This window comes from Variovorax sp. 05T418, assembly GCF_056396385.1.
The window spans coordinates 168,887-367,381 of the sequence record NZ_JBFTLJ010000005.1; the positions used below are offsets into that span (position 1 = coordinate 168,887).

Consider the following 198,495-nt stretch of genomic DNA (forward strand, 5'->3'; position numbering starts at 1 on the left):
GTCATCAAGACCGAGGCGTTTCAAGGCTTGTCCGATCTCCTCCATGACTCCAAGGGTCGGAGATCGGTAATCCAAGATGCTTCGATGCGGGGCTGCGCGGAGTACATCCGGGCCCGCGAAGCCACAAGAGCGCCTCGCTCTGCTCAGTTCATTCCCCCGATGGCCACCCCAAACTGCTCCACTTATGGCCGGTCAAACTGCTCCAGGCAGGACGGTCGGATTATGACGATTCGGGCGTGATGGCGATGCGCGCGGCGGCCTCCTTCAGGCGGTAGCTTTTGCCCTCGAACTCCAGCATTGCGCAGCGGTGCATGAGCCGGTCCAGGATGGTGGTGGCCATGGTGGCGTCGGCGAGGTACTTTCCCCAGTCCTGCACCACCCGGTTGGAGGTGATGACGATGGCGCGACGCAACTTGTAGCGCTGGTGCACGATGGCCTGCAAGAGTTCGGCGCTCACGTCGGCAATGCGCCGGGCCAGGAACAGGTCATCAAGGACCAACAGGTCCGGCTCGATCCAGCCCTTGAGCTGTTCGGCCTGCTGCGCCGTGCTGGCCAGCCCATATCGGGCGAACTCGGTGTCGGCCTCCACGTAGCGCACGTCATAGCCGGCCAACGTGGCCTGGTAGGCCACCGCCTTGGCCACATGGCTCTTGCCGGTGCCGGGCTTGCCGACGATCAATGCGTTGGCCCCCTCGCCGATGAACTTCAGGGTGTGCAGCTCGAAGCAGGCGTTGCGCGGCAGCTTGGGATTGAAGCGCCAGTCGAAGTCCGCCAGCGTCAGGCGTTCGGCCAGGCCTGAGCGCTTGAAGCGGCGCTCCATCAATCGCGAGCGGCGCCGGTCGAGTTCGTCTTGCAGCATGGCGGCCAACGTCTCCAGGAAGGGCTGCTGGGCGGCCTGGGCCTGCATCACGCGGGTGGACAGCGTGTCGGCGATGCCGGACAGGCGCAGCTCGCGCAGGGCGCGTTCGATCTCGGTCATGTTCATGGCTGGGCGATCTCAGTGGTGGGGGTGGGAGAGGTTGTGTCGCCCGAGGTGGCGGTGGCGGCGTGGGCGAACAGATCGCCGTATTCGTCGGCGCTGCGGATGAGCGCGTGCTGCTGGGTGAGCGTTGACGCCGACTGTGTCGGCGTGCCGGCCTGCAGGGCGGCCAGGGCGTCGGCCACCAGCCGCTCGGTGAGCGCCTTGACGTGGCGGTAGCTGTGCACGCCTTGCTCCATGGCGCCCGCACAGGCCGCGTCGATAAAGTGGTTCGGGTAGCGCTTGGCCAGGTTGACGATGCCCCACAGCTTGCGCTGGCCCACGCGCCCCTCGATGGCGAACAGCATCTGGCACAGCCGCGAGGCCTGCGCCCCGATGGCTCGGGCCTGGGCCAGGATGTAGCGCGTCTCGCGCGAGGGGTTGAACACCCGCTCGGCCATGGGCAGCACCACGCTGCCGGGGCGATCGACCCGCTCGTGGGTGCGCAGCAAGGCTTGCGTGCGCAGCTCACGGATCTCGATGCGCCGCTCGAACAGCCGCACCAGCACCTTGGAGCCAATCGGGGCCGGACGAGCGGCGTAGCTGCTGTGGTCGATGCGCACGCAGCTGTCGTCGCAGACCGTGCGCTGCACCTCGGTGAAGTACTGCATGCGCGTGGCCGGCAGCGGCTGCAGGTGGGCGCGCTCCTCCTCGAACATGGCCTGCACCTGACGCCGCTCGGCGCCGTGGATGCGCGAGGCGGCCCACCTGGACTCCCAGTGTTCCAGGAAGGCGTTCTGCTCTTCGATGGTCTCAAAGCGCCGGCCCTTGAGCGCGGTGGCCTGGGTGTGTTGGATCGCGTTCTCCACCGTCCCCTTGCGATTCGGATCCCGGACCCGGGCCGGGTCGGCCACCACCTCGTAATGAGCGAGTGTGGCCGCGTAGACCGGATTGAGCGCGGGCTCGTACAGGTCGGGCTTCAAGACGCCTTCCTTGAGGTTGTCGAGGACGACGTAGTGGGTGGACCCGCCGAAGTAGGCCCAGGCCTGCTCGTGCAACTCAGCCCAGACTTGCTGGCTGGATTTCCAGACCACGCGGCGGAAGCTACGCCGCGAGTAGCGCAGCGTGGCCACGAACAGGCGGGGTTTGCGCCAGCGCTCGGTGCCCGGCATCCGCGTGGGGGCGCCTTCACCGTAGTCGACCTGCATCTCCTCGCCGGGCGCAAAGCTCAGACGATCAAACTGCTCGGGCTCCTTGTGGCGAAGCTGGGCGCAGAACCGTTTGACCGAGTTGTAGGCGCCGTCAAAGCCGTGCAGGTCGACCAGGTCCTGGTAGATGGCGGTGGCGTTGCGGCCCAGGCGCAACTGGGCGTCGATGAAGGCGCGGTGGGGTTCGCACTTGGAGGTGGCCAGCGGCGGCGCTACCGGCCCGGAAGTCGGTGGCCAGGGTGGAGCAGTTTGACTGGGAGGGTCGGTGGCCACCCCGGGGCAGTTTGCCGGATCGGCGGCGAAGCGCTGCTGGTAGGTCCGGATGGTGTGGCGCGAAATGCCGGTGATGCGTTCGATCTCGCGCTGGGTGGCGCCGCCCTTGAGCAGCGTCCAGATGGTGGTTTGCAGATGTGGCTTCAAGACGTTCACTCCGTTGTTCCCTCGCTCAGAGGGGGTGGAAATTAACGTCCTGCCTGTCGGGCTTCGCGGTGCCCGACGCACCGTGTTCAATGCGTCAGATCACCGTGGCCAGGGTGGAGCAGTTTGGGTGGCCATAAGTGGGGCACTTTGGGTGGCCGCCGGGGGTTCATTCGGCGCGTGTGCGTGACGGGCAAATTCGAATAACCGTCCGGATCATCGATCCACCGCTGAATCGCTGCACGCGGCCATCCGCAGGCGCGCCCTCCCAGGTGCACGGGAGGCGGGAACTTGCCGTCGGCGATCCTTCGGTACACGGTCGTGCGGCTCAGGGCGGTGATCCGGATCACATCGGGCATGCGAAAGAATGCAGGACCGGCCGCGGGCTGAAAATCAACATCGCCGCGGTTGGCATCGGGTTCGATATGCATGACAAATCCTCGAAATGGAGCCCGACCTTCAAGGCGGCTTCGTTTGGAGATATGTGCCTTTCCTTGGAGAGCCCGGACAGAACCAAACGCCGTGCACAGGGCAACGCAGCAGCGCCGGCCCATCACACGACACCAGCAAGCGCCTACCCTCCCCATCCCGGGACGGTGTCCTCCGCAGGATTTCGGCGAGCGTGCAATCAAGCCAGCAGGCGGTCAACTGACAGTTCTGACAGGTCTGTGGGAACGTCCGATGGGCTGCGCCCAAAGCCGATGGCAATGGCTTGGTGTCTCAATTGCTATGCCCTGCTCCAGGCGAGCCAAGCTGGCGCGGCGCCATCGGCATGTCCTGTTCTTCGTCCCGACCGAAGGGCAAGTAATCGATCTCGTCGACCACGAGCAGCTTCGGGTCAAGAACCGCCCGGTTGAAGTATTCCCTCAGTCGGTTCTGTGCCTCGGCCGCCGTCAGCTGCATCATCAGATCGGCCGCCGTATTGAAGCGTGCCTTGGGCCACGCCATGACGGGGCACTGGCACAGCGCCAGCGCGATGTACGTCTTGCCCACGCCGCCGGGCCCGAGCATCACCACGCTACGCTCTCGACACGCTCGACGAAGGCCAGGTGGCCCCACATGATGATCTGCGCCTTGGGTGCTCCGCGTCATCCGGCCAAGGTCGACGCCGCACGCGCGCCTCTTCTCCGCGCTCTGGCGAGAGATGCCGCACGGCCACTCACCGGACATGCGGCTGGGGCGGACTGGCGGGCGCGTGCTCGGGCGCATGGCTCTTCTCGGCCTCTCTCCAGCGGTCGGCGATCCACTGCGCATCGGTCTGCACCGCGGGCATGCGCGCAGTGAAGCGATCCACCTCGGCTGCCAGATTGGCCTCGCCGTGTCTTCGAAGCGCATCCGCTGTGGTGCGCCAATCTGCGACCACCGCCCGCCGGGTATTTCGCATCTGCTCTTGTCCGTCAGCCGCGGCGCCCCGCCCCGACCTCAGAGCCTGGAGCAGGTTCTCCAGCTTCGCGCGCATGAAGGTCGAGGTCTTCGGCTGTCGATGCCCGGTCCGGTCGCTGGGCGACAGTTGGCCGAATGCCCGAAGCGCGCGCAGCCGATGATGGATCGCATCCCTGTAGGGCTTGCGGGTCTGCCCTCGCACCTGTCGCGGTGTGGCATTGGCCGCCACACCCTGCTCGCGCATCAGTGCGGCGAACTGCTCGCGCCATTGCCGCAATGTCTCCTTGCGGGTGTAGAGGCGCTGGCCAGGCTCGAACTCGTGCTCGCACTTGACCACTAGGTGCACATGCGGGTGCGGCTGATCGGTGTGCAGCACCATGGCGTAGCGATATTGGAGCGCGAAGTTCTCGCGCGCAAAGACGCGGGCGGCAGCCCGTACCTTGTCCGGCGACGTGCCGGCGGGCATGGACAGAACGATGTTGTGGACCAACTTCGCACGCGTGTCTTTCTGCCCCGGAGCGGGTTTCGGCTTGTGCTGGCTTCGGCAGAGCTCCAGCTGCCAGTCGGCCGTGATCTCCTTGGGAGCACCCCGGCCCTGCGGCATCAGCCCCTCGTCGGTTTCGATCGGCAGCTTGCCATGCCGGCCGATGTAGCGCAGATGGGCCTCGACGCCGCCGACATCCCGGCCGCCGCCGGAGACCTTCACCATCACCTCGGGCGTGCGCCCCACGGTGCGCTGGATCTGCGCGATCTGGTCGGCGCCGAGGCGCAGCGTGCCGCCCGGTCCACGCCGACCGTAGCTCACGATGTCCAGGGTCATGTCGCGCGGCGCATCGGCCGCGCCGGGGCTGCTTCGGCTTGCGCGCATCCTCTGTTCAGGCATGGGCCCTCCCGCCGCCGGTCTCCCAGCTGATGAGGTTGCGGCGCACGATGGCGGCCGTGGCTTCGCGTGCCACCTCGACTTCCTGACGGACCGACGCGATCGTTTCGCCGAGGTCCGACGCCACCGGCCCGGGCAGCGTGTTCGGCATGCCGAACATTCGAAGCTGCCGCCCCAACGCGGCGAGCCGGGCGGCGGTCACCTTGATCTGGTCCAGTTCGTTCGGCGGCAGCACGGCCGCGATACGCACATGGTTGTGGATCAGCAGGGCGAGGTAGCTGGCGGTCTTCATTCCACGGGCATGGGCGCGACGCGCCGCCAGCGCGCGATCGCCTTGGCGAAGTCGCAGCGTGATGCGGTCCGCCGCGCCGGGGCGGTTTTCCGATTCGTCTGGAAATCGCTGTGCACCCGAGCCCGGCGAGATGTCGCCGTGAGTCTTGAGGACCTCGTCGACCATCTTCGCGAGCAGGCTCGACGCACTGAGATGATGACGGGCGGCCAGCGCGGCGAAGCGCACCCTCGTCTCGGGCGGCACCCGGGTGGCGATCACGCGGCTCGATCGAGAGGTCTTGGTCATTGCAACGCCGTCGCTGTTAACAATGTCTGACGGCAGTCTATCCTGCCCTCATAGCCGCACAAGGACTTTGCCCTCGGAATTCCAGCGTCGAGCTCACCTCGCCGTTTCGCCGATTCCGGAGCGTTGCCGTCGATCGACAGCGCGAAGACCACCATCAATGTTCGGCATGCCGAACATTACGGAAGTAGACGGAACGATCCCGCCCTCATAGCCGCACAAGGAGGTTGCCCTCGGATTCCAGCGTCGAGCTCACCTCGCCGTTTCGCGGCTCCGGAGCGTTGCCGTCGATCAACAGCTCGAAGACCACCATCAATGTTCGGCATGCCGAACATGACGGAGGTAGACGGAACGATCCCGCCCTCATTGCCGCACAAGGACGTTGCCCTCGCCATTCCAGCGTCGAGCTCACCTCGCCATTTCGCCGCTTCCGGAGCGTTGCGGTCAATCGCAGTTCGGAGCCCTCCATCAATGTTCGGCATGCCGAACATTACGGAGGTAGACGGAACGATCCCGCCCTCATAGCCGCACGAGGACTTTGCCCTCGAAGTTTCGACGTCGTCCTGCGACTGCCGCGTCCAGACTACCGAAACCGACATCCGCCCCATTCGCACAGCGAGCCCACGACCGCTGCATGAATTTCCTCACGGCGCCATCAAGCAGAAGACCTCCGCTGTTGCGACCGTTTGAGACTTTCTGGGTGTTCGGCATGCCGAACATCCAGAAATAGAGCCGAACACAGAGGTGAATTCGGCACGCAGCGAATTCGCGGGGGAAGCATCGAATGGGCATCCGCGTCGCCCCGCTGCGCGGCAGCGTCGCCAAGAGCAGTCTACTCTCGCAGCGTGAACACCACTGACAGGTAAGAGACCGGCTGGGTCTGAATGGCCTCGATCCCATGCAGTGCGGTTGCATCGAACAGCAGCGAATCCCCTGCCCTCACCTCCGCAGTCCTGCCGCCATAGCGGTAGCGGACCTCCCCGGACAAGAAGTACAGGAACTTGAGGCCTGGATGCTGGAAGGTCACATAGGGATCGGCGCCGGGCAGCAGCGTGACCAGGTAGGGCTCGACGAACAGGTTGCCCGACAGCAGGTGGCCCAGCAGCTCGTAGCGGTAGTCCGCCACCGCGCCGATGCGATCGACCAGGACACCATGTCCTGCGCGCACATGGCAGAAGTCCGTGCGCCGCGCCTGGTCCCCGAAGAACCGCGACGCCGGCACCCCGAGACCATTCGCGAGACGCTCCAGGGTCTCCACCGAAGGCGAGACCAGACCGCGCTCGATGCGCGAGAGCATCGAGGCAGAAATCCCCGAGGTCTTGGCCAGTTCGCCGCCAGACACCTCGGCCGCCATGCGCAGTGCCCTCACCTGCGTCCCAATGCGTACCGCGGACAGGCTGCGCACGACCGGCGCCGGCTGCCGCGGCCGGACACGCGTCACCGACGCTGGCAGGCGCAACGGCCGAACCGTTGGCAGAGGCGAAGCAAGCTCTCTATGGGCCATCTTGAATCTCGCACATGAGAATGGTCAGTGAGCACCTTGTGCAAAGCATTCGGGGACGAGTGCGACACGCAATAACTCGTCATATACTTTGTAGCTCTATGCCATTCTATATGTGGCAATCGGGCGGTGCCAAGCCGCCGCGTTCCTCCTGTTCCGCCACCCAACTTTCCGCGCGCCTTTCGGACTGCGCGGGTCGCGGTAGGCATTCCGCAGGAGGCCTTCGACACCGTCTCATCTCGGACTTACGTCAGCATTCTTGAGAGAGGCGTGAATGTTCCCACGCTCACGAAGATCGATGCTCTGGTTCGGGTTCTGGGCCTGCACCCGTTGACTGTGCTCACGCTCGCCTACGCAAGTTCGCCGTCGTCCGAAGAAATCGGCAAACTCCAGGAACTGGTGGCAGGAGAAATCGCGAGCCTCGGGTTGTCGGCGTTCTCTCCGAACTCGTTACCCAGAGGCAAGACTCGCCGCACCAAATAGGAAGTTTGGGCATGCGTGTCAAGCAGATCGAAGATCTTCCCATGGCCACCAGCGCTGAGCTGTACCAACTCAGCTGGGTCATCGAGCAACTCATGGCCGACCCCAGGCGCATCGTGCAGGCGCGCTCGCAGTTGCACATGGGCCAACTGGTGAAGTACTGGGACTGGGGCACCGGCAAGCTGCGTGAGGCTCGCATCGCGGCGATGAAAGACCGGCAGGTCACGCTGCTCGACGAACAAAGCAAACAGCGCTTCAGCGTGCTGTACGCGGCCGTCGTGCCTGTCGATGATCAGCAGGCAGGCACGTCATCCTCACCGGCGCATGCCGCGCCGCTGAGGCCGCCGCCGGAGATCCACCACAAGCAGGACTTCCGCGTCGGCCAGCGTGTGAGCTTCACCGACCAAGGCCTGAAGCGGCATGTCGGAGAAATCGTTCGGATCAACCAGCGCACGGCCACGGTTCACTGACGGACGCTCGTGGCGAGTCGCCTTCGCTCTGCTCCAGCACATCGTCGACGTCGCACCTTAAACCCGTCGATCGTCAACGACGGCCCTGAGCGGGCTACTACCCAGAAACATTGATGCCAACGAAGTATCTACAACGTCATACTCTCTGCCACACGGCCGCCGACGATTGTGACTGGCGCCCGCTCCAATTCAAGCGTAGTTGAAACACTTGCATCTGCATCTGCATCTGCGCATCAAAACAGGCCTTCATTCGGCACGGTATCGGCGTCGGTCCGATATCCCATCGCTCGGTATCCGCGCTGACGCTTATCCCACATACGCAGCAACGCTGGATGGCCGGTGTCCACGAAGTCGATGATCCGCACGTCGGCCTTGCTGACGTGCTCCCGGTGCAGGCGGCCGGCGTACTGCTGCAGCGTCCCTTTCCAGGACACCGGCATGGCGAGCACCAGCGTGTCCAACGGCGGGTGGTCGAAGCCCTCGCCAACTAACTTGCCGGTCGCCAGGAGGACCCGCGGTGCGTCGGGCGCCAACGCATCAAGGCCTGCCACCAGCGCCGCACGCTGCTTTCTGGACATCCGGCCATGCAGTACGAAGAAGTCCGGCCCCAGGCCGCCGAGGGCTGCTTCAATCGCGTTGAGATGTTCCGTGCGCTCCGTCAGCACCAGTATCTTGCGCCCCTGCGCGAAGGCATCGCGCACCTCGGCTGCGATGGCTTCAGTCCTCGCCTGATCGTTAGCCAGATGCCGGAATACATTCTGGATGCCGGCATCTTGCGGCAAATCGATCCGGGCATGGCGGGACCGCGGCACCACCTCCAGATCGTGCGGCGCCCCGGCCGGCGTGGCCGCCGTGTGACGGATCGGCCCGCACTGCATGAAGATGATCGGCTGCTGCCCGTCGCGTCGGAACGGCGTGGCGGTCAGGCCGAGCACGTATTTCGCCTTGGTCCGCTTCAGGATGGCGTCGAACGAAACCGCGCCGACGTGGTGGCACTCGTCGACGATCACGTGGCCGTAGTCCTCGACCAGCGGGTTCACCTCACCCCGGCGGGACAAAGACTGCATCACGGCAATGTCGATCCTGCCGGTCGGTTTGGCCTTGCCGCCGCCAATGGTGCCGACCACGCCCGTACCGACGCCCAGAAAGGTCTGCAGCCGCTCCTGCCATTGCTTCAACAGTTCCGTGCGATGCACCAGTATCAGCGTGTTGACGCCTTTCTCGGCGATCATCGCCGCGGCGGTGACTGTCTTGCCAAAGGCGGTCGGTGCGCACAGCACCCCGGCATCGAACGGCAGCATCGCAGCGACGGCGGTCTGCTGGTCTTGACGCAGATTGCCGACGAACGACACGTCCAGCGGCTGGCCCTTGAAGCGCTCGTCTCGCAGCTCACACGTGATGCCGTTCTCGCGCAACAGCGACAGGGAGGCATCCAGACACCCGCGGGGCAAGGCGATGTGTTGCGGATAATTCTCGGCACAGCCGATGACCCGTGGCTTGTCCCACACCGACACCCGCATCGCCTGCGCCTTGTAAAACTCGGGGTTCTGGAACGCCGCCAGACGGATCAGTCGATTGGCGAGGGGCTGAGGCAGTTGCGCCTTCTCGAAGTAGATCAGGTTGGCCACGGTCATCGTCAGCGAGCGGGGCATGGTTCCGGGCAGCTTCTTCGACGCGGTGCCTTTGCGCTTCCAGGGCGTGGCCAGATCCTCGTCGTCAATGAAGGTGATATCCAACGGATGGATGCCACTTGTGGCCCGCAGGATGGTCGGCTCGATGTCGTGTGCGGCCATCGGCCGGAGGGAAGCCAGGAACGCCCACTGGTCCGGGTAGGGACGCTGCTCAGCGTCGACGAAGACGCTGTAGCCCCTTTCGCGCGGCCCCTTCTGCAGGGGCAAGGCGATCAGGTTACCAAGGCCGCCTCTGGGCATCGTGTCCTGATTCGGAAACAGTCGGTCGTAGGACGTGAGCCGGAGCTGCCGCGTGCGCGCGCAGGTGTGGCTGATGATGGCTGTGCCGAGGCGACGGGCATCGCGCGCCGGCACGCGAGCGGCAAAGAACACCCAGGCGTGGGCCCCTTGGCCGGAGCGCGAGACCTCCAGCGCTGCTGGCACGCCCAGTTCCGCGCAAGACTGCATGAACGCCTGCGCATCGTCCCGCCATTCGGCCTCGTCGAAGTCGACGGCCAGGAAATGACAGCTGTCGTCCTCCAACAGCGGATACACCCCGACCGTATGCTCGCCAGCCAGGTGCTTGTAGATCACCGCGTCCGACAGCGGGACGAGCAGACGATTGCCGCAGTCTCCGCACTTGATGCGGGGCTTCTCGCACACCCCGGTGCGCCACTCATTCGCGCAAGCCGGCGCGTAGCCCGACTTGCCGGTGGTCTTGCTCTCCCATCGGACGGGAAACACATCGGTACGACCGCGGAAGAGCCGGCGGAAGATAGCGACTTTCGCGTCAGTGGACAATCTCGAGGACTCGACGGGCGATGGGGACGGCTGCTGCCGCGACCGCCATTCGATGCCGTGCGATTCGAGCAGCGCGATCAGCCGGCTGTTCTCCGCGCGCAGCTTGGTGAGTTCATCGGGGTCCGCCATCGAATCCACGCTCGGCCAACAGGTCGTCCATGTTATCGCCAACGCCATATCCCAGGTTGTGGCCGAGGCGTCGGACAGCATCCAGACGACCCAATAAGGCGGACCTGCGTCCTTCGGGCAGAGCGTCCATGACTTTCAACGCCTGCCCGAACATCCGCACCACGGCATTGAAGTAGCCTTCGTCCTGCACGCCGAGATCGTTGCTGAAGCCCACCGCCCGCTCGCAGAAGAACACCATCAGCTCGGCCAGGCTCTCCGGCTGGCCGACGGCCTTCTTGTAATCCGCGATGGCCTTCTTGGCCTTCGTGACCGAGGTGTCCTGGTTCTTAAACACGTCGGGCCACAACCAGCGGTCGATGGTTGCCTTGTACGGTTTCAACACATCGTCGCCGAGCCCCAAGCGCGCGTGCAGGAAGGCTTGGTTATCCTTGCTGGCGGCGTAGAGGTCCTGCACCAGGCCGATCAAGCCCGGGCGGTCAAAGTCGGCAAGCTTGTCCTTGACGTCGCTCCAACTCAGCGCTTTCCTCGTACCCATGCTCACGCATTCTCCGGCTTCAGCAGCTTCGTGGCGGCATCTTCCAGCGCCAGCACGCGGCCTCGTTCTGCACAAGCAAATGGCAGCAAAAAATCGGCGTCAAGCCAGCAACGCCGGGTTGCCGTCAAACCGGGCCCGCCCCTGCGCTGCATGTGCGTTGGCATAGCCTCAAGCCGCAACGCGATGGGCGGTCTCGCCGTCATCTTTGAATCGCATCCGCCAAACGGGAACACGAAAGCCCATGTCCTCCTCGACCAGTTCAGAGGCCAGGATTTCGCCGAGATCACCGGAGCGCGCGCGCTTCGACTGAGGCAGCAGTGCCCTCAGAATTTCGGAGGCGCCGTCGTATCCGAGGCGGGCAACATCGTCAGCCTGGTCGTCGTGCGTCCTGACGGTTTCGCCCAGCTGCGTAAGAACGGCTGCACGGCCGCTATCTTTTTCCAAGCACGTTCGGAATGTCTTCCTCTTGCTTTTGTCCTCGGTGCCAGCGCACCAAGCCTTGAACAATGCCATGTCTCCTCCTCCGTTCTTTGTGAGTTCCGGTCAGACTGGCTGCTCATCGATCCGCTCCGCTTGACTTCTCGCCCGTCATCCCGCCGCCTGCGCAGGCAGTTCAATTTCGTATGCTTGGGCGATACGGGCGACCAGTTCGGCGACGGCGACGTTGCCGAGCTGCAGCGTTTTCGGGTCGATGGACGTGTCGGCAGCAACGGCAACAAGGAACCGCGTCATGTCGGCGCTGATCTTTTCGTCGACCGCGATGCGTGTGGCGGGCGCGAGCAGTTGTGAAAGGCGCAAAACATCGTTGAGGTGCTTGCGCACGTCCTTGGCGTCCACCTTGGCGCCCTGCTCTTTTCGCGCCGTGAGTTCCAGCCACGCGACGGCCTTGAGCGGGATCAGGCAGTCTTCGCCGACCCAGGGCAGGCCATCGACTTCGCGGCGCCCAGCCATGATGAATGCGTAGTAGACCTCGTCCAGCAAGATGGCAGACAAGCTGGAGACGGCTTCGTCGAGTGGTATCGGTGTCAGCTGACTGCCCTCAGCCGGTTGCAACCCGTCGGGGGCTCTCGCGAACAGCTCGACCATCGCCGGGTAGCGGGCATCAGCGGGCTTCTGGAACCGATAGAAGATTGGTTTCCGGTGTCGCTGGCCTGGCGGATTTCATAGCCACCGTCCTCGACGAATTTCCAGAAGGCCTCACCAAATGCCGGGGTCAGCGCCTCCACATGCAGGACGATGTCCAGGTCCTTGGTGGCGCGGAATTCCAGCCCGGCCTCCTCCATCGTCAAGGTCGCGGCCGTGCCGCCAATCAGGACGTACTGGTCGACGTATGCCGCAAAGCGCTCCTGGAAAGTATCCAAGCCTCTCACCATGGAAGTTGTCCTTTCAGTTCATCCAGTGCGAGCTGGATTCGGTCGTCGGCGTTCTTCTGCAGGCTGAGCGTCAGCGAGAGCGGGTCCACCGTGTTGGCGTCTGGCACCAATGCCGGGCTGTAGCTCCACAGCTGCCATTCCTGGGCGCCCGCTTCGGGCTCAGGCAACTCGCGAACGCCGGCATCCGTCGCAGCCTTCCAGTCGGCGGCGGTCAACGCAAACACCGGCCATTTCGGCTCGGTCAGCATGGAATAGCGCGCGAGCGCGCTCAGACCCGCGAGGCGGCCGGGCCGGCGTGCAACGGTGCCATGGGCGGCCACCCAGACCGTACGCCTGACCGGCGTCCGCAGTGCGGGCTTCGCACGCTCCCAGACCTGCTCCGGCGGGAGTTCCATTCGCAGCCAGCGCGAGCGGCCGACCGTGTATGCCGTCGCCAGCCCGGCCGCAGTCAGTTCCTTGACCGCGCGTGACTGTGTCATGGGCGTGTAGCCCAAGGCGACTGCGATCTCGGAGGGCTGCCAATCGGATTGCCACGGCTGGCGCAGCAAGGCAGTGATCAGCATGGCTTGCGCGGAAGGGCTCAGCGCTTCCGTGGCCGGCGCGCGCTGCCGAAAATACTCGCGCAGGTCCAGGCCCAGGTCCGGCAGATAGAGTTGGTTGCCCGGCACGATGAACGGGACTTTTTGCTCGATCAAGCGTCGACGGTCGTAGGAGGCCAGTGCATCGGTGACGTAGACCGCCGGCTGACCGGCCATGGCCTGGACCTTGTTCAGCCAGGTCCGGACTTCGCTGAGGGACTGCTTGGCCTGCGCGCGCCCGATCGCCAGGACAAGGGGCTGCCCCAGCAGTTCGAGCTCGCCGAACTGGAAGGCATCGCGAAGGAAGTATGGCAGTTCGTTGGCACGTGCCCACGGCTTCACGGCTGGCGCTTCAATGCCCAGGACCTCGTGGAGGTAGCGCACAACGGCGGTCGCGAGGGTTGGCAAGGCTCATCCTGAATAACTCTAATCCCGCACTATAACATATGCACTGTTATCGTGCAAACCGGCGTTATCATGGCGCTGTTGACTGTTCCCGGCCCCATGCCGAGCCGTCCGAGAAACCAGACATAATCGGAACGAGGACTCGCTATTCCCTCGCACAATTCCTGACCCGGCGCTTGCGCGTGGCAAACGTGCGACATGACGACAGGCCTCAGTTTTTGTCGGTATTTTTGTAGGTACCCGATGCCACCAGAACCGCCAGAAGCGAGCGCCCACGCGGTTTCTAGCCAAATATTCGATCCCCTCCGGGGCCACTTCTCTGCTCCACGAGCAACCACGACAAACCGCTGAGATTCCTCCCAGCAAAGGAAGGCAGCGGAGTCCTGCGCGACGGAAAGCAGCTTGATCGTTCTCTCCGCTTGCGTCGCGAGTTAGTTATTACCCATATGTAATACCAAATGTGTACAACTTTTCTCGCTGACGCCCTCTGATCCACCCATGGCAGAGGGAGAGTTCTCCACCGTTGCGGTGGATAAGGCGGTGCACAAACACGCGCGCATGGCCGGAAAGCGTTGCCACGGCTGAGTTGGGGCATGGCGCCCGGAAATGCAGCACCTCGCCGTCTCCGAGCCCTGTCACGTCGTGGGCAGCGGCAGCGAGGACATTTGTCTCCCCGAAAAAGGTGCGTACCGCTCATGCACGCGTGCGGCGCAATTCCTACAGTGGCTTCACGGCGAAACGCTTTGATCCAAGACAGGCAAACAAGCGGCGCCGGTTGTTCACCTCACTGGAGAACGCACATGGAACGCAGCCAGCTGCCCGGAAATTGCTTCTTGGTTCTCGTGTACCTGCTCGCGCTGCTTGCTTTGTGGCTCAGCAATTGAGGCGGGCCAACGTAGGAAATCCACCGTCAGCAAGAGGCGCCAAAGCGACATGGCACCGGCGCCTTGCAGGTTCAGGCTGGGTTCATGGCAACCCAACAAGAGCAGCGCAAGCAAGGCGACATCGGCCGCCGCCTGATGTGGATCCTGCTGGCCGTCATTGCGGTCATCGTGGTGGCGGTGCTTTTCTTCTACGGCATCACCGATCCATCGAAAGGACCGGGCAACGTTCCTGCCAGCGGCGCCGCGGCACCGGCCCAGGAGAGCACCAGTCCATCCAGATCGCGCTAGGAAGAAGACCGCTTTCGAAGGCCGGCCCTGCGCTACCCGTATGCCAAGGCCTATGCCGAACGTGGAATCGATAGGCTGCATCGGCCGGGGTATCTTCCGCACCGGACCGGCGCGCAACAATGCGCGCGCTTGTTACCCCATCACCTTCAGGTCGGGAGCCGTAACGTGGCGCATACGCTTTTCAAGCAGATCCTCATGACGCAGCTGCCGGCGCGGTTTCACAGTCCGTCTGAAATAGACCGGCTCAAGGACCTGCGCGATGCCGGGTACATCAAGGTGGCGTTCGCGCCATCGCAAGGCGCGGCACCGCCCTCTGCAACGGTGCACGAGGTCACCAACCTGGGACGCGCTGCCGCGCGCTACTTCGGATCGGGCGAGGGGCCGCGTCCCGACCTGCCTTCGGTCGCCTTCGCGCTTCCCTGCCGGCACAACCCGGCCGGTTGATCTCTCTCCGACGGCTCGCCCGCCATCGCATGAAGGCTTACATCGCTTCGCGCGAGCGGCTGTCGCGGCATGCCACGGCCCTCTGCAATCGTTGCACCATGCACACCATGGACACCCGACCGATCTTTCCTTCCTGGTGGCGCGCCGGCGCGCTCGCCTATACGGCCGCGGGCTTGGTGTGCGTTGTTTCGAGCGCGGCCTTTCCGGACAGTGAGACGGCCATGCTGGCGGCTATCGCGGGGGCCTTGCCCTGGTCGCTCGCCCTGCTGACGCTCTATCTTGCGCCGGGCGTGGCGCAGACCGCGCTGCTCCTGCTGGCCGGAGGCTGGGCCGTCAACGCGGGGTTCTTCTGGTGGCTGGCGCTGCGGCGCCCGGCGCACCGGCTGCCGGCGCAGGACGACTGACGACGCATCGCCGCAAGCCTTTCGGTGCGATCATTTCGCCATTCGTTCATCGCGCCGATGCGCGCCCCGCACTCCGAAGGTTTTCCATGCTTCCTGATTCGCAAGTCAACCAACCGCTGATCGGAATTGCCGGCGGCCGGCAGTCGCTCGACACGCCGGCGCTGCTGCTCGACCTTGGCGCGCTGACGCGCAACATCGAGCGCATGGCCGCCTTTGCCAAGGCGCGCGGCGTCGGGCTGCGGCCGCACGTGAAGACGCACAAGTCGGTGGAGATCGCGCGCCGCCAGGTGGCCGCGGGCGCCATCGGCGTGAGCTGCGTCACGCTGGGTGAGGCCGAGGTCATGGTCAAGGCCGGCATTCCGGACGTGCTGATCACCTCCCCGGCCGTCACGCCGAGCAAGATCGCGCGCGTGGTCAAGCTTGCCAGGCTGGCAGGCCCCGGCGGAATGATGGTGGTGGTGGACGACCCGCGCAATGCCGCGGACCTGGCCGCCGCCACGCTCGGCCTGCCGCATCCGCTCGAGGTGCTGGTCGACTACGGCGCCGGCTACAACCGCACGGGCGCGGCCAGCGAAGCGCAGGTGCTCGAGCTTGCACGCCGCATCGCAGCCGAGCCGCGCCTGAAGCTGCGCGGGCTGCAGGCCTATGCCGGCAACCTGCAGCACATCGTCGACCGCGAGCAGCGCAGCGCCGCCGCGGCCAGCCTGCGCGAGACCATCGCGCGCATCGTCGCGGAGGCCGAGCGCAACGGCATTCACTTCGAGATCGTCACGGGTGCGGGCACCGGCACGCACGACCTCGATGCACAGCGCGACGCCTTCACCGAACTGCAGGCCGGCTCCTATGTGTTCATGGATGCGGAATATGCGCAGGTGCTGCAAGCCAGCCCCGGGCAGCCTTCACCCTTCGAGGTGTCGCTGTTCGTGCAGACGGCGGTGGTGAGCACCAATGCGGCGGAATGGGTCACGGTGGACGGCGGCACCAAGTGCTTTGCGACCGACTGCGGCGTGCCGCTGGTGGCGCGCGGGGCCGATCCGGCGAGCCGCTACGCCTTCTTCGGCGACGAGCACGGCAAGCTGTTTTGCGCCGGGCAGCGGCCCGCGCTCGGCGACCGGGTGGAGTTCATCACGCCGCATTGCGACCCGACCGTCAACCTGCACGACGCCTACCACGTGGTCGACGGCGACACGCTGGTCGCCATCTGGCCGGTGGACGCGCGCGGCAGGCACTGAAGAAGCCCCGCATCGGGGCTGTCGCCCTCGTCAGGCGCGCGGCAGGGCTGCAAGGAAGGTCGATACGACGATGGCGGCCGCACGGTCCAGCTGGAGGACATCGGCCACCTCGAAGGAGTGCAGCGCACTGCGTACGCTGCCGCCAGCCGGCTCGCGGATTTCCACGAGCACTTCCGCTGCCAATTCGCGGTCGCTGCGCGGCTGGCCGTCGGGATGCATCACCCACTCGTCCACCTGGTCGAACGGGATGCTGCGGAAGACCGCGACGACGGGCAAGTACCTGTAGCGATCCTCGCCCACCAGCACGGGCAAGCTGAGGTTGCAGAAAAAAGTGGTCGACATGCAGAGCGCCGTCGCAATCAAAAGGATTAATTGTTAGGGAATGTGACCAAGACATCCACCTTTCCCGGCCCTTTTTCCTTTGCGAGACGTGATCTTCCTCACACAAATTGAAGCTTTGTGGCGAAGATCGCACACCCTACAAGGATACTTAATTCTTACATATCGCCAGCCGGATGTGACGGTTTGCCCGCTTTCTGCACCAAAAAGGCAAAAAAAGAGGCCGGAATCCGGCCTTTGGGGGTCCTCTTTGGGGCGGCTCAGGCCGACGAGCCGAACCGCGGCGGACGCCGTTCGATGTTGGCTTGCACGGCCTCCTTCTGGTTCGCGCTTCCGATCAAGGCCTGCTGCTCCACCGATTCGGCGATCAGCAGGTCGGCCGCGCTGTGCGACAGTGCCGCATTGAGCAGGCGCTTGCCCGCTCGGATGGCGTCGGGGCTCTTGCCCGCGATGCCGTGCGCCATCTGAAGCGCCTCTGCCAGCGGATCGGCCGCCAGCCGCGTGGCAAAGCCGAGCTGCAGTGCTTCCTCGCCCGAGAAGATGCGGCCCGTGAAGGTGAGCTCGCGCACGATGTCGCTGCGGGCAAGCTCGCGCATCAGCACCATGCCGCCCATGTCGGGCACCAGGCCCCACTTGATTTCCATCACCGACAACCTGGTGTCGGGCGCCACGATGCGGATGTCGGCCCCCAGCGCCACCTGGAGGCCGCCGCCGAAAGCCACACCGTGCACCGCGGCAATCACGGGCACCGGCACCTCGCGCCAGGCCATGGCCACGTACTGGGCTGCATTCGAAATGCCGTGCGTGCGTGCGGACAGGTCAGTGCCGCCCGCGGCCGCACCCAGCACCGCGCTGGCGGCGCCCTGCCCCATGCGCTCGAAGGAGGCCATGTCCAGGCCCGCGCAAAACGCCTTGCCCTGGCCCGAGATGACCACCGCGCGCACCGCGGCGTCGCCGCGCAGGGCCTCGCCCGCTTCGATCAGCGCGTCGAACATCGCGGGATCGAGCGCGTTCATCTTGTCCGCGCGTGCAAGCAGCAGTTGCACCACGCCGTCGGGGTGGCGGGTCCATTCGATTCGCTCGGCCATGGCAATGTCTCCTTCGGTTCCTGCGCCAGTATCGCCCGGCACGTGCGCTCGGCGATGATGGCGCCTGTCGCCTACCCAACACCCCTGGACCCATGCCCCTGGACCGCCGGATCTTTCTGCAATCGGGTGCCGCCGCCGTGGTGGCGCTGCTCCATTCCCAGGGCGCCAGCGCACCCGCCGGCCCGGGCCGGCCCATGCTCGGCTTCACCGCGGTGCCGGCGTCGCTGCGCGATGCGGTAGTGGTGCCGCCCGAATACGAATGGCAGCTGCTCTATCCCTGGGGTACGCCCACCGGCATCGCCGGGCAGCCGATGCCGGCCTTCGCGCCCGACGGCAGCAACAGCGCCGCCGACCAGGCGCTGCAGGCCGGCATGCACCACGACGGCATGCACTTCTTTACGCTCGCGTCGCCGGACCGCGGCCTGCTCGTGATGAACCACGAATACACCGACGAGCAACTGCTCCATGCGGGCGGCGGCAAGGAATGGACCGCCGAGAGGGTGCGCAAGTCGCTGCATGCGATGGGCGTCTCGGTCATCGAGATCCGCCTCACGCGGGGCGGCTGGCGCCAGGTGCGGCCCTCGCCCTACGCACGGCGCGTGCACGGGCAGACGCCCATGCGCATCGCAGGCCCCGCCGCGGGCGCGGTGCCGATGCGCACCGCCGCCAATCCGGCCGGCGACGAAGTGCTCGGCACCTTCGCCAACTGCGCGATGGGCGTCACGCCCTGGGGCACCTACCTGACCTGCGAGGAAAACTTCCACGGCTACTTCGGCGGCCCGAAGGAAGCAGCGAAGGACGCCACGCCCGCACAGCGCCGCTACGGCACGGTGCCGGGCTCGCAATGGGTGGAGTACTGGCGCTTCGAGGAGCGCTTCGACATGAGCCGGCATCCGAACGAGCCCCACCGCTTCGGCTGGGTGGTGGAAATCGATCCCTTCGACCCCGCGGCCAAGCCGGTCAAGCGCACCGCGCTCGGGCGCAAGCGCCAGGAAAGCGCGACCTGCACGCTTGCCAAGGACGGGCGCGTGGTCGTCTACATGGGCGACGACGCCAGGTTCGAATACATCTACAAGTTCGTGAGCCACGGCAAGGTCTCGATGGCCGGCGACGGCGCCCGCGCCTCCGCCAACAGCCGCCTGCTCGACGAAGGCACGCTCTACGCCGCACGCTTCGATGCCGACGGCCGCGGCCAGTGGCTCGAGCTCGTGCACGGCCGCAACGGCCTCGACGCGGACAGCGGCTTTGCCGACCAGGCCGAGGTGCTGATCCACGCCAGGCTGGCCGCCGATGCGGTGGGCGCCACCAGGATGGACCGTCCCGAATGGATCGCGGTGCATCCGCAGAGCGGCGAGGTGTACGTCACGCTCACCAACAACAGCCAGCGCGGCGAGCCGGGCAAGCCCGCGCCCGATGCGGCCAACCCGCGTGCCGGCAATCTCTTCGGCGGCATCCTGCGCTGGCGCGAGGACGGCGGCGACGCCGCCAGCGCGGGCTTCGGCTGGGACCACTTCGCGCTGGCCGGCGATCCCGCGCAGGCGGGCAGCGGCGCGCACTATCCGTCGGACGATGCCGACGTCTTCGGCAACCCCGACGGCCTGCATTTCGACGGCGGCGGCCTGCTCTGGATCCAGACCGACATGAGCGGCCAGCTCATCGGCAAGCCGCCCTATGCCTCGCTCGGCAACAACCAGATGCTGTGCGCCGATCCGGCCACGGGCCGCATCAAGCGCTTTCTCACGGCACCCAGCGGCAGCGAGGTCACGGGCTGCGTGGTGACGCCGGACCGGCGCACGCTGTTCGTCAACATCCAGCACCCGGGCGAATCGCGCGACGACGGCAGCGCCACGCCCAATAGCGCCTGGCCCGATGGCACCGTACCCGGCAGCGCGCGGCCGCGATCGGCCACGCTGGCGATCCGCCGGCGCGATGGCGCTATCGTCGGCACCTGAAGCCAAGGAAGCACACAAAGGAGACCTTGCATGAGCATCCGCATCGTTCGCCTGGGCACGCCGCGCACGGCCGGAGAGGGCCTGCGCATCGGCACCGTCCGCCGCCCGCCGCGCGGCGTTCCGAAGACCGAGTTCGCATCGCAGGACTGGTATGACGTGTGGTATCCGAACCTCGCGCCTTCCGCGGAGACCATGAAGCTGGGCCAGGAGGCGGAAACCCCCGCGCAGTGGAACGCCTTCATGCGCAAGTACAAGTCCGAGATGGCCGAGGCCGATGCGAGCCGCAGCATCGACCTGCTGGCCGCCCTGTCGCACAGCGCGGCGTTTTCGGTCGGCTGCTACTGCGAGGACGAGTCGCGCTGCCACCGCTCGCTATTGCGCGGCCTGCTGGCCGAGCGCGGGGCGGACATCGCGAACTGATCCGTTCAGGCCGGCGGCAGGGCCACGAAGGCCGGCAGCCTTTCCGCAGCGGCGGCAAAGGCCGCGAGCGACGGGCAGTCGGCCGGCGCGACCAGTTCGGGAAGCATCATTTGCGTGAAGCCCCATGCCACGGCGCTGGTCAGGCCCGCCTGCCCAAGGGCGGCTTCATCGGCCACCGGCGGCAGCCTGGAAATCTCGGCCTCGAGCCCTGCATAGGCAGCGGCCAGCTGGCCCCGCACCCGGTCGACCCACGGCGCATGCTGCTTCTCGGGCGGGCGCAGCTTGCGCTCGTAGACGATCTGCACCGTCTTCTCGCAGGCCGCGAGCGCGAGCCCCAGCACCCGCAGCGCATGCAGCCGCTCGGCACCGCCGGCCGGCATGAGGCTGCGGCCCGCGATGCTTTCCGCGTGGTCGATGATCAGCGTGGAATCCATCAGCGGCGTGCCGTCGTCGCACACCAGCGTCGGCGCCTTGACCACGGGATTGATCGCCTGGAACTGTTCGAAGGTGCTGAAGACCGAGACCGACCGGTGTTCGAACGCAAGCCCCAGCAGGCGCAGCGAAATGGCCGCGCGGCGCACGTAGGGGGAGTCGAGCATGCCGATGAGTTGCATCTTGATTTTTCCTGAGGGATGAGGCGCAACGATAACGCCTGTCAGCGCTGCGCCTTGTCCTTCTGGTTCTGCGCCTCGATGCGTTCGCGCGCGGCCTGCCAGTCGTCGTCGCTCCACTGCCGCAGCTCGTAGAAGTTGCCGCCCGTGGCCAGCGCGTTGCCGCCGTCCATCATGATGCTCTGGCCGGTGAGCCAGTCGCACTGGCCCGGCGCCATGAGAAAGGCCGCAAGGTTCTGCAGCTCGCTCATGCGGCCGGTGCGCGCCATCGGGTTGGTCTTCTTGCTGCGCGCGCCGGGCTCCTCGCCGGGATTGAGGCGCTTGCTCATGCCCTCGGTCGGAATCTCGCCCGGCCCGACGGCGTTCAGGCGAATGCCATGGCGCGCCCACTCCACCGCGAGCGACTTGGTCATGACCTCGATGCCGGCCTTGCTCATGGCCGATGGCACCACGTAGGGGCTGCCGTTGTCGACCCAGGTGACGATGATGCTCATCACGCTGCGCATCGCGTCGCCCTGCTGCCACTTGCCGGCCTTCGCTTCCGCCACCCAGCGCTTGCCCACGGCCTGCGTGACGTAGAAGCTGCCATGGAAGACGATGTTCGCAATGGCGTCGAAGGCGCGCGGCGAGAGGCTCTCGGTCGGCGCGACGAAGTTGCCGGCGGCATTGTTGACGAGCCCTGTGAGCCCGCCGCCCTGGAACAGGCTCTCGACCATCTCGTCGACGCTCTGCGCCACGCGGATGTCCACGCCAAAGGTGTCGATGCGGCGCCCCGGAAACTGCTGGCGCCACGCGGCCGCGGTTTCCTCGCAGACCGACTGGCGCCGGCCGCAGATGGCCACATCGGCGCCCAGGCCCAGGAAGCGCTCGGCCATGGCCCGGCCCAGGCCGGTGCCGCCGCCGGTCACGAGAATGCGCTGGCCGCTCATGAGGGAAGGTTGGAACATGGTGGTCTCCTTGGTCGTTGCGGCAGCGGCAAGGCAGGGAGCGCCGCCATCGCACATGCTACGCGCGCTGCCGGTGCCGCGGCTTGCGAAAACCGGCTCCCGGCACCGGGTGAGAATGGCAGCCGACCTGTTCCCTGGAATCCGCCCATGCCAACTTCCACAGCCTCCCTCTTCCAGCCGCTTGCAGGCGTGCGCGTGCTGAGCCTTGCGCTCAACCTTCCGGGCCCCGCGGCGCTGCTGCGCTGCCGGGCCATGGGCGCCGCATGCGTGAAGTTCGAGCCGCCCGCGGGCGACCCGATGGGGCACTACAACAAGCCTGCCTATGCCGCGCTGCACGAAGGCATCGCGGTCCGCACCGCCGACCTCAAGTCCGAGGCCGGGCAGCAGCAGCTGCATGCGGAACTCGCGCAGACCGACGTGCTGCTGACCTCGTTCCGCCCTTCTGCGCTGGCCAAGCTCGGCCTCGACCGGGCCGTGCTGCAGGAGCGGCATCCGCGGCTGTCGCAAGTGGCGATCGTCGGTGCGCCCGGTGCACGCGCCGAGGAACCGGGCCACGACCTGACCTACCTCGCCGAAAGCGGCCTCGTCACCGGCACCGAGCTGCCGCCCACGCTCTTTGCCGACATGGGCGGCGCGCTGCTCGCGAGCGAAGCCGTGCTGCAAGCCACCCTGCATGCGCGGTCCGCGGCCGGCGCGAACGGGCTGTACCTCGAGGTGGCGCTCAATGCCTCGGCCGACTGGCTGGCGCTGCCGCGCACCTGGGGCCTCACGCAGCCCACGGGCACGGTCGGCGGCGCGCATGCGGGCTACCGCGTCTACCCTTGCGCCGACGGCCGCGTGGCGGTGGCGGCGCTGGAGCCGCACTTCGCGGCCCGGCTCTGCGAGGCCGCGGGCGTGTCGCCGCCCGACATGATGGCGCCGGCCACGCACGCGGCGCTGGCCGCCTGGCTCGCAACGCGCACGCGCGCCGAGCTCGACGCCATGGGCCGCGAGCGCGACGTGCCGCTGCTCACGCTGGCCAACTGACGGCGCGGCCTGCGTGCGTCCTCAGGACGCCGGCAGGCGCAGCTCGCCGAGCTTGCGGTCGAGCTTGATGAGCCAGATGCGCGTCGGCCGCTCCAGGTCGGAGCCGCGCGTGATGCGCGCGCCGGTGGCGCCCGCGGGGCAGCCGCTGAGCACGCCACCGGCGTCGGCCGTGCAGTCCTCGACGCTGCCGGCCAGGGTCTTGCCACCGGCATCGAGCAGCACGGTACCCAGGCCGAAGTCGTTGTCGTTCACCAGCGCCAGGGTCTGGTCGTCCACGATCGTCAGGCCCTCCGCCTTCTCGGCCAGCCAGCCCAGCGCGTTCAGGTCGAGCAGCTCGGTCTTGCGCATCGTCACCACGCTCGAATAGTCGGCGGTGCCCGAGGGCGCCTGCGTGATGCTGCTGATCTCCAGGTTGTGGTCGAAGGCCTTGATGTCCGTCGCGTTGGCCGGCAGCTCCACCAGCATCAGCTTGTTGGCCACCTTGCCGTCGCCCTTGCGCGCGCCCTGCTCGATCACGATGAAGCGGCCGTTGCCCAGGCTCACCACGTCGCCGAGCTTGGCGTTGCCGGTGCGGTCCTTGTCGTACTGGCTGCCGTCGATCGGGTAGGCGTAGAGCTTCGAGGTTTCGGTGGCCGGGTCGAAGGCGAGCCAGCGCGTGAACTTCGCGATGTGGCGCACGTCGGTGTTGCTGCCGCCCGGCGGCCTGGCCTTGATCGACTTGCCGCTGCCATCGCGCGGATCGATCGGGCTCTGCAGGAAGCCGTGCAGCACGCCGCTCGCAGCATCGAGCGTCAAACCTTCCATGCCGCGGTTGGGGCGGCGCTGCGACAGCACCAGCGGCAGGTCGGCGGCGCCGCTGCCCGGTGCGTATTTCTTCTCGATCACACCGGTCGCCATGTTGATGCGCGCGATGAAGGGGCCGTATTCGTCGCTGGTCCACAGCACGTTGCGCGCCTTGTCGAGCACCAGCGTCTCGGGGTCGAGGCCGTTGGCATCGAAGTTGGCCTTGGCGGCGTCGAACACGTAGCGGTCGGTCAGCGGCGTCTCGCCGGTCGAACCCACGCCCGATTGCGGCGGCAGGCCGCTGATCTTCCTGCCGGCATCGAGCTTGAGCGGCAGGCTCGAGGCGAGCACGGCGCCCGTCTTGCCGACGCGCACGATGCCGAAGCTCGGCGCGAACGACGGCGCCGGGAACACCTTGCTGATGCTGGTGGCGCCATTGCCGCCGGGCACGGGCGCGGTCGGGCCGTCGCCGTTCGGGCCGCGGTCGGTGATGGCATAGAACTCGAGCGCGCCGTCGTCCGCCTTGCCCTTGAACGCGAGCCCCGAGCCGTAGGCCGGCAGGAAGCCCTGGGGAAAATCGGCCTTGATGCTGGCGTTGTCGCCTTCATAGGGCACGTTGAAACGGGCGTCGGCCTGCAGCTGGTAGCGCGTCACGCCGATGCCGATGGCGCCGAGCTGGTTGGCCTGCGTGGCGGCTTCGGTCACGGGCGCGGCCAGGCGCGAGGCCAGGGTGTTTTCGAAGTGCTCGCGCGCCAGCATGCGGCGGGCGGCGTCGACCGTGCGCGTGGCGTACGGCGCGGGCAGCGCGGCGAGCACGGCATTGAGCGCAGTGTTGAAGGCCTCGGCCGAGGCACTGAAATCGAGCGCGCCTGCCGTCAGTCCGGCCTTGAGCGCAGGCGTCAGCCGGATGCCGTTCGAGGGATCGCGGTCCTCGTCGAAGCTCTGCAATGCCAGCAGGCGATTGACGACCGCATCGGCCTTCACGTCAGTGCCGCCGGCCAGGGTCAGCGGCGTGACCGCGTCTCCGCAGGCCGCGCTGCCGAGCGCGAGCGCGCCGGCGCTGAAGGCCACGGTCTCGCCATCCTTGCAGCTGAATTCGCCATTCGCGTTGGTGCTGGCCGCGGCGGCGCCGCCTGTGGTGTAGTCGAGGCCCTCGACCGCCGCGTCGAGGAAGGCGCCGGTCTTCGATTGCGCGGCCGGCGGGTTGGTGGTGCCGCTCCCACCACCACCGCCCGTCACGGGAAATGCCCACCCTCCTCCTCCGCCGCCGCTGCCGCCACCGCAGGCAGCCACCAGCGCACCGGCGGCACCTGCGAGCGCCAGCCAGCCCATCCTCGATCCTCCTGCCTTCTTCGCCATCGCTTGTCCTTGTTTTGCGCCTGCGCAACAGGCACAGGCCCCGGCGATTAGCGCCGCGGCATGTGACAAGCCAGTGAAAGCAGGAAGCCGGGGATGCGCGTGCTCAGCGGCCGGCGCCGTCGCGCTGCCGGTCCTCGCGCTTGATCGCGAGATAGGTGTCCAGGTCGACCTCGTGCAGTTGCCGCGGATACTGCTCGGCCGCGGCGAACCAGGAACGTTCCCGCCGCTCGGCCGGTGCTCCGGCTCCCGAAGAGAGATAGGAGTCGAGCGTGAGGAAGTAGCGCATCGCATTGCGCTCCACCAGCCCGCGCGTGCCGCGGATGTAGTCGGGCTGCCCGTCGGCCTCCTTGCCCACCACCGTGAAGCCCACCTTGTTGCGGCCGAAGGTGGCCAGGTACGCCTCGGTGGCCATGCGAACCATCATGTTGTGGTCGTAGCTGTAGCCGAAATGCAGGAAGCTCTTCTGCCCGTCGAGTGCCACCGCCTCGAGCATGACGCGGTAGTTGCTGGTTCCGAGCGGCCCGTTGGCCGCGTTCATCTCGACCGACAGGTACTCCGGCGTCGCGCTGGCCACGCGATAGGCAAAGGGCAGCTGGAACGCCTGCTCGACCGGCTTGTCGTAGCGCCGCACCACGAACAGCGTCAGCATCTCGCCGCCCTGCGGCGACGTGCCGGTGCGGCAGCGGCGGTTGTTGACATGCAGCATGAGCAGCTCGCACCAGCGGGCGGACTCCTTGAGCGCCGCGCTGATCTCCGGCAGCGGGTGATCCACCACCGCGTAGATGTCGCCCTGCAGCCCGTTCGGCGTCTCCATCGAATCGAGCTGGATGGGCCGCCCGAAACCGCTCTGCGCGAGTTTTGCACCCATGCGCTGGTGCGTGGCGCGCAGTGCCTGCGCCGCGGCCGAGGCCGAGGCCGAGGCCGAGGCTGGTGCGGGCGAGGTGTCGGGCGACGCCGCCGGGGCATGCGCGGAAAACGCGAGCAGGACGGCGCCCGCCAGTGCGCGCAACCATGGAGCCGGCAAGTGGAACGGACTGCTCATGGACCACACCATACACAAGAGACGGCCGCCGCCCCGGCAAGGGAGAATCGCGGCCATGTGTCCTCCTTCTTCCCGCACGCCATGAAGCGCCAAGGGCGGCGCCGCGAGCCGGTGGCCCCGTCTTCCTCGTCGATCCTGCCCATCGGCGTGCTGCTCCTCGGCTATGCGGGGCTGCTCGGGGATGGGGTGTGGACCACGCGCCTGCCGCCCATTGCGCTGGGCGTGCTGTTGTTGATCAGCCTGTTGACCTTCGCCGTCTACGGCTTCGACAAGAGCGCCGCGCAGGCCGGCCGCTGGCGCACGGCGGAAAGCACGCTGCACCTGCTGTCGCTGGCGGGCGGATGGCCGGGCGCGTGGTGCGCGCAGCGGCTCTTTCGCCACAAGTCGCGCAAGGCGAGCTTCATGGCGGTGTACTGGGCCACCGTGCTGCTGAATATGGCCGCCGTGGCAGCCTGGGTCGGCAAGCTGCTGCCCGCGAGCCTGCTCGCGGGCTGAACAACTCAGCGCGGCTTGCGGATGCTGCCGCGCACCGGGCCGGCCGAGGCCTTGCGCGGCGCCGGCGCCGAACCGTTGTCGCGCGGCGGCAGGCCGGTGTGCTGCGTGAGGATGCGGCCCTTCGAGGGCTTCACCGGCGCCAGCCTGACAGGCGCCGACGCCTTGGCGGCCACCGGCGCAGTGGTCGAGTTCTTGCGCCGCGCGCTCGTGTAGCCGCCATCGGTCAGCGGCTGCCACGTCGGGATCAGGTGGTGCTTGCCGTTGCCGATCAGGTCGGCGCGGCCCATGCTCTTCAAGGCCTCGCGCAGCAGCGGCCAGTTGTTGGCGTCGTGGTAGCGCAGGAAGGCCTTGTGCAGGCGGCGGCGCTTGTCGCCGCGCACGATGTCCACCGTCTCGCTCTCGCGCGTGATCTTGCGCAGCGGATTCTTGTTGGTGTGGTACATCGTGGTGGCCGTTGCCATCGGGCTCGGGTAGAAGGTCTGCACCTGGTCGGCGCGGAAACCGTTCTTCTTGAGCCAGATCGCGAGGTTCATCATGTCCTCGTCGCTGGTGCCCGGATGCGCGGCAATGAAGTACGGAATGAGGTACTGCTTCTTGCCCGCCTCGGCCGAGAACTTCTCGAACATCTGCTTGAACTTGTCGTAACTGCCGATGCCGGGCTTCATCATCTTGGTGAGCGGGCCCTGCTCGGTGTGCTCGGGCGCGATCTTCAGGTAGCCGCCGACGTGGTGCTGCACCAGTTCCTTCACGTACTCGGGCGACTGCACGGCCAGGTCGTAGCGCAGGCCGGAGCCGATGAGGATCTTCTTGATGCCCTTGAGCGCACGCGCGCGGCGGTAGATCTTGATGAGCGGATCGTGGTTGGTGCCCAGGTTCGGGCAGATGCCCGGATACACGCAGCTGGGCTTGCGGCAGGCCGATTCGATCTCGGGGCTCTTGCAGCCGAGCCGGTACATGTTGGCCGTGGGCCCGCCCAGGTCGGAAATGGTGCCGGTGAAGCCGCTCACGCTGTCGCGGATGGCCTCGACCTCCTTGATGATCGATTCTTCCGAGCGGCTCTGGATGATGCGGCCCTCGTGCTCGGTGATCGAGCAGAAGGTGCAGCCGCCGAAGCAGCCGCGCATGATGTTCACGCTGAAGCGGATCATTTCCCACGCGGGGATCTTGGTGGCGCCGTCGTGGCTGCCGTTCTCGTCGGCGTAGCGCGGGTGCGGGCTGCGCGCATACGGCAGGTCGAACACGTGGTCCATCTCGGCCGTGGTGAGCGGAATGGGCGGCGGGTTGATCCACACGTCGCGCGCGGTGGCGCCCTCGCCGTGCGCCTGCACCAGCGCGCGGGCGTTGCCGGGGTTGGTCTCCAGGTGCAGCACGCGGTTGGCGTGGGCGTAGAGCACCGGGTCGGCGCGCACCTGTTCGTACGACGGCAGCCGGATCACGCTGCGGTCGCGCGGCGGCACCTTGATCCTTGCGCTCGGCGCAAGCGCGGGATTCGGCACGAAGGTCAGCGGCTTGATGGCGGGGTTCACCGGGTTCGCCGCCGCAGCCCCTGCCTCCGCGGCCTGCGCCACGGCCTGGGCCTCTTCTTCCTTGGCGCAGGTGGCGCCGTTGGCCTTGGCCTGCTCGGACACCATCAGGTAGGGATTGACGTGGGCTTCGACGCGGCCGGGTTCGTCCACGCTGGTGGAGTTGATCTCGAACCAGTCCGCGGGCGTGTCGCGCCGCACGAAGGCGGTGCCGCGCACGTCGGTGATCTCGTGCACCGGTTCGCGGGCCGCCAGCCGGTGCGCGATCTCGACGATGGCGCGCTCGGCGTTGCCGTACAAGAGCAGGTCGCACTTCGAGTCGACCACGATCGAGCGGCGGACCTTGTCCTGCCAGTAGTCGTAGTGGGCGATGCGGCGCAGCGACCCTTCGATGCCGCCGAGGATGATCGGCACGTCGTTCCAGGCTTCCTTGCAGCGCTGCGAATACACGATGGCCGCGCGGTCGGGCCGCGCACCGCCGACGTCGCCGGGCGTGTAGGCGTCGTCGCTGCGGATCTTCCGGTCCGCCGTGTAGCGGTTGATCATCGAATCCATGTTGCCGGCGGTCACGCCGAAGAACAGGTTCGGCTTGCCCAGTGCCTTGAAGGGCTCGGCGCTCTGCCAGTCGGGCTGGGCGATGATGCCCACGCGGAAGCCCTGCGCCTCGAGCATGCGGCCGATCACGGCCATGCCGAAGCTCGGGTGGTCGACGTAGGCGTCGCCCGTCACCACGATGATGTCGCAGCTGTCCCAGCCGAGCGCGTCCATCTCCTTGCGCGTGGTCGGCAGGAATTTGGCCGTGCCGAAACGGGCCGCCCAGTACTTGCGGTAGCTGGTCAGCGGCTTGGCGGCACGCGCAAAAAAGGAGACGTCGACGGGGGCGTTCATCAGTGGGGAAGTTGGCCGCGGCGGCTTGGCGGGCACGGCGCGGCAGTGGGCAACCCGCGATTTTAGGGTTTTCCACCACTTCTGTCGCGTTGGCGGCTGTTGACGCGCCTGCGGCAAGGCTTTTAAATGATTGCCTCAGTCAACCATCAATATGACAACAGCAACCAATTGGGACAATTCGCCCGCGCCCGACGCCGCCGCGGTCAAGGCGATCCGGCGCTTCAACCGCTTCTACACGAGTCGCATCGGCGTGCTCGATCCCTACCTTGGCAGCGACATGTCGCTGACCGATGTCAGGGTGCTCTACGAGCTGGCCCACCGGGAAACGCCCGTCGCCAGCGAAATCGGCCGCGACCTGCGGCTCGACGCCGGCTACATGAGCCGCATCCTGCGCCGCTTCGAAGCGGCCGGCTGGCTCGCGCGCGCGCCGCACCCGCGCGACGCGCGGCAAAGCGTGCTGCGCCTCACCGAAGCCGGCCACGCCGCATTTGCGCCGCTGCAACAGAAATCGCGCGACGAAGCGGCCGCCCTGCTTGCGCCGGTGCCTCCGCACGGGCGCCAGCAGCTGATCGATGCCATGGCGCGCATCGAGCGCGCGCTCGATCCCGCTGCGGCCCCTGCGGGGCGCACGCGCACCATCGTGCTGCGCGACCCGCTGCCCGGCGACATGGGCTGGGTGGTGCAGCAGCACGGCGAGCTCTATGCGCGCGAGTACGGCTGGAACAGCGAGTTCGAGGCGCTGGTGGCCGACATCGTGGCGCAGTTCGTGCGCAAGTTCCAGCCCGCGTGGGAGAAGTGCTGGATCGCCGAGCTCGACGGCGAACGCGTGGGCGCGATCTTCGTGGTGCGCAAGTCGGCCACCACGGCCCAGCTGCGGCTGCTGCTGCTCTCGCCGTCCGCGCGCGGCCTGGGCCTGGGCGCGCGCCTGACCGACGAATGCATCGCCTTCGCGCGCGCCAAGGGTTATCGCAAGATGGTGCTCTGGACCAACAGCTGCCTGGCGGCCGCGCGCGCCATCTACGCCAAGCGGGGCTTCAAGCTCGACAAGGCCGAGCCCTACGAAGGCTTCGGCCAGCAGCTCGTGGGCGAGACCTGGTCGCTCAAGCTGCAGTAGACGAAGCGGTGCGCCGCCCCCTCAGCCACAGCTTTTTCAGCAGGGGCGCGAGCCACACCAGCAGCACCACCGCCGCCAGCGATGCGGCAATCGGCCGCGACACGAAGCCGGCCAGGTTGCCGTCCGACTTGATCATCGAGGTGATGAAGTTCTCTTCGAGCATGCCGCCGAGCACCACGCCCAGGATCGCCGGCGCAATGGGAAAGCCGTTCTCCTCGAGCAGGTAGGCCACCATGCCCGCCACGAGCATCACGCCCACGTCGAACAGCGAGTTGTTGATGGCAAACGCGCCCACGATGCAGAACAGCAGGATCAGCGGCATCAGCACGTTGCGCGGCACCCGCAGGATGCGCTTGGCCACCTTGATGCACAGGATGCCCAGCGGAATCATGATGATGTTGGCGATGATGAACAGCATGAACACCGCATAGATGTTCTGCGGATTGGTGGTGAACAGCGTCGGCCCCGGATTGAGGTTCTTCATGTAGAGCACGCCGATCACGATGGCCGTGATCGAGTCGCCCGGGATGCCGAACACCAGCGCCGGAATCCACGCGCCGGCCAGTGCGCTGTTGTTGGCCGAACCCGATTCGACAATGCCTTCGACATGGCCCGTGCCGAACTTCTCGGGCTCCTTGGAGAACTTCTTGCTCATGGCGTACGACATCCATGCCGCAATGTCGGCACCCGCACCCGGCAGCGCACCCACCGCCGTGCCCAGCAGGCTGCCGCGCAGTATCTGCACCGGATACTTCTTGGCCAGCGCCCACTGGCCCGAGAGCACGCTGCCCACTTTCTCGACCACCACCTCGCCCGGCGGCAGCGTGTCGACCGCGAAGCGGATCACCTCCGAGATGGCGAACATGCCGATCATCATCGGGATCATGCCGATGCCGCCGGTCATCTCGGCATTGCCGAAGGTGAAGCGCGGAAAGCCCGCCGGATTGCCGAGCCCCACACAGGCCACCAGCAGGCCGAGCAGCAGCGTGATCATGCCCTTGAGCGGCCGGTCGGAGGTGATGAACACCGCGCATGTCAGGCCCAGCAGCACGAGCCAGAAGTACTCGAAGGAACTGAAGTTGAGCGCGAAGTCGGCCAGCGCGGGCGCCGCCACGATCAGCACCACCGTACCGAAAAGACCGCCCACGGCCGAGAACACCAGCCCCGCGCCCAATGCCGTCTCGGCCATGCCCTTGCGCGTCATCGCGAAGGCTTCGTCGGTGTAGGCGGCGGATGCGGGCGTGCCCGGAATGCGCAGCAGGCAGCCCGGGATGTCGCCCGAGAAGATGGCCATGGCGGTGGCCGTCACCATGGCCGCAATGGCCGGGATCGGCTGCATGAAGAAGGTGACTGGCACCAGCAGCGCCACCGCCATGGTGGCCGACAGCCCCGGCACCGCGCCGACGAACAGGCCATAGAGCGAGGCCAGCACCATCACGAGGATGGTGTAGGGCTCGAAGACCATCGAGAAAGCCTGCAAGAGTGCTGCGGACATGGATGGATGTTTCCGGTTACCAGGCGATGGGCATCAGGACGCCCCAGGGGAGCGGAACCCGCAGCAGCTTGTAGAACGCGGCATGGATCAGCAGCGCGGCAACCAGCGCGATCAGCAGCGCACGGCCCGGCGGCACGCGCATGGCGAGCATCAGTGCCAGCAGCGAGATCGCGGCAGTCGGCAGGAAGCCGAGCCGCTCGGAGGCGAACATGTAGAACAGCACCGCGCCGATGACCAGCGCGGCGGACAGCACGTGACGCGGCGAAGCCGCCCAGTCGCCAAGCCGCACCCAGGCCGCGGCATGGCGTTCGCGCCATCCCTTGGCCAGCAGCATCGCGCCGCAGACGCACAGCCCCGCGGCAATCAGCCCCGGAAACAGCGCAGGCCCCACCTGCTGGCCCGGTATGCCCGGATAGCCCTGCACCACGGCAAGCACCACGATGCCGAGCGCCAGCAGGATCGCGCCGAAGATCGCGTCGTTGAATTTCATCGCGCCGCACCTCCGCCCGGCGGGCGCGCGCGCCGTCCGGCGCTCACTTGACGATACCCACGGCCTTCATCGTGGCGCCGAGTTCGGCGTCGGACTTGGCCATGTAGGCAGCGAAGTCGTCGGGGCCCGCATAGATCACCCCAAAGCCGCGCGAGGCCATGAAATCGGTGTACTCCTTGCTTGCCACCACTTTCTTGAGCGCGCCCGCCAGCTTGTCGCGCACGTCGGCCGGCAGGCCCTTGGGCGCGACGATGCCGCGCCAGGCCGCCATCGACCAGTCGCTGCCGATGGCCGCCTTGAGCGTGGGCACGTTGGGATAGAGGGCCGAGGGCTTGTCGCTCATGATCGCAAGGCTCTTGACCTTGCCCGCATCGATCAGCGAACGCGCCTCGGGCAGCGAGACCGGCGCGATGTCGACACCGCCCGCAACCACGTCCTGCAGGCCCGGCGCCGCGCCATTGCTCGGCACCCACGGCACGGCCGCGGGATCGATCTTCTGGTCGCGCAAGAGGCCCGCGATGGCCAGGTGCCAGATGCCGCCCTGTCCCGTGCCGGAAGCCTTGAGCTTGCCGGGACTGGCCTTGATGGCCGCCAGCAACTCGGCCACGTTCTTGTAGGGCGCGTCGGCCCGCACCTGGATGCCGGCCGGGTCGAGATTGGCAAGGCCGATCGGCGTGTACGAGGCACTGGTCAGCGGCGTCAGCCCCTGCCAATGCATCATGCCGATCTCGACCGTGGCCATGCCGATGGTGTAGCCGTCGGGCGGTGCGGCGGCAATGGCCGCATGGCCCACCACGCCGTTGCCGCCGGTGCGGTTCACCACCGTCATCGGCTGGCCGAGTTCCTTTTCGAACAGGCTCGCGATGATGCGCGCCGTGGCATCGGTGCCGCCGCCCGCACCCCATGGAACGATCAGCGTGACGGGCCGGCTGGGATACGCCTGGGCCGCCGCAGGCGCTGCCGCGGCGAACATGGCAAGCCCTGCTGCCACACCTGCCGCATGGGCCACGAAGGAGCGGCGCGAAAAAAAGCCGGCGGAACGAACACGCATGGTTTTTGTCTCCTGGCGAAAGTCATTGGTATGACGATTGAACGGCAAACCGGTTTTTCTCACAGTTCGCTCGCCGGAGACATTAGGGTGAACCATCGTGCGCCGTGCGCGGCGCGGCGACGTCGCTACTGCATGAACCAGCCGTGGCTCACCACCAGCGACTGGCCGGTCAGCGCATTGGTCGGGAAGGCCGCGAACAGCAGCGCCACGCGCGCCACATCGTCGGTGGTGGTGAATTCGCCATCGACCGTTTCCTTCAGCATCACGTTCTTGACGACCTGCTCCTCGGTGATGCCGAGCGTCTTCGCCTGCTCGGGAATCTGCTTCTCGACCAGCGGCGTGCGCACGAAGCCCGGGCAGATCACGTTGGCGCGCACGCCGTGCTTCGCGCCTTCCTTCGCCACCGTCTTGGCCAGGCCGATGAGCCCGTGCTTGGCGGTCACGTAGGGCGCCTTCAGCAGCGAAGCTTCCTTGGAGTGCACCGATCCCATGTAGATCACGCTGCCGCCGCGGCCCTGCGCATACATGTGCTTGAGGCAGGCCTTGGTGGTGAGGAATGCGCCGTCGAGATGGATCGCGAGCATCTTCTTCCAGTCGGCAAAGCTGAATTCCTCGACCGGATGAACGATCTGCACGCCCGCGTTGCTGACCAGGATGTCGATGCTGCCGAAGGCCTTGGCGGCCTCCTCGACCGAGGCATCGACCTGCTCTTCGCTGGTCACGTCCACCGCCACGCCCAGGGCCTGCGCGCCCGTTGCCTGGAGCTCGGCCGCGGTGGCCTCGGCGGCCTGCTTGTTGAGGTCGGCAATGACGACCTTGGCCCCCTCGCGCGCAAACAGGATGGCAATCTCCTTGCCGATGCCGCTGGCCGAGCCGGTGATGTAGGCGACCTTGTCCTTGAGTTGCATGGTGAATGTCCTTGAGGTTGGAAAGAAGAAAAAACGGGTTGCAAGAATCGGGCGCCTTCAGCGCGAGAGCCCGGGGCGCTTGACGCGCTCCACGCCGGGCTCGCCGAGGTCGAAGGTGGTCACGCCGTTCACGGTGGCGTCGCTGCGCAGCGTCTCGGGATGCGCGAGCGTGCGCCGCATGTCGCGCGCGCCGGCCTCCCAATGCTCTTCGACGGCGGCGCGCGAGAACTCGTAGTCCTTCGATTCGACCTCGTAGGGCTTGTCGCGGTAGATCAGGTGGAAGATGTCGATCGGGTGGTGCGTGAGCTCGGCCTGCACCGCCAGCACCGAGGGGTCATTGCGAAGGCGCACCGGCAGCTTGGAGATCAGGTCGGCAATGGCCTGCTGCAGGTTCAGGTTGGCGGCCAGCGCATCGGTGTTCATGCGGGTGCGGCTCGAATAGGTAATGTCCTTCTGCCGCTCCATCACGCCCGACAGCGTGCGCGGCATCTCGCCGCGTGCATTGAAAAGGTCGACCTGCAGCACCACCAGCGGCTCGGAGCGCGGATGGATGTCGAGCACGTACTGCAGCGGCGTGTTCGAGACGATGCCGCCGTCCCAGTAGTCGTCGCCGTCGATGCTGACCGGCGCAAAGCCCGGCGGCAGCGCACCGCTGGCCATGATGTGCTCGGGGCCGATGCGCTGGCGCGTGTTGTCGAAGTACACCGAGTTGCCGGTGCGCACGTCGACCGCGCCCACGCTGAAGCGCGCCTCGCAGGCGTTGATGCGGTCGAAGTCGACCAGGCGCTCGAGCGTGGCCTTCAGCGGCGCGGTGTCGTAGTAGCTCAGGAACGGCGCCGCGGCGCCCATCAGCAGCGCGGGCGAATAGCGCGGCTCGAAGAAGCCCGGAATGCCCACCAGCATCGCCATGCTGGCGCTCCACTGGTTCTGCGTGGCGCGGTCGCCCAGCCATGAGGGCAGGCGCTGCGCCGGCCCCGAAGACACCAGGTGCCAGAACTCGCGCAGCCGTTCGACCCGCTTCTCGGGCGCGTTGCCCGCAATCAGCGCCGCATTGATGGCGCCGATGGAGACGCCGGCAATCCAGTGCGGCTGCAGGTCGGTCTCGCTGAGCGCGGCATACACGCCGGCCTGGTAGGCGCCGAGCGCGCCGCCGCCCTGCAGCACCAGCGCCTTGCGCGCGGCGCGCATGTCTTCGCGGCGCTCCTCGAAGGTGTTGTTGAGGGTTTTTTGGCTTGCGGCACGTGGCTTCCTGGTCGTCTTCGTCGTCATATGGTGTCATTTGACACCAGCGCGAAGACCGCAAGCTGACCGCGCGCCGCTTGGCCCCCTCACATCTTGGGCAGCATCTGGCCCCGGATTTCGCCGCCCGGGTTGGCGGCGGTGTGGACGTTGGCATACCACTTGCCGGCGATCAGGTCGGCCGCCTGCGCCGGCGTGAGCGTGGCCTGGCCCTCGATCGGGCTGGCCGCGTTGGCAAAGGGCAGCACCACGCCGGCATTGGCACCCGCGGCCGCCGGGCCATGGAAGTGCGCCGCGGTGGCCGGGCCGCTCAGGCCGCTGTAGGTGATCTTGTACTTGAGGACGTTGGTGTCCTTGTTGAGCCAGGCCTCCGCCAGGCCGCTGCCGCGCGTCATGTTGGGCGGCACTTCGCTGGCGGCGTTCATCGCGCCGCTGAAGCTCGCGGTGTTCGACCTGGACATCATTCCGCAACCGGCCAGCGCGGCACTGGCCACGCCGGCGATGAGGGTTGCGCGCAAAAGGCTGCCATATCGGGTCATGAGCTTTATCTCCTGAGTTATGAAAACCGCTACAGCATAGGCAGGCCTTGCCATTTGCCTTGTCGGCCACCACCGCGACTTTGGCGGCCGGGCGCAGGCTGAAAGAGAATGCGGCCATGAACCCTGCCGAGCTCCCCACCGCCCAAGACGTCGTCGGCTTCTGGCGCCAAGCCGGGCCCGAACGATGGTTTGCCAAGAACGAAGCCTTCGACGCGCAGTTCCGCGAACGCTTCCTTGCCGCCCACGAAGCGGCCGCGCGCGGCGAGCTCGACCATTGGGCGCAGGGCGCCGAGGGCGCCCTGGCACTGCTGGTGCTGCTCGACCAGTTTCCGCGCAACACCTGGCGCGGAAACGCGCGCATGCTGGCCACCGATGCCAAGGCGCTGGCCATCGCCCGCCAGGCGATCGAAGCGGGCCTCGACCTGAAGACCGACGAGGAGTTGCGGCGCTTTTTCTACCTGCCCTTCATGCATTCCGAGTCGCTGGACGACCAGCAGCGCTCGGTCGAGCTCAACGCCGCGCTCGATGCCAACACCCAGCGCTTCGCGGTGCTGCACCGCGACATCATTGCGCGCTTCGGCCGCTTTCCGCACCGCAACAAGCTGCTCGGGCGCACCAGCACGGCCGAGGAGCAGCGCTTCCTCGACGAGGGCGGCTTCGCAGGCTAACGCTGCGGCAGCGGGTCCGAGCGCGTCGGCGAAGGATTCGCGTCGGCGCTGCGCCCCATGTCCTTGAGCGAGCCATAGGTCTTGGCATAGACCCAGGTGAACTCGGCCCCGAGCAGGAAGATCTGCGCCGAGTAGTACACCCACACCAGCACCACGACCAGCGAACCTGCCGCACCGTAGCCCGAGGCCACGCTGCTCTTGCCGATGTACAGCCCGATCAGGTGCTTGCCGATGGTGAACAGCAGCGCCGTGACCGCCGCGCCCACCCACACGTCGCGCCACTGCACCCTGACGCGCGGCATGATCTTGTAGATCATCGCGAAGATCACCGTCACCATCGCAAAGCTGAAGACGAAATTCACCGCCTGCGCCAGCGTGGCCCAGCCGCCGAACACCGGCGCCCACCACTTGCTGAGCGCCGCCAGCGCCGCACTGGCCACCAGCGACACCATCAGCAGGAAGCCGATGGCCATGATCATGCTGAACGACAGCAGCCGCACGCGCAGCAGGTTGAACAGGCCCTTGCTCTTGGTGCGCGCCGGCGCCCGCCAGATGCGGTCGAGCGCGTCCTGCAGTTCGCCGAAGACGGTGGTCGCGCCGACCACCAGCAGGCCCAGGCCGACCACCGTGGCCACGATGCCTTCGGCCGGCTTGTTGACCGCCTGCAGCATGCCCTGCACCGCGGCCGCGCCCTGCGCGCCCATGAGGCCGGAAAGCTGCGCGAAGATCTCGCCGCGCGCGGCCTCTTGGCCGAACACGAGGCCGGCCACCGAGATCACGATCAGCAGCAGCGGCGCGATCGAGAACACCGTGTAGTAGGCCAGCGCGGCACCCATGCTCGGAGCGTAGTCGTTGGACCAGGAGGCCACGGCCTGCTTGCAGAGATCGAAGAGCGCGCGGATTTGCATGGCGGTGGAGTCTCCCTTTGAGTGATGCAGGGGCATGTCAGCCCGGTGCCCGGCATGTTGCAGGCCTGGCTACGATAATCGCATCCACATGCATCCGTCTCCTTCAGGCGCGGCGGCGCCGCCCGCCCATCCGCAACCGAAGTCGCCACGCGACCTTTTTGTTTCATTCACCTGGCTTGCGCTGCAGGGCTTCGGTGGCGTGCTGGCCATCGTCCAGCGCGAGATGGTGGAGAAGAAGCGCTGGCTCACGCCCGAGCAGTTCCTGGAAGACTGGGCCGTGGCCCAGGTGATGCCGGGGCCGAACGTGATCAACCTCGCACTGATGATCGGCGACCGCTACTTCGGCCTGCGCGGCGCCATTGCCGCGGTGGCCGGCATGCTCGCGATACCGCTCGTGGTCATCCTCGTGCTGGCCGTGCTCTATGCCCACTACGCCGCCAACCCGCAGGTGGCCGCCGCGCTGCGCGGCATGGGCGCGGTGTCGGGCGGGCTGATCGCCGCCACCGGCATCAAGCTGATTCCGCAGCTGCGCAAGCACCCGCTGGGCTTTGCCACCTGCCTGGCCTTCGTCGCGCTGGTGTTCGGCGCCATTGCGCTGTTCAAGATGCCGCTCGGCTGGGTGCTGCTGGCCGTGGGCGGCGTGGCTTGTGCGTGGACCTGGCGCAGGATCGCCGCATGAGCCAGCTGACCATCGCCATGCAATGGCACGACTGGCTGGCGCTCTTCGGCCAGTACCTGCTGCTGTCGCTGCTGTCGATCAGCGGCGCCATCACTACGGTTCCGGACATGCACCGCTACCTCGTTGCGCAGCACGGCTGGCTCAGCGATGCGCAGTTCAGCTCCTCGGTGGCCATCGCCCAGGCCGCGCCCGGGCCGAACGTGCTCTTCGTCGCGCTGATGGGCTGGAACGTCGGGCTCAATGCGGGCGGCGGCATCGGCGCGGGGCCGGGTGCCTGGCTGCTGGGCCTGTTCGGGCTCATGGTCACCATGCTGGGCATCATGCTGCCCAGCACCACCCTCACCTACCTGGCCACGCGCTGGGGCCACCGCAACCGCGACCGGCGCGGCGTGCGCGCCTTCAAGCAGGGCATGGCGCCGGTGGTGGTGGGCCTGCTGATCGCCACCGGCTGGGTGCTGGCGGCGGGTAACCATGCCGGCGACGCGCCTGCATGGCATCTGTGGCTGCTGACCGCAGTGGCCGCGCTTATCGTCTGGCGCACGCGCGTCCACCTGCTCTGGCTGCTGGGCGCGGGTGCGCTGCTCGGTGCCGTGGGCGTCGTCTGATCCTCGTTCTCTTCCTCAGGAAACAAACTCATGTCGCAACTCCGCTCGCTCGGCCGCTCCGGCCTCCTGGTTTCACCGCTGGCCTTCGGCGGCAACGTGTTCGGCTGGACGGCGGACGAGGCCACCTCGTTCCGCCTGCTCGATGCCTGGGTGGACGCGGGGTTCAACTTCATCGACACCGCCGACGTCTATTCGGCCTGGGTGCCGGGCCACAGCGGCGGCGAGTCCGAGGCCATCATCGGCAAGTGGCTCAAGCAAAGCGGCAAGCGCAACCGCGTGGTGCTGGCCACCAAGGTCGGCAAGCCGATGGGCGAAGGCAAGTCGGGCCTCTCGCCGGCCTACATCCGCGAAGCGGTGGAAGCCTCGCTCAAGCGCCTGCAGACCGACTTCATCGACCTGTACCAGTCGCACGACGACGATGCCGCCACCCCGCTCGAAGATTCGCTGCAGGCCTTCGACGAACTCATCAAGGCCGGCAAGGTGCGCGCGATCGGCGCCTCCAACTACAGCGCGCCCCGGCTGGCCGAGGCGCTCGACGTCTCGGAGCGGCTGGGCATTGCGCGCTACGAGAGCCTGCAGCCGCTGTACAACCTCTACGACCGCGCGGTGTTCGAGGACGAGCTGGAGCCGCTGTGCCTGAAGCGCGACGTGGGCGTGATCAACTTCTATGCGCTGGCGGCCGGTTTCCTGACCGGCAAGTACCGCACCGAGGCCGACGCCGCCAAGAGCGCGCGCGGCGCCACCACCATCAAGAAGTACCTGAACCCGCGGGGCCTGCGCATTCTCGAGGCGCTCGACAAGGTGGCCCAGCAGTACAACGCCAAGCCGGGCCAGGTGGCCATTGCCTGGCAGATCGCGCGCCCTTCGGTCACGGCGCCGATCGCCAGCGCCACCTCCATCGCGCAACTGGAGGAACTGGTGGTCGCCACCCAGCTGAAGCTCGATGCCGGCACCATCCAGATGCTGGACCGGGCCAGCGCCGAGACCCCCGAGGCCTGAGGCGGGCCCCATGAGCGGCTTCGACGCCATCGCCACGCCCCTGCTCGAGCACTTCGCCGACCTGCGCGTCGAAGTGGGCGTGCCGCAGGTGCTGGGCAGCAGCGCGCGCGGCCTGCGCCGCGTGGTGCCGATCACGGGCGGGGAAGCATCGGGCCACGGCTGGCGCGCCCGGGTGCTGCCGGGCGGCAGCGACTTTCAATTGATCGTGAGCGACACGCTCTCCGAACTGGACGCGCGCTACGGGCTGGAAACCGATGCGGGCGACCTGGTCTACGTGCAGAACCACGCCATTCGCGCGGCCGCGCCAGAGGTCATGGCCATGCTGCTGCGCGGCGAGCCGGTCGATCCGGCGCAGGTCTACTTCCGCTGCAGTCCGCGCTTCGAGACGGCCTCTGCTTCTCTGAAATGGATCAACGAGCGCATGTTCGTCGGGGCGGGCCTCAGGCACCCGGCCGAAGTCGTGATGCGCTTCTTCGCGCTCATGTAGTTCGCGCGAGCTAGCCGTCGACCGGATTCAGCGGCGTGGAAAGAATGCGCTGGTAGAAGGCCACGTCGAGCCAGCGGCCGAACTTGAATCCGGCCTGCCGCACGGTGCCGGCATGCTCGAAGCCCAGGCGCTCATGCAGCCCGATGCTGCCGGCGTTGGCGGCATCGATGGCGCCGACCATGACGTGCACGTCGTGCGCCACGGCCTCGGCAATGATCGCCTCCATGAGCCTGCGGCCGAGACCCGCGCCGCGGTGGCCCGCCTCGACATACACCGAGTGCTCCACCGTGTACTTGTAGGCCGGAAAGGCGCGGAACGTGCCGTAGCTCGCAAAACCCAGCAGCTTGCCGCTCTCGTCTTCCGCGCCGATCACGGGAAAGCCGTTGGCGCGCTTGGTGGCGAACCACGCCACCATGCTCTCGGGCGTGCGCGGCTTGTAGTCGTACAGCGCCGTCGAATTGGCAATGGCCTCGTTGAGGATGGCAAGGATGGCGCCCGCGTGGGCTTCCTCGGTGCAGGGGACCAGGCGCATGTTCGTTCCTTTCAGGCTGTCCAATTTCAATCTGTCCAATATAGGAGAATAATAATCTCATATGAGAAACAATTCATCTCCGCCTGCCGAGCCCTCCGGCATCGACTCGCTCATTGCCGCCCGGCTGCTCGCGCTGCGCCAGGCCAAGGCGCTGAGCCTGGCCGAGCTGGCCGAGCTTTCCGGCGTCAGCAAGGCCATGATCTCGAAGGTGGAGCGCGCGGAGAGCAGCCCGACGGCCGTGCTGCTGGGCCGGCTGGCCGCCGGCCTGGGCGTGCCGCTCGCGCAGCTGCTGACGGAGGAGAAGGCTTCGCCGCGCCGGCTGCGCCCCCGGGCCGAACAGGAGGTCTGGCGCGATCCCGAGGCAGGCTACCTGCGGCGCCAGGTCGCCGAGCGCGGCGCGAGCGGCGGCGTGGAGATGGTCGAGATCGAATTGCCGCGTTCGGCGCAGGTCGCCTATCCGCGCTGGAGCGGCAAGCCGTACCGGCAATGCCTGTGGATGCTCGAAGGCGCGCTGCGGGTGGACTACGGCGAGGAGCGCTTCGAACTCGCGCCCGGCGACTGCCTGGATTTCGGCGTCGACCGGCCGCTGGTCTTCAAGGCGCTCGGCCGCGCGGGCTGCCGCTACCTGCTGGTCGCCTCCCCGGCATAGCGGCGCGAAAGTAGTAGGCAAGTTCCCACAGCGACTGGAGACACCGGCCTGTGCCCGCCCCGGGACCGGCCGGGATACTGCAAGGCATCAAAGCTTCCGGGGGAACACGCATGTCCTTTGTGCTCTACATGATCGGTTTTCTGATCTTCCTCGCCGGCCTCGCCTGGGGCGCCTCGGTGGCCGGCGTGCCGACGCTCTACATCGGCATCGGTGCGCTGATCATCCTGGGCATCGGCATCTTCAGCGCGGTGGCCCGCACGCGCAGCAAAGATCCCTCCTGACCTGAACCGCGCCCCGGCCGCACCGCTGCCTCAGGCGCTGCGCTGCCGCATGGCCTCGTAGAGGCACACGCCGCTGGCTACGGAAACGTTCAGGCTCTCGACCGCGCCCGCCATGGGAATGCTCACGAGCTCGTCGCAGGTCTTGCGGGTGAGCTGGCGCATGCCCTCGCCTTCGGCGCCGAGCACCAGCGCCAGCGGCCGCTTGAGGTCGCTCTGGTAGAGGGTGCCGGGCGCATCGTCGCTGGTGCCGACGCACCAGATGCTGCGTTCCTTGAGTTCGTTCAGCGTGCGCGCGAGGTTGGTCACCATGAAATAGGGCACCGTCTCGGCCGCGCCGCTCGCCACCTTGGCCACGGTGGCGTTGATGCCGGCCGCATGGTCCTTGGGCGCGATCACCGCATGGGCCCCGGCACCGTCGGCCACGCGCAGGCAGGCGCCCAGATTGTGCGGATCGGTCACGCCGTCGAGCACCAGCAGGAGCGGCACGGTGCCGGCCTCCTCCAGGCCTTCGAGCAGTTCGTCGAGCGAACGCACCTGCGCAATGGGCTCGACCCGCGCGACCACGCCCTGGTGACCATGGCTGCCGCTGAGCTTGGCCAGCCGCAGCCCGTCGGCCTCGACCAGCCGCACGCCGGCCTCCTGCGCGCGGGCGATGAACTGTTTCATGCGCGCATCGCGCCGGCTGGTGTCGAACATCACTTCGAGCACCGATTTGGGCGCGGTCTTGATGCGCACGCCCACGGCATGGAAGCCGAAGATCACTTTGGGAGAAGACATCCCCCGATTATCGAGGCCTGCGCGCCCCGTCCTTCAGGCCATCGGCAATCCGCTGTGCGCGCGGGTGCGTTCGTCGTGCAGCTGCTGCACGGCCAGCGCGTTCGGATGCACCCGTGCGCTGTTGCCGGCGCTTTCCAGGTACTGGCAGGCGGCATGGCCTTCGGCGGCCTTTTCGTAGCGCGCCACCCAGGCATCGCGCAGCGGCAGCTTCTCGGGCGACACGGGCCACACGCCCGGCCGCGGCCGCAGGTGCTCGCCGATGCCGATGCGCCAGGGCTTGGCGCTCAGGCGGGCGCGAAAGCAGTTCTGGTTGCGGCACATGCGTGCGTAGACCTTGTCGACACCCAGTGCATGGAAGCAGTCGGCCACCGCCATGTCGGCCGGGCTGAAGACGTCGTGCATCGCCAGCACCCGGAAGCCGGCCGGCGTGCGGTACAGGCGCAGGTGCCAGTCGGGGTGCTGGTGGACGAAGCGCCCGATGCGCTCGGCCGCGCGCTTTTCGGGCGCGGGGTTGCCGCTGGCCTCGCCGCGCTTCCTGGCCAGGCCGATGCGGTAGGCGACGGCAAAGACCACCATGGCCGCGATCAGCCCGCCCAGCCAGGTCTTGGCGGTCCAGCCGCCGACGATGCCGGCGATCAGCGCGGGCGCCAGTGCAAAGCCGAAGACGCTGCCGCGCAGGGGTTCGTCGAAGTCGATGTCGACGAACAGCACGTCGGGCGTGTTGAGGCAGCGCGCGCCATAGCTGTTGCGGGTGATGACGGTGTCGCCCTGGCGCTCGACGATCTCTTCGCGGATGGGCACGCCTTCGGCGCCGTTGTAGGCCAGCTTGCGCTCGCGGCGGTTGAGCGCCTCGCCCGCAGCGATGCGCTCGAATGCCTCTTGCGTGCGCTGGTCGGCATGGGCCTGCGCGGCGATCGGGCTCTCGTCGGACCAGCCGTAGCGCCGCACCGTGATCTGCTTGCCCGCGACGTGCTCCTGGATGCGGCCTTCGGCCCAGAACCGGGGAACGATCATGCCTGCAGCGAAGCCACCAGCACCGGCGTCGACTCGTTGAGCGCCATGCGCCCGGCCTCGATGGTGATGCGGCGCTCGCACTGGGCCGCAATGCCGCGGTCGTGCGTGACCAGCACGAGCGTGGTGCCGAGTTCGCGGTTCAGGTCGAACATCAGCCGCATGACCTGCTCGCCGGTCGCGAAGTCGAGGCTGCCGGTGGGCTCGTCGGCCAGCAGCAGCGCCGGCTGCACCACGAAGGCCCTGGCCAGCGCCACGCGCTGCTGCTCGCCGCCCGAGAGCACCTTGGGATAGTGGCCGAGCCGCTGGCCGAGGCCGACGCGCCCGAGCATCTCGGTGGCGGCCTTGCGCGCATCCTTGCGGTCGGCCAGTTCGAGCGGCAGCATCACGTTCTCGAGCGCGCTCAGGTTGCCCAGCAGCTGGAAGCTCTGGAACACGAAGCCCACGCGCTGGGCGCGCAGCGCGGCGCGCTCGTCCTCGTCGATGGCGAAGATGTCGTCGCCCGCGAGCCTGACGGTGCCGCGCGTGGGCGTGTCGAGCCCGGCAATGATCGACAGCAAGGTGCTCTTGCCCGAACCCGAGGCACCCACGATGGCGGCGGTCTCCCGCGCGCCCAGGGTGAAATCGATGTTCTGCAGAATGTCGAGCGTACCGGTCGAGTCGGTCACGGACTTGAACACATGCTCGACTGCGACAATGGCATCAGACGGGGGTTGGGACATGGAAAGGCTTTTCGTTTTGAAACGACGTGACTTTATCTTGAGCGCTGCCGCACTCGGCAGCGCAGGGACATGGACGGCAGCCCATGCCCAGGGCGCGCAGGCCGCGGCGCCCCGCCAGCCCGTGATCCTGGTGCTTGGCGATTCGCTGAGCGCCGAGTACGGCCTCAAGCGCGGCGAAGGCTGGGTGCCCCTGCTCGAGAAGCGCCTCGCCCAGCAGAAGATCCCGGCCACGGTGGTCAATGCCAGCATCAGCGGCGACACCAGCTCGGGCGGACGGGCCCGCTTTGCCTCGCTGCTGGCGCAGCACAAGCCCACCCATGTGGTGGTCGAGCTGGGTGCCAACGATGCGCTGCGCGGCCTGCCGCTGCAGAACACCGAGGACAACCTGCTGCAGATCACCAAGGCGGCGCAGGCGGCCGGCGCCAAGGTGCTGATCGTCGGCATCCAGGTGCCGCCCAATTACGGCGGCGACTACACGCGGCGCTTCGAGGCCGTGTTCGGCAAGGTGGCCAGCACCACCAAGGCGGCGCTGGTGCCCTTCCTGCTCAAGGGCGTGGCCGATGCGCCCGACGCGCTGGCGCTGTTCCAGGCCGACCGCATCCATCCCACGGCCGCCGCGCAGCCGCAACTGCTCGACAACGTCTGGCCGGAACTGCGCAAGCTGCTCGCCGCCAAGTAGGCCTGCCGAAACAGAAAAAGCCGCTCCAGGCCCGAGGGCCCGCAGCGGCTTTCTTGTCGAGAGCTTGATCTGGGATCAGCCGTTCTTGGTCGGCAGATCGGGCACCGTCGGCGGATCGCGCTCGAGCGAGGCCACGTCGGTTTCCGGGTCACCCGGGGCCAGGCCGTCGCTGCTCGGGGAGAGCTTGCGATTGGCCTTTTCGCGGAGCTTCTCTTCCTTTTTCTTCTTCTTGGCCAGCTCCTTCTGGCGCTTTTCGTAGCCGTAATTGGGTGTTGCCACTGTTCTCTCCTTGAACGAGGCAGTCAAAGCGACTGCGTGTCATCCAACTGTAAGCGATAACGGTGCACCCAAAGCCCGTGGAGCCGCGGGCCCCGGCATCCGGAAAACTTCTCTTACATCCGCGCGAGCGCCTGCTGCAGGTCGGCCCGCAGGTCTTCCACATCTTCCAGCCCGACCGAGAAGCGCACCAGCGTGCCCTTGTGCGGCCAGCGCGCCACGCTGGCATCGCGCATCAGGCCGATGTCGTAGGGCACCACCAGGCTCACCGGGCCGCCCCACGAATAGCCGAGGCGGAACAGGTTCAGGCTGTCGCAGAAGCGGTCGACCTGCTCGGTGCTGAAGCTTTCGTCGAACACAACCGAGAACAGGCCCGCTGCCAGGTCCGTGCCGCCGCACAGCGCACGCCAGTTGGCATGGCCGGGCGATCCTTCGAGTGCCGGGTGGAGCACCTGCGCGATCTCTTCGCGGCCGGCAAGCCAGCGCGCCAGCTCGCGCGCCGAACGGTCGTGCGCGGCATAGCGCAGCCCGATGCTCGGCAGCGACCGCAGCAGCGTTTCCACGTCGCCGACGCCCACGCCGAAGCCCGTGCGCATGTGCGTGAGCTTGAGCGCGCGGTGCAGCCGCTCGTCGCGCGTGACGACGCTGCCCATCAGCACGTCGCCGCCGCCGCTCGGATATTTGGTGAGCGCATGCACCGAGATGTCCACGCCCTGCCCGCTGCCGTTGAAATCGAAGGGCGCGAACGCGAGGCCCGCGCCCCAGGTGTTGTCCAGCGCCGTCATCACGCCGCGCGCACGGCAGGCTTTCACGAGCGCCGGCAGGTCCGGAAACTCCATCGTCACCGAGCCCGCCGCCTCGAGCCACACCAGCCGCGTGCGGTCCGAGAGCTTGGCGGCCAGGTCGGCAGGATTCATCGCGTCGTACAGGCGGTGCGTGATGCCGAAGTTGGCCAGCTCGCCGGTCGCCAGCGCCTTGTTGGGGCCGTAGGCGTTGTCGGGAATCAGCACTTCGTCGCCGCTCTTCAGGAAGGCGAAGGAAACCAGCGAAATGGCGGCCAGGCCGCTCGGCACCAGCAGGCACTCGGTGCCGCCTTCGAGCGTGGCCAGGCGCTCCTCGAGCGTGAAGGTGGTTGGCGTGCCATGCAGGCCGTAGGTGTAGCCGGCCTTGGTCTTCCAGTCGCGCGCGCGCATCGCGGCCACGTCGGCAAAGAACACGGTCGATGCCTTGTAGATGCCCGGCTGCGGCGCGGCGAAGTTGGCGGGCGGCGTGTAGGGGTGGTGGATCAGGGTCGTGGAAGGCTTGCTCATGGCCCGATGCTAGCGCGGCAATCCGCCGCACAATGCGCCGATGGGCAACAGCCGGTTTTTCCCCAGGGCTGCAGCATGCCGCAGCTGACAAGACTCCCCGCCCCCTGCCTGCGTCCCTACGTGCGGCTGATGTGGGCCTCGGCCCCCACGGGCGCGGCCGCCGGGCAGCCGGGCGCGCGCGAACACGTGCTGCCCACCGGGGGCATGCACCTGGTGTTCCGGCTCTCGGGGCCGCCGCTGAAGCTGTTCGGCGGCCCGGGCGACGTGCGCGGCCAGACCTGCGGCCATGCGATCGTCGGCGGTGCACGTGCCGCCCCCTACATGCGCGACGTTTCGGTGGCCACGCGCTCGGTCGGCGCGCAGCTCCAGCCAGGGGCCGCCCGCGCGCTGCTCGGCGCACCCGAAGACGCGCTGGCCGGCCAGCACACGCCGCTCGATGCGCTCTGGGGTGCGCAGCAGGCCAACGCCGCGCTCGAACGGATCCACGCGGCGGGCAGCCTCGAAGCGCAGCTGGCGGTCTTCGAAGCCTTGCTCGCCCAGCGCGCCATCGATTCGCAAGGCGCCGGCCTGCGCGGCCTGCACCCGGCCGTCGCCGCAGCGCTCGGTCCGCTGGCGCGCGAGAACCCGCCGATCGCCGCGCTGGTGGCACGCAGCGGCTACAGCCACCGCCGCTTCATCGCCCTTTTTCGCAGCGGCATCGGCCTCGGCCCGAAGGAATATGCGCGGGTGATGCGCTTCGACCGCGCGCTGGCGCTGGCCGGTGGCCCGGTGCAGAGCTGGGCCGAGATCGCGCTCGCCGCGGGCTACAGCGACCAGGCGCACCTGAGCCGCGAGTTCTCGGCGCTGGCGGGCATGCCGCCAGAGGCCTGGCGGCAGTCCGGGGCTGTGTCGCCTCGGCATGTGCCGGCGGCCGCAGGTCAAATTCGTTCAAGACGCTAGCGGGGCGGCGCCGCAGAATCGGCGCCGGGACATGGCTTCTTCCTTCCTTCCGAAAGGCAACCCTCATGGCAATCCACGAACTGTTTCCGTACCTCTGCGTCGACGATGCCGGCGCGGCCATCGACTTCTATTGCAAGGTCTTCGAGGTCAAGGAGATCTTCCGCCTCACCGAGCCGAGCGGCCGCATCGGCCATGCGGAACTCGACTTCCACAACGGCGCAATCCTGATGATCTCGGACGAGTTCGCCGAATACGGCATTCCCAGCGCCAGGACGCTGGGCGGCACTGCGGTGACGCTGCACCTGCACGTGGACGATGCCGACGCCGTGGTGGCGCGTGCCGTGGCGGCCGGCGCCACGCTCGACATGGCGCCGCAGGACCAGTTCTACGGCGAGCGATCGGGCGTGTTCCGCGACCCCTTCGGCCATCGCTGGAACGTGGGCCACAGCATCGAGAAGCTGACGCCGGAGGAAATGCAGCGGCGCTACACCGCGATGTTCGATTCCGAAGGCGCCTAGGCACCCGTCGCACGGAATGTCAGCCTGCGGGCTTCGGGACTTGTCCGCGCAGCGGCGAACGGCGATGCCCGCGCTTCCTGGCCGCTCCCACCTCCTTCGAGATGGACGAGACCACGGCGGCCCATTCCTCCGGACTGAGCAGCAGCGCCGTATGCGAATGCAACAGCGTGTCTTCCTTGTCCAGATGCGCGGACATCAATTGCCGGTGCTGCCGCAGCAGCGCGTCGGCGTCCACGTCCGCGCCCGTGTTGTCGCCGGATTCGGCGCTCGCGAGCAGGATCTTTGCCTGTGCAAGGAGGCCGCTGCAGCGCTCGCTCTCCGAATCGAGCTGGTCGAGAAGCCCGTCGGCCTCGCTCGACCTGCCGCGCAGCATGTTCAGCATGACAACGCCCTTGGGGCGGTGCGTTGTTTCTTCGAAGGCCTGAAGGCGCTCGATGGCTTCGATGGCCGACCTTGCCTGCTGCCGGACGCCCGCTTCGCCCCCTGCCTTCATCGCCGTTTCAAGGCGAGCCAGCAGCTCCCGGGTGCGAACGTGCTCGGCGCGCAAGATGGCCCACGCGCATTCGGCCGCCAACATGCTTCACTCCTTCGAAGCCGCGAACGGCTCCAAGCTTGCCTGTGAACTTGAGGCTTTAACGCTATGGTTCTACGCCGTTGCGGCGGCTGCTGCAAGCCGCGCCGGCGCAGATGCGCGCTGCGCCTACAGCGTGGCGGCCCGAATGCCGATGAGGCGCTGCCGCAGGCGCAGCAGCGGGGTCGGTCAGACCGACCACTTCTCCAGCAGCTTCTCGGCGCCGAGCGAGTCGTAGCCTTCGAAGGGCTGGTGGATCCACGGGTTGGTCGGCAGGTACTCGACCGAGTAGTCGGGCGTGAAGGTCGACAACGCCTTGGTCCAGATCACCGCGCTGCGCAGTTCGGTGATCGGCTTGTAGTTGTTGCGCAGCATGTCCATCACCGCGTGCAGCGTGTGGCCAGAGTCGGCCAGGTCGTCCACCAGCAGCACCCGGCCGGCGATCTCGCCCTTGGGCGTGGTGATGAAGCGCGCGATGTCCAGGTGCCCCTGCACCGTGCCGGCGTCGGCGCGGTAGGAGCTGGTCGACATGATCGCCAGCGGCTTGTCGAAGATGCGCGAAAGCACGTCGCCGGGCCGCATGCCGCCGCGCGCGAGGCACAGGATGGTGTCGAACTGCCAGCCCGACTGGTGGATCTTGATCGCGAGCTTCTCGATCAGGTTGTTGTACTCGTCGTAGCTGACGTAGAGATGCTTGCCGTCTTCGGTCAACATGGTGGGGGTTCGTTCCTGTTCAGTCCGCGAGATAGGGGTGGCGCATCATGATCGTGTGGTCGCGATCAGGGCTCGTGGAAACCATGTGGATCGGCACGCCCGTGATCTGCTCGATGCGCTGCAGGTAGAGCCGTGCATTCACGGGCAGCTTGTCGTACTGCGTGACGCCGACGGTGCTCTCGCTCCAGCCTTCGAGGGTCTCGTAGATGGGCGTGCAGCGCTCGATCTCGTCGGCGCCCATGGGCAGGATGTCGGTGGTCTCGCCGTCGAGCTCGTAGCCGGTGCACAGCTCGAGCTTCTCGAGCCCGTCGAGCACGTCGAGCTTGGTGATGCACAGGCCCGACAGGCCGTTGACCTGCGCCGAGCGCTTGAGCAGCGCGGCGTCGAACCAGCCGCAGCGGCGGCTGCGGCCCGTGGTGACGCCCTTTTCGGCGCCCACGGTGCTCATGTGGTAGCCCGGCGTGCCCGGCGTGGCCCAGTCGAGTTCGGTCGGGAACGGACCGCCGCCCACGCGCGTGCAGTAGGCCTTGGTGATGCCCAGGATGTAGTGCAGCATGCCCGGGCCCACGCCCGAGCCCGCGGCGGCATTGCCGGCCACGCAGTTGCTCGAGGTGACGTAGGGATAGGTGCCGTGGTCGACGTCGAGCAGCGTGCCCTGCGCGCCTTCGAACAGCAGGTTGGCGCCGGCCTTGTGCGCGTCGTTCAGCTCGCGCGACACGTCGGCCATCATCGGCTTGAGCAGCGCGGCATGGCGCATGGCTTCGTCGAAGACCAGGTCGAAGTCGATGGCGGGCGCGCCGAGCACCTGCGTCAGCACATGGTTGTGCAGGTCGAGCAGCACGCGCAGCTTGGTGGCGAAACGCTCGGGGTGCTTCAGGTCCTGCACGCGCAGCGCGCGGCGCGCGATCTTGTCCTCGTAGGCCGGGCCGATGCCGCGGCCGGTGGTGCCGATCTTCTCGACGCCACCTTTTTCGCGATACGTTTCCCGCGCGATGTCGAGCGCCGCGTGGAAAGGCAGGATCAGCGGGCAGGCCTCGCTGATGCGCAGGCGCGAACGCACTTCGACGCCGGCCTTCTCGAGCCCTTCGATTTCCTCGAACAGCTTGGCAGCCGAAAGCACCACGCCGTTGCCGATGTAGCACTTGACGCCGGGCCGCATGATGCCGCTCGGGATCAGGTGCAGCGCGGTCTTCACGCCGTTGATGACCAGCGTGTGGCCCGCGTTGTGGCCGCCCTGGAAGCGGACCACGCCCTGGGCGCTTTCCGTCAGCCAGTCGACCAGCTTGCCCTTGCCTTCATCGCCCCACTGGGTGCCGACGACGACCACGTTTCTTCCGGTGGTTACGCTCATGCTCGTTCCATTACTTCAAAAAATCAGAGGGCTCGGACTTGCCACTGCCCTGCGTGCTCGACGAGCTCGCGGTCGCAGTGGAATTCATCGATTTCGCTGCCGTGGCCCGGCAGTACGCAGACCACGATCTCGCCGGCCTTGCGCAGCCCGGCAATGGCCTCGCGCAGGCCGGCCGCGTCGCTCCAGGGCGCGCGGATGGCCGCGCGCAGCGGACGCGCCGGCAGCACGCCGACCAGTTCGCGCACGTCCAGGCTGAAGCCGACCGCCGGCCGGTTGCGGCCGAACACGGCGCCGACTTCGTCGTAGCGCCCGCCGCGCACCAGCGCATCGGCCGCGCCCGGCACGTAGATGCCGAAGCGCATGCCGCTGTAGTAGGCATACCCGCGCAGGTCGGCCAGGTCGAAGCTGATCTGCCGCGCCGGATCGGCACCGAGGCTCGCGGCCAGCTGCTTCAATCCGGCCAGCGCCGCGCTCACGGCCGGCGTGCCCTTGAGGGCCTTGGCGGCCTCGTCGAGCACCGACGCATCGCCATACAGCTGGACCAGCGCGCGCAGGCCGTCGCGCGACGCGGCCGGGAAACTGCGCGTGAGCGCATGCAGCTCGCTCGCATCCTTGGCAACCAGCGCCGCATGCACGCGCGCCAGCACGGCGGCGTCGACCGGCACGCCGGCGAACAGCGCCCGCACGATGCGCGCATCCGCCAGGTCGACGATCACGCCGTCGCTCAGGCCCGATGCATGCAGGCAGTCGAGCGCCAGCAGCAGCACTTCGGTGTCGGCCTCGAGCCCCGCATGGCCGTAGATCTCGGCCCCGAACTGCAGCGGCTCGCGCGTGGCATGCGGCCGATCGGGGCGGGTGTGCAGCACCGGTCCGCAGTAGCACAGCCGTGCCACGCCTTCGCGGTTCAGCAGGTGGGCGTCGATGCGCGCCACCTGGGGCGTGGTGTCGGCCCTCAGGCCCATGCTGCGGCCGGAGAGCTGGTCGACCAGCTTGAAGGTTTGGAGGTCGAGCGCCTCGCCGGTGCCGGACAGCAGCGACTCGAGGTGCTCGAGCAGCGGCGGCATCACCAGCTCGTAGCCATAGCCACGGGCGGTATCGAGCAGCTGGCGTCGAAGTTCTTCGATGTGGCGCGCCTCGGAAGGCAGCACATCGGCAATGTGATCCGGGAGGACCCAGGCGGACATGGGGATCGGGGGCGTGGTTAAACCGGGATTCTACCGGGCCGCGCTACCCCAGCAGCCAAAGAAGGGCCAAACCCAGCAAGATGCTGCAAAGTCCGAAGAAGCGCAGCTGGCCGTCGCGCAGCTGCATGAGCTGCCCGAAGCCGCGCCGCCACCCGCCCGGCGAGACGAAAGGCAGGATGCCCTCGATCACCAGGACGAGCGCCAGCGCGCTCCAGAAGATTTCGGCGCTCACGGCGGCAGCCCGGCGCAGGATCAGCGGCGTGGGGGAGCGTTGCCTGCGGGCGTGCCCGAGCTCTGCATGGCGCGGAAGAAGTCCGACGACGGGTCGAGCACCATCACGTCGCTCTTCTTGTTGAAGCTCTGCTTGTAGGCCTCGAGGCTGCGATAGAACTGCGCGAACTGCGGGTCGCGGCCGAAGGCCTCGCTGTACGCAGCGGCAGCCTGGGCGTCGCCCTCGCCCTTGATCTTCTGGGCATCGCGGTAGGCGTTCGCCACGATCACTTCGCGCTGGCGGTCGGCGTCGGCGCGGATCTTTTCACCTTCGGCCGTACCGGTCGAGCGCAGTTCGTTGGCCACGCGCTTGCGCTCGGCCTCCATGCGGCGGTAGACCGATTCGGTGATGGCTTCCACATAGTCCACACGCGTGATGCGCACGTCGACCACGTCCACGCCCCAGGGCTTGGACCCCTTCACCACGGCCAGCACTTCTCGCTGCACGTCGGCCATCAGCGCTTCGCGACGCACCGAGATCAGGTCGCGCACGGTGCGCTTGTTGATGTTTTCCTGGAAGGCGTTGCGCACCACGCGGTTGAGCTGCGTGGCGCCCGCGTTTTCGTCGAGGCCGACGTTGCGGATGTAGGCCTGCGGATCGGTGATGCGCCAGCGCACGTACCAGTCGATCACCACGCGCTGCTTCTCGGCCGTGAGCATCGGCTCGGTGTCGAGGCTGGAGAGCGTGAGCAGCCGCTTGTCGATGTACGACACGTTCTGGAACGGCGGCGGCAGCTTGAAGTTGAGGCCCGGCTCGGTAATGACGCTCTTGATCTGGCCAAGGGCATAGACCACGCCGAACTGGCGCTGGTCGACCACGAAGAGGGTCGAGCTCAGCAGCACGAGCAAGACGAGGATCGACGAGGCGATGAATCCGATTCTGTTCATGTTCTTCCTGGCCTTTTCAACGCACGTCGCGATCACGCGAACGGCCATCGCGGGCACGGCTCTCGCTCGATGGCGGCACCACCGGAATCACCGACGACTGGGCGGGCGCGGTACCCGCCACGCTGGGGCTGGCCGCATCGACCGGCGTTGCGGCCGGGTTGCTGCCGCTCAGCTGCATGAGCTTGTCCAGCGGCAGGTACAGCAGGTTGGAGCCTTGCTTGGTATCGACCAGCACCTTGGTGGTGCTGGCATAGATCTGCTGCATGGCGTCGGTGTACATGCGGTCGCGGGTGACCTGCGGCGCCTTCTGGTACTCGGCCAGCACCGCGCTGAAGCGGCCGGCATCGCCCTGTGCCTGTGCGACGATGCGCGCCTTGTAGGCTTCGGACTCTTCCTTGAGCCGCGAGGACGTACCGGCGGCAAGCGGCACGACCTGGTTGGCATAGGCCTGCGCATCGTTCTTGGTGCGCTCGCGCTCCTGGCCGGCCTTGAGCACGTCGTCGAACGCGGCCTGCACCTGCTCGGGGGGACGCACTCCTCCCTGCTGCAGGTTGATGCCGACCACTTCGACACCGATCTTGTAGCGGTCGAGGATGGTTTGCATCAATTGCCGCACGCGCGGGGCGATCTGGTCGCGCTCCTCGGCCAGCGCGGCATCCATCTTCATCTTGCCGACCACCTCGCGCACGGAGCTCTCGGCCACCTGCACGATGGTTTCGGCCGGCGACTTGCTCTCGTAGAGCCAGGCCTGCGCATTGCTCAGGCGGTACTGCACGGCGAACTTGATTTCGACGATGTTCTCGTCTTCGGTCAGCATGGCCGATTCGCGCAGGCCGGTGGAGCGCACGATGGCGTCGCGGCCCACGTCGGTCGAGCGGATCTGCGTGACCACCACCACCTCGTGGCGCTGGATGGGATACGGCAGGCGCCAGTTGAAGCCGGCATTGACCGTCGACTTGTAGCGGCCGAACTGGGTCACCACGGCCTGCTGGCCTTCGTTCACGATGAAGAAGCCGGTCCCGAGCCAGATGAGAACGGCCACCGCCGCCACCAGTCCGAGGCCGAAGCCGGCATTCTTCATGTCCGGCCGATAGCCGTTGCCGCCACCGCCATTGCCGCCGCCCGTGGGGCGATTGCCGCCGCCCTTGCCGCCGAAGAAGCCGCCCAGCTTGCGGTTGAGGTCGCGCCAGAGTTCATCGAGGTCGGGCGGGCCCTGGTTCGGGCCCTGGCCGCGGGGGCGGTTGCCGTTGCCGTTGTTGTTGCCCGAGGGCGGTGGCGTCGGGCCGCCCGGCGGGTCCGCGTCGGGAGGCCGGTTGCCGGTTGGGCGATCGCCGTTGGACGACGGCTCGTCGCCACGGCCCCATCGGCCATCGTTCAGGTTGAACATGCCCAGAAACCCTCTCCACGCTGGCTTTGCATTCATTCGCTTCGTTCTCTTGTCAGTGGCGGGATTGTGCCCAATCAATTGGCGGTGTCGTGCAATTCAGTGTCGGCCTCTGGGGTCATCGCGTCGCCCAGGGAGCCCGACCGGCGGGCCAGCTCGGCGCGCAGCAGGGGCAGTCCCTCGCCGCTGCGGGCGCTGAGGAAGATGCGCGGAACCCGCACGCCGTCGATTTCCATGTCGTCCTGCAGATGCAGCGGGTGCTGCGCAGTTTCAAGGGCATCGAGCTTGTTGAACACCAGAAGCTGCGGGACGGTGTCGGCGCCGATGTCGCGGAGCACGGACTGCACCTCGGCCATCTGCTCCGGGTAGTGCGGATTGGAGGCATCGACCACGTGCAGCAGCAAGTCGGCATCGACGGCCTCCTGCAGCGTGGCCTTGAAGGCGTCGACCAGCCCGTGCGGCAGGTCGCGGATGAAGCCGACGGTGTCGGAGATCGAGACCTGCCTGCGGGCATCGCCCAGGTAGAGGTTGCGCGTGGTGGTGTCGAGCGTGGCAAAGAGCTGGTCGGCCGCATACGCGCGAGCCTTGACCAGCGCATTGAACAGCGACGACTTGCCCGCGTTGGTATAGCCCACGAGCGAGATGTTGAAGGTCTCGCGGCGCTCGCGCTGGCGGCGCTGCGTGCCGCGCTGCTTCTGCACCTTGGCCAGCCGCTCGCGCGTGCGCTTGATCGATTCGCTGATCATCCGGCGGTCGAGCTCGATCTGCTTTTCGCCGGGACCGCCGCGCACGCCGGCACCGCCCGTCTGGCGCTCCAGGTGGGACCAGCGGCGAACCAGGCGCGTGCTCAGGTACTGCAGGCGAGCCAGCTCGACCTGCAGCTTGCCCTCATGGGAGCGGGCGCGCTGGGCAAAGATCTCGAGGATGAGGAAGGTGCGGTCGTACACCGCCACGTCGAGCTGGCGCTCGAGGTTGCGCTGCTGCGCCGGGCTCAGCGACTGGTCGAAGATGACCTCGCTGGCCTGGTGCATGGCGGCCAGTTCCTTGATTTCTTCGGCCTTGCCGCTTCCAACGAAAAGTGCGGCGTCGGGCGCCTTGCGCTTGCAGACGAGGCGCGCGACAGGCGAAAGGCCCGCGGTCTGCGCGAGCAGGCCGAGTTCCTCGAGTTCGCTGTCGAAATGGGGCAGCCCGAAATCGACGCCGACGAGAACGGCGGCGCCTTCCTGGCGGGAGTTCAATTCAGACAAGCGGGATCAATATGGAAAAAGCGCGGCGGGGTTACCGCCGCGCTCCGCGCGATCAGGCTGCGGCGTCGTCGTTCTCGGCAGCCGAGAAGTTGACGGCACGACCCGGCACGATGGTGGAGATGGCGTGCTTGTAGACCATTTGCGTCACCGTGTTGCGAAGCAGCACGACATACTGGTCGAAAGACTCGATCTGGCCCTGCAGCTTGATACCGTTCACCAAATAAATGGAAACCGGCACATGCTCGCGACGCAGGGTGTTCAGAAACGGGTCTTGTAGAAGTTGCCCTTTATTGCTCACGATATTCTCCGTGTTCAAGAGTAGTTGTTGGAGAGATGACCTTAACACAGGGTTTCTGCGCTGCAGCAATCAGGGTCAAAAGCCTTTGAAAAATAACGTCTCTCAAAAGGCGGAACTTTCGACCCGGCCATGGCTCATCGGCCGCCATCGGCAGCCAAGCGTGCTCAATCGTCCTTGTCCGCAAAGGGATTTTGCGAGCTTTTGAACTGGATGCGCAAGGGCGTGCCCACCAGATCGAACTCCTTGCGGAAGCGCCCTTCGAGAAAGCGCTTGTAGGCCTCGGTGACATGCTCCAGCGAATTGCCGTGGATGATGATCACCGGCGGATTCATGCCGCCCTGGTGCGCATAGCGCAGCTTGGGGCGGAACATGCCCGCGCGCTTGGGCGACTGGAACTGCACCGCCTCCAGCAGCAGCCGGGTCAGCACCGGCGTGGACATCTTCCGCGTGGCCGACTTGTGGGCCTGCGCAATGGCCTGCCACACCGGACCCAGGCCCTGGCGCTTGATGGCCGAGATGAAATGCAGCGATGCGAACTTGAGGAACGGCAGCCGGGTTTCGATCTGGCGCTGGATCTGCTCGCGCTGGTAGCTGTCGACCGCGTCCCACTTGTTGATGGCAATCACCACCGCGCGGCCGCTTTCGAGGATGTAGCCGGCGATGTGCGCGTCCTGGTCGGTCACGCCCTGCGTGGCATCGAGCAGCAGCAGCACGACGCTGGCCGACTCGATGGCCTGCAGCGTCTTGACCACCGAGAACTTCTCGATCGCCTCGAACACCTTGCCCTTGCGTCGCAGGCCGGCCGTGTCGATCAGCTCGAAGCGCTGGCCGTTGCGCTCGAACGGCACCGAGATGGCGTCGCGCGTGGTGCCCGGCAGGTCGAACGCCACCAGGCGCTCTTCGCCGAGCCAGGTGTTGATCAGCGTGGACTTGCCGACGTTCGGCCGCCCGGCCACCGCCAGCTTGATGGGCTTGTTGACGTCGTCCTCGTCCGCCTCGTCGTCGGGGTCGGGCAGGTTCAGCGGTGCGAGCGCCAGCTCGACCAGGTCGCGCATGCCCTGCCCGTGCGCCGCGGACACGCCATGCACATCGCCAAAGCCGAGTTCGTAGAAATCGACCAGCTTGGTGCCGTCGTGCATGCCTTCGGCCTTGTTGGCCGCCAGCACGCAGGGCTTGCCGAGCCGCCGCAGCTCGTTCGCAATGTCGTGGTCCTGCGCCGAAAGGCCTTCGCGGGCATCGACCACGAAGATCACGACATCGGCCTCGGCCACGGCCTGCCGCGTCTGCTTGGCCATTTCCTTGTAGATGCCGCTGCCCGCATCGGGCTCGAAGCCCCCGGTGTCGATCACGATGAACTCGTGCTTGCCCAGGCGGCCGTTGCCATAGTGGCGGTCGCGCGTGAGTCCGGCAAAGTCGGCGACGATGGCGTCGCGCGTCTGCGTGAGGCGGTTGAAGAGGGTCGACTTGCCGACGTTGGGCCGCCCGACCAGGGCCACGACCGGCTTCATGGCCGGCCTTTCAGGGGCGCGGTTTTCATGGTCGGGCCTTGCAAAGAGTTATTCAGGGCGATATCCAAACACACCGCCGTTGGCAGTCACCACCACCACCGTGTTGCCGGCCATCACCGGCGTGACGCCAATGGCGGAGCCATCGGGCGTGACGCGATTGAGCAGTGCGCCGTCTTCGCGCGAGACGAAGTGCAGCGTTCCGTTGTCCTCGCCGATCACCAGCGAACGGCCCACCGCGAGCGGCCCGGTCAGGACGCGGTTCTTGAACCGGGTCGACTGCCAGGCCCGCTCGCCATCGGCGCGGCGCCAGGCGACGACGCTGCCGTCGGACTCGGTGCCGTAGACGAAGCCCTCGTCGCCGCTGACGCCCTCGGCGCCCACGGCAGGCTTGCTCCACAGCAGCTGGCCGCGCGCGGTGTCGACGCAGCCGACGTTGGCATAGTAGGCACGGGCGCACACGGTGTCGCCGACGCGGCTCACGCTGCCGGTCAGGTCGACCAGGCGCTCCACGTCGTTGGTGCCGCGCGGCGCCGCAATGGGGGCTTCCCAGCGCGAGGTGCCGTTGGCCGGGTTGATGCCGACCAGCCGGCCACCGATGCCCGAGATCAGCGTATCGCCCACGGCGATCAGCACGCCCGACTTCTTGAGCACGAGGTTTTCGGCCGTGCGCTGCTGCAGCCAGAGGCGGCGGCCACTCTGGCCGTCCCAGGCGCTGATGCTGCGGTCGGCGGTCTGCACGAAGACGCGGCGGCCGGCCACCAGCGGCGCGGTGAAGGCCTGGGCCGAGAGCCGCTGCTTCCACAGGACCTTGCCGCCTTCGATGGCCACGAGTTCGTTGTCGGTGGTGACCACCGCGGCCAGCGAGCCGTCGCTGCCGACGCCGGCTGCGAGCTTGGCGCCCGCGTTCGCGCGCCAGGTTTCGCGGCCGGCACGGGCGTCGATGGCGACCACGGTGCCGTCGCTGCCGGCCACGGTGACGATGTCGCCGCTGACGTCGGTGGCCAGCGGGAAGCCCACGGCCGGGATGCGCACGCTCCAGGCCTGGCGCACGCCGAACAACGCGGGGTTGGCGGGCAGTTCGGCCGGCTTGGGCTTGCTGGTGCCCGAGCAGGCAGCCAGCATCGCGGCCAGAACAATGGCCGAACCTGCACGCAGGACGGACGACTCAGGCATGAAACGCTTGAAATTCATAGTGCGATCAGGAATTTTTGGGGGCTGCCGGCGTGACCGTGATCACGGGTGCCAGGCTCTTCGGATCGACGCCGGCGGCGTTGAGCTTGAATTCGACCAGGCGCCGGTAGTCGGACGCCGGGCCAAGGCCCGTCCAGGCCTTGCGGTATTCGGCCTGCGCTTCGGCGCGCTTGCCCTGGGCCATGTAGATGTCGCCCTTGCGGTCGGCCACGAGCGGCTCGAACTCCTTGGGCACGTCGCCGGAGAGCTGCTTGAGCGCTTCGTCGTACGACTTGCTGTCGAGCAGTTCGGCCGCCAGCCGCAGCTTGGCAACGGCCTTGTAGCCCGGATCGACCGCGCTTTGCGCCACCCAGCCGAGCGCGGCGCGCGAGGCCTCGGCGTTGCCCTTCTCGTAGAGCGCCTTGGCGGCCAGGAGGCCCGCCTGCTGCGCGTAGGCGGTGCCGGCGAAGCGTTCCTTCATGTCGCCCAGCACGCGCTGGATGCGCTCCACGTCGCCGGACTGCGTGCTGCGCTCGACCTCGTCGTAGAGGGCCGCGGCCTGCGCCGCCTTGTTGCGCTGGAAATATTGCCAGCCGTTCCAGGCCACGAAGGCCCCGGCCACGAGCAACACCACCCAGGTGATCAGGGTGCCGTAGGTGTTCCAGAAATGCTTGAGCTGGTCGAGCTGTTCCTGTTCGTCGAGATCGAGATGGGTTGCCATGCGTATCAGATGTTGGGAGCCGGGGATTGTAGGGTGGCCGCCCAGGTGGCCACCTGGGCGAGAGGCCGCGCCACCTGTTCGCCACCGCCCTCGCGCAGCGATTTGACCGTGACTTCGCCGCGCGACAGTTCGTCTTCGCCAAAGACCAGCGCATAGCGCGCTCCGCTCGCGTCGGCTTTCTTGAACTGCGCCTTCATGCTGCCGCCGCCCGCATGCTGCAGCACGCTCACGCCGGCGGCGCGCAGCTGCTCGAGCACGGCCATGACTTGCGGCAGCGCGGCGGCCGAGGGCACGATGGCGTACGCCGCGGGCGCCGCGGCGGGGACCGGCAGGCGGAGTTCCTGGATCAGCAGCAGCAGCCGTTCGATGCCCAGGCCGAAGCCGACGGCCGGCGCAGGCTTGCCGCCCATCTGGCCGATGAGGCCGTCATAGCGCCCTCCCCCGCAGACGGTGCCCTGCGAACCGAGCTGGTCGGTGACCCATTCGAAGACGGTCAGGTTGTAATAGTCCATCCCGCGCACCAGGCGCGGGTTGACTCGGTAGGCCAGCCCTGCAGCATCGAGCACGGCGCGCACCGCATCGAAGTGCGCGCGCGACTCCTCGCCAAGGAAGTCCATCAGTTGGGGCGCGGCCTCCACCACGGCCTGCATGGCGGGATTCTTGGTGTCGAGGATGCGCAGCGGATTGCTGTGCAGGCGCCGCTGCGCATCGGCATCGAGCAGGTCGGCATGCGCCTCGAAATGGCGGATCAGCGCTTCGCGGTGCGCCTGGCGCTCGGCCGGCTGGCCCAGGCTGTTGATCTCCAGGCGCACGTGCTCGCCTTCGGCCAGCCCGAGCTCGCGCCAGAGGGCCCGCACCATGAGGATCAGCTCGGCGTCCACGTCCGGGCCGGGAAAGCCCAGCGCCTCGACGTCGAGCTGGTGGAACTGGCGGTAGCGGCCCTTCTGGGGACGCTCGTGGCGGAACATCGGTCCCATCGTCCACAGGCGCAGCGGGCCGTTGTAGAGCGCGTTGTGCTCGACCATGGCGCGCACGATGCCGGCGGTGGCCTCGGGGCGAAGCGTGAGCTTGTCGCCGTTCATTGCATCGGTGAAGGAGTACATCTCCTTCTCGACGATATCGGTCACCTCGCCCAGTCCGCGCACGAACAGCGCCGTGGGTTCGACCACCGGCGTCAGCATGTACTGGTAGCCGTAGCGGGCGAGGAGCCCGCGCACCGTCTGCTCGAACCACGACCAGAGGGCCGAATCGGGCAGGCGGTCGATGCGCGGCACGCTCGCCGGCAATATGTCGTTCATGCCTTTGACGGCATTGATCTTGTCAGCCATGGGAGAAAGTGGTCAGGCGACGTCGGCAGCCAGTTGCTGGCCGAAGCGCTTTTGAATGTAGTTTTCGACGAGCTGGTGAAACTCGTTGGCGATATTGTCGCCGCGCAGCGTGAGTGCCTTTTCGCCGTCGATGAAGACCGGGGCGGCGGGCGCCTCGCCGGTGCCGGGCAGGCTGATGCCGATGTCGGCGTGCTTGCTCTCGCCGGGGCCGTTGACGATGCAACCCATCACGGCCACCTTCAGCGTCTCGACGCCGGGGTACTTCTTGCGCCAGACCGGCATCTGCAGGCGCAGGTAGTCGTCGATCTGCTTGGCCAGTTCCTGGAAGGTGGTGCTGGTGGTGCGGCCGCAGCCCGGGCAGGCGGTGACGCTCGGCACGAACACGCGCAGGCCCAGCGCCTGCAGGATCTCGTTGGCGATCAGCACTTCCTGCGTGCGCGACTCGCCCGGCTGCGGCGTGAGCGACACGCGGATGGTGTCGCCGATGCCCTCCTGCAGCAGGATGGAGAGCGCCGTGGCCGACGCCACCGTGCCCTTGGTGCCCATGCCGGCTTCGGTGAGCCCCAGGTGCAGCGGATAGTCGCAGCGCCTGGCGAGTTCGCGGTAGACCGAGATCAGGTCCTGCACGCCGCTCACCTTGCACGACAGGATGACCTGGTTGCCGGCCATGCCCATCGATTCGGCGAGCTTGGCGGATTCGATGGCCGAGGTGATGAGCGCCTCGTACATCACCTGCTTGGCATCCCACGGCTCGGCGCGCTGGCTGTTGGTGTCCATCAGGCTGGCCAGCAGTTCCTGGTCGAGGCTGCCCCAGTTGACGCCGATGCGCACCGGCTTGTTCCAGCGCATGGCTGCATCGATCATCTGGCCGAACTGGCGGTCGCGCTTGTCGCCCTTGCCCACGTTGCCGGGATTGATGCGGTACTTGCTCAGCGCCTCGGCGCAGGCCGGATAGTCGGTGAGCAGGCGGTGGCCGTTGTAGTGGAAGTCGCCGATCAGCGGCACGTCGATGCCCATGCGGTCGAGCTGCTCGCGGATGTACGGCACCTGGGCTGCCGCCTCCGGCGTGTTGACGGTGATGCGCACCATCTCCGAACCGGCAATGGCAAGCTCCTTCACCTGGATGGCCGTACCGACGGCATCGACGGTGTCGGTGTTGGTCATGGACTGCACCCGCACGGGCGCGTCGCCGCCCACCGTCACGGTGCGCGGTCCCCAGACCACCTGGGCCTGGCGCGAACGGCGCGCCTTGGGCGCCGCCGATTCAATGGGTTGTGGAGTGCAATCGGTCACGATTTCACCTCGAAACGCGCCACGCCGCCGCCGCGCGTGACAGGCTTCAGATCGTAGGGCTTTCCGTGCACCTGCACATCGACCGCCGAAGCGCGCCCCACCACCACCGACAGCGGCAGCGTTCCCGACAAGGCCACCGTTTCGCCGGCCTGCAGGCTGCGGCGCAGCAGCTGCTTGCCGCCGGCTTCGGTGACGGTGATCCAGCATTCCTCGCGCGCGACGAAGACCAGCTGCTGGCTGCCGGCAGGTGCCGCAGCAACAGCAGAAGGCGAAGCCGCCGCCGCAGCGGGCGCGCTGCCCGCCGGCGGGGCTGCCGCGGGGGGCGTGCCCAGCGCCGCGGGTGCAGCCGAGGTTGGGGGTGCCACCGGCGACACCGGCGCGCTCTCGACCACGACGGACGATCCGCCAGGAGCCGGCGCAGCCGCCGGCGCTTCCGCCACCGGAGCGGTGTCGCCATCGCCACGCGATGTCCAGCGCGACACCGAGGCCCCGACCTGGTCGAACACCGACTGGGGCAGCCAGAACAGCACGGCCGCGCCGACCAGCAGCAGCCCCACCACCGTGAGCAGCGCGCGCGACGGCAGCCCGCTGGAGCGCCCGCCATTCCAGCGCGGCGTTCCGGAAACGATGTTGCTCTTGAGCGTGCGGTCGGCCAGTGCGAGCGCTGCGCGCTGCGCCCCCGGCAGCTTTGCGAGCACCGGAGCGGGATCGATGCGCAGGGCGCGGCAGACACTGCTGGCCAGGGCCCGCGCAAAGACCGGGTCGGGCAGCGAAGCGATGTCGTCCGCCTCGAGCGCAATGAGCTTCTGCGGCGGCACCTTGAGCGCCGCGGCCACCATTTCGATGTGCAGGCCGTGCGCCTCGCGCGCTTCGCGGAGCATGTCGCCGGCTGTCTTGTGCGTGATGTCGCCTTCCTCGAGCGGCAGTGCCGCGGAAGTGCCGAACTCCGAAACCCGTTCAGTCATTGAAATTCCCGCGCTCGTACGCTATTGCCTCCCGGGACTGCGGGAAGCGCCGTTGCAGTTGCCCTCCCAACTGCGCCACTGCTTCGCGGTTGTTGAGCCGTCGTTCGATCTTGATGCCCAGCCAGAGCGTCTCGGCGCTGGCCGAAGGGCTGTTGTTGACGCGGCGGATGTAGAACTGCGCACGCGACCATTCTTCGCGCTGCGCCAGCAGCGAAGCCAGGTTGAATCCGACCACCGGGTTTCCGGCGTCGATCTCGTAGGCCTTCATGAGGCTGCGCTCCGCCTCGGCACGCTGGCCTGCCCTGAGCTGGCAGACGCCCTGCGTCATGAGCGTCTTGGCATGGTCGGTATAGCTCGGCACCGCCAGTGCCTCGGTGAACTGCTGGGTGGCATCGCCATAGCGGTTCTGCTGGCACAGCAGCCAGCCGTAGTTGTGCCGCACATTGGGATCGCGCGGATTGATGGCAATGGCGCGGCGGAAGCTGTCTTCCGCCAGGCCCGCGTCTTCGAGCCGCATGTAGACCAGGCCGCGCAGGTTGTAGGCATCCGCGTTGTTGGGATCGGCGGCCAGCGCCTGCTTGATCTCATCGAGCGCGACGGTGGTCTGGCCCTGCTCGAAGTAGCCCGAGGCGAGCTCCATGCGCAGGCGCGCGCGGCGCTGCCGGCTGCTTTCGTCGGACTCGGTCACGATCTCCGCGCCCTTGCTCGACGAACTGGTGTCGGCCAGGCTGGTGGTGGTGGTTCGCGTGTTGACGCAGCCCGCGAGCAGAAACGCCACGGCGACGCCGCCAAAGCCTGCAGCCACCAGCCGCTGCGCGCTTGCGGTCGTCATCGGAAAGGCCATCCTCATTAGGTCAATGCTCCTGGGGGGCGGTCTTGCGAACCGGATGCAGAACAACGGTGCGCTCGCCCACACGGCGCTGCGCCATGCGTTCGGCCGCGCGGGTACGGTCCTTGACGTCGCCGGCCAGCTGTCCGCAGGCCGCATCGATGTCGTCGCCGCGCGTCTTGCGCACGGTGGTCACGAGGCCGGCCTCGCTCAGTGCCTTGGCAAAGGCCAGCACCCGCGGCTGCGGCGAACGCAAGAGGCCCGAGGCCGGAAACGGATTGAACGGAATCAGGTTGAACTTGCACGACACGCCATGGGTGCGAACGAGTTCAACCAGCTGCCGCGCATGCTCGGGCTGGTCGTTGACGCCATCGAGCATGCAGTACTCGAAGGTGATGAAGTCGCGCGGCGCATGCGCCAGGTAGCGCTTGCAGGCCTCGAGCAGCTCGGCAATCGGGTACTTGCGGTTGAGCGGCACGAGGTCGTCGCGCAGCGCATCGTTGGGCGCATGCAGCGACACGGCCATCGCCACCGGGCAGTCAGTGCCCAGGCGGTCGATCATCGGAACCACGCCGGACGTCGACACGGTCACGCGGCGGCGCGACAGGCCGTAGGCGTTGTCGTCGAGCATGGTGCGCAGCGCCGGCACCAGCGCGGTGTAGTTCTGCAGCGGCTCGCCCATGCCCATCATCACCACGTTGGAGATGACGCGCTCGTCGCGTTTCAGGTGCTTGCGCAGGAAGTGTTCGGCAAACCAGAGCTGGGCGACGATCTCGCCCGTGCTCAGGTTGCGGCTGAAGCCCTGGTGCCCCGTGGAGCAGAAGCGGCAACCCACGGCGCAGCCGGCCTGGGACGACACACACAGCGTGCCGCGGTCGTCTTCGGGAATGAATACGGCTTCGACGGCATTGCCGTCGCCGACGTCGAACAGCCACTTGATCGTGCCGTCCTTGGATTCGTGCTGCGTGATGACCGGCAGGGCCTCGACGCGAGCGGTGGTGGCGAGCTTCTCGCGCAGCGACTTGGCCAGATCGGTCATCTGGGCGAAGTCGCTGGCGCCACGCTGGTGGATCCAGCGGAACAGCTGCGTGGCGCGGAATCGTTTCTCGCCGAGCTTTTCGCAGAACGCAGCCAGCCCCTCGAGATCGAATTCGAGCAGGTTGGCCGTGGTCATGAAATCAGCTGGCGTGCGGCTTCAGCGCGCGTAGACGTTGAGGCCGGCGAAGAAGAACGCCACTTCGTTGGCGGCGGTTTCGGGGGCGTCCGAACCGTGCACGGCGTTGGCATCGATGCTGTCGGCGAAGTCGGCGCGGATGGTGCCCGGGGCCGCCTTCTTGGGGTCCGTGGCGCCCATCAGGTCGCGGTTCTTGGCGATGGCGTTCTCGCCTTCGAGCACTTGCACGAACACCGGGCCGGAGATCATGAAATCGACCAGGTCCTTGAAGAACGGACGTTCCTTGTGGACCGAGTAGAACTGCTCGGCTTCGTTGCGCGACAGATGCACGAGCTTGGCGGCAACGATCTTGAGGCCGGCAGCTTCGAAGCGGGAAACGATCTTGCCGATGACGTTCTTGGCGACGGCGTCGGGCTTGATGATGGAAAGGGTACGTTCGATAGCCATTGAAGTGCTTCCTGAGCTTTGATTTTGAAGTGATTTGTCACAACTGCAACGAATATGTTGCATCGTAAGTCGACAAAGCCTCTGATTTTAACCGGCGCAGCCCCCGGGATTGGTGAAAACCCCGCGAAAGGCTGCGCTGGAGAGCTGGCTTTCAGCGCCCGCGGCGCCGGTTTCCGCCGGGGCCGCCCTGGCCGCCGAAGCCACCGCCGCCGCCCGGGCCGCCGCCGCGGCGCCCCGGACCCTGCCGCTGCTCCTTGCGCTGGCGCGAGAAGCTGTCGGCGCCGATGTAGCCGAGCGAGGTCTTCATCGGATCGGGCTGGTTCGCGCCGCTCGGCGGACGCTCCTCGCCCTGGCGGTTGCCGCGGTTGTTGTTGCTGTTGCCGCGGCGCCCCTGCGGCGGCATGCCAGCGTTGCCGCCGCCACCGCCACCGCCGCGGTTGCCACGCCCGCCGCGCTCGCCGCGCGGCGGGCGGCCGTCGCCGAGCGGATTGGGAATGGGCGCCTCGCGGCCGTCGTCGCGCATGTCGCGCGGCTGCTGCTGTCCGCCGCCGGCGTTGCGATTGCCGCGCCGCTTCTTGTTGCGTCCGTTGCGACCGCCGCCGGCACCTTCCTGCCCCGGCCCGCGCTGCTGCTGCTGCGGCGGACGCGGCGCGCCGCCGCCCGAGGCCTGGAACAGCGCGTTGATGTCGCGCTCGTCGAGCTCCATCCAGGCGCCGCGCTTCAAGCCGCGCGGCAGCACCATGGCGCCGTAGCGGATGCGGATCAGCCGGCTGACCGCATGGCCCACCGATTCGAACAGGCGCCGCACTTCGCGGTTGCGGCCTTCGGAGATGGTGACGCGGTACCAGTGGTTGGAGCCCTCGCCGCCGCCCTCCTCGATGGTGCCGAACTGGGCCATGCCGTCGTCGAGGCGAACGCCTTCGAGCAGCTTCTTCTTTTCCTCGGCATTGAGCGCGCCGAGCACGCGCACGGCGTATTCGCGCTCCAGGCCGAAGCGCGGATGCATCAGCTGGTTGGCCAGGTCGCCGGAGCTGCTGAACAGCAGCAGGCCCTCGGTGTTCAGGTCGAGCCGGCCGACCGATTGCCACTTGCCCTGCTGCAGGCGCGGCAGCTTGCGAAACACCGTGGGCCGGTTCTGCGGATCGTCGTGCGTCACGACCTCGCCCACCGGCTTGTGGTAGGCAATCACGCGCGGCGGCGGCGGCGCGATGCGGTAGCGGATCGGCTTGCCGTTGATCTTGACCTGGTCGCCATACTGGATGCGCTGGCCGATGTGGGCCGGCTCGTTGTTCACCGAGATGCGGCCCTGCAGAATGAGCGCTTCCATTTCGAGCCGCGAGCCCAGGCCCGCCTGCGCCAGCACCTTGTGCAGCTTGGGCGAGTCGGCTTCCGGCAGCAGCACGCGCTTGAGGGGCGGGACTTCGGGGCTCTCTTCGTCGGCATCGAACTGGCCCGAGATGACGTCCGCGAAGCGGATCGGCTCGGGCGGCGGTGCGTTGCGCTGCTCGCGCTCGGCGGCGCGGCGTGCGCGGTCGAGATCGTCCTCTTCCTCGTCGGGCTCTTCTTCCTCTTCTTCCTCTTCTTCATCGTCGTAGGAGGAGGAAGCGCGCGCATTCTCTTCGGCGCGTTCGACGGATGTGGCTGGCGCAGCGGCGGCGGCGGGTTCGTCGGCGACTGGTGCGGCGGCGGGCGCTGCATCGGCCACCTGGGCCACGGGTTCGGAAGCTTCAGTTGCCGCGGCGGGTGCGGCAGGTGCTGCTGCGGGCTCGCCCTCCCCGGCCGCCGGCTCCACCACCTTCTTGCGGCGTGGGGCGCGCGGCTTCTTCGGCGCCTCGCCCCCGGCCGCGGCCGCCGCGGGCACGCCCGCTTCGGCGTCGGCAGACAGGCCGGACACGGCCGCCTTCGCCTTCTTTTTCTTGGATTCAGGCTGGGCCGGCACGATTGCCGCGTCGTCGATGTCGGAGGAGCTCATGAGGTTTTTCCGGGGGGAACAGCGTGGGGATCGGTCTCGTCGGGCGACGGGGGTTCGGTTTCGAGCTCGACGGATGGCTCGGCTTCCGTGGGGGCCGGAATGTCGGCGGGCTCCTCGTCGGGAGCCGCCGCGTCCTCGGCGAATTGCGCAGCGGCGGCTTCGACGGCTTCTGGAGCCTCGGCGGCGGCCAGCTCGGCGGGCGCGCCCGTTTCCGAGTCTGCCTCCGGCATGGCCGAGGCATCGGCGTCGGATTCGGTCGGCACGTCCATCGGCAGCCCGGGCTGATCGCCCGATGCCTGGTCGAGCGCGTCGACCAGCGCCGCCTGCTGGGCCGGCGTTTCGATCAGCGGCAGTTGGTCGAGCGATGCCAAGCCGAGGTCGTCGAGGAACTGCCGCGTGGTGGCGTACAGCGCCGGCCGGCCGACGGTTTCGCGGTGGCCGATGACCTCGACCCAGCCGCGGTCCTCGAGCTGCTTGAGGATAAGGGAATTGATGGTGACGCCGCGGATGTCTTCCATGTCGCCGCGCGTGACCGGCTGGCGATAGGCAATGATGGCCAGGGTCTCGAGGGCGGCGCGGGTGTAGCGCGGCGGCTTCTCGGGATGCAGGCGGTCGAGGTGGTCGCGCATCTCGGGCCGGCTCTGGAAGCGCCAGCCGCTGGCAACGTTCACCAGTTCCAGGCCGCGCTGCGCCCAGTCTTCCTGCAGTTCGAGCAACAGCACCTTGATGGTGTCCACGCCCAGCTCGTCGTCGAACAGCACGCGCATGTCGCGCACTGGCAGCGGCTGGCTCGAACAGATCAAGGCGGTTTCGAGAATGCGCTTGGCATCCGCCGTATTCATGGTTTGCGTTATCCGGGAAAAGGCGTCTCGGGGACGCTTGTTCAGAAGGATGAAAGAAGGCGCTGCCGGCACGCGGCGAGTGCAACGCAAGGCCGGCATCGGGGTGGCCGGCGCGGCCCTCGGGCCGTCAGGCGCGATTGTAATCCAGCCCCAGGGCCTGGAACGCCTGAACCAGGTCGGCCGGCGGAAGTGAACGCAGTTCCAGCGCCGCTTGTGTGACGGGGTGCACGAATGCGAGCCTGAAGGCGTGCAGCGCCTGCCGCCCCAGCCCCGCGGCCGGCGCTCCGCCGTAGAGCGCATCGCCGACGAGCGGATGCCCGATCGACGCCATGTGCACGCGGATCTGGTGCGTGCGGCCCGTTTCGAGCGTGCACCGCACGGCACAAGCCTGCGCGTTGCTGTCCAGGCGCTCGATGAGCGTGCGTGCCGTCTTGCCGGCATGGCGCTCGAGGTCGACCACGGCCATGCGCAAACGGTTGCGCGGATCGCGGCCGATGGGCGCGTCGACCTGCCGGCCTGCCGCGCCGGTCCAGGGCTTGTGTCCGAGCGCGAGGTATTGCCGCTTGACTTCGCGCGCGGCGATCAGCGCCACCATGGCATCCATCGCGGCCCGGGTGCGCGCCACGACCATGAGCCCGCTGGTGTCTCGGTCGAGCCGGTGCACGATGCCCGCGCGCGGCAGCAGCGCGGCCTTGGGGTCGAGCGCGAGCAGGCCGTTCAGCAGCGTGCCGCTCCAGTGGCCCGGCGCCGGATGCACCACCAGGCCGGCCGGCTTGTCGATGATGCGCAGGTGCTCGTCCTCGTGCACCGTGACGATGTCCATCGGCTCGGGCCGGAAGGCCTGGCTCTGGGGCGTCGGCCGCAGCTCGATATGGCCGGTCTGCCCTGCGCGCACGGTGGCGGAAGCCTTCAGCAGGGTGCGCCCCAGCAGCTCCACGGCGCCGGCTTCGATCAGCTGTTGCAGATAGTTGCGAGAAAATTCCGGCACCAGGGCGGCCAGCGCGCGGTCCAGCCGCTGGCCATGCTCGGTCGGGCCCACGGTGAAGGGCCGCAGTTCGCTGGATTCGACCGGGTCGGCGCCCTCGTCGGCCTCGGCGGCGTCGGGGACCATGTCCAGGGGGTCGGTCGATATAATTGAGGGCAACTGTTTCACGAAAGCCGTATGTGATGTTTCGCGCCAAATTATCGGTCCCCTCCTGGATCGCCCTCAGCGCGGCAGCGCTGCTTGCAGCCGGCTGCTCCTCCACCTCCGTCGACAAGACCGCCAACTGGAGCCCCAACCGCATCTACGCCGAGGCCAAGGACGAAGTGGGCTCCGGCGCCTACGACAAGGCCGTGCCGCTGTACGAGAAGCTCGAAGGCCGCGCCGCCGGCACGCCGCTCGCGCAGCAGGCCCAGCTCGAGAAGGCCTACGCCCAGTACAAGTCCGGCGAGAAGGCCAATGCCATTGCCACCATCGACCGCTTCCTGAAGCTGCATCCGGCCAGCCCGGCGATCGACTACGCGCTCTACCTCAAGGGCGTGATCAACTTCAACGACGACCTCGGCATGTTCGCGTTCCTCACGCGCCAGGACCTGTCCGAGCGCGACCAGAAGGCCGCCAAGGAATCGTTCGAGTCGTTCAAGGAACTGGCAACGCGCTTCCCCGAGTCGCGCTACGCGCCCGACGCGCGCCAGCGCATGAACTACATCGTGAACTCGCTCGCGCAGTACGAAGTGCACGTGGCGCGCTACTACTACTCGCGCGGCGCCTACCTGGCGGCCATCAACCGCGCGCAGCTCGCGCTGTCCGACTACCGCGAAGTGCCCGCGCTCGAAGAAGCCCTGTACATCATCGTGCGCTCCTACGATGCGCTCGGCATGAAGGACCTGCGCGACGACGCCCAGCGCGTGCTGACCACCAACTATCCGCACAGCGAGTACCTCGCGCGCGGCTTCAAGGGCAAGGACGATCCGTGGTGGAAGGTCTGGTAATCCGCTGGAACGACAAAAAGCCCTTCGGGGCTTTTTCTTCGTCTGCGCCCTTCAGGCCGAGAGCGAGTTCCTGAGTTCGCCGATCGCCGCCTCGAAGTCCGCTTCGCTTTCCAGCCTGCGCATCGGCGGCAGCGCGGCCAGGAGCCGCCGGCCATAGCCCATGGCGACCAGGCGGGTGTCGCAAATGGCAAGCACGCCGCAGTCGGTTTCGCGGCGGATCAGCCGCCCCGCTCCCTGCTTGAGCGCCACGGCCGCCTCGGGCAGCGAATAGTCGCTGAACGAGCTGCGGCCCTGGGCTTCGAGGCGCTGCGAGCGCGCCTCGACCAGCGGATCATTGGGCGGAGGGAACGGCAGCTTGTCGATCACCACCAGCTGCAATGCATCGCCGGGCGCATCAAAGCCTTCCCAGAACGATGCCGATGCCACCAGCACGCAGCCGGCGCGCCCGCCCTCCGCGCCTTCGCGGAAGCGGTCCATGAGCACGCGCTTGGGCAGCTCGCCCTGCACCAGCACCTCGGGCCGCACGTCGGCCTCGAGCCGTTCGAACTGCTGCTTCATCTCGTCGCCGATGGCGCGCAGCGCGCGCAGCGTGGTCGTCAGCACCAGGGTCCGGCCGCCGAGCTCGGCGGCGCCGCGTGCGGCCAGCTGCGCCACGCGCGCGCTGTGGGCGGCGTCGTTGGGCTTGGGAAAGGCACGCGGCACATAGAGCCCGGCCTGCGCGGCATAGTCGAAGGGGCTCTGCACCCGCAGCACCTCGGCGTCGCCCAGGCCGCACGGCTCGGTGAACCAGCGCAGCGTGGGTTCGTCGCCCAGCGTGGCGGAGGTGAAGACCCAGGCGCGTCCGCTGTCTTCGGGCGCCGCGCGGGCTTCGTGTTCATCGCCGTCGTCGGGGGCCGCGCCGCTGCCGATCTTGAGCACGCGCGTGCGCATGGCCTCGGCAATGTCGAGCGGCGATTCGACCAGCCGCAGCTGCGTGCCCACGTCGACCCAGCGCACCGAGTCGGTTTCGCAGGGCAGCGCGAAGCGTGCCGCGCGCTTGGCGAGCTGCTGCGCCCGCTCATACAGGCGCACGAAATCGGGCGATATCTCGCTGACGGTATCGAGCCCTTCGGCAGCCATTTCAAAGGCGTGCTGCAGGGCTTCGAGCGCGTCCTGCCAGGCGTGCGCGTCGATGCCTTCCGGCGACGGGCCCACCCAGCGCAGCTTGGTGCCGGGCCACTGCTTGCCGACCGCAAGCCGCAGCTCGCGCGCGGCGCGTTCGACGGCCGCCACCAGCTGCTGCCAGTCGACCAGCCCGCGCGCATGCTGCAAGCCGGCTCCGAGCAGGTCGCGCGCAAAGTCCAGGGCCTGCCCGCTGCCGAGCTGCGCGCCCAGGAACTGCACGCCGGTTTCGTTGAGCTGGTGGGCCTCGTCGAACACCACCACGCTCACGGTCGGCAGCAATTCCGCCATGCCGGTCTCGCGCACTGCAAGATCGGCGAAGAACAGGTGATGGTTGATGACCACCACATCGGCCGCCAGCGCCTCGCGCCGCGCCAGGTTGACGTGGCAGGGCTTGAACTGCGGGCACTGCGCGCCCAGGCAGTTCTCGCGCGTGGAAGTGATGAGCGGAATGAGCGGCGAGCGCTCGTCCAGCCCGGGCAGCTCGGCCAGGTCGCCGGTTCGCGTGGCCTTGGACCACTGCTCGATCTTGGCGAGCGTGCGCAGGCTGCCGCGTTCGGGCAGCGAGGCATCGTGGCGCGCCAGGTCGAGCCGGTGCAGGCACAGGTAGCTCGCGCGCCCCTTGAGCAGCGCCGTGCGCACCGGCAGCTCGAGCGCCTCGACCAGACGCGGCAGGTCGCGGCCGAACAACTGGTCCTGCAGGGTCTTGGTGGCGGTCGACAGCAGCACGCGCTCGCCGCTCAGCAACGCCGGCACGAGATACGAGAAAGTCTTGCCCACGCCGGTGCCGGCCTCGACCACCAGCACGCCGCCGTCCTCGATGGTGCGGGCGACGGCCAGCGCCATTTCGGTCTGCCCCGAGCGCTCGCGGAACTGTTCTGCCGCACGCGACAGGACGCCGCCCTGCGCGAAGGCGTCGCGCACCTTGTCCTCGAGTGTTTCGCTCACGCGGGTTCTTTCGGATCGAGCACGTTCTCGAGCCGCGTGATCTGGTCGCGCAGCGCAAGCCGGCGCTTCTTCAGACGGCGCAGCAGCAGCTCGTCCTGCGGCGAAGCTTCGGCCAGGCGGTCGATGGTGGCGTCGAGGTCGGCGTGTTCGATGCGCAGCTCGATCAATTGGCGGGAAAGGGAGTGAAGATTGGAGTCCAACGTTGGCGCTGCGAACGTATTCCGCCCGCAGCTCGTGTTCACTCGATAATACGTCCTGGTACGAATCCACGAGAAGACAGAAGGCGCGCCGCAGGCGCATTTGCGCTCATGACACAAGGCTTTCGGCTTGCCGCCGCCACCGGTCTCCACAAGGGAGACCGCCCCTATCAGCAGGACCAGGTCCTGATGATGAGCCATCCGCGCGTGCCCGGCTGCATGCTGGGCATCATTGCCGACGGCATGGGCGGGCGCAGCGGCGGGCGCAAGGCCTCCGACCAGGTGCTGATGACCGCGCGCCAGCTGTTCACGCGCTACCACCCCGACCGCGACAGCTCCGCGGCCGTGCTGCGCCAGCTGCTGGAGGATGCGCACACGGTCATCAAGCTCACGGCCCTGTCGAGCGAGCAGGAACCGCACAGCACGCTGGCGGCCTTTCTGATGAACCCCAAGGGCGACTGCGCCTGGATCCATGCCGGCGACTCGCGCATCTACCACTTCCAGAACGGCGAGCTCGTCACGCGCACGCGCGACCATTCCTATGTCCAGGTGCTCATCGACCGCGGCGAAATCACCGAGGCCGAGGCCAATGTCCACCCCAAGGGCAACATCCTCCTCGGATGCCTGGGCATGACCACGACGCCCCCGCCCATCGAGCCGCACTACATTCCCGCGATGCAGCCGGGCGACCTGCTGATGGCCTGCAGCGACGGGCTCTGGCACTACTTCAGCCCCGAGGAGCTGGCCAGCGTGCTGTACGCGGAGCCGCCGCGCGAAGCGGTGGAAATCCTGGTGGGAGAAGCGCGCCGCCGGGCGCGCGGCACGGGCGACAACATTTCGATCGTGGTGCTGAAGCTCGAAGCGCTTCCTCAAGACTGAGCGCTGCCACTGGCGCTCGCCCGGCGAGGTGGGCTCAGCGGCTGGGCGCCGAAGCCGGGGATGCCGGCGGCGGGGGCAAGGGCGCCCCGCGCGGCTTGGTGCGCTCGGCGTTCTGCCGCTCGCGGCTGGCCCGGTGCTCGGCCGCCTTTTGCTGCTTGCTCTCGAAGCGTTCGACCGCCGCCGGCGCCTCGGCGCGCCGCTGGGCGGCCTTGGCTTGCTCGTCGGCGTGGGCCTTCTGCTTGGCCTCGAGCTGGCGCCGGCGCTCGTCGGCCTCGGCCGCCGTCGCGGCGCGGCTCGCCGCATGGTCGGCCGCGCGCTGCTCGCGGTCCTGCTGGGCTTTTTTAGCTTCTTCCTGCTTCTCGGGCGTGTCCTGCGGGCGCCGCGTGGCCGCCTTCTGGTCGAGCTTCTCGAGTTCGGCCGCACCACGGCGCTGGCGCTCGATGTCGTTGATGGCCGTTTCCTGGCGCTTGATGTGGTCGGTCTCGACGCGGCGGCGCTTGCGGCTGTCGCGCAGGCAGTCCTCGACCGCGAACTTCTGGTAGCAGGCGGCGCGCTCCTTCTCGAAGCGCGCGTCGATGGCCGCGCGCTCGGCGGCCAGCCGGCTGCGCTCCGCTTCGAAGTTCGCATTGCCCGCAGCCGCGTTGGACTGTGCCCAGAGCGGCAGGCTGCCCAAGGCCATCAGCATGGCGAGAACAATTTTTTTCATGTCAGTCGAGTGTCCACGATGCGGCGTTCCAGGGAGAGGAACTCGCTCGATTGCATTTCGGTGAGCCTGGAAACCGTCCGCGGGAATTCGTGCGCGAGCGGCCCCTCGGTGTACAACGCCTCCGGCGGTACCTCGGCCGACATGATGAGCTTGACGCGCCGGTCGTACAAGACGTCGACCAGCCAGGTGAAACGGCGCGCTTCGGAGGCCATGCGCACCGGCATGTGCGGCACGTCGGACAGCAGCACGGTGTGGAACTGGCTCGCGATCTCGAGGTAGTCGTTCTGCGAGCGCGGTCCGCCGCACAGCGTCTTGAAGTCGAACCACACAACACCGCCGGCCTTGCGCCTGGCGCGGATCTCGCGCTGCTCGATGTGCAGGACCGGGTTCTCGTCGGCCGTTTCGGCCAACCTGTCGAAGGCCTTGCGCATCTCCTTTTCGGCCGAGGCATCGTTGGGCGTCAGGTACATGCGCAGCTGCTCGAGCGTGCGGCGCCGGTAGTCGGTGCCGTTGTCCACGCTCAGCACCTCGAGCTTCTGGTTGAGCAGCGCGATCGCGGGCAGGATGCGGTCGCGGTGCAGCCCGCCGGGGTAAAGGTCGTCGGGCCTGAAATTGGAGGTGGTGACAAAGCCCACGCCGTTCTCGAACAGCGCCACCAGCAGGCGGTGAAGGATCATCGCGTCGGTGATGTCCGCCACGTGGAACTCGTCGAAGCAGATCAGCTTGTAGCGCTTGGAGATGCGCAGCCCGAGCTCGTCGAGCGGGTTGACCGTGCCCTGCAGCTCGCGCAGTTCGCGGTGCACCTCGCGCATGAACTCGTGGAAGTGCAGCCGCGTCTTGCGGCGCAGCGGCACCGCGTTGAAGAACAGGTCCATCAGGAAGCTCTTGCCGCGCCCGACGCCACCGTACATGTAGACGCCGCGCGGCAGCTCGGGCCGGTTGATGAACTTCTTCAGCGCGTTGGAGCGCTGGGCCTTGTACTCGCCCCACTCCCGCGCGCAGCGATCCAGCGCTTCCACGGCGCGCAGCTGCGCGGGATCGCTGTGGAACCCGCGCACAGCGAGTTCCGCCTCATAGGCCTGTTTGACGCTGGTCAAAGGATCAGAAGTTCAGCGTGCGCTTGTCCACGGCAAGTGCCGCTTCCTTCGTGGCTTCCGACAGCGACGGGTGCGCATGGCAGATGCGCGCGATGTCTTCGGCGCTGGCCTTGAACTCCATCGCCACCACGGCTTCGGAGATCAGCTCGCTGGCCTGCGGGCCCACGATGTGCACGCCGAGGATCTCGTCCGTGGCCGCGTCGGCCAGGAACTTGACCATGCCGGTCGTGTCGCCCAGCGCGCGTGCACGGCCGTTCGCGAGGAACGGGAAGGTGCCGGCCTTGTAGGCGCGGCCCGCGGCCTTGAGCTGCTGCTCGGTCTGGCCGACCCATGCGATCTCGGGGTTGGTGTAGATCACCCACGGCACGGTGTTGAAGTTGACGTGGCCGTGCTGGCCCGCAATGCGCTCCGCCACGGCAACGCCCTCTTCCTCGGCCTTGTGCGCGAGCATCGGGCCGCGCACCACGTCGCCGATGGCCCAGACGTTGGGCAAGCTGGTCTTGCAGTCGTCGTCCACGGCAATGGCGCCGCGCTCGTCGAGCTTCAGGCCCACGGCTTCGGCGTTCAGGCCGATGGTGTTGGGCACGCGGCCGATCGAGACGATCAGCTTGTCGACCTCCAGCGTCTGGGCTTCGCCCTTGGCGTTGGTCCAGGCCACGCTCACGCCCTTCTTGGACGACTTGATCTCGCCGACCTTCACGCCGAGTTCGATCTTGAGCTTCTGCTTGTCGAAGGCCTTCTTGGCTTCCTTGGCGATCTGCTCGTCGACCGCGCCGAGGAAGGTCGGCAGCGCTTCGAGCACCGTGACTTCGGCGCCGAGGCGGCGCCACACAGAACCCATTTCAAGCCCGATGACGCCCGAGCCGATCAGGCCCAGCTTCTTGGGCACCGCGCCGATGCGCAGCGCGCCGTCGTTCGAGAGGATGTTCTCCTCGTCGAACGGCGCACCCGGCAGCGCGCGGGCGTTGGAGCCCGTGGCCACGATGATGTGCTTGCCCTCGATCGACTCTTCGGCGGCGCCCGCCACCTTGATCTCGTAGCCGGCTTCGCCCGCCTTCACGAACGAGCCGCGGCCATGGAAGAAGGTGATCTTGTTCTTCTTGAACAGGTACAGGATGCCGTCGTTGTTCTGCTTCACGACCTGGTCCTTGCGGGCCAGCATCTTGTCGAGGTCCAGCCCAAGGCCTTCGACCTTGATGCCATGGTCGGCAAAGTGGTGGCCGGCCTGGTCGAAGTGCTCCGACGATTGCAGCAGCGCCTTCGAGGGAATGCAGCCGACGTTGGTGCAGGTGCCGCCCGGTGCGGGGCCGCCCTTGCCGTTCTTCCACTCGTCGATGCAGGCCACGTTGAAGCCCAGCTGCGCCGCGCGGATCGCGGCGATGTAGCCGCCGGGGCCGCCGCCGATGACGATGACGTCGAATTGTTTGTTGGCCATCTGATTCTTTCTCCTCAGATGTCGAACAGGAGGCGCGACGGGTCTTCGAGCGCTTCCTTCATGGCCACCAGGCCCAGCACGGCTTCGCGGCCGTCGATGATGCGGTGGTCGTAGCTCATGGCCAGGTAGTTCATCGGGCGAACCACGATCTGGCCGTTCTCGACCACGGCGCGGTCCTTGGTGGCGTGCACGCCGAGGATGGCCGACTGGGGCGGGTTGATGATCGGCGTCGAGAGCATCGAGCCGAAGGTGCCGCCGTTCGAGATGGAGAAGGTGCCGCCGGTCATCTCTTCGATGCCGAGCTTGCCGTCCTGTGCCTTCTTGCCGTATTCGGCGATCTTCTTCTCGATGTCGGCAAAGCTCATCTGGTCGGCGTTGCGCAGGATCGGCACCACCAGGCCGCGCGGCGAACCGACGGCAATGCCGATGTCGAAGTAGCCGTGGTACAGGATGTCGTTGCCGTCGACCGAGGCGTTGATCACCGGGTACTTCTTGAGCGCATGCACCGCGGCCTTCACGAAGAAGCTCATGAAGCCGAGCTTCACGCCATGCTCCTTGGTGAAGCTGTCCTGGAAGCGCTTGCGCAGCTCCATGACGGGCGCCATGTTGACTTCATTGAAGGTCGTCAGGATCGCGTTGGTCGATTGCGACTGGATCAGGCGCTCGGCGATGCGGGCGCGCAGGCGGCTCATCGGCACGCGCTGCTCGGGGCGCTCGCCCAGGTCGGGCGCACCCGCGGGCGCGGCGACTTGCGGCAGCGCGGGCTTGGCGGCCGGCGCGGCCACGGCGGGCGCGGGMTTGGCGCCCGAGGCCACGGCGCCGAGCACGTCGCCCTTGGTGACGCGGCCGTCCTTGCCGCTGCCGGCCACGTCGCTGGTCTTCAGGTTGTTGTCGGCCAGCAGCTTGGCGGCAGCGGGCATGGCAACGTCGGACTTCGAACCGCCGGTGGCGGCCGCAGCCGCTGCGGGCGCAGCTGCCGGGGCCGGTGCGGCGGCGGGTGCCGCTGCTGCAGGCGCTGCGGCGCTTGCCTTGCCTTCGGTGTCGATCTTGGCGATCAGCTGGTCGGCCACCACGGTGGCGCCATCGGGCTGCACGATCTCGGCCAGCACGCCAGCCGAGGGCGCGGGCACCTCGAGCACGACCTTGTCGGTCTCGATCTCGATCAGGATTTCATCGACGGCGACGGCTTCGCCGGCCTTCTTCTTCCAGGTGAGCATGGTGGCTTCGGCCACGGATTCGGAAAGCTGGGGGACTTTGACTTCTACGATAGACATTTGGAGTGAGCTCCGTTTTGTTCTTCAGGTGTTCGTGTGAAAAAGAGGCTTGGAATTACTTGGTCAGCACGAAGCCCTTGAGCTTGCCAAATGCGCCATCGACCAGCGCCTTCTGCTGTTCCTGGTGCAGGTGCGAGTAGCCGACTGCAGGCGACGCCGAAGCGGCACGGCCGGAGTAGCCGAGCTTCTGGCCTTCCTGCATGTTCTCGTGGATGTAGTGCTGCACGAAGAACCAGGCGCCCTGGTTCTGCGGCTCGTCCTGGCACCACACCACATCGGCGAGGTTCGGGTACTTCTTGATCTCGGCCGCGAAGGCCTTGTGCGGGAACGGATAGAGCTGCTCGACGCGGATGATCGCCACGTCGTCGCTGCCCTGTTCCTCGCGCTTCTTGGCCAGGTCGTAGTAGACCTTGCCCGAGCAGGCGATCAGGCGCTTGACCTTCTCGGCCTTCAGGCCCTTGCTGTCCGGAATGACCGTCTGGAAGCCGCCCTTGGTGAACTCGGACAGCGGCGAGGTCGCGTCCTTGTTACGCAGCAGCGACTTCGGCGTCATGATGATCAAAGGCTTGCGCAGGTTGCGCACCATCTGGCGGCGCAGCACGTGGAAGATCTGGCTGGCCGTGGTGGGCTGCACCACCTGCATGTTGGTGTCGGCGCTCAGCTGCATGAAGCGCTCCAGGCGGGCCGAGCTGTGCTCGGGGCCCTGGCCTTCATAGCCGTGCGGCAGCATCATCGTGAGGCCGTTGACGCGGCCCCACTTCACTTCGCCCGAGGCGATGAACTGGTCGATCACCACCTGCGCGCCGTTCACGAAGTCGCCGAACTGGGCTTCCCAGATCACGAGCGTGTTCGGATCGTTCGAGGCGTAGCCGTATTCGAACGCGAGCACCGCTTCTTCCGACAGGATCGAGTCGATGACGACGAACGGTGCCTGGTTCTCGGCCACGTTCTGCAGCGGCGTGTAGGTGCCTTCGTCGAACTTCTCGCGGTTCTGGTCGTGCAACACGGCATGGCGGTGCGTGAACGTGCCGCGGCCCGAGTCTTCGCCCGACAGGCGCACCGGGTAGCCGCTGGCCACCAGCGAGGCAAAGGCCATGTGCTCGCCCATGCCCCAGTCGACGTTGACGTCGCCGCGGCCCATGGCGGCGCGGTCGTCCAGCACCTTCTTCACGAGCGGGTGCACCGTGAAGCCGGCCGGCACCGTGGTGATCTTCTCGGCCAGGCGCTTCCACTCGCTGGACGGAATGGCGGTGTCGCCGGCGTCGGTCCACTTCTTGTTGAGGTAGGGATTCCAGTCGACGGCGTACTTGCTCTTGAAGTTCGTGAGCACCGGGTCGACCGTGTTGCGGCCTTCGTCGAAGGCGGCGCGCTGGGCCTTGACCATGTCGTCGCCGAGCGTGGCACCCAGGCCCTGCGTCGCCAGCTTGTCGGCGTACAGCTTGCGCGTGCCGGGGTGCTGGGCGATCTTCTTGTACATGAGCGGCTGCGTGAGCGAGGGGGTGTCCTGCTCGTTGTGGCCCAGCTTGCGGAAGCAGATGATGTCGACCACCACGTCCTTCTGGAACTCCATGCGGAATTCGAGGGCGAGCTGGGTGGCGAGCACCACGGCTTCGGGATCGTCGCCGTTCACGTGCAGCACCGGTGCCTCGATCATCTTGACGATGTCCGAGCAGTACAGCGTCGAGCGGCTGTCGCGCGGGTCGCTGGTGGTAAAGCCGATCTGGTTGTTGATGACGATGTGCACCGTGCCGCCCGTGAAGTAGCCACGGGTTTCGGCCAGCGCCAGCGTTTCCATCACGACGCCCTGGCCCGCGAAGGCAGCGTCGCCGTGCACCAGCACGGGCAGCACCTGCTTGCCCTGCGGGTCGGCGCGGCGGTCCATGCGGGCGCGCACCGAGCCTTCGACCACGGGGTTCACGATCTCGAGGTGCGAGGGGTTGAACGCCAGGCTCAGGTGCACCGGGCCGCCGGGCGTGGTCACGTCCGAGCTGAAGCCCTGGTGGTACTTGACGTCGCCGCTCGGCAGGTCTTCAGGCGCGGTGTGGTCGAACTCGGCGAACAGGTCGGCCGGCATCTTGCCGAGCGAATTGACCAGCACGTTGAGGCGGCCACGGTGGGCCATGCCGATCACGATTTCCTGCACGCCCTTGATGCCGGCCTGGTTGATGAGCTCGTCCATCGAGACGATGAAGCTTTCGCCGCCTTCGAGCGAGAAGCGCTTCTGGCCGACGTACTTGGTGTGCAGGAAGCGCTCGAGGCCTTCGGCCGCGGTCAGGCGGTTGAGCACGTGCTTCTTCTGGTCCGCATTGAGCTGCGGGTTGGTGCGGGCGCTTTCGAGCTTCTGCTGCCACCAGCGCTTGTGGTTCTGGTCGGTGGTGTACATGTACTCGGCGCCGATGGTGCCGCAGTACGTTTCGCGCAAGGCATTGAGCAGGTCGCGCAGCGACATGGTCTCCTTGCCGAAGAAGGTGTTGCTGGTGTTGAACACCGTCTCGAGGTCGGCATCGGTGAAGCCGTAGAACGAGGGCTCGAGTTCCGGAATGGCCGGGCGCTCGGCGCGCTTGAGGGGGTCGAGGTCGGCCCAGCGGGCGCCGACGTTGCGGTAGGCCGCAATCAGCTGCTGGACAGCGGTGCGCTTGCGGCCGAGCTCGGAATCCGCGCCGCTGGCCTGCACGACCTTGGTGGTGCCCTGCTTCGCGCGTTCGGCAAACGCGTTGATCACCGGCTGGTGAGGCACGTCCCTGGTGTTGGAGCCATCGGCTGCGGGCACGTTCTGCAGGGCGTCGAAATACGAACGCCAGTTGTCAGGCACGCTGCCGGGATTGGAGAGGTAGTTTTCGTACATCTCTTCGACATAGGGCGCATTGCCACCGAAGAGGTACGTGTTGCCCTGGTACGCGGCATACGCCGTGGGCTTGGAGGAATCGCTCATGATCCGCTGACCTTCGCTTCCCTGAAGGAAGCACTAGCTGGTTAAGAAACCTTCCGCGACACGGCTGAACCGGTTGGCGGATGCGACTGTGGCTGGGGAAGGGCCTGAGTACCTTCGCATTGTGCCACGTCAGACATATGACGGCGCGGCGCGGCTTCGCAAGGCCCGGTTTGCTCACTCAGGCCGAAGAAACCAGCTGCCTGATCTGCTGCAGCGTGGCGGGGTCGTCGATGGTGGTCAGGTCGCCCGGATCGCGCTGCTCGCACACGGCCTGGATGGCGCGCCGCAGCAGCTTGCCGCTGCGGGTCTTGGGCAGGCCCGAGACGAAGCGCACCCGGGCAGGCCGCGCCAAGGCGCCGAGCTGGTCGGCCACCACCTTCATGATCTCGCCTTCGAGCCTCAGCGCCGCGTCGGCATCGGTCACGGCGATGCCGTCCTTCGGCACCACGAAAGCCATCGCCACCTGGCCCTTGAGCGCATCGGCCACGCCCACCACCGCGACCTCGGCCACGTTGGCGTGGCCCGAGATGCTCTCCTCTATCTCGCGGGTGCCCAGGCGGTGGCCGGCCACGTTGATCACGTCGTCGGTACGCCCGAGAATGTAGAAATAGCCGTCCTCGTCGCGGATGCCCCAGTCGAAGGTCGAATAGACCATCTTGCCGGGCACACTTTTCCAGTAGGTGCTGACGAAGCGCGCGTCGTCCTTCCACACGGTCTGCATGAAGCCGGGCGGGGTCGGGCCTTCGACCACGACCACGCCCTTTTCATTGGGGGCGGTCAGTTCCTCGCCGGTCGATTCGTGCAATATCTTGATGCGGTAGCCGTACATCGGGACGCCGGGGCTGCCGAACTTGCTGGGCTTGGCCTCGACGCCGTTGGCAATGGTGATCATCGGCCAGCCCGATTCGGTCTGCCAGTAGTTGTCGATGATCGGTACGCCCAGGCCCTCGCTGATCCAGCGCGCGGTGGGCTCGTCGAGCGGCTCGCCCGCCAGGAACAGCGCGCGCAGGCTCGACAGGTCGTATCTCTTCAGCAGCGCCGGATCCTGCTTCTTGAGCACGCGCACCGCCGTGGGCGCGCTGAACATCACCGTCACCTTGTACTTCTCGACCAGGCGCCACCAGATGCCGCCGTCGGGCTGCCGGTCGATGCCTTGCGTGGGCAAGCCCTCGTACATGAGGGTGGCCATGCCGGCGATCAGCGGACCGTAGACGATGTAGCTGTGGCCCACCACCCAGCCGATGTCGCTGGTCGAGAAGTAGGTTTCGCCGGCGCGGCCGTCGAAGATGTGCTTCATGCTCGCGGCCAGCGCCACGGCGTAGCCGCCCACGTCGCGCTGCACGCCCTTGGGCTTGCCGGTGGTGCCGCTGGTGTAGATGGTGTAGCTGATGTCGGTGGCGGCCAGCCAGGCGCAGGGCACCTGGGCGTCGAGGTGCTTCTGCCGCAATTCGGCCGCCAGGTGGTCACGGCCGGCCGTCAGCTCCATGGGTGCCAAGCCGCGGTCGGTGAGCAGCACCGCGGCCGGCTTGTATTTCGACAGCCGGATCGCCTCGTCGAGCAGCGGCTTGTAGGCAATGACCTTGCCTCCGCGCGAGCCGGCGTCGGCGCTCACCACCACCTTGGGCTCGGCGTCCTCGATGCGCGTGGCCAGCGAGCCGCTCGCGAATCCGCCGAACACCACGCAGTGGATCGCGCCGATGCGTGCGCAGGCCAGCATCGCGAAGGCGGCCTCGGGAATCATCGGCATGTAGATGAGCACGCGGTCGCCCTTCCCCACGCCCAGCTCCATCAGGCTGGCGGCGGTGCGCTGCACCTCGGCGTGCAGTTCCTGGAAGCTGTAGCTCTTCTCGACGCCGGTTTCGGTGGAAACGAAGATCAGCGCGGGCTGGCCGCCGCGCGCGGCCAGGTGCCGGTCGACCGCGTTGTGACACAGGTTGGTGGTGCCGCCCACGAACCAGCGCGCAAAAGGCGGTTGGCTGGCGTCGAGGATCTGCTCGGCGGGGGCTTGCCAGTCGATCAGCTTCGCCTGCTCGGCCCAGAAGGCCTCGGGCGCATCGACGGACTGGCGGTAGAACTCTTCGTAGCGGCTCATCTGGATTTGTCTCCGTTGATTCGTTCAGCCCTGGCGGCATCGCCAAAACTGAATTCATAATTATGGAGACCGATCTTGCAGCAAGCTGACGGCCGGAACAATCCGGCCGAGCCCTTGCGGTGCGCCGCCGGTTGCGGCTATCGGACCAGCGTGAGCAGCTCAGAGAACGCGGGGTGCTCCGCGGTGCGCAGCCATTCGAAGCCGACCATCTCGGTCGTCACGAGCTCGGCCCCGGCGCCGGCCAGCCGGTCGAAGGCGGCGTCGCGGTTGCGCTCGGTGCGCGAGCTGCAGGCGTCGGTGACGACCCAGACTTCGAACTCGTCCTCCAGCAGGTCGAGCGCGGTCTGCAGCAGGCAGACATGGGCTTCGCAGCCGGCGATCACGATGGAATTGCGCTCTTCGGCAGCCGCCGCGGGCTTCTGCAGGTGCTTGGGCAGGCTGCGGGCATTGCCCTGCGGCGCCTTCGCCGGCACGCGCAGCCATTCGCCGAGCCCCTCTTCCACGCCGCTGAAGTGCATCTTCGACAGGGTGCGCTGGCACAGCGCGCGGATGTCGGGCAGGTTCTCGCCCAGCTTGGAAGGGTTGTGCTCGGTGCCCCACACCGGCAGCTGGAGCAGCTGGGCCATCTTGCCGAGCCGCACTGCGTTCTGCGCGACCGCTTCGCCCTCGAAGATCGACGGCATCAGCCGCGCCTGGTAGTCGACCAGGACGAGTTGGGAAAGCGAGGCATCGAGCAGCATGAACCGGTTCTTTCATTCAGATGGAATTGATGGGCCAGACCGTACCACCGAAACGGCGCGTATCTCTCTAGACTCCGGGCGGATGCGGATCTTCTTTTCGGCCCGGCGCCATTTGCCGATTCTGGCCCTTGGCGCGGCGCTGGTGGTGACCGGATGCGGCGGCCTGCGCACTGCCAAGGCGCCGCTGGACCGCAGGCTCGAAAAGAGCAGCTGCACGCCGAATGCCGACACGCTGATCGTGATGCTGCCCGGCGCGTACTCGCACCCCGACGAATTCGAGCGCGAAGGCTTCGTCAAGGCGCTGAACGACAACAGGCTCGCGGTGGACGTGATGCGGGTCGACGCGCACCTGGGCTACTACAACGCCAGGACCATCCTCGAGCGCCTGAGCCAGGACGTGATGGTGCCGGCGCGCAGCCAGGGCTACAAGGCCATCTGGATCGTCGGCATCTCGGTCGGCGGCTTTGGCGGACTGCTCTACGCGCAGACCCATCCCGGCGAGCTTGCGGGCCTTGTGGCCATTGCGCCCTATCTCGGGGAACGCGCGCTCGGCACCGACATCGCCAATGCCGGCGGCCTCGCCCGCTGGACCGGTCCGCTGGACGATCCGCCGGGCAGCGACCCGCGAACACCGAACGAAACCCAGCTGTGGCAGTGGCTGCGCGGCTACGTCGGCGCCACCGCCACCTTCGGCGCGCGGCCGCCGCTTTACCTGGGCTATGGCGTCGACGACCGCTTTGCCTTCAGTCATCGGCTGCTGGCGGCCGCGCTGCCCGCCAACCGCGTCTTCACGACCGAAGGCGGCCACGACTGGCCCGAGTGGACGCGGCTCTGGCGCCGCATGCTGCCGACCTTGCCGCTGCCGGGCTGCCCCGGCTGAGGACTGAAGGCCCGCCTCAGTTCGGCCGCAGGCGCAGCAGTTTGCCGTCGGATTCGTCGGTCAGCACGTAGAGCAGGCCGTCCGGCCCCTGCTTCACATCGCGAATGCGGGCCCGGTCGTCGGCCAGCAGCTTGTGCTCGGCCACCACCTTGCCGTCCTTCAGCTCGATGCGGTCGAGATAGCCGAACTTGAGCGAGCCCACGAACAGGTTGCCCTTCCATGCCGCGCCGTAGCGGTCGCTGGTGAGGAAAGCCATGCCCGAGGGCGCGATCGACGGCACCCAGTAGTGCAGCGGCTGTTCCATGCCGTCCCTCGCCGTGATGCCCTCGCCGATCTTTCCGCCGCCATAGTTCTCGCCATAGGTGATCACCGGCCAGCCGTAGTTGCGGCCGGCTTGCGGGATATTGATTTCGTCGCCGCCCTGCGGGCCGTGCTCCGTCATCCATAAGCGGCCATCGGGCCCGAGCACCGCGCCCTGTCCGTTGCGGTGGCCATAGCTCCAGATCTCGGGCAGCGCACCCGCCCGGCCGACAAAGGGATTGTCCTTGGGCGCCGAGCCGTCCTTGGCGATGCGCACCACCTTGCCCAGGTGGTTGTCGAGCTTCTGCGCATCCTCCTTGCGGCTGAACCGTTCGCCCAGCGTGAGAAACAGCGTGCCGTCGCGCGCCTCGACGATGCGGCAGCCGAAATGGTTGCGGCTGGCCACCTTGGGCTGCTGGCTGAAGATGATTTTGAGGTTCTCCAGCCGCGTGCCGTCAGCCGAAAGCTGCGTGCTGGCCAGTGCCGTGCCGTTGCCCGAACCACCGCCGGCTGCGGGTTCCGAGAAGCAGAAATACAGCGTGCGGTTCTTGTCGAAGCCCGAATCGGCCAGCACGTCGAGCAAGCCGCCCTGGCCGCCGGCCGCAATGGGGGGCAGGCCAGTGATGGGCGCGCCGATCTTGCCGTCCGCAGCGATCAGCCGCAACCGCCCGGCCCGCTCCGTGACCACGAAACGGCCGCCCGGCAGAAAGGCCACGCCCCAGGGGTTCTCAAGGCCGGTCGAAATGGTTTCCGGCCGTATCTGCGCCATGGCGGCACCCCAGACGGCTAGACCCGCCACGACGGCAGCCTTTCCTAGGAGGAGCCCAGCTTCCTGAATTCGCAGGTTCATGTCTTTTCCGGGTAGTTGGCGCGATCTTGACGCGAAATGCGGGGCGAATCCAGGCTGTTTGCCTCTTCAATGCGAGTACAAAAGTTCGCTTTCGGCCAATCACTTATGGTTCATAAAGATCAGCCGTTACATTTTTTCTTCGATCGAATCGAAAAAAATCAAACAAATCAAAGACTTAAGGATACATTCGCCAATTCGGATGAGATTGACATAACCGGGCGTCATCAATATCCTACGCGCCATGCGTTTTTTCGTCCTACCCGCGTCCCTCCTGTTTGCCGTCGCAGTCCAAGCCGCCCCCCAACAGGATCGAACCGATGACGAACTGGCCCGGCTGCTGGCCGACAAGGGCATCATCGGCCAACTCAGGCAGGTCCGCCAAACCGTCGCTGAACGAACCTCCGACTTGGTGGTGACCGCCATCGGCTTCCTCGGTGTTCCCTATCGCCGCGGCGGCAATTCGGCCGAATCCGGCTTCGACTGCAGCGGTTTCGTTCGCGCGATGTACAACCAGACGCTCGGCCACGTGCTCCCGCGCCGCGCCGAAGAACAGGCCGCCGCCACCGAGAAGATCGATCCCAGCCAGCTCAAGCCCGGCGACCTCGTCTTCTTCAACACCATGCGCCGCGCCTTCAGCCATGTCGGCATCTATGTGGGCGAAGGCAAGTTCATCCACTCGCCGCGCACCGGTGCCCAGGTCCGTGTGGAAGACATGAACGGCAGCTACTGGAGCCGCCGCTTCGACGGCGCACGCCGCGTGCTCGGTGGCGCCCAGAACGACGAGATCAAGGCCGCGGCAACTGCGGCAACCCACACCGGCAACTGAGCCTTCCCTCCCAAATCCCGCGTCCTCCATCAGGACGAAAAAAATCCCGCCGCGGCGGGATTTTTTGTGGCCGGTCGAAGCTCGCCGGTCAGGCCGCCTTCTTGGCCGGCGGCAGGTCGGTACAGGTCCCGTGCGCCACTTCGGCCGCCATGCCGATGCTCTCGCCCAGCGTCGGATGCGGGTGGATGGTCTTGCCGATGTCGATCTCGTCGGCGCCCATCTCGATGGCCAGCGCAATCTCCCCGATCATGTCGCCGGCATGCGTGCCGACGATGCCGCCCCCCAGGATGCGGTGCGTCTGGGCGTCGAACAGCAGCTTGGTGAAGCCTTCGTCGCGGCCGTTGGCGATGGCGCGGCCCGAAGCGGTCCACGGGAAATGGCCCTTCTTGATCTTGATGCCTTCGGCCTTGGCCTGGTCTTCGGTGAGACCCACCCACGCCACCTCGGGGTCGGTGTAGGCAACGCTCGGAATCACGCGGGCGTTGAAGGCGGCGCTCGACAGCTCCTTGTCGCCCTTTTGCTCGCCGGCAATCACCTCGGCCGCCACATGCGCCTCGTGCACCGCCTTGTGCGCCAGCATCGGCTGGCCGACGATGTCGCCAATGGCGAAGATGTGCGGGACGTTGGTGCGCATCTGGATGTCGACCGGAATGAAGCCGCGGTCGCTCACCGCGACGCCGGCCTTCTCGGCGCCGATCTTCTTGCCGTTCGGGCTGCGGCCCACCGCCTGCAGCACCAGGTCGTAGACCTGCGGCTCCTTGGGCGCCTGCTCGCCCTCGAACGTGACCTTGATGCCCTCCTTCGTGGCCTCGGCGCCCACCGTCTTGGTCTTGAGCATGATGTTGTCGAAGCGCGGCGCGTTCATCTTCTGCCAGACCTTCACGAGGTCGCGGTCGGCACCCTGCATCAGGCCATCGAGCATCTCGACCACGTCCAGGCGCGCGCCCAGCGTCGAATACACCGTGCCCATTTCGAGGCCGATGATGCCGCCGCCCAGGACCAGCATGCGCTTGGGGTCGGTGCCCATTTCGAGCGCGCCGGTGGAATCGACCACGCGCGGGTCCTTCGGCATGAACGGCAGGCTCACGGACTGCGAACCGGCCGCGATGATCGCATTGCGGAATTTGACGGTCTGCTTCTTGCCGGTGGTGTCCCAACTGGTGCCCGAGGTTTCTTCCACCTCCAGGTGGTACGGATCGATGAAGTTGCCGACGCCGCGCAGCACCGTCACCTTGCGCATCTTGGCCATGGCCGTGAGGCCGCCGGTGAGCTTGCCCACCACCTTGTTCTTGTGGCCGAGCAGCTTGGCACGGTCGACCGTGGGCGCGGCAAAGCTCACGCCGAGGTCGGCGAAGTGCTTGACCTCGTCCATGACCGAGGCGACGTGCAGCAGCGCCTTCGAGGGAATGCAGCCGACGTTCAGGCACACGCCGCCGAGCGTGGCGTAGCGCTCGATCAGCACGACCTTGAGGCCCAGGTCGGCCGCGCGGAAAGCCGCCGAGTAGCCGCCGGGGCCGGCGCCGAGCACGATCACGTCGCATTCGACATCGACCTTGCCGCCGTAGCTGGAGGCCGCGGGCGCCGCTGCCGGGGCTGCGGCCGGAGCGGCAGCCTTGGGTGCGGGAGCCGCCGCGGCGGGTGCAGGCGCGGCCGCCGCCGGTGCGGGCGCCGCGGCACCGTCCACCTCGAGCGTCAACACCACGGAGCCTTCCTTGACCTTGTCGCCCACCTTGACGGCAAGCGCCTTCACCACGCCGGCCGCCGACGACGGAATCTCCATGGAGGCCTTGTCCGATTCGACCGTGATCAGCGACTGCTCGGCCTTGACCGTGTCGCCGACGTTGACCAGCACCTCGATCACCGCGACTTCGTCGAAGTCGCCGATGTCGGGCACCTTGATTTGTTGTTCGCTCATTTGGACACTTTCAGTTTGAGTGTGAGAACGTCGACCGGTGGGGCCGAATTGCGATCGAATTCGCAGGCGGCGGCGATGCCCGCCTCCGCCACGTCGCGCGAAGTGCGCGACTTGATGTCATAGGCCGCGTGCATGGCGCCGAGCGCAAAGCTGCGTCCCGAGCCGATGCTCCAGAACTGCTTGAACTCGAACACCTCGCGGTAGCTGTAGATGCCGTAGATGCCGCTCTGGTTGGCCATCAGCATCGTGAACTGGCTCGACTCGTAGGGCTCGTGCTCGTCTTCCTTGGTCTGCATGAAGAACGCGTCCTTCAGCACCGGATGCAGCAGCGTGAAGGTGCGGAAGATCTCGTGCTTGCTGCCGAACAGCAGCGCCTCGCGCGGCTGCGCGGCCAGCGCATGCTGCAGCACCAGGAAGTGCGCGGCGGCGCCGGCCACGGCAAACAGGCTCTGCCCCGCCGCGTCCTCGACGGTGAAGATCTTCTGGTTTGCCTCGGCGCGGTGCGAGAGCCGCGTGTCGCCGAAGGTCACCAGCGAATCCGCCGCCATCGTGACCTGGCCGCCTTTGCGGACGGCCACTACCGTGGTCATAGCAGGATTCGGCGATAGTCCGCGAGCACCTGGCCCAGGTAGGCGTTGAAGCGCGCAGCCAGGGCACCATCGATCACGCGGTGGTCGTACGACAGCGACAGCGGCAGCGTCAGGCGCGGCACGAACTGCTTGCCGTCCCACACCGGCTTCATCTGGCCCTTGGAGAGACCGAGGATGGCCACTTCGGGGGCGTTGATGATGGGCGTGAAGTGCGTGCCGCCGATGCCGCCGAGCGAGCTGATCGACATGCAGCCGCCCTGCATGTCGGCCGAACCGAGCTTGCCGTCGCGCGCCTTCTTGGCGAGTTCGCCCATTTCCTGGCTGATCTGCAGGATGCCCTTCTTGTCGGCATCCTTGAGCACCGGCACCACGAGCCCGTTGGGCGTGTCGGCCGCAAAGCCGATGTGGAAGTACTGCTTGTAGACCAGCTGGTCGCCGTCGAGGCTGGCGTTGAAGTCGGGGAATTTCTTCAGCGCCGCCACCACCGCCTTGATCACGAAGGCCAGCATCGTGACCTTGATGCCCGACTTCTCGTTCTCCTTGTTGGTGGAGACGCGGAAGGCCTCCAGCTCGGTGATGTCGGCCTCGTCGTTGTTGGTGACGTGCGGAATCATCACCCAGTTGCGGTGCAGGTTGGCGCCGCTGAGCTTCTTGATGCGCGACAGGTCCTTGCGCTCGACCGCGCCGAACTTCGTGAAGTCGACCTTGGGCCAGGGAATGAGGCCCAGTGCAGCGCCATCCGCGCTGCCGCCGCCAGCCGGCGCCTTGGCGGCCGATGCCTTGGTGCTGGCCTGGCCGCTCATCACGGCCTTGGTGAAGCCCTGGACGTCTTCCTGCGTGATGCGGCCCTTGGGACCGGAGCCCTTGACCTCCTCGAGCGGCACGCCGAGCTCGCGTGCGAACTTGCGCACCGAGGGCGAGGCATGCGGCAGGTTGCCAGTGGGCGCGACCGTCGGCTCGTGCGGCGCGGCTGCGGCAGCCGGGCTTGCCGCGGGCGCCGACGATGCGGCGGCCGGCGCGGGTGCACTGGCGGTTGCCGCAGCGGGCGCGGCTGCAGCAGCCTGCGCAGGCGCCGGTGCCGCGGCACCTGACGCGCCTTCCAATATCGCGATCAGGTCGCCGATGTTGACCGTGTCGCCCACCTTGACCTTGAGCTCCTTGAGCACGCCGGCCGCGGACGATGGAATCTCCATCGAGGCCTTGTCCGACTCCACCGTGATCAGCGACTGGTCGGCCGCGATCGTGTCGCCGGGCTTCACCAGCAGCTCGATGACCGCAACGTCCTTGAAGTCGCCGATGTCGGGCACCTTGACTTCGACCGGGCCCGAGGCCGCAGGCGCGGCAGCCGGTGCTGGCGCCGCGGCTGCGGGTGCCGGGGCGGCCGCCGCAGGAGCCGGGGCCGCTGCAGGCGCCGGCGCAGCGGCGGCCGCACCTTCGGCCTCCAGCACGAGCACCACCGAGCCCTCCTTCACCTTGCTGCCGACCTCGACCTTCAGTTCCTTGACCACACCGGCAGTCGACGACGGGATCTCCATCGACGCCTTGTCCGATTCCACGGTGATGAGCGACTGCTCGGCCTTGACCGTGTCGCCCACCTTCACGAGCACCTCGATCACCGCGACTTCATCGAAATCGCCGATGTCCGGCACCTTGACTTCCACTGCTGCCATATTGTTCGTCTCCCGCCGTGAGGCGCCGTTCGTTCGTTGGTTGTTGCTTATTGATGTTCAGGCGTAAAGCGGGTTGACCTTGTCGACATTGATGCCGTACTTCTTGATCGCCTCGACCACCTTGGCTACCGGCACCGTGCCATCTTCGCTCAAAGCCTTGAGCGCGGCCACCACGATGTAGTGGCGGTTGATTTCGAAGTGCTCGCGCAGCTTGTTGCGGAAGTCGCTGCGGCCGAAGCCGTCGGTGCCCAGCACCTTGTAGTTGCGGCCCTTCGGGATGAAGGGGCGGATCTGCTCGGCGTAGGCCTTCATGTAGTCGGTCGATGCCACCACCGGTCCGATCGTGGGTGCCAGTTGCTCGGCCACGAAGGGCACGCGCGGCGCCTGGTCCGGGTGCAGCAGGTTCCAGCGGTCGGCGTCCTGGCCGTCGCGCGTCAGCTCGTTGAAGCTCGGGCAGCTCCACACCGAGGCCGAAACGCCCCAGTCCTTCTCGAGCAGCTCCTGCGCCGCGAAGCTTTCGCGCAGGATCGTGCCGCTGCCCAGCAGCTGCACGGTGGGCGACTTGGCCTTCAGCGCCGGGCCCTGCCTGGACAGGTACATGCCCTTGATGATCTGCTCCTCGGTGCCGGGCTGCAGGCCGGGCATCGGGTAGTTCTCGTTCAGCAGCGTGAGGTAGTAGTAGACGTTGTCCTGCTTCTCGACCATGCGCTTCAAGCCATGGTGCAGGATCACGCCCACTTCGTGCGCGAAGGTCGGGTCGTAGCTCACGCAGTTGGGGATGGTGTTGGCCAGGATGTGGCTGTGGCCGTCTTCGTGCTGCAGGCCTTCGCCGTTGAGCGTGGTGCGCCCCGAGGTGCCGCCCAGCAGGAAGCCGCGCGCCTGCATGTCGCCGGCCGCCCAGGCCAGGTCGCCGATGCGCTGGAACCCGAACATCGAGTAGTACACGTAGAACGGCACCATGATGCGGTTGTTCGTGCTGTACGACGTGGCCGCCGCGATCCAGCTCGACATGCCGCCGGCTTCGTTGATGCCTTCCTGCAGGATCTGGCCGGCCTTGTCTTCCTTGTAGTACATGACCTGGTCCTTGTCGACCGGGGTGTACTGCTGGCCAGCGGGGTTGTAGATGCCGATCTGGCGGAACAACCCTTCCATGCCGAAGGTGCGCGCCTCGTCCACCAGGATGGGCACCACGCGCGGACCCAGCGCCTTGTCGCGCAGGAGCTGCGTGAGGAAGCGCACGTAGGCCTGCGTGGTGGAGATCTCGCGGCCCTCCGCCGTGGGTTCCATCACCGACTTGAAGGTGTCCAGCGACGGAACCGTGAAGCTCTCGTCGGCCTTGGTGCGGCGGTGCGGCAGGTAGCCGCCCAGGGCCTTGCGGCGCTCGTGCAGGTACTTCATTTCCGGCGTGTCGTCGGCCGGCTTGTAGAACGGCAGGTCGGCGATCTTGCTGTCCGGGATCGGGATGTTGAAGCGGTCGCGGAAGGCCATGATGTCCTCGTCGCTGAGCTTCTTGGTCTGGTGGACGTTGTTCTTGCCCTCGCCGATCTTGCCCATGCCGAAGCCCTTGACCGTCTTGATCAGGAGCACCGTGGGCTGGCCCTTGTGCTTCACGGCCGCGTCGAAGGCCGCGTAGACCTTCTGCGAGTCGTGGCCGCCGCGGCGCAGCTGCCAGATGTCGTCGTCGCTCATCTTGGAGACCATCTCGAGCGTGCGCGGATCGCGGCCGAAGAAGTGCTTGCGGACGTAGGCGCCGTCGTTGGCCTTGAAGGCCTGGTAGTCGCCGTCGTTGGTCTCCATCATGATCTTGCGCAGCGCACCTTCCTTGTCGCGCGCCAGCAGCGGGTCCCAGCCGCTGCCCCAGATCAGCTTGATGACGTTCCAGCCCGAACCGCGGAATTCGCCTTCGAGCTCCTGGATGATCTTGCCGTTGCCGCGCACCGGGCCGTCCAGGCGCTGCAGGTTGCAGTTGATGACGAAGATCAGGTTGTCCAGGCCTTCGCGCGCGGCCAGGCCGATGGCGCCCAGCGATTCGACTTCGTCCATTTCGCCGTCGCCGCAGAACACCCAGACCTTGCGGTTCTCGGTGTTGGCAATGCCGCGGGCGTGCAGGTATTTCAGGAAGCGGGCCTGGTAGATGGCCATCAGCGGGCCGAGGCCCATCGAGACGGTCGGGAATTGCCAGAACTCGGGCATCAGCTTGGGATGCGGATAGCTGGAGAGGCCCTTGCCGTCGACTTCCTGGCGGAAATTGAGCAGCTGCTCTTCGCTCAGGCGGCCTTCGAGGTAGGCGCGGGCATAGATACCGGGCGAGACGTGGCCCTGGATGTAGAGGCAGTCGCCGCCGTGGTTTTCGCTCTCGGCGTGCCAGAAGTGGTTGAAGCCGGCGCCGAACATGTTCGCCAGCGAGGCGAAGGAGCCGATGTGGCCGCCGAGGTCGCCGCCTTCGGCCGGGTGGTGGCGGTTGGCCTTGACCACCATCGCCATGGCGTTCCAGCGCATGTAGGCGCGCAGGCGCTCCTCGATCTCGAGGTTGCCGGGGCAGCGCTCTTCCTGGTCGGGCTCGATGGTGTTGACGTAGGCCGTGTTGGCGGAGAACGGCTTGTCGATGCTGTGCTGCCGCGCATGTTCGAGCAGCTGCTCGAGAAGGAAGTGGGCCCGTTCAGGTCCCTCGCTTTGAATGACGGAGGACAGTGCATCCATCCATTCACGGGTTTCCTGGGCGTCCGCGTCGTTCGCGGCCGAGCCGAACAGGTTCTCGGGATTTGCCGACATGCTTGTCTCTCCTTTAGGGCTGTGGCTGTAATTTAGTGCGCTCTTCGATCACCGCGCGGAAGTTTCTCATAGAAATGCTTCCATTTCAAATAGTGCATGGCGATTTCTTAATGTGATATTTTGGAAACAAAGTCGTCCGCGTCGGAATCAATGGCACTGCGGCCCTGCTCTCCTTGGCGCAGGGGCCATCACCTAAACTCGCAGGATGCCCTTTTCCTCTCCGCTGGCGGTTGCCCGCAGCGCCGTGAATGCGTCTCCGCTCTCGTGGTGGCGCCGCTGGTGGCGCCAGCAAACGCCGGTGCTGCAAGACGCGGTCGCCATGCTGGCGCCGATTGCGGCGGTGCTGCTGTTCCTGGCGGCCATCGTGTCGGCGTTCTGGTATTTGCGCACCGAGGAAGTCGAGCGCGAGCAGGAATCCGTGCGGCGCGACGTCGAATACGCGCAGCAGCGCATGCGCCTGCGCCTGCTCGAGCGCCAGGAACAGCTGATGCGCATCGCGCGCGACGCCTCCAACCGCGAGATCGACCCGATCGAATTCGCGAGCCGCGCGGAATCGCTCGTGAGCCAGTTCCCCGAGCTGCAGACCGTCACCTGGATCGACGACCGGCGCCGCTTCAAGGCCGGCTATTCGGCGCCGAGCGTGCATCCCGCGCAGCAGCACCTGATCGGCGACGTGCTGCGCCCGGGCGACGTGGAGAGCAACTACGCGCTGGCCCGCGAGCTGCGCCAGCCGGTTTTCTCCCAGCCGGTGGCGGGCAGCGATCCTGCGGCGATGCTGCAGCTGCACATTCCGCTCTTCGACCAGGGCCTGTTCGCGGGCGTGGTGCTGGGCGAGTTTTCGGTCGACGGCCTGCTGCGCTACGGCATGCCCTCGGAAGTGCAGGCGCGCTACGCGGTCTCGCTGCTCGATGCCAAGGGCAACGTGCTCGCGGGCAATACGGCCAACCTGAAGGAAGGCGGCACGCGGCTCCTCCCCTGGCCCGAAAGAACCAATGAGTACGAAGTGCCGGTGTCGCCCGTCGGCAACGCACTGGTCTTGCGCGCCCAGGCCTACCGGACCTCGCAGGGGGTGGTCGGCAACGGACTGTTCTGGCTGGTCTGCGCGCTCAGCGTGCTGACCAGCTGGATGCTGATCGGCACCTGGCGCCACACCCGGCGGCGCCAGCAGGCCCAGCAGCGGCTGGTTGCCGAGACCAACTTCCGCCGCGCGATGGAAAACTCCATGCTCACCGGCATGCGCGTGCTCGACCTGCAGGGCCGCATCACCTACGTGAACGCCGCCTTCTGCGCGATGACGGGCTGGAGCGAAGCCGAGCTGGTGGGCCAGTCGCCGCCCTTCCCCTATTGGCTGGAGTCGGACCGCGAAGTGATGAACGAGCGGCTCGAGGAAGAACTGCACGGGCGCGCCCTGCCCGGCGGCTTCCAGGTGCGCGTGAAGCGCAAGAACGGCAGCGTGTTCAACGCCCGGCTCTATGTGTCGCCGCTGATCGACGCGCGCGGCCACCAGACCGGCTGGATGACGTCGATGACCGACATCACCGAGCCCACGCGCATCCGCGAGCAGCTGTCGGCTTCCTACGAGCGCTTCACCACGGTGCTGGAGGCGCTCGACGCCGCCGTGTCGGTTGCGCCCATCGGCAGCGAGGAACTGCTGTTCGCAAACAAGCTGTACCGGCTCTGGTTCGGCTCCGACACCGTGGGCCACCTGGGCATGGTGGCGCAGGCCGGCGTGCCCACCTCCAATGCGCACGACGAGGGCCTGGACGACGTCGACCCCTACGCCGGCCTGCCGATCGACACCCTGACCGCCGCCCAGGCTGCCAACAACGAGATCTTCGTGCCGCACCTGGGCAAGTGGCTCGAAGTGCGCTCGCGCTACCTCACCTGGGTCGACGGCCGGCTGGCCCAGCTGGTGATCGCCACCGACATCACGCCGCGGCGCGACGCCGAGGAGCAGGCCGCCGCGCAGGCCGACCGCGCACAGGCCGCGAGCCGCCTGATCACGATGGGCGAGATGGCCTCCAGCGTGGCGCACGAGCTCAACCAGCCGCTGACGGCCATCACCAACTACTGCAACGGCATGATGTCGCGCATCAAGGGGCAGGCCATCGACACCGAGGCGCTGCTCGCGGCACTGGAGAAAACCTCCAAGCAGGCGCAGCGCGCGGGGCAGATCATCCAGCGCATCCGCTCGTTCGTGAAGCGCAGCGAGCCCAACCGCACCGCCGCCGACGTGTCGACCATGGTCAGCGAGGCGGTCGAGCTCGCGGGCATCGAGCTGCGGCGGCGCAACGTGCGGCTCAACCACTACGTGGCCGCGCGGCTGCCGGTGGTGCAGGTGGACCCGATCCTGATCGAGCAGGTGATGGTCAACCTGCTGAAGAACGCGGCCGAGTCCATCGACATTGCCGAGCGGCCGCTCGCCCGCCGCAGCGTCGAGCTGCGCGTGCTGCCCAAGGTGATCGAGGGCCACAACGCCATCGAGTTCTCGGTGCAGGACACCGGCAAGGGCCTGGCCCCCGAGGTGATGGACCGCCTGTACGAGGCCTTCTTCTCCACCAAGCCGGAGGGCATGGGCATCGGGCTGAACCTCTGCCGCACCATCGTGGAGTCCCACCGCGGCCGGATGCAGGCGGAGAACATCTACAATGGTCCGGATGTGATCGGATGCCGTTTTTCCTTCTGGATTCCGGTGTTGGACGCTCCCAGTTCCGTAGCAAGCGACGAGGCAAAGGTACCTGCATGAGTTTGATTCCGAAGAAGGGCACTGTCTATGTCGTCGACGACGACGAAGCCGTGCGAGATTCGCTGCAATGGCTGCTCGAAGGCAAGGACTACCGGGTTCGCTGCTTCGATTCGGCCGAGTCCTTCCTCTCCCGATACGACCCGCGCGAAGTCGCCTGTCTGATCGTCGACATCCGCATGGCCGGCATGACCGGCCTCGAACTGCAGGATCGGCTGATCGAACGGCGCTCCCCGCTGCCCATCGTGGTGATCACCGGTCACGGCGACGTGCCGATGGCGGTCGACAGCATGAAGAAGGGCGCGATGGATTTCATCCAGAAGCCGTTCAACGACGAGGAACTCGTCACGCTGGTCGAGCGCATGCTCGAGCACGCGCGCGGCGCCTTCACGCAGCACCAGCAGTCGGCCAGCCGCGATGCGCTGCTGTCCAAGCTCACCGGCCGCGAGGCCCAGGTGCTCGAGCGCATCGTCGCCGGCCGCCTGAACAAGCAGATTGCCGACGACCTGGGCATCAGCATCAAGACGGTCGAGGCGCACCGCGCCAACATCATGGAAAAGCTCAACGCCAACACCGTGGCCGATCTGCTCAAGATCGCACTCGGGCAGGCGGCACCGGCCGCCAAAGCCTAGAAGCTATCCGACCGATAGCAATGAATGACTCCCACGCCTGCGCAAGCGGGCGTTTTTACTTGGAAAATCGAAACCGATGACCGCCCAACTGATCGACGGCAACGCCCTCGCCAAAACCATTCGCGCCGAGGTTGCCGGCCGCACCGCCGCACTGAAGGCCAAGGGCGTGAACCCGGCCCTTTCCATCATCCTCGTGGGCAGCGACCCGGCCAGCCAGGTCTACACGAAGCACAAGGTCAACGACAGCACCGAAACCGGCCTTGCGGCCACGCTCGAAACCTATCCTGCCGACATGAGCGAGGCCGCGCTGCTCGACCGCATCCGCGCCCTCAACGACGATCCCAAGGTGCACGGCATCCTGGTCCAGCTGCCGCTGCCCAGGCACATGGACAGCCAGAAGGTCATCGAGACGATCTCGCCCGCCAAGGACGTGGACGGCTTCCACGTGGCCAGCGCCGGCGCGCTCATGACCGGTGCGCCGGGCTTCTGGCCTTGCACGCCCTACGGCTGCATGAAGATGCTCGGTTCCATCGGCTACGACCTGCGCGGCAAGCACGCGGTGGTCATCGGCCGCAGCAACATCGTCGGCAAGCCGATGGCCATGATGCTGCTCGCCAAGAGTGCGACCGTGACCATCTGCCACAGCGCCACTCAAGACCTGACCGCCTTCACGCGCCAGGCCGACGTGATCGTTGCCGCGGTGGGCAAGCGCAACATCCTGACGGCCGGCATGGTGAAGCCCGGCGCGGTCGTGATCGACGTGGGCATGAACCGCAAGGAAGACGGCAAGCTCGCGGGCGACGTCGACTTCGACGGCGTCAAGGAAGTGGCCGGCTGGATCACCCCCGTGCCCGGCGGCGTCGGCCCCATGACGCGCGCCATGCTTCTGGTCAACACCCTTGAAGCGGCCGAACGCGCCGCCAAGTGATCCACATGGCCATGACGAACAACCCCCTCCTCGACTTCACCGATCTCCCGCTGTTCGACCGCATCAAGCCCGAACACGTTGCGCCCGCGGTCGACATCCTGCTGGCCGAAGCCGAGGCGGCGCTGCAGGCCGTGACGGCGGCCGACTTCCCCGCCGACTGGAATGCGATCTCCAAGGTGCTCGACGTGGCCTCCGAGCGCTTCAGCCGCGCCTGGGGCGCCGTCGGCCATCTCAACGCCGTGGCCGACACGCCGGAGCTGCGCGCCGCCTACAACGAGGCCATGCCGCGCGTGACCGCCTTCTGGACGCGGCTGGGTTCCGACGAGCGCCTCTATGCCAAGTACAAGGCCATCGACGTGGCCACCCTCAACCCCGAGCAGCGCCAGGCGCACAAGAATGCCGTGCGCAACTTCGTGCTGGGCGGTGCGGAACTGCAGGGCGAGGCGAAAAAGCGCTTTGCCGACATCCAAGAGCGCCAGGCCGAGCTGAGCCAGAAGTTCAGCGAGAACGCGCTCGATGCCACCGACGCCTTCTCGTACTACGCGGCGCTGGGCGAACTCGAGGGCGTGCCCGAAGACGTGGTGAGCGCGGCTCGCGCAGCAGCCGAAGCCGAAGGCAAGCAGGGCTACAAGCTCACGCTCAAGATGCCCTGCTACCTGCCCGTGATGCAGTTCGCCAGAAGCAGCGCGCTGCGCGAAACGCTCTACCGCGCCTACGTCACCCGCGCCAGCGAGCTCGGCGATCCGGCCTTCGACAACACGGCCTTGATCAACGAGATCCTCGCGCTGCGCGAAGAAGAAGCAAAGCTGCTCGGCTACCGGAATTTCGGCGAGCTCTCGGTCGTGCCCAAGATGGCCGAGTCGCCCGAGCAGGTGATCAAGTTCCTGCGCGATCTCGCGGCCAAGGCCAAGCCCTACGGCGAACGCGACCTGGCCGACCTGCGCGCCTTTGCCGCGGAGCAGTTGGGCATCGCCGATCCGCAGGCCTGGGACTGGAGCTACATCGGTGAAAAACTCAAAGAGGCGCGCTACGCCTTCAGCGAGCAGGAGGTCAAGCAGTACTTCCCGGCGCCCAAGGTGATGGCCGGCCTGTTCAAGATCGTCGAGACGCTGTTCGAGGTTTCGATCCGCCGCGACAGCGCGCCCACCTGGCACCCGAGCGTCGAGGTCTACCGCATCGAGCGGGCCGGGCAGAAGGTCGGCCAGTTCTACCTCGACCCCTCGGCCCGTGCCGCCAAGCGCGGTGGCGCCTGGATGGACGACGTGCGCGCGCGCTGGCTGCGACCGGACGACGGCGTGCTGCAAACACCCGTGGCGCAACTCGTGTGCAACTTCGCGAGCGGCGTCGACGGCAAGCCACCGCTGCTCACGCACGACGACGTGACCACCCTGTTCCACGAATTCGGCCACGGCCTGCACCACATGCTCACGCAGGTGAACGAGCGCGACGTGTCGGGCATCAGCGGCGTCGAATGGGATGCGGTCGAGCTGCCGAGCCAGTTCATGGAAAACTTCTGCTGGGAATGGGACGTGCTCAGGCACATGACGGCCCACGTCGACACCGGCGAGCCGCTGCCGCGCGCGCTGTTCGACAAGATGACCGCCGCCAAGAACTTCCAGAGCGGCCTGCAGACGCTGCGCCAGATCGAGTTCTCGCTGTTCGACATGCTGCTGCACACCGAATACGAGGCCGCCGCCGCGCAGCCGGGCGGCGTGCTCGCGCTGCTGGGCAAGGTGCGCGCCGAGGTGGCCGTGATGCCTTCGCCCCCTTTCAGCCGCACGCCAAACACCTTCAGCCACATCTTCTCGGGCGGCTACGCGGCCGGCTACTACAGCTACAAGTGGGCCGAGGTGCTGAGCGCCGACGCCTATGCCGCCTTCGAGGAAACCGTGGGCGCCGACGGCCAGCCGAACATCGAGACCGGCCGCAGGTACCGCCAGGCCATCCTCGAAGCCGGCGGGAGCCGCAGCGCCATGGATTCGTTCAAGGCCTTCCGCGGCCGCGAGCCCCAGCTTGATGCGCTGCTGCGACACCAGGGCATGGCGCAGACCCAGCCCGCTTGATGCGGGCCTGAAGCTTGCGATACTCGGGCGATGCATCCGACCCACAAGAAATCCTCCTTGCATCGCCTGTCCGGCGCCGCCCTGCTGCTCGTCGCCGCAGGCGCGATGGCCCAGCCGATCTACCGCAACGTCGACAAGAACGGCAAGGTCACCTTCTCGGACCGTGCGCCCACCGCGAGCACGGAACCGGCCGCGGCGCCGCAGGCCGGCATCACGGCTCCCGCCAATGCCGGGCTGCCCTACGAGCTGCGGCAGGTGGCGCAGCGCTACCCCGTGACGCTCTACAGCAGCGAGGAATGCGCGCCCTGCGGCACGGCCCGTTCGCTGCTCGTCACGCGCGGCATCCCCTTCGAGGAACGCACCGTCAAGAGCAACCAGGACGTCGAGGCGCTGCAGCGCCTGAGCAACCAGTCCTCGCTGCCGCTGCTGACGATCGGCTCACAGCAACTCAAGGGCTACTCGGACGCCGAATGGTCGCAATACCTCGACGCCGCGGGCTATCCGAAGAGCAACAGCCTGCCTGCCGGCTACCGCAATCCGCCGGCCCGGCCGCTGGTGGCGGCGCAGCCGGCGCCCGCTGCACGCGAGCCCGCGCCCGTTGCCCAACCGGCGCCGGCCGCGCCCGCACCGAGCGGTCCGAGCCCGAGCAACCCCGCCGGCATCAAGTTCTGACCCGGCCGGCCGCCGGCCAGGGCTGGCGGCCGTTGGTCCTCAGTCGAACTGCATCGTTCGCACGCCCGCGGGCGTGCCCAGCAGGCACACGTCGGCCTTCTGATGGGCAAACACGCCGACCGTGACCACGCCGGGCCACTGGCTCACCTCGGATTCGAAGGCGAGCGGATCGCTGATCCGCAGCCCCGTCACGTCGACGATATGCTGGCCGTTGTCGGTCACGAGCGGCAATCCGTCCTTCTCGCGCACCTGTGCGATGCCGCCCATGGCCTCGAACTGCCGCATCACGCGGCGCGCCGCCATCGGAATCACCTCCACCGGCAGCGGAAAGGCGCCGAGCGTGTCGACCAGCTTGGACGCATCGGCAATGCAGACGAAGCGCCGCGACTGCGCCGCCACGATCTTTTCGCGCGTGAGCGCCGCGCCGCCGCCCTTCACCATGAAACCGCGGGGGTCGATCTCGTCGGCGCCGTCGATGTAGACGCCGAGTTCGTCGACCTCGTTGCTGTCGAACACCGGGATGCCCAGGGCGCGCAGGCGCTCGGTCGAGGCCACCGAGCTGGACACCGCGCCCTTGATCTGGTCCTTGATGGTGGCCAGCGCGTCGATGAACTTGTTCACCGTGGAGCCCGTGCCCACGCCGACGATTTCACCCGTGGCCACGTAGGCCAGCGCGGCGCGGCCGACCTGGGCCTTGAGTTCGTCCTGGGTGATGGCGCCCGCGCCGTTCGCGGCGCCGGCAGCAGAAGAAGGGGAAACGGGTGCAGTCATCGCGGAGAATCCTTGGCTCATTGAAGTCGAGAATTATCCGATGCCCCTGCTCCCCTCTTCGCTCTACGGCCTGGCCCGGCCCTTTCTGTTCGGCTTCGACCCGGAGCATGCCCACGAACTCACGCTCGACGGGCTGGCCCGCACGCAGAACACGCCGCTGGCCTGCGCCTACGCCGCGCCGCGCGTCGATGATCCGGTCACGCTGGCGGGGCTGGAATTTCCCAACCGCGTGGGCCTGGCCGCTGGCCTCGACAAGAACGCCCGCTGCATCGACGCCTTTGCCGCCATGGGCTTCGGCTTTGTCGAAGTCGGCACGGTCACGCCCAAGGCGCAGCCGGGCAATCCCAAGCCGCGCATGTTCCGCCTGCCCCAGCGCGACGCGCTCATCAACCGGCTCGGATTCAACAATGAAGGGCTCGATGCCTTTCTTGCCAACGTGCAGAAGGCGCGCTTCCGCAGGAGCGGCGGCAGCAGGAAGCCGATGCTGCTCGGGCTCAACATCGGAAAGAACGCCGCCACGCCCATTGAAAAGGCGGTGGACGACTACCTGGCCTGCCTGGACGGCGTGTACCCGCATGCCGACTACGTGACCATCAACATCTCGAGTCCCAACACCGCCAACCTGCGGACGCTGCAGAGCGACGAGGCACTCGACGCCCTGCTGGGCGCCATCGCCGAGCGCCGCCATGCGCTGGCCGAGCGCAGCCATCGGCGCGTGCCGCTGTTCGTGAAGATCGCTCCCGACCTGGACGAGGGCCAGGTCGCCGTGATCGCCGCCACGTTGCAGCGCCACGGCATGGACGGCGTGATCGCCACCAACACCACGCTGGCGCGCGATGCGGTTGCCGGCCTGCCGCATGCCAACGAAGCAGGCGGGCTCTCGGGCGCCCCCGTGCGCGAGGCGAGCAACCGCGTGGTCTCGCAACTGCGCGCGGCGCTGGGGCCGGCTTTTCCGATCATCGGGGTGGGAGGCATCCTGAGCGCGGCCGATGCCAGGGCCAAGATTGCCGCGGGCGCGGACGTGGTGCAGATCTACACCGGCCTCATCTACCGCGGCCCGGCGCTGGTGCGCGAAGCGGCGCAGGCATTGCTGCAAGGCCGCAGCGCCGCCTGAGCCTCCGCGCTTTTCTCTTTCTCAGCGCATGCGCCAGAGCACTGGCGCAATGAACGCAGCCCAGCGCAGCAGTCGCTTGGGACGGATCACCACCACGGCCACCGCAGCGGCGACGCCGGTGGCCACGGGGTGCTCCCGCGCAATGCGCAATGCCGCCGCTGCCGCCGATTCGTCGGCCGGCGGTGCCTCGGAGGAAGCAGCCGTTGCGCCGGCGGGCCGCACCGGGCCTGCGCCCTGCATGGTGGCAATGCGTTCGCGCTGGCGATCCATGCGGGCGAGCAGTTCCTCGCGCGTGGCGGGCCGCCGGGGGCGTGGCGCTTCTTCATCCTGGTCGGGATCCTTGCCGAGGCCGAAGCTGTCCTGCACCCAGGCCCAGTCGCGTTCGAATTCGCGGCGTGCCGGCATGAAGCTGTTGGAGGCATTGCGAAGGGTCAGGAACAGCCCCAGCGCCGCGCCCAGCCAGAGCAGGACCCACACGCCGGCCACCGACCACGCCGCCGCGATGCGGTGCGGCGTTTCCCAGAAATGCACCACCACCGCCATCGACAGCAAGGCCACCGCCACCGTGGTCAGGCCGAGCACCGCCACCACCAGCACCAGCATCAGCTTGAGGCGCTGCTTCTCGTCCTCCCACGCCATGCGCAGGAGCTGCACGCGGTCTTCGGCCGCCAGCGCACCTTCGGCCGCAGCGATCCGCAGCCGCCGCAAACGGGCATCGAGCCCGAACAGGGACAGCAATCTCATGCGCCGACTCCGGCTCGGCGAGGAACGGCGCGGCGGCGGCTTGCGTTCAGGTCAGCGGCGGCCAAGCAGCAGGCCCACCAGCACGCCGACAGCCAGCGCGGCGCCGGCGATCTGCCACGGTTCGTCGTGGGCGTAGGCGTTGGCAGAGTTGGCCGCTTCGCGGGCCTTCTTGGCGGCCAGCTTGCTCTTTTCCGCGGCAAGTTCGCGCGCAATGGCGAGCTTGGTGTCGATGCGCTGGCGCAGCGCCTTGATGTGGGGAACCGAATCCAGGTCCTTGCTGGCCAGCACGCCGCGCACGTCGCTCGCGATGTCTTCGGCTGCCGCTTCGATATTGTTGGATGCACTCATTGGAAACTTTCCTCCGTGATGACACCGGCACCGCGCCGGCGGCTTCACGCCAGCAAATGGCGTGGTGTCATGTTACAGGCACAAAAGCCCCTCATGCACGGCAGTTATGCAGACTTCTGCACGCGATGGGCCCGGCATTGCGTCCGCGGTCAGCCCGCCGCGAGCATGCGCTCGACGTGCCGCCCGATGGCCAGGCTGCTCGTGAGCCCGGGCGACTCGATGCCGAAGAGATTGACCAGCCCGCGCACGCCGTGCGATTCGGGTCCGTCGATCATGAAGTCGCGCGCCGGCTCGTCCGGGCCCGAGATCTTGGGCCGCATGCCCGCGTAGCCCGGAATCAGCGCCCCGTCGGGCAAGGCAGGCCAGTACTTGCGCACCTCGGCATAGAAGCCATTGCCGCGCGCCGGGTCCACCACCAGATCGTCGGCCGATTGCACCCATTGCACGTCGGGGCCGAACTTGGCTTGCCCGCCCAGGTCGATCGTCAGGTGCACGCCGAGGCCGCCGGGTTCGGGCACCGGATAGACGAGGCGGCTGAAGGGCGCGCGGCCCGACAGCGTGAAATAGCTGCCCTTGGCAAAGTAGGCGGTGGGCACGGCCGCCGGCGGCAGGCCTTCGAAGCGGCGGGCCAGCTCGGGCGCGAGCAGGCCGGCCGCGTTGACCACGGTATTGCAGCGCAGCGCGGTTCCGTCTTCCGCCACCAGGACGATAGCGTCCCGGCCGCATTCCGCACGGGCGATGGGCGATTTCAGCGCCAGCATGCCGCCCGCGTTCTCCAGGTCGCCGAGCAGGCTCAGCATCAAGGCATGGCTGTCGACGATGCCGGTGCTCGGCGAATGCAATGCCGCCACGCAGTGGAGCTGCGGCTCCATGGCCATGGCCTGCTGCGCAGTCAGCAGCACGAGGTCGCCGACACCGTTGGCGGCCGCCTTGGCACGGATGACTTCCAGCTGGGCCACCTGCTCGGCCGAAGTCGCGACGATCAGCTTGCCGCAGCGCCTGTGGGGCACGCCGCGCTCTGCTGCGTAGGCGTAGAGCGTCTCCTTGCCCTCGACGCAAAGCCTGGCCTTGAGCGAGCCCTGCGGGTAGTAGATGCCCGCATGAATCACCTCGCTGTTGCGCGAACTGGTGCCGGTGCCAATGGCACCTTCGGCTTCCAGCACCACCACCTCCCGGCCCGCGAGCGCCAAGGCGCGCGCCACTGCCAGTCCCACCACACCAGCGCCGATGACGGCGCAATCGAGTTCATCCATCGTGCGAGCTTATCTCGGCTCGCGGGCGGATTTCTTCAGGACGTGGTGGGGGGCGGCTCGGGATCGGTCGGCTCGTCGGGCGGTGTGCTCGGCCCTTCGTCGGGCTCCACGGGCAGGTCCGGCGTGATGGGGGGCGGAAGGTCGGGATGGGTGGCCATGGCGGAACTCTCCTTTGCCTTTTTCTAAGCTGCTGCAGCGCACCTTCAGCCAGCACAGGGCGGCAATCGGCGTCAGCGCGAGCCGACAGTTTCTTGAACCAGGCCACCCCAACGAGGGCTTGACCAGCGATGTACGACGAAACGGTACGCTTCCGGATCGAAGACAGATGTGATGTACTTTGACGCGTCGTTCCACAGGGAGAGAGATATGTCGACCATCGACGCGAACGGGATGCTCATCGATCCCAGAGTGATCGCCAGACGTTCATCCGGCATCGAACACGGCGCCCTGCCCAAGGTGCTGGCCATCGTCGTCCATCAAACAGACTCATCGACCGCCGAGTCCAGTCTCAACAGCTACGGAGATGGTGGCAATGGCGCCCATTTCCTCATCGACAAGAATGGCCAGATCTATCAAACGGCCAGCCTGTACTCGCGCTGCTATCACGTCGGCAAATTGATCAAGTCGAAGTGCCTGACCGTCAACAGGAACACGTGCGACACGGCAGCCATGGCCAAGATGCTGGCAATGTCGTGGATTCAGCAGATCAACGCACTGGATGCGCATGAACGCGCCAAGTCGTATCCGGACCGGTACCCCGTCAACAGCGAGGCCATCGGCATCGAGCTCGTGGGACTGCACATCGACGAGAAGACCTATGAAGCGGTGACGGCTGCGCAGAACACGTCGCTGCAATGGCTCATCGACGAGCTGTATGCCCAGTTCAACCTGAAGCCCGCCGATGTCTACAGACACCCGACGGTTTCATACAAAAATCCGGGCGAAGCGAGCTCGGCGATATGGAAATGAAGTCTCGGATCACCGCCACGGCAGCCGCGGCGTTGCTCGTTGCAGCGTGTGCAACCGGCAGCACAGGGTTCACGGACGTCTTTGTCGCCGACTTCCGATCCGACCAACCCGCCACCTGCCGCCCGACGGATGTGCCGCAAAACCACGCCAAGGCGCGCGAGTTCTTCTCGCGGGCCAAACAGGTTGACTACAAGACACTGCACGACAACTATGAGCAGGCGCCCTGCTTTGTCGAAGGTACGCTGAAGCAGCGCGGCAAATCATGCGACTGGCAGATTCGCGCGGGCGCCACGGGCGCGGTTCAGTGCGGGGAACAGCGGCTGTACTTCGCCTGCGATACCTGCAATGACCTGTTCGGCATGAAGTAGGTAGACGCAAAAAAAGCGACTTGGACAATCCAAGTCGCTTTATTCAGAAAATTGGTGGGCGGTGGAGGCTTCGAACCTCCGACCCCAGCAGTGTGAATGCTGTGCTCTACCCCTGAGCTAACCGCCCTTTCAACCCCTTGGCGCCGCTGCTGCAGTGCCTTGGAATTAATCGCGTTGCGCGAAGCCTTCGATTATGCCACAGGATTTCAGCTGTTTTGCCGAAACAGCGTGCGCCCGTTGCTGGATTTGTCGAGCTGCGACAACACGGCTTCGTGCGCCGCAACCTCCTGCTCGGCGGCCATGATCACCGGCAGGTCGAACTGGCTCAGGTCGATGGCCACCACCGTGGTGCCCTGCGCCGGCTCGTTCGAGGCCACGTCGATCAGCAGGGCGTCCTGGCCGCGCGTGAGATTGATGTACACGTCGGCCAGCAGCTGCGCGTCGAGCTTGGCGCCGTGAAAGGTGCGGTTCGAGCGGTCGACGCCGAAGCGGTCGCACAGCGCGTCGAGCGAATTGCGCTTGCCCGGGTAGACCTGCTTGGCCATGGCCAGCGTGTCGGTCACCTCGCCGACGAAGCTGCGCAGCGGCGGCAGGCCGGCCAGCTCGAGTTCCTTGTTGAGGAAGCCGACGTCGAAGGCCGCGTTGTGGATGATCAGCTCCGCGCCGCGCAGGTACTCGACGATGTCGTTGGCCAGCGTGGCGAACTTCGGCTTGTCGCGCAGGAAGTCGGTCGTGAGGCCGTGTACCTTGAGCGCGTCCTCGTGGCTCTCGCGCTCGGGATTGAAGTAGATGTGCAGGTCGTTGCCGGTGAGCTTGCGGGCGAACAGCTCCACGCAGCCGAGCTCGATGATGCGGTCGCCGTTCTCGGCGGACAGGCCGGTGGTTTCAGTGTCGAGGACGATCTGGCGCGACATGCGGTGGCTCTTTCAATGGTTCTCTTTGGCGTGGTTGATCGAGTACTTGGGAATCTCGATCGTCACATCTTCCTGCGCCAGGATCGCCTGGCAGCTCAGGCGCGATTGTGGCTCCAGGCCCCAGGCGCGGTCGAGCAGGTCTTCCTCGCCCTCCTCGGCCTCGTTCAGCGAATTGAAGCCCTGGCGCACGACCACGTGGCAGGTGGTGCAGGCGCAGCTCATCTCGCAGGCGTGCTCGATGTTGATGTGATTGTCGAGCAGCGCCTCACAGATCGAGGTGCCGGCCGGCGCCGTGATTTCTGCACCCTGCGGGCAGTACTCGGGATGCGGAAATATCTTGATGGTGGGCATGTGGTTCTCAGAGGGATTCGAGCTTGCGGCCCGACAACGCGCGCGCAATGCCCGCGTTCATGCGCTGGGCGGCAAAGGCTTCGGTGTCGTTGGCCAGCGCCTTGGTGGCGCCTTCGATGGCCGCGGCGTCATTGCCCTTGGCGGCTTCGCGCAGCTTCGCCATCGACGCATCGATGACAGCGCGCTCTTCTTCGCCCAGCAGATCGCCGTCGGCATCGAGCGCGCTCTGGGTGGCAAGCAGCATGCGCTCGGCATCGACGCGCGCCTCCACCAGCGCGCGCGCCTGCATGTCCTGCTGCGCGGTGGAAAAGCTCTCCTGCAGCATGGTCGCGATCTGGTCGTCTGAGAGTCCGTACGAAGGCTTGACCGCCACGCTGGCCTCCACGCCGCTGCCCTGCTCCTTGGCGCTGACGCTCAGCAAGCCATCGGCATCGACGGTGAAGGTCACGCGGATGCGCGCCGCGCCTGCCGCCATGGGTGGGATGCCGCGCAAGGTGAAGCGCGCGAGGCTGCGGCAGTCGGCGACCAGGTCGCGTTCGCCCTGCACCACGTGCAGTGCGAGGGCCGTCTGGCCGTCCTGGTAGGTGGTGAAGTCCTGCGCCATTGCCGTGGGAATGGTCTGGTTGCGCGGCACGATGCGCTCGACCAGCCCACCCATGGTCTCGATGCCCAGCGACAGCGGGATCACGTCGAGCAGCAGCAGATCGCCCGCGCCGTTGTTGCCGGCCAGCTGGTTGGCCTGGATGGCGGCGCCGAGCGCCACGACCTCGTCGGGGTTCAGGTTGACGAGCGGCTCGCGGCCGAAGAATTCGGCGACGGCGCGGCGGATCTGCGGCATGCGGGTGGAGCCGCCGACCAGCACGATCCCTTGCAGGTCGTCGGGCTTGAGCTTCGCGTCGCGCAGCGCCTTGCGAACCGCCGCGATCGTGCGGTCGGTGAGCGGCTTGGTGGCGGCGTCGAATTGCGCGCGCGCCAGGTCGAAACGGGCGGCGCCGCCGGCAAGCTCGGCGTGGAACGCCACGGAATCGGCATCGGTCAGCGCCTCCTTGGCCGCACGGGCAGCCACCAGCACGGCGGCCTTGTCGGCGTCGCTGCCCACCTGCAGGCCGGTTTGCGCGAGCACGAAGTCGGCGAGCGCGTGGTCGTAGTCGTCGCCGCCCAGGGCCGAGTCGCCACCCGTGGCAATGACCTCGAACACGCCCTGCGTGAGCCGCAGGATCGAGATGTCGAAGGTGCCGCCGCCCAGGTCGTAGACGGCGTAGACGCCTTCGCTCGCGTTGTCCAGGCCGTAGGCGATGGCCGCGGCCGTGGGCTCGCTGATCAGGCGCAGCACGTTGAGGCCGGCAAGCTGCGCGGCGTCCTTGGTGGCCTGGCGCTGGCCTTCGTCGAAGTAGGCCGGCACGGTGATGACGGCGCCGTAGAGCTCGCCGTCGAAGGTGTCTTCGGCGCGGTAGCGCAAGGTGGCCAGGATCTCGGCGCTGATCTCCACCGGCGACTTGATGCCGGCAGCCGTCTCCACCTTGACCATGCCGCCCTCGTCCACCAGCCGGTACGACATCGACTCGCGGTTGGCGATGTCGGCCAGCCCGCGGCCCATGAGGCGCTTGACCGAGGTGATGGTGTTCGCGGCGTCCTGCGCGCGCGCGGCGAGCGCGTCGAAGCCGATCTGGCGCCGCTCGCGGTCGAGATAGCGCACGGCGGAAGGCAGGATCACGCGGCCCTGGTCGTCAGGCAGGCATTCGGCCACGCCATTGCGCACCGCGGCCACCAGCGAATGCGTGGTGCCCAGGTCGATGCCCACGGCAATGCGGCGCTGATGCGGATCGGGCGCCTGGCCGGGTTCGGAAATTTGAAGAAGAGCCATACCGGCTATTGTCCCAACTGATCGAATTTGGCTTCGACGTCCTGTCCGAAGCGCTCAATGAACATGAGGGCTCTCACCTGCTGCGCGGCGGCCGGGTAGTCGCCCTTCTCGTCGATCAGCCAGTCGAGCGACGACAGCGCGCGGGCGCGGCCGGCCTCGACTTCGGCCTGCAGCTGCTCGACCGCGGCGGTGTCGCCGGCGTCGTCGAGCGCCTCGCGCCATTCCATCTGCTGCACCAGGAAATCGGGCGGCATGGCGGTGTTGTTCTCGGCATTCAGCGGCGCACCGTGGAGTTCGCAGATGTAGCTGGCCCGCCGGATCGGGTCCTTGAGGCGCTGGTAGGCCTCGTTGATGCGCACCGACCATTGCATCGCCACGCGCTGCGCCGCGGCGCCCTGCGCGGCAAAGCGGTCGGGATGGGCCTCGCGCTGCAGTTCCTTCCACCGGGCGTCGAGCACGGCGCGGTCCTGCGCGAAGGTTGCGGGGACTGCGAACAGTTGAAAGTCGGTGTCGTTGAGGTTCATGGCAAGAAAAAACCGCCAGCACATGACATGGTGGCGGCTGTGGTCGCTGTCAGCGACGGCGCATCAGATGCGGAAACTCTCTCCGCAACCGCAGCGGTCCCGCTCGTTCGGATTGATGAACTTGAAGCCTTCGTTCAGGCCTTCGCGCACGAAGTCGAGCTGCGTGCCGTCGATGTAGGCCAGGCTCTTGGGGTCGACCAGCACCTTCACGCCGTGGTCTTCGAACACCACGTCTTCAGGCGCGAACTCGTCCACGTACTCGAGCTTGTAGGCCAGGCCCGAGCAGCCGGTGGTCTTCACGCCCAGCCGCACGCCCACGCCCTTGCCGCGTTTGCCGAGGTAGCGGGTGACGTGGCGCGCGGCGGCTTCGGTCAGCGTAACGGCCATGTCAGTGGACTGCCGATGGTTCGGCTTCTGCCGTCTTGGCGCCGTGCTTGGCCTTGTAGTCGCTCACGGCGGCCTTGATGGCGTCTTCGGCCAGGATCGAGCAATGGATCTTGACGGGCGGCAGCGCCAGTTCCTCGGCGATCTGCGCGTTCTTGAGCGCCGCGGCTTCGTCGAGCGTCTTGCCCTTGACCCACTCGGTCACGAGCGAGGACGACGCAATGGCCGAGCCGCAGCCGTAGGTCTTGAAGCGCGCGTCTTCGATCACGCCGGTTTCGGGGTTGACCTTGATCTGCAGCTTCATGACGTCGCCGCAGGCCGGCGCGCCGACCATGCCGGTGCCGACCGAGTCGTCGCCCTTTTCGAAGGAGCCGACGTTGCGGGGGTTTTCGTAGTGGTCGATGACCTTGGATGAATATGCCATGGTGTACCTCTCAAACTTTGTTCAATGCGTCAGTGGGCCGACCACTGGATCGTGCTGATGTCGACGCCGTCCTGGAACATCTCCCACAGGGGGCTCAGCTCGCGCAGCTTGGCGACGTTGTGCTTGATGGTCGAGATGGCGTAGTCGATTTCTTCCTCGGTCGTGAAACGGCCGATGGTCATGCGCAGGCTGCTGTGGGCCAGCTCGTCGCTGCGGCCGAGGGCGCGCAGCACGTAGCTGGGTTCGAGGCTGGCCGAGGTGCAGGCCGAACCCGACGACACCGCCAGGCCCTTGATGCCCATGATCAGCGACTCGCCTTCCACGTAGTTGAAGCTCATGTTCAGGTTATGCGGCACACGGTGCTCGAGGTCGCCGTTGATGAACACCTGGTCCACGTCCTTCAGGCCGTCGAGCAGGCGCTTCTGCAGGCGCGCCGCCTTGGCGATGTCTTCCTTCATTTCGAGCTTGGCGATGCGGAAGGCCTCGCCCATGCCCACGATCTGGTGCGTGGGCAGCGTGCCCGAACGCATGCCGCGCTCGTGGCCGCCGCCGTGCATCTGTGCCTCGAGCCGCACGCGGGGCTTGCGGCGCACGTACAGCGCGCCGATGCCCTTGGGGCCGTAGGTCTTGTGCGAAGCCAGGCTCATCAGGTCGATGGGCAGCTTGGCGATGTCGATCTCGACCTTGCCGGTGGCCTGGGCCGCGTCGACATGGAAGATCACGCCCTTTTCGCGGCAGGCGTTGCCGAGCGCGACCACGTCCTGGATGACGCCGATCTCGTTGTTGACGTACATCACGCTCGCAAGGATGGTGTCGGGGCGGATCGCCGCCTTGAACTTGTCCAGGTCGAGCAGGCCGTTTTCCTCGACGTCCATGTAGGTGACTTCGAAGCCCTGGCGCTCGAGTTCGCGCATGGTGTCGAGCACGGCCTTGTGCTCGGTCTTCACCGTGATGAGGTGCTTGCCCTTGCCCTTGTAGAAATGGGCCGCGCCCTTGAGTGCGAGGTTGTTCGACTCGGTGGCGCCGGAGGTCCAGACGATCTCGCGCGGGTCGGCTCCGATCAGCTCGGCCACGTAGCCGCGCGCCTTCTCGACCGCCTCTTCAGCCTCCCAGCCCCAGGCGTGGCTGCGCGACGCCGGGTTGCCGAAGTGCTCGCGCAACCAGGGGATCATGGCGTCGACCACGCGCGGGTCAACCGGCGTGGTGGCGCCGTAATCGAGATAGATCGGGAAATGAGGAGTGACGTCCATGGCTGGCTCGGGCTGGCGTGGGGTTGTTTCTTTGATCTGGGCTTCTCGCGGCAGCGCCCGAAGGCGCTCCGCGGCTTCTTCAGGACTTCGCGAAGGCGTTGCCGAGGGCAAACACCGAATTCGGCGCGTTCACGCGAATCGGCTTGACCACCGGCTGCGCGGAAATCGCGCGCTTGACGACTGGCTTGTTCTCGATCTGCACGCCCTTGGCGATCTGGTCGTCGACCAGCTTCTGCAGCGTGACGGAATCGAGGAACTCGACCATGCGCTGGTTCAGCGAGGCCCAGAGCTCGTGCGTCATGCAGCGGCCGGCTTCGCCCAGGCAGTTTTCCTTGCCGCCGCATTGCGTGGCATCGATGGGCTCATCGACGGAAACAATGATGTCTGCGACGGTGATATCTGCAGCCTTGCGGCCGAGGCTGTAGCCGCCGCCGGGGCCGCGGGTCGACTCGACCAGCTCATGGCGGCGCAGTTTGCCGAACAGCTGTTCGAGATACGACAACGAAATCTGCTGCCGCTGGCTGATCGCAGCCAGCGTGACCGGACCGGTGTTCTGACGCAGCGCCAGATCGATCATTGCTGTGACCGCAAAACGGCCTTTGGTAGTGAGACGCATCGCAAGCTCCTTCAAGTGCTTACCGTTGAAATGACACCGTGCCCCAAGGCCGCGGTGACTTCGTCTCCGCCCTGCCCGACCCCTGGCGCTGGTGAACCAGCCAGTGGGATCGGTTCTTCATCGCGAAGTTCTTTTTTGTTGTTGTTGAGTATTTCGCTCAAGTATAGCAGAAGACCTTCAGGTCTGCTCGGGTAAACCCCAGCGGGAATCGCTTGAAGAAACGGGAACCCCCTCCTAGGACGGCAGGACGGCGATATTGTCCCCGCCGGAGGCGCCAAAAGCCTGCTCCCGCAGCAGCGCCAGCTGGTCGCGCACCCGGGCCGCCTTCTCGAATTCGAGGTTGCGGGCGTGCTCCATCATGAGCTTTTCGAGCCGCTTGATCTCTCGGGCGATGTCCTTTTCGCTCATGTCCTCGACCTTGGCGCGCTCCAGGTCGAGCTTGGCCATTTCCTTGCCGGTCTTTTCGCTGTAGACGCCGTCGATCAGGTCGCGCACCTGCTTGACGATGCTGCGCGGGGTGATGCCGTTGGCCTCGTTGTAGGCGATCTGCCGGGCGCGGCGGCGCTCGGTTTCGCCGATGGCCTTTTTCATGGAGTCGGTCATCCGGTCCGCATAGAGGATGGCCTTGCCGTTCAGGTTGCGCGCCGCGCGGCCGATGGTCTGGATCAGCGAGCGCTCGGCGCGCAGGAAGCCCTCCTTGTCGGCGTCCAGGATGGCCACCAGCGACACCTCGGGAATGTCCAGGCCCTCGCGCAGCAGGTTGATGCCCACCAGCACGTCGAAGCTGCCCAGGCGCAGGTCGCGCAGGATTTCGACCCGTTCGACGGTGTCGACGTCGCTGTGCAGGTAGCGCACCTTCACGCCGTTGTCGCCCAGGTAGTCGGTCAGCTGCTCGGCCATGCGCTTGGTCAGCGTGGTGATGAGCACGCGCTCGTTCTTGTCGACGCGGATGCGGATTTCGCCCAGCACGTCGTCCACCTGGTGGGTTGCGGGGCGCACCTCGACCTCGGGGTCGATCAGGCCGGTCGGCCGCACCAGCTGCTCGACCACGTTGCCGGCATGGTCCTTCTCGTACTGCGCCGGCGTGGCCGAGACGAAGATGCACTGGCGCATGCGCGTCTCGAACTCCTCCAGCTTGAGCGGCCGGTTGTCCAGCGCGCTCGGCAGCCGGAAGCCGTATTCGACCAGCGTGGTCTTGCGGGCCCGGTCGCCGTTGTACATGGCGCTGAGCTGGCCGACCATCTGGTGGCTCTCGTCGAGGAACATCAGCGCGTCCTTGGGCAGGTAGTCGGTCAGCGTGGCGGGCGGCTCGCCCGGCGCGGCGCCCGAGAGGTGGCGCGTGTAGTTCTCGATGCCCTTGCAGTGGCCGATCTCGGCGAGCATCTCCAGGTCGAAGCGGGTGCGCTGCTCCAGGCGCTGCGCCTCCACCAGCTTGCCCTGCGAGACGAATTCCTTGAGCCGCTCGGCCAGCTCGATCTTGATGGTCTCGACCGCGCTCAGCACCTTGTCGCGCGGCGTCACATAGTGGCTCGACGGGTATACGGTGAAGCGCGGAATCTTCTGGCGGATGCGGCCCGTGAGCGGATCGAACAGCTGCAGCGTCTCGATCTCGTCGTCGAACAGCTCGATGCGGATGGCCAGCTCGCTGTGCTCGGCCGGAAACACGTCGATGGTGTCGCCGCGCACGCGGAAGGTGCCGCGCGAAAAGTCCTGCTCGTTGCGGGTGTACTGCATGCGGATCAGCCGCCCGATCACGTCGCGCTGGCCGATCTGGTCGCCCACCCGCATGATGAAACGCATCTGCGTGTAGTCCTCGGGCGTGCCGATGCCGTAAATGGCGCTCACCGTGGCCACGATGACCGTGTCGCGCCGCTCCAGCACGCTCTTGGTGGCCGACAGGCGCATCTGCTCGATGTGCTCATTGATCGACGAGTCTTTCTCGATGAACAGGTCGCGCTGCGGCACGTAGGCCTCGGGCTGGTAGTAGTCGTAATAGCTCACGAAGTACTCGACGGCGTTCTTGGGGAAGAACTCGCGGAATTCGCTGTAGAGCTGCGCCGCCAGCGTCTTGTTGGGCGCGAACACGATGGCCGGGCGGCCCAGCCGTGCGATCACGTTGGCCATGGTGAAGGTCTTGCCCGAGCCCGTGACGCCCAGCAGCGTTTGGAACACCTCGCCGTCGAGCACGCCCTCGACCAGGCCGTCGATGGCCTTCGGCTGGTCCCCGGCCGGGGGGTAGGGCTGGAAAAGTTCGAAAGGCGAACCGGGGTATTTGATGAATTCGCCCTGCTTTGCCGGACCGATCGGGTCCAGTTTCTTCAGGTCTGCTATGGCTTCGTTGTTCTCTGGCATGGCTGTTCCCGACAGGTGGCGATGGCGCCGGTAAAATTCAAGGCAACCGGAAAGCGTAGCGCAAGTCCGGTTGCCAGCGAAGCTTTCATCCCAAAGGACTTTCTCCATGTCTATGTTCACCGCGGTCGAAATGGCACCGCGCGACCCGATCCTCGGCCTCAACGAGCAGTTTGCAGCCGACACCAACCCCAACAAGGTCAACCTCGGCGTCGGCGTCTACTACGACGACAACGGCAAGCTGCCGCTTTTGCAGTGCGTGCAGGCCGCCGAACAGAACATGATGAAGGCGCCCACGGCGCGCGGCTACCTGCCGATCGACGGCATCGTGGCGTATGACAACGCGGTCAAGGGCCTGGTCTTCGGCGCCGACAGCGAGCCGGTGCAATCGGGCCGCGTGGCCACCATCCAGGCCATCGGCGGCACCGGCGGCCTGAAGGTCGGCGCCGACTTCCTCAAGAAGCTCAACCCCAAGGCCAAGGTGCTGATCAGCGACCCGAGCTGGGAAAACCACCGCGCCCTGTTCACCAATGCGGGCTTCGAGGTCGAAAGCTACCCCTACTACGACGCCGCCAGGCGCGGCGTCAACTTCGACGGCATGCTGGCCGCCCTGAACGCGGCGCCGGCCGGCACCGTCGTGGTGCTGCACGCCTGCTGCCACAACCCGACCGGCTACGACATCACGCCCGAGCAGTGGGACCAGGTCGTGGCCGCGGTCAAGGCCAAGGGCCTGGTGCCCTTCCTCGACATGGCCTACCAGGGCTTCGGCTACGGCCTGAAGGAAGACGGTGCGGCCGTCGCCAAGTTCGTCGATGCGGGCCTGACCTTCTTCGTCTCGACCTCGTTCTCGAAGAGCTTCAGCCTCTACGGCGAGCGCGTAGGTGCCCTCTCGGTGCTGTGCGAGAACAAGGAAGAAGCCGGCCGCGTGCTGTCGCAGCTCAAGATCGCGATCCGCACCAACTACAGCAACCCGCCGATCCACGGCGGCGCCGTGGTGGCCGCGGTGCTCGGCAACCCCGAACTGCGCGCCCTGTGGGAAAAGGAACTCGGCGAAATGCGCGTGCGCATCAAGGCCATGCGCCAGAAGCTGGTCGACGGCCTCAAGGCCGCTGGCGTGAAGGAAGACATGAGCTTCATCACCACGCAGATCGGCATGTTCAGCTACTCGGGCCTCAGCAAGGACCAGATGGTGCGCCTGCGCAACGAGTTCGGCGTGTACGGCACCGACACCGGCCGCATGTGCGTGGCCGCGCTCAACAGCAAGAACATCGACTACGTCTGCGCGTCGATCGCCAAGGTCATCTAGCCGTCAGCAGGATGTGAGGGAATCCGCGTTTTGCGATTCCTTCACATTCGTGGCTTAAAAACGGCCCTTTCGGCAGGGCCGGTGTAGGGGTTAGGCCCCCTGCAAGTCAGCGAATGCGCTGATATATTGCATTGCAACATTCCACTCCAAGACCAGCGATGCTCTATCAACTCTACGAAGCCCAGCGTTCCCTCATGGAGCCGTTTTCGGACTTCGCGCAAGCGGCGTCCAAGCTTTATGGCCAAGGCGCGGTGTGGGGCCAGCTGCCCATGGCCCAGCGCATGGCGGCGGGCTACGACCTGCTCTACCGCCTCGGCAAGGACTACGAGAAGCCCGAGTTCAACATCAAGTCCGTCAAGGTCGAGGGCGAGGACGTGGTCATCCAGGAGGCCGTCGAGCTCGACAAGCCCTTCTGCGAGCTGCGCCGCTTCAAGCGGTTCACCGACGAACCGCACATCCTCAAGACGCTCAAGAGCCAGCCCGTGGTGCTGATCGTGGCGCCGCTGTCGGGCCACTACGCCACGCTGCTGCGCGACACCGTGCGCACCATGCTGCAGGACCACAAGGTCTACATCACCGACTGGAAGAACGCGCGCCTCGTGCCCATGTCGGAAGGCGAATTCCACCTCGACGACTACGTCAACTACGTGCAGGAATTCATCCGCCGCCTGCAGGCCGAATACGGCAACTGCCACGTGGTGAGCGTGTGCCAGCCGACCGTGCCGGTGCTGGCGGCCGTGTCGCTGATGGCGAGCCGCGGCGAGCCGCTGCCCCTGACCATGACAATGATGGGCGGGCCGATCGACGCGCGCAAGTCGCCCACCGCGGTGAACAACCTCGCGATGAACAAGAGCTTCGAGTGGTTCGAGAACAACGTGATCTACCGCGTGCCCCAGGGCTTCCCGGGCGAAGGCCGCCGCGTGTACCCGGGCTTCCTGCAGCACACGGGCTTCGTGGCCATGAATCCCGACCGCCACGCGTCGAGCCACTACGACTACTTCAAGGACCTCATCAAGGGCGACGACGCAAGCGCCGAGGCCCACCGCAAGTTCTACGACGAGTACAACGCCGTGCTCGACATGGACGCCGACTACTACCTGGACACGATCCGCACCGTGTTCCAGGATTTCGAACTCGTGAACGGCACCTGGGACGTCAAGAACCCCAAGGGCCAGATCGAGCGCGTGCGTCCGCAGGACATCCATTCGACCGCCCTGCTGACCGTCGAGGGCGAGCTCGACGACATCTCAGGCTCGGGCCAGACCGAGGCCGCGCACAGCCTGTGCACCGGCATTGCCGATTCGCACCGCGAGCACTACGAAGTCAAGGGCGCCGGCCACTACGGCATCTTCAGCGGCCGCCGCTGGCGCGAACTGGTCTATCCCAAGGTGCAAAAGTTCATCGCGGCCCATGACCAGCCCCAGCGCCGCGCCGGCGCACGCGAAAGCCTGCCGGCCGAAGACCGCATCAAGCCGGGCCGGAGCACGGCGGCCGTTGCAGCCACCAAGAGCACCGCAGCCAGGAAAGCCGTGGCGGCCGCCCCCGCCAAGAAGCCCGCGGCACGCAGGAAGTGAACGGGCTGGCCGCACGCATCCACGATGCACTGCCGCAGACGCAGTGCACACGTTGCGGCTACCCCGATTGCGCCGGCTACGCGCAAGCCCTGGCCGACGGCCAGGCCGGCATCAACCAGTGCCCGCCCGGCGGTGCCGAAGGCGTGGCCAGGCTGGCGCGGCTCACCGGCCGCGAGCCGCTCCCGCTCGATCCGCAGTTCGGCACCGAAGGCCCGCGCGCGATGGCGGTCATCGACGAAGCCTGGTGCATCGGCTGCACGCTCTGCCTCGATGCCTGCCCCACCGATGCCATCGTGGGCATCAACAAGCGCATGCACACCGTGATCGAAGCGCACTGCACGGGCTGCGAGCTCTGCATTCCGGTGTGCCCTGTCGATTGCATCTCGCTCGAGGTCGAGACGCCGGGCCGCAGCGGCTGGCAGGCCTGGTCGCAGGCGCAGGCCGAGGCCGCATTGCGGCGCTACAAGCTGCACGCAGAGCACCGCCGCGCAAACGACAAGCGCAAGAGCGGGCAAGAAGCGCCCGCGGTCGCAGAGCCGCAGGCCGCCGACACGCGCAAGCGCTCCATCGTCGAAGCCGCACTGGCGCGCGCGCGCGCCGCCTCGCAACAGCAACAACGCCCACCGGCCGCCAAGCCATGACCCTCGACACGCTGCTGATCTACCTCGTCGCTTCGCTCGCGCTGGCCGTCATTCCCGGCCCGACGATGCTGCTGGCGCTCTCCAACGGCATCGACGGCGGCATGCGCCGCGCGAGCTGGGGCATTGCCGGCGCGTCGCTCGGGAGCATCACGCTGATCGCGGTGGTTGCGCTCGGGCTCGGTTCGTTGCTCGCCGCATCGGAACTGCTCTTCAACGCGATCCGGGTGGCGGGTGTCGCCTACCTGGTCTGGCTCGGCGTCAAGCTGTGGCGCAGCGAAGGGGCCGACCTTGGCGCCGCGCTGGCCAAATCCGCCATCGAAGTGCGCCCGCATGGCCGCGTCGCGCTCATGCGCAGCCTGCTCGTGGCGCTGTCGAATCCCAAGACCGTGCTGTTCTTCGCGGCCTTTTTGCCGCAGTTCATCGACATCACAAGGCCGCAAGGCACGCAGTACCTGCTGCTCGGCGCGATCTTCGTGGCGCTCGACACCTGCGTGATGCTGGCCTATGCGGCCGCCGGAACGCAGGCCGTGCGCTGGCTCTCGCGCCGCGGCCTCAAGGCGCTGAACCGCAGCTGCGCGGCTGGCATGTGGCTGCTGGCCGCCACGCTGGCCTTCTGGCGCCGCCCGGGCACCTGAACGGCACGAGCTTCAGCTCTCTTTCGCCTTCTGCGGGCGCTTGAAGAGCAGCAGCAGAACACCGGCCAGCACCACGGCCACCGCGTACCACTCGAAGCGCGTCACGGTCTCGTTGGCAATCCACACGCCCAGCAGCATCGCAATCACCGGATTGACGAAGGTGTAGCTCGCGGCCAGGGCGGCGGGCGCCCTTGCGAGCAGCACCATGTAGGCGTTGAACGCGATCAGCGAGCCGAACACCACGAGGTACAGCCAGGCAGCTGCCGCCTCGGGCTGCGGTGGCCACACCAGCTGTTCACCCGACAGCACCGAGAGCACCAGCAGCACCACGCCGCCGCAGATCATTTCGCTCGCGAAACCCATCGCGCCGGGCGCGAGCGGCAGGCTGCGCTGGCTCAGCACGCTGCCCATCGACCAGCAGATGCAGGCAATGGAAATTGCCGCCAGGCCTGCTGGCGACGACTGGAAGCCGCTGCCCTGCGTCAGCATCAGCACGCCGATGAGCCCGAGCGCAATGCCCGCCGCCTCCAGCCGCGTCGGCTTCACGCCCCAGATCAGGTTGAGCAGCGCAATCAGCAGCGGCACCACCGCGATGAAGGCCACCACCAGCCCCGAGCCGATCGACACCTCGGCATGGGCCGTGCCGCCCATGCCGCCGCCCAGCATCAGCGTGCCGACCACGAGGGCATTGCGCCACTGCAGGCGCGAAGGCCAAGCCGCGCCGCGCCAGCGCATCCAGGCGGCGAGCAGCACGCCCGCGAACAGGAAGCGCGAGCCCATCTGCAGGAACGGCGCAAAGCTGATCAGCGCGTACTTGATCGCGAGATAGGTCGAGCCCCAGACCACCCAGGTGGCGGCCAGGCAGAGCCACAGCAGCGGCGGCAGCGCGGTGCGCGCGGAGCCGGATGCGGCTTGGGCGGGGGATGCGAGAGTGGGCATGGCGATGTTGTCTTGTTGGTATGGAAACGCCGTCCATGGTATGAAAGCAATCTTCTCGCAACCATGCACATCTCATGGTTCTTTGCGTTTCATACCGTCGATTTTAAGGAGTTGCATGGACTTCAGCTTGAACCCCGCGCTGGACGCGCATGACACCCGCATCCTGGCCGAACTGCAGGCCGATGCGCGGCTCACCATGGCCGAGCTCGGCCGCCGCGTGCACCTGAGCCAGCCGGCCGTGACGGAGCGCGTGAAAAAGCTCGAGGCGGCGGGCGTGATCAGCGGCTACCGCGCGACCGTGAACCTCGGCAAGCTCGGCTACGGCATCCGCGCGATCATCCGCGTGGGCCGCGCCGACTATGCGCGCGTGGTCGAACTGGTGCAGCAGACGCCCGAATGCGTCAATGCCTACAACGTGACCGGCGACGACAGCTGGATCCTGGAGATCGCCGTCATCGACGTGAGCCACCTCGACGCGGTGGTCACCAAGTTCTGCATCCTCACCGAAACCGCCACCTCGATCATCCTGAACCCGGCGCGCGAGCACCAGCCGATGCTGCCGCCTCAGCGTTCGGACGTGAAGCCGCCGATCAGGAAGGTGCTCAACGCGTAGCGGCCAGCGCGCTGAAGGCGCTCACCACCTCGGGCGGCGCCTGCACCATCTCGATCAGCACGCCCTCGCCCGCAATCGGGAATTCGTCGTTCGCCTTCGGATGCAGAAAGCAGATGTCGAAACCCGCCGCGCCCTTGCGGATGCCGCCGGGCGCAAAGCGCACGCCCTGCGCGGTGAGCCACTCGACGGCCCTGGGCAGGTCGTCGATCCACAGGCCCACGTGGTTGAGCGGCGTGGTGTGCACGGCCGGCTTCTTCTCGGGGTCGAGCGGCTGCATCAGGTCGACCTCGACCTTGAACGGCCCGCTGCCCATCGAGCAGATGTCCTCGTCGACGTTCTCGCGCTCGCTCTTGAAGGTGCCCGTGACCTCGAGCCCCAGCATGTCGACCCAGAGCTTCTGCAGGCGCAGCTTGTCGGGGCCGCCGATGGCGATCTGCTGGATGCCCAGCACCTTGAAGGGGCGTGCGGCGGCGGTGGTCATGCGGCGCAACCTTCGGGCTGCTCCTGCACCTGCCGCGCATTGAGGCCGAGCTTGCGCAGCAGCACCGTGTCGGCTTCGACGTCGGGGTTACCGGTGACGAGCAGCTTGTCGCCGTAGAAGATCGAATTCGCGCCGGCCATGAAGCACAGCGCCTGCACCGCATCGCCCATCTGCTGGCGGCCCGCCGAGAGCCGCACGCGTGCGGTCGGCATTGTGATGCGCGCGACCGCGATCATGCGCACGAAGTCGAAGGGATCGACCGGCTCCGAATCGGCCAGCGGCGTGCCGGGCACGCGCACCAGGCTGTTGATCGGCACCGACTCCGGGTACGGATCCAGGTTGGCCAGCTGCGCGATCAGTCCCGCGCGGTGCACCGGCTGCTCGCCCATGCCGACGATGCCGCCGCAGCACACGCTGATGCCGGCGCTGCGCACATGGGCCAGCGTGTCGAGCCGGTCCTGGTAGGTGCGCGTGTCGACCACGTCGGTGTAGTACTCGGGCGCGGTGTCGAGGTTGTGGTTGTAGTAGTCCAGGCCCGCGGCCTTGAGCTGGTGCGCGTGGTGCGGCTCCAGCATGCCGAGCGTGGCGCAGGTCTGCAGGCCCAGCCCCTTCACGGCCTCGACCAGCACGGCCACCTTCTCGACGTCGCGGTCCTTCGGCGCGCGCCATGCGGCGCCCATGCAAAAGCGCGTGGCGCCGGCGTCCTTGGCGGCCTGCGCGGCGCGCACCACCTCGTCGACTTCCATGAGCTTCTGCGCCTTCACGCCGGTGTCGAACTCGGCCGACTGCGGGCAGTAGCCGCAGTTCTCGGGACAGCCACCGGTCTTGACCGACAGCAGCGTCGCCAGCTCGATGTCGCCTTCGGGGAAGTGCTGGCGGTGCACCGTCTGCGCCTCGAACAGCAGGTCCATCAGCGGCTTGTCGAGCAGCGCCTGAATCGCTTCGACCGTCCAGGGGCCTTGCGGCGCCACGGCCTTGGCGGGCCGGTGCAGCGTGATCGTTGTTTGCAAGTCGTTGGCACCCATCAGTTGAACTCCAGAATGATTTGATCGACGGCGAGCGATTCGCCCTTGCCCGCCGAAATCTTGCCGACCACGCCGTCCTGCGTGGCGAACAATACGTTTTCCATCTTCATGGCCTCGATCACGGCCAGCTTCTCGCCAGCCCGCACCTGCTGCCCCGGCTGCACCGACACCTCGACCAACAGGCCCGGCATGGGCGACATCAGGAACTTGCTCAGGTCGGGCGGGGCCTTGTAGGGCATCAGTTCGAGCAGGCGCGCACCCAGGGGCGACAGCACCATCGCCTCGATCTGCGTGCCGTCGTGGGACACGCGCAGCGCCAGCGGGTTCTTGCCGGCACCGCGCTCGACCTGCGCGGTGAAGGGCCGGTCGTTGACCATGCCCTGCACGCGAATGGCGCCGAGCGCAAAGCCGCTGTCGATCTTGTAGCTCTTGCCGCCCACGGCCACGGCGCTGGCGCCGGTCTTGCCATGGAAGTCGGTGACCGACACCGGATGGTGCACATGCTTGCCCTCCGGCCCCAGCTCCACCACCACGAACTGCTCGCCCACCTTCACGCCGTGGCCTTCGAGCTGTCCGCTGATGCCGGAGGCCCGCGCGCGATAGCGGCGGTGCACATAGGCCGCAAGCGCAATCAGGAAAGCCGGATCGGCGTGCGGCACGTCTTCCGCATGGAAGCCCTTGCCGTAGTGCTCGGCGATGAAGCCGGTGTTGAAATCACTCGCCACGAACTTCGGATGCGCGAGCAGCGCGGCCTGGAACGGGATGTTGCTGCTGATGCCGCGGATCACGAAGCCGTTGAGCGCCTCGCGCATGCGGGCAATCGCATGCTGGCGATCCTTGCCGTGCACGATGAGCTTGGCGATCATCGAGTCGTAGTACATCGGGATCTCGCCGCCGTCGTACACGCCGGTGTCCACGCGCACGCCGTTCAGGCGCTCGGTGTCGGCTGCGAACATGGTCTCGGCCGGCGGCTGGAACTTCACGAGGCGGCCGGTCGAAGGCAGGAAATTGCGGAACGGGTCCTCGGCATTGATGCGGCACTCGATGGCCCAGCCGTTGCGCTTGACCTGTTCCTGCGTGAGCGGCAGTTCCTCGCCGGCCGCCACGCGGATCATCAGCTCGACAAGGTCGAGCCCCGTGATGCATTCGGTCACCGGGTGCTCCACCTGCAGCCGCGTGTTCATCTCCAGAAAGTAGAAGCTCTGGTCCTTGCCGACCACGAACTCCACCGTGCCCGCGCTCTGGTACTTCACGGCCTTGGCCAACTGCACCGCCTGCTCGCCCATCGCACGGCGCGTGGCGTCGCTGATGAACGGCGAAGGCGCCTCCTCGATCACCTTCTGGTGGCGGCGCTGGATCGAGCATTCGCGCTCGTTCAGGTAGATGACGTTGCCGTGCGAATCGCCCAGCACCTGGATCTCGATGTGGCGCGGCTCCTCGACGAACTTCTCGATGAACACGCGGTCGTCGCCGAAGCTGCTCAGTGCCTCGTTGCGGCACGAGGTGAAGCCCTCGAAGGCCTCCTTGTCGTTGTAGGCCACGCGCAGGCCCTTGCCGCCGCCGCCGGCCGAGGCCTTGATCATCACCGGGTAGCCGATGTCCTTGGCGATCTCGACCGCGCGCTCGGCCGTCTCGATGGCGTCGTTCCAGCCCGGGATGGTGTTGACCTTGGCCTCGTTCGCGAGCTTCTTGGAGGCGATCTTGTCGCCCATGGCCGCGATCGAATAGTGCTTGGGTCCGATGAAGGCAATGCCCTCTTCCTCGACCTTGCGCGCGAAGGCTTCGTTCTCCGACAGGAAGCCGTAGCCCGGATGCACGGCCTCGGCGCCGGTCTTCTTGCAGGCTTCGATGATGCGGTCGGCCTGCAGGTAGCTCTCACGGCTGGGCGCGGCGCCGATGTGCACGGCCTCGTCGGCCAACTCGACGTGGCGGGCTTCCTTGTCGGCGTCGGAGTAGACCGCGACGGTGAGGATGCCCATCTTCTTCGCGGTCTGGATCACGCGGCAGGCGATTTCGCCGCGGTTGGCGATCAGGATCTTCTTGAACATGTTCTTCTTCTCCGTGCCGCTCACAGTGGGATGTTTCCGTGCTTGCGCCACGGGTTCTCGAGCTTCTTCTCGCGCAGCATCACGAGCGAGCGGCAGATGCGCTTGCGCGTCTCGTGCGGCAGGATCACGTCGTCGATGTAGCCGCGCGCGCCCGCCACGTAGGGATTGGCGAAGCGCGCCTTGTACTCGGCCTCGCGGGCGGCGAGTTTCTCGGGGTCGTTCTTGTCCTCGCGGAAGATGATCTCCACCGCGCCCTTCGCGCCCATCACCGCGATCTCGGCGCGCGGCCAGGCCAGGTTGACGTCCCCGCGCAGGTGCTTGGAGGCCATCACGTCATAGGCGCCGCCGTAGGCCTTGCGCGTGATGACGGTGATCTTGGGCACCGTGCACTCCGCATAGGCGTAGAGCAGCTTGGCGCCGTGCTTGATGATGCCGCCGTACTCCTGTCCGGTGCCAGGCATGAAGCCGGGCACGTCGACAAAAGTGACCACCGGAATGTTGAAGGCGTCGCAAAAGCGCACGAAGCGCGCGGCCTTGATGCTGCTCTTGATGTCCAGGCAGCCCGCGAGCACCAGCGGCTGGTTGGCCACGATGCCGATGGTCTGGCCTTCCATGCGCGCGAAGCCGATCACGATGTTCTTCGCGTAGTCGGGCTGCAGCTCGAAGAAGTCGCCGTCGTCCACCACCTTGAGGATCAGCTCCTTGATGTCGTAGGGCTTGTTGGGGTTGTCTGGCACCAGCGTGTCGAGCGAGTAGTCGGGCCGGTCGGCCGGATCGCCCTGCCCGTTGTTGCCCAGGCGCACCGGCGGCTTCTCGCGGTTGTTGAGCGGCAGGTAGTTGTACAGGCGGCGCAGCATCATGAGCGCCTCGACGTCGTTCTCGAACGCCATGTCGGCCACGCCGCTGCGCGTGGTGTGGGTGACGGCGCCGCCCAGCTCTTCGGCCGTGACGCTCTCGTGCGTCACGGTCTTCACCACCTCGGGGCCGGTGACGAACATGTAGCTGGAGTCCTTCACCATGAAGATGAAGTCGGTCATGGCGGGCGAGTACACCGCGCCGCCCGCGCACGGACCCATGATCATGCTGATCTGCGGCACCACGCCGGAGGCCATCACGTTGCGCTGGAACACGTCGGCATAGCCGCCGAGCGACGCCACGCCTTCCTGGATGCGCGCGCCGCCCGAATCGTTGAGGCCGATGACCGGCGCGCCGACCTTCATGGCCTGGTCCATCACCTTGCAGATTTTTTCGGCATGCGCTTCGCTGAGCGCACCGCCAAAGACCGTGAAGTCCTGGCTGAACACGAACACGAGGCGGCCGTTGATCATCCCGTAGCCCGTGACCACGCCGTCGCCCGGGATCTTCTGCTCGGCCATGCCGAAATCGACCGAGCGGTGCTCGACGAACATGTCCCATTCTTCAAAAGTGCCGTCGTCGAGCAGCAGCTCGATGCGCTCGCGCGCCGTGAGCTTGCCCTTGGCGTGCTGCGCGTCGATGCGCTTCTGCCCGCCGCCCAGGCGCGCCTGGGCGCGGCGCTTTTCGAGTTGTTCGATCAGTTCTTGCATGGTGTGCTTCCGAAGCTGTGGTCCTGAATTTGGTGTGGGGTCATGGCCTGGCGGTGATGGCGGCCGCCGCAAGCAGCTGGCGCGCCGCCGTCGATGCGGGCAGCGCGCCCTCCGCCACCTGCCGCGTGAGCTGCGGCAGCAATTCGCGCACCTGCGCGTGCTGCCTGAAAGCCTGCTTGAGCCCGGCGTCGATGCGTTCCCACATCCACGCGGTGGCCTGCTTCTCGCGGCGCCTGGCGAGCTTGCCGTTGGCGCTCTGCAGCTGCCTGAATTGCGTGACGGCATCCCAGAAGGCGTCGACGCCGGTGCCGGCCAATGCGCTGAGCTGCAGCACCTGGGGCAGCCAGAAGCGCACCTCGGCGCCGCTGTGCGCGTCGTGCGCCGCATGCGCATGGTCCGGGTTGCCCTGGTGGCCGAAGAGGCGCAGCGCCGAGGTGATCTGTGCCTGCGCGCGCGTCGCGGCGTCCTTGTCGATGTCGGCCTTGTTGATGACGACGAGGTCGGCCAGCTCCATCACGCCCTTCTTGATGGCCTGCAGGTCGTCGCCCGCATTGGGCAGCTGCATCAGCACGAACATGTCGGTCATGCCGGCCACGGCGGTTTCGCTCTGGCCCACGCCCACGGTCTCGACGATCACGATGTCGTAGCCTGCGGCCTCGCACACCAGCATGGCCTCGCGCGTCTTCTCGGCCACGCCGCCGAGCGTGCCGCTCGAGGGGCTGGGGCGGATGTAGGCGCGCTCGTGCACCGAGAGCCGCTCCATGCGCGTCTTGTCGCCAAGGATGGAGCCGCCCGAGACGGTGGACGAGGGATCGATGGTGAGCACCGCCACGCGGTGGCCCTTGCCGATCAACAGCAGGCCCAGTGTCTCGATGAAGGTCGACTTGCCGACGCCCGGCACGCCCGAGATACCGAGGCGAAACGAATGGCCGGTGCGCGGCAGCAGGGCGGTGAGCAGTTCATCGGCCTGCGCGCGGTGGTCGGCGCGGGTCGATTCGAGCAGCGTGATGGCCTTGGCAATCGCGCGGCGCTGCGCCATGCCGCCTGATTCGGCAATCGCGCGCTCCAGTGCAGCCGCCGGCTTGTTCAGCACGCGTCCTCCGGGGACGACACGCGCCAGCGGTAGTGCAGGTCGACGCCCTCTTCGCCTTCGAGCACGAAGCCGTGCCGCAGGTAGAAGCGGTTGGCATCGCTCTGCACGAGCGCGGTGAGCTTGATGTCCATCCGCTGTTCGCGCGCCTGCGACTTGGCCCACTCGAGCACCCACTCGCCGATGCCCAGGCCCTGGAAGCCGGTGCGCAGGTAGAGGTGGTCCAGCCGCAGCGCATCCGCGCCCTCGGGCTTGAGCGTGACGAAGCCGATGCGCAGCTCGCCGTCGAGCACGATGTGGTGCATGAAGGGCACGACGAAACCGGCCTGCAGCCGCTCGCGCGAGCGCGCCGGGTCGAAGCGCCCCACGCGCTCCAGGCTGGGGCGCATCGCATCGACGCGCAGGGCCAGCATGGCCTCGAAATCGCTGGATTCAACCGGCTGCAGCGACAGCCGCGACAAGAGATCGCCCACGCTCTGCTTCTCAGGCCGAAACCGCCGCGCGGATCTGCTCCAGCACGTCCTTGGCGCTGGCCGGGATGGGCGTGCCCGGACCATAGATGCCCTTGACGCCGGCTTCGTAGAGAAAGTCGTAGTCCTGCCGCGGAATCACGCCGCCGACGAACACGATGATGTCGTCGGCGCCCTGCTTCTTGAGCTCGTTGATGATGGCGGGCACAAGGGTCTTGTGGCCGGCCGCGAGCGTGCTCACGCCGACGGCATGCACGTCGTTCTCGATGGCCTGCCGCGCGCATTCCTCGGGCGTCTGGAACAGCGGCCCCATGTCCACGTCGAAGCCCAGGTCGGCGAACGCGGTGGCCACCACCTTGGCGCCGCGGTCGTGCCCGTCCTGGCCCAGCTTGGAGATCATCACGCGTGGGCGGCGGCCCTGTTCCTCGGCGAAGGCGTTGATTTCGGTCTTGAGCGTTTCCCAGCCTTCGGCCGAGTCGTAGGCAGCTGCGTACACACCGGTCACCTTTTGCGTGTCGGCCCGATGGCGGCCGAATGATTTTTCGAGGGCGTCGGAAATCTCGCCGACCGTGGCGCGCGCGCGCACCGCGTCGATGCTCAGCGCCAGCAGGTTGCCGGTGCCGTTTTCGGCAGCCTCGGTGAGCGCATCGAGCGCCGCCTGCACCTTCGCAGTGTCGCGCGAGGCGCGGATCTTCTGCAGCCGCGCCACCTGCTGCTCGCGCACCATCACGTTGTCGATGGAGAGGCTGTCGATCGCGTCTTCGTTCTTGAGCTTGTACTTGTTGACGCCGACGATCACGTCCTTGCCCGAATCGATGCGCGCCTGCTTCTCGGCGGCGGCGGCCTCGATCTTGAGCTTGGCCCAGCCGCTGTCCACCGCCTTGGTCATGCCGCCCATGGCCTCGACTTCCTCGATGATGGCCCAGGCCGCATCGGCCATGTCCTGCGTGAGCTTCTCCATCATGTAGCTGCCGGCCCAGGGGTCGACCACATTCGTGATGTGCGTCTCTTCCTGGATGATGAGCTGCGTGTTGCGCGCGATGCGGGCGCTGAACTCGGTAGGCAGCGCAATCGCTTCGTCGAGCGCGTTGGTGTGCAGGCTCTGCGTGCCGCCGAACACCGCGGCCATGGCCTCGATGGTGGTGCGCACGATGTTGTTGTAGGGGTCCTGCTCGGTGAGAGACCAGCCCGAGGTCTGGCAGTGCGTGCGCAGCATCAGGCTCTTGGGGTTCTTGGGGTTGAACTCCTTCATGATGCGGCACCACAAGAGGCGCGCGGCGCGCATCTTGGCCACTTCGAGATAGAAGTTCATGCCGATGGCCCAGAAGAAGGACAGGCGCCCGGCAAAGCCGTCGACGTCCAGGCCCTTGGCCAGCGCGGTCTTCACGTACTCCTTGCCGTCGGCCAGCGTGAAGGCCAGCTCCAGCGCCTGGTTGGCGCCGGCTTCCTGCATGTGGTAGCCGCTGATCGAGATCGAGTTGAACTTGGGCATCTTCTGCGCCGTGTACTCGATGATGTCGCCGATGATCCGCATGCTCGGCGCGGGCGGGAAGATGTAGGTGTTGCGGACCATGAACTCCTTGAGGATGTCGTTCTGGATGGTTCCGCTCAACTGGTCCTGGCTCACGCCCTGCTCTTCCGCCGCGACCACGTAGCCCGCGAGCACCGGCAGCACGGCGCCGTTCATCGTCATGGACACGCTCACCTTGTCGAGCGGGATCTGGTCGAACAGGATCTTCATGTCCTCGACCGAATCGATGGCCACGCCGGCCTTGCCGACGTCGCCGGTCACGCGCGGATGGTCGCTGTCGTAGCCGCGGTGGGTGGCCAGGTCGAAGGCCACGCTCACGCCCTGCCCGCCGGCGGCCAGCGCCTTGCGGTAGAAGGCGTTCGATTCCTCGGCGGTCGAGAAGCCCGCGTACTGGCGGATGGTCCAGGGGCGCACCGCGTACATGGTGGCCTGTGGGCCGCGCAGGTAGGGCTCGAAGCCGGGCAGCGTGTCGGTGTACTTGAGGCCCTGCAGGTCGGCCGCGGTGTAGAGCGGCTTCACGGTGATGCCGTCCGGCGTGAGCCAGTTGAGCGCGCCCAGGTCGCCGCCCGGTGCCGACTTGGCGGCGGCCTTGGCCCAGTCGTCGAGGTTGGCCGGCTTGAAGGTGGGTTCGGGTTTGCTGCTCATGAGGGGGCTTTTCGCAGTGTCTTGCAGGGTAGTCGCAAATTCGCCTGCAAGGGATTTGCAAGCCGGCCGCGAGTCTAACCGATCCGTAATTATTAATTCAAACCCGTTTTTGCGGTACAGTCCGCCCCATGTCCGCCCTCACCCTCACCCCGCGCGCCCTCTATGAAGAGGTGGCCGAACTGCTGCGCCAGCGGATCTTCCGCCGCGAGCTCGAGCCGGGCAGCTGGATCGACGAACTCAAGCTGGCCGAGGAATACGGCATCAGCCGCACGCCGCTGCGCGAAGCCCTGAAGGTGCTGGCCGCCGAAGGCCTGGTGACCATGAAGGTACGGCGCGGCGCCTACGTCACCGAGGTGTCCGAGCAGGACCTGGCGGACGTCTACCACCTGCTCTCGCTGCTGGAAAGCGATGCGGCCGGCGTGGTGGCCGAGCGCGCGAGCGAGGCCCAGCGCGCGGAGCTCAAGGCGCTGCATGCCGAACTCGAAGCGGCAGGCGCACCGGGCAAGGAAGACCGCGAGCATTTCTTTGCGGTCAACGAGCGCTTCCACATGTGCCTTCTGGCCATTGCGAACAACAAGTGGCGCGACCAGATGGTGGCCGACCTGCGCAAGGTGATGAAGCTCAACCGGCACAACTCGCTGCTGAAGGCGGGGCGCATCGCGGAATCGCTCGCGGAGCACCGGTCGGTGATGGCGGCCATCGAGGCGCGGGATGCCGCGGCGGCGATGGCGCGGATGCGCGAGCATTTCACGAACGGCCTGGAAGCCGCGAATTAGGCTCTCCCCCAGTCTTCGCGCACTTCGTGTCGCTCCGCCAACCCCCTTCCGGGGGCAACACCAGGGGACCGGCAAAGCCGGATCCCCGGTGTTTCACGAAGGGAGCCGTGGCAGCGGCGGGGATCAGTCGGTGCTGACGGTGCCGGCTTCCTGGGAGATCCGCTGGGCGGTTTCGAGGAGCCTGGGGGCGACGCGGCCGAGCATCACGTCCTTGGGCAGCAGGTAGGCGGGGCCGCCGCAGCTCACGCCGTAGCGCTCGCCGCGCGGGCCCTTGAGCGCAAAGCCCAGCGCGTGGATGTGCGGATGCCACTCGCCGAACGAGCTGCAATAGCCCAGGCGCGCGTATTCGTCGAGCCCGGCCATCAGGCGCGGCTCGATCGAAGGCCAGTTCTCGCCGCTTTCCAGTCGGATCTGCTCGAGCACCTCGGCCCGCTCGGCGGCGGGTAGCGCGCCAAGGTAGGCGCGGCCCGCGGCCGAGGTGGCAATGGTCATGCGCGAGCCCACTTCGATGCGCGAACTGATCAGCGCGGAGCGGGGGCGCAGCGAATCGATGATGAGCATGTCCAGCTCGTCGCGCACGCCCATGTGGACGCTGGCGCCGGCAAATTCGGACAGCTCCGAGAGATGCGGCCGGGCCACCGTGCGCAGGTCGAAGTGGCGCAGGTAGCGGCTGCTCATGTCGAGCAGCGCGGGCCCGAGGCTGAAGCGGTCGCTGTCCTGCGACTGCTTCAGGTAGCCCGCGGCCACCAGCGTGGCCGTGAGGCGGGACACGGTGGCCTTGGGGATGCCGGTGGTTTCGGCCAGGTCGCGATTGCTGATGGGTGCGGCTGCCATTCCGATGACCTTGAGCAAGGCCAGCCCCCTGGCAAGCGCGCTGACTTCTTCTTTGCCGCCAATCGCGTCATTCATGTATCCAAACCCTTTTTTTTAGATGTTCGTTCATTCTTCAGCAAAAAACGGTTGACGTGACGGCGCTCGGGAATCATTATTTCGAAACAATGTTCCATTTATACAGAAATTCGAGACATTCCGCTGGCGGCTCAACCGCCCTTCTTCCCTCGCGAGACCGGCGCCTGCTGCTGTTGGCGGGAAGCGGCCTGGCGCTCTCCGGCTTTGCGGCCGCCGCCCCGGCGGCAACCGCGGGCGACGCGGGCGGCTACCCCAAGGGGCCCGTCAAGCTCATCGTTCCCTTCGCGCCCGGCGGGCCGACCGACACAGTGGCGCGCCTGATCTCGCTCAAGCTGCAGGAGATGTGGGGCCAGCCGGTGCTCGTCGACTACAAGCCGGGGGCCGGCACGGCCATTGGCGTCGACTTCGTCGCCAAGGCGCCGGCCGACGGGCTGACCTTCGGCATGGTGAATTCGTCCTTTGCGGTCAATCCATCGCTGCGCAAGAGCCTTCCCTACGACACGGTGAAGGACCTGGCGGGCATCACGCAGATCGCCAACCTGCAGCTCGCGATCGTGGCGCGGCCCGATGCGCCCTTCGGCACGCTGGCCGAACTCGTCGCCTACGCGAAGAAGAACCCGGGCAAGCTCAGCTACGGCACGCCCGGCGCCGGCAGCACCACGCACCTGGGCGCCGAGCTGCTCAAGCGCGAAGCGGGCTTCGACATGCTGCACGCGCCCTTCAAGGGCAGCGCGCCGGCGCACACCGAACTGCTGGGTGGGCGGCTCGACCTCGTGTTCGACCCTTTTCTTTCGGTGCTGCCATACGTCAAGGCGGGCCGGATGAAGATGATCGCCACGCTCGGCGAGAAGCGGGTTCCGGGCTACGGCTATCCGACCGTGGCCGAGACCCTGCCGGGATTCCACGTGAGCGCGCTGCTCGGCTTCGTTGCGCCGCGCGCCACGCCGCCTGCGGTGGTCGCGAAGATCCAGGCCGACACCGCCAAAGTGCTGCACGACCCCGAGATGCGCCGCCGCGTCGAGGAACAGGGCATGGAGGTGGTGGCTTCCACGCCCGCGCAGTTCGACGCCTTCGTCCAGAGCGAGATGAAGCGCTGGTCGCGCGTGATCGCCGAAGCCGGCATCCAGGCCGAATAGGCATCGCCATTTTCCATCCTCATTGGCAAGACCCATGTCCTCCCTCGAACTCACCCCCCTGCACCCGCTCTTTGCCGCCGAGGCGCGCGGCATCGACATCAGGCAGCCGCTCTCGCCTTCCGAGGTGAAGCAGATCAACGCGGCCATGAACCGATATGCCGTGCTGGTGTGGCGCGGACAGCCGCTCACGGGCCAGCAGCAGATCGACTTCGCGAAGTCGTTCGGACCGCTCGACCTGGGCCTGAAGAAGGTCTTCAAGCGCCCCGAGCGCCTGGAGGACGAACGGCTGATCGACATCTCCAACGTCGATGCAGAAGGCAAGGTGGCGCGCCGCGATTCGCCCAAGAACCTGTCGAACTTTGCGAACCAGCTCTGGCACAGCGACAGCTCCTTCCAGGACCCGCGCGCCGCCTATTCGATGCTGCACGCGCTGGTGCTGCCGAGCTGGGGCGGCAACACCGAGTTCGCGGATCTTCGCGCCGCCTACGACGCCCTGCCCGAGCGCACCCGCTCGGAGATCGAGGGCCTGTGCGCCGAGCACTACGCACTGCACACCCGCATCCTGCTGGGCGACGAGGCCTACACCGACGACCAGAAGAAAGCCATTCCACCCGCCGTGTGGCCGCTGGCGCAGACGCACCCGGGCTCGGGGCGCAAGCTGCTGTTCGTGGGCGTGCATGCACGCGAGATCATCGGCTGGCCGGTGGCCGAGGGGCGCATGTTCCTGTCCGATCTGCTCGAGCATGCAACGCGCCGCGAATTCGTCTACACGCACGAATGGCAGGTGGGCGACCTCGTGATGTGGGACAACCGCAGCACCCTGCACCGCGGCCGGCGCTACGACATCGGCGAGCGCCGCGAGCTGCGCCGCACCACCATCGAGGACGTGCCCGAAGCCACGCTGATGGCAGCCTGAGGCCGCGCGGCTTCAGGCCTCTTGCGCCGCGGGCTCGTGCGCCAGCGCCATCACTTCGTGCGGCGGACGCGTCTTGAGGCGATGGTCGCTCCAGACCTGGCGCCAGCGGCGCGCGCCGGGCAGGCCGTTGCGCAGGCCCAGCATGTGGCGCGCGATCGACGACCACTGCGTGCCATGTTCGGCCGCCTCGCGGACCATGTAGTCGCACATCAGCGCCTCGACGTCCTCGCGCGTCAGCGGCTGCGGCGCGGCGCCGTAGAACTCGGCGTCCCACTCGGCCAGCCACCAGGGGTTGTGGTAGGCCTCGCGGCCGACCATCACGCCGTCGAGCAGCCGCAGGTGCTCGTGCACCTGTGCGTTGGCCGAGATGCCGCCATTGATCGAGAAATCCAGCTCCGGAAATTCGTGCTTCAGCCGGTGCACGAGCTCGTAGCGCAGCGGCGGAATCTCGCGGTTCTGCTTCGGGCTCAGGCCCTGCAGCCAGGCGTTGCGCGCATGCACGATGAAGCCGCGGCAGCCGGCCTCGCTCACCGCACCGACAAAGTCGCGCACGAATTCGTAGCTCTCGATCTTGTCGATGCCGATGCGGTGCTTGACCGTGACCGGCAGGCGGGTGGCGTCGACCATGGCCTTCACGCAATCGGCCACCAGCGCCGGCTCGGCCATCAGGCAGGCACCAAAGGCGCCGCGCTGCACGCGCTCGCTGGGGCAGCCGCAGTTGAGATTGATCTCGTCATAGCCCCACTCCTCGCCGAGCCGCGCGCAATGCGCGAGATCGGCCGGTTCGCTGCCGCCCAGCTGCAGGGCCACGGGATGCTCTTCCTCGTTGAAGCGCAGGTGCCGCGGGACGTCGCCATGCACCAGCGCGCCGGTGGTCACCATCTCGGTATAGAGCAGCGCATGGCGCGACATCAGGCGATGGAAGTAACGGCAATGGCGGTCCGTCCAATCCATCATCGGAGCGACTGAGACGATTTTTTCTTTTAAATTCAACGACTTAGCGATATCATTCATACACTTAGAACCCCTCGTGTGCACGCTCGTGTGCACTCCAAAACGCCCGAATACGCCCCATTTCGTCCTGTCAGTGCACACATAGCGCACACGAAATGTCCACCTTCAAGCAGCTTCCGTCCGGCAACTGGCGCGCGCAAGTCCGCCGCAAGGGTGTCTATGCGAGCGAAACCTTTCGGCGGCACAAGGACGCCCAGGAATGGGCTCTCGCGACCGAGCGCCGCATCGATCTGGGCGAGCCTGCCACCCGTTCAAAGGTCAAGGACCCGACCACCTTCGGCGATCTGATCGATTTGCACGTCACCGACATGAAGGAAGTGCTGCGAGCGCCCCGGCGCTCCAAGGCCTTCACCCTCGATGCGCTCAAGACGAAGCTGGGCAAGCTGAAGCTGAAGGACCTCACGCGCGAGCGGCTCATCCAGTTCGGCAAGGACCGCGCCAAGGAAGGTGCCGGCCCCGTCACCATCAGCATGGACATCGGCTACATCAAGCTGGTAGTTTCTCACGCGGCGGCCGTTCACGGGGTTCGCGTCCCGGTAGAGCCCATCGATCTGGCCCGCATCGCGCTCAAGCGCCTGGGCTTGGTCGGCAAGGGGCGGGAACGAGACCGCCGCCCTACCCTCGACGAACTGCAGGCGCTTGCCGATTACTTCGCCAGCAATTCACGGCAGATCATCCCGCTGGGGCGAATCATGCGGTTCGCGGTCGCCACCGCGATGCGCCAGGACGAGATCTGCCGCATCCGATGGGAGGACATCGATGCCAAGACTCGTACCGTGATTGTGCGTGACCGGAAAGACCCACGAGATAAGAACGGCAATGACCAGAAAGTGCCGCTGCTCGATGTCACGGGATTCGATGCCTGGGCCATTCTCGAGGAGCAGAAACCGTTCTCCGGGAACAGCAGCCTTGTCTTTCCGTACAACGGCCGCTCCGTCGGGACCGCTTTCCGTCGAGCTTGCAAGGAATTGAAGATCAAGGACCTCAAGTTCCATGATCTACGGCACGAAGCAGCCAGTCGTCTGTTCGAGGCGGGGTTCACCATCGAACAGGCTGCGCTGGTGACTGGGCACAAGGACTGGAAGATGCTCAAGCGATACACCCATCTGAGGCCGGAACACCTGCGCGGCGTCCGGCCCAAGCACATTCCACCGTCGCTTGATCTACCCACTGGCCCCACGCCTGCGGACATCGCTTTGGGCGCGTGGAACAACCCAGAGCGCCGTGCCCCACAGCCCAACTCGGCTCACCCCTCGCAAGTTGCAAAGCCGCATCATGAACATGAAGCCCTCGGCCTGAGCGCTTCAATCTAGTTTGACTTCGGATCGTGCCACTTCAACAGACGCCCTTCTATCGATCACACCTGGCCGACTTGCACCAAGTCCTGCTTGCCCACGAAATCACACGGAGCTACCTGACCGGCACGCGCGTCAGGTTTGATGGCGTTGAGCTGGGCCCAACCAACAGTTTTGACTTCGCTTTCGGTACGTTGTCGACGCTGGAGTTCGTCCACCTGTTCTCCGTTTTCGACGGCAGCCGTGTGCACGGACAGGCCGAAAGACGGCCGGGGCGCGACGATGCGCCGCCAGGCATGTACTTCACGGTGATCAATGCCAAGGTCATTCAGGCGGGCCACAAGAACAGATCGGGGATCTTCAGTGAAGAGACCGGCACCGCAGGTCTCTTCATCGAGGGAATACACATCGACCATTTTTTCCTGGACAAGCACCAGACGCCCCACGGTCTGGGCGCGGTTGCGTTCACCTTGGGTGCCATCACCGCCCATTTGGCCGGGCTGGACGAGATCTCACTGATCGCCGCGGGCGGCAAGGGGTTCCAGGAGCGCCATGTCGGGTTCAAGGTATGGCCGAAGCTTGGCTTTGACGCTGCGCTCTTACCCGATGAGCAGCGCGGTGCGCCGCACCTGCAGGGCTGTCGAACTGTCCAGGATATTCTGGACGTCGATCCGACATGGTGGGAGACGGAAGGATCACAGCGCCTGATGACCTTCGATTTGCGGCCCGGCAGCAGGTCCTGGCGCAAACTGCTAACCTATACGGGTGAGAAATTCTCTGTCGGAGGTCCCCATGACTAGCCCTACAGCCATCAGGAAGCCCGCAAAGGCAGCGAAGGCCGCGCCCGGCCGCGTGTTCAATGTCTCAAGCAAGGGCATCCCGCGCGTTACCACTCAAGTCAAGGCGAAGATCGAAGCGGCGGCAAGGTCTGCAAGCACCAAGCGTCGTAGTTTTCCAGAGTTGGCTTCGGATTCGTAGTTCGCAATGTTCGGCGTTCGAATTGCTCGAAGCGCGGCCCCTGGTCACCTTTTGAAAGCCTGCTATTGATGAAATAGCAGGCTTTTCTCCTTCTTTGCTCGAAGGGCTCAAGTGAAAGCTACGCGTTCAGCCGTTCCATGTTGAACGCGAATGCTGGAATCCCAATTACCCGCCTGGAATTCTCCAACTGGCGCCGACCCTTCTTTCGCCTGACTGATAATCCACCGCATGCCCGCCCTGCGTCACGCCCGCAATCTCGTCCGCTTCGTGCTGGCCTGGTTCGTGTTGTCGCTGGGCGTGGCAGTGGCATCGCCCATGGTCCATCCACAAGAGATGGAGCTGGTCTGTTCGGCTGCGGGCGCCATCAAGGTGATCGTACAGACCGATGACGGCGCACGCGAGCTCGGCGCCAGCCACCTCGACTGCCCGATGTGCATGCTGACCGGCGCACCACCGCCCCTGGCGCAGACGGGCGATCTCCCTGGCATCTTGCCGCTGGGCCACGCTGTCCAGTCGATTCCGGCCGCGCGTCTCGCCGCCGCCACCGCCGCGCCGTTGCCCGCGCGCGGCCCTCCCGCTCTCTGCTGACCCGATCGAGATTCCGACGCGCGTGACGCCTGCACCGGTCTTCTGACCACCGCGGCGCGCGCAGCCTCTTTCGTTTCCGCAGACAAGCCGGCACCCCTGATAGGTGCCGCAGAGAGCATCCATGAAGAAGACCATTTTTCCGCTCGCGCTGGGCGCGGCGTTTCCGTGGCTGGCGACGCCGGCCCATGCAGCCGACGAACAGCCCGCGCTTCCTGCCGTGTCGGTCACCGCCACCCGCGACAGCGGCCTTGGCGCGCCGGTCGCAACAGGCTCGAACCTCGGCACCACGCCATTGCAGACACCGGCGAGCGTGAGCACCATCACGCGCGAGCAGCTCGAGCAGCGCGGAGATGCGAACGTCGTCGACGCCATCACCCGCTCGACCGGCATCAGCAGCCTGGCCCATCCCGGCAACGGCGGTTCTTCCCTCGCGGCGCGCGGATTCACCGATTCGACCTCCGTGATGCGGCTGTACGACGGCACGCGCCAGTACGGCGGTGTCGGCGTGACTTTTCCGTTCGACACCTGGTCGATCGATCGCATCGAGGTTCTTCGTGGGCCGGCATCGGTCATCTACGGCGACGGCGCCATCGGTGGCGTGGTCAACGTGATTCCCAGGAAGCCCCGCCGCGGGCCGATCGAGAACGAGGTGCAGGCCACTCTTGGAACCGACGACACGCAAAGAATGGGCTTCGGCAGCGGCGGGGCCATCAACGACAAGCTGTCGTACCGGCTGGACGTCAGCGGCGACCGCTCCGACGGCTGGGTGGACAGGGGCGATTCGCGCAACCGGACCTTCTCGGGGGCGGTCCAACTGGATGTCTCTCCCGAGTTCAGCCTGCGGCTCAGCCATGCCCAGGGCAGGCAGAACCCGATGCGCTACTTCGGAACACCGCTGATCAACGGGCAGCAGCTCCCGGCACTGCGCGAGAAGAACTACAACGTCGGCGACAGCACCATCCAGTACCGGGACCACTGGACCGAACTGGCGGCGCAATGGACGCCAAACGCGGACACCACGGTGCGAAGCCGCCTGTACCGCATCGACAGCCAGCGCTACTGGCGCAACGCGGAGTCGTATGCCTACAACCCGCGAACAGGCCTGATCGACCGGTCCGGCAACACGCAGATCCGGCACGACCAGTCGCAGACGGGGAACACGACCGATGCGACGTTCAAAGGCACTCTGTTCGGCCTGAAGAACCAGGCTTCCGTGGGGTTCGACATCAGTTCTAGCTCATTCACGCACACGAACAACACCTACGTCGGCTCGTCGCCGTCCGTCGACCCACTGAATCCGATCCCTGGCTACTTCGTCAGCGGCGTGCCCTTCATCCCCCGTTACCGCAACGAGGCGCGCCAGTCGGCGGTGTTCGCGGAGGATCGGCTCGAACTGAGCGATCGATGGTCCCTGGTCGCGGGCCTGCGCCACGACCACGCGCGCATCTCGCGCCGCGACCTGGTGGCCGGCACGGCGGCGTTCGACAAGTCTTTCTCCCACACCGGGTGGCGCATCGGGACCGTGTTCGAGATCGTCCCGAACCTTGCGCTGTACGCGCAGTACGCCAAGGCCGCGGACCCCGTGAGCGGGCTGCTCATGCTGTCGCCGGCGAACAGCAAGTTCGATCTCTCCACGGGCAAGCAGGCCGAAGTCGGCGTGAAGCAGACGTTCTGGGACCAGCGCGGTGAATGGAGCCTGGCGGCGTACCACATCACCAAGAACAACCTGGTCACGCGGGATCCGAACAACCCAGCGCAGAGCATCCAGGTCGGCCAGCGCTCGTCGCGGGGACTCGAAGCCAACGTCGCCATGGCCTTCGCTTCCGGCTGGCAGCTGGATGCCAACGCGGCCGTGCTGCGCGCGCGGTACGACGACTTCTCCGAAGCGGTGCGGGGCGTTGCCGTTTCGCGTGCGGGGAATGTGCCGACCGATGTGCCCAAGCGGCTTGCGAACGTGTGGGTGAGTTGGAACTTCCTGCCGAAATGGACGCTGAGCTCCGGCCTGCGCTACGTCGGCAAGCGGTATGCGGACAACGCCAACACCTTGACCCTGCCTGCCTACACCACGACGGACCTGGCGCTCCGGTGGCAGGTCACGCCCGACACCACGGTAACGCTGCGCGGCTTCAATGTCTTCAACAAGCGCTACTACACGACGGCGTACTACACCAACACGCAATGGCTTGTCGGAGACGGGCGCCGGTTCGAGCTGACCGCCCACCACCGGTTCTGAGCGCAGGGGCTTCAAGATGTCGCTGGGCAAGCGTATGAAGCGCCTGACTTACCTCGTCCATCGCTGGACGGGCGTGGGGGCATGCGTGCTGATGGCACTGTGGTTCGTGAGCGGCGTGGTGATGCTGTTCGTGGGCTACCCGAAGCTCACGCCATGGGAACGGATGCAGACACTGCCTGCGCTCGATCCCACCAGGTGCTGCGTGCCGGTCGACGTGGCGCTGTCCGCGACCGGCGCAAGCGGACGCGCGCAGGAAGTCGTCCTGACCCGCGTGAACGGACGGGCGACTTACCGCCTCCGCATGGCCGATGGCAAATACCTGCTCGTCGACGCCGCCGAAGGGAAGCCGGTGCCACCGGCCGATGCCGGTTCGGCGCTGAATGCGGCACGGCTCTTCGTCGGTGGCAGCGAGGGTGAATACGTGGGACTCGTCAAGGAGGACAGATGGACGCACTCGCGCGGCCTCGATGCACACCGCCCGCTGCACCTCGTCCAGATGGGCGATGCGGCGCACACGCTGCTGTACGTTTCTTCCGTCACTGGCCAGGTGGTGATGGATGCGCCGCGCGCGCAGCGGATGTGGAACTACGTCGGCGCGTGGCTGCACTGGGCCTACATGTTCCGCGACCGGTCCGTCGACCCCGTCTGGAGCTGGACCGTGATCGTGCTGTCCGCTGTGTGCGTCCTCACGTCAGTGACCGGGACGGTGACTGGCATCTGGCGCTGGCGCTTCAGTGGCCGCTACAAGTCGGGCTCCCGTTCTCCCTACCGCGAGTTCCATCTGCGTTGGCACCACGTGCTGGGACTGGCCTTCGCGTCGATCGTCTTCACATGGATCTTCAGCGGCCTGATGTCGATGAACCCGGCTGGCATCTTCGACGCCAGGGGCCCCCGTCCTGACATGGCGCAGTACCGTGGAGACGCCTCCGGGGCGGGGCGGCTGGATATTCCGGTCGCACAGGCACTCAGGCTTCTGGAAGCCTCGCGCTTTGCTGCAAGCGAATTGGAATGGCGGGTCCTCGACGGCCGCCCGTTCATTCTTGCGCGCAATGCCGCCAACGACACTCGCCTGGTCGTGCAGGAGAACGACCGGTATCGCGTGCTCGACAGGTGGCCTCGGGCGGACCTCGCGCATGCGGCGAGGCGGCTGCTTGCTGCGCCCATCCTGACCCAGGAGGAACTCGAGCACTACGACGCGTACTACTACGAGAGACAGCCCGAAGCGATGATGGGTGCCGCGGGGCGCCGTCTGCCGGTGATGCAGCTTCGCTTCGGCGATCCTCACGACACTTGGGTGTACCTCGACGTGCGGACCGGAGATGTGGCGCTGAGCGCCGACAGCTCGCAGCGCGTGGGTCGATGGCTTTTCAGTTTCCTGCACAGCTGGGACCTGCCGGCCATGCTGCGGGCGGAGGCCTTGCGAGACGCCGTGCTGATCGTCTTCAGCCTGGGAGGACTGCTGGTCAGCGTGACGGGCATCGTGATCGGGTATCGGCGTGTGTCGACCTGGATCGCGCACGCCAGGGTAAGCCGCCCGAGCCCTGGGGACCGGTCCAAACGTCCGAAGCTCAGCTGAACGCCAGCAGAAGGAACTGACACTTGAGCCAAGACAGCCCTGAACTTGCAAGACTGAATGGAGACTTCGAGCGTTGAACTGCCTGTGCTCGCACCGGCAGTATCACTTCTACCCGCAGGCGCGCACGTTCTTCTCGCTACCGCGTCGCGACCGGTCGGAAGTGGGAGAAATCTCCAAGTCCACCGGTAGGAATCCCGAGGACGGTAGTCGAGCCGTCCAATATCGGCGATCTGCTGTTGGCTCGTGGCATTGGCTCGTTCGTCTCAGCGGTTCGACGCTGCCCCAGCATGTCCAAAAATGATCATTTCTTCTCCGAGAGCTACCGTGACTTCGCTCGCCCGCGCTTCGACAATGACCAGCAACAACACAACCGAAGGACAAGAAAGCCATGTCTCAAATTGATATTGCGAAGAACTACATTCACGCGGCGCAATCCGGTGACCAGGCCCTGCTGGCCAGCCTCATCTCTCCTGATGTTGTCTGGCATCAACCTGGCAAAAACCGGTTTTCCGGTACGCATCGCGGAATGTCCGCAGTCGGGGCAATGCTCGGCGGCATGATGGAAGTATCGGGCGGGACTTTCACGATTTCGCGCGCTGATCACTTCATGGAGAACGGCAGCTGGGTCGCTATCAACATTGAGTTCAAAGCTGAGCGCGACGGCATACAGCTCGACCAAGCGGGAGTGGATCTTTTGCGCATCGAAAACGGCCAGATCGTCGAGGTCCGCTTGTTTTCGAGTGATCAAGCGCTTGAAGATGCATTCTGGGGAACCTGAGAAATATTCAGCAGAGTGCGAGGACACGAGGGCCAGCAGATTCAGCGGCCGCGGTTTGCGTTGGGTCCCGGCGGCGGGCGAGACGCTAGCGGACATTGCGCCCTATCGCCTGAGCGAACTTGGAACATCTCCAGTCGGCCAAAACCTCTCGTTCGTCGAAAGGCCCTGACTACCGCACACCGGCCATTCGTAACAACCCAACAAAACTGACGTCCTCCATACTTCGCGTCGCTGACTACATTGGATCATTTGTGTCCTCGTCTTTTGCCCTGCTGGGAGATGTTGATCCGTGGGGACTCACCTCTCGGTCAGCCGCGATCGTTCAACAGCAAATAGCATCGCTTTCGGACGGGGACTTCATAGTCAAAGGCGAAATTGCCCGGCACAAGAGCGCGACTGTCGAACAGGGCGCAGTCCTGAAGAGCCCCCTTGTTCTCGGTGCTCTCTACGGCGCCACGCAGGCGAAGCTGGCAGCGTCCTTCACGTCACCCGCTCCCTTGTACTTCGCGAGCTGAGGATACGGGCACAGCGGCATCGTGCGGTTCACGACTGCTCCAGTTCGATGGCTTGCCAGAACAGAGGTTGGTGCAATACCCGATTCCACCCATTCGACCATCTTGTCGAGCAGGTCGAATGGGTCCGGTTGAGGGCCCTCGCCGCCGCCGCAATGATTGACGCCGGGCGCAAAGAAAGTCCGCAGGAACTCGGTGGCGCGGCTTGCGCCGTACCGCGCGTTGACGGCCTCAACATAGTCCTGCGTGTGATAGGCCGATACGGCGGGGTCGTTATAGCCGTGCCAGATGATCAGCTTGCCGCCGCGGTCCTTGAATCGGGTGAGATCCGTACTCACGGCGTCAAAGTGCGCACTGAGCTTGTTCGACGCGAAGTTGTAGTCGACGTCGGTGTCCACGTTCAGGTTGGCAACGATGCTGTACGACGGGTTCTCGTAAACCACGTTGGGCCAGAAACCGGCCCAGTTGCCATTGGAAGCCGTAGCGCCGAGCCAAGGGGAACCGCCTTCGGAACCGTGCGGGAACGCAGCGTACATCTGCCGTCCATCGGGCCGCGTCACGCGTGCGAAGTAGCGCTGCATCGAAGTCACCTGCCCGGGGGTGAGGCAGCTGTTGCTGTCCGTGCCCGCCGGACACGCCATAGACGATGGATCGAACGTGCAACGCTGCGGCTGCTGCAGCAGACCATCGACCAACCCATCGTCCTTGTCGCACGCGGCGAGAACGGCGTTGTGGATCGCGGACAGCTTCGCTCGGGGCACCAGCAAGCTCGGGTCCCGCATTCCCTTCACCGCCACCCATGGAGCGGCGAACTGGCTTCCAACCCAATCGAACACCGGTGCTCCGGCCACGATGCCGTCGAAGTTCTCGGGATATCGTTGCGACTGCATCATGCCCTTCCCGCCGCCTTGCGAGCAGCCGAGCCAGTAAGCCTTCTTTGCAGCTCCTCCGTAGAACGCCTGGGTCACCGCCTTACCCGCCACCGCCGTGACTGCTTGCGCCCGATGCCCGAAGTCGATGACCTTCTCAGGATGCCCCACGGCGAATATCTGGTTCTGACCCTGGTGGCCGTTGTCCGTGGAGAGGGTGGCATATCCTTTAGTCAGCCCCGAGCTCATGTCCGGGTACATGATGGAGCCGGAACTACCCGAGCCGCCGACGGCCAGGAACCTCCCGTTCCAGGCGCCGAGCGCCGGCATCCAGATTTCGGACTTGATATCCGAGTCGGCGGACGGCCTGGACGTGAGTTGCACCCGGCAAAAGGGCTGGGTCAAGGCGGTTGACGAACCGGGAGGGACGAATCCCGCCGGAAGGTACGCCGCGGCGTCGACGGCGCTGCCTTCAAGTCTTAGGTCTTTGGCAAGGGCTTGGCATGCCTGCGCGGCGTTTGTTTCGGCGAGCCGAGGCGCCTGCAATGAAGCGCTGCCGCCACATGACGCAAGAAGCAAAGCCGCCGCTCCTGCAACAAGGCAGCGCGCTGGGGAAATTGTCACTTGGCAGTCTCCTGGAGAAAAGGCGGATGGCAGAAGCGACTCAAGGACGTTCACGGTCGCCAAGGAACGCCCCTTGCTGAACCAGCCGGTCCTGCAATTGCCGGTTGTTCAGGTCATACAGTGAGCAGCCGGCTTGCAGTGCCAGAGCGGCCGCAGTGCCAGCGGCTTGACCCATCACGAAGCAGGCGCCCGTCACGCGGGCCGCAGACTGACCATCGTGAGTCATGGAAGCGCAACGGCCGGCGACGAGCAGGTTTTCCACGCCATTCGCGCTTGAACGGCGTGGCAACAGCATGCGATACGGCAATTGGTTGTAGCCGCGACAATTGGGGATGGGAGGCCACATCCACTGCACATCACCGGCGACATGCTTCTCGAGCGGCCAGCCGTTGACACCGATGCTGTCGTCGAAATCCGCGCATCCCAGGACATCATCCGCGGTCAACATGCATTCGCCCACAAGGCGCCGTGTTTCTCGGATACCGAGTTGCGGCGCGATGTCCAACGCATACGCGTTCTCGAAGCCTGGTACCTTTTCGCGCAGGAAGCGTATGTAGTCAACGATCTGACGGCGCCCTTCGATCTCGCCCTCACTGAGCGAGCGCGCATCCGTGCCGTCCGTGGCCGAACCGTCCGGCTTTTTTAGCTGAGTCACGTTGACGCGCCATTCATAGGCTCGCTTCATCGGCCGCACGATGGCGCCGCGACGCGGAAACTTGAACTCGCGCGACGCCTCTGCTTCATCCATCAGCTTGGGGATCGTCTTCCATGCCTCCCCGGCGCGCTCAGCATCCACCTCGCCCACCCGAAACATCAAAGTGGGATAGAGCAAGTGGCCCGACTCGTCACCCTTCTCTGTGGGCACGCCGGCCCAGTGCGCCAGATCGGCGTCGCCCGAACAATCAATGAATGTTCGCCCGCGCACCGCGACGCGGCCGGACTTGGTCTCGAGCAGAACCGCGTCGATCTTGCCGTCCTCCGCCTTGACCATGCCGGCGGCGAGTGCATGAAACAGCAACTGGACCCGGTCGGACACGAGCAACCCATCCGCCGCGCACTTGAACGCGGACATGTCGTAGGCTTGGGCGAACGTCTTTCCCAAGATCAGGTGCGGCTCGTTCAGGCCGTCCAAGACGCGCATCCGCTCAAGCAGGTCCGAGGCGACTCCATGGACTACTCGGCGAATATCGCCAAACACATTCGCGTGCAAGCCGCAGAAGTTGGTGACGCCAGCGGCCGTTCCCATGCCGCCCAGGAATCCATAGCGCTCAGCCAGCAGGACGCTGGCCCCATTGCGAGCCGCAGCACTCGCTGCAGCAATGCCGGCGGGCCCACCCCCGAGCACGACGACATCAAACTCTCCGAAAAGCGGAACGGAGCGGGCGGGCTCGGCCACGCCAACGAGATCGGGTGTCACGGAGTTCATGAAATTCTCCTGCCTCAGTCCAGCTGGATGTTGTGCTTCTGGATCACGGGCTTCCAGCGCGCCATATCCGCTGCCAGCAACGCGCGGAACTCGGCCGGCGTGTTGCCAACGACGTCCATGTACTGCAATCGCAACCTGTCCTTGACGGCTGGCTCGGCCAGGACCTGGGTGATCTGCTCTTGCAGCCTCTGCACAATCGCCACCGGTGTCTTTGCCGGTGCGATGAAGCCGATCCAGGCATCGGCCCGGACATCGGGAAGCCCGCTTTCGGCCAGCGTCGGCAATTCCGGGAGCGAAGGAGAGCGTTTGGCCGAAGCCACGGCCAAGGCGCGGATCTTTCCAGCTTTCACATGAGGCATGACCGCAGCGGCGGGCAGCAAGGCCATGTCGACCTCACCCGCCAGCACCGCAGTCACTGCGGCGCCAGAGCCCCGATAAGGCACATGGACCACATCGGCTCCACTTCCGGCTCCCAGAGTCTCCATGGCCAGGTGAGAAACGGACCCGGCACCGATCGACGCAAAGGTGAAGTTCGCCTTGCTCTGCCTCATGAGGTTGAGCAACTCCTTCGGGCTGCTGACGACATGCTTGAGGGCAACAACCAACACCGATGGCTGCGAAACGGCCACGGTCAGCAGCTCAAGGTCCCGGGCCGGGTCGTAAGGCATCTTCTTGAAGAGCAGCGGGTTGATCGCCAGCGGGCCCGCGATGCTGACCCCGATGGTCTGCCCGTCAGGCGCCGCTTTCGCGACGGCATCGGTGCCGATGTTTCCTGCGGCGCCGCTCTTGTTCTCAACAACCATGGGCTGACCAAGGCGCGCCGCCAACCTGTCCGTAACCGCGCGAGCTACTTGGTCGGGGGTTGAGCCGGCGTCGAAAGGTACGACCACCCGTACGGGGCCCTTGGGCCAGACCTGCGCTGAGGCGATGGATGCTGTGGTCATCAGTGCGGCGCTTGCCAACACCAGAATGGCTCTGCGGTTGTCCATGTGTGTCTCCAGAGGTGGAAGAAGCGGGTCGCGATGGTCCGTGATCGGCGCCCTGCAAGTTGCCTCGAATCTAGCGACGGAGCATCATTACGTCGATGCACTCCGATCAATAATCGCTAGCGGGAAACTTAATAATGGACATGAAGCTTCTTGCCGTCTTTGATGAGATCTACAAGACGCGCAGCGTTTCGCGTGCTGGAGAGAATCTCGAGATCGCTCAAACCTCGGTCAGCCTGGCGCTCGCACGACTGCGTCGGCAATTCAATGATCCTCTGTTCGTGCGCACGGGCCGCGGCATGATGCCTACGCCGCACGCGGTGGCTCTGGCGCCCCCTCTGCGGCAGGCGCTTGAGCTCCTTCGAGCCGCAACGCAGCAGCAGGTGGTGTTCGATCCAGCTTCATCTTCGCGGCATTTTCATATCGCGATGACGGACATCAGCCACCTTGAGTTCCTGCCATCACTGATCAACAAGGTAGGCAAGCTCGCGCCCGACGTTCGTGTCGAAGTGCTTCGCATCACCTCCGAAACACCCAGGCTGCTGGAATCGGGAGAGGCCGACCTCGCAGTGGGATTCATGCCCGAACTGGAGGCCGGCTTCTACCAGCAGAAACTGTTTGACCAGACATTTGCGTGCGTCGTCCGGCGAGATCATCCACGCATCAATCAGCGCTTGACCGAGCACCTCTTCAAGCGCGAGAAGCACGTAGTCATCACTGCACCCGGCACCGGTCATGAACTGGTCGAACAGGCCCTCACGCGCCAGCGCGTCGCACGCACAGTGACGTTAACTCTGCCGACACTGCCCGGCGTGGGTAACCTGCTGGCGAATACCGATCTGGTAGCGACCGTTCCAGAACGCGTCGCTCAAATGCTTGTGCGGATCGCGAAGGTGAAGGCACTGCCCCCGCCGTTCAAGTTTCCGTCGTTTTCGATCAAGCAGCACTGGCACGAGCGCTATCAGCAGGACCCTGCCAACCAATGGCTCCGCTCGACCGTCGCCGACTTGTTCCTGGAGGAGTGATTGCCGGCTGCGTGCGGGTTGCAGGCCATGACGGTGACGATGAATCGAATCCGCGGCGACACGCGCCTGCACGCCAACAACGCCGTGTTGGGTGTCGACTGACGCAGGTCACTATTCGATTCTCCGCTAGCACATATTAAGCATGCTCAATAGACGCCACGAACGTTTCTAAGGACTATGCGCAGGTTGACCTGTGCGGACAAGACTGACCGAAGCGGTATGGCGCTTGTCCGTGTAGCAGGCAACTTTCAACTGCGCCCCTCTCATTTGTCTAACATCCTTAGGACCAGCGGACATGCCACGCCAACTTGCGAAGAACTTCCATTGGATACAGCGATCGCTTCGCCTCGGAGTTGCAATCTGCTGCCTGGGAGCCTCGACCTCTTTGTTTGCCCAGGCTCCTGGACCTGGGATCGGCGTCACGGCCCTCCTCGACCGCGAGTATCCTTCGCTTGAGTCGCTCTACAAGGACCTTCACGCGCATCCTGAGTTGGGCTTCAAGGAGTTTCGAACCGCGTCGAAACTCGCTGACGAAATGCGCCGTGCGGGCTTCGATGTAACCGAGAAGGTTGGTGGCACGGGTGTGGTTGCGGTCTACAAGAATGGTCCCGGTCCAACGGTGATGGTGCGGACCGAGTTGGACGCACTTCCCATGGAAGAAAAGACCGACCTGCCATACGCCAGCAAGGTCCAGGTCGAATGGAACGGCCGCCAGACCTTTGTCGCTCATACATGTGGCCATGACGTGCACATGGCAAGCTGGGTCGGAACAGCACGAATTCTGGCTTCGTTAAAGGATCGATGGAAAGGCACATTGCTGTTCGTCGCGCAACCGGCCGAGGAGCTCGGGACTGGCGCCAAAGCAATGATTGACGATGGGTTGCTGAAACGTTTTCCCCGTCCTGACTTCGCGTTTGCCCTGCACGTATCGGATTCTCCTGCCGGTCAAATCGGCTTTCGTGCAGGTCCAATTACTTCCAGCTCCGACAGCTTTGAGATCGTGTTCAAAGGTATAGGTGGGCACGGTTCGGCACCTCAGCGAACTATTGATCCCATCGTGATCGGTTCGCGGTTTGTGCAGGACGTCCAAACTGTGGTGAGCCGAGAGAAGGAGCCGACGGAGTTCGGTGTCGTAACGGTAGGAGCCTTCCAGGGCGGAAGTGCGGGAAACATCATTCCGGATCGAGTTCTTGTGCGTGGAACCATACGTTCATACCAGCCGGCAGTTCGCGAAAAGCTCATAGCAGGCGTACGTCGCACGGCGCTGGCGGCAGCGGCCATGGCGGCTGCGCCAGAACCGACGATCGAGTTCGGCGCAGCAACGGGCTCCGTTATCAACAGCGAGGAACTGGTGAATGGCACCATAGCGGAGCTTCGGAAAGCATTTGGTGAAATGGTTGTGCAAGTCCCGGCGATTGGTGCGAGCGAAGACTTCTCGGCGTTCACAGAAGCCGGCATTCCGGCAATGTTTTTCTTCATAGGTGGCCTTGACCCACGGGCAATCGTTTCTGCGAAGTCCGATGGCAGAGGAGTGGTAGCGAATCACTCCCCCTATTTCGCACCGGTCGCAGAAACCTCGATAAAGACCTCAGTGGGGGCAATGACCATTTCGGTGTTGAACGCTTTGTCCGCCGCGCGCAAATAGCGAAATCGCCGGGCCAGCCTCGTATATCGGGCTCCGCCATGCTGATACTGTCCTTGCGGACATCCAAACCTACGTGAATCTTCGCTCTTGCATGGTCGGTCTCCTTGTTGCTGACGACGTAAGTCGCAGCGTGTAGCTCTGCGTCCTTGGATGCAACCTACGATGTTGGAGACCGGTCGCCTGTCTACTGGGCGGCGACCATCATGTCTAGACCGCTGTGGGCATGCTCGGCTGCTCCGGTCGTCGCCAGACGTAGACGAGCACGGCAAGCATGACGATCGCCACAGTAACCTGGATGCCGCGCGACTGTGTTTCCAGAAATATGAGAGAGAAACTTGCCACCATGCTGGCGGTGATGACCCACTTCGTAGAACGTGAAATTGCCCCAGAAGTCTGCCAGTTGGTGATCAGCTTGCCGAATCGCGGGTGCGTCGTCAGCCACCTGTCCATCGCGGGTGACGAGCGTGAAAAGCAAGCAGCGGCAAGCGCGAGGAAAACGATGCCCGGAATCAAGGGCACGACGAGCGCGACGATTCCGATGGCGAGGCTGACGCACCCCAAGGCCATATAGATAGGGCGTTGCCACGAGGGCGTGAGGATCGAGGTGGGGCTTGTCATCGTGGGAATACTGTTTGCGAGGCATGCGCGCTAGCACATGCATGGGGTCGGAATGCCGACACTGTGCTCGACCGTGCTGGTCGAGCACTCACTTTAACGCAACTCGATGTCGACAAGGGAGTCAGCTCAGTCCATGCGAATACGCGGAACACTTCCAGCGGCTGCAACAGTACCGCCCTTTGACGCCCCGACTTGATCACGCTGCGCGAACGATCCAAGAAAGATGTTTGCGTATGGATGCCGAATCAAACCGGAGCCTGCCGAGACTGAAACCAGTCGCTCAGCGGCTGGCGTAAGGCAGCGACGAGTGGTGCACGACGATGCGCAGCTTGCCCGCATCGTCCTTCACGAAAGTCCAGGTCTTGTCGACTGTGGTGATCTTGCCGTCAGGACCGGTGAACAGCACATTGCCCATCGTGCTGGCCACATCGTCGTGGATGAGCACGGCGCTGTTCTTGATCTCGCACTTCGTCCAATGTCGGCCGATCCGCGGTTCGACAAATTGTCGACATTCGGTCGGACAATTTGTAGAGCCTCTCCTGTCGAGTCGTTGGCGCCAGACATGCGAACGAGAAAATACTCAAGAAAAACAAGGGGTTAGACGCACTCGGGGACGATGGGCCCCGTGGCATGGCTCTTGCGCTTGGGAAGGCACCATACACCGGAGCCACCAATGACCATCACGTCCCCTGCACGCGCAGCCGAAACCAGCCAGTCCACCCTCAAGACCTACCTGCGCCCTATCGATCGCGAAGGCCTGCTTGCCTTCGCGGAAAAGGGGCGCAACAACCCCAGCTCCCGCGGTACCAACAAGGTCCACACCATCGTCGATGGCAAGTTCCGTACGCTGAGCTACGTCGGTGACCACACGCCGGTCATTGTCGACGAGCCGCCGCATCTGTTCGGCCAGGACACGGCACCCGCCCCGGGCGAAATTGTGCTGTCGGGCCTGGGTGGTTGCCTGTGCGTGGGCATCACTGCCGTTGCAACGCACCGCAACGTCAAGCTCACCAGACTCGAGATCTTCCTCGAAGGCGACATCGGCAATCCCGCGGCCTGGGGCGCCGGCGGAGCGCAGAAGCAGCCTTTGGAAATGGGCTTCCAGCAGATTCGAGTGAAGGTGCTCGTCGAAGGCGACGCACCGCGCGAAGTTCTGGACGACATCGTCAAGCACGCGAACATGTATTCGCCGGTTGCCAACACGATGCGCAACCCCATCCCCTTCGACATCGCGCTCGCCTGAGCGGTCGGGACCGGCCTACCATGTCAGCGGTACTTCAGATGGCGGCAGCGGCAACCGATGCAGGGCCTGCCCGCGCGCAAATGCTCGATGCCGTTCGGGCGGTGGCGAACGGATCGCTTGCAGCGATGGTCGACGAAATCGACCGCATTGGCACCTACCCGCAAAGCGTCCTGCGCGAACTCGGCAAGGCAGGTGCCTACCGAGCCCAGACGTCCTTGGACGGCCAGCCCGATTTCGTGGCGGCGATTCAGGCCATCACCGAGGTGTCACGCGTGTGCGGGGCCACAGGCTTCATGGTGTGGTGCCAATCGGCCTGCACGCTCTACATGGAGAAGTGCGGCAATCCAGTCTTCCGGGGCGAACGCTTCGAGCGGCATGTTCGCGGCGACACGCTCGGCGGCACGGCGCTGAGCAACCCGATGAAGGCCATGACCGGCATCGAGCCCATGCTTCTCAAGGCTGAAAGGGTCGAAGGTGGCTATGTGGTCAACGGCACCTTGCCGTGGGTGAGCAACCTGGGCAAGGACCACTATTTCGGCGGCGCAGCCACTGTCTTCGCCAGCGGCGAAGCATCTCACGAGATCATGTTCATGGTGCCGTGCGACGACCCGGCGATCGAGTTGCGCGAATGCCCATCCTTTGCAGGCATGGAAGGCACAGGAACCTGGGGCGTGCGTTTCACGAACTTCTTCGTCGGCAGTGATCGGATGATGGCCGACCCCGTACGCCCGTTCCTCGATCGGATCCGTGCCGAGTTCATTCTTCTGCAGGTCGGCATGGGTCTGGGCGTCTCGCAAGGTGCGATCGACTCGATGTGGGATGTCGAGCAGCAGCTCGCCCACGTGAACCAGTTCCTGGAGGATCGTCCTGCCGACCTGCAGGCCGAACTCGATGCCCTGGCCGATCGCACGTTCGCGCTGGCCCGCATTGCCAACGAGGGTGGCCAGCCTGCCCTGCTCGACGTGCTGGACGTGCGCGCCCACGCCTCCGAGCTCGCGCTGCGGTCGGCCCAGTCCGCGCTCATGCACCAAGGTGCGCGCGGCTATCTGCTGTCGTCTGCGGTGCAGCGCAGGGTTCGCGAGTCCCACTTCGTGGCCATTGTCACGCCGGCGATCAAGCACCTGCGTCGAGAAATGGCCCGGCTGAGCAGCCCGGTGACGCCGTCATGAGCGCCCCTGCCCTCGCCGTGCGCGGGGCCGACGCGGCGGCCGCCTTTCGCCAGTACATCTGCCGGGCGTGCGGATTGATCTATGACGAGGCGACCGGCGATCCGGACAGCGGCCTGGTGCCGGGCACACGCTTCGAGGATATTCCGGACGACTGGTCCTGCCCCCTGTGCGGCGTGGGCAAGGCGGACTTCGAGATCTACGTGCCGCAGGCCAGAGTGGCGCCAGCGGGCTCGCCCAGCCACGCCGGGCACGGCCGCCGCGATGAACCGGGCGTCGTCGTCGTCGGCGCAGGGGCCGCCGGATGGCAGATGGCACGCGTTCTGCGCGAGCGCGATGCCAACATGCCCATCACCCTCGTGACGAGCTGCAGCGGCGACGTCTACGACAAGCCGATTCTGTCCGTCGCATTGGCAAGGGCCATCAGCCTTGCAGCCTTGGTCAAGGAAACAGGCGCTCAAGCAGCCGCCCGCCTGAAGGTACGCCTGATGCCCGAAACGCACGCCATCAGCGTTTGCGCAGGAACGAATGCCTTGCGCACGACCAGGGGCAGTGTCAGGTACAAGAGCCTGGTGCTTGCCCATGGCGCAGCGCCGCGCCCGGACCCCGCGTTGCCAGCCGATCTGTGCTGGGCCATCAACGACCTGCGGTGCTACGCCAGGTTCCGCCAAGCCGTGGAGGCGTCGGGAGACGCGCAGCGAATCATCGTTGTAGGGGCAGGCCTGGTGGGTTGCGAACTGGCCAATGACCTGGCACTGGCGGGCCACGCGGTCGTCTTGCTCGACGTGGCCGACCGGCCTCTGGCCAACCTGTTGCCTGCGCAGTCGTCCCAAGACCTGCTCGACGCCTGGGCGCCGCTCGCGATCGAGTTCATGGGCAACACCCGAGTCAAGCAGGTGAAGAAGACAGACTTCGGCATGAGCGTGGAGACGGACAGTGCCCTCGTTCTGAACGGGGATCACGTCCTGGCCGCCACCGGGCTGCAGACGCCCGGTCGCCTGGCACAGAGCGCCGGCCTGGCCTGGAACAACGGCATCTCGGTCAGTGCCGATGCCCTGCGAACCAGCGTGCCGAACATCTTTGCGCTCGGCGACTGCATCAGCATCGACGGTCGAGCGACGCGTTTCATCGAGCCGATTGCGCGGCAGGCGCAAGTCATCGCCGCCCACCTGACAGGCTGTGCTCCACCGACCTACACGCACGTTCGCCCGTTGGTACGCGTCAAGACAGGCTCTCGCAGGTTCACGGCCTGACGCAGCCACAGGCCACCCACGCATCTCTTCATCGTCAACCTCAGAAAGCTCCCATGCGCTACTTCGACCCTTACGATGCCGATGCGCCGCTCATGATGAGCTGCGCATGCGGCCGACATGCTTCCGCAGCGGCGCATGAAGCCGCAAGCGCCGCATCCGCCACCAGGGAGCTGGTCCGGCGCAGCCAGACCGCCGCGTTCGAGGACTACTCCAACGACTTCATCGAGGCGAGCCTGGTCAAGGCCGTCTTCCCGCAAGATGCCGTGCGCCGCCGCTTCCTGCGCGCCGTAGGCAAGGGAACCGCGATGGCCGCGATCTCCAGCGTGCTCCCGGTCGCCAGCCTCCAGGCGATGGCCCAGGACAAGGGCGCCATCGAGAAGAAGAACCTCAAGATCGGCTTCATTCCGATCACCTGCGCTACGCCACTCATCATGGCCGAGCCGCTGGGTTTCTACAGCAAGCAGGGCCTGGACGTCCAGGTCGTCAAGACGGCGGGCTGGGCACTGGTGCGCGACAAGATGATGAATCGCGAGTACGACGCGTCGCACTTCCTGTCGCCCATGCCATTGGCGATCACCATGGGGCTGGGCTCGAACCCGCAACCGATGAACGTGGCGACGATCCAGAACATCAATGGACAAGCCATCACCCTCGCGCTCAAGCACAAGTCCAATCGCGATCCCAGGAATTGGAAAGGCTTCAAGTTCGCCATTCCGTTCGAGCATTCGATGCACAACTTTCTGCTTCGCTATTACCTGGCCGAAGCCGGCCTGGACCCTGAGCGCGACGTTCAACTGCGCGTCGTTCCGCCCGCGGAGATGGTCGCCAATCTGCGGGCCGGAAACATCGACGGGTTTCTCGGCCCGGATCCCTTCAACCAGCGGGCTGTCGTGGAAGAAGTGGGATTCATCCATCTGCTGACGCGAGACATCTGGAACGGCCATCCCTGCTGTGCCTTCGGTACGTCGACGGAGTTCATCCAAAAGAACCCCAACACCTTCGCGGCGCTGTACCGCGCCGTGCTGACCGCCGCCGCCATGGCCCGCGATCCCAGGAACCGGGAGCTCATCGCCAAGGTGGTTGCGCCGCAGGCCTATCTCAACCAGCCGGAAGCCGTGTTGACCCAGGTGCTGACCGGGAGGTACGCCGACGGCCTGGGCAATATCGTCAACGTGCCTGCCCGCGTGGACTTCGACCCCATGCCCTGGCAAGGCATGGCCGTCTGGATGCTGACGCAGATGAAGCGCTGGGGCTACATCAAGGGAGATGTGGACTACAAACAGGTCGCGGAGAAAGTGTTCCTGCTGACCGATGCCAAGCGGGCCATGCGAGAAATCGGCCAACAGGCATCGGACGGCAGCGCCTATCCCAAGTACGAGATCATGGGCAAGACCTTCGATCCGAACAAGGCGCAAGCCTATGCAGACAGCTTCTCCATCAGGAAGACGCCGGCATGAACGGGCCCAAGACACTTCGCGCGAAGGCAGCGCTTCTTTCTGCCTTCTTCCTCGCGTTCATTCTCGCCATCTGGTACACCGCCACGCTGCCCACCAAGACCGCAGCGCCGACGCTCACAGCCGAGCAGAGCGAGTACGCGAAGCTCATGGGCAAGGATCCGCAGGCGGACGGTGGTGCGCCTTCGAAGTCCGCATTCCCCGCTCCCGCGCAGATGGGCTCCGCGATCGTCGGACATCTGTCAGACCCGTTCTACGACAACGGCCCCAATGACAAGGGCATCGGGCTTCAGATCTCGTACTCGCTCGCGCGCGTCGGGCTCGGATTCAGTTTGGCGGCGCTCTTCGCCATTCCCTTGGGGTTTCTGATTGGCATGAGTCCACTGGCCTACCGTGCGCTCGATCCGTTCATCCAGTTGCTCAAGCCAATCTCCCCGCTCGCGTGGATGCCCATCGCGCTTTACACCATCAAGGACTCATCGATCTCCGGCATCTTCGTCATCTTCATCTGCTCCGTCTGGCCGATGCTGACCAACACCGCCTTCGGCGTGGCCGGTGTGCGGCGCGAGTGGCTGAATGTTTCGAGGACGCTTCAAGTCACACCGATTCGCAAGGCGATCGAAGTCATCCTGCCGGCCGCCGCTCCCACCATCCTGACCGGCATGCGCATCAGCATGGGCATTGCCTGGCTGGTGATCGTGGCGGCAGAGATGCTGGTCGGAGGGACCGGCATCGGCTATTTCGTGTGGAACGAGTGGAACAACCTCTCGCTCACCAACGTGATCTTCGCCATCCTGGCCATCGGAGTGGTGGGCATGGCGCTGGATCTTGTATTTGCCAAGGCGCAGAAGGCGGTGACGTATGCCGAATGAATACAGGAGCGGTGAACCAGCAAGCGGCTTCCTGAAGATCGAGAACCTGGCGAAGACCTACGTTTCTGGGGCGGAGCCCGTCTTCGACAGCGTCAACTTCGAACTGGCCAAGGGCGAGTTCGTCTGCATCATCGGCCACTCCGGTTGCGGCAAGACCACCATCCTGAATGTCCTTGCCGGCCTCGAGGCGGCCACGGCGGGTGTGGCCATCATGAGTGGCCGCGAGATCGCCGGACCCAGCCTCGACCGTGGCGTCGTCTTCCAGGGGCACGCGCTGATGCCATGGCTGACAGTCAGGAAGAACATCGCCTTTGCGGTGCGCAGCAAGTGGCCGCAATGGAGCGCCAAGCAGGTCGACGAGCACGTGCAGAAGTACGTGACGCTGGTCGGCCTGGATCAGGCAATCGACAAGAAGCCCTCCGCGCTTTCGGGCGGCATGAAACAGCGCGTGGGCATCGCTCGCGCATTTGCCATCCAACCCAAGATGCTGCTGCTGGACGAGCCGTTCGGTGCGCTGGACGCGCTCACCCGCGGAACGATCCAGGACGAGCTGCTGCGAATCTGCCGCGAAACCCGCCAGACCGTCTTCATGATCACGCATGACGTCGACGAGGCCATCTTGTTGGCCGACAAGATCCTGCTGATGAGCAACGGGCCACGGGCGCGTGTCGCGGAGATCGTCGTGAACACCATGCCTGCGGACCGCCAGCGTGCAACGCTGCACCGCGATGCGCAGTACTACCGCATCCGCAACCACCTGGTCGATTTTCTGGTCGCAAGGTCCAAGGATCTCTCCGGCGGACGTGCTCCGTTGAAGCCGCCATTCGTGACCCCTGGCCTTCAAGCGATCGACCTCGCCGAGCCGGGGGTCGAAGAACCGATCGCTGTCAAACCTGTTCAGCTACAGCGCGTCGTCTGACCATTCAAACCATCACCTGTCATTGAGAGAATATTCATGAACCGTATCGACGTCACCGAGAAGATCATCTCTGCCAAGGTTTCCAAGGGCCTGAAGTGGTCGGAAATTGCAGCCAAGGTGGGACTCAGCAAGGAATGGGTCACGTCCGCGTGCCTCGGTCAGATGACGCTGAGCAAGGAGCAGGCTGGCACGCTTGCAGATATCTTCGGCCTTTCCGACGAGGAAGCGAAGTGGCTGATGGTCACGCCGTACAAGGGGTCGCTGCCTACCGCGGTGCCGACCGACCCGCTGATCTATCGCTTCTACGAAATGGTCAACGTCTACGGCACGACTTTCAAGGCGCTCATCCACGAGGAATTCGGTGACGGCATCATGAGCGCGATCGACTTCAAGATGGACCTCCAACGGGAGGCAGACCCTGCGGGTGATCGCGTCCGCATCGTGATGAGCGGCAAGTTCCTTCCCTACAAACAGTACTGAGCGAATGAACTGCAGCGCCCGTTCCGGCTGAGGCGCAAGAGCGATGGACCCATGATCGAATCTCCTCGACCTCTGGTCCATGCGTTCTTCGACCTGGACACCTGCACATTCACCTACGTTCTGTACGCCGAGGATGGCGGTGCGTGCGCCATCATCGATTCGGTGCTTAACTTCGAGCCCAAGGCCAGCAGGACGGGAACGCAGTCGGCCGATGCCGTGATCGAGTTCGTGCGGGCGCATGGCCTCCAGGTCGAGTGGATCCTCGAGACGCATGCCCACGCGGACCATCTCTCGGCCGCGCCCTACCTCCAAGCGTGCCTGGGGGGCGTCGTGGCGATCGGCTCCGGCATTCGTGTCGTGCAGCGCGCATTCCAGAGAATCTTCCACCTGCCGGTAGAGCTTGAGTGCGATGCTTCTTATTTTGGACGGCTGTTCGAACCCGACGAGGTGTTCTGCATCGGGGCTCTTCGGGCTCGCGCCATGCATGTCCCGGGCCACACCCCCGCAGACATGGCCTACGTGATCGAGGCCGATGACGGCACGCCGCAGCTTGTCTTCGTGGGAGACACCTTATTCATGCCCGATGTCGGCAGTGCGCGCTGCGATTTCCCCGGTGGCAGCGCACGCAGCTTGTACCGCTCGGCGCAAAGGATTCTGGCCATGCCATCGGCGACGCGGCTCTTCATGTGCCACGACTATCCGCCCGCCGGGCGTGAACCACGCGCCGAGACCACGGTCGAAGAGCAGCGCAGCACGAACATTCACCTGCGCGAAGGTGTCAGCGAGGCTCAGTTCGTTGAGCTGCGCCAGCGCCGCGATGCAACACTGGGTATGCCGGCGCTGATCCTGCCATCCCTCCAGGTGAACATCCGTGGTGGCGAGCTACCACCGATGGAAGCCAACGGTGTGCGCTACCTCAAGATCCCCATCAACGCACTGTAGCCGCGCATCGCAACGCACGGCACCGCATCTCGCCGTTTCGGCTCCGGCTAGGTGCTCTCTTGCGCAGCAAGCCTGTGCCATCGATAGCCGAACTGCCTGGGCGTCAGGCCAAGAGACTGCGCCGCACGAGACTGGTTTCCACCGTGAAGCCGCATCGCGTTGCGCAGGTCCTCGGCGTCGTGAGAACTGTGCGGCCGATACTCCCTCACCAAAGGCGCGCCCGACGACCCCGGCTTGACAGGATGGGCGTCACGCTTGCGAACGGTGGTCGTGCCAGTGTGGGTTTCGGGGAGCCAGGTCTCGATCTCCTTGCGAGAGACGATCGCTTGATCGGTGAGCAGAACCGTGCGCTCGATGACGTTGGAGAGTTCACGGATGTTCCCCGGCCACGCCTGCTCCTCCAATGCGTCGAGTGCCTGCGGCGAGAAGTGGACATTGCGCTGGTTCTGCTGGTTGGTCTTGTTCAGGAAATGCAGCGCAAGGGGCCGGATGTCCTCGCGACGCTGCGCGAGAGACGGCAGGCTGATCGGAATGACATTGAGGCGATAGAAGAGGTCCTGCCGGAAATTTCCACTTGCCACTTCGACGGCAAGGTCCCGGTTGGTGGCCGCAACCACACGCACGTTGATGGGCATCTCTCGCTTGGCGCCAAGGCGAATGATGGTTCCCTCCTGGAGGGTTCTCAACAGCTTTGCCTGCATGGCGAGCGGCATCTCGCCGATCTCGTCGAGGAAGATCGTTCCTTGATTGGCTTGCTCGAACCACCCGGCACGTGAGGTCGACGCCCCGGTGAACGCGCCTTTCTCATGGCCGAACAGCTCCGATTCAAACAGCGTCTCAGGGATGGCAGCGCAATTGACCTTGATGAACGGTCCGTCATGTCGCGCACTGGCGAGGTGGAGCGCTCGTGCGAACAGTTCCTTGCCCGTGCCTGATTCGCCGAGAAGGAGAACGCTGGCCGAAGCCTGCGACACCCGTTCGAGTTCGGCCAGCGCGCGCAGCAGCGCAGGCGAACGCCCGATGATGCCGTAGCGAGCGGTCGCCGACTCGAGCGCCTGGCTCAGCAAGGCATTCCTGGATTCGAGCTCTCTCGTCTGCGCCTGAACCAGTTGGCGCAATTGCAGCAGCTGACCCGACAGCGTTGCCAGGAGGCGGAGAACGGCAACGTCCTCACTGAGCGCTCGATTCCTGCGCCGGATGCGGTGCGCCGCGAGGACGCCGATGGTTGTCTTGCCCAGCTCGATGGGGACCGCGATGAACGCGACCGTCTCTTGAGGCAGCCGCGAGCGTTCGACGGCACGGTTGAGGAACCGGGGGTCGGCATCGATGCTTTGCACGATGCTCGTCTGGCCGGTGGACAGGACCGCGCCCGTGATGCCCTCTCCGACCACATACCGGCCACGGGACATCTCGGCCTTCGTCAGCCCGTAGGCGAAGTGGATCGAAGCCTCTTCGAATGGCGACGAGCGGTCGCTTCCCTTTTCGAAGGAGTCCAGGAGCACGACCCGTCCCCGATTCAGACCGAGAAGCTCGGACATGAGATGGAGCATTTCCCGAAACACGACGTCGGGGGCCAAGCTCTTGCCTACAAGGCGCATCACCTCGCCGAGAAGCAGGTGTTCCTGTTCTCGCCAGCTCGGCTCGGTTCTCGGGGCTGTGGCGGCGAGCGCTCGGCGCGCGGGTCTGGACATGATTGCTCGATCCTGCTCAGGTGATGAGCCAATACATTGACCTCCGCATTATTCTTGAAGATCACGATCGTGGGGACGACCGCAGGATCGGACCCGGCCGCGCTCTCGACGCGCACGGCCGGCCATGGCTGCATTCAGGCCATCAGTCCTTGCATGGCCGTCGGATGGCGTGTGAACGACCAATTCACATGCACGGCGCGCCAGCGTCCGTCGATCTTGCGGTAACCCATGGTGGCGTTCCAGGGACTTCCGAGCTTCTCACCGCCTTGTCCGTCGGAAACGTGGTTGACCAGGTTGTAGCTCACCAGGGCCATGTCGCCAGCTTCGCTCGCGATCACCTGCGGGTTAAGAAAGTCGTTGCGCAGGATGTTGAGCTTGCCTTCGAAAAACTGGCGGAAATAGGCCTCAACAGTCTTGTGGCCTTCCAACCGCTTCTCAGTCATCGGGTCGAAGTAGGTGACATCGTCGCTGTAGACCTCCAGGGCCCCGTCGACATCGCCCCTGTTCCAGCGTTCGTTGATCTCCTTCTCGATGGCGAGAAGGGTCGTGGCGATCTCCTTGGCGTTTCCGTTCATGGTGCGTCCTTTTCGTTTGCTTGATTGGAATTATCGGACTTGGGTTTGAGCGCGTCACGGTTGAGAGTGGTCTAATGATTGCCAATTTTGGACATCAGTCCAAGCAGCTTCGACTAACGGAATCGAGCGATGACTAAAAAGGGACGGCGCGTCCTCGAGATCCAACGCCTGGACTATCAGCCAGACGGAGACTATCCACTCGATCTGGAAATCTTCCGCGTGTCCGACCTGCGGCGGCGAGTCGGCACCGAGATCCTGGGTTCAACGCATCGGTATGCATTCCTGACGCTGCTCTGCGTCACCCGAGGCGTTTGCACGCAACTTGTGGACTTCGGGTCAGTCCCCTGTGCAACAGGCTCGTTGCTGTTGGTGCGACAGGGCATGGCCCATAGCTTCGGACCCGACGAAGATTGGGACGGATGGCTGGTCCTGTTTCGGCCCGAGTTTCTTTTGCCTTCGTCCCTGATCGAGGCCAGTCAAACCGGCGTTTCCGATCTGGACGGACTGCCGACCCATCTGGTGCCGGCCGACACTGAAGCGGCCATGGTCACCCGCGCGATCGCGCAGATGCACGACGACACGCGAATGGGCGCAGCGGCAGAGGACATGCACGCACTGCTGCGTTTCCAGCTCTGTGCATTGCTGACGAGGATTCGCATCATCCATGCGCAGAACGAAGCACATGGTCCGGCTCGAAGCCCTGCATCGCAACGTTTCAAGGAGTTCGAGCTGCTCGTGGAGAAGCATTTCGCCACTTGGCATCATGCGTCTCGATATGCCGCGCGCATGGGGTGCTCCGAGAAAAGCCTTGCCCGCGCCACGATGGACTCGGTGGGCATGAATCCCAAGGCCTTCATCTCCGCGCGGATCGTTCTCGAGGCCAAGCGGCTGTTGGCGCACACGGAACTGCCTGTCTCGGACATTGCCGAACGCATTGGTTTCAACGACCTGTCCAACTTCGTCAAGTTCTTCAAACGCGAGGCCGAATGCACGTCGATGGAGTTTCGCCGTCGACAAATGCCTTTCCGAAGCAGTTCTGGAGCGGAAGGCTGAAGCAATCTTCCCCAATCAGATGCTCAGTCTTCGTGTCTTGTGATGCCCACGACACGTTGCCACCGCTCCGCATCGTTGCGGCAATATGCCTAACTAGTCGATGGCGTCCTGTGCCCTCTGAGGGCCTTGAATCCTCTGTCACGCGCAACAAACGCGGCGAGCATGTAGGGAATCAGTGCCCTTGTATCGACTGGCCCATGCAGCCGGCTGTGAACTTCAGCGTAGGCATCGAGCTGTACCTTCAGTTCAACGGAAACAGTGATCGTCAGTTTCACGGTTTCCGCACGCGGAAGCGCACCTATGCTCAATCGACGCGTACCCCTGGTCATTGCTTGTCCCCCCGCGAAAAAAACAACGGCTTGTAGGGCCGCAAAAGAAGATCCTTGTTCGCCATCATCCGAACCGGAAACCCCGGTCGGATCGTCAGCGTCGGCTGAATGCTCGCGTTGCGCTTGGTGATCTCCTGCCCGACCTGGTTCACCGTGTCCTGCGCCCCCTCGCGCACAGCGATCACGAGGCGATTGCCGTCCTGTACAGCTCGGAGTCGGGTGCAGCGAGCTCATGCCAGAGCGGATTGGCGGTGGCCATCGCAAAGGCGCGCGGGTAGTCCGAGGGATCCTGCGACTGCATCAGCGCGGCATCGATCTCCTCGTGCGAAGGCCAGAGGTCACGCAGGTGAATCTTCTTGCCGCTGGCAGTTACCTGCACCGGGTCCACGCGCAGATCGCGCTCGGCGTCGCCTGCGAGCGCAAAGGCAATGACGAGAGGCGGCGACATGAGAAAGCCGAGGTCGAGATCGGGGTGCACGCGCCCCGGAAAATTCCGGTTGCCGGAGAGCACGGCGACGGGATGGACTGCGCCCCTGGCCGCCGCCTCCTGGATGGCCTGCGGCAGTTGGCCGGAGTTGCCGATGCAGGTCGTGCAGCCGTAGCCGACGATGTCGAACCCCACGGCCGACAGGTCTTCGATGAGGCCGGCACGCTCCAGGTAGGCCGCCGCGGCGGGCGATCCCGGGCCGAGCGAAGTCTTGACCCAGGGCGGCACTTGCAGTCCGAGTGCCCGTGACTTGCGTGCGACCAGGCCCGCCGCGATCAACAGACGCGGGTCCGAGGTGTTGGTGCAGCTCGTGATGGCAGCGATGGCCACCGGATAGCGCGGCATGTGCGCGTCCGCCACCTTGGGCCGAAAGCCAAGAGAGGCCAGGGCCGATGCGCTGTCGCCGAAACCCAGCAGATCCTGCGGCCGACGCGGACCGGCGATGTGCATTTCAATCGCGTCGAGCTCGATGTGGATGGCTCGCGTGTAGACCGGTTCCGCAGCCGGATCGAACCAGAGGCCCGTCGCGCGGTTGAATGCTTCGACGCGTTCGATATGGGCAGCGGTCCGCCCCGTCTGCCGCAGGTAGTCGAGCGTGTGCTCGTCGACCGGAAAGAAACCCGTGGTCGCGCCGTACTCCGGCGCCATGTTGGCCACCACGCTGCGCTCGCCCGCAGTGAGCGTTGAAACGCCGGGGCCGAAGAACTCGACGAACTCGCCGGACACGCCGATGGCCCGCAGGCGCTGCGTCACTGTCAGCGCCAGGTCGGTTGCCAGCACGCCGGGCCGCAGCGCGCCCGTGAGCCGCACGCCGATCACGTCGGGAATGCGCAGCATCGTCGGCATGCCGAACATCACGGTCTGCGCCTCCAGCCCGCCCACGCCCCAGCCCAGGACACCGACGCCGTTGACCATGGGCGTGTGACTGTCGGTGCCGATCATCATGTCGGGCACCAGCCACTGAGCGCCGCCGCCCTCTTCCACCGCGACCACGGTCGCCAGCTGCTCCAGGTTGATGGTGTGCATGATGCCCGTGCCGGGCGGGTGGATACGCACGCCCCTGAGCACCTTCGAGGCCCAGCGCAGGAACGAATAGCGCTCCGCATTGCGCCGGATCTCGAAAGCCATGTTGAGTTCGGGCGCGTCCTTGCGCGCGAAGGCCTCCACGGCCAGCGAGTGGTCCACCGACACGTCCACCGGCAGGCTCGAGTTCAGCACCGACGGGTCCACGCCGGCCTCGGCCAGCGTGCTGCGCATGGCGGCCAGGTCTACCAGCGCAGGCGTGCTCGTGGTGTCGTGCATGAGCACGCGCCCCGGCTGAAAGGCGATCTCCGCCTCGCTGGTGCCCGTGGCGGCCCACGCGAGAAGCGAGGCCAGCGCGGCCTGCTTCTCGGCGCCTTGCATGTTGCGCGCGACGTTTTCCAACAAAAGCCGCAACACGACCGGAAGGCGACTCAGCTTGTCATTGCAGAGGGCCGGCAGATCGACGGCGAGGTACTCCTGCCCGGCCACGACAAGCCGCATGCAGAACGTCTCAGTGTTTTCCATGAGCCAATTTTGCATTTGTTGTTTATAAAATGCAATTCAGTGCAAACCCGCAGCCTTCCTTCTTCCTCCATCCAGAGACCCTCCATGTACGCCTACGTCGGCAGCCGCACCACCCGGGAGCGCAACGCGCGGGGCGACGGCATCAGCATCTTCAAGGTCGATGCCGCGCATGGAACGCTGGAGTTGGTCGACATTGCCCGAGACCTGGTCAATCCTTCCTTTCTTGCGCTGAACGCCACCGGCGAGTTCCTCTACACAGTGCATGGCGACGAGAGCGAAGTCAGCGCCTTCAGGGTCGACCGTGGTACCGGCCTCCTCACCTTCATCAACCGCCAGAGCACGCAAGGCAAGAACCCGGTGCACCTGGCACTGGACCCGACTGGCCGCTTCATGGTGGTGTCCAACCACATTGGCGCCAGCCTGGCGGTGCTGCCCGTGAACGCCGATGGCTCCCTGGGTGAACTGACGCAACTCTTGACGCTGGAAGGCCAGGTGGGGCCGCACCGCGTGGAGCAGAAGCAGGCAAAGCCGCACTTCAATCCCTTCGACCCGACCGGCCGTTTCGTCGTCGTGCCCGACAAGGGGCTGGACCGGGTGTTCAGCTTCCGCTTTGAAGAAGGCCGCCTGACGCCGGCGCCGGTGCCGTTCGTCGCCACGCGTGAAGCCGCTGGGCCGCGCCATCTCGCGTTTCACCCGGGCGCGCCGTTCGCCTATGTGGTCAACGAACTCGACTCGACTGTGACGGCTTACCGCGTTGCGCCCGACACCGGGGCTCTCTCGCCCTTCCAGGTGCTCTCCGCACTGCCGGAGAGCTTCACCGGCAATAGCCGCGCTTCGGAAATCCAGATCGATGCGAAGGGACGCTTTCTCTATGCCTCCAATCGCGGCAGCGACAGCATCGCGGTGTTCAGTGTCTCCCCTGGCACCGGGGCGCTGAAGTTCATCGAAGCCGTGTCGGCTCAGGGCAAGACGCCGCGCTTCCTCGCGCTCACGCCGGACGGCCGTTTCATGTTCGTACTCAACGAGGACAGCGACTCGATCGTGACGCTGGCCGTCGACCCTGTGGCCGGAACGCTCGAGCCCACCGGTGCCTCGGTCAAGTCGGGCAGCCCGGTCTGCATGGTCTTCTCCGCATGAACCGCCCCCAGCCCGCGGCGCCTCTTCGACACCAAGGAACCCAGATGCAATCGATTCAACGCCGGGCGCTGCTGTGCGCCACCGCGGCCTTCACCGCGCTCCCACTCTCAGCGTTCGCGCAGGACTACCCCACGCGGCCCGTCACCATCGTGGTTCCCTTCTCCGCCGGCGGCGGCGTCGATGCGATGGCGCGACTTCTGGCGGAGAAGCTGCGCATTTCATTGAAGCAGTCGGTCGTCGTGGACAACAAGCCCGGCGCCAGCGGCATGCTCGGCGCCGCCTTCGTGGCAAAGGCCGCGCCCGACGGCTACACGCTGCTGCTGGGTTCGGCCGGCGAGACCGCCATCAATCCGCTGGTCTACAAGGCAAAGATGCAGTATTCGCCGGAGAAAGACCTGGCGCCAATCACCGCCGTGACGCGAGTGCCGAATGTGCTGGTCGCGAACCCCTCGTTCCAGGCCAAGGATCTGCCCGAACTGGTGGCCTACGCGAAGAAGAACCCCGGCAAGGTGACCTATGCCACGAGCGGCGTCGGCAACCCGCAGCATCTGAACGGCGAGCTGCTCCAGTCGCTGGCCGGCATCCAGATGCAGCACGTGCCGTACAAGGGCGCGTCGAACCAGCTGGTCGACGTGGCGTCGGGCAATGTCGACATCACCTTCGTGAGCCTGGCCGGGGCAACTCCGTTCATCAAGGGCGGCCGGGTCAGGGCGCTGGCGGTGACCTCGGCCAGGCGCGCGGGCTTTGCACCGGACATTCCGGCAATCGCCGAGTTCCCGCCCACGGCCTCGTACGACCTGGACAACTGGTTCGGTCTTTTCGCGCCTGCGAGAACGCCGCCCGCCGTGCAGGCAAAGCTCAACGAGGCAGTCACCGCGGCCCTGCGCGACCCAGACCTGATCAAACGATTGCGCGAGCAAGGCGGCGAGCCCATGCCGCTCTCGCAAACCCAGTTCCGCGACTTCATCAAGACCGAATCGGTCAAATACGCGCGCATCGTCGACAGCGCAAGGATCGTCGCGGAATAACTCCTTGCCAAATCCACAGGAGACCTTCATGAAACTCTCGTCCACATCGAATCGCCGCGCCCTGCTCGCCGCATCCGCGGCCATGCTGTTCGGCATTGCTGCAGCGCCCGCCGTGGCGCAGGCGCCGCTCGATCTCAAGATCATTGCGCCGGCAGGCCCCGGCGGCGGCTGGGACAGCGCCTCGCGCTCGCTGCAGCAGGTGCTCACCGCCACTGGCGCGGCAAAGAACGTGCAAGTCGTCAACGTGCCGGGCGCGGGCGGCACGGTCGGCCTGGCCCAGTTCGTGAACAACGCCAGGGGCGATGGCAACCAGCTGATGGTGATGGGCATCACAATGGTGGGTGCCGTGCTCACCAACAAGGCGCCGGTCGGCCTGGATGCCGTCACGCCAATCGCCCGCATGACCGGCGACCCGCTGGTGGTGGTGGTGCCTGCGAATTCACCGCACAAGACGCTGAAGGATCTTGCAGCGGCCGTGAAAGCGGACACCTCCAAGGTCGTCTGGGCCGGCGGCTCGGCCGGCGGCGCGGACCACATCCTGGCCGGACTCATCGCCAAGCAGGCCGGTGGCGATGCGGCAAAGCTGAACTACGTGCCCTTCTCGGGCGGCGGCGAAGCGCTGGCCGAAATGCTGGGCGGCCGCGTGACCGCGGGCGTGTCCGGCTACAACGAGTTCGAAAGCCAGATCAAGGCCGGCAAGCTGCGCGCCCTCGGCGTGTCGACGGCCAAGCGGATCGAAGGCGTCGACGTGCCCACGCTCAAGGAGCAAGGCATCGACGTCGAACTCGTCAACTGGCGCGGCGTGGTCGCGGGTCCGGCGATCAGCGCGTCGCAGAAGGCTGCGCTGGTGGCGGCCGTCAACAAGGCGCTCAAGTCGCCTGAATGGGCCAAGATTTCGAAGGCTCGCGGCTGGGACGACGCCTACCTCGACGCCGACGCCTTCGCCGCGTTCCTCAAGTCCGATCAGCAACGCGTCAAGGAAGTGCTGAGCTCCATCGGCCTCGTGAAATGAGCGATTCGGAAACCAACGGTCCGGGCTGGCACGCGACGGCGACGGTCGGCGCCGTGCTGTTCGGGCTGGCCGCGGTCATCGGCTACGACGTGACGCTGATGGCGCCCGCGCAGGCGGTAGGCGTCGGGCCGACGGTCGCGATGCGCATCGTTGCCCTGCTGCTGGTTGTGCTCGGGCTCGCGCACGTCGCCAAGGCTTTTCGCATGCGCGCTGCGCTGCACGGCAAGAAGACGTCGGAGCTCGGCGCCGTGCTCACCAACCGCGCGGCGCTGGGCTGGGTGCTCGGCGGGCTTATCGGGATGATCCTGATCCTGCAGCTCGGCGGCGGATTCGTCATCGGCTCGACCTGGCTCTTTGTTGCGACCGCGCGGGCCTTCGGCCAACCCATTCGCATCAAGTCGCCCGCTATCGGCTTTCTGCTCGCGGCCATCGTGTTTGCCTTCTTCACCAGGGCCTTATCCCTGTCGTTGCCGGCAGGGCCGCTCGAGCGCCTGTTTCTCGGCTAAGGGGCCACATGGAAGTTTTCACGCTATTGGGCCAAGGCCTGCTGGTGGCCATCCAGCCCGGCAACCTGCTCTTCGCCGGCATCGGCGTGCTGCTGGGCACGCTGGTCGGCATCCTGCCCGGCATCAGCCCGTCGCTGACGGTGGCCTTGCTGCTGCCCATCACCTTCAAGCTCGATCCGACGGGCTCCATCATCATGTTTGCGGGCATCTATTTCGGCGGTATGTACGGCAGCTCGACGACGGCGATCCTGCTCAACACGCCGGGCGAGGCGGCCTCGATCGCCACCGCCATCGAAGGGCACCGCATGGCGAAAGCCGGGCGCGGTGGGCCTGCGCTCGCCACGGCGGCCATCGGTTCCTTCGTCGCGGGCCTGATCGCGACGATCGGCATCTCGGTGCTCGCGCCGTGGCTCGTCGATTTCGCGGTGCGGTTCGGCCCGTGGGACTACTTCGCGCTCATGGTGCTGGCCTTTGTCACGGTGTCGGCCACCTTCGGCGACTCGGTGCTGCGCGGCATCACGAGCCTCGCGCTGGGGCTGGTGTTCGGCCTCGTCGGCATCGACAAGCTCACGGGCCAGTCGCGCCTGGCCTTCGGCGTTCCTGCCCTCCTGGACGGCGTGTCGATCACGACACTGGCCGTCGGCCTCTTCGCGATGGGCGAAACGCTCTACATCGCCTCGCGCTTCACCGGCGTGCAGGAAAAGATCGAGGCTGTGCGCGGCTCGCTCTGGATGACGAAGGAAGACTGGCAGCGCTCATGGAAGCCATGGCTGCGCGGCATCGGGTTGGGCTTTCCGATCGGTGCGCTGCCCGCGGGCGGCGCCGAAGTACCGACGCTGCTGTCGTACACGCTCGAGCGAAAGCTCGCGGTAAAGCCCGAGCAGTTCGGCAAGGGCGCGATCGAAGGCGTGGCGGGCCCGGAGGCGGCCAACAACGCGGCCGCCACGGGCACGCTGGTGCCGCTGCTGGCGCTTGGGCTTCCCACATCGGCCACCGCAGCGATGATGCTCGCGGGCTTCCAGCAATACGGGCTGGTGCCGGGTCCGCTGCTCTTCGTGACCAATGCCGATCTCGTCTGGGGGCTGATCGCCAGCTTTTTCATCGGCAACCTGATGCTGCTGGTGTTGAACCTGCCGCTTGTCGGCCTGTGGGTGCGCCTGCTGAAGGTGCCGCAGCCATGGCTCTACGCGGGCATTCTCGTGTTCGCCGTGATGGGCACGCTCGCTGCAAACCCGTCCACGGTCGAACTGGTGATGCTCGTGACATTCGGCATCTGCGGCTATCTCATGCGCTGCTGGGACTACCCCGTGGCGCCGATGATCGTCGGGCTCATCCTCGGGCCGATGGCGGAGAGCCAGTTCCGGCGCGCGCTGCAGATCAGCCTGGGCGACGGGCTGGTGTTCTTCAAGCATGCGGGCTCGGCCACGCTGCTGGCGCTGGCGCTGTTTGCGCTGGTTGCACCGCTGATCTTCAAGGGGCTGAAGCGATTCAAGGGCGAAGACGCCTGAGGCCTAGTGTCCGTTTCTCTACGAGCTTCCAAGCCGCGCCTCTCGGCTTGGCGCTTCGATGCGTGCTTGACCATCTAGGGATGCAGGAGACAACATTTCTTTCCTTCACCAAGGCTTCGCCGACTGAGTGCGTGACGCGACGTCTCGCCTGATGCTGGAGTCGCGCAGGATTGAGCGAAGTGCCCGCGGCCTCGAGAGCCCGTACAGCAGACGAGTGCTAGTGGCAACCTCAACCAACGCCAATGCCGGAGATGCGGTTGTATGTGGCTTACGGTTTCAGCCTCGTCGATGCGTTAGAGCGGCTGCGGGGTGGTTCGTCGAGGGCAAACGACTGGGACCGGAACGCGGGAGATCACACTCGCGCCGTGATCCACGCGATCCCGGGGCTTCTACCGAAACCGCGCCGGCTTCTTGAGGCGGACATGCGAGCGACGATCAGATCGCGATACTGCGGCGCACCCTGCTGCGCTGGCGGGATCTTGTGGATGGGTGTGCGGCATGCTGACGCTGCGCACTATCGCAGGCGGGCTGCAACTCGGTCTCCGGGAGTCGTGCCGGGCCATGCGACCTGTCAACTGGGCATCCTGTGGTGCCCCGAACTGGCCGCCTGTGCCTTTGACGCCATCAGCTTTGATCAGCGGCCGGTGAAGGCCGCGGGCTTCTTGCCGAAGAAGGCGTCGAGGCCGACGCGGAAATCGTCGGTGGCGGCGCAGGTCTGGAACGCGACGGACTCGGCGTCGAGCTGGCTTGCGAGGTCGCGATCGAGCGAGCCGCGCATCAGCCGGCGCAGGTTACCGAGCGCCACGGTCGGGCCTTTGGCCAGCCTCTGCGCGAGCGCCATCGCTTCGCATTCGAGCTCGGCCGCCGGCACCACGCGGTTGATGAGGCCCATGCGCTCAGCGGCGACGGTGTCATAGGTGTCGCCGAGCATCGCGATCTCCAGCGCGCGGCGCATGCCGACGAGGCGCGGCAGCGCCCACGAGGCGCCGACGTCGCAGCTGGTGCCGATGTTCACGTAGGCAAGGTTGAAGCGCGTGCCTTCGGCCGCGAGCACGAAGTCGGCCTGCAGCATCAGGCTCAGGCCCGCGCCGGCCGCCACGCCGTGCACCTGCGCGACGAGCGGCGCGTCCATGGCGTCGAGCACGGTCAGCGCCTCGTGCAGCGGGCCGATGAGGTCGGCCGCGCCCTGCTTCGGGTCGGCACTCAGCACGCCGAGGTCGCCGCCGGCCATAAAGCCCTTGCCCGCGCCGCTCAGCAGCACGGCGCGCACGCTTCTGTCGGCCGCCAGCTCGCGCGCGGCGGCGAGGAAGGCGTTGGCCATCGGCACGTCGATGGCGTTGAGCGCGGCTGGACGGTTGAAGCGCAACGTGGCCACCGCACCGTCGCGCTCGAGCTGAAGCGGGATATTAGTGGTCACATAGGCCTTTCGAGTTTTACTAAGCGTGGCGCGTGTCGTAGGCTATCGAACTCGGATGCAATGGGTAGAGGCGGGGCGAAAATTTCTCGAGTCGCCCTCTCACATCCGCTCATGCCGCATATGCAGGTCAGGTCCGCTCGATGCCCTTGAATGTGCGCAAGACCTCGGCTGCATGCGCGGAGGGATCGTATGGTGGGTTGCCAACGCCGTGCGCGGTTGGCTCCGTAGTCACGGCGCTCCAAAGCCGGTCATGGTTGCCCGCAGCGAAGTCCAGGAGCGCGTCGCGAACAAAGGTGTCCCGGATAGCTTGCTCGCTGCTTTGTCGTGGGCGTTGCTGGCCGACGATGCCGTACATTTCCGTACCGTGTACCGCGTGCGCTCCTTCGACAGGACCCACGGTCAGCAGGTGGGCGTTGCCGCCTGCGGCGGCGTGGGCGAGTGCCGCGCGTGCGGCTGGTAAGGTGAAAAAGTAGTCGGTGAAGAGCGCCCCGCGCACCTCGACCGGAGTGCGTCCGTTGACGTCGTACGCCGCGACGATGCGCCGGGCACGGCTGCGGGGGATGCGCGACTTCTTGACGAGCTCGTCGACGAGGTTGTCGATGCTGCCCGGGTCGAATTTCTCGGTCGCGTTGATAACCCACCAGTCCGCCTCGTTTGTCGCGGTGCTGAAGAGGATGTCGACGTCGCGGAGACGTCCGGCTTCGAGGACGCGCAGCGGGGTGTCGGCGAGAACGGCCCCGGTTTGAGCATGGTCGTTCACGATGCCGATCGTCGTGTTGTCGATGCCATGTCTATCGCCGATATCGCGCGGGCTGACCTTGATGAGTGTCTCGGCAAGGAGCTTCGCATCCAGAGCGAACAGTTGTTGTGGATCGTCCGCGATGCCGAGTTCAGTCAGAAACGTGATCGCGAGTTCTTCGGCCCACCAAGCCGGAACGATCCGGGATGCACCGCCGGAGAACGCAGCGAGACGACGGTAGAGACCGTCGGCGGCCGGGGCGGCGAGGAGCCCGATCGTGGAATACGCGCCGGCGCTGTGACCGGTGACGGTGACGTTCCGAGGGTCGCCGCCGAACCGGGCGATGTTCTCTCGCACCCATTTGAGCGCGGTGATGATGTCCTGCAGGCCCAGGTTGGTGGCATCCGCGAACACGCCGCCGTACTGAGAAAGCGACAACCACCCGAATGGGCCAAGCCGATAGTTCAGGGATACCCCGATAGCGCGACCGGTTGCGGCGAGGCCAGAGGCATTCGAGGTGGTCTGGGTGTTGGCACCGATCTCGAAGCCGCCGCCGAAGATGTAGACGATCACAGGGAGCGGCTTGTCACCGGCGTCCTTTGGTGCCCAGACGTTGAGATTCAGGCAGTCCTCGCTCAAGCCGTTGTCGGCCTCGAGCCAGCCTGTATCGCCGGCCTGCATCGGGGCAGGCCCCTTCTGGTCGTAGGGCAGGTCCGGGTTGAACGGCAGCGGGATTGGTCGGCGGAAGCGTTCTGCGGTGGCGTAAGGGATGCCCAGCCAGGAGCGAATCGCTTGGGGAGCGGTAGTGGTATCGGTAAAGGTATCGATCATGTGTTCGGTTCTTTAAAACTCATAAAGACTCTGGCCTCGGTGACGCTTCTGCGCCCGGAGATCACCGCGTTGGAGAGGAAGGCATCGTCAGGTCAGCCGAGGACGACGTCATCGAACTGCATAAAGCGCTTTCAGTTCTTGGTTGAATGAAAACGAGCACGATCAAAATGGCGGTGCGTCACCGAGCCGGAATTCCCGCGTAATCGCGTCCAGCTCTTGCGAGACTTGATCGTCGAGCGTTGTATCGACGGCCCGTAGCACTTCAGGCAACTGCGACGCACGGCTCGCCCCGAGGACCATGCAAGTGACGCCAGGTTGTGCAAGTACCCATGCCCCTGCAAGTCGCTCAGGCGCCAGGCCAGCAAGCCGAGCCACATCCATGATGCGGTTCACTGCCTGGAACTCCCTATCGTGCCAGTACCGCTGCCTGTATGCGGCTGCGGTGCTTCCTGCGCCAAAGCGCGTCGACGCATCGGCCTGTGTCTTGCCGCGATACTTGCCCGTCAGCAAGCCACCGGCCAGGGGGTTGTAGCAGAGCGTGGCGAGGTTCTCCGCAACGCACATGGGAAACAGGTCGCGCTCGAACTGCCGAAACAGAAGGTTGTACCGAGGCTGGACGGTGACAGGCTTCACCAACTGCAGTGCCTCGCTCCGTCCAAGTGCGCGCGCTACGCGCCACGCGCCCCAGTTCGAGACGCCTACGTAGCGCGCCCGGCCGGTGCGCACGATGGTGTTAAGTGCCTCGAGCGTTTCGTCGAGCGGTGTAGTGGAATCGTCCCGGTGCAACTGGAACAGGTCTACGTAGTCAGTGCCGAGCCGCGTCAGCGACGCGTCAATGGCGCTCAGGAGGTGCTTTCTGGACGTGCCGGCATCCCACGGCATCGGCCCCATCGGCCCCCCGGCCTTGGTCGTGAGGATGAAACTTTCGCGACGGCCCTTCAGCCATTTGCCGATGATTTGCTCGGTGGTCCCCTTGCGCTCGTCCGACGCATCACTCGGATATCGATTCGCCGTGTCGATGAAATTCACACCCGCATCAGTGGCGGCATCGAGGATCGACACCGACTCGGTTTCGTCGGCACTGGATCCGAAGGTCATCGTGCCAAGGCACAGGCGCGAGACCTGCAGCCCCGTGTTGCCGAGACGGATCAGGTGGCTGTTGCTCATGTGTTCTCCATTGCTGAAAGCAGATCCCGGCTCGCGTGGGCGATCTCGTAGTCGCGAACCAGCCGCGTGAACTCGATCGCTTCACAAGTCATGCACGTACCTCTGAGTTTGATAGAAGGGCTAGATCGACGTCCCTGGCTTCTCGCGCTGCAGGTGTGGCAACAGGCGAACCACGACCTCGCGTTCTGCCGCGAACGCGTAGCAACTGTCCACACGAAATCGGTGCTGCGCGTCCTCTTCAGGATCGTCCGTCGAGACGATTCGTAGCGGCGCGATGCCTTGCAGTACGGTCGTGGCCATGGGGCCTAACAGCTCCACAATGTGCGTGCAGGACGCCACGCCCCCAAGCAGTTCGCGTACGCGCTTGTTCCAGCCCCTCCCGATGCCGAGACCCACAAGCGCCTGCAGCGCAGCTGCAGCCCCCGGGCAGATGTTGAAAGGCGTCGCCGACATCTCTGCATCCGCAGCACGAACCTCGAGTTCAGAGTTAAGCACGAGGCGAACTGTGATGTCGTGCAGGTGGTGCCCTGGCGGAGCGTCCTCCTCGGCCAGCAAGCGACGAAACGCGTGCGTCTTGGTGTCGACCAGACGGCCTTCGACTTCGAACAGGCCGTCACTGCGACGGTAAAAGCGCATGTCTACGTCGCGGTGGTGCAACTCCTCGCGGGTCACAGCATCTGTGCTCATGAAATTCTCCGACCTTTTGAGCGCTTCATCCCACCGCGGCACGGAAGACGCGCATGTAATTTCCACCCGCGAGCTTCCCCGCTTCGTCGGAAGTGAACCCACCGCGCAGCATCGCCGCGATCAGGTTGACCCACTGTGAGTAGTCCTGCAGCACACCAGGGGCAACCTGCTGATCGGTCCCCACGCAGACATGGTCCACGCCGATGACGTCGGCCATTTCCTTCAGTCCCTCGACGTACTTGTCAACGTCAGGAAAGATTGCCCAGATTCCGACGGCGCCCCCGGTTTCTGCAATCGCCCTCGCGTGGTCCGGACTCACGCAACGGGCGGCCAGTCGGGTCGATGCCATCGCTCGGGAACCGGCAAGCGCGGTATGCGACAGCAACAGCGGTTTGGTGGAGACTTTCGCCGCAGTCTTGGTCGTCTGTTCGGTGGCGTGTGCAACATCGACGATCATGCCCAAGCGATGGCAGCCACGGATCACCTCGGCGCCAAATTCGGTCAACCCGTCGTGCGTCGCCGCGCCCATCTGGAAGTCACCGACATCGTTCGGGGTGAAGTGCACAAGCTGAGCGGAGCGGATGCCGCGCTGGTGGGCTTCTTCCAGCCGCTCCAGCTTTCCGTCCATGAAGTCCAAGCCCTCGACGCCCCCAATCAGCGCCGGCTGGCCTGCGGCGTGGGCCGCCGCCAGATCGGCTGCCGTCAATGCGCGCTGCAAGCCGTGGTGCGTCACCATGTCGTCGGCCCAGGCGAGGCGTTCAAGATGGTGCCTATAGAGCTCACCCGGCTCAGGCAAACGGGTTAGGCAAACGACCCCGGCTGCATTCCTGCCAAGAAGGGGTTCATCCGGAATTTCCGACAAGCACACTGCAGCAAGCGACCCGGCCCGCATATCGGCGGCCAGCATGCCGTTAGGCGGTGCAGGAGAGTAGATGCCCTGCGGTCCGCCGTGCGTGTGGACGTCTACGGAGATGGACTTGCGCAGAACCTCCAGTGCCTTCGCGCCGACCTCGGCAACCTGGGCGGCTTCTGTCGAACCCTGTGGTCCGGCATCGCCGCCGAGCATGGCCTGGACCGACGCCATTGGCGTGTTCCAGATCGAATGGCGGCAAGAGGTGCCGACCGCGTGGAAGTGACCGCAGCACATATCTTGTCAGACGATGATCGTCACGCCAGTCCCTGAATCACGGGTGCCGGAGCAGACCGAACGCCGTGGGCTACGGCGCACAAGACCGTCGTGCATATGCATTCTTACTCCGGAACGATCCCCAGCGTCGCGAACGTGCTCTTCCACCCGTTCGCTTCCTCCGCGTACTCCTTGGCGAACTGTGCCGGCGACGACTGGAGCAAGGTGCCTGAGAGGCGAGCCTCCAACGACTTGCGGTACGCTTCGTCCGCATACAAGGTGCTGAAGGCGCGCGCGATGGCGTTGACCGCATCCGCAGGCATGCCCTTGGGCACGAAGATCCCGCCCCATGATACGGGCAGGAAGCCCTTGTAGCCCACTGCTTCTTCGAGCGTAGGTACATCCGGCAGGGCGGCGAGCCGATGGCTGTCGATCACCGCGAGCGCATGCAACTCCTTCGACTCAAGTTGGCCCTTCACCGAGATATGCCCGCTGATGGCCAGTTGCGTGTCGTCGCGCATGAGTGCCATGGTCAGTGGGCCCATGCCTGTGAAGTCGACCGCCGTGTAGCGCAGTCCCATCGGTTTCGCCACAACCGCCATCGCAAGGTTGAAGAACGACGCGCGTCCGGCTCCGGCAAAAAATATTCCTTGCGGCGAGGACTTGCTCAACGCCACCAACTCGGCCATCGTCTTCGCGCGCTGCGCCGTTTTCGCATTGGTGACGAACACAACCGGAGTGTTGAAGACACGGTAGACCGGGATCAGGTCCGTCAGGGGGTCAAAGCGGAGGTTGCGGGTCGTGTACTTCGCCAAGAGCATGCTCGGGCTGGCCATCAAAAGCGTGTGGCCATCGTTTGCAGCCAGCGTGTACTCGGTGCCGATGATGCCCCCCGCACCCGCCTTGTTTTCCACGATGACTGGCTGTTTCCAGATCGCTTCCAGCCTCGGCGCTAGAAGGCGCGTGATCGTGTCGGTCCCGGAGCCAGGGCCGGTGCCCACCACGATCTTCACTGCTCGGGTAGGCCAGGCCGGGGCCTGGGCGAAGGACAAGTGGGGCGACAGGGATGCGGCTGCGGCGCCCAACAGGAAGTTGCGGCGGCTCGACGAAGTGCTGTGGAAGTTCATGGGTTTGTCTCACCTTCGGTTGATCCGTAATTCTTTAAATGACGTGGACTTCGCTTGGGCTAATGGCAGTCAGCCAAGACCGGAGCCAAAGTCGATGAATCGTAGTGTTGGCGCTGCGAATCGAAAGTACGACGTCCATAACGTGGATGTTTTCGCCAAGAAAGTGGCTTCAAACACGGCTGAAAGGGGGGGCACTAAAGCGATCAACGCTCCATCGCTTCCCTCCAAGCCTTGGTGCAACACGGCCGTCGCGACAGCCAGCCCCGGAAGCTGCTGCCCGTCTTATCGAAGCCCCCAGGAGTCACGTGTCCACAATGTGGCGGATTGATATATGCCTCCAAAAGCTGCTTAGCGAGCACGCGCTGGATTTCGTTCGCGTGCTCGAAGGTCCGCATGACCCTCAACTCGCGGTAGACCCGCTCAACGCTCCCTGTCCAAACTGAGGCATTGAATTCAGGAGGGCGGCTCAGATCCATCGGGTGAAACTCTCCACCTCCTCTCGCGGCGTTCTGTAGGTGTTCACGGCTGCAGCCTCATCGGCGTAGCCGAGCGCCATGCCGCACACCAGCATTTCGCCGGCATCCGCGCCGATGAACGGCAGGACGATCTTTGCGCAGTTGTTCCACGCCGCCTGGGGGCAGGTGTGCAGGCCATAGGCGCGCGCCGCCAGCATCAGCGTCTGCAGGAACATGCCGTAGTCGATCAGCGAGCCGCGGCCCATGACGCGGTCGATAGTGAACATGAGGCCGACCGGCGCGTCGAAAAAGCGGTAGTTCCGTTGTCCCTGCTCATGCATCTTGTCCTTGTCGCCTTTTCCGATACCGAGATGACCGTACAACGTCCAGCCGTTGTGACGGCGCCGGTCGATGTAAGGCGAGACCCACTCTGAGGGGTAGTAGCCGTCCACCTCGCCGTACTCGGCGGTCAGGGAGGAATCGGCACGGGTCGCATCGTGCGCAGCACACACTTGTGCGACAAGTGCATCCTGACGATCGCCCTGCAGCACGTACACCTTCCACGGTTGCGTGTTCGTGCTGGACGCCGCGCAACTCGCGATCCGGAGGATGTCCTCGACTTGCTTGCGCGAGACCGGCCTGTCGGGCAAGAACGCGCGGCATGAGAAGCGGCTTTCGATCGCCGCTATCACGCTAGCCGGATCCTGAACGACTGCATCGACCTGGGACTTGGTCATGGGTGTCTCCATGGCGTTGAGCACCTCAGACCGTGCCCGCCTGGCGCAACTCGGCAATCTGCCCGGCCGAGAGCCCTGCCAGTTGGCGTAGGATCTCGTCGGTGTCCGCACCCAGTGCGGGCGCTGGCTTGATCTGCGGAGACGGTGTCCCGCTGAACCGCGGTTGCACCGCCGGCATCTTGAGCTCGCCGATCTGAGGGTGCTCGACGCTGGCGATGGTGCCCCGGGCCTCGTAATGCGGGTCTGCGACGATATCCTTGATCGAGTAGATCAACGAGTATGCGAGGCCCTTCTCTTCAAGGATCCGGCACACCTCCAACACCGGCAGCGACTTGATCCAAGCGGCGACGATGACGTTGAGCTCCTCGACGCAGGCCGTGCGTTTCGCATGGGTCGAATAGCGCTCTTGACCGCCCAGGGCCGGGATGGCTTCGCACAGCCGGCCGAACATGCGGTCGTTGGACACGGTCAGGACGATGTAGCGTCCATCGCAGGTTTCAAAATGGTCGCCCGGGGCTGCGGCGAAGTGAAGGTTGCCCGTGCGCTCGCGTGGCAGTCCCAACCTGTCGTACGCCGTGACCATCACGTCGGTGAAGCGGAACACCGTTTCGTACAACGAGAGATCGATCTGCTGACCTTCGCCGCCACGCATATCCCGGTGGTAGAGCGCGACCATGATTCCGAAAGCGCCAAACAACGCGGTCGAGTAGTCGGCCATCGCCGTGCCCAGCTTGACCGGCGCCCGGTCCGGATAGCCCGTGGCGTTCAGAGTGCCGCCCATCGCCAGGGCGATGCGGTCGTATCCTGCGCGGTTGGCATACGGGCCAGTCTGGCCATAGCCGGAAACGCTCAACATGACGAGCCTTGGGTTCACTTGCTTCAGGTGTTCCCACGAGAGGTTCCACTTGCCCAGAATGCCGGGGCGGAAGTTCTCCACGAGCACATCGGCGTGCTTCAACATCTCCTTCAGAATCCGCTGGCCTTCGGAATGGTGCAGATCGAGCGTCACGGACTTCTTGTTGCGCCCTTCGACGTTCCACCAAAGGCTTTCTCCTCCTACCGACGGCCCGATGTGGCGCAGAGAGTCGCCGCGGCCCGGCTGCTCGATCTTGATCACGTCCGCACCGAGGTCTGCAAGCAAAGTTGCCGCGACGGGGCCAGCAACCATCGTGCCGATGTCGATCACCCGGATGCCGGCCAGCGGCCCTTTGTCTTTCGGTTCCATACTCTGTCTCCTTCAAGTCGTCGATATCAAGTCACCGCACATCGGCGAAGACTCAGTTGCCTGTGAACCGAGGTGGGCGTTTTTCCTTGAAGGCCGCGAGCCCTTCGACCCGGTCCGCAGAGAAGTGGTGCAAGTTGCTCAGGGCGCGCTCATAGCGCAGCCCGATGGACAGCGGCTGATCCAGCGCGTCATTGAGCGCCTGCTTCATGCGGCCCAGCACCAGCGGGCTCTTGGCTGCGAGCTTCCTGGCCAGAACCTCCACGGCACCGATGAAGCCGTCGTCGGCGACGACCAGGTTGACGAGGCCAAAGGCCTTCCATTCACTGGCTGGATGCATGTCGCCCGTGAACATGAGGAGCTTGGCGTTGTTCAGTCCCACCTTGCGCGGCAAACGCGCGGTCGCGCCCGCGCCTGGAAACAGGGCGTAGTTCGAATGGGCATCGCCGATACGGGCGGACTCGGCAGCGATGACGAGGTCGCAGGCAAGAACCAGCTCCAGTCCACCCGCCACTGCGATCCCGTTGATGGCCGCGATCACAGGCTTGGCAGACGCTTCGATCAGTTCGGTCAGGCCGCCGATCGCCTTCACGAACTCGGCACCGCTCTCCGGACGGCTCCGGGCCGGGTCCTTCAGATCGGCGCCGGCGCAGAAGGCTCGGCCTGCGCCCGTCAGAACGATGACGCGGACTTCCGGATCGCCCTGGGCATCTTCGATGGCCCGCGTCAAAGCGGTGACGAGCGCCAGGGTCAGCGAGTTCAACGCCTGTGGTCGATTGAGCTTCAACCACAGCACCGAGTCGCGCTGTTGCTGATCGAGTTCTTCCGTGTTCAGTGCGGTTTCCATGTGTAGCCTTCGAGAATTGGATGTTGGGAGTTGGATCGGATCTGCTCAGCGCAGTCCAAGGGACTTGGCGACGATGCCGCGCAGCACTTCCTTCGTGCCGCCGCGGATCGTGCAGGATGGTGCGTGCAGGATCACGTTGGCCAGCGCGGCGCTGTAGCCGTTGGTGGCGCCAAGCTCAGGCTCGGTCGGCAGAACCAGCCGAAGTGTCTCGGGAATCTCCTGCTCGAAGCAGGAACCGAGGTCCTTGACCAGGGCCGCATGCAGTGGGGCATCCTGCTCGTCGGCGAGCATCGTGGCGATCGATCGCGACATCCGCCGCAGCGTCGAGAGGTGGGCGACCAGACGCCCTATGGTCCGGGCTCCCTCGGCCGACGGTTGCTGCTTGAGCGCGGCGACGAATTCCTCCACCGCGCCCATGTGGGACATGAACCGGTCAGGGCCGCTGCGCTCGAACGTTAGCTCGCTCGTGACCTGTTGCCAGCCGTGGCCCTCGACGCCGATGAGCGCATCGTCAGAGAGGAACACATCCTGGAAGTGGACTTCGTTGAAATCGTGGTCGCCGGCGATGTTGACGATGGGCCGGCAGGTGATGCCAGGCGTCTTCATGTCGACTAGGAATTGGCTCAACCCAGCCTGCCGCACCTCACTTGCGGGCGCCGTGCGGCACAGCAGGATCATGTAGTGCGTGCGGTGCGCGCTCGAGGTCCAGATTTTGGCGCCATTGACTCGCCAACCACCGTCCACCTTGATGGCACGCGTGCGCACCGAGGCGAGGTCCGAGCCTGAGTCCGGCTCGCTCAAACCGATGCAGAAGTAGCACTTGCCAGCGGCAATCCGTGGAATGATTTCCTCGCGCTGGCGCTCGCTGCCGAATCGCAGCAACAACGGCCCACTCTGGCGCTCGGCCACCGCATGCGCAAAGACCGGTGCGCGCACGGCCAGCAGTTCCTCCAGAACGACCAGGCGCTCCATCAGTCCGTAGCCGCCTCCGCCATAGCGCTTGGGAAAGCCCATGCCGATCCAGCCGCGTTCGCCAAGCGCTTTGCTGAACTCGGGATCGAAGCCGCCGAAGGAAGCGGCTCCGTGACGATTACCGTGCCAGCCGTCGACGAAGTCCCGGACTTCGGCACGCAGCGCCTCACCGATGTCGGAATGCCGCGGGCGCGGAAAGGAAAGCTTGTTCATCGTGCGGCTCCTGCCCGTGCTGTTGCGACACGCACTGGCCTGGCCATGGGCACCATGGCGCGCCAGAGAGACTGCCCCGCGTCCCCGGCCAGGATGCGCTCGCCCAACTCGCGAGACCAGAACGCCTCATTGCCGAACTCGTCTCTCCAGGACCAGAGTCGCTTGGTGAATTGGTGCAGTTCGTGTTCTTCGGTGAAGCCGATGGCGCCGAAGGTCTGGTGCGCGATTGCGCAGGCATGGCCTGCTGCCTCACCGGTACGGATCTTCGCGCTGGCGGCGGCAATGCTCTGCGTGAGCGGTTCGCCTACCCCATCGAGCCATTCATCGATCGCTTCGCTGCCGGCTTCGGCGGCTGCACGCGCGGCTGCCGCCTGCGTCGCCAGCAGTGCGATGTTCTGCTGCACCGCCTGGAATTTGCCGATCGGTCGGCCGAACTGCACGCGAAGGTTGGCGTACTCGACGGCCAGACCCAGGGTGCGCTCAATCGCGCCGGCCATGAGGGCACTGCGCAGGATGGCTGCAAGGCAGAGCAACTCACGCGCGTCGAACGGCGCCGGGACCACTGCCTGGGGCACGACCCCTTCGAGCACCAGCGTGTCGCGCGGCTCGCCGGCCAGATTGCAGCCTGAAGTGACAGATACGCCCGCCGCATCACGGGCAACGACGATCAGTTGCGCGCCTGCGCCGGACCCCACGATGAACGCGACATGCGTAGAGGCGTCGCCCCACGGCACACGGCGAAGCATGCCATCGACGCGCTTGCCGTCGCGCCCAACCCCCACCCGGATCTGCTCGGACTGAGCAGATGAGGCAATGGTCGGCGAGCCCGCGCCATCGACGCCGGCGTGGTCCATCAGCCAGTGTCCAACCATCGCTTCCGCCAGCGGAACGGCCGCGGCATGCTCACCCGCAAGCGACAGCAGCCCACAGGCATCTGCCCAGCTCACACCGGCTCCGCCTTTGCTCTCAGCCAGCAAAGCCTTGTCGAATCCGGACTCCTGCAAAACGGCCCACAGGTCCTTGGGCTTGTCTGCGAATATCCGAAGCGCCGCTTCATGCAGCATGTCGCGCGTGTCTTCACTCATCGCTTGTCTCCTGGTGGTTGGCTCTGTCCCGTCACACTGGATCCCAGGTAAAGACGTCGCGCGACTTGTCCAGCGGGAAGAACGAGGGCTTCATCATCGGCAGCGCCACTTCAAGGCAGGTATCGACCGTCCAGCCCTCGCTGCGGTGTGCGGTGCGGATCGGCCGCGGCTGTGAGAACAGGTAGATCTCGTTGCTGCGAACGCCGAAGATCTGCCCGGTCACGCCACTGGCTTCGTCGGTCAGCAGCGCACAGGTGAAGGGCGCGATCTTGGCCACCTCCATGCGCTGGTTGACCAGCGTGCGGGCCAGCCCCTCGGGGGTGTCGGTCGGGATCGAACTCACCATGCGGGTGAATGCGAATGGCGCAATACAGTTGGACCGCACATTGAAGCGCTCCATGTCCAGTGCAATCGATTTCGACAGGCCGACAACGCCCATCTTCGCGGCGGCGTAGTTGGCCTGCGCGACGTTGCCGATCAGCCCCGAGGTCGACGTCATGTGCACGATGGCGCCGGAGTCCTGGCTCTTGAAATGTGGCGCAACAGCACGGGCCATGTTGAAACAGCCCTTCAGGTGCACCTTCACCACCGCGTCGAAGTCTTCCTCCGACATCTTGTGGAAGATTCCATCGCGCAGGTTGCCCGCGTTGTTCACCAGTCCGTCAACGCGTCCGTACAGGTCGAGCGCGTGCTTCACGATCTGTTGCGCCGAATTCCACTCGGCCACGCTGTCGGTGTTCGCACTGGCCTCGCCACCTGCGGCGCGAATCTGTTCGACCGTCTGCTGGGCCGGTCCTGCACTGCCACCTGCGCCGTCCATGGCCACACCCAGGTCGTTCACTACCACGCGTGCACCCTGGCGCGCGGCTTCGAGTGCGATCTCCTTACCCACGCCAGCGCCCGCGCCGGTTACCACGATCACTTTGCCTTGCAGTCGCTGTGTCATTGCAGCCTCCTTCAAGCCGTGAGGATGGACACGACTGCTACCGCGGACTCGTGGCCGACCTGGCCGCCCGAGTTCTGCGCCAGTGCGACCTTGGCGGAATGGCGCTGCCGTGCCCCCGCTTCGCCGCGCAGCTGCTGGACCAGCTCGGCGATCTGAGCCGCACCGGTGGCGCCGATCGGATGGCCCCTGCTGAGCAGGCCGCCGCTCGGGTTGACGGAGATCCGACCGCCGATATCCGTTGCACCGCTGCGCAGCAGCTCGACGCCCTGTCCCTCTGGACAGAATTGCACGACTTCGTAGTTGATGAGCTCGCCGGGCGCCGATGCGTCGTGGACTTCGGCGACGTGGACCTCGTCCGGCCCGATGGACGCTTCTTTGTAGGCGGCCTTCGCGGCGCTGACCGAAGCGCTCGGCTTGGTGGAGTCCGCCATCCCGGACAGCAGGACGGAGCTTGCAACCCATACCGGCCGGCATCCCGTCAGCTGTGCCGCGACGCGGCTCGAGACGAGAACGATCGCGGCCGCACCGTCCCCGATCGATGAGCACATTGGAAGTGTCAGCGGCTCGCTGATCATGCGGGCGGCAAGGACCTCCTCGACCGTCGTCTCCTTGCGGAACTGTGCGTACGGGTTCAGCGCGCCGGCACGCCGGCTTTTGACGGTGATCCGGGCGAAGTCCTCCGGCGTCGTTCCGGTCGCCTTCATGTAGCGCCGCGTGCGTTCCGCGTAGATGTCCATGAAAATGGATCCGCTGCCGGAACCGATGTGTGCCGGCATGACATCTTCCTTGTCCACCGCGCCTCCGAACGCGCCGAACGACACGGCCTTGTCGGGGTGGCTCAGTTTTTCCGCCCCCACAGCCATGGCCACGTCTGACTGGCCGCTGGCGACGGAGTGCCAGGCGAGGTGGAAGGCTGTGCTGCCGGTCGCGCAGGCGTTCTCGACGCTGACCATCGGCTTGCCGAGCAGGCCGGTGTGCCGCAGGGCGGCTTGCGCACGCACCATCTCCTGGCCCGTAATGAGTCCGGCTGCCGCGTTGCCGAAAAAGACGCGGTCGACGCGCTCGGCGCCGATGCCGGCATCAGCCAGGGCGTTGCGAACCGCCTCTTCGGCAGAAGTCCTGACCGAACGGTCCATGAACTTTCCGAACGAGGTCATGCCAATTCCAACGATTGCGACACGGGTGGTCATAGTCTTCCAATCCAAGTGATAAGAGTGTCAAAGCGGGGTGCCGACGACTGCGGCGGTGTTGAAGCAGGCGCGATCAGATCGCGCTGGGTTTTTCGTTCTTGCGGCGGGCGGGGCCGTCGTACTCAACCTGGTCGAGGGTGATCTGGCGCCAGCCGGGTTCGCGCACGGACTCTTCGAACGCGTGCGCGAACAAGCCGGCAGTCCGCGGAACGACGATGAAGGCGCGAGCCAGCCGCCAGTCGATTCCCATATCCGAAATGATTGCTCCAACCGCCGCATCGATGTTTGCCAGCAGCGGTCGGTTTTTCTTTTTGATCAGCGCCTTCTCCAGCTCGCGAGTCATCCGAACGTGGTCACCTGCAAGCCCATACTCCTCGGCGAGAGCGAACAGCACCTTCCCGCGAGGATCGCCCTCGGGATGCTGCGGATGTCCGAAGCCATCCAGCCGCTTGTGGTTGCCAACGTACTCAGCCGCAACATCCTCGAAGCTGCGTCCACTGGAGGCAGCCTCGGATACCAGCTCCTGGATGTAGCGGGAGAACTCTTCTCCGGCGCCCCCGTGAACGTCGCCGAACATCATGGCTCCGGCCGCGACCGAGCATTGGATCGGTACGCCTGCGGCTTGTACGAATCGGGTGACTGTCGAGGACGGTGAAATACCGTGATCGGCCACCGCAATGAACATGGCATTGATGATCTTTGACTCGTTGCCCTTGGGAAGCTCTCCCTTGTAGAGCAGGTACACCATGGCTCCGAAGTCGATCTTGCCGACAAGATCCGTGAGGACGTCGTAGCCCCTGACCAAAGTACCTTCATGCGGAGTCGGGTCGGCGATAGCGGTTCGCCAGTATTTACGGTCAGTGGTCTTGCTCGTGTCAGTCATGCGGTGCTCCATTTCAGTGGTTGGGGGGCGGAGAGCGATCGGGATGGATCTCGAACTTGTTGGGGCAAATCGTAGTTCCGGGTTCTCAGCGACGGAACTTCCATGTCCACCATATGGATGTTTTTCTCCGGACGCTTGCGCATTTGGCCCTCCTTGGCCTCTCCTTTCACGGCCCTACTCTGTCCACGCTATGATCAGAATCATGACCAGTACAGACTCACGCGGAACGCAGAGCATCGATCGCACAATCGGTGTTTTGAAGCAGGTGGTCGCCCATGGATCCCACGGGTTGACGGTGGCCGAACTCGTCGCGCTTAGCGGGCTAGAACGACCCACCATGCATCGCATAGTCCAGGCCTTGGAAAGGCAGGGCTTGTTGAAACGCCCCGATGGGTCAAAACGCTATGTGCTGGGTGATTACTGCCGCCAGATGGCAGCCGCCTTCGCTGATCGAGCCGACCTGAGGACAGTGTGTGAACCAGCGCTCAGGGCTATTTCAGAGGAGACGGGAAACAGCGCGTTTCTCATTGGTCGCATCGGGTACGAATCGATCTGCCTTGCCCGTGTGGTTGGCTCGTACCCGGTGCAGGTTTTGACAGTCAATGTCGGTAGCAGAAATCCATTGGGTGCTGGGGCAGGTGGTCTCGCCATCCTGTCGACATTACCCCTGGACGAGCGAAACGAATGCATCCGCGCAAACGCGAAGCGGTTGAGCAGTTACGGTTCACTGACGGAGTCCATGCTACGTGCGCTGATTCGTGCAACCGAACGCCGCGGTCATTCCGTCATCGGGCACTACAACGTGCCGGGTGTCATCGGCATAGGAATGGCGATGCGAAATGCGACCGGCTCTGTGATGGGTGCCATCACCACATCTTCAATCGACAGCCGGATGTCGAGGGCAGACCAACAGGCAGCCGCTGTATCCATCGCAAAGCATATTGCGCGTATTCAGTCTTCTTTGGATATCCTATAGCTGTCTCTTTAACACGCGCATGAAGACGTTGCAGCGGTGCAGCGGTGCAGGTCGTAACGCGCGGGCCGCTTGATGCCGATGTCGGCCGGCTCGGTCCGGTCGATGCGAAGCACTGTGGCGCCGAGATCTGCGAGCGGCACGAAGTGGAAAGAGTGCTCGCGGGAGTTCCTTTTGAGCGTGGATTGCGATCAGCCGTTGAGCGTGCGGCCACCGTCAACGATGATTTCGGAGCCGACCGTCCATCGGGACTCGTCTGAAGCCAGGTACAGCACTGCCTTGGCGACTTCTTCCGGCGTGCCGAAACGGCCAAACGGAATGGTTGCGGCGATGTCCTTGTTGACCTGCGTGCGGTAGTCATCGGGAATGCCGAGCTTGTCGTACAGCGGCGTTTCGACCGGGCCGGGGCTGACGGCGTTGACGCGAATTCCGCGTCCGAGCAGTTCGCTCGAAAGCGTCTTCGACATGTTCAGAAACGCAGCCTTGGTCGCGGCATAAACCGACGAACGCTGCGCGCCGACGTGCGCATTGATCGACGTATTGAGCACCACCGATGCGGGGCTCGCAAAGACAGGCAGCAAGGCCTGGATCAGGAAGTACGGCCCCTTGACGTTGATACCGAACGAGCGATCGAACATTTCTTCCGTCCACTCTTCGATCGGCATCCAAACGGATACGCCAGCGTTGAGGAAGGCGATATCGAGTTGACCGTAGCGAGCCTGGACAGCTCGCGCCAACTCCTTCTGCGCAGCCACGCTGGCTGAATCGGCGCGCAGCACCAGAACTTCGCTGCCCAATTCCGCCTGGGCCTTGGCGAGGGAATCCGGATTGACGCCGGTGACGATGACACGCGCGCCCTCGGCAAGGAATTGCTTGGCCGTTTCAAGGCCAATGCCGCTGGTGCCGCCGGTGATGAGAGTACGTTTGCCTTGCAAGCGGGACATGAAATTCTCCTTAGGTGATCCGTGGTCAACCAACGTTGGCTGACCTGCCGTGTGAAGAACTATGCGCTCATGTCAAAATCTTTATAAGATAGCATTTTTGTATATTATTCATGCTTGAGATGCATGAATAGGAGTTCGCTTTGGATCGATTCCTGTTGATGACTTGCTTCGCTCGCGCCGTGGAGACGGGCAGCTTTTCGGCTGCGGGTCGCGACCTGGGCTTGGGACAGCCGAACGTCAGCCGGTACGTGGCGGCACTGGAAGATCATTTGCAAGCCCGGCTGCTGCATCGATCAACACGCAAGCTCGCCCTCACGCCGGAGGGGGAGCGCTACTACGCGGAAGTCCGGCGAATTCTTGACGCCGTGCACGAGTCAGAGTCGTCGTTCAAGGAGAACGTGGATCCGTCCGGATTGCTGCGCGTTGCCTGTCCAACCGCGCTGAGCTATGCATTCGTGTTGCCGCATGTGCCCGCTTTCCTGGAACGCTACCCGGGATTGACGCTGGATCTCCAGACCAATGATCGATATGTCAATCTGGTCGATGAAGGGGCCGAACTCGCAATACGGATCGGACATTTGGCAGACAGCGCACTGCGCGCGCGCCGCATCGGTTTGTTCGAGCGCGTGTGCGTTGCCAGTAAAAAATATCTGGCTCAACGCGGGGTCCCCAACACTCCCGAGGACCTGCGCGGGCACGATTGCGTGATCTACACCCTGTTGTCGTCCGGTGCCACCTGGCGTTTCCGGGATGCCGATGTTCCGGTAACCGGCAGGCTTCGAGTCAGTTCCCCTGAGGCCGCACGCGAATCTGTCAATGCGGGGCTAGGAGTCGGATACGGGCCGGAATGGCTGTTCGAGGAAGGGCTGAAGAGCGGCAATTTGCAATTGCTGCTGACGGCATATGCCAATCCGCCCGTGCCCATACAAATCGTTTATGTGGCGAACAGACTTCTTCCGAAGCGGGCCATCGTATTCATGGATTTCATCGCCGAAGCATTTTCAAAGATTCCGGCACTCAATGTCCTCGAATGAGTTGCCTCAAATGTGCTGGAGTCCCCCGACCTCTGACCGCGGATTGGAGTGCACCCCATCGACTGGACCACTACGTAAAGATGAACTGATACGCTGTCGTTAGTCGAGCACGACGACATGCTTGCCTGGTGTGCTACCGGCCTCCAGGTCGGATTGCGCATCGCGCACGCCTTCGAGCCCTTGATAGACTTTGGCGACGCTAACTTTCATCTGTCCCGCAGCGATGGCTTCAAGCTGGCAGTTGAACACGTCGGCAGGAAGATCAGTCGCCTTACCGCCATAGCACGTCAGCCGGACGCCGAACGGAATGAGGGAGAACGGGTCAAACACGGGCATCGTCCATTGGTCGCCCAGGGCCCCGGTAAAACAGGTGGTTCCATGAACGCGGACCGCCTTCAGTGTGTCGGCCAGAACGCCACAGCCGACAAGCTCCAGTGCGGCATCGACCCCCTCGGGAACGATCTTACGCACGGTCTCAGCGATGTTCCCACCATCGACGACCACATGACGGACGCCGACCTTGCGTAGCATTTCGGTCCGTTCAGAATTGCGTGTCGTGGCAATCACGGTGACGCCCATGGCTTCTGCAATGGTCGCGGCCGACAATCCCACTGTAGAGGTGCCGCCCCGGATCAGCAGCGTTTGGCCCGCCTTCAGGTCAAGGCCCGTGGTCAACGATCCATAGGCCGTTTGGAACATTTCCGGCAAGGCGCCGACGACATTCCATGGCAGACCCGTCTCGAACGGAATGACTTGGCCGACCGGCACCACGACATACTCGGCATAGGAGCCATCAAACGAACGCCCCATACCGCCCATCATGGTGGCGACCTTTTGTCTCGGCTTCAGATCGCTGTCGGCGGGCGCTTCATCAACCTCACCGACGCACTCGATTCCGGGAATGCGCGGCAAGGTTACATCGGGCGAGGACAGACCCTTGCGGGTGGTGACTTCGGATTCATTTACCCCGAAGGCTCGGATCCGGATCCGCACCCAGCCGGGTTTGATTTCCGGGACAGGACGCTCCTCCAGAATGAGGTTTTCGAGTGGACCGGCTTTGTACAGGACGATTGCTCGCATCGTTTTCATGATGAACTCCTGACTAGGTGGGACGTGGAACGACGTGCCGCCCCCCAAGGGCGACGCTGCCCGGGTGGCCCTACGTCAGCGACCTATTTCGTGAGGTCGTAGCTCTCATCGAGAAGGGAAAAGATCTCTTCCTTCGATACAGAGCCGTCGAGAACGGCGGTGAGCCAGTGTTCCTTGTTCATGTGATAGGCCGGCCGAAAGCCGGGTTTGGTCTTGAGGTCATCGACATTCGCCGGGTGGCATTTGATGTCAAGGACATCGACCTCGCCTTCGCCTTTCAGGCCCAACTTTTCTCTGGGGACGTTCATCACCAGCCCGAACCATTTGTCATCATCCGAATGGCGGAGGACTGCATAACTGCGGTACTTTTCGAAGGGGTAATCGGGCTTGGCGTTGTACTTCTTTTTGGCGTAGTCAAAGATTTCAGAGCGTTTGATCATGATCGATCTCCAGAGGTATAAATCCGAACGTCGTGGGAAGAAGAACCAGACAGCTGAAGTCTTGCTCATCTGATTTATCCGTATCAGCCGATCCCTTTCGGACGCGCGAGAAGCCGGCCGTGCGCCCCGCCCGCAAGATCGAGCTCGGCCCCTTAACCACCAGAATCATCAGGTCCACGAAGCCTTCCTGGCACGCTACCCCGAACAGGATACGCATTCGCCGGATCGATGAGCGCGCCCACCACGAAGAGGGTGCTGCTACGGGAGCAGTCTACCTACCCTGAGGCGACGGGAAATACTCTCCGAGGATCGAGGCAGTCCGGTCACAGGCGCCCTGCTCCCACTGATTGATCGCCTTGTGTCCGCCTTCCCACAGAGCTTGCTTCAACTTCGCGTCAAGTTCCGAGAACACCTGGACGCCGGCAGCCATCATGTGGCTATGGTTCCGACGGATACGTCCATCCAAGTCGCACCAGAGCGAACGCTCGACCGCTTGGGCCGTTTGATCAACAAACCGTCGCTGGTCGACTGTCAGACCGAGGTACAGCTCTGCATTCATGACAGCAAAAGAGATAGGCGTTGCGTACTTGATGTCGTAGAAGCATCGGAGGTACTTGCCGAGGCGCTGGCCTGCCGCGCCGTCACCCGATGAGAGCACGCCTTCCAACTGCCCGTTGCGCAGACGGCTCAGGGCCTCGCCGATTGGCATTTGCACCGCCTGCCCGCCCGCACTACGCACCACATCTGCGGACATGTCGTCATACGTGCTGATTCGCAACCTTTCGAAGTCCATCCTTGAATGGACCGGCTCCCTCGTCCACAGCCCAGTTGAAGGCCAAGGCGAAACGTAAAGCAGTCGAACGCCCAATGTCCCAAACCTTTGTGCATAGTGCGGTCGCGCCACCGCCAGAAGCTGCATCGCGGACGCACGCGTCGACGATTGAAACGGCATTGAGCCGATCTGGAAGAGTCGATCCACCGCGCTCAGCGCACCACAGTAAAGTTCGCCGATCTGAAAGTCCCCACGACGCACCGCATCCAATATCGCAGTCGCCCGCAGTGGCAGGTCGTGACGACACTCGACGGTCGCCTTGGAGCAAGAAAGCTCGCGAAGCCCCTTGGCGAATCGGGACAGCCCGATCCCTGGCAAGGTGCCTTCAGGATATGCGGAGGCCGCATTCAAATGGATTGCGCTTTGCATGGCGTGCTCCTTCGGCGATCCGTGTTGAGGCGCTAGGCAGAGAGCACCTGCTCGATGGCATGCGCGATGCTCAGCACCTGCCAATCGCGCTGGCGGTCACCCACGATCGACAGACCTACGGGGGCCGCACCGCGTTCGTGACACGGCAGCGACACTGCGCAGCAGTCCAAGACGTTCACGATGGTGGGGTTGCGCAGCATCAACAGATTGGCACGCCCATACTCGCCGTCATCTTCAAGTGCTTCCAACGTGGGCGCCACTGTGGGCACCGTCGGCATCAGGACAGCGTCGAAGGCCGCTGTCTGCGCAGACCAGCGTTGAATCATCCGTTCACGTAGGCCCAGCAATGAGATGTAGTCGGCAGCGCTAATGCTCTTTCCGCGCTGGATCCGGACCGAGACACGAGGGTCGTACTCTCGCTCTTGGCTGGACAGGAGCTCACGGTGCCACTGGAAGGCTTCCGCGGCGACGAGCCCGCCGCCATGAAGGACATCCGGAATGTCGATCAGCACCGGTAACGTCAGTTCGTGCAGGATGGCGCCGGCCGCCGCAAGTTTTCTCAAAGCGGCTTCGTATGCGTACCCCACGGAATCGTCTAGCCCTTCCATGACGTAATTCCGAATGACGCCCAAACGGAGCGTGGAGCATTCGCGTTCGACGAGTGCTGCAGCGGAGGCGCTGATAACCGAGTAAACCCGTGCGCAGTCTGCCACTGTCGACGCGAGCGGCCCAATGGAATCGTAGCTGAACGAAAGGGGTAGCACTCCGTCCCGCGGGACGGTGGAAGCCGTCGGTTTCATTCCGACGATGCCGTTCAATGCGGCGGGAATGCGGCACGATCCTCCGGTGTCTGTGCCGATGGCAGCCCAGGCCATTCCTTCGGCGACGGAGACAGCTGCGCCGGACGATGACCCCCCAGGGATACGGCGAGCTGGCCGGTCCCATACGCTCACCGGCGTTCCATAGTGAGGATTGATGCCCAATCCGCTGAATGCGAACTCGGTCATGTTGGTCTTGCCGATAATCGAGGCGCCGCATTGGCGCAGTCGGGCAATAACGGCCGCGTCGTGCGCTGCAGGCTGGGCATCTTTCAGCACGCGGGAACCGGCCAGCGTCTGCGCACCCTTCACATCGAACAGGTCCTTGACCGATATCGCCACCCCCGCCAGAGGATGCTGCTCGATGCCCACCTTTTTCAACGCGTCCGCGCTGGCGGCGGATGCTCGCGCTTGTTCGCGGTACACCTGCGTGAACACAACGGACCCTTGCCCCGTCGGATCGTCGATCCTCGACAGCATTGCTTCGACGGTTTCAAGCTTGGAGAATGTTTCCATGACGTCCCTAAGGAAAAAGAGTACCAATGTGGCGCGCCAAGCAGCGATGTACTTATCCGCTCCTGTTTGACCCGCACCAGACCTACGTGGCCCGACGAATGAGACCTCCGAATGGATGGGACCACTCAGCGCCCATCACAACGCCAAGCCGATAGATGTGGACGACATGGCCTTGTCGCACGGTGCATCCGACAAGCCAAGCATTGCGACGCTGCGCTTCCGTAGCAACTCTGAGTCACTCGTCATAGCGCGTTGCAAGCACTCGTCGAGGTAGGCCTTGTCGCTCTGCAGGCGCGACAGATTGACCCACCAGCCGATGCCAGCCATCAGCCATTTGAAGTCGACCAAATTTAGGAAGCGGTCGCTTCCTTCCGGGGCTTTGATGTGTGCGGTATTCATAACTACAACAACTTCTAGTGCCGGGTACCAGCATGGGGCAGAGCGATTGTGGCAAATGTTGTCAGCCGTGCCTTGTGCGAGTCTGAAGCGGCCGCGCTCACCAGCCGTGCAAGTACAGGTTTTCGGGCGGCGGCTTGGTTGCGGCGTCAAGGGCGCTCAGGTGCCTGTACCTGCCACCACAAAAGATCAGCGACGGCTCGGCTTGAGGGATCACGCGAAATGCATTGACCCGACAGATGAAGATCTCATGGTCCCCTCCATCACATACGCTCCAGGGCTCGCATTCGAAATAGGCGTTCGCACCCGGGAGCATCGGCGCGCCGTTGGCAGCAAACGCAGGGTCGATGCCGATCCACTTATCGGTTCCCGCTTTTGCGAATCGGTTGGACAAATCCCGTTGCGACTCGCCGAGAATGGCGATGCAATAGGATTTCGCGGCCTTCCACTGGGCAATGCCGAGAGAACCACGGATCATGCTGAATAGCACAAGCGGCGGGTCCAGCGACACGGAGTTGAACGAACTGATGGTGGCGCCCAAACGGTTACCGTCCACCGTCGCGGTCACGATGGCGACGCCGGTTGCGAACTGGCCCAACGCGTTGCGAAATTCTTTCTGGTCGACGGACATGGCAGACCTCCTGCCTATGCGTTCCAGAGCGGCTTGAACTGCTCAGCAACCACGTCGGAATAGACGGGATGGTTGTGGAGAATGCCCAGAGATCGGGCAAAGGCATTCATGCCGTCCACAGCTCGCGTCGAGATCGACGCGTCGTAATACGGCAAGTCCCGCTCGATTAGCGTGGCAATCAGCGACGCTTCCGTGGGAGGAAACAGCTTTTCGCCAACCTTGGCCGCGATACCGGGGTTCTCGATCAGTGCCTTCTGGGTGCTGACCAGGGCACTCACCGCGGCCGCTACTAGATCAGGAGACTTCTCGATGAATCTGTCCGAAGCGGCAATCGACGCGAACGTGTAGTCAAAGCAACCCGCAGGGCCGTCCCCTCGGCGCACATCCAGGACGACGGTACCGACGCCATTGCGGACCGCGACTTCGGTGCCCATGCCGTTGGCCCAGAAGCCGTCGATCTTCCCGTCTGCGAGCGCTTTCGCAGCTGTGACGCCAAAGTTCACGTTACCCGCCTGAACTCCAGGCACAGGCGCAATTTGAACGCCGTCAGCCTCGATATCGATGCCGCCGGCGGTCAATAGCTGCCGCAGGCCCATTTCGACCCATGGGGCCGCCCCGATCTTGCGGCCCTTGACCACGCTGAGGTCGCCCTTTTGGTGGACCAGATCGGACCGCATGACAAGGAACCAGTACATGCCCTGCGCCTGGGCGGCCAACAGCTTCACGCCTTTCCACTGCGGGAAGGCGGCCAAGGCGGAATGCGCCGATCCTCCGACAAAGTCGACTCGCCCTTCTTTCAACGCCGCGTAGGCTTTGTCAACGGGGAAGATCAACTCAAGTGAAGCGTCCAGGCCCGCGGCTTGGAAGAAGCCGAGTTCCACGGCAGCTTCGACCGGAAAGTAGGAGTTCGAGATCAGGTCGGGGACGGCAATCTTCAAAGTCATGAGGTGCCTCTTACTTCTTGCTTTCGTCGTAGTAATGAATCTCGTACAGGAGACATCCAGTCTCGGACTTGAACGGACCGTGCCAGACACCTGGAGGACGGCATGCATAGGTTGGTGCGGCGAACTCTTCCCCTCCCACGCCGTTCTCGTCGTTGCCCACCGTCAGATTTCCCGACACCAGGTAGACCTCTTCCCAGTGGTCATGAACAAAAGGCTTGGTGGAGAACGCGCCCGCTTCGAACCGAAGCAGTCGCGTCCGGCTGCCGGACTTGTTCACTTCGTCGATGTCACTGGCCAGAATCTTCTCTTGCACGGCCGCGCCCGGCGGATACCCGGGAGGGCTCTGCCATCCGTTGACCATGTCCAATGGGTGAAATTCAAGGTGGGGTTTGTTCATCGGCATAGCGCTCTCCTTTTAGCCCTCGATGGGCAGTTCAGTCACACGATAGGAATGGCTCAGGCGGCGCTGGAGCACAGGGTCTTCCAGTTCCATCTCGAACTTCTCTGCGGGTTCCAAGTTGCCGTGCACAGCCAGCGTTCCACAGAACATGACCAGCCCGGGCGCGGGAACGTAGCCATCGCCGCCATAGAGTCTGAGAAGTTCGGAGGGATGGCGAATCTTGGCGAGCAGCCCCTCCTGGTAAAGGCGACGTTCACCGCCCTTGGTCATCCACGAACGAACGATGAGTTCGTTCCAGTGGCCGGCCACTTCCTCAAAGGCCCAGACTTTTGTTGATACGGGCTTGGCACACATCTGCTTGGAGATGGTGATGCCCACGGTCTCTACTTCGCGATCGGTGTGGTCGGAGCCAATGCCCAACCACAAACCGTGATCGGTGCTGAAGATCACGGGCTCCACCTCACCGCTGGCGGTGCCTCCCACCACCTCAATCGATTCGCGCTGGGTCAGCAACGTGGCAGCACCCCGGTAGAAGATCGGCGTCTTCTTAGGGCGCCGTACACCCAACGCCTCGAGTTCTAGGATGTGGGCTTCGATGGCCGCAGCGTCGCTGCCGGTCCAGCCCGCAATCACCAGCTCAGTGACAGGCACCTCGAGGGCATGTCCGCACAGAGAGTCGGTCGTCTCGAAATGCAGCGTCGTCCGAACAGGGCTCATTTCCATCGCGTTCCTCTTGATCAAGATTTCACGGGTTCGTGGACCCCGGCGCTGCATCGCGAACCCAAACCATTGCATGCGCCATATAGATGAGTTAACATACCTATGTGGCTGAGTATGCAGCGTTTGCGATCTGGCGTCAACCGTCCGATCTGGCGAAGCCGACCGAGCCAAGTCGCCGCCCGCCAAAGGCGGTATCAAGTCGTTTCAACAAGGAGCTACAGTGGTCACAGCTAACTTGCGTACAGGTGATGAGTACCTACGCGCGCTGCGCGATGGTCGACAGATTTTTGTGGATGGCGAACGGGTCTCGGACGTGACGACCCATCGCGCATTCGCGAGGGGAGCGCGCTCGCTGAGCAACCTCTACGACATTGCGGCGGCGCCCGAAAATCGTGAGGTGATGACGTACACGTCACCGACGACCGGAAATCCGGTCCTTCGCGGCTTCCAGATCCCGAAGACCCACGCAGATCTGAAGGCGAAGCGCCTGGCGAGCGAGATGTGGTCGGAAGCGACCTTCGGCCTCATGGGCCGCTCGCCGGACCACGTCGCTGGATTCTTCTGCGGCTATGCAGCCGTACCGAGCGTGTTCGCTGCTGGGGGACAGCAGTTTGCGGACAACGTGATCAAGTTCTACGAGCACTTGCGCGAGACCCACCAGTACGTGACGTACGCCATCGTGCCTCCGCAGATCGACCGCAGCAAGCCGGCGCATCTGCAAACCGACCCCACCTTGTACGCAGGGGTCGTCAAAGAGAGAGACGATGGCATCGTCATCAAGGGCGCTCAGCAACTGGCAACGGCCGGCGTCTACTGCGACTACATCTACATCAGCACCATCCACCCGTTGCAGCCTGGCGACGAGAACTACGCATTCGGCGTGGCTGTGCCTGTGGGAGCTCCAGGGGTCAAGCTGTACCCGCGCCGCCCCTTCGGCGGTCAAGCATTGAACTCCTTCGACTACCCGCTGTCCAGCCGCTTCGACGAATCGGACTGCTTCGTGGTGCTCGATGACGTGTTCATCCCGTGGGAGCACGTGTTCATTTACCGCAACCTCCAAGTCGCCCGCGACCAATGGTGGAAAACGCCCGCGCATCTGTACGGCAACTTGCAGGCGCAGGCTCGCTACGCCACCAAGCTGCGTTTCATGACCGGCTTGGCCAAACGCATGAACGAGCTGACCGGCAACGATGCCAACCCCGCGGTGCAGACCCAGATGGGCGAGCTGACCTCGCTCGTGTCCATCGTCGAGAACATGCTGCTGGCCCAGGAAGTAGCGGCCGAGACGGACAGCAATGGCGTGCTGTGGCCGTCGCGCACCGCGCTGTATTCGATCATGGCGCTCCAATCGGAGTTGAACGCTCGCATGGTGGAAATCATCCGTGAGCTATCCGGCGCCGGAATGATCACCCTCCCCTCATCGTTCAAGGACTTCCAGAACTCCGAAACCGCGGCCGATGTGCAGCGCTACTACCGCTCGGCGACCACCAGCGCCGACGAGCGCGTTGCGCTGATGCGAATGGCCTGGGACTTCATTGGCTCGGAGTTTGGCAATCGCCACCAGCAGTACGAGAAGTTCTACGGCGGTGCGTCCTTCTTAGTCAAGCAAAATGTCAACCGCAGTTTCGACTACGCACGAGCAACCGATTTGGTTGATCGCGCGTTGGCCCTCCCGGGCTTCGAAGGCGCATTCGGACCGGACGACTATAAGTAACGATTGCGCAATTACAAAGGGCCGGAGTCGACGCCGGCCCTTTGTCGGCGGACGGTCAAAGCTCCCTATATTTGCGTGATATCAGTATGTTGACAACGGTAGCTGAAGAATATACATTGCACTGGATCAAAGTCTTTACAAACTGAGTGCGGCGGCGCGCGACGCACATTCAGGACCAAGCAGATTAAATGACCTCCGTTACGAAGACTTCGCGTGCTCTTATCAAACCGCGTGAACCCAAACTCGAAGTGCCAGTTGCTTCCCAGCCGCTGTCCGTTGACCGTATTCGTCGCAAAAGCGCTGCAAGCCGCAAAGCGCGGGAGAGCAACAAGCACCTCTACTTCATAGGTGTTGCCGAAGCGCGCTACGTGCTGCGCAAAGTGTTCCGCATCGTCGAAGAGCAGGCAAAAAAGTTTGGCATCGATCCGTTGGCTCACCAGGCACTGATTCAAATCTATGGTTGCCCCGACATGGAGCTTCAGGTCAATCAGATTGCAAGCCGCCTGGATATCACACCGGCCTTTTCCTCCAGCCTTGTCAAACTGCTGGTAGAAAAGGACTTGGTGGCTCGTCGGCGTGGGGATCAGGATCAGCGGACGACCTATGTCGCCATGACGGATCTGGGCCGAGATACGCTGCACAAAATCGACGAGAGCGTGAAATTTCACGTGGACTATTTCGTCAGTCAGTTGAGCATCGAAGAGCGCGAGAGCGCCTTGTCAATTTTGATGTTCTACGTGGGCGCGAAGCTCTGACAGCCTGCAGGGTCGGGCTGGTTTCTCTCGCCGCGGCCGGCGGCACCGCCAGCAGATGGGCGCCGACCTGGCCGCCGCGATAAGGGCTGCGGAAGCTCTTCCCCATCTCATCTTTAAGCCTTCCGCATTCGTCAATGCTGGCGCCTCTCCGCGGCTTGGGCGCGGCCCGACGTCTTGGGTCGATGGACGCCATGGTGGCCAGCCTTTCCGCGGGTCCCTCATCTGCATGTTTGCTGAATGGAATTCGAGGGCGACAGCGTCAAGGGAGACCAGATCGGCACGAGGACGGTGCACCTCGACGCTTTTGGTCGCTCCTACTTGATGAATGGGCCATGCGCATCGGGTTGGCCCCAATATTGCATCAGGCAACAAGGCTATTTAACATAGCTTGTCGGGTAGGCCTGCACGGGCCAGCACCCGGCTTTGAGGTAGTTAAACCCAAAGGATTTGCCATGCTCTCTCGTCGAACACTTCTGACTGTCGCGGCAGTTTGGGGCCTCGCGCATCAAGCCGTCGCGCAGGATTACCCCATCCGCCCCATCAAACTCGTGGTGCCATTCGGCGCGGGCACGACCGCGGATATCGTGGCACGCGTTTTCGGGGAGGGCATCGCTCGACAAATGGGCCAGCCAGTCGTCGTTGAAAATAGGGCCGGTGCAGGCGGCAACATTGGCATGGATATGGTTGCCAGGGATTCCGCAGACGGATACACCATCCTGCTCGGCACCGTCGGAACACATGCGATCAACCCTACGCTCTACCGCAAGCCCACCACCAACGCTCTCAGGGACTTCGCGCCCATCGGCTTTGCCGGCTCCACCCCTACGCTGCTTATCGTCTCGGCCAACTCGCCCTACAAGACACTGAAGGACCTGCGCAACGCTGCATCAGGCGGAAAGAGCCTCAGCTTCGCCTCTGCAGGCAACGGCACTTCAGGGCACCTGGCTGGCGAGCTGCTCAAGACTCGCCTTGGCGGCGACATGGTACATGTGCCCTACAAGGAGGGCGCAACCGCGTTAAACGACGTGATCGCGGGCCAAGTGGACTTCATGTTCTACCACCCTGTGGCGGCACTTCCTCACATCCGCGCGAACAAGTTGCGAGCACTCGGCGCTTCAACTGCGCAGCGAACCTCGATTGCTCCGGACGTCCCAACAATCCAGGAGCAAGGCGTGGAGAATTTCGACCTGATGGCATGGATGATGCTCTACGCTCCAGCCAAGACCCCTCCTGCTGTACTCGCAAAGTTGCGGGACGCTGTCTCGAAAGCTGCCATGGCCGAAGGGACCAGAGCCAAGTTGGTCGCGTTGGGCCTCGAGGTTCCACTGATGGACGAGCGACAGCTCGCGCAGTTCAGCAAGGCCGAGATTGAAAAGTGGTCCGAAATCGTGAGGCTATCTGGAGCCCACATCGATTGAGCCATACCAGGCGGCGGCAGAGCCGCCCCTGGTCTTCGGCGACCCTCCTGCGCTGGCGGGGTGCGGCAGCTAGATCGAAGCCGATGACCGGTCATCATCTGGCAGGTTGCCAGACTTCATGCGCCCGATGTGAGCTCGAAGCTGTCGGAGATCAATTCCAACACTAGCTTCTCTGGCACCGTTTTATCCAAAAGCACCGAGAGCCAGTGCTCCTTGTTCATGTGGTAAGCCGGAAGAATCCCGTCCTTCATCCTGAGGGATCCCACTATTTCCGGCCTGCTCTTGACGTTCACAATGTCAACAGTGCCATCGCTCGAGAGCCCAAGCTTCTTCCGCTGTACGGTCGTGAACAGCGCATACCACCTGCCGTTGTCTTGATGCCTGAACACCGCGTATTCCGGGTAATAGTCCGCTCGAGGCCGTTGTTGACGGCTGGGTGGTTTAAGGCGTGACGTCTGTGACGTGTTGAAGCAGAGCGAACGCCACGCGCCATGCGCGGCCGTCGCAGTGAACTGTGGCCGTACGCTGGTTGATCCGAACGATTTCTCCG

193 protein-coding genes, 1 tRNA gene and 3 pseudogenes are annotated in these 198,495 nt (G+C 65.5%); 68 read left to right on the top strand and 129 right to left on the bottom strand.

The genetic code is table 11. The annotated features are described in order from the left end of the window. Nucleotides 1–220: 220 nt before the first annotated feature. The 7 genes and pseudogenes from istB to AC1DMS_RS12885 form a co-directional block, all read right to left on the bottom strand. A complete protein-coding gene (istB, locus tag AC1DMS_RS12855; protein WP_012745835.1) occupies nucleotides 221–985 on the bottom strand; it encodes an IS21-like element helper ATPase IstB in 765 nt (254 codons plus the stop codon). Beyond that, nucleotides 982–2,595 carry an IS21 family transposase gene (istA, locus tag AC1DMS_RS12860; RefSeq protein WP_478181101.1) on the bottom strand — a complete coding sequence of 538 codons (1,614 nt, stop codon included), beginning with the start codon at nucleotides 2,593–2,595 and terminating at the stop codon, nucleotides 982–984. The genes istB and istA overlap by 4 nt, the downstream gene beginning before the upstream one ends. Nucleotides 2,596–2,672: 77 nt before the next feature. Next, nucleotides 2,673–3,014 (bottom strand): helix-turn-helix transcriptional regulator, encoded by a 342-nt coding sequence (locus AC1DMS_RS12865; RefSeq protein ID WP_478181102.1) that lies wholly within the window; start codon nucleotides 3,012–3,014, stop codon nucleotides 2,673–2,675. A gap of 352 nt (nucleotides 3,015–3,366) precedes the next feature. Next, nucleotides 3,367–3,668 (bottom strand): annotated as a pseudogene (locus AC1DMS_RS12870) (ATP-binding protein); the annotation flags it as partial. Between the two features lie 74 nt (nucleotides 3,669–3,742). Next, the gene (locus AC1DMS_RS12875) at nucleotides 3,743–4,834 is read right to left on the bottom strand and encodes a relaxase/mobilization nuclease domain-containing protein (protein ID WP_412512139.1); all 1,092 of its coding nucleotides are present in this window, start codon (nucleotides 4,832–4,834) and stop codon (nucleotides 3,743–3,745) included. Between the two features lie 7 nt (nucleotides 4,835–4,841). Continuing rightward, the gene (locus tag AC1DMS_RS12880) at nucleotides 4,842–5,423 is read right to left on the bottom strand and encodes a hypothetical protein (protein ID WP_412510895.1); all 582 of its coding nucleotides are present in this window, start codon (nucleotides 5,421–5,423) and stop codon (nucleotides 4,842–4,844) included. Nucleotides 5,424–6,252: 829 nt separating this feature from the next. Then, nucleotides 6,253–6,825 carry a helix-turn-helix domain-containing protein gene (locus tag AC1DMS_RS12885; RefSeq protein ID WP_436287692.1) on the bottom strand — a complete coding sequence of 191 codons (573 nt, stop codon included), beginning with the start codon at nucleotides 6,823–6,825 and terminating at the stop codon, nucleotides 6,253–6,255. Between the two features lie 366 nt (nucleotides 6,826–7,191). On the opposite strand from AC1DMS_RS12885, the gene AC1DMS_RS12890 reads away from it, so the two are divergent. Both AC1DMS_RS12890 and AC1DMS_RS12895 read left to right on the top strand, forming a co-directional pair. Then, on the top strand, nucleotides 7,192–7,404 hold the full coding sequence (locus tag AC1DMS_RS12890) for a hypothetical protein (protein ID WP_412510893.1): 213 nt from the start codon (nucleotides 7,192–7,194) through the stop codon (nucleotides 7,402–7,404). An 11-nt stretch (nucleotides 7,405–7,415) separates the two neighbouring features. Then, nucleotides 7,416–7,871, top strand: a complete 456-nt coding sequence (locus tag AC1DMS_RS12895; protein WP_319432144.1) for a hypothetical protein — start codon at nucleotides 7,416–7,418, stop codon at nucleotides 7,869–7,871. A 233-nt stretch (nucleotides 7,872–8,104) separates the two neighbouring features. Here the strand turns inward: AC1DMS_RS12895 and AC1DMS_RS12900 are convergent, their stop codons facing one another. From AC1DMS_RS12900 to AC1DMS_RS12925, 6 genes are all read right to left on the bottom strand, one after another. Beyond that, on the bottom strand, nucleotides 8,105–10,471 hold the full coding sequence (locus tag AC1DMS_RS12900; protein ID WP_478131782.1) for a TOTE conflict system archaeo-eukaryotic primase domain-containing protein: 2,367 nt from the start codon (nucleotides 10,469–10,471) through the stop codon (nucleotides 8,105–8,107). Then, on the bottom strand, nucleotides 10,455–11,006 hold the full coding sequence (locus tag AC1DMS_RS12905; RefSeq protein WP_278879710.1) for a hypothetical protein: 552 nt from the start codon (nucleotides 11,004–11,006) through the stop codon (nucleotides 10,455–10,457). The genes AC1DMS_RS12900 and AC1DMS_RS12905 overlap by 17 nt, the downstream gene beginning before the upstream one ends. Before the next feature lie 168 nt (nucleotides 11,007–11,174). Then, nucleotides 11,175–11,519: a Hachiman antiphage defense system protein HamA gene (locus AC1DMS_RS12910; protein WP_319432140.1), complete on the bottom strand. Its 345-nt coding sequence runs from the start codon at nucleotides 11,517–11,519 to the stop codon at nucleotides 11,175–11,177. Nucleotides 11,520–11,594: 75 nt separating this feature from the next. Continuing rightward, a complete protein-coding gene (locus tag AC1DMS_RS12915; RefSeq protein WP_478181103.1) occupies nucleotides 11,595–11,999 on the bottom strand; it encodes a hypothetical protein in 405 nt (134 codons plus the stop codon). Between the two features lie 32 nt (nucleotides 12,000–12,031). Beyond that, nucleotides 12,032–12,379 carry a hypothetical protein gene (locus AC1DMS_RS12920; protein ID WP_478181104.1) on the bottom strand — a complete coding sequence of 116 codons (348 nt, stop codon included), beginning with the start codon at nucleotides 12,377–12,379 and terminating at the stop codon, nucleotides 12,032–12,034. Next, nucleotides 12,373–13,365 (bottom strand): hypothetical protein, encoded by a 993-nt coding sequence (locus AC1DMS_RS12925; protein WP_478181105.1) that lies wholly within the window; start codon nucleotides 13,363–13,365, stop codon nucleotides 12,373–12,375. Before AC1DMS_RS12925 ends, AC1DMS_RS12920 begins: the two co-directional genes overlap by 7 nt. Nucleotides 13,366–14,330: 965 nt before the next feature. Between AC1DMS_RS12925 and AC1DMS_RS12930 the strand changes: the two genes are divergently transcribed. From AC1DMS_RS12930 to AC1DMS_RS12945, 4 genes are all read left to right on the top strand, one after another. Further along, complete coding sequence (locus AC1DMS_RS12930; protein WP_012747358.1) at nucleotides 14,331–14,534, top strand: hypothetical protein; 204 nt, start codon at nucleotides 14,331–14,333, stop codon at nucleotides 14,532–14,534. A 165-nt stretch (nucleotides 14,535–14,699) separates the two neighbouring features. Then, nucleotides 14,700–14,978 (top strand): hypothetical protein, encoded by a 279-nt coding sequence (locus AC1DMS_RS12935; RefSeq protein WP_012747357.1) that lies wholly within the window; start codon nucleotides 14,700–14,702, stop codon nucleotides 14,976–14,978. 107 nt (nucleotides 14,979–15,085) lie between these two features. After that, nucleotides 15,086–15,382: a hypothetical protein gene (locus AC1DMS_RS12940; RefSeq protein WP_436299909.1), complete on the top strand. Its 297-nt coding sequence runs from the start codon at nucleotides 15,086–15,088 to the stop codon at nucleotides 15,380–15,382. 86 nt (nucleotides 15,383–15,468) lie between these two features. Then, nucleotides 15,469–16,614, top strand: a complete 1,146-nt coding sequence (locus AC1DMS_RS12945; RefSeq protein ID WP_012747355.1) for a DSD1 family PLP-dependent enzyme — start codon at nucleotides 15,469–15,471, stop codon at nucleotides 16,612–16,614. Between the two features lie 30 nt (nucleotides 16,615–16,644). Here the strand turns inward: AC1DMS_RS12945 and AC1DMS_RS12950 are convergent, their stop codons facing one another. Both AC1DMS_RS12950 and AC1DMS_RS12955 read right to left on the bottom strand, forming a co-directional pair. Beyond that, complete coding sequence (locus AC1DMS_RS12950; protein ID WP_012747354.1) at nucleotides 16,645–16,956, bottom strand: hypothetical protein; 312 nt, start codon at nucleotides 16,954–16,956, stop codon at nucleotides 16,645–16,647. Nucleotides 16,957–17,213: 257 nt separating this feature from the next. Further along, on the bottom strand, nucleotides 17,214–18,041 hold the full coding sequence (locus AC1DMS_RS12955) for a crotonase/enoyl-CoA hydratase family protein (protein ID WP_012747353.1): 828 nt from the start codon (nucleotides 18,039–18,041) through the stop codon (nucleotides 17,214–17,216). A gap of 92 nt (nucleotides 18,042–18,133) precedes the next feature. Between AC1DMS_RS12955 and AC1DMS_RS12960 the strand changes: the two genes are divergently transcribed. Together AC1DMS_RS12960 and AC1DMS_RS12965 are read left to right on the top strand one after the other, a co-directional pair. Next, entirely contained in the window at nucleotides 18,134–19,993 is a 1,860-nt protein-coding gene (locus AC1DMS_RS12960; protein WP_012747352.1) for a PhoX family protein, read from the top strand. A 30-nt stretch (nucleotides 19,994–20,023) separates the two neighbouring features. Then, nucleotides 20,024–20,413, top strand: a complete 390-nt coding sequence (locus AC1DMS_RS12965) for a DUF488 domain-containing protein (protein WP_012747351.1) — start codon at nucleotides 20,024–20,026, stop codon at nucleotides 20,411–20,413. 5 nt (nucleotides 20,414–20,418) lie between these two features. Here AC1DMS_RS12965 and AC1DMS_RS12970 read toward each other — a convergent pair whose 3' ends face one another. After that, complete coding sequence (locus tag AC1DMS_RS12970; RefSeq protein WP_012747350.1) at nucleotides 20,419–21,027, bottom strand: glutathione S-transferase; 609 nt, start codon at nucleotides 21,025–21,027, stop codon at nucleotides 20,419–20,421. A 41-nt stretch (nucleotides 21,028–21,068) separates the two neighbouring features. Beyond that, complete coding sequence (locus tag AC1DMS_RS12975; protein ID WP_012747349.1) at nucleotides 21,069–21,971, bottom strand: SDR family oxidoreductase; 903 nt, start codon at nucleotides 21,969–21,971, stop codon at nucleotides 21,069–21,071. A gap of 147 nt (nucleotides 21,972–22,118) precedes the next feature. On the opposite strand from AC1DMS_RS12975, the gene AC1DMS_RS12980 reads away from it, so the two are divergent. Continuing rightward, a complete protein-coding gene (locus AC1DMS_RS12980; RefSeq protein ID WP_012747348.1) occupies nucleotides 22,119–22,997 on the top strand; it encodes a CoA transferase in 879 nt (292 codons plus the stop codon). Nucleotides 22,998–23,018: 21 nt separating this feature from the next. Here the strand turns inward: AC1DMS_RS12980 and AC1DMS_RS12985 are convergent, their stop codons facing one another. Beyond that, the gene (locus tag AC1DMS_RS12985; protein WP_478181106.1) at nucleotides 23,019–25,139 is read right to left on the bottom strand and encodes an esterase-like activity of phytase family protein; all 2,121 of its coding nucleotides are present in this window, start codon (nucleotides 25,137–25,139) and stop codon (nucleotides 23,019–23,021) included. 103 nt (nucleotides 25,140–25,242) lie between these two features. Beyond that, nucleotides 25,243–26,181 carry a hypothetical protein gene (locus tag AC1DMS_RS12990; protein ID WP_167313225.1) on the bottom strand — a complete coding sequence of 313 codons (939 nt, stop codon included), beginning with the start codon at nucleotides 26,179–26,181 and terminating at the stop codon, nucleotides 25,243–25,245. An 81-nt stretch (nucleotides 26,182–26,262) separates the two neighbouring features. Here AC1DMS_RS12990 and AC1DMS_RS12995 point away from each other — a divergent pair, with 81 nt between their 5' ends. Then, entirely contained in the window at nucleotides 26,263–26,676 is a 414-nt protein-coding gene (locus AC1DMS_RS12995; protein ID WP_478181107.1) for a DUF1294 domain-containing protein, read from the top strand. A 5-nt stretch (nucleotides 26,677–26,681) separates the two neighbouring features. On the opposite strand, the gene AC1DMS_RS13000 is transcribed toward AC1DMS_RS12995, so the two are convergent. Beyond that, nucleotides 26,682–29,087: a YgiQ family radical SAM protein gene (locus tag AC1DMS_RS13000; RefSeq protein WP_478181108.1), complete on the bottom strand. Its 2,406-nt coding sequence runs from the start codon at nucleotides 29,085–29,087 to the stop codon at nucleotides 26,682–26,684. Between the two features lie 151 nt (nucleotides 29,088–29,238). Here AC1DMS_RS13000 and AC1DMS_RS13005 point away from each other — a divergent pair, with 151 nt between their 5' ends. Further along, the gene (locus AC1DMS_RS13005) at nucleotides 29,239–30,201 is read left to right on the top strand and encodes a bifunctional helix-turn-helix transcriptional regulator/GNAT family N-acetyltransferase (RefSeq protein ID WP_478181109.1); all 963 of its coding nucleotides are present in this window, start codon (nucleotides 29,239–29,241) and stop codon (nucleotides 30,199–30,201) included. On the opposite strand, the gene AC1DMS_RS13010 is transcribed toward AC1DMS_RS13005, so the two are convergent. From AC1DMS_RS13010 to AC1DMS_RS13035, 6 genes are all read right to left on the bottom strand, one after another. Continuing rightward, nucleotides 30,188–31,696: a tripartite tricarboxylate transporter permease gene (locus tag AC1DMS_RS13010; RefSeq protein WP_278876641.1), complete on the bottom strand. Its 1,509-nt coding sequence runs from the start codon at nucleotides 31,694–31,696 to the stop codon at nucleotides 30,188–30,190. The two genes, AC1DMS_RS13005 and AC1DMS_RS13010, sit on opposite strands and share 14 nt — an antisense overlap. 16 nt (nucleotides 31,697–31,712) lie before the next feature. After that, a complete protein-coding gene (locus tag AC1DMS_RS13015; protein WP_018902767.1) occupies nucleotides 31,713–32,186 on the bottom strand; it encodes a tripartite tricarboxylate transporter TctB family protein in 474 nt (157 codons plus the stop codon). Between the two features lie 43 nt (nucleotides 32,187–32,229). Then, nucleotides 32,230–33,237, bottom strand: coding sequence for a tripartite tricarboxylate transporter substrate binding protein (locus AC1DMS_RS13020; RefSeq protein WP_018902768.1), 1,008 nt, complete (start codon nucleotides 33,235–33,237; stop codon nucleotides 32,230–32,232). 125 nt (nucleotides 33,238–33,362) lie between these two features. Beyond that, a complete protein-coding gene (locus tag AC1DMS_RS13025) occupies nucleotides 33,363–34,145 on the bottom strand; it encodes a 3-hydroxybutyrate dehydrogenase (protein ID WP_478181110.1) in 783 nt (260 codons plus the stop codon). Between the two features lie 57 nt (nucleotides 34,146–34,202). Continuing rightward, a complete protein-coding gene (locus tag AC1DMS_RS13030) occupies nucleotides 34,203–35,414 on the bottom strand; it encodes a patatin-like phospholipase family protein (protein WP_478181111.1) in 1,212 nt (403 codons plus the stop codon). Between the two features lie 59 nt (nucleotides 35,415–35,473). Beyond that, complete coding sequence (locus AC1DMS_RS13035; RefSeq protein ID WP_436035817.1) at nucleotides 35,474–35,923, bottom strand: CHRD domain-containing protein; 450 nt, start codon at nucleotides 35,921–35,923, stop codon at nucleotides 35,474–35,476. Nucleotides 35,924–36,039: 116 nt separating this feature from the next. Between AC1DMS_RS13035 and AC1DMS_RS13040 the strand changes: the two genes are divergently transcribed. Next, a complete protein-coding gene (locus AC1DMS_RS13040) occupies nucleotides 36,040–36,591 on the top strand; it encodes a DUF924 family protein (RefSeq protein WP_478084288.1) in 552 nt (183 codons plus the stop codon). Here the strand turns inward: AC1DMS_RS13040 and AC1DMS_RS13045 are convergent. Further along, nucleotides 36,588–37,499 carry a YihY/virulence factor BrkB family protein gene (locus AC1DMS_RS13045; protein ID WP_062361586.1) on the bottom strand — a complete coding sequence of 304 codons (912 nt, stop codon included), beginning with the start codon at nucleotides 37,497–37,499 and terminating at the stop codon, nucleotides 36,588–36,590. The two genes, AC1DMS_RS13040 and AC1DMS_RS13045, sit on opposite strands and share 4 nt — an antisense overlap. Before the next feature lie 88 nt (nucleotides 37,500–37,587). Between AC1DMS_RS13045 and AC1DMS_RS13050 the strand changes: the two genes are divergently transcribed. From AC1DMS_RS13050 to AC1DMS_RS13065, 4 genes are read left to right on the top strand one after another with little or no spacing between them, the layout of a single operon-like run. Continuing rightward, the gene (locus tag AC1DMS_RS13050) at nucleotides 37,588–38,178 is read left to right on the top strand and encodes a chromate transporter (RefSeq protein ID WP_018902772.1); all 591 of its coding nucleotides are present in this window, start codon (nucleotides 37,588–37,590) and stop codon (nucleotides 38,176–38,178) included. Continuing rightward, nucleotides 38,175–38,783 carry a chromate transporter gene (locus AC1DMS_RS13055; RefSeq protein WP_478081765.1) on the top strand — a complete coding sequence of 203 codons (609 nt, stop codon included), beginning with the start codon at nucleotides 38,175–38,177 and terminating at the stop codon, nucleotides 38,781–38,783. Before AC1DMS_RS13050 ends, AC1DMS_RS13055 begins: the two co-directional genes overlap by 4 nt. A 30-nt stretch (nucleotides 38,784–38,813) precedes the next feature. Next, nucleotides 38,814–39,782 (top strand): aldo/keto reductase, encoded by a 969-nt coding sequence (locus AC1DMS_RS13060; RefSeq protein WP_478181112.1) that lies wholly within the window; start codon nucleotides 38,814–38,816, stop codon nucleotides 39,780–39,782. A gap of 10 nt (nucleotides 39,783–39,792) precedes the next feature. Then, nucleotides 39,793–40,269, top strand: a complete 477-nt coding sequence (locus tag AC1DMS_RS13065) for a DUF3237 domain-containing protein (protein ID WP_012747331.1) — start codon at nucleotides 39,793–39,795, stop codon at nucleotides 40,267–40,269. A gap of 10 nt (nucleotides 40,270–40,279) precedes the next feature. Here AC1DMS_RS13065 and AC1DMS_RS13070 read toward each other — a convergent pair whose 3' ends face one another. Then, nucleotides 40,280–40,801 carry a GNAT family N-acetyltransferase gene (locus AC1DMS_RS13070; protein WP_062361589.1) on the bottom strand — a complete coding sequence of 174 codons (522 nt, stop codon included), beginning with the start codon at nucleotides 40,799–40,801 and terminating at the stop codon, nucleotides 40,280–40,282. A gap of 61 nt (nucleotides 40,802–40,862) precedes the next feature. On the opposite strand from AC1DMS_RS13070, the gene AC1DMS_RS13075 reads away from it, so the two are divergent. Both AC1DMS_RS13075 and AC1DMS_RS13080 read left to right on the top strand, forming a co-directional pair. Continuing rightward, nucleotides 40,863–41,450 carry a helix-turn-helix domain-containing protein gene (locus AC1DMS_RS13075; protein WP_012747329.1) on the top strand — a complete coding sequence of 196 codons (588 nt, stop codon included), beginning with the start codon at nucleotides 40,863–40,865 and terminating at the stop codon, nucleotides 41,448–41,450. 110 nt (nucleotides 41,451–41,560) lie between these two features. Next, entirely contained in the window at nucleotides 41,561–41,731 is a 171-nt protein-coding gene (locus tag AC1DMS_RS13080) for a hypothetical protein (RefSeq protein ID WP_012747328.1), read from the top strand. A 30-nt stretch (nucleotides 41,732–41,761) separates the two neighbouring features. Here the strand turns inward: AC1DMS_RS13080 and rlmB are convergent, their stop codons facing one another. Genes rlmB through AC1DMS_RS13095 form a run of 3 tightly spaced genes read right to left on the bottom strand, consistent with a single transcriptional unit; the run spans nucleotide 41,762 to nucleotide 44,241 of the window. After that, on the bottom strand, nucleotides 41,762–42,508 hold the full coding sequence (gene rlmB / locus AC1DMS_RS13085) for a 23S rRNA (guanosine(2251)-2'-O)-methyltransferase RlmB (protein ID WP_012747327.1): 747 nt from the start codon (nucleotides 42,506–42,508) through the stop codon (nucleotides 41,762–41,764). Between the two features lie 33 nt (nucleotides 42,509–42,541). Next, the gene (locus tag AC1DMS_RS13090; RefSeq protein ID WP_012747326.1) at nucleotides 42,542–43,522 is read right to left on the bottom strand and encodes a hypothetical protein; all 981 of its coding nucleotides are present in this window, start codon (nucleotides 43,520–43,522) and stop codon (nucleotides 42,542–42,544) included. Then, entirely contained in the window at nucleotides 43,519–44,241 is a 723-nt protein-coding gene (locus tag AC1DMS_RS13095; RefSeq protein WP_012747325.1) for an ABC transporter ATP-binding protein, read from the bottom strand. The genes AC1DMS_RS13090 and AC1DMS_RS13095 overlap by 4 nt, the downstream gene beginning before the upstream one ends. Here AC1DMS_RS13095 and AC1DMS_RS13100 point away from each other — a divergent pair. Continuing rightward, nucleotides 44,240–44,920: an arylesterase gene (locus tag AC1DMS_RS13100; RefSeq protein ID WP_041945476.1), complete on the top strand. Its 681-nt coding sequence runs from the start codon at nucleotides 44,240–44,242 to the stop codon at nucleotides 44,918–44,920. The genes AC1DMS_RS13095 and AC1DMS_RS13100 overlap by 2 nt on opposite strands. A gap of 75 nt (nucleotides 44,921–44,995) precedes the next feature. Here the strand turns inward: AC1DMS_RS13100 and AC1DMS_RS13105 are convergent, their stop codons facing one another. Together AC1DMS_RS13105 and AC1DMS_RS13110 are read right to left on the bottom strand one after the other, a co-directional pair. After that, on the bottom strand, nucleotides 44,996–45,199 hold the full coding sequence (locus tag AC1DMS_RS13105; protein ID WP_012747323.1) for a hypothetical protein: 204 nt from the start codon (nucleotides 45,197–45,199) through the stop codon (nucleotides 44,996–44,998). Nucleotides 45,200–45,312: 113 nt separating this feature from the next. Then, nucleotides 45,313–46,506, bottom strand: coding sequence for a PLP-dependent transferase (locus AC1DMS_RS13110; protein WP_012747322.1), 1,194 nt, complete (start codon nucleotides 46,504–46,506; stop codon nucleotides 45,313–45,315). A 75-nt stretch (nucleotides 46,507–46,581) separates the two neighbouring features. On the opposite strand from AC1DMS_RS13110, the gene AC1DMS_RS13115 reads away from it, so the two are divergent. Both AC1DMS_RS13115 and AC1DMS_RS13120 read left to right on the top strand, forming a co-directional pair. After that, on the top strand, nucleotides 46,582–47,445 hold the full coding sequence (locus tag AC1DMS_RS13115; RefSeq protein WP_012747321.1) for a helix-turn-helix domain-containing protein: 864 nt from the start codon (nucleotides 46,582–46,584) through the stop codon (nucleotides 47,443–47,445). 65 nt (nucleotides 47,446–47,510) lie between these two features. Beyond that, nucleotides 47,511–47,963: a VOC family protein gene (locus tag AC1DMS_RS13120; protein ID WP_012747320.1), complete on the top strand. Its 453-nt coding sequence runs from the start codon at nucleotides 47,511–47,513 to the stop codon at nucleotides 47,961–47,963. A gap of 19 nt (nucleotides 47,964–47,982) precedes the next feature. Here AC1DMS_RS13120 and AC1DMS_RS13125 read toward each other — a convergent pair whose 3' ends face one another. From AC1DMS_RS13125 to AC1DMS_RS13225, 21 genes are all read right to left on the bottom strand, one after another. Beyond that, a complete protein-coding gene (locus AC1DMS_RS13125; protein ID WP_012747319.1) occupies nucleotides 47,983–48,540 on the bottom strand; it encodes a hemerythrin domain-containing protein in 558 nt (185 codons plus the stop codon). 183 nt (nucleotides 48,541–48,723) lie between these two features. After that, the gene (locus AC1DMS_RS13130; protein WP_012747318.1) at nucleotides 48,724–49,248 is read right to left on the bottom strand and encodes a phosphoribosyltransferase; all 525 of its coding nucleotides are present in this window, start codon (nucleotides 49,246–49,248) and stop codon (nucleotides 48,724–48,726) included. A 19-nt stretch (nucleotides 49,249–49,267) separates the two neighbouring features. Next, complete coding sequence (locus AC1DMS_RS13135; protein WP_012747317.1) at nucleotides 49,268–50,599, bottom strand: adenylosuccinate synthase; 1,332 nt, start codon at nucleotides 50,597–50,599, stop codon at nucleotides 49,268–49,270. Between the two features lie 23 nt (nucleotides 50,600–50,622). Then, nucleotides 50,623–51,783 carry an ATP phosphoribosyltransferase regulatory subunit gene (locus AC1DMS_RS13140; RefSeq protein ID WP_012747316.1) on the bottom strand — a complete coding sequence of 387 codons (1,161 nt, stop codon included), beginning with the start codon at nucleotides 51,781–51,783 and terminating at the stop codon, nucleotides 50,623–50,625. Nucleotides 51,784–51,826: 43 nt separating this feature from the next. After that, on the bottom strand, nucleotides 51,827–52,015 hold the full coding sequence (locus tag AC1DMS_RS13145) for a DUF2065 domain-containing protein (RefSeq protein WP_012747315.1): 189 nt from the start codon (nucleotides 52,013–52,015) through the stop codon (nucleotides 51,827–51,829). 20 nt (nucleotides 52,016–52,035) lie between these two features. Next, nucleotides 52,036–52,941 carry a protease modulator HflC gene (gene hflC, locus AC1DMS_RS13150; protein WP_012747314.1) on the bottom strand — a complete coding sequence of 302 codons (906 nt, stop codon included), beginning with the start codon at nucleotides 52,939–52,941 and terminating at the stop codon, nucleotides 52,036–52,038. A 16-nt stretch (nucleotides 52,942–52,957) separates the two neighbouring features. After that, nucleotides 52,958–54,328: an FtsH protease activity modulator HflK gene (gene hflK / locus AC1DMS_RS13155; protein ID WP_012747313.1), complete on the bottom strand. Its 1,371-nt coding sequence runs from the start codon at nucleotides 54,326–54,328 to the stop codon at nucleotides 52,958–52,960. Nucleotides 54,329–54,402: 74 nt separating this feature from the next. Further along, nucleotides 54,403–55,572, bottom strand: coding sequence for a GTPase HflX (gene hflX, locus AC1DMS_RS13160; RefSeq protein ID WP_012747312.1), 1,170 nt, complete (start codon nucleotides 55,570–55,572; stop codon nucleotides 54,403–54,405). A gap of 52 nt (nucleotides 55,573–55,624) precedes the next feature. Beyond that, nucleotides 55,625–55,870 (bottom strand): RNA chaperone Hfq, encoded by a 246-nt coding sequence (gene hfq, locus AC1DMS_RS13165; protein ID WP_012747311.1) that lies wholly within the window; start codon nucleotides 55,868–55,870, stop codon nucleotides 55,625–55,627. Nucleotides 55,871–56,034: 164 nt separating this feature from the next. Further along, nucleotides 56,035–57,378: a ribosome biogenesis GTPase Der gene (gene der / locus AC1DMS_RS13170; RefSeq protein WP_012747310.1), complete on the bottom strand. Its 1,344-nt coding sequence runs from the start codon at nucleotides 57,376–57,378 to the stop codon at nucleotides 56,035–56,037. Nucleotides 57,379–57,426: 48 nt separating this feature from the next. Next, entirely contained in the window at nucleotides 57,427–58,569 is a 1,143-nt protein-coding gene (bamB, locus tag AC1DMS_RS13175; protein ID WP_062361606.1) for an outer membrane protein assembly factor BamB, read from the bottom strand. A gap of 7 nt (nucleotides 58,570–58,576) precedes the next feature. Then, nucleotides 58,577–59,269 (bottom strand): YfgM family protein, encoded by a 693-nt coding sequence (locus tag AC1DMS_RS13180; protein WP_012747308.1) that lies wholly within the window; start codon nucleotides 59,267–59,269, stop codon nucleotides 58,577–58,579. A gap of 5 nt (nucleotides 59,270–59,274) precedes the next feature. Then, complete coding sequence (gene hisS, locus AC1DMS_RS13185; RefSeq protein ID WP_436043535.1) at nucleotides 59,275–60,597, bottom strand: histidine--tRNA ligase; 1,323 nt, start codon at nucleotides 60,595–60,597, stop codon at nucleotides 59,275–59,277. A 12-nt stretch (nucleotides 60,598–60,609) separates the two neighbouring features. Continuing rightward, a complete protein-coding gene (gene ispG, locus AC1DMS_RS13190) occupies nucleotides 60,610–61,890 on the bottom strand; it encodes a flavodoxin-dependent (E)-4-hydroxy-3-methylbut-2-enyl-diphosphate synthase (protein ID WP_012747306.1) in 1,281 nt (426 codons plus the stop codon). Continuing rightward, nucleotides 61,887–62,855, bottom strand: a complete 969-nt coding sequence (locus AC1DMS_RS13195) for a helix-turn-helix domain-containing protein (RefSeq protein ID WP_278879051.1) — start codon at nucleotides 62,853–62,855, stop codon at nucleotides 61,887–61,889. Before AC1DMS_RS13195 ends, ispG begins: the two co-directional genes overlap by 4 nt. Further along, the gene (pilW, locus tag AC1DMS_RS13200; RefSeq protein WP_012747304.1) at nucleotides 62,848–63,705 is read right to left on the bottom strand and encodes a type IV pilus biogenesis/stability protein PilW; all 858 of its coding nucleotides are present in this window, start codon (nucleotides 63,703–63,705) and stop codon (nucleotides 62,848–62,850) included. Before pilW ends, AC1DMS_RS13195 begins: the two co-directional genes overlap by 8 nt. 4 nt (nucleotides 63,706–63,709) lie before the next feature. Next, nucleotides 63,710–64,858, bottom strand: a complete 1,149-nt coding sequence (gene rlmN / locus AC1DMS_RS13205; protein ID WP_478181113.1) for a dual-specificity RNA methyltransferase RlmN — start codon at nucleotides 64,856–64,858, stop codon at nucleotides 63,710–63,712. A 21-nt stretch (nucleotides 64,859–64,879) separates the two neighbouring features. Further along, the gene (gene ndk / locus AC1DMS_RS13210; protein WP_012747302.1) at nucleotides 64,880–65,305 is read right to left on the bottom strand and encodes a nucleoside-diphosphate kinase; all 426 of its coding nucleotides are present in this window, start codon (nucleotides 65,303–65,305) and stop codon (nucleotides 64,880–64,882) included. Nucleotides 65,306–65,456: 151 nt separating this feature from the next. Beyond that, nucleotides 65,457–67,277, bottom strand: coding sequence for a pseudouridine synthase (locus tag AC1DMS_RS13215; RefSeq protein ID WP_478181114.1), 1,821 nt, complete (start codon nucleotides 67,275–67,277; stop codon nucleotides 65,457–65,459). Further along, nucleotides 67,274–68,119: an SMC-Scp complex subunit ScpB gene (gene scpB, locus AC1DMS_RS13220; RefSeq protein ID WP_278880861.1), complete on the bottom strand. Its 846-nt coding sequence runs from the start codon at nucleotides 68,117–68,119 to the stop codon at nucleotides 67,274–67,276. The genes AC1DMS_RS13215 and scpB overlap by 4 nt, the downstream gene beginning before the upstream one ends. A 127-nt stretch (nucleotides 68,120–68,246) precedes the next feature. Continuing rightward, nucleotides 68,247–69,230, bottom strand: a complete 984-nt coding sequence (locus AC1DMS_RS13225; protein WP_478181115.1) for an RluA family pseudouridine synthase — start codon at nucleotides 69,228–69,230, stop codon at nucleotides 68,247–68,249. A 56-nt stretch (nucleotides 69,231–69,286) separates the two neighbouring features. Between AC1DMS_RS13225 and AC1DMS_RS13230 the strand changes: the two genes are divergently transcribed. Then, nucleotides 69,287–70,093, top strand: coding sequence for an outer membrane protein assembly factor BamD (locus AC1DMS_RS13230; protein WP_012747298.1), 807 nt, complete (start codon nucleotides 69,287–69,289; stop codon nucleotides 70,091–70,093). Nucleotides 70,094–70,144: 51 nt separating this feature from the next. Here the strand turns inward: AC1DMS_RS13230 and AC1DMS_RS13235 are convergent, their stop codons facing one another. Both AC1DMS_RS13235 and AC1DMS_RS13240 read right to left on the bottom strand, forming a co-directional pair. Beyond that, on the bottom strand, nucleotides 70,145–72,202 hold the full coding sequence (locus tag AC1DMS_RS13235; protein ID WP_027730834.1) for a DNA repair helicase YoaA: 2,058 nt from the start codon (nucleotides 72,200–72,202) through the stop codon (nucleotides 70,145–70,147). Beyond that, complete coding sequence (locus AC1DMS_RS13240) at nucleotides 72,199–72,402, bottom strand: YdcH family protein (protein ID WP_012747296.1); 204 nt, start codon at nucleotides 72,400–72,402, stop codon at nucleotides 72,199–72,201. Before AC1DMS_RS13240 ends, AC1DMS_RS13235 begins: the two co-directional genes overlap by 4 nt. 108 nt (nucleotides 72,403–72,510) lie before the next feature. Here AC1DMS_RS13240 and AC1DMS_RS13245 point away from each other — a divergent pair, with 108 nt between their 5' ends. Next, nucleotides 72,511–73,278 carry a PP2C family protein-serine/threonine phosphatase gene (locus AC1DMS_RS13245; protein ID WP_012747295.1) on the top strand — a complete coding sequence of 256 codons (768 nt, stop codon included), beginning with the start codon at nucleotides 72,511–72,513 and terminating at the stop codon, nucleotides 73,276–73,278. A gap of 34 nt (nucleotides 73,279–73,312) precedes the next feature. Here the strand turns inward: AC1DMS_RS13245 and AC1DMS_RS13250 are convergent, their stop codons facing one another. The 7 genes from AC1DMS_RS13250 to AC1DMS_RS13280 form a co-directional block, all read right to left on the bottom strand. Next, nucleotides 73,313–73,984: a hypothetical protein gene (locus AC1DMS_RS13250; protein ID WP_012747294.1), complete on the bottom strand. Its 672-nt coding sequence runs from the start codon at nucleotides 73,982–73,984 to the stop codon at nucleotides 73,313–73,315. Further along, entirely contained in the window at nucleotides 73,981–75,081 is a 1,101-nt protein-coding gene (zapE, locus tag AC1DMS_RS13255; protein ID WP_027730835.1) for a cell division protein ZapE, read from the bottom strand. The genes AC1DMS_RS13250 and zapE overlap by 4 nt, the downstream gene beginning before the upstream one ends. Before the next feature lie 4 nt (nucleotides 75,082–75,085). Next, a complete protein-coding gene (lpdA, locus tag AC1DMS_RS13260; protein WP_012747292.1) occupies nucleotides 75,086–76,516 on the bottom strand; it encodes a dihydrolipoyl dehydrogenase in 1,431 nt (476 codons plus the stop codon). Nucleotides 76,517–76,530: 14 nt separating this feature from the next. Further along, complete coding sequence (gene odhB, locus AC1DMS_RS13265; protein ID WP_478181116.1) at nucleotides 76,531–77,790, bottom strand: 2-oxoglutarate dehydrogenase complex dihydrolipoyllysine-residue succinyltransferase; 1,260 nt, start codon at nucleotides 77,788–77,790, stop codon at nucleotides 76,531–76,533. A gap of 55 nt (nucleotides 77,791–77,845) precedes the next feature. Further along, nucleotides 77,846–80,722: a 2-oxoglutarate dehydrogenase E1 component gene (locus tag AC1DMS_RS13270; protein WP_478181117.1), complete on the bottom strand. Its 2,877-nt coding sequence runs from the start codon at nucleotides 80,720–80,722 to the stop codon at nucleotides 77,846–77,848. 178 nt (nucleotides 80,723–80,900) lie between these two features. Further along, nucleotides 80,901–82,820 (bottom strand): propionate--CoA ligase, encoded by a 1,920-nt coding sequence (locus AC1DMS_RS13275; protein ID WP_478181191.1) that lies wholly within the window; start codon nucleotides 82,818–82,820, stop codon nucleotides 80,901–80,903. A gap of 131 nt (nucleotides 82,821–82,951) precedes the next feature. Further along, nucleotides 82,952–83,554, bottom strand: coding sequence for an isochorismatase family protein (locus AC1DMS_RS13280; RefSeq protein WP_478181118.1), 603 nt, complete (start codon nucleotides 83,552–83,554; stop codon nucleotides 82,952–82,954). An 82-nt stretch (nucleotides 83,555–83,636) separates the two neighbouring features. On the opposite strand from AC1DMS_RS13280, the gene AC1DMS_RS13285 reads away from it, so the two are divergent. Continuing rightward, nucleotides 83,637–84,434: an alpha/beta hydrolase gene (locus AC1DMS_RS13285; protein WP_478181119.1), complete on the top strand. Its 798-nt coding sequence runs from the start codon at nucleotides 83,637–83,639 to the stop codon at nucleotides 84,432–84,434. Between the two features lie 16 nt (nucleotides 84,435–84,450). On the opposite strand, the gene AC1DMS_RS13290 is transcribed toward AC1DMS_RS13285, so the two are convergent. After that, entirely contained in the window at nucleotides 84,451–85,503 is a 1,053-nt protein-coding gene (locus AC1DMS_RS13290) for a PQQ-dependent sugar dehydrogenase (RefSeq protein ID WP_478181192.1), read from the bottom strand. A 322-nt stretch (nucleotides 85,504–85,825) separates the two neighbouring features. Between AC1DMS_RS13290 and AC1DMS_RS13295 the strand changes: the two genes are divergently transcribed. Then, a complete protein-coding gene (locus tag AC1DMS_RS13295; protein WP_012747285.1) occupies nucleotides 85,826–86,410 on the top strand; it encodes a C40 family peptidase in 585 nt (194 codons plus the stop codon). A gap of 88 nt (nucleotides 86,411–86,498) precedes the next feature. Here AC1DMS_RS13295 and lpdA (AC1DMS_RS13300) read toward each other — a convergent pair whose 3' ends face one another. From lpdA (AC1DMS_RS13300) to aceE, 4 genes are read right to left on the bottom strand one after another with little or no spacing between them, the layout of a single operon-like run. Then, nucleotides 86,499–88,325, bottom strand: coding sequence for a dihydrolipoyl dehydrogenase (gene lpdA / locus AC1DMS_RS13300; protein ID WP_278879445.1), 1,827 nt, complete (start codon nucleotides 88,323–88,325; stop codon nucleotides 86,499–86,501). Next, the gene (locus AC1DMS_RS13305) at nucleotides 88,322–88,915 is read right to left on the bottom strand and encodes an Ntn hydrolase family protein (RefSeq protein ID WP_012747283.1); all 594 of its coding nucleotides are present in this window, start codon (nucleotides 88,913–88,915) and stop codon (nucleotides 88,322–88,324) included. The genes lpdA (AC1DMS_RS13300) and AC1DMS_RS13305 overlap by 4 nt, the downstream gene beginning before the upstream one ends. Continuing rightward, on the bottom strand, nucleotides 88,912–90,585 hold the full coding sequence (gene aceF / locus AC1DMS_RS13310; protein WP_478181120.1) for a dihydrolipoyllysine-residue acetyltransferase: 1,674 nt from the start codon (nucleotides 90,583–90,585) through the stop codon (nucleotides 88,912–88,914). The genes AC1DMS_RS13305 and aceF overlap by 4 nt, the downstream gene beginning before the upstream one ends. 57 nt (nucleotides 90,586–90,642) lie before the next feature. After that, the gene (aceE, locus tag AC1DMS_RS13315) at nucleotides 90,643–93,357 is read right to left on the bottom strand and encodes a pyruvate dehydrogenase (acetyl-transferring), homodimeric type (RefSeq protein ID WP_478181121.1); all 2,715 of its coding nucleotides are present in this window, start codon (nucleotides 93,355–93,357) and stop codon (nucleotides 90,643–90,645) included. Nucleotides 93,358–93,562: 205 nt separating this feature from the next. Between aceE and AC1DMS_RS13320 the strand changes: the two genes are divergently transcribed. The 5 genes from AC1DMS_RS13320 (at nucleotide 93,563) to AC1DMS_RS13340 (ending at nucleotide 100,395) form a co-directional block, all read left to right on the top strand. Continuing rightward, nucleotides 93,563–96,103 (top strand): PAS domain-containing sensor histidine kinase, encoded by a 2,541-nt coding sequence (locus tag AC1DMS_RS13320; RefSeq protein ID WP_478181122.1) that lies wholly within the window; start codon nucleotides 93,563–93,565, stop codon nucleotides 96,101–96,103. Next, entirely contained in the window at nucleotides 96,100–96,732 is a 633-nt protein-coding gene (locus AC1DMS_RS13325; protein WP_012747279.1) for a response regulator transcription factor, read from the top strand. Before AC1DMS_RS13320 ends, AC1DMS_RS13325 begins: the two co-directional genes overlap by 4 nt. A 76-nt stretch (nucleotides 96,733–96,808) precedes the next feature. Then, a complete protein-coding gene (folD, locus tag AC1DMS_RS13330; protein WP_478181123.1) occupies nucleotides 96,809–97,660 on the top strand; it encodes a bifunctional methylenetetrahydrofolate dehydrogenase/methenyltetrahydrofolate cyclohydrolase FolD in 852 nt (283 codons plus the stop codon). A 5-nt stretch (nucleotides 97,661–97,665) separates the two neighbouring features. Continuing rightward, complete coding sequence (locus AC1DMS_RS13335; RefSeq protein WP_478181124.1) at nucleotides 97,666–99,723, top strand: M3 family metallopeptidase; 2,058 nt, start codon at nucleotides 97,666–97,668, stop codon at nucleotides 99,721–99,723. A 30-nt stretch (nucleotides 99,724–99,753) separates the two neighbouring features. Beyond that, the gene (locus AC1DMS_RS13340; protein WP_012747276.1) at nucleotides 99,754–100,395 is read left to right on the top strand and encodes a glutaredoxin family protein; all 642 of its coding nucleotides are present in this window, start codon (nucleotides 99,754–99,756) and stop codon (nucleotides 100,393–100,395) included. Nucleotides 100,396–100,434: 39 nt separating this feature from the next. Here the strand turns inward: AC1DMS_RS13340 and rpiA are convergent, their stop codons facing one another. Beyond that, the gene (gene rpiA, locus AC1DMS_RS13345) at nucleotides 100,435–101,166 is read right to left on the bottom strand and encodes a ribose-5-phosphate isomerase RpiA (protein WP_478181125.1); all 732 of its coding nucleotides are present in this window, start codon (nucleotides 101,164–101,166) and stop codon (nucleotides 100,435–100,437) included. Between the two features lie 40 nt (nucleotides 101,167–101,206). Here rpiA and AC1DMS_RS13350 point away from each other — a divergent pair, with 40 nt between their 5' ends. Then, on the top strand, nucleotides 101,207–102,280 hold the full coding sequence (locus AC1DMS_RS13350; RefSeq protein ID WP_478181126.1) for a quinone-dependent dihydroorotate dehydrogenase: 1,074 nt from the start codon (nucleotides 101,207–101,209) through the stop codon (nucleotides 102,278–102,280). A 21-nt stretch (nucleotides 102,281–102,301) separates the two neighbouring features. On the opposite strand, the gene AC1DMS_RS13355 is transcribed toward AC1DMS_RS13350, so the two are convergent. From AC1DMS_RS13355 to AC1DMS_RS13370, 4 genes are all read right to left on the bottom strand, one after another. Continuing rightward, nucleotides 102,302–103,024 carry a phage holin family protein gene (locus AC1DMS_RS13355; protein WP_436035764.1) on the bottom strand — a complete coding sequence of 241 codons (723 nt, stop codon included), beginning with the start codon at nucleotides 103,022–103,024 and terminating at the stop codon, nucleotides 102,302–102,304. 51 nt (nucleotides 103,025–103,075) lie between these two features. Continuing rightward, nucleotides 103,076–103,372, bottom strand: a complete 297-nt coding sequence (locus tag AC1DMS_RS13360) for a glycine zipper domain-containing protein (protein ID WP_012747272.1) — start codon at nucleotides 103,370–103,372, stop codon at nucleotides 103,076–103,078. A gap of 149 nt (nucleotides 103,373–103,521) precedes the next feature. Further along, nucleotides 103,522–104,625: an NAD(P)/FAD-dependent oxidoreductase gene (locus AC1DMS_RS13365; RefSeq protein ID WP_478181127.1), complete on the bottom strand. Its 1,104-nt coding sequence runs from the start codon at nucleotides 104,623–104,625 to the stop codon at nucleotides 103,522–103,524. A 35-nt stretch (nucleotides 104,626–104,660) separates the two neighbouring features. Continuing rightward, entirely contained in the window at nucleotides 104,661–104,783 is a 123-nt protein-coding gene (locus AC1DMS_RS13370; RefSeq protein WP_012747270.1) for a hypothetical protein, read from the bottom strand. A 208-nt stretch (nucleotides 104,784–104,991) separates the two neighbouring features. On the opposite strand from AC1DMS_RS13370, the gene AC1DMS_RS13375 reads away from it, so the two are divergent. Together AC1DMS_RS13375 and AC1DMS_RS13380 are read left to right on the top strand one after the other, a co-directional pair. Next, nucleotides 104,992–105,594 carry a peptidoglycan recognition protein family protein gene (locus tag AC1DMS_RS13375; RefSeq protein WP_478181128.1) on the top strand — a complete coding sequence of 201 codons (603 nt, stop codon included), beginning with the start codon at nucleotides 104,992–104,994 and terminating at the stop codon, nucleotides 105,592–105,594. Further along, complete coding sequence (locus AC1DMS_RS13380; protein ID WP_062361668.1) at nucleotides 105,585–105,962, top strand: hypothetical protein; 378 nt, start codon at nucleotides 105,585–105,587, stop codon at nucleotides 105,960–105,962. Before AC1DMS_RS13375 ends, AC1DMS_RS13380 begins: the two co-directional genes overlap by 10 nt. 52 nt (nucleotides 105,963–106,014) lie before the next feature. On the opposite strand, the gene AC1DMS_RS13385 is transcribed toward AC1DMS_RS13380, so the two are convergent. The 10 genes from AC1DMS_RS13385 to uvrB form a co-directional block, all read right to left on the bottom strand. Then, nucleotides 106,015–106,089, bottom strand: a tRNA-Val gene (locus AC1DMS_RS13385). A 79-nt stretch (nucleotides 106,090–106,168) separates the two neighbouring features. Beyond that, on the bottom strand, nucleotides 106,169–106,876 hold the full coding sequence (gene dnaQ / locus AC1DMS_RS13390) for a DNA polymerase III subunit epsilon (RefSeq protein WP_062361671.1): 708 nt from the start codon (nucleotides 106,874–106,876) through the stop codon (nucleotides 106,169–106,171). Nucleotides 106,877–106,888: 12 nt separating this feature from the next. Continuing rightward, on the bottom strand, nucleotides 106,889–107,227 hold the full coding sequence (fdx, locus tag AC1DMS_RS13395; RefSeq protein WP_124957638.1) for an ISC system 2Fe-2S type ferredoxin: 339 nt from the start codon (nucleotides 107,225–107,227) through the stop codon (nucleotides 106,889–106,891). Between the two features lie 7 nt (nucleotides 107,228–107,234). Beyond that, nucleotides 107,235–109,091, bottom strand: a complete 1,857-nt coding sequence (gene hscA / locus AC1DMS_RS13400) for a Fe-S protein assembly chaperone HscA (RefSeq protein WP_478079893.1) — start codon at nucleotides 109,089–109,091, stop codon at nucleotides 107,235–107,237. Nucleotides 109,092–109,096: 5 nt separating this feature from the next. Continuing rightward, nucleotides 109,097–109,615, bottom strand: a complete 519-nt coding sequence (gene hscB, locus AC1DMS_RS13405) for a Fe-S protein assembly co-chaperone HscB (protein ID WP_478181129.1) — start codon at nucleotides 109,613–109,615, stop codon at nucleotides 109,097–109,099. Nucleotides 109,616–109,678: 63 nt separating this feature from the next. Continuing rightward, entirely contained in the window at nucleotides 109,679–110,002 is a 324-nt protein-coding gene (gene iscA / locus AC1DMS_RS13410) for an iron-sulfur cluster assembly protein IscA (protein WP_012747263.1), read from the bottom strand. A gap of 1 nt (nucleotide 110,003) precedes the next feature. After that, entirely contained in the window at nucleotides 110,004–110,423 is a 420-nt protein-coding gene (iscU, locus tag AC1DMS_RS13415; RefSeq protein ID WP_012747262.1) for a Fe-S cluster assembly scaffold IscU, read from the bottom strand. 29 nt (nucleotides 110,424–110,452) lie between these two features. After that, a complete protein-coding gene (locus tag AC1DMS_RS13420) occupies nucleotides 110,453–111,673 on the bottom strand; it encodes an IscS subfamily cysteine desulfurase (protein ID WP_412510855.1) in 1,221 nt (406 codons plus the stop codon). A 79-nt stretch (nucleotides 111,674–111,752) separates the two neighbouring features. After that, the gene (gene iscR / locus AC1DMS_RS13425) at nucleotides 111,753–112,289 is read right to left on the bottom strand and encodes a Fe-S cluster assembly transcriptional regulator IscR (RefSeq protein ID WP_007828186.1); all 537 of its coding nucleotides are present in this window, start codon (nucleotides 112,287–112,289) and stop codon (nucleotides 111,753–111,755) included. Between the two features lie 234 nt (nucleotides 112,290–112,523). Continuing rightward, complete coding sequence (gene uvrB / locus AC1DMS_RS13430; protein WP_012747260.1) at nucleotides 112,524–114,641, bottom strand: excinuclease ABC subunit UvrB; 2,118 nt, start codon at nucleotides 114,639–114,641, stop codon at nucleotides 112,524–112,526. A 106-nt stretch (nucleotides 114,642–114,747) separates the two neighbouring features. Here uvrB and AC1DMS_RS13435 point away from each other — a divergent pair, with 106 nt between their 5' ends. The 4 genes from AC1DMS_RS13435 (at nucleotide 114,748) to AC1DMS_RS13450 (ending at nucleotide 118,794) form a co-directional block, all read left to right on the top strand. Further along, nucleotides 114,748–115,944 carry an amino acid aminotransferase gene (locus tag AC1DMS_RS13435; RefSeq protein WP_062361682.1) on the top strand — a complete coding sequence of 399 codons (1,197 nt, stop codon included), beginning with the start codon at nucleotides 114,748–114,750 and terminating at the stop codon, nucleotides 115,942–115,944. A 158-nt stretch (nucleotides 115,945–116,102) separates the two neighbouring features. Continuing rightward, on the top strand, nucleotides 116,103–117,518 hold the full coding sequence (locus AC1DMS_RS13440; protein ID WP_436035755.1) for a polyhydroxyalkanoate depolymerase: 1,416 nt from the start codon (nucleotides 116,103–116,105) through the stop codon (nucleotides 117,516–117,518). Beyond that, nucleotides 117,515–118,159, top strand: a complete 645-nt coding sequence (locus tag AC1DMS_RS13445; protein WP_062361688.1) for an RnfABCDGE type electron transport complex subunit B — start codon at nucleotides 117,515–117,517, stop codon at nucleotides 118,157–118,159. Before AC1DMS_RS13440 ends, AC1DMS_RS13445 begins: the two co-directional genes overlap by 4 nt. Beyond that, complete coding sequence (locus AC1DMS_RS13450; RefSeq protein WP_012747256.1) at nucleotides 118,156–118,794, top strand: LysE family translocator; 639 nt, start codon at nucleotides 118,156–118,158, stop codon at nucleotides 118,792–118,794. The genes AC1DMS_RS13445 and AC1DMS_RS13450 overlap by 4 nt, the downstream gene beginning before the upstream one ends. Before the next feature lie 12 nt (nucleotides 118,795–118,806). Here AC1DMS_RS13450 and yedA read toward each other — a convergent pair whose 3' ends face one another. Beyond that, nucleotides 118,807–119,733: a drug/metabolite exporter YedA gene (yedA, locus tag AC1DMS_RS13455; protein WP_412510852.1), complete on the bottom strand. Its 927-nt coding sequence runs from the start codon at nucleotides 119,731–119,733 to the stop codon at nucleotides 118,807–118,809. A gap of 115 nt (nucleotides 119,734–119,848) precedes the next feature. Here yedA and AC1DMS_RS13460 point away from each other — a divergent pair, with 115 nt between their 5' ends. Continuing rightward, on the top strand, nucleotides 119,849–120,346 hold the full coding sequence (locus AC1DMS_RS13460) for an Lrp/AsnC family transcriptional regulator (RefSeq protein WP_012747254.1): 498 nt from the start codon (nucleotides 119,849–119,851) through the stop codon (nucleotides 120,344–120,346). Here AC1DMS_RS13460 and AC1DMS_RS13465 read toward each other — a convergent pair. The 7 genes from AC1DMS_RS13465 to scpA are packed head-to-tail and all read right to left on the bottom strand — an operon-like array spanning nucleotide 120,336 to nucleotide 129,201. Next, nucleotides 120,336–120,827 carry a VOC family protein gene (locus tag AC1DMS_RS13465; RefSeq protein ID WP_062361694.1) on the bottom strand — a complete coding sequence of 164 codons (492 nt, stop codon included), beginning with the start codon at nucleotides 120,825–120,827 and terminating at the stop codon, nucleotides 120,336–120,338. The genes AC1DMS_RS13460 and AC1DMS_RS13465 overlap by 11 nt on opposite strands. After that, nucleotides 120,824–121,852: a biotin synthase BioB gene (gene bioB / locus AC1DMS_RS13470; protein WP_018902824.1), complete on the bottom strand. Its 1,029-nt coding sequence runs from the start codon at nucleotides 121,850–121,852 to the stop codon at nucleotides 120,824–120,826. Before bioB ends, AC1DMS_RS13465 begins: the two co-directional genes overlap by 4 nt. After that, nucleotides 121,852–123,900: an acetyl-CoA carboxylase biotin carboxylase subunit gene (gene accC, locus AC1DMS_RS13475; protein WP_478181130.1), complete on the bottom strand. Its 2,049-nt coding sequence runs from the start codon at nucleotides 123,898–123,900 to the stop codon at nucleotides 121,852–121,854. Before accC ends, bioB begins: the two co-directional genes overlap by 1 nt. Before the next feature lie 20 nt (nucleotides 123,901–123,920). Then, nucleotides 123,921–125,465, bottom strand: a complete 1,545-nt coding sequence (locus AC1DMS_RS13480; protein ID WP_007828159.1) for an acyl-CoA carboxylase subunit beta — start codon at nucleotides 125,463–125,465, stop codon at nucleotides 123,921–123,923. 40 nt (nucleotides 125,466–125,505) lie between these two features. Beyond that, nucleotides 125,506–126,558, bottom strand: coding sequence for a methylmalonyl Co-A mutase-associated GTPase MeaB (meaB, locus tag AC1DMS_RS13485; protein WP_478181131.1), 1,053 nt, complete (start codon nucleotides 126,556–126,558; stop codon nucleotides 125,506–125,508). Then, a complete protein-coding gene (locus tag AC1DMS_RS13490) occupies nucleotides 126,552–127,028 on the bottom strand; it encodes a GNAT family N-acetyltransferase (protein ID WP_012747249.1) in 477 nt (158 codons plus the stop codon). The genes meaB and AC1DMS_RS13490 overlap by 7 nt, the downstream gene beginning before the upstream one ends. Before the next feature lie 10 nt (nucleotides 127,029–127,038). After that, a complete protein-coding gene (gene scpA / locus AC1DMS_RS13495; RefSeq protein ID WP_478181132.1) occupies nucleotides 127,039–129,201 on the bottom strand; it encodes a methylmalonyl-CoA mutase in 2,163 nt (720 codons plus the stop codon). A 128-nt stretch (nucleotides 129,202–129,329) separates the two neighbouring features. On the opposite strand from scpA, the gene AC1DMS_RS13500 reads away from it, so the two are divergent. Continuing rightward, complete coding sequence (locus tag AC1DMS_RS13500) at nucleotides 129,330–129,977, top strand: GntR family transcriptional regulator (RefSeq protein WP_012747247.1); 648 nt, start codon at nucleotides 129,330–129,332, stop codon at nucleotides 129,975–129,977. A 123-nt stretch (nucleotides 129,978–130,100) separates the two neighbouring features. Here the strand turns inward: AC1DMS_RS13500 and AC1DMS_RS13505 are convergent, their stop codons facing one another. Beyond that, the gene (locus tag AC1DMS_RS13505) at nucleotides 130,101–130,886 is read right to left on the bottom strand and encodes an IclR family transcriptional regulator (RefSeq protein ID WP_018902829.1); all 786 of its coding nucleotides are present in this window, start codon (nucleotides 130,884–130,886) and stop codon (nucleotides 130,101–130,103) included. Nucleotides 130,887–131,059: 173 nt separating this feature from the next. Between AC1DMS_RS13505 and AC1DMS_RS13510 the strand changes: the two genes are divergently transcribed. Both AC1DMS_RS13510 and AC1DMS_RS13515 read left to right on the top strand, forming a co-directional pair. Next, on the top strand, nucleotides 131,060–132,022 hold the full coding sequence (locus AC1DMS_RS13510) for a tripartite tricarboxylate transporter substrate binding protein (RefSeq protein WP_478181133.1): 963 nt from the start codon (nucleotides 131,060–131,062) through the stop codon (nucleotides 132,020–132,022). A 34-nt stretch (nucleotides 132,023–132,056) separates the two neighbouring features. Next, nucleotides 132,057–132,938: a TauD/TfdA dioxygenase family protein gene (locus AC1DMS_RS13515; protein WP_478181134.1), complete on the top strand. Its 882-nt coding sequence runs from the start codon at nucleotides 132,057–132,059 to the stop codon at nucleotides 132,936–132,938. Between the two features lie 12 nt (nucleotides 132,939–132,950). Here AC1DMS_RS13515 and dusA read toward each other — a convergent pair whose 3' ends face one another. Then, nucleotides 132,951–133,952, bottom strand: coding sequence for a tRNA dihydrouridine(20/20a) synthase DusA (gene dusA / locus AC1DMS_RS13520; protein ID WP_478181135.1), 1,002 nt, complete (start codon nucleotides 133,950–133,952; stop codon nucleotides 132,951–132,953). Between the two features lie 95 nt (nucleotides 133,953–134,047). Between dusA and AC1DMS_RS13525 the strand changes: the two genes are divergently transcribed. The 6 genes from AC1DMS_RS13525 to AC1DMS_RS13550 all read left to right on the top strand — a co-directional run bounded on the left by AC1DMS_RS13525 (nucleotide 134,048) and on the right by AC1DMS_RS13550 (nucleotide 141,400). Then, a complete protein-coding gene (locus tag AC1DMS_RS13525; RefSeq protein WP_478181136.1) occupies nucleotides 134,048–135,265 on the top strand; it encodes a site-specific integrase in 1,218 nt (405 codons plus the stop codon). Nucleotides 135,266–135,324: 59 nt separating this feature from the next. Then, nucleotides 135,325–136,047, top strand: coding sequence for a hypothetical protein (locus AC1DMS_RS13530; RefSeq protein ID WP_478079900.1), 723 nt, complete (start codon nucleotides 135,325–135,327; stop codon nucleotides 136,045–136,047). 406 nt (nucleotides 136,048–136,453) lie between these two features. After that, on the top strand, nucleotides 136,454–136,813 hold the full coding sequence (locus AC1DMS_RS13535) for a hypothetical protein (protein WP_478181137.1): 360 nt from the start codon (nucleotides 136,454–136,456) through the stop codon (nucleotides 136,811–136,813). A 121-nt stretch (nucleotides 136,814–136,934) separates the two neighbouring features. Next, complete coding sequence (locus tag AC1DMS_RS13540) at nucleotides 136,935–139,046, top strand: TonB-dependent receptor (RefSeq protein WP_478181138.1); 2,112 nt, start codon at nucleotides 136,935–136,937, stop codon at nucleotides 139,044–139,046. A 16-nt stretch (nucleotides 139,047–139,062) separates the two neighbouring features. Next, nucleotides 139,063–140,622 carry a PepSY domain-containing protein gene (locus AC1DMS_RS13545; protein WP_478181139.1) on the top strand — a complete coding sequence of 520 codons (1,560 nt, stop codon included), beginning with the start codon at nucleotides 139,063–139,065 and terminating at the stop codon, nucleotides 140,620–140,622. Nucleotides 140,623–141,010: 388 nt separating this feature from the next. Beyond that, nucleotides 141,011–141,400 carry a nuclear transport factor 2 family protein gene (locus tag AC1DMS_RS13550; protein WP_012747237.1) on the top strand — a complete coding sequence of 130 codons (390 nt, stop codon included), beginning with the start codon at nucleotides 141,011–141,013 and terminating at the stop codon, nucleotides 141,398–141,400. A gap of 445 nt (nucleotides 141,401–141,845) precedes the next feature. On the opposite strand, the gene AC1DMS_RS13555 is transcribed toward AC1DMS_RS13550, so the two are convergent. From AC1DMS_RS13555 to AC1DMS_RS13565, 3 genes are read right to left on the bottom strand one after another with little or no spacing between them, the layout of a single operon-like run. Further along, the gene (locus tag AC1DMS_RS13555; RefSeq protein WP_478181140.1) at nucleotides 141,846–143,405 is read right to left on the bottom strand and encodes a tannase/feruloyl esterase family alpha/beta hydrolase; all 1,560 of its coding nucleotides are present in this window, start codon (nucleotides 143,403–143,405) and stop codon (nucleotides 141,846–141,848) included. A 40-nt stretch (nucleotides 143,406–143,445) separates the two neighbouring features. Next, nucleotides 143,446–144,831 carry an FAD-dependent oxidoreductase gene (locus tag AC1DMS_RS13560; RefSeq protein WP_478181141.1) on the bottom strand — a complete coding sequence of 462 codons (1,386 nt, stop codon included), beginning with the start codon at nucleotides 144,829–144,831 and terminating at the stop codon, nucleotides 143,446–143,448. Between the two features lie 14 nt (nucleotides 144,832–144,845). After that, nucleotides 144,846–145,820 (bottom strand): Bug family tripartite tricarboxylate transporter substrate binding protein, encoded by a 975-nt coding sequence (locus tag AC1DMS_RS13565; RefSeq protein ID WP_478181142.1) that lies wholly within the window; start codon nucleotides 145,818–145,820, stop codon nucleotides 144,846–144,848. Nucleotides 145,821–145,954: 134 nt separating this feature from the next. Between AC1DMS_RS13565 and AC1DMS_RS13570 the strand changes: the two genes are divergently transcribed. Continuing rightward, the gene (locus tag AC1DMS_RS13570) at nucleotides 145,955–146,842 is read left to right on the top strand and encodes a LysR family transcriptional regulator (RefSeq protein ID WP_478181143.1); all 888 of its coding nucleotides are present in this window, start codon (nucleotides 145,955–145,957) and stop codon (nucleotides 146,840–146,842) included. A 295-nt stretch (nucleotides 146,843–147,137) separates the two neighbouring features. Continuing rightward, nucleotides 147,138–148,487, top strand: coding sequence for an amidohydrolase (locus AC1DMS_RS13575; protein WP_478181144.1), 1,350 nt, complete (start codon nucleotides 147,138–147,140; stop codon nucleotides 148,485–148,487). A 207-nt stretch (nucleotides 148,488–148,694) separates the two neighbouring features. Here AC1DMS_RS13575 and AC1DMS_RS13580 read toward each other — a convergent pair whose 3' ends face one another. Beyond that, entirely contained in the window at nucleotides 148,695–149,105 is a 411-nt protein-coding gene (locus AC1DMS_RS13580) for a YbaN family protein (RefSeq protein ID WP_478079906.1), read from the bottom strand. Between the two features lie 280 nt (nucleotides 149,106–149,385). Then, nucleotides 149,386–149,550 carry a hypothetical protein gene (locus tag AC1DMS_RS13585; protein ID WP_478079907.1) on the bottom strand — a complete coding sequence of 55 codons (165 nt, stop codon included), beginning with the start codon at nucleotides 149,548–149,550 and terminating at the stop codon, nucleotides 149,386–149,388. A gap of 228 nt (nucleotides 149,551–149,778) precedes the next feature. Here AC1DMS_RS13585 and AC1DMS_RS13590 point away from each other — a divergent pair, with 228 nt between their 5' ends. From AC1DMS_RS13590 to AC1DMS_RS13625, 8 genes are read left to right on the top strand one after another with little or no spacing between them, the layout of a single operon-like run. Beyond that, nucleotides 149,779–150,348: an OsmC family protein gene (locus AC1DMS_RS13590; RefSeq protein WP_478181145.1), complete on the top strand. Its 570-nt coding sequence runs from the start codon at nucleotides 149,779–149,781 to the stop codon at nucleotides 150,346–150,348. A gap of 20 nt (nucleotides 150,349–150,368) precedes the next feature. Beyond that, the gene (locus AC1DMS_RS13595; RefSeq protein ID WP_478181146.1) at nucleotides 150,369–151,517 is read left to right on the top strand and encodes an acyl-CoA dehydrogenase family protein; all 1,149 of its coding nucleotides are present in this window, start codon (nucleotides 150,369–150,371) and stop codon (nucleotides 151,515–151,517) included. Next, a complete protein-coding gene (locus AC1DMS_RS13600) occupies nucleotides 151,514–152,767 on the top strand; it encodes an FAD-dependent oxidoreductase (RefSeq protein WP_478181147.1) in 1,254 nt (417 codons plus the stop codon). The genes AC1DMS_RS13595 and AC1DMS_RS13600 overlap by 4 nt, the downstream gene beginning before the upstream one ends. Nucleotides 152,768–152,820: 53 nt before the next feature. After that, nucleotides 152,821–154,224: a CmpA/NrtA family ABC transporter substrate-binding protein gene (locus AC1DMS_RS13605; protein WP_478181148.1), complete on the top strand. Its 1,404-nt coding sequence runs from the start codon at nucleotides 152,821–152,823 to the stop codon at nucleotides 154,222–154,224. After that, on the top strand, nucleotides 154,221–155,093 hold the full coding sequence (ntrB, locus tag AC1DMS_RS13610) for a nitrate ABC transporter permease (protein WP_478181149.1): 873 nt from the start codon (nucleotides 154,221–154,223) through the stop codon (nucleotides 155,091–155,093). The genes AC1DMS_RS13605 and ntrB overlap by 4 nt, the downstream gene beginning before the upstream one ends. Further along, nucleotides 155,083–156,012 (top strand): ABC transporter ATP-binding protein, encoded by a 930-nt coding sequence (locus AC1DMS_RS13615; RefSeq protein WP_478181150.1) that lies wholly within the window; start codon nucleotides 155,083–155,085, stop codon nucleotides 156,010–156,012. Before ntrB ends, AC1DMS_RS13615 begins: the two co-directional genes overlap by 11 nt. A 36-nt stretch (nucleotides 156,013–156,048) precedes the next feature. Continuing rightward, complete coding sequence (gene cynS, locus AC1DMS_RS13620; RefSeq protein ID WP_478181151.1) at nucleotides 156,049–156,492, top strand: cyanase; 444 nt, start codon at nucleotides 156,049–156,051, stop codon at nucleotides 156,490–156,492. Nucleotides 156,493–156,543: 51 nt separating this feature from the next. Next, nucleotides 156,544–157,434 (top strand): MBL fold metallo-hydrolase, encoded by an 891-nt coding sequence (locus tag AC1DMS_RS13625; protein WP_478181152.1) that lies wholly within the window; start codon nucleotides 156,544–156,546, stop codon nucleotides 157,432–157,434. Nucleotides 157,435–157,481: 47 nt separating this feature from the next. Here AC1DMS_RS13625 and AC1DMS_RS13630 read toward each other — a convergent pair whose 3' ends face one another. Together AC1DMS_RS13630 and AC1DMS_RS13635 are read right to left on the bottom strand one after the other, a co-directional pair. Beyond that, nucleotides 157,482–159,125, bottom strand: a complete 1,644-nt coding sequence (locus tag AC1DMS_RS13630; RefSeq protein ID WP_478181153.1) for a sigma-54 interaction domain-containing protein — start codon at nucleotides 159,123–159,125, stop codon at nucleotides 157,482–157,484. 134 nt (nucleotides 159,126–159,259) lie between these two features. Beyond that, nucleotides 159,260–159,700, bottom strand: coding sequence for a YybH family protein (locus AC1DMS_RS13635; protein ID WP_478181154.1), 441 nt, complete (start codon nucleotides 159,698–159,700; stop codon nucleotides 159,260–159,262). 129 nt (nucleotides 159,701–159,829) lie between these two features. On the opposite strand from AC1DMS_RS13635, the gene AC1DMS_RS13640 reads away from it, so the two are divergent. Continuing rightward, on the top strand, nucleotides 159,830–160,753 hold the full coding sequence (locus AC1DMS_RS13640; RefSeq protein WP_478181155.1) for an AraC family transcriptional regulator: 924 nt from the start codon (nucleotides 159,830–159,832) through the stop codon (nucleotides 160,751–160,753). A gap of 89 nt (nucleotides 160,754–160,842) precedes the next feature. Here AC1DMS_RS13640 and AC1DMS_RS13645 read toward each other — a convergent pair whose 3' ends face one another. The 3 genes and pseudogenes from AC1DMS_RS13645 to acnA all read right to left on the bottom strand — a co-directional run. Further along, on the bottom strand, nucleotides 160,843–161,082 hold the full coding sequence (locus AC1DMS_RS13645; RefSeq protein WP_478181156.1) for a DUF2274 domain-containing protein: 240 nt from the start codon (nucleotides 161,080–161,082) through the stop codon (nucleotides 160,843–160,845). Then, nucleotides 161,079–161,285: pseudogene (locus AC1DMS_RS13650) on the bottom strand (TrbI/VirB10 family protein); the annotation flags it as partial. The pseudogene AC1DMS_RS13650 and the gene AC1DMS_RS13645, both read right to left, overlap by 4 nt. 8 nt (nucleotides 161,286–161,293) lie before the next feature. After that, nucleotides 161,294–163,117 (bottom strand): annotated as a pseudogene (gene acnA / locus AC1DMS_RS13655) (aconitate hydratase AcnA); the annotation flags it as partial. An 84-nt stretch (nucleotides 163,118–163,201) separates the two neighbouring features. Here acnA and AC1DMS_RS13660 point away from each other — a divergent pair. From AC1DMS_RS13660 to AC1DMS_RS13680, 5 genes are read left to right on the top strand one after another with little or no spacing between them, the layout of a single operon-like run. Next, nucleotides 163,202–164,254, top strand: coding sequence for a lactonase family protein (locus tag AC1DMS_RS13660; protein WP_478181157.1), 1,053 nt, complete (start codon nucleotides 163,202–163,204; stop codon nucleotides 164,252–164,254). A 44-nt stretch (nucleotides 164,255–164,298) separates the two neighbouring features. Further along, nucleotides 164,299–165,282 (top strand): Bug family tripartite tricarboxylate transporter substrate binding protein, encoded by a 984-nt coding sequence (locus AC1DMS_RS13665; protein ID WP_478181158.1) that lies wholly within the window; start codon nucleotides 164,299–164,301, stop codon nucleotides 165,280–165,282. 28 nt (nucleotides 165,283–165,310) lie between these two features. Further along, the gene (locus AC1DMS_RS13670) at nucleotides 165,311–166,294 is read left to right on the top strand and encodes a Bug family tripartite tricarboxylate transporter substrate binding protein (RefSeq protein WP_478181159.1); all 984 of its coding nucleotides are present in this window, start codon (nucleotides 165,311–165,313) and stop codon (nucleotides 166,292–166,294) included. Further along, nucleotides 166,291–166,800, top strand: a complete 510-nt coding sequence (locus AC1DMS_RS13675; RefSeq protein ID WP_478181160.1) for a tripartite tricarboxylate transporter TctB family protein — start codon at nucleotides 166,291–166,293, stop codon at nucleotides 166,798–166,800. The genes AC1DMS_RS13670 and AC1DMS_RS13675 overlap by 4 nt, the downstream gene beginning before the upstream one ends. Before the next feature lie 8 nt (nucleotides 166,801–166,808). Next, nucleotides 166,809–168,308 (top strand): tripartite tricarboxylate transporter permease, encoded by a 1,500-nt coding sequence (locus AC1DMS_RS13680; protein WP_478181161.1) that lies wholly within the window; start codon nucleotides 166,809–166,811, stop codon nucleotides 168,306–168,308. Nucleotides 168,309–168,942: 634 nt separating this feature from the next. Here the strand turns inward: AC1DMS_RS13680 and AC1DMS_RS13685 are convergent. The 14 genes from AC1DMS_RS13685 to AC1DMS_RS13750 all read right to left on the bottom strand — a co-directional run bounded on the left by AC1DMS_RS13685 (nucleotide 168,943) and on the right by AC1DMS_RS13750 (nucleotide 183,952). Then, nucleotides 168,943–169,725 carry an enoyl-CoA hydratase/isomerase family protein gene (locus AC1DMS_RS13685; protein WP_478181162.1) on the bottom strand — a complete coding sequence of 261 codons (783 nt, stop codon included), beginning with the start codon at nucleotides 169,723–169,725 and terminating at the stop codon, nucleotides 168,943–168,945. Between the two features lie 127 nt (nucleotides 169,726–169,852). Next, on the bottom strand, nucleotides 169,853–171,295 hold the full coding sequence (locus AC1DMS_RS13690) for a carboxylesterase family protein (RefSeq protein WP_478181163.1): 1,443 nt from the start codon (nucleotides 171,293–171,295) through the stop codon (nucleotides 169,853–169,855). Nucleotides 171,296–171,457: 162 nt separating this feature from the next. After that, nucleotides 171,458–172,462, bottom strand: a complete 1,005-nt coding sequence (locus AC1DMS_RS13695; RefSeq protein WP_478181164.1) for an aldo/keto reductase — start codon at nucleotides 172,460–172,462, stop codon at nucleotides 171,458–171,460. A 120-nt stretch (nucleotides 172,463–172,582) separates the two neighbouring features. After that, on the bottom strand, nucleotides 172,583–173,149 hold the full coding sequence (locus AC1DMS_RS13700; RefSeq protein ID WP_478181165.1) for a DUF2889 domain-containing protein: 567 nt from the start codon (nucleotides 173,147–173,149) through the stop codon (nucleotides 172,583–172,585). Between the two features lie 25 nt (nucleotides 173,150–173,174). Continuing rightward, the gene (locus AC1DMS_RS13705) at nucleotides 173,175–174,233 is read right to left on the bottom strand and encodes a dipeptidase (protein ID WP_478181166.1); all 1,059 of its coding nucleotides are present in this window, start codon (nucleotides 174,231–174,233) and stop codon (nucleotides 173,175–173,177) included. Nucleotides 174,234–174,400: 167 nt separating this feature from the next. Beyond that, nucleotides 174,401–175,402, bottom strand: a complete 1,002-nt coding sequence (locus AC1DMS_RS13710; RefSeq protein WP_478181167.1) for a Bug family tripartite tricarboxylate transporter substrate binding protein — start codon at nucleotides 175,400–175,402, stop codon at nucleotides 174,401–174,403. Nucleotides 175,403–175,868: 466 nt separating this feature from the next. Beyond that, nucleotides 175,869–176,594 (bottom strand): nitroreductase, encoded by a 726-nt coding sequence (locus AC1DMS_RS13715; protein WP_478181168.1) that lies wholly within the window; start codon nucleotides 176,592–176,594, stop codon nucleotides 175,869–175,871. Between the two features lie 25 nt (nucleotides 176,595–176,619). After that, a complete protein-coding gene (locus AC1DMS_RS13720; RefSeq protein ID WP_478181169.1) occupies nucleotides 176,620–177,819 on the bottom strand; it encodes a CaiB/BaiF CoA transferase family protein in 1,200 nt (399 codons plus the stop codon). A gap of 52 nt (nucleotides 177,820–177,871) precedes the next feature. Then, a complete protein-coding gene (locus AC1DMS_RS13725; RefSeq protein WP_478181170.1) occupies nucleotides 177,872–178,663 on the bottom strand; it encodes an enoyl-CoA hydratase/isomerase family protein in 792 nt (263 codons plus the stop codon). Nucleotides 178,664–178,708: 45 nt separating this feature from the next. Then, nucleotides 178,709–179,848 carry an acyl-CoA dehydrogenase family protein gene (locus AC1DMS_RS13730; RefSeq protein WP_478181171.1) on the bottom strand — a complete coding sequence of 380 codons (1,140 nt, stop codon included), beginning with the start codon at nucleotides 179,846–179,848 and terminating at the stop codon, nucleotides 178,709–178,711. Next, nucleotides 179,845–180,933 carry an acyl-CoA dehydrogenase family protein gene (locus AC1DMS_RS13735; RefSeq protein ID WP_478181172.1) on the bottom strand — a complete coding sequence of 363 codons (1,089 nt, stop codon included), beginning with the start codon at nucleotides 180,931–180,933 and terminating at the stop codon, nucleotides 179,845–179,847. Before AC1DMS_RS13735 ends, AC1DMS_RS13730 begins: the two co-directional genes overlap by 4 nt. Before the next feature lie 31 nt (nucleotides 180,934–180,964). Beyond that, on the bottom strand, nucleotides 180,965–181,879 hold the full coding sequence (locus AC1DMS_RS13740) for an SDR family NAD(P)-dependent oxidoreductase (protein WP_478181173.1): 915 nt from the start codon (nucleotides 181,877–181,879) through the stop codon (nucleotides 180,965–180,967). 11 nt (nucleotides 181,880–181,890) lie between these two features. Further along, on the bottom strand, nucleotides 181,891–183,069 hold the full coding sequence (locus AC1DMS_RS13745) for a thiolase family protein (protein ID WP_478181174.1): 1,179 nt from the start codon (nucleotides 183,067–183,069) through the stop codon (nucleotides 181,891–181,893). Nucleotides 183,070–183,142: 73 nt separating this feature from the next. Further along, nucleotides 183,143–183,952, bottom strand: a complete 810-nt coding sequence (locus AC1DMS_RS13750; RefSeq protein ID WP_478181175.1) for a citryl-CoA lyase — start codon at nucleotides 183,950–183,952, stop codon at nucleotides 183,143–183,145. Nucleotides 183,953–184,154: 202 nt separating this feature from the next. On the opposite strand from AC1DMS_RS13750, the gene AC1DMS_RS13755 reads away from it, so the two are divergent. Then, on the top strand, nucleotides 184,155–184,928 hold the full coding sequence (locus AC1DMS_RS13755; protein WP_478181176.1) for an IclR family transcriptional regulator: 774 nt from the start codon (nucleotides 184,155–184,157) through the stop codon (nucleotides 184,926–184,928). A 188-nt stretch (nucleotides 184,929–185,116) separates the two neighbouring features. Here AC1DMS_RS13755 and AC1DMS_RS13760 read toward each other — a convergent pair whose 3' ends face one another. After that, nucleotides 185,117–185,869 carry an SDR family oxidoreductase gene (locus tag AC1DMS_RS13760; RefSeq protein ID WP_478181177.1) on the bottom strand — a complete coding sequence of 251 codons (753 nt, stop codon included), beginning with the start codon at nucleotides 185,867–185,869 and terminating at the stop codon, nucleotides 185,117–185,119. A gap of 140 nt (nucleotides 185,870–186,009) precedes the next feature. On the opposite strand from AC1DMS_RS13760, the gene AC1DMS_RS13765 reads away from it, so the two are divergent. Further along, the gene (locus AC1DMS_RS13765) at nucleotides 186,010–186,903 is read left to right on the top strand and encodes a LysR family transcriptional regulator (protein ID WP_478181178.1); all 894 of its coding nucleotides are present in this window, start codon (nucleotides 186,010–186,012) and stop codon (nucleotides 186,901–186,903) included. A gap of 99 nt (nucleotides 186,904–187,002) precedes the next feature. On the opposite strand, the gene AC1DMS_RS13770 is transcribed toward AC1DMS_RS13765, so the two are convergent. The 10 genes from AC1DMS_RS13770 to AC1DMS_RS13815 all read right to left on the bottom strand — a co-directional run bounded on the left by AC1DMS_RS13770 (nucleotide 187,003) and on the right by AC1DMS_RS13815 (nucleotide 194,055). Then, nucleotides 187,003–187,992, bottom strand: coding sequence for a zinc-binding dehydrogenase (locus AC1DMS_RS13770; protein ID WP_478181179.1), 990 nt, complete (start codon nucleotides 187,990–187,992; stop codon nucleotides 187,003–187,005). Between the two features lie 83 nt (nucleotides 187,993–188,075). Further along, a complete protein-coding gene (locus tag AC1DMS_RS13775; RefSeq protein ID WP_478181180.1) occupies nucleotides 188,076–188,432 on the bottom strand; it encodes an MmcQ/YjbR family DNA-binding protein in 357 nt (118 codons plus the stop codon). After that, nucleotides 188,416–188,649: a hypothetical protein gene (locus tag AC1DMS_RS13780; protein WP_478181181.1), complete on the bottom strand. Its 234-nt coding sequence runs from the start codon at nucleotides 188,647–188,649 to the stop codon at nucleotides 188,416–188,418. The genes AC1DMS_RS13775 and AC1DMS_RS13780 overlap by 17 nt, the downstream gene beginning before the upstream one ends. Nucleotides 188,650–188,703: 54 nt before the next feature. After that, on the bottom strand, nucleotides 188,704–189,633 hold the full coding sequence (gene dctP, locus AC1DMS_RS13785) for a TRAP transporter substrate-binding protein DctP (protein ID WP_478181182.1): 930 nt from the start codon (nucleotides 189,631–189,633) through the stop codon (nucleotides 188,704–188,706). Nucleotides 189,634–189,665: 32 nt separating this feature from the next. Next, nucleotides 189,666–190,967 (bottom strand): amidase, encoded by a 1,302-nt coding sequence (locus AC1DMS_RS13790; protein ID WP_478181183.1) that lies wholly within the window; start codon nucleotides 190,965–190,967, stop codon nucleotides 189,666–189,668. 135 nt (nucleotides 190,968–191,102) lie between these two features. Then, complete coding sequence (locus AC1DMS_RS13795; RefSeq protein ID WP_478181184.1) at nucleotides 191,103–191,366, bottom strand: hypothetical protein; 264 nt, start codon at nucleotides 191,364–191,366, stop codon at nucleotides 191,103–191,105. Between the two features lie 97 nt (nucleotides 191,367–191,463). Then, nucleotides 191,464–191,994 carry a flavin reductase family protein gene (locus tag AC1DMS_RS13800; protein WP_478181185.1) on the bottom strand — a complete coding sequence of 177 codons (531 nt, stop codon included), beginning with the start codon at nucleotides 191,992–191,994 and terminating at the stop codon, nucleotides 191,464–191,466. A 14-nt stretch (nucleotides 191,995–192,008) separates the two neighbouring features. After that, nucleotides 192,009–192,938, bottom strand: a complete 930-nt coding sequence (locus AC1DMS_RS13805; RefSeq protein ID WP_478181186.1) for an ABC transporter substrate-binding protein — start codon at nucleotides 192,936–192,938, stop codon at nucleotides 192,009–192,011. Between the two features lie 10 nt (nucleotides 192,939–192,948). After that, on the bottom strand, nucleotides 192,949–193,341 hold the full coding sequence (locus AC1DMS_RS13810) for a cupin domain-containing protein (protein WP_153283330.1): 393 nt from the start codon (nucleotides 193,339–193,341) through the stop codon (nucleotides 192,949–192,951). Nucleotides 193,342–193,353: 12 nt separating this feature from the next. Next, entirely contained in the window at nucleotides 193,354–194,055 is a 702-nt protein-coding gene (locus AC1DMS_RS13815) for a DUF2848 domain-containing protein (protein WP_478181193.1), read from the bottom strand. 223 nt (nucleotides 194,056–194,278) lie between these two features. Here AC1DMS_RS13815 and AC1DMS_RS13820 point away from each other — a divergent pair, with 223 nt between their 5' ends. From AC1DMS_RS13820 to AC1DMS_RS13830, 3 genes are all read left to right on the top strand, one after another. Continuing rightward, nucleotides 194,279–195,772, top strand: coding sequence for a 4-hydroxyphenylacetate 3-hydroxylase family protein (locus tag AC1DMS_RS13820; protein ID WP_478181187.1), 1,494 nt, complete (start codon nucleotides 194,279–194,281; stop codon nucleotides 195,770–195,772). A 188-nt stretch (nucleotides 195,773–195,960) separates the two neighbouring features. Beyond that, a complete protein-coding gene (locus tag AC1DMS_RS13825; protein WP_478181188.1) occupies nucleotides 195,961–196,527 on the top strand; it encodes a MarR family winged helix-turn-helix transcriptional regulator in 567 nt (188 codons plus the stop codon). 452 nt (nucleotides 196,528–196,979) lie between these two features. After that, a complete protein-coding gene (locus AC1DMS_RS13830) occupies nucleotides 196,980–197,945 on the top strand; it encodes a Bug family tripartite tricarboxylate transporter substrate binding protein (RefSeq protein WP_478181189.1) in 966 nt (321 codons plus the stop codon). A gap of 116 nt (nucleotides 197,946–198,061) precedes the next feature. Here the strand turns inward: AC1DMS_RS13830 and AC1DMS_RS13835 are convergent. Then, the coding region (locus AC1DMS_RS13835) for an MmcQ/YjbR family DNA-binding protein (RefSeq protein ID WP_478181190.1) at nucleotides 198,062–198,495 on the bottom strand (434 nt) is incomplete at its 5' end.

Excerpts from the sequence above, each read along its gene's own strand:
- AC1DMS_RS13745 (WP_478181174.1), bottom strand. The coding sequence starts at position 183,069 with ATGACCACCCGTGTCGCAATCGTTGGAATTGGCATGACCTCGTTCGGA.
- AC1DMS_RS13805 (WP_478181186.1), bottom strand. The coding sequence starts at position 192,938 with ATGACTTTGAAGATTGCCGTCCCCGACCTGATCTCGAACTCCTACTTT.
- istB (WP_012745835.1), bottom strand. The coding sequence starts at position 985 with ATGAACATGACCGAGATCGAACGCGCCCTGCGCGAGCTGCGCCTGTCC.
- AC1DMS_RS13500 (WP_012747247.1), top strand. The coding sequence starts at position 129,330 with ATGTCCGCCCTCACCCTCACCCCGCGCGCCCTCTATGAAGAGGTGGCC.
- AC1DMS_RS13230 (WP_012747298.1), top strand. The coding sequence starts at position 69,287 with ATGTTTCGCGCCAAATTATCGGTCCCCTCCTGGATCGCCCTCAGCGCG.
- AC1DMS_RS13670 (WP_478181159.1), top strand. The coding sequence starts at position 165,311 with ATGAAACTCTCGTCCACATCGAATCGCCGCGCCCTGCTCGCCGCATCC.
- pilW (WP_012747304.1), bottom strand. The coding sequence starts at position 63,705 with ATGAGGATGGCCTTTCCGATGACGACCGCAAGCGCGCAGCGGCTGGTG.
- AC1DMS_RS13010 (WP_278876641.1), bottom strand. The coding sequence starts at position 31,696 with ATGTCCGCAGCACTCTTGCAGGCTTTCTCGATGGTCTTCGAGCCCTAC.
- AC1DMS_RS13270 (WP_478181117.1), bottom strand. The coding sequence starts at position 80,722 with ATGAGCGATTCCTCCAAGCCCACGGCGTATGCCGCGTACCAGGGCAAC.
- AC1DMS_RS13225 (WP_478181115.1), bottom strand. The coding sequence starts at position 69,230 with ATGGTCCCCGACGCCGCCGAGGCCGACGAGGGCGCCGACCCGGTCGAA.
- AC1DMS_RS13065 (WP_012747331.1), top strand. The coding sequence starts at position 39,793 with ATGAGCGGCTTCGACGCCATCGCCACGCCCCTGCTCGAGCACTTCGCC.
- rlmN (WP_478181113.1), bottom strand. The coding sequence starts at position 64,858 with ATGACCACGGCCAACCTGCTCGAATTCGATCTCGAGGGGCTGGCTGCG.
- AC1DMS_RS13050 (WP_018902772.1), top strand. The coding sequence starts at position 37,588 with ATGCATCCGTCTCCTTCAGGCGCGGCGGCGCCGCCCGCCCATCCGCAA.
- AC1DMS_RS13435 (WP_062361682.1), top strand. The coding sequence starts at position 114,748 with ATGTCTATGTTCACCGCGGTCGAAATGGCACCGCGCGACCCGATCCTC.
- AC1DMS_RS13110 (WP_012747322.1), bottom strand. The coding sequence starts at position 46,506 with ATGAGCAAGCCTTCCACGACCCTGATCCACCACCCCTACACGCCGCCC.
- AC1DMS_RS12955 (WP_012747353.1), bottom strand. The coding sequence starts at position 18,041 with ATGGCCGAGCGAATCGAATGGACCCGCCACCCCGACGGCGTGGTGCAA.
- AC1DMS_RS13070 (WP_062361589.1), bottom strand. The coding sequence starts at position 40,801 with ATGCGCCTGGTCCCCTGCACCGAGGAAGCCCACGCGGGCGCCATCCTT.
- AC1DMS_RS13055 (WP_478081765.1), top strand. The coding sequence starts at position 38,175 with ATGAGCCAGCTGACCATCGCCATGCAATGGCACGACTGGCTGGCGCTC.
- AC1DMS_RS13810 (WP_153283330.1), bottom strand. The coding sequence starts at position 193,341 with ATGCCGATGAACAAACCCCACCTTGAATTTCACCCATTGGACATGGTC.
- AC1DMS_RS13580 (WP_478079906.1), bottom strand. The coding sequence starts at position 149,105 with ATGACAAGCCCCACCTCGATCCTCACGCCCTCGTGGCAACGCCCTATC.
- AC1DMS_RS13740 (WP_478181173.1), bottom strand. The coding sequence starts at position 181,879 with ATGACACAGCGACTGCAAGGCAAAGTGATCGTGGTAACCGGCGCGGGC.
- AC1DMS_RS13770 (WP_478181179.1), bottom strand. The coding sequence starts at position 187,992 with ATGAAAACGATGCGAGCAATCGTCCTGTACAAAGCCGGTCCACTCGAA.
- AC1DMS_RS13020 (WP_018902768.1), bottom strand. The coding sequence starts at position 33,237 with ATGCGTGTTCGTTCCGCCGGCTTTTTTTCGCGCCGCTCCTTCGTGGCC.
- AC1DMS_RS13100 (WP_041945476.1), top strand. The coding sequence starts at position 44,240 with ATGGAAAGGCTTTTCGTTTTGAAACGACGTGACTTTATCTTGAGCGCT.
- AC1DMS_RS13710 (WP_478181167.1), bottom strand. The coding sequence starts at position 175,402 with ATGAACTTCCACAGCACTTCGTCGAGCCGCCGCAACTTCCTGTTGGGC.
- hflK (WP_012747313.1), bottom strand. The coding sequence starts at position 54,328 with ATGTTCAACCTGAACGATGGCCGATGGGGCCGTGGCGACGAGCCGTCG.
- dusA (WP_478181135.1), bottom strand. The coding sequence starts at position 133,952 with ATGAATGATATCGCTAAGTCGTTGAATTTAAAAGAAAAAATCGTCTCA.
- bamB (WP_062361606.1), bottom strand. The coding sequence starts at position 58,569 with ATGAATTTCAAGCGTTTCATGCCTGAGTCGTCCGTCCTGCGTGCAGGT.
- AC1DMS_RS13030 (WP_478181111.1), bottom strand. The coding sequence starts at position 35,414 with ATGACGACGAAGACGACCAGGAAGCCACGTGCCGCAAGCCAAAAAACC.
- AC1DMS_RS13420 (WP_412510855.1), bottom strand. The coding sequence starts at position 111,673 with ATGGACGTCACTCCTCATTTCCCGATCTATCTCGATTACGGCGCCACC.
- AC1DMS_RS13715 (WP_478181168.1), bottom strand. The coding sequence starts at position 176,594 with ATGACCAAGTCCCAGGTCGATGCAGTCGTTCAGGATCCGGCTAGCGTG.
- AC1DMS_RS12865 (WP_478181102.1), bottom strand. The coding sequence starts at position 3,014 with ATGCATATCGAACCCGATGCCAACCGCGGCGATGTTGATTTTCAGCCC.
- rlmB (WP_012747327.1), bottom strand. The coding sequence starts at position 42,508 with ATGTCTTCTCCCAAAGTGATCTTCGGCTTCCATGCCGTGGGCGTGCGC.
- AC1DMS_RS13605 (WP_478181148.1), top strand. The coding sequence starts at position 152,821 with ATGCGCTACTTCGACCCTTACGATGCCGATGCGCCGCTCATGATGAGC.
- AC1DMS_RS13040 (WP_478084288.1), top strand. The coding sequence starts at position 36,040 with ATGAACCCTGCCGAGCTCCCCACCGCCCAAGACGTCGTCGGCTTCTGG.
- AC1DMS_RS13565 (WP_478181142.1), bottom strand. The coding sequence starts at position 145,820 with ATGGACAACCGCAGAGCCATTCTGGTGTTGGCAAGCGCCGCACTGATG.
- hisS (WP_436043535.1), bottom strand. The coding sequence starts at position 60,597 with ATGGCTGACAAGATCAATGCCGTCAAAGGCATGAACGACATATTGCCG.
- AC1DMS_RS13550 (WP_012747237.1), top strand. The coding sequence starts at position 141,011 with ATGTCTCAAATTGATATTGCGAAGAACTACATTCACGCGGCGCAATCC.
- AC1DMS_RS13775 (WP_478181180.1), bottom strand. The coding sequence starts at position 188,432 with ATGATCAAACGCTCTGAAATCTTTGACTACGCCAAAAAGAAGTACAAC.
- AC1DMS_RS13830 (WP_478181189.1), top strand. The coding sequence starts at position 196,980 with ATGCTCTCTCGTCGAACACTTCTGACTGTCGCGGCAGTTTGGGGCCTC.
- AC1DMS_RS13440 (WP_436035755.1), top strand. The coding sequence starts at position 116,103 with ATGCTCTATCAACTCTACGAAGCCCAGCGTTCCCTCATGGAGCCGTTT.
- bioB (WP_018902824.1), bottom strand. The coding sequence starts at position 121,852 with ATGGGTGCCAACGACTTGCAAACAACGATCACGCTGCACCGGCCCGCC.
- AC1DMS_RS13675 (WP_478181160.1), top strand. The coding sequence starts at position 166,291 with ATGAGCGATTCGGAAACCAACGGTCCGGGCTGGCACGCGACGGCGACG.
- AC1DMS_RS13180 (WP_012747308.1), bottom strand. The coding sequence starts at position 59,269 with ATGGCAACCCATCTCGATCTCGACGAACAGGAACAGCTCGACCAGCTC.
- AC1DMS_RS13640 (WP_478181155.1), top strand. The coding sequence starts at position 159,830 with ATGACTAAAAAGGGACGGCGCGTCCTCGAGATCCAACGCCTGGACTAT.
- AC1DMS_RS13295 (WP_012747285.1), top strand. The coding sequence starts at position 85,826 with ATGCGTTTTTTCGTCCTACCCGCGTCCCTCCTGTTTGCCGTCGCAGTC.
- AC1DMS_RS12910 (WP_319432140.1), bottom strand. The coding sequence starts at position 11,519 with ATGGCATTGTTCAAGGCTTGGTGCGCTGGCACCGAGGACAAAAGCAAG.
- AC1DMS_RS12895 (WP_319432144.1), top strand. The coding sequence starts at position 7,416 with ATGCGTGTCAAGCAGATCGAAGATCTTCCCATGGCCACCAGCGCTGAG.
- AC1DMS_RS13090 (WP_012747326.1), bottom strand. The coding sequence starts at position 43,522 with ATGATCGTTCCCCGGTTCTGGGCCGAAGGCCGCATCCAGGAGCACGTC.
- AC1DMS_RS13750 (WP_478181175.1), bottom strand. The coding sequence starts at position 183,952 with ATGACTGACACGAGCAAGACCACTGACCGTAAATACTGGCGAACCGCT.
- AC1DMS_RS12875 (WP_412512139.1), bottom strand. The coding sequence starts at position 4,834 with ATGCGCGCAAGCCGAAGCAGCCCCGGCGCGGCCGATGCGCCGCGCGAC.
- AC1DMS_RS13280 (WP_478181118.1), bottom strand. The coding sequence starts at position 83,554 with ATGCTGCTCGATGCCTCGCTTTCCCAACTCGTCCTGGTCGACTACCAG.
- AC1DMS_RS13700 (WP_478181165.1), bottom strand. The coding sequence starts at position 173,149 with ATGAGCACAGATGCTGTGACCCGCGAGGAGTTGCACCACCGCGACGTA.
- AC1DMS_RS13515 (WP_478181134.1), top strand. The coding sequence starts at position 132,057 with ATGTCCTCCCTCGAACTCACCCCCCTGCACCCGCTCTTTGCCGCCGAG.
- AC1DMS_RS13355 (WP_436035764.1), bottom strand. The coding sequence starts at position 103,024 with ATGAGATTGCTGTCCCTGTTCGGGCTCGATGCCCGTTTGCGGCGGCTG.
- AC1DMS_RS13250 (WP_012747294.1), bottom strand. The coding sequence starts at position 73,984 with ATGAAAAAAATTGTTCTCGCCATGCTGATGGCCTTGGGCAGCCTGCCG.
- AC1DMS_RS13720 (WP_478181169.1), bottom strand. The coding sequence starts at position 177,819 with ATGGAACCGAAAGACAAAGGGCCGCTGGCCGGCATCCGGGTGATCGAC.
- hflC (WP_012747314.1), bottom strand. The coding sequence starts at position 52,941 with ATGAACAGAATCGGATTCATCGCCTCGTCGATCCTCGTCTTGCTCGTG.
- AC1DMS_RS13695 (WP_478181164.1), bottom strand. The coding sequence starts at position 172,462 with ATGAGCAACAGCCACCTGATCCGTCTCGGCAACACGGGGCTGCAGGTC.
- AC1DMS_RS13795 (WP_478181184.1), bottom strand. The coding sequence starts at position 191,366 with ATGAATACCGCACACATCAAAGCCCCGGAAGGAAGCGACCGCTTCCTA.
- AC1DMS_RS12945 (WP_012747355.1), top strand. The coding sequence starts at position 15,469 with ATGCTTCCTGATTCGCAAGTCAACCAACCGCTGATCGGAATTGCCGGC.
- fdx (WP_124957638.1), bottom strand. The coding sequence starts at position 107,227 with ATGCCCACCATCAAGATATTTCCGCATCCCGAGTACTGCCCGCAGGGT.
- AC1DMS_RS13340 (WP_012747276.1), top strand. The coding sequence starts at position 99,754 with ATGCATCCGACCCACAAGAAATCCTCCTTGCATCGCCTGTCCGGCGCC.
- AC1DMS_RS13375 (WP_478181128.1), top strand. The coding sequence starts at position 104,992 with ATGTCGACCATCGACGCGAACGGGATGCTCATCGATCCCAGAGTGATC.
- AC1DMS_RS13790 (WP_478181183.1), bottom strand. The coding sequence starts at position 190,967 with ATGGAAACATTCTCCAAGCTTGAAACCGTCGAAGCAATGCTGTCGAGG.
- AC1DMS_RS13755 (WP_478181176.1), top strand. The coding sequence starts at position 184,155 with ATGACCAGTACAGACTCACGCGGAACGCAGAGCATCGATCGCACAATC.
- aceE (WP_478181121.1), bottom strand. The coding sequence starts at position 93,357 with ATGTCGGCAAATCCCGAGAACCTGTTCGGCTCGGCCGCGAACGACGCG.
- AC1DMS_RS13000 (WP_478181108.1), bottom strand. The coding sequence starts at position 29,087 with ATGAACGCCCCCGTCGACGTCTCCTTTTTTGCGCGTGCCGCCAAGCCG.
- hscB (WP_478181129.1), bottom strand. The coding sequence starts at position 109,615 with ATGAACCTCAACGACACCGACTTTCAACTGTTCGCAGTCCCCGCAACC.
- AC1DMS_RS13780 (WP_478181181.1), bottom strand. The coding sequence starts at position 188,649 with ATGCGTATCCTGTTCGGGGTAGCGTGCCAGGAAGGCTTCGTGGACCTG.
- scpA (WP_478181132.1), bottom strand. The coding sequence starts at position 129,201 with ATGAGCAGCAAACCCGAACCCACCTTCAAGCCGGCCAACCTCGACGAC.
- AC1DMS_RS12975 (WP_012747349.1), bottom strand. The coding sequence starts at position 21,971 with ATGTTCCAACCTTCCCTCATGAGCGGCCAGCGCATTCTCGTGACCGGC.
- AC1DMS_RS13590 (WP_478181145.1), top strand. The coding sequence starts at position 149,779 with ATGACCATCACGTCCCCTGCACGCGCAGCCGAAACCAGCCAGTCCACC.
- AC1DMS_RS13760 (WP_478181177.1), bottom strand. The coding sequence starts at position 185,869 with ATGTCCCGCTTGCAAGGCAAACGTACTCTCATCACCGGCGGCACCAGC.
- AC1DMS_RS13825 (WP_478181188.1), top strand. The coding sequence starts at position 195,961 with ATGACCTCCGTTACGAAGACTTCGCGTGCTCTTATCAAACCGCGTGAA.
- cynS (WP_478181151.1), top strand. The coding sequence starts at position 156,049 with ATGAACCGTATCGACGTCACCGAGAAGATCATCTCTGCCAAGGTTTCC.
- AC1DMS_RS13625 (WP_478181152.1), top strand. The coding sequence starts at position 156,544 with ATGATCGAATCTCCTCGACCTCTGGTCCATGCGTTCTTCGACCTGGAC.
- AC1DMS_RS13545 (WP_478181139.1), top strand. The coding sequence starts at position 139,063 with ATGTCGCTGGGCAAGCGTATGAAGCGCCTGACTTACCTCGTCCATCGC.
- AC1DMS_RS13130 (WP_012747318.1), bottom strand. The coding sequence starts at position 49,248 with ATGTTGACCGAAGACGGCAAGCATCTCTACGTCAGCTACGACGAGTAC.
- AC1DMS_RS13570 (WP_478181143.1), top strand. The coding sequence starts at position 145,955 with ATGGACATGAAGCTTCTTGCCGTCTTTGATGAGATCTACAAGACGCGC.
- folD (WP_478181123.1), top strand. The coding sequence starts at position 96,809 with ATGACCGCCCAACTGATCGACGGCAACGCCCTCGCCAAAACCATTCGC.
- AC1DMS_RS13680 (WP_478181161.1), top strand. The coding sequence starts at position 166,809 with ATGGAAGTTTTCACGCTATTGGGCCAAGGCCTGCTGGTGGCCATCCAG.
- AC1DMS_RS12900 (WP_478131782.1), bottom strand. The coding sequence starts at position 10,471 with ATGGCGGACCCCGATGAACTCACCAAGCTGCGCGCGGAGAACAGCCGG.
- AC1DMS_RS12930 (WP_012747358.1), top strand. The coding sequence starts at position 14,331 with ATGGCAACCCAACAAGAGCAGCGCAAGCAAGGCGACATCGGCCGCCGC.
- AC1DMS_RS13665 (WP_478181158.1), top strand. The coding sequence starts at position 164,299 with ATGCAATCGATTCAACGCCGGGCGCTGCTGTGCGCCACCGCGGCCTTC.
- AC1DMS_RS13320 (WP_478181122.1), top strand. The coding sequence starts at position 93,563 with ATGCCCTTTTCCTCTCCGCTGGCGGTTGCCCGCAGCGCCGTGAATGCG.
- AC1DMS_RS13195 (WP_278879051.1), bottom strand. The coding sequence starts at position 62,855 with ATGACTGAACGGGTTTCGGAGTTCGGCACTTCCGCGGCACTGCCGCTC.
- yedA (WP_412510852.1), bottom strand. The coding sequence starts at position 119,733 with ATGCCCACTCTCGCATCCCCCGCCCAAGCCGCATCCGGCTCCGCGCGC.
- AC1DMS_RS13335 (WP_478181124.1), top strand. The coding sequence starts at position 97,666 with ATGGCCATGACGAACAACCCCCTCCTCGACTTCACCGATCTCCCGCTG.
- AC1DMS_RS13025 (WP_478181110.1), bottom strand. The coding sequence starts at position 34,145 with ATGCAACTCAAGGACAAGGTCGCCTACATCACCGGCTCGGCCAGCGGC.
- AC1DMS_RS13125 (WP_012747319.1), bottom strand. The coding sequence starts at position 48,540 with ATGTTGGCGGCCGAATGCGCGTGGGCCATCTTGCGCGCCGAGCACGTT.
- AC1DMS_RS13465 (WP_062361694.1), bottom strand. The coding sequence starts at position 120,827 with ATGACCACCGCCGCCGCACGCCCCTTCAAGGTGCTGGGCATCCAGCAG.
- AC1DMS_RS13215 (WP_478181114.1), bottom strand. The coding sequence starts at position 67,277 with ATGAGCTCCTCCGACATCGACGACGCGGCAATCGTGCCGGCCCAGCCT.
- AC1DMS_RS13045 (WP_062361586.1), bottom strand. The coding sequence starts at position 37,499 with ATGCAAATCCGCGCGCTCTTCGATCTCTGCAAGCAGGCCGTGGCCTCC.
- dnaQ (WP_062361671.1), bottom strand. The coding sequence starts at position 106,876 with ATGTCGCGCCAGATCGTCCTCGACACTGAAACCACCGGCCTGTCCGCC.
- AC1DMS_RS13035 (WP_436035817.1), bottom strand. The coding sequence starts at position 35,923 with ATGACCCGATATGGCAGCCTTTTGCGCGCAACCCTCATCGCCGGCGTG.
- AC1DMS_RS13505 (WP_018902829.1), bottom strand. The coding sequence starts at position 130,886 with ATGAATGACGCGATTGGCGGCAAAGAAGAAGTCAGCGCGCTTGCCAGG.
- AC1DMS_RS12950 (WP_012747354.1), bottom strand. The coding sequence starts at position 16,956 with ATGTCGACCACTTTTTTCTGCAACCTCAGCTTGCCCGTGCTGGTGGGC.
- AC1DMS_RS13705 (WP_478181166.1), bottom strand. The coding sequence starts at position 174,233 with ATGGCGTCGGTCCAGGCCATGCTCGGCGGCGATGCCGGACCACAGGGT.
- AC1DMS_RS13735 (WP_478181172.1), bottom strand. The coding sequence starts at position 180,933 with ATGAGTGAAGACACGCGCGACATGCTGCATGAAGCGGCGCTTCGGATA.
- AC1DMS_RS12965 (WP_012747351.1), top strand. The coding sequence starts at position 20,024 with ATGAGCATCCGCATCGTTCGCCTGGGCACGCCGCGCACGGCCGGAGAG.
- AC1DMS_RS13120 (WP_012747320.1), top strand. The coding sequence starts at position 47,511 with ATGGCAATCCACGAACTGTTTCCGTACCTCTGCGTCGACGATGCCGGC.
- accC (WP_478181130.1), bottom strand. The coding sequence starts at position 123,900 with ATGTTCAAGAAGATCCTGATCGCCAACCGCGGCGAAATCGCCTGCCGC.
- AC1DMS_RS13690 (WP_478181163.1), bottom strand. The coding sequence starts at position 171,295 with ATGATCGATACCTTTACCGATACCACTACCGCTCCCCAAGCGATTCGC.
- AC1DMS_RS13115 (WP_012747321.1), top strand. The coding sequence starts at position 46,582 with ATGCCGCAGCTGACAAGACTCCCCGCCCCCTGCCTGCGTCCCTACGTG.
- AC1DMS_RS13245 (WP_012747295.1), top strand. The coding sequence starts at position 72,511 with ATGACACAAGGCTTTCGGCTTGCCGCCGCCACCGGTCTCCACAAGGGA.
- aceF (WP_478181120.1), bottom strand. The coding sequence starts at position 90,585 with ATGGCAGCAGTGGAAGTCAAGGTGCCGGACATCGGCGATTTCGATGAA.
- AC1DMS_RS12990 (WP_167313225.1), bottom strand. The coding sequence starts at position 26,181 with ATGAGCAGTCCGTTCCACTTGCCGGCTCCATGGTTGCGCGCACTGGCG.
- AC1DMS_RS13635 (WP_478181154.1), bottom strand. The coding sequence starts at position 159,700 with ATGAACGGAAACGCCAAGGAGATCGCCACGACCCTTCTCGCCATCGAG.
- dctP (WP_478181182.1), bottom strand. The coding sequence starts at position 189,633 with ATGCAAAGCGCAATCCATTTGAATGCGGCCTCCGCATATCCTGAAGGC.
- AC1DMS_RS13535 (WP_478181137.1), top strand. The coding sequence starts at position 136,454 with ATGCCCGCCCTGCGTCACGCCCGCAATCTCGTCCGCTTCGTGCTGGCC.
- AC1DMS_RS13080 (WP_012747328.1), top strand. The coding sequence starts at position 41,561 with ATGTCCTTTGTGCTCTACATGATCGGTTTTCTGATCTTCCTCGCCGGC.
- AC1DMS_RS13660 (WP_478181157.1), top strand. The coding sequence starts at position 163,202 with ATGTACGCCTACGTCGGCAGCCGCACCACCCGGGAGCGCAACGCGCGG.
- iscR (WP_007828186.1), bottom strand. The coding sequence starts at position 112,289 with ATGCGTCTCACTACCAAAGGCCGTTTTGCGGTCACAGCAATGATCGAT.
- AC1DMS_RS13480 (WP_007828159.1), bottom strand. The coding sequence starts at position 125,465 with ATGCAAGAACTGATCGAACAACTCGAAAAGCGCCGCGCCCAGGCGCGC.
- AC1DMS_RS13305 (WP_012747283.1), bottom strand. The coding sequence starts at position 88,915 with ATGACCACGGTAGTGGCCGTCCGCAAAGGCGGCCAGGTCACGATGGCG.
- iscA (WP_012747263.1), bottom strand. The coding sequence starts at position 110,002 with ATGGCCGTTACGCTGACCGAAGCCGCCGCGCGCCACGTCACCCGCTAC.
- AC1DMS_RS13360 (WP_012747272.1), bottom strand. The coding sequence starts at position 103,372 with ATGAGTGCATCCAACAATATCGAAGCGGCAGCCGAAGACATCGCGAGC.
- lpdA (WP_278879445.1), bottom strand. The coding sequence starts at position 88,325 with ATGAGCGAACAACAAATCAAGGTGCCCGACATCGGCGACTTCGACGAA.
- AC1DMS_RS13730 (WP_478181171.1), bottom strand. The coding sequence starts at position 179,848 with ATGAACAAGCTTTCCTTTCCGCGCCCGCGGCATTCCGACATCGGTGAG.
- AC1DMS_RS13460 (WP_012747254.1), top strand. The coding sequence starts at position 119,849 with ATGGACTTCAGCTTGAACCCCGCGCTGGACGCGCATGACACCCGCATC.
- AC1DMS_RS13645 (WP_478181156.1), bottom strand. The coding sequence starts at position 161,082 with ATGACCAGGGGTACGCGTCGATTGAGCATAGGTGCGCTTCCGCGTGCG.
- AC1DMS_RS13630 (WP_478181153.1), bottom strand. The coding sequence starts at position 159,125 with ATGTCCAGACCCGCGCGCCGAGCGCTCGCCGCCACAGCCCCGAGAACC.
- AC1DMS_RS13540 (WP_478181138.1), top strand. The coding sequence starts at position 136,935 with ATGAAGAAGACCATTTTTCCGCTCGCGCTGGGCGCGGCGTTTCCGTGG.
- AC1DMS_RS12940 (WP_436299909.1), top strand. The coding sequence starts at position 15,086 with ATGGACACCCGACCGATCTTTCCTTCCTGGTGGCGCGCCGGCGCGCTC.
- AC1DMS_RS13325 (WP_012747279.1), top strand. The coding sequence starts at position 96,100 with ATGAGTTTGATTCCGAAGAAGGGCACTGTCTATGTCGTCGACGACGAC.
- iscU (WP_012747262.1), bottom strand. The coding sequence starts at position 110,423 with ATGGCATATTCATCCAAGGTCATCGACCACTACGAAAACCCCCGCAAC.
- AC1DMS_RS12985 (WP_478181106.1), bottom strand. The coding sequence starts at position 25,139 with ATGGCGAAGAAGGCAGGAGGATCGAGGATGGGCTGGCTGGCGCTCGCA.
- AC1DMS_RS13600 (WP_478181147.1), top strand. The coding sequence starts at position 151,514 with ATGAGCGCCCCTGCCCTCGCCGTGCGCGGGGCCGACGCGGCGGCCGCC.
- AC1DMS_RS13615 (WP_478181150.1), top strand. The coding sequence starts at position 155,083 with ATGCCGAATGAATACAGGAGCGGTGAACCAGCAAGCGGCTTCCTGAAG.
- AC1DMS_RS13095 (WP_012747325.1), bottom strand. The coding sequence starts at position 44,241 with ATGTCCCAACCCCCGTCTGATGCCATTGTCGCAGTCGAGCATGTGTTC.
- AC1DMS_RS12880 (WP_412510895.1), bottom strand. The coding sequence starts at position 5,423 with ATGACCAAGACCTCTCGATCGAGCCGCGTGATCGCCACCCGGGTGCCG.
- AC1DMS_RS13350 (WP_478181126.1), top strand. The coding sequence starts at position 101,207 with ATGCCCCTGCTCCCCTCTTCGCTCTACGGCCTGGCCCGGCCCTTTCTG.
- AC1DMS_RS13725 (WP_478181170.1), bottom strand. The coding sequence starts at position 178,663 with ATGGAAACCGCACTGAACACGGAAGAACTCGATCAGCAACAGCGCGAC.
- AC1DMS_RS13800 (WP_478181185.1), bottom strand. The coding sequence starts at position 191,994 with ATGTCCGTCGACCAGAAAGAATTTCGCAACGCGTTGGGCCAGTTCGCA.
- AC1DMS_RS12920 (WP_478181104.1), bottom strand. The coding sequence starts at position 12,379 with ATGGTGAGAGGCTTGGATACTTTCCAGGAGCGCTTTGCGGCATACGTC.
- AC1DMS_RS12980 (WP_012747348.1), top strand. The coding sequence starts at position 22,119 with ATGCCAACTTCCACAGCCTCCCTCTTCCAGCCGCTTGCAGGCGTGCGC.
- AC1DMS_RS13560 (WP_478181141.1), bottom strand. The coding sequence starts at position 144,831 with ATGAACTCCGTGACACCCGATCTCGTTGGCGTGGCCGAGCCCGCCCGC.
- AC1DMS_RS13450 (WP_012747256.1), top strand. The coding sequence starts at position 118,156 with ATGACCCTCGACACGCTGCTGATCTACCTCGTCGCTTCGCTCGCGCTG.
- AC1DMS_RS13005 (WP_478181109.1), top strand. The coding sequence starts at position 29,239 with ATGACAACAGCAACCAATTGGGACAATTCGCCCGCGCCCGACGCCGCC.
- AC1DMS_RS13060 (WP_478181112.1), top strand. The coding sequence starts at position 38,814 with ATGTCGCAACTCCGCTCGCTCGGCCGCTCCGGCCTCCTGGTTTCACCG.
- AC1DMS_RS13290 (WP_478181192.1), bottom strand. The coding sequence starts at position 85,503 with ATGGCGCAGATACGGCCGGAAACCATTTCGACCGGCCTTGAGAACCCC.
- AC1DMS_RS13575 (WP_478181144.1), top strand. The coding sequence starts at position 147,138 with ATGCCACGCCAACTTGCGAAGAACTTCCATTGGATACAGCGATCGCTT.
- AC1DMS_RS12995 (WP_478181107.1), top strand. The coding sequence starts at position 26,263 with ATGAAGCGCCAAGGGCGGCGCCGCGAGCCGGTGGCCCCGTCTTCCTCG.
- AC1DMS_RS13595 (WP_478181146.1), top strand. The coding sequence starts at position 150,369 with ATGTCAGCGGTACTTCAGATGGCGGCAGCGGCAACCGATGCAGGGCCT.
- AC1DMS_RS13075 (WP_012747329.1), top strand. The coding sequence starts at position 40,863 with ATGAGAAACAATTCATCTCCGCCTGCCGAGCCCTCCGGCATCGACTCG.
- AC1DMS_RS12905 (WP_278879710.1), bottom strand. The coding sequence starts at position 11,006 with ATGGGTACGAGGAAAGCGCTGAGTTGGAGCGACGTCAAGGACAAGCTT.
- hscA (WP_478079893.1), bottom strand. The coding sequence starts at position 109,091 with ATGGCTCTTCTTCAAATTTCCGAACCCGGCCAGGCGCCCGATCCGCAT.
- AC1DMS_RS13525 (WP_478181136.1), top strand. The coding sequence starts at position 134,048 with ATGTCCACCTTCAAGCAGCTTCCGTCCGGCAACTGGCGCGCGCAAGTC.
- uvrB (WP_012747260.1), bottom strand. The coding sequence starts at position 114,641 with ATGCCAGAGAACAACGAAGCCATAGCAGACCTGAAGAAACTGGACCCG.
- lpdA (WP_012747292.1), bottom strand. The coding sequence starts at position 76,516 with ATGGCCAACAAACAATTCGACGTCATCGTCATCGGCGGCGGCCCCGGC.
- AC1DMS_RS13135 (WP_012747317.1), bottom strand. The coding sequence starts at position 50,599 with ATGAGCGTAACCACCGGAAGAAACGTGGTCGTCGTCGGCACCCAGTGG.
- AC1DMS_RS13015 (WP_018902767.1), bottom strand. The coding sequence starts at position 32,186 with ATGAAATTCAACGACGCGATCTTCGGCGCGATCCTGCTGGCGCTCGGC.
- AC1DMS_RS13365 (WP_478181127.1), bottom strand. The coding sequence starts at position 104,625 with ATGGATGAACTCGATTGCGCCGTCATCGGCGCTGGTGTGGTGGGACTG.
- AC1DMS_RS13380 (WP_062361668.1), top strand. The coding sequence starts at position 105,585 with ATGGAAATGAAGTCTCGGATCACCGCCACGGCAGCCGCGGCGTTGCTC.
- AC1DMS_RS12960 (WP_012747352.1), top strand. The coding sequence starts at position 18,134 with ATGCCCCTGGACCGCCGGATCTTTCTGCAATCGGGTGCCGCCGCCGTG.
- ntrB (WP_478181149.1), top strand. The coding sequence starts at position 154,221 with ATGAACGGGCCCAAGACACTTCGCGCGAAGGCAGCGCTTCTTTCTGCC.
- AC1DMS_RS13370 (WP_012747270.1), bottom strand. The coding sequence starts at position 104,783 with ATGGCCACCCATCCCGACCTTCCGCCCCCCATCACGCCGGACCTGCCC.
- rpiA (WP_478181125.1), bottom strand. The coding sequence starts at position 101,166 with ATGACTGCACCCGTTTCCCCTTCTTCTGCTGCCGGCGCCGCGAACGGC.
- AC1DMS_RS13285 (WP_478181119.1), top strand. The coding sequence starts at position 83,637 with ATGCGGATCTTCTTTTCGGCCCGGCGCCATTTGCCGATTCTGGCCCTT.
- AC1DMS_RS13815 (WP_478181193.1), bottom strand. The coding sequence starts at position 194,055 with ATGAGCCCTGTTCGGACGACGCTGCATTTCGAGACGACCGACTCTCTG.
- der (WP_012747310.1), bottom strand. The coding sequence starts at position 57,378 with ATGAAGCCGGTCGTGGCCCTGGTCGGGCGGCCCAACGTCGGCAAGTCG.
- scpB (WP_278880861.1), bottom strand. The coding sequence starts at position 68,119 with ATGAATACGGCGGATGCCAAGCGCATTCTCGAAACCGCCTTGATCTGT.
- AC1DMS_RS12970 (WP_012747350.1), bottom strand. The coding sequence starts at position 21,027 with ATGCAACTCATCGGCATGCTCGACTCCCCCTACGTGCGCCGCGCGGCC.
- AC1DMS_RS13140 (WP_012747316.1), bottom strand. The coding sequence starts at position 51,783 with ATGTCCGCCTGGGTCCTCCCGGATCACATTGCCGATGTGCTGCCTTCC.
- ndk (WP_012747302.1), bottom strand. The coding sequence starts at position 65,305 with ATGGCTATCGAACGTACCCTTTCCATCATCAAGCCCGACGCCGTCGCC.